The organism is Spirosoma humi (genome assembly GCF_054776575.1).
Genome location: NZ_BAAHBR010000008.1, coordinates 1 through 230,686, shown reverse-complemented (window position 1 = coordinate 230,686; position 230,686 = coordinate 1). Strand labels below are relative to the sequence as shown.

Here is a 230,686-nt window from a genome sequence, read left to right as displayed (position 1 = left end):
ACTGGCACCTGCTGATTACAGTTCGTCATTTCCTGTTATCGGGTCGTATGTCAGGTTTTTGGGTTAGTCTGGTTGGGGGTGTGCTGGCATTTGGTTTGCTACGACGAGCCATCAACTACACCTGGTTTTACCCCGTCTATTTTCCTCAAGGCTTGCTTAAATCCTATTGGTACTGGCCTAAAATTCTGGCCGAAACCATGCATCTGCATTTGGTGATTGCCCTGTTTATCGCCGTTAATCTGGTTCGTCATGCGTTAACTCAACAGCAAATAAGCGAAACATACCTCCGGGAAAAACTCACCGCAGAATACCGCCTGCTACAATTTCAGGTTCAGCCTCATTTTCTGTTCAATACCCTTAATAATCTGATATCGGTGTCTATGCACCAACCCGCTAAAATGCCCAATCTATTGCAGCGGCTGGCGGGGTTGCTCAGGTACCAGTTGCACGAAAGTCATCGACCGACGGTACCCATCACCAAAGAGATTGCCTATTTGAGGGATTACATTTCACTGGAACAGATTCGCTATTCAGATCGGCTGGACATTATAACGAACTTCGATGAGGTACCGACGTTAACAAATCTGCTGATTCCACCAATGCTACTCTTACCTTTTGTGGAGAATGCGTTTAAACACGGAGCGGCCCAAACCGAAGAAGCTTGCTGGATTCAACTGCACCTGTACCGAATAGGCGATCGGCTGGTTTTTTCGGCGGAAAATTCCATGCCCGATCGGCTAAGCACCTCAACAACGACAGGTACTGGCTTGGCAAATCTTAGAAAACGGCTGGATTTTCTCTTTCCGGGTACCTATGAACTGCTCACCATACCGGAAGATGGTCAGTTTCTGGCCGTCTTAAAATTTAATGTAAACTAATGGCTATTCGTTGTTTTGTACTCGATGATGAACCTCTGGCAACTGATCTGATGAGGGAATACATCAATCGATTACCGGATCTGGACCTGGTGGGTGTATCCAACAGCCCTACTCAGGCATTGCGGTTTTTGCAGCAAACATCGGCGGCTGGTGCTCCGGTCGATATCCTGTTTCTGGATATTCAGATGCCTCGATTAACAGGATTTGATTTGCTGCGTCCACTAGGTAACCAGCCGAAAGTGATCTTTACGACCGCTTACAGAGAATACGCCCTCGATAGTTATGAATTCGATGTGCTGGATTTTTTAGTGAAACCTATATCGTTTGAGCGGTTTCTCCAGTCAGTAGGTAAAATTTACCGTTTTGCCCCACTGGCCCCAGTGGTTGCTGAATCGCCGGAGCCAGCCAAAACTGGAAAAGACTATCAGTACTTCAAAGTCAACAAAGAGATGGTCAAACTTTATCTGGAGGATATTTTATGGATTGAAGGACTGAAAGATTACGTACGGATTCATACGGTGTCAGGAACGCTTATGTCCTACCTGCGCATCAGTTACCTCGAAGAAAAATTGCCCACGGATCGTTTTGTGCGGATTCACAAATCGTTTATCGTCGCACTTGATCATATTCAGGCCATTAGTGCCACCTATATTCGAATCAACAATGAGGAAATCCCCATTGGGCGAATCTATAAAACAAAACTTGAGGAAGTGCTCCAGCGCGAATAAAAGAACGACAGGTAGTCAGGCCAATAGCTACCCGGCTTCCGCGCCTTTTGGACGAATGACAAACCTACCGTTTCGCCTAATCAGTTAACCAACTTCAGTAAAATTGGTCGTTTGTGGTACGTTAACTCGATTTAGGCAGGTAAGTACGCATTCAGACGGATTATCTACTATTATTTCTCCAATAAAGCCTATATTTGGTATTTATTGGAGAAATAATAGCATTGGTGATGGCTCCTTTCAGGATGGGTATACCTAATCGGGATATTGGGTTTCAAGGGCTTTTCTGGTTAGGCTGCTTCTTGTTCGAATGGCTCAATATGGGCGCTCACCTGGATGATTTTCAGAAAAGTCTACATTTCATCACCCTGAACTTGCCTCTGCTGATAGTCGCCGGTTATTGGCATTTATTGGTGACCGTTCGTCACTTTCTGCTTTTCGCCCGAATGGCTGGTTTTTGGACAAGTTTGGCCGGAGGCTTACTGATTTTTGGCCTGCTTCGCCGAGCTATTAATTACATCTGGCTGTATCCTGTCTATTTTCCTCAAGGCTTGCTCAAACCCTATTGGTACTGGCCTAAAATTCTGGCCGAAACCATGCAACTGCACTTGATTGTCGCGCTGTTTGTCGCAGTCAATCTGATACGACACGCCTTTCAGCAGCAACAATTGAGTGAGAGTTACCGCCGGGAAAAACTCGCGGCCGAGTATCGTCTGCTTCAAAGCCAGGTGCAGCCCCATTTTCTTTTCAATACACTCAATAACTTAATTTCTGTCTCTATCCATCAACCCGCCCGGATGCCCTATTTGCTGCAAAGGTTGGCTGGACTGTTTAGCTATCAACTACACGAAAGCCACCAATCGATGGTATCCGTTGCGAAGGAAGTAGCCTACTTAACGGACTATATCTCGCTGGAAAAAATTAGGTATGCCGACCGGCTTGATGTCTTGACGAACTTCGATGAACTATCCGATTTAACGAATCTGATGATTCCACCGATGCTATTATTACCCTTCGTGGAGAATGCGTTTAAACATGGAGCCGCGCAGACTGAAGAAGCTTGCTGGATTCAATTTCGTTTGTCCCGCAATGGAAATCGACTGGTTTTTTCGGCAGAAAACTCCTTACCCGACGGCTCGTATTTCACAGCAATTAAAGGATTAGGTCTGACGAACTTAAAAAAGCGACTGGATATCCTTTTCCCCGACAATTACGAATTAGTCACACTGCCCGAAGGTAGTCAGTTTCTGGCCGTCTTAAAATTCAATATAAACTGATTGCCATCCGCTATTTCTTGCCGGATGATGAACCCTTCGTCAAAGGCTGTCCGCACCAGCTTAACGAGCAGCTCACAGGCGAGTCTATCAACGGCTTTATCCCCAACCGAGTAAAGGCGAGTAGTTCGACAAGCCCTCTCCTGGTCTGTGGATATTGCCAAAAAAAAGTGTACCAGTCATGAAAATGGCAAAAAAAAGATTCCGAAAGGCAAATGCCTTCCGGAATCTATATGAAAACATGCAGTCTATTTTAAGAATAAACCGTTAGCTGTCCTAGTAGCCAGGGTTTTGCTTCAAAATAGCCGTGCTACCGTTCTGCAGGTCAAGCTGCGTTTGTGGCAGTGGCAGGTACTCGTTCTTGCCCGCCGTGAATACAGCACCACTGTAAGCATTCGACAGCTTCGTCTTTTCGTACGCCAGGAACGCATTCAACGTCGGTGCCGCAATGCCCCACCGCACCAGATCGAAGAAACGCTGACCTTCTTCGGCTAACTCGATCTTACGCTCAAACCGGACCGTGTTACGAGCCACATCCTTCGAGGCAAAGGCAGAAGCCGGATAAGGAGCAACCACGTAGTTGGCCGCCGGCTTGCCGTCGGCAGTCACCACGAAACCGGCGGGGTTGGCAGCCCGGTTACGCACCTGATTGACATAGTTCATCGCCGTTGTCAGGCTACCCACTTCCACTTCGGCTTCGGCCGCCATCAGCAGCACGTCCGAGTAACGCATCAAAACGATGTTCGTGGCCGACCAACCCTTGGTCCAGTTCGATACGTCGGCCACTTTATCTTGTTGAGCCAGATAGAAAACATACTTCTTCGTCGAGTAGGGACCACCGAAGGCCTGGTTACGCGTCCAGGCGCTGGTGAAGTTGCCATAATCCAGATAAGGAATACCCCGACGACCAACCGTGTGGTCAAGACGAGGATCGACCGTGCGGGTGTCGGGAGTAAACGCATCACCGGGCAGCAGACCCATGTCCGTTTTCAGCTCGTTGGTCGCGTTGTCGTACGCCCCGTTAGCCTGGGCCATGTCGATCGGCAGACCCGTGGCATCGGTCCGGAACGAGTTGGCCAGATCGAAGCTGGGCTTGAAGAAGTCACAGCAGGTGGCCCCAATGCCGGCACTGTAGGGATAGTTCAGGTTCAAGTCGCCCGAGGCTGCATCCGAACTACCCGCATTGGCTACGTTCTGGGTCGAGAAAACGGCTTCTTCGCTGTTCTCGTTGGCTGCGTTGAACACCTGGGCATACTGCGCCACCAGGCCATACTTCTTGCCGTTGGTGGTTTTGCCGTTGGCGATGATCAGATCGTACAGGGCTTTGGCTTCGGTGTACTTCTTCTGGTACATGTAGGTTCTGGCCAGATAAGTAGCCGCAGCCCATTTGTTGGCCCGACCCGCCGAGGTGTTGGTCTCGGCCAGGTTGTCGTAGGCAAATTTGAAGTCAGCCTCGATGTTCGGCCAGATGTCGGTGTCATTTTTTACCGTGGTAGCGCCCGTTCCGTAATCTTTGGTCTCATCGATGTAAGGAACCATGTTGAAGGTCCGCTTGAGGTCGAAGTAGTAGAGCCCTCTGAGGAAGCGGGCTTCGCCCCCAATCTGCTGCTTGGTGGCAGCGGTCACGGTCGGGTCAGCCGAAGGCAGGAGCCGGAGTACGGAGTTGGCCCGGCTTGCACCTTCGTACAGGGCTTGCCAGCGAAAGTTTAATTCTGCACTGGATGCAGCCACCAGGTAGGTTTCGAAGGGGGTGATGGCGTTGAAATCGGAGGGATCGGATCCTTTGTTGGCGTCGCCCCCCATGATGCTGCCGTACACCCAGTTGGTTGGGCTGGCCGTTTGCGAGTAACCCCGTCCATTCAACTGGGCATAGGTACTGATCAGCAGCCCCTGCAGGCCAGTATTCGTTGTAAGATTAGAGCCGACCAACTGACCCGTTGGGGCTACATTCAGGAACGAATCTTTACAAGCCAGCGAAATTACCGTCAACAGCACTGTAAGACCCACCCCTTTTGTAATTGACTTTCTCATTTTATGTTTTTCTGAAAAAATAGATTTGTCAAGTATTCCGATTGACTTTTTGCCCTGGCCTATTAGAAACCAATGCTTAAGCCTGCATTATAACTCCGTGTAATTGGGTAGTTACCCACGTCAATACCCAGGTTTTGGTCAGCAGCACCACCAACGCCCGGATCCAGTCCTTTGTAGCCCGTAACCGTGAAGACGTTGTTTGCCGCGATCGAGAATCGTACCCGGCTCAGTCCTATTTTACTTAGAAGGGCTGGGGGTAAGGTGTATCCCAGCGTGATGTTCTGCATCCGCAGGTAAGAGCCGCTCTCAACGTAGAACGAGTTAGGAACGATATTGGTACTGAAATTGGAGACGTCTTCGAAGATCGGCTGTGTCGTATTCGTGTTGGTCGGTGTCCACGAATCTTTTACCCGTGCACTGATAGCCGCTCCCGAGAAGGATGGGTAAAAATCAGTAAACCATCTCGACATGTTGAAAATCTTGCTCCCCAGCGAGGTATACAAATAAGTGGCCACATCAAAACCTTTGTAATTCAATTGCAGGTTTAAGCCACCCGTGAACTTTGGTATCGGGCTACCAATGAAAGTACGGTCGTTGTTATCGATGATACCGTTGCCATCGATGTCAGCATACCGGAATCGGCCTACACCAGCGCCTTCCTGCGTTGGAGCTGCTTTAACTTCTTCCTGCGAGTTGAACAGACCAATTACTTTGTAACCGTAGAACGCGGCCAGACTTTGGCCAGGTGCATTTCGGGTTTCTGGTAAGGACAACCGGTTAGTACCGGGAGCAACGTCAAAGTAAGGAACACCCGGTGCCAAAGTCTGAATCTTATTGCTCAATAAACTACCCGTTACGTTCACTTCGTACCCAACATCGTTTGCTACTTTACCACGGGTAATCACCTGAATATCGATCCCCTGGTTCCGCATGCTGGCAATGTTCACCGAAGGAGCCGTTGCCCGCTGGCCAATGACACCCGCGATGGGCACCTGGAATAGGAGGTCTTTGGTGTCTTTACGCCAGATATCGAGGACCACTTCCAGTTTGTTGTTCAGGAACGAACCATCAATACCGATGTTGGAAGTCGTGCTGGTTTCCCATTTCGCATTGGGGTTACCGATCCGGCTCCGGAAGAAGCCAGGGTCTACCGCTGAGTTGCTACCCGTAATATCGTACGAGTTAGCAATATTCGATTGGAACAGGCTGTATTGGTTGTTCGGATCTACGTTGTTCGAGTTACCCATCTGGCCCCAGCCACCCCGGATTTTCAGGTCAGTAATGAATGTCAGATCTTTCATAAAATCCTCACTCGATATACGCCAGGCGGCCGAGAGAGCCGGGAATACGCCATACCGATTGGCAGAGCCAAAGCGGGATGAACCGTCTCTACGAACAACCGCGGTGACCAGGTATTTATCCAGCAAGCTATAGTTGACGCGTCCGAACTGCGAGTAGAATGTTACACCGCTGAACAGATCACTATTCGACTGCCGACCCGTCGCCGAAGAAGTAGAGATGCTGGCGTAGCTTGGATCGGTCGAGAACGGGTTCAGGCCGACACCGCTGATATTCCGGCCAAATTCCGTATTCAGGGCTTCGATACCGCCCAGGAGGTCGATGCTGTGAATACCGAATTTCCGCTTGTACTGAGCCGTGTTCGTGAACGTCCAGGCGAATGAATAACCGGCTCCTTCATTGATCCGGAAACCACCGTTGTTTCCTTCGGCATTTTCGTAGGTATTGCGGGTGGTCGTTTTGTTGTAATAGTTGCTCAGTGAACCACCGATGCTGCTCCGGATTGTCAGATCGGGAATGACATCATACTCCAGATAAGCGTTTCCAAAAAGGCCGATGTTAAACTGTTTGTTATTTTTAGCTGCGTCGCGGCTAGCTCTTGGGTTAGGAGGATTGTTAAATCCTTTAGCGGCTGTACCGGCATAGCCACCAAATACGTCATAGACGGGAATGATTGGCGCCATCCGGAAAGCGGTTAGAATTTCACTTTCTTCCTGTGACAGATTTTGTCCATTCGTACCCCCTACCTGACCAGAGATATCAATGTAGGTAGCCTGGATATTTTCGCCAAACCGCAGTTTCTTATTCTTAAGAACGTCAAAATCCGAGTTAGCCCGGAACGAGTACCGGCTGAAGTTATTATTCAGCAGAATACCCGCCTGGGTCTGCTGGCTAAGACTCACGTAATAACGACCACTTTCGCTGCTGCCCGAGAAGCCTAAGGTATGGCGCATCAGAGGAGCTGTCCGGGTAATGGCCTTATACCAGTTTGTACCTTCCTGGTTAGCCCGCGTTACCTGATAAATAGGCCCATTGGCCACATCGACATTATATTTTGCTCGTTCGGCGGCCAAATCGACACCACCCGTTACCCCAAATCGATTCCCAACCTGAATGTATTCGGGTAAAATGGGGGTTGCTCCTGCCCCATACTGGCCGCTGGCGATACCCGAAAAGTCGATTGGTTGTCCTAGCGCGATTTCTCGGTTGCGTACGGCAGTCCAGGTCCAGTCAGCCTGCTCCTGCGGATTGAGCACCGCCGGCGATTTGCCCGGATCCGTGAAGCCAAATAAGCCATCATACGAAACGGTGAGTTTCTGCGGTTTACGCTGGCCTTTTTTGGTTGTGATAACAATGACGCCGTTAGCCGCACGAGCACCGTAGATAGACGCGGCTGCAGCATCTTTCAAAACGGTCGTAGACTCAATATCATCAGGACTTAACAAGCCACTGCTACCCGTTGGTACGCCATCGATAATGTACAAAGGCGTGTTACCACCAAATGCGCCAAATCCCCGTACCCGAATGGTATTGCTGGCACCAGGCTGACCACTGGCAATAACGGTAACCCCGGCAACCCGACCCTGAAGCTGGGTTTCAATGTTTGCGGAGGGAACAGCTTTTAAATCCCGGGCTTTTACTGTGGATACAGCACCGGTGTTGTCGCGTTTGCTATCGGTGGTGTACCCTGTCACGATTACCTCATTCAGCGTCGAGGCATCCTCCTCAAGCTTAATCGTAATGGCTGTCTGGTTGCCTACCGCCACCACGACCGATTTGTACCCAATCGCCGAGACAGCGAGCTCATCAGCCGCCCCTCTGAGGGTTAGCGTAAAGGCCCCATTGGCATCTGTAGAGGTACCTGTAGTGGTACCTTTCACAACTACGTTAGCCCCTGGTAGGGGTTCGTTGTTACCGGTGACAGTACCGGTAATCCGGCGGTCCTGTGCGGAAACGCTTAGACATCCCAGGAGCATTGATACGCCCAGCAGCAAAACCTGAAAGGTCTTGTAAAAATTTGTCTTCATGTCAGGTTGTAGTATTTAGCTAATATTTAGAACAATATTAACCGATGAAGTTTGTTGATCATTTATCCATTCGACCAACGACTGATTTATGCGACCAACTACTGATTTATCCGATCAACAACGTAGAATTAGCCTAGCGCGTTATGTAGGAGCGCTATCGGGTCGTTGGTCGAAAAAACGGTCTGGTTATGGCTACAACCAATTGCTTTGCAGACGAACTATGGCCCAAGGAGCGTTAGGATGATTAAACCCTCGCCAATTAACCACCTCGTTCAGGTTAATTTCGTGTGGTTGATAATCTCGACAGCCTGTCCGGCTCATGGACTCTGCAGTTCGCAGGAACACATCCTTCAAATTCCTGTTGACGTCGCCGATTCTACTTTATCCCTTTGCTATGAGTATTGAAGGCATCCGATTTCATCATCAAATCAAACAGGTTCGATCAGCTTTTGCCAGAACGGATTCCGTATCCACTGATCAACTGGTAACCACCTATCAGTTAAGCTTTGCCTTTTTAAAACAACTAGTCGAAGTGGATCTCCTGAGCCTGACGAATTCGGTTTACCATAAAGGCAAGCGTTGGGCTGCTGAACCAGACATGTCGCTGGACAGATTTCTTATCCTTGCCCGATCAGGTTCAGTTAAGGCTACTGCGGAACCACTCAAAAAAACGGTTCCCCAAAAGCTATCCGATCCACTAAGCAATCCTGGAATCAAGTCTTCTTTAAGGCAAGTAGTTAAGCCCCGTCAAAAGCTGGCCATGAACTTGAATTTTACCAAGAGTAAACAGGGGGATGGCGTTCTGAGCTGGTCTAGTAGTCACTCAGGTCAGGTAGTTGGTTCGACTAGCCCAGATGGTCACCATCAGCCCGATCAGCAAGAAGTACTTGAGGTTAATGGGGAAATTTATAAGGTTGTCGATCTGGAAGAACACTTAGAAAAGGCCCTGCTCGACTTCTTCGAAGGGTCACTCAAACTGACGATTCAGCATAGAGCGAAAAAGCACAGGATTTGATCACCTTAGGTCAACGTTGGCTGGTAAACGCTCGTGGACGAATGGAGTATTGGCAGATACAACTGGTGCTTAGCCAGTTGTCTAGACAGTGGAGAAATGCCTTTATGGCCTGGATGTTGTAGATTCGTCGTAATTACACGGCTTAAACGCCCCTCGTAAAGACATTATCCTTATCTTTTGAGAGTTTAGCTCATCTTTCGCCTTCTGATGAAAATACTCTCCGTCACTATCCTGTACCTGACTCTATCCTTCACTTGTTTTGGTCAGGTAAAATCACCAACGCCCGCATCCTACGACATCCTCATCCGCAATGGACTCATCTACGATGGTTCCGGTCAAAAGCCTTACAAAGGCGACGTTGGCATTCGGGCAGACCGGGTCGTGGGCGTGGGTGCCCTAACCACCGCATCGGGATCCCTGCCCAAAGCGACCACCATCATTGACGCCAAGGGTATGGCCGTGGCGCCGGGATTCATCAATGTCCTATCGCACACAGGAGCGTATCTGCTGCAGGACAGCCGATCCATGAGCGATTTGAAGCAGGGCATAACGACCGAAATTTTTGGAGAACTATCGTGGGGGCCGGTGAAGAACCAGGCCATGCGCCAACGGATTAACCGTAATCTGGCTACGTTTGGTACGGGGGCCGATACCTGTACCTGGACAACGCTGGCGGAGTTTATGACCAAACTGGAGCGCAAAGGCATTACGCCAAACATTGCCTCTTATGTAGGGGCGGGCGAAGTGCGTATGAACGTACTGGGAGAAGATGATGTGAAGCCCACGCCCAGTCAGTTAGTCCAGATGCAGGCCTTGGTTCGTGAGGCAATGGAAGGCGGTGCACTGGGAGTAACAACCATGCTGATTTACCCTCCTAATACGTTTGCGGATACAAACGAACTGATTGCGCTCAGTCGGGAAGCTGCCCGCTACGGAGGCCGCTACATTGTTCATATGCGGAGCGAAGGGGACCGCCTGGAAGAGGGCATTCAGGAGCTTATTCGCATAGGCAAGGAAGCCAAACTTCCTGTTGAACTCTATCATTTCAAGGCAAGTGGCGTACGCAACTGGCCTAAAATAGATAAAGCCATTGCGCTGATTAATCAGGCCAGACAAGGCGGGCAGGACGTAACCGCCAACATGTATACATACACAGCCGGTGGGACGGGCTTAACGTCCTGCCTGCCCCCCTATGTTTTCAACGGTGGTTTTCTGGCAGGCTGGAAACGATTGCAGGATCCTGACGAACGTCGCAAAATTGCTCATGAAGTGATTCATCAGACCCAGGAATGGGAGAATTTGTTTGCCCTGGCGGGTTCCGTTGATAACATTGTCTTAGCAGATTTTGAACAGGACTCTCTGAAGAAATACACGGGGAAAACACTGGGGCAGGTAGCCGCCATACGGGGAAAGGATCCGCTCGAAACCGTGATGGACTTGATTGTGCAGGATAAGGCCCGCGTCGGGACCATTTATTTCCTGATGTCGGAAGAGAATATCCGGAAAGAAATTCAACAGCCCTGGGTCAGTTTTGGATCGGATGCGGCCTCAATTCAGGAAGGAGATTCTTTAAATGGCACCACGCATCCTCGCACCTTTGGTAACTTCGCCCGCGTGCTGGGCCGGTATGTCAGAGAGGAACAGCTTATGTCTCTGGAGGAAGCCGTTCGCCGACTATCCAGCATGCCCGCAACCAATCACAAACTCAAGTCCCGTGGTTTGCTCCAACCCGGCTACTTTGCCGATATTGTTATTTTCGATCCGGCAACTATTGGCGACAAAGCCACTTTTGAGAAGCCCTTTCAATACGCCGTCGGAGTTCAGCACGTATTCATCAATGGCAAACAGGTATTATGCGACGGAACCCACACGGGGATTTTCCCTGGTCGTGCCTTGTGGGGGCCGGGCAAAAAAGATAAAGTGCTGGCAAGAGTGAACAGGAAGCGTGTCCGTTAGGCCCCCTCGGTACTAGTTTAACAGGGCACGCTACGACTTACCTCGTAAGACTAAATAGAACGACGAATAGAGTAAGCCAATCTGAATAGCTTTAACAAAAAAACGCAATCAACTTTTTACAATTGATTGCGTTTTTACTTGTGCCGAAGGCGAGACTCGAACTCGCATGTCCGTAAAGACACACGCCCCTGAAACGTGCGTGTCTACCAATTTCACCACTTCGGCAGCGCGTTTCCCCGTGTTGGGACTGCAAAGATAAGGGTCTCTAACCCGATTGCACAAGATTTTAACTTATTTTTTTTGGTATCAGCGGATAAATAACAACCGCTCTCCGGGTTGATTGGTCCTGAATTGACCATTTTCATAAACCAGCCTCCCCGAAACAATGGTGTGGGTTACGCTGGCACCAAAGGTGTGACCATTCAGCGGAGACCAACCGCATTGATACAGAATGTTTTCCGCAGAAACAGTCATTGGTTGCGCGGGATCAACCAAGACCAGATCAGCCCAATAGCCTTCCCGAACATACCCGCGCCGATCCAACTGAAAACAATCGGCGGGCGCATGACACATTTTCCGGACAAGCGTCTCCAGCGATAATTTTCCCTGTTTGACAAAATCGAGCATCAGGAGAAGCGGGTGCTGTACCAGCGGCAAACCCGACGGAGCCTGCCAATAAGGCTGTTGCTTTTCAGCCCAGGTATGGGGCGCATGGTCAGTAGCAATAATGTCCAGACGGTCATCCAGAAGGCCGGCCAACAGCGCTTCTTTATGGTAGGGCGCTTTTATGGCCGGATTACACTTGATCAGATTACCCAGTGTTGCGTAATCTTCGCTATCGAACCAGAGATGATGTACACAGACTTCTGCCGTAATACGCTTTTGGGTAAGGGGTATTGTATTGTCGAACAACGGTAGTTCATCAGCGGTAGAAATGTGCAGTATATGCAGCCGGGTATTGTGCCGCTTGGCCAGTTCAACGGCCATAGACGAAGAACGTAAACACGCATCTTCATTCCGAATCAAAGGGTGAAGCCCGGCCGTGGCATGCTCGCCATACTCAGCTTTGTAATGCTCAGTATTAGCCCGAATGGTGGCTTCATCCTCACAGTGAGTAGCAATGAGCATGGGACTTTCTCGAAACAATTGGTCCAGCACTCCTTCATTGTCTACCAGCATGTTGCCCGTCGAGGATCCCATAAATACCTTGATTCCGCAAACGTCATGTACATTCGTTCGCAGAACTTCGTCAAGATTATCGTTGGAGGCCCCCATAAAAAACGAGTAATTGGCCAGCGACGTATTGGCTGCGATGGCGTATTTCTGGGCCAGTAATTCCTGCGTCAGGGCATTGGGAACAGTGTTAGGCATTTCCATAAAACTGGTAACGCCCCCCGCCACGGCTGCCCGCGCTTCGGACCCAATTGTGGCTTTATGCGTCAGGCCGGGCTCCCTGAAATGCACCTGATCGTCAATAACGCCGGGCAACAGATAGGTACCCCTGGCGTCAATAACTTGACCGACACCCACCTCAGATAAGCCGGGCTTGATCTGGGCAATAAATCCGTTTTCTACTAATACGTCGGTGTCAATGATCTGCCCTTCGTTTACTAAGCGGGCGTTACGAATCAGGAGTTTGGTCATTATAGAAAAGATTGGGAACGGAACCGGAATTCAGAATTATCAAATTCCCCAACGAATTGTGAGGTTGATATGATCACAGCTCGTTGGGGAATAAAAGTCGATAGCCTGCGCTAGTCTACCTAGCTTTGTAATAAACGGGCGGCCTCCTTCGCAAAATACGTCAGAATGACGTTGGCTCCGGCTCGCTTTATAGCCATTAACGACTCCATCATGGCGCGTTCGCCGTCGAGCCAGCCGTTTTGTGCAGCCGCTTTGATCATGGCATATTCCCCACTGACATTGTAGGCAGCAATGGGCAAGTGGAAGTTATCGTTCAGTAACTTGATAATATCCAGGTACGCTAACGCAGGTTTTACCATCAGGAAATCTGCCCCTTCGTCGTAGTCAAGCTGGGCCTCAATCAGCGCTTCGCGACTATTGGCAGGGTTCATCTGATAGGTTTTCTTGTCGCCAAATTTGGGAGCCGACTCAAGTGCGTCGCGGAAAGGCCCGTAGAAAGCACTCGCATACTTGGCTGCATACGACATGATCGCTACTTCGTGGAACCCTCCTTCATCCAGCACCTGCCGCAGGTAACCAACGCGACCGTCCATCATATCGGAGGGGCCAACGATGTTGGCGCCGGCCTGGGCCTGAGCGAGAGCCATCTTACCCAGCACTTCCAACGTTGGATCGTTAACGATTTTCCCATTTTCCACGATGCCATCGTGGCCATCTGAACTATAAGGGTCCATGGCCACATCGGTCATGATCATTACGTCAGGAAACCGATCTTTAATCGCCCGAATCGCCTGCATGTACAAACCGTCGGGGTTATAGCTTTCAGTAGCGTACTTGTCTTTTTTCGACTCGGCAATATTAGGGAACAGATCAAACGTTTTCACACCCAGATCGACACACTCCCCAATTTCGTTGAGCAGCAGATCCAGTGAGTACCGGTAAATACCCGGCATGGAGGATACCTCCGACCGAATGTTCTGGCCCTCCGTAATGAAGACCGGCAAAATAAAATCAGTGACTGACAGGCGGGTTTCCTGCACCATGTCGCGGATAACTGCCGATTGGCGGTTCCGGCGCGGACGGCGTATTAGGTTCATGCGTTCTAGTTTATGGTATCTGGTTTACGGTTAACGGTGTTTACTTACCAATTGATGACAAGGCATCAAGCCGTATTCTGTAAACCAAAAACCCTTAAACAATCAATTTAAATCCTTCGCCGTGTACATTAACAAGCTGAACCGATGGATCTTCTTTCAGGTATTTGCGCAGTTTTGTTACGTACACGTCCATGCTTCGGGCGTTAAAATACGAATCATCGCCCCAAACCATCTTCAGGGCAAAACTACGACTGACTGGCTGATTCAGGTTCTGAGCCAGCAATTTTAATAATTCGGACTCCTTACTGGTTAACTTTTGCGGTTGGCTGGCCGTTGCATCAGTCGTTCGTGAAAGAAGCTGGTGGGGATAATCGAAGGAAAATGAGCCGATCTGATACGTAGTTGCTTCGACGGAGTCGGAGGTGCGCTGATACCGTCGGAGAATAGCCTGAATCCTGAGCAGCAATTCTTCCATGCTGAATGGCTTCGTCATGTAATCATCCGCCCCTACCTTGAATCCCTGAATCGTATCTTCCTGCATGGATTTGGCGGTCAGGAAAATGATGGGCACATCCCGATGGTCCATTCGAACTTCCTTAGCCAACGTGAATCCGTCTTTCTTAGGCATCATCACGTCGAAGATACACAGGTCGTAGTGACCCGCCATGAACAGTTGCAGGCCCTGATTGCCATCAATAGCCCGGTCGGTCTGGTATCCTTTCATGGTCAGGTATTCCTGCACCAAAAGACCCAGATTCGGGTCATCTTCAACGAGTAAAATGGTCGGCATAAGTGAATGAGTGAATGAGTAAGTGCTTGAATGAACGAATAGGACTGACGCATCCAGCAGGATATTCGCTTATTTAATCACTTACTCATTCAAAATTTTATAGGGTAAGATGACCTCGAATGAGCTGCCTTTTCCGGGCTGGCTTTCAACCAGAATTTGACCGTGGTGTTCCTCAACCATTTTCTTTACATAGCTGAGTCCAAGACCAAAGCCTTTTACATCATGGCGATTGCCGGTGGGCACCCGGTAAAATTTTTCAAAAATTCGACTGGTTTGCTCTTTGCTCATACCCAGCCCCTGATCCGTTACGATGATACTAACACCCGCTATGGATGATCCGCCTGTCGCACTTCCGTCGGGAAGGCTCCGCGTACTAATGGTGATGTGCGGATTTTCGGGCGAATATTTCAGCGCGTTATCCAGCAAATTATAGACAATATTGGTCAGGTGGAGTTCGTCGGCTTCCACAACTTCCCGGTCGGCATCGAAATGAAGGTCGACTTCGCCCCCCCGCTGCTCAATTTGCAGACTCAGGTTGTTCAGCACTTTCTCAATGACATCATGCACGTTGACGGGACTTATATTGAGCTTGATTTCGCCTTTGTCCAGCAACGCCATTTGTAAGACTTTCTCGACATGCGACCCCAATCGTCGGGTTTCATCCCGAATGATGCTCATGTAGCGCGTCAGGCGGGAATCCGGTATACTCGATTCGGGCATTTTCTGATCCGGGGGCCCATCGCTGGGCGAGCCGGACCGGGTGCCAAATCCGCCTGAACCTACGTTCGATAAAGCCGTCGAACGCTGGGCTACCATGTCCGAGCGCAATTGTTCCTGCGCCATTTCGACCGCCAGCGATATCGTCGAGATTGGCGTTTTGAACTCATGCGTCATGTTGTTAATAAAATCGTTCTTGATATCGGCTAGTTTCTTCTGCCGAACAATGGTACTGATGGCAATGTAAAAACACGCCAGTATGACCAGAATCAACACAATGGAGGCCCCCAGTGTAAAGCCCAGTCGACTAAGAATAAACTCCTGCTGGGTCGGAAAATAGACATACACGTAATTGCCCGTTTCCATCAGGTTATTGGGAAACAAGGCGGCCTTATAGCCATTTACATCAAACTGCTGTGCCTCGATACCATTCGAGGTAAACAGAAATCTTGGCTTTTGGCTGGTTCGAACGGCATAGGCAAACGGAATACTAATGCCCCTCTCCACCAGCGACTGCCGCAGTAAGGTGTCGAGCGCCAATCGATTAACGCGGTCTTCAATAGGCCGGTCAGATAGAAGCAACCCTTTGAGCACATCCTTAATCATGTGCGACTGCTCCTCAGTCCGGGCCGATTTACTCCGCTGCTGACTGACACCAGCGGTATCTGTTGACAAACCGGGTTTAGCCGATGCCAGCCTGTTGTCGGCCTGATTCTTCCGGCGCTGCGTTGCCCGCCGAAGCTTATTTTTGGCGGCCCGAGCTGCCGAATCCTGCCGAACCTGATTATTGATTCGATTCAGTTCGGTATACATGAGGCCCTCGGCCCATTGGTTAAATTGCTGTTGTTGTGCCAATTGCGCCTGCCAGTCGCCAACCGCCATTAGTTCATCCTGCTGGCGAACAAACTCTTCGACAACCGCCATTTGCTCTGCCGACAGCGGACGGACAATTGGGTGCAATACATCCGACTGGACAACAATATTCCCAACGGATGTCATTCCAGGGGGAATTGTTTGTCGAGCCGCCAATTGATCGAGCGTTGGTATGGGTGCCTGTTTTTGCTGATTGGGGCGGGTTGGCCTGGTAGCCGCAAGCGATTTTTCGGCATCTGCCTTCAGCACCGAACGTCCCTCTTTTTTAGCAATGGCCATCAACCGATTCTGGTGTTCGCGGGCCTGAACGCGCTGGTTGGTCAGGTAAAAAATTTCCTGTCGCTCCAGCGCCCGTACCACCTCCTGCAAGGCATCGGTCACTTTGTAGGCAAACTGTTCCCGCTGTAACTGCAAGGCACTACTGATCCAGTAGACCTGTAGCCCTACCAGCCCCAATAGCCCAATAGCCATCAGGGCTACAATCCAGCGTATGCGTTCTTTTGACATTTTTTTACCCCCTCATGCAACCTTCAACTAACAATTCCGTCTATAAAAAACCAGTCAGAAGGGTTAGTAAAAGTACGAATCGAGTTAGCTAGTCATTGGCTCGTTAACAAACTTTAACACCCCCTGTACCAACTGATTCAGCAACTTATCACTCCTTCGTTTGCAACTAACCAGTACTATGAAAAAAACAGTTTTTGTCCGATACCAGTTCGTGGCGGCCATGCTGGTGGCGCTCACGTTTAGCGGAGCTGCTTTGGCTCAGCAGCAAACCAGCCCATCCACGAAAGCCAGTAAGGGTGACGTAAACGTACGGATCATCGAACGTAATGGCGATGAAGTTCGCGAAATTGAACGTATCTACCACATGGATGGCCTGAGCGATCCACAGCGAGACAAAATAGTCATGAAACTGGTGGATTCACTCAAAGCCTCCCGCAAAGACGGCGGCAAACGCCAAATGACGATTATTATTGATGATGCCGATGGGGATCGAACCGTGACCCGGGAACGGATCATGCCAGGCAAACGGCGTGCTCCAGCCGATGCCTATGCACAACGCGGCAAACTACAGCGGGGCAGTGTCGATCAGGATTTCTGGAATAACCAGAACTGGCGTTACGAATTTCGGCGGGGAGCCGATTCGCTTGCCGATCAATTCAATCGACTCAAATTACAGATACCGAGAGATTTTGACCGTCAGCTCGTTCGACCGTTCGAAGACTGGGCACGCAATGTCAACGGCAAAGCGTCGACCATTCGGGGGCTGGATGCCTTTCCAAACAACCCGGACCATGACCAGTTGACTGTTCGCTTTACGGCTCCCGCCAAAGGAGATGTGAGCATAGTTGTCACCAATCCAAAAGGCAAAGAGGTAGCTAAACGGGAGGTCAAGGACTTCTCAGGCGAGTTCGTTGGACAAATAGATTTGGGCAAAAAAGCACAGGGTGCCTACTTCATTACCGTTACGCAAAATGAAGACGGTGCTGTTAAACGGGTCGTAATCGACTAATACCTAACGATCCATTTCTGATTTATCAATATTGATGAATCAGAAATGGATCGTCAATCAGCTAAAAAATATTTTCAAAAATTTAGTACTATGTATTGCAAGATACCAAACTAAACCTATATCTTTGTATTGTTCTTAGACATAAGCGGTCATGAAAACTCTTTTGGTTGTCGGCATTTTACTTTTAGGCATTAGCGGCCAGGCATTCAGTATGGGGCATCCTCATAATATGTTTGCTGCCCGGAAACAGATGCGGACGAAGGCAGCGGCTTCAATAGCCAAAACAAAATCGACCACTTTAGCTTGCTGGCAGCAAACTGTTCAGGAAACGAAAGTCGTTATTGGCGAGCGCTTTCTGGCAGCCCTGATGAATGTGCGCCCTGCCCGGCCTTACTAAATTACCTGGTTTTCCTGCTTTACCAGTGGTCAGAATCCGCTGCGCTGGTTTATAATTTGCCCGTTTACGGGCTTTTTTTGTTTTATACCAAACCAATATGCCCCTTCGCCTACCCCATAAATGAATTTACTTCATCATTTTTTGATCGGTGCCGCCCTCTTTAAGTCATTGATTATCTGAATAAAAATCAGTTCGCAGGGCAATTTAATTTTGTATTAATCCAGTAGTCAGAACGATTTCTATAAATTATTTCGTTAAAAACTTAGACAATTCAATGATTAGTTGTGGTTTACGACAGGCTTTGGCTATTTTTATGGTCTGTCCAAATACTGCCGTCAACTGAATAATATTTTTTCTTTATCGAGTGCCCATGCGGAATATTGTTGTACGACCTATTTTACTCGTTGGCCTCTTGCTTGCCAGCTTGTTAACCGCTTTTGGCCTAACAAAGCCCGGTCGTAACTTCTGGGCGAAGCTTGCCCGCACAACCGCGATCAGAGCAGCTGCTAAACGAACGGCTGCCGCCAACGCCAATCGGATAGCTCTTGCTTCTTATAAATTTGGTCCGGCCGCCCGGCCTGTGGAAGTATTTGCAATGTCTGACAGTGGTGAGCATTGGGTAGACAGCGTCTTTCATACGTTGACACCTGAACAGAAAATCGGGCAGTTTTTCATGGTGGCCACGTTTTCCAACCGCCACGACAATCACTACCAGTACATCGATCATCTTATCCAAACGAATCATATTGGCGGGTTAATTTTTTTTCAGGGAGGGCCGTATCGACAGGCGGTTCTGACGAATCGCTACCAGGCCGAATCAAAAGTACCGTTGCTGATTGGCATTGATGGCGAGTGGGGACTTGGCATGCGATTGGACAGTACAATGGACTTTCCAAAACAGATGTCGCTCGGTGCGATTCGGAATAACGACCTTATTTACCGTATGGGCGCTGAAATTGGTCGTCAGTGCCAGCGTCTGGGTATCCATATCAATTTTGCCCCCGTTTCCGATATCAACAGCAACCCAGCCAACCCAGTTATTGGAGTGCGCTCTTTCGGTGAATCAAAAGAAAACGTTGCGCTGAAAGCTTCGGCTTATATGCGGGGGTTGCAGGGCACGCATGTCATCGCTACGGCCAAGCACTTTCCAGGTCATGGCGATACAAACGCTGACTCGCACCACACGTTACCGACCGTTAGCCGTTCGTCGGAGCAAATGCGGGAAATTGACCTGTATCCGTTCCGGAAACTTATTGCCGATAGCTTAATGGGCGTCGTTACGGGTCACCTACACGTACCTGTGATGGATAATACGCCTGCTTTAGCCGCAACCTTATCGGAAAAAATAGTTACGGAACTCCTCAAAAAAGAGTTGGGATTCCGCGGGCTGGTCTTTACCGATGCGTTAAACATGGGCGGAATCAGCCGGTCGCCCAAGACAATGGATGTCAATTTGCGGGCTTTAATGGCTGGAAACGACATTCTTCTGTACCCCGAAAATGTACGGGAAGCCACAACGAATATTCTCAATGCTATTCAGCAGGGCGTTATTTCGCAGGAGCTGATCGACGAGAAAGTTAAAAAAATTCTTCGGGCTAAGTATTGGGCTGGCCTGGCTCAGTACAAACCCATCAATCTGGCGGGCTTATCCACGGACCTTAATTCGCCCGAAGCCAAGTTACTGAAGCAGGAACTTTGTGAGCAATCGGTCACGGTAGCCGACAACAAAAATAGTTTGTTGCCCCTCAAACACCTGGATACCTTGCGATTGGCATCCATTGCGATTGGCGCTGAACCAGGCAATGTTTTTCAGAAGACGCTGAATCAGTATGCCCCATTCCAGACGCTTGCCTATCCCGAAAAACCGGTATCGGAAGCTGATCTGACCAATATGCTGGCGCAGGTTGGCGATGCCAATACGGTTGTTGTCAGTTATCACCGAATGAGTGAATCGTCGCTCAGAAAGTATGGCATAACGAAACCATCGCTTGACTTGATTACCCGCCTGAAACAGCGCGGGATGAAAGTAGTTGTGACCGCCTTTGGCTCGCCCTATAGTCTGCAACAATTTACCGGGGCGGATGCGCTGGTTTGTGCTTATCAGGAATTAGATGATATGCAGCGAGTGGTGCCGCAAATACTGTTTGGTGGATTGGGCTCACAAGGTATGCTACCGATTTCGATAGGGGACATGAAAGTAGGGATGGGCCTGACATTAAGCCCCGAAGGACGGCTTTCGGTTGGCTCACCGGAAAGTGTGGGCATGAAGTCGACGGTGCTGAATCAGATCGATGCCATTGCGCAGGGAGCGGTAAAAAACCATGTGGTGCCCGGCTGCGAAATTCTAGTCGCCCGGAAAGGCAAGATCGTGTACAGCAAAAACTTTGGCGCGCTAACCTACGCGCCAAACGCCGAAAAAGTAACGGACGAAACGTTGTACGATCTGGCTTCACTGACGAAAGTGCTGGCAACTCTACAATCCGTTATGGTGTTGTATGACCGGAAACAAATTGATCTCACTCAGAAAGCATCGTTTTACCTTCCCGAATTAAGGAACACAAACAAGCAGAATATTACCCTTCAGGATTTACTCTGGCATCAGTCGGGCATGGTTTCGTTTTACCCAACCACCTGGGATCGTACCCGGCTGCCTGGTGGAGGCCTGAAAGCCGAGTACTATTCGGCCGTGCACGACAGTTTGCATACCCTTCAGATTGCCCCCACACTTTGGGGTGTTCCGGCCTTGCGGGATTCGGTCTGGAAATGGGTAGTTCAGTCGCCGATGTCCAAGAAAAACGACGAAACGGGCAAACCCGCTTTCGTTTACAGCGATCTTAATTTCCTGACCTTACAAAAAGTGGTTGAACGGGTTAGCAAGCAACCTCTGGATAAGTTCGTTACGGACAATGTATATAAACCGCTCGGTCTTCACCAGCTCGGTTTTACACCGTTGCAGCGGCTTCCCAACCCCAGATGTGCGCCAACCGAACAGGATACATACTATCGAAATCAGCTTCTAGTCGGTACCGTTCATGATCAGATGGCGGCCGTACAAGGAGGCATTTCTGGCCATGCGGGCCTTTTCGGGAATGCACATGACATTGCTACGCTTCTGCAAATGAACCTCCAGAAAGGGGTATATGGCGATGAACGGATTCTGCAGCCAATGACGGTGCCCTATTTTACGCAAACGCTCAGTAACCGCAGCCATCGGGCACTCGGCTGGGACAAGCCAAATCCGGAGAGTGCCAGCAGCGTTTATATGGCTCAGCAGGTGTCACCCCGGTCATTCGGGCACACGGGTTTTACGGGTAACGTCGTTTGGGTTGATCCTGATCAGGAACTGATTTTTATTTTTCTCTCCAATCGCATTTATCCTACAGCCGGCAACAACTCCATTAATACAACAAAACTGCGTCGGCGTATTCATGAAGTAATTTATTCAGCCGTCCAATAATTGTTGGTGGCCTGAAAACTTTATAGTCGATTGAGCGACTAGTCATCCCCATTGACCCATGCCACTTCTGAGTAGAAGTGGCATTTTTATTGCTATGTATGTTTATTTAGATAAACTAATGTGAGTAATCAATGCGCTATTATTTACTCACATCAGCAATAGTATACAAAGCAAGCTACTTCTACGCCACATTTCTCTGAACGCAAGCGCTGCGATCAACTCTGCATATCGTTTATAAATGCACTAACTTTAGGCCTTTAACTGCTTTATTCTCCTACTCTATGAAGGGACGTATCATCTACTTCTGCTTGTTTTTCTGGCTTTTTTGGGCTGGCTTAAGCAATCATACGTTTGCCCAGACGATAACAACTGGTACCATTTCCCCCACCTCTGTTTGCCCAGGAGGGGCCTTAACGGTTCCCTTCTCAATAAGCGGGACATTTGCCGCGTCAAACACATTTTCGGCCCAATTATCGGATGCCAGTGGAACATTTTCAGCTAGCTCTCCTGTCATTGGTACGCTGGCAGGGGCTACTGCCGGAACGATCAATGCAATCATTCCGGCAACAACGGCAAATGGATCCGGGTATCGTATTCGCGTTGTGTCCAGCAATTCAGTCAAAACGGGATCAGCCAGTACACAAATACTTACGGTAACAGCGCCGGTTACTCCCGGAATAACAACCCCGTTGACTTACTGTGTTGACGAGCCTGCAAGTAAATTAATAGCAACGCCCTCTACCAATGGCTCGCTCAACTGGTATGACACCAATGCAACGGGCGGCTCCGCGTCCTCTACAGCACCTACTCCTCCAACATCAACATCGGGCACTACAATCTACTATGTTAGCCAAACGCTAAATGGCTGCGAAAGTCCACGTGCGTCCATAACAGTTACCGTGAACGCTATTCCAGCAGCCCCTACAGTGACTGCTCCCGCACCGTATTGCGAAGGTGTAACGGCGCAACCATTATCAGCTAGCGGTCAAGGCCTTAAGTGGTATGGCACCAATGCAACCGGGGGTTCAGGCTCTGGTAATGCTACTGTTCCAAGGACAGACGTTATTGGCAATACAATCTACTACGTAACTCAAATGGTAAACAGTTGCGAAAGTGCACGGACAGGGATTACGGTGCAGGTGAAAGATAGTCCCAGTGCGCCGACCATTACAGTCCCTCCTGCTTATTGCCAAAATCAACCCGCTTCGTCATTGATCGCAACGCCCTCTACCGGCGCAACCTTAAATTGGTATGGCACCAATTCATCAGGGGGGGTGGCCTCTACAACAGCAACCACGCCCAGTACAAGCAAAGCGGGAAGTGTTGATTACTACGTCAGTCAAACGCTAAATGGTTGCGAAAGTCCCCGAGTCGCCATTGCCGTAACCGTCAAAGCAACGCCCAGCGCACCAGGTGTTTCTAGTCCGCTAATTGCCTGTCAAAACCAATCGGGCTACACGCTTACGGCAACACCATCTACGGGTGGTACGCTGAATTGGTATGGCACGGCCGCAACCGACGGAACCCCAACAACGACTCCGGCAGCGTTAACAACCACAGCGTTAGGATCAACTACCTATTATGTCAGTCAGTCAGTCAATGGCTGTGAAAGTGCTCGGGCTGCTCTAATAGTTACCGTAAATGCCATTCCAGCAGCCCCCCTAGCTACGCCCCCCGCAGCGTATTGTGAAGGTGTAACGGCACAGCCATTGTCGGCTAGTGGTCAAAATCTCCGCTGGTATGGCACCAATGCTACGGGTGGCTCATCATCTGGCAGCGCCACTGTGCCCAGTACATCATCAACCGCCATTGGTAGTACGTCATATTATGTAGCACAAATGGTAAACGGCTGTGAAAGCGAACGGACCGCAATAGTCGTCCAGGTAAAAGATACGCCCAATGCACCCGGAACGTCGTCCATTGACTTTTGTCAGGGAACTGGCGCACCCGTATTGACCGCAACATTGGTATCTGACGCAACGGTTAACTGGTACGGAACAAATCCATCAGGCGGCTCTGCCTCCCCTACAGCACCTGTGCCAGCCAATAATAATGCGGTTACCACGGTCTACTATGTCAGTCAGACAGTAGCGGGTTGTGAGAGTCCGCGGGCTAGTCTTAGCGTTCGGGTTAAGGCTACCCCCGGCGCACCGGTGGCAAATTCGGTTAGCTTCTGTAACAAAAGCCAAACGCAGCGATTGACCGCTGATGGATCAGGCTTAAAATGGTATGATGTAACCGACAACTTACTGAACGGCGGTGCACCAACGCCCAGTTCAGATGCCGTAGGAAGTCAGGTATTCAAGGTATCACAAACAATCGAAAATTGCGAAGGTCCTAAGGCTAACCTGACTGTCACGATTAAACCATTACCCGATAAGCCTGGTGTATCACCACTCACATTTTGCCAGGCCCAACAAGATCAACCACCACAAAATTTATCGCCTTTGAGCGCCAGCGGCCAAGGCACCCTGAAATGGTACACGACAGATAACAAGTTACTTTCTAGTGCGCCTATACCATCTGTCGACCAAACGGGAACACAGACCTACCAGGTCAGCCAAACGGTTAATGATTGCGAAGGCGAAAAAGCGGCACTTCAGGTAACCATTCTCACACCATCCGCTCCGGTTACCCCGAAGTCACTGATCACGTATTGCATCAATGACAAAGCCGTACCGTTAGAAGCCATAGGCGAAACAGGAAGCCAGCTACGGTGGGTCGATCCCTATGGCAATGTAACATCCAATGCTCCGACTCCATCGACGTTAAATACAAACGTGCAGCTTCAGGGCGATCCCTTCTATGTGTATCAGATTGCTTCCTATGGCTGCTACAGCGCTCGAGCTATGATTCGGGTTGTCGTCAACACGACGCCAACCCTATCTTTGTTTGCTCCAACCACCACCGTCAACCTGGGCCTGAAAGTCCCGCTGCAACTTAAGTTTACGGGATCAGGCCCCTATAGTTACAGCCTTACTGGCGGCTACTCCGGTACAGTCCGCACGGACACAACGATTTTGGTATTACCCCGCGGGAATACGTCCTATCAAGTGACATCTGTTGTCAATGGGTGCGGAGCAGGATTACCCGGAAATACGGCTACAATAACGGTTCGTGTACCAACCGTATCGACCAGCAACTTAAGCACAACAACCCTGTGTGCAGGCACATCCCTTTCGGTTCCTTTTACCACGACTGGCGAATTCAATCCGGGAAATGCGTTTCGAATCGAGATGGTCAGCGTAGCCGATACGACAAAAAAATATGCGGCTTCGACAAGTGCCAGCGGCTCGCCGATAACCAGCTCATTACCGACAACGTTGCCGGGAGGTCAGTACTACGTTCGTGTAAAAGCAGACAATCCAGAGATAGGTATTACGGGAAGCAATAGCCCTACCCTTCTGACAATTCGATCGCTGCCAACGGCTACCCTTACCGGTACGCAAAACATTTACGAAGGAGTACCAGCTAATTTGACGCTCACGTTTGGCGGAGACGGCCCCTGGAACGTAACTTATGCCGATAGCCTTCGCAGCTACCCGCTAACGGTGGCTACCAGTCCTTATGTGGTTGAGGCACGGCCTGCCCGTACAACTACGTATCGCCTGACCAGTGTGAGTAACAGCTGTGGAAATGGAGTCCTTTCCGGCACGGCAGTCGTTTCGGTAATGCCGTTGCTGGGCGTTGATGACAACTCGCTCGATCCATTTATAAAAGCTTATCCTGTTCCGACGGAAACAATCCTGATTCTTGAATTAAACTTATCCTTAACGCATGATCCGGCTGTAGTTACGTTAACGGACTTGAGCGGTAAACCCATTTTGCAGCAGACAACGCGCAACCAGCGCAATGAACTGGATCTTGTTTCGCAGCCAAGTGGTCAATACCTCATGCGAGTACAGGTCGGAGATCGGCAAACGGTTCGAAAAATAATGAAACAATAAATTCCAGCCGATTGCAGACGCTCATGCCCGACGAGTATTTCATGGAGATGGCACTGACACTGGCCGAGGACGCTGCCGATAATGGAGAAATTCCTGTTGGTGCTATTGTTGTTTGCCGAAATCGAATTATTGCCAAAGCCCGAAACCAAACCGAGCAATTGATGGATGTAACGGCTCATGCCGAACTCATGGCCATAACATCGGCTACGCAGCATTTGGGCAGTAAATACCTTCCTGATTGCACCATGTATGTAACCCTTGAACCCTGCGTCATGTGTGCAGGGGCTCTTTTCTGGGCGCAGCTCGGTCGTCTGGTAATTGGTGCCAGCGATCCGAAGCGTGGCTACAGTCGCTTTGGATCCGCGCTATTGCATCCTAAAACCCGGCTCGAAACGGGCGTGCTCGCCGAAGAAAGCCAGGCGTTGCTGGCGAAGTTTTTTAATCGCTTAAGAACATAATTCACCACAGGGTTGTTAACTCAACCGAATAATCTTCCATCTAACTGATTAGTAAAATGGCTTTTGTACTAGACCCACTTCCTTACCCAAGCGATTCGCTCGAACCGAATATTGATAAACAGACAATGGAAATTCACCACGACAAGCATCACAATGCGTACGTGACGAATTTAAATAACGCCATTGCCGGCACCGACATGGAAAGCAAATCCATCGAAGATCTGTTGGCCAGCGTGAGCACGGCTCCTGTTGCTGTTCGCAATAATGGCGGTGGTCATTATAACCATACATTATTCTGGAACACCATTTCGGGCAGTGGTGGTGGCCAGCCTACAGGTACCCTGGCTGATGCAATTACGCAGAAATTTGGTTCGTTTGACGCCTTCAAAGAAGAATTCACGAAAGCGGCTACGACTCGCTTTGGCTCAGGATGGGCCTGGTTGATCGTTACTCCCGAAGGTGAACTGGCTATTACTTCCTCTCCGAATCAGGACAACCCACTGATGGACATTGCCGAAGTAAAAGGATTTCCAATCATTGGCCTCGATGTGTGGGAGCACGCCTATTACCTGAAGTATCAAAATCGTCGGCCCGACTACATTGCCGCTTACTTCAACGTGGTTGACTGGGCTGCCGCCGAGAAACGGTATCAACAGGGCAAACAGGCTTAACTAATCATGAGTGATGAGTTATAAATGATTTTTTTGCGGTTCAGGCTGTAAAAAAACCGTCATTTATAACTCATAATTCACAAATCATTGTTACTTTTGCACTCCTAAAACGGTGATTGTAGCTCAGTTGGTTAGAGCGCCGGATTGTGGTTCCGGAGGTCGCGGGTTCGAGCCCCGTCTTTCACCCTTTAATAAAAAGGCCTTGATTGATCAAGGCCTTTTTTTGTTGCCTGATTGTTACAGGCTAGACACCAGGTGTTTATTAGTTTCTTTACCCTTCACTATCTCGTTAACCCTACGAAACCTTCCGGCGCAGGGGCATTTATTTAGGCTATACTAAATCTAAGCGTGCTGTATATTCGTATATTTTGTTTAAAGATTCCAGGCCATCATTAAACAAAAAATCATTTTTTGTCGTTAATTGGTTGGAACCTGTGGCACTTTACCACCTTCATTTAGAGCCGAAAATCAAGTTAGAACCAGCACCAATAAGCGGGTCTGAGCAAAAACCCTTGAATTTTTCAATTCATGAGTACATACTCAATTAGAGATTTAGAACAACTCTCAGGCATCAAAGCGCATACGTTACGCATTTGGGAGCAGCGCTACGCCATTCTTTCGCCTGACCGGACAGATACGAACATTCGCACCTATGGCGATGATGACCTCAAGCGGGTTCTCAACATTTCATTGCTCAAAGACCATGGGTACAAGATTTCTGAGATTGCCAAGCTTTCTTCGGAAGACCTGAATCGCGAAGTCGTCAAGATTTCGGAGAGGCCATTAAATTACCCGGACCAAATTCATGCCCTGACCATATCGATGCTGGATTTGAGCGAAGAGCGGTTTGAAAAAATCATTAGCGCTAACATCGCCCAGTCTGGCTTCGAGAATACAATGATTAATATTATTTACCCATTTCTGAGCCGTATTGGCACCTTGTGGGTAACGGGATCCATTGGGCCAGCGCAGGAGCACTTTATTACGAACCTGATCCGGCAGAAAATCATTGTAGCCATCAATGGGCTGATAGGTACGCCTGATTCATCTGGCAAAAAATACATGCTCTTCTTACCGGAGGGTGAGTTTCATGAGATTAGCCTCCTGTTTGCCCATTACATTATTCGCTCCCGATCCAACAAAGTAGTCTATCTGGGGCAAAATCTACCGCTGAACGAATTAGCCTTCGCCTATCAGATCCACCAGCCCGATTATATCTTCACGGTGCTAACATCTGTACCAGCCAACCATGAAGTGCAGCCCTTTGTGAATAGAATAGCGAAGGCCTTCCCGAATTCGCAAATACTTATGACGGGCTACCAGGTAGTTGGCCAGGATATTGATACACCTGGCAACACAGCAATCATCAATCAAATCAATGAGTTGATGCACATTTCGACTAATTGATGTCAATCCTAGTGAAGAGAAAGCCGTGTTCAGCCTATTTGCTGGGCAAATGAAAGAGCACGCCGTTCGGCGTACGTGTATAGGTCATGGGTAACCTGAAAGCCAACGTGGCCACCCGTTCGGGGCGTTTCCAGAAATAGATGAGGATGCGTTTCGGCCAGCCAGACTGGCGAGCACTCCGGTGACAGTAGTGGGTCGTTCTGGGCGTTTAGCAACAGGGTTGGTATGCAAATGCCGGCCATAAAATTAACAGCTGACGCCTGGGTGTAAAAGTCGTCGGCATCGCGGTAATTATTGACCGGTGCCGAAAAAAACTCGTCAAAATCCCGCCACTGTTTTACTTCCTTTAACTTGGTCATATCCAGTCGGCCTGGATAACGAGCAGCTTTCTGAGCTATTTTAAGGACTAGTTTGCGCATAAACCGATTTCGATAGAACCGGTTCGATGGCCGATCCAATAAGCCCGCGCTGGCACCCAGATCGGTAGGAGCCGAAATGGCGATACCGCCTTTAATCACATCAGGGAGCTGACAGCCGTGAACACCCAGGTATTTCAGCGTGATGTTGCCTCCCATGCTATAACCCACCAGCATTACCTCCTCGTACTGTTTGTACCGGATCGCATGGGTAATCACCTCGCCAAAATCGCCAATTTCACCGTGGTTATACAATCGGAATGCCTGATTCATTTCCCCGCTACACGAACGACAATTCCAGGCCAGTACATCGTAACTATTCTCGACAAAAAGTTTAGCTGTGCCCCGAATGTATTGTCGATTGCTGTCACCCTCCAAACCATGCGTCAAAATGACCAGTCGATTCTTTCCGTTCTTAACCCAGTCTAAATCAACGAAGTCACCATCCTGCAGGATCAGCCGTTCGCGCTGATAGACAACGCCTTGCACCTTCCGCATCAAGCTTGGTATGATGGTTTGCAGGTGACCGTTATACTGATAAGAGGGTGGGCCAGGATAAGTAGACAGAATGAGCGGCATATTCCTAAACAACGTATACTTTTATGGCGTTGTTTCAGAACATATCAACGCAATGCAGTTCGCAAAATATCTTTCGGTCATCGTTACCAGCACGATCAAATTTGCCGGTGGACCCTTATCAGGAGCAGCGCTCGGCCTAACCTGGATCGAGACGGCTATTTGTACGATGCTGGGTATGATGATCAGTGTCGTAGTTGTTACCTACGCAGGAGCAGCCATACAAGCTTTGGTCAGGCGGTTCAGATCAACCCCGCCCAAGCGGTTTACCAAACGAACGCGTATGGCCATTCGAATCTGGAAACGCTTTGGTATGACAGGCATCGCGTTTTTGACGCCCCTAATTTTAACGCCCATCGGTGGCACAATCCTAGCCCTGTCGTTTGGGGTTAACCGGGGAAAAGTGATCTTGTCAATGTTTATTAGCGCCGTTCCCTGGGCAATTGTTCAGACACTGTTTTTTTACCTGATCCCAGGACTGAAAGGCATAATTAGCTAACAAAGCTTAGCGGCTCACGGTCTGTGGGACCGACGCTGTTTTTTTGCGAAAATCGCCCTGAGAAAAATACTTTTCGATCAGGCAATACATTAGAATAAAGAAGTAGCGGCTTCCCATTTCTTTAATTTTCAGTTTCGACTCGCCATACTTTCGATTCGTCCAGCTATTAGGTACCACTGTATACGAATAGCCGCGAACGATAGCCTTAAGCGGTAACTCGACCGTCAGGTTAAAATGAGGAGCCAGAAAGGGTTTTACACCTTCAATCGTTTCGCGCTTATACAGCTTGAAGGCATTGGTGGTGTCGTTGTATTTTATACCCATTACCACCCGGACAATGAAATTGGCGACCCGGTTAATGAATTTTTTCAGGGTTGGGTAATCAATCACTTTGCCACCTTTTTCCCAACGGGAGCCGAAGACGGCGTCTACGTCAGAATCCAGCATTTTGTTGTAAAACCGCACCAAATCTTCGGGGTCGTCCGAGAGGTCGGCCATGAATACCGCGACACAGTCGCCGGAGAACCGCTCTAAGCCGTAGCGTACGGCGTAACCGAAGCCATTGGGCCCAGGATTTGTGTAGTACACAAGCGTTGGAATCTCAGTCGCAGCCAGGCGTTCAAGGACAGCCAGCGTGCCATCTTTCGAGTTGTCATTTGTCACACAGATTTCGTGCGGAATCCCGTGTTTAGCCAATGTCTGATAAAGAACACGGAGCGTTGGCGGTAACGACTCTTCCTCATTGTACGCAGGTATGACGACGCTTAGTTTCATAGACAAAAATAAAAAATAACTATATCAAAATCAGCTTTTGGGTTTCCAGTGATCAGCTACGTCGGGAACAGCCTGCCGAATACGAGTCAGCAAATCGGTCGACAAAGGCCCTAACTTTTCAGCCTGACGATTCGCTAAAACCTGCTTTTCGTTACGCATACCAGGAATAACGACGCCCACAGCGTCGTTAGACAAACTGAATCGTAAGGCAGACGTTGCAAGCCCTCCAGGCTGATCATTTAGGAAAGCCAGACTGCGGGTCGATGTTATTAGCCAATCACGATCACGGTCGGGCAAATAATGTCGGTATTGATCGGGGGGGAAAACGGGGTCCTGCATTAGGTAAGCCGGGTTTAAAAAGCCAGATGCCAGGGGCACTCGTCCTATAAATAAATAATTGCCAGCGTTGGGAGCCGTAAACAACAATTCTTCAGCCCGGCGGTCCAGGGCATTGTAAATCACTTCCAGCGCGCTACCGAAACCAGCCTCTAGAACACGTTTAGCACCATATACAGAACGCGAGCTTACACCATAGGCCCGAATTTTTCCGGCTTGTTTTAATTGTTCGAACGGTGTTGGGTCGTAGTTGGCCCAATCGAACGCGTCAGGTGGGCTATGAAGTAACAGCAGGTCAAGTGTCTCAACACCCAGCCGGTCTAAACTTCCTTCGACGGCTTCAGTCAGATAATCAGCACTATAATCCTGAATCGGTTTGCCGTCCGGCGACTGACGATTCCCAAACTTTGTACAAATGATTTTGGTCACGTCGGGCTTTTGCGCGAAGGCTTCCTGCAAAATCCGCTCAGATTGTCCACGACCGTAACTGTCAGCCGTATCAAAGAAATTAATTCCCTGCTCCAGGGCGCTGTGCACTGCCCGAATGGCGTCGGCCTTATCGACCTCACCCCAACCCGTTGGGTGGCCATTTACAACATTTGGCCCGCCAAACTGCCAGGTACCAAAGCCCAGACGAGATGTTAACTGCTCTTTTATGAATACGCTCATAGGAAAAGAACAGCCTGATACTGGCTGAATCAGGCAACAAAGTCGCTTCATTCAACCAATATCAGACTGCATATTTAGGAGTATATCGGCTACCAAGGAGGTTAATCCGGTCGTCTTCCTATGTATGATTAATAAACGGCATCGGCAGCCGGCGTGATGATGATTTTCCCTTTAATGAGGCTCCGCTGGCCTGGGAATTCAGCGAAAAACGCATTACGTCCGTGCAGAACACGGTCATCGTGGAAGAAGACGGCTTCTCCTTTTTTCAACTGAACGGGCAAGATGATGCCCGCGTTCATAATCCGGCTTTCGAGGAACTGGTGAAAACGCTCACAGAGGTCCAGTACTTCCGGCGTATTTTCTTCGCGCGACAGGCAGAAGTAATTCCAGTTTGCCAGATAGCCTTCTCCATCTTTGTCGATTATTTTCCGCACTTTACGAGCGCCCCCTTTCGAGTGGACTACATCGGTGCTCATCAATTCTTCCAAGAGCGCATCTTCGCCGTCTAGCTTCATGCACTCTACCAGATTCGGTAAATCGAAGAACGTCGTTGCGCCACCAACTTTTGCGTTCGATGCACAATAGAAGAAGTTTACCGCTTCTTCGCCACCCAGTTCAACGTACGAATCGTCCGTATGCAATGGCTGACGTGTGTTGCTCGACCGGTAGCGATCAGGAATCTGAGGATCGTATGTAATGTCAATCCAACGATTTCCAGTCATTTTACCGGTAGCCAGGTCTTCGTCGGCAGCATGAATACGACCAACCGATTCAGATAGCTTGCTGTAGAAATCGTGTACGGGTAGATCTTCACGGAAATCAGACAGGAAAACCAGTTTATTATTCTGAACGGCTTCTTTCACGTTCTGAATCGTTTCTTCCGGCGTCGTATAGGCAACTTGCTGAAAAAAATTCATAGCCTCTTTAGTTTCGTTATTTAGTTCACAAAATAGGAAAAGTGTAACAGTTGCCCAAATGAGGGAAACCGAGTTACTCAATTATTTAGAATACGGTGAAGGCCGATAGCCACGACGCCGTAAGCACGCTGTAGAACAGGCGGGGTTAAATGGTCATAAACAATCGTTTTCAGATCGGTCAAGTTTGGTTTCGCCAACGAGTAATATCGGGAAACCAGTTTTAACCTTCCCAGATATGAATCTCGGAACTGCCTGCTCTTCAGCATCATCCGATAATAACGGGCTATGTTTTTTTTCAGTAGCCGATCATATTGGTAGTTCAGTTCGCGGTTGATATTGCTGTACATATCAATCCGGTTTTGCAAAAAAACAGCATCATCATACTTGTCCGTAAAGCTGGTTCCATTGCTGTTTTTCCGATAAACCGACATAACATCCGGTAGGTACCCAATTTTGCCCATTTTCGCTTTCAGAATCAATCGGGGAATATCGCCACTGACTGACTCACTAAACCAGGCAGGATACTCTTTGATCGAGTTCCGGTACAGCGTACTGGAAGTAGCCATAAACCAGATTTCATCTTCCCCAATCAGATCTTCTATTGTATAGAAGGGCTTCATATCGGGGCCATTGAGCACGTGCGACGGACTACCATCCTCGTACGTGATCAGGGCATTATGAAAAGCCATCGAGTAATCGGGGTGAGCGTCCAGCAAATCGACCTGTTTCTGTAACTTCAGTGGGTCGGTCAGATAGTCGTCACCATCGATTAAGGCGTAATACTCACCGGTTGCCCGTTTTAGTGTTTCCAGAAAATTAATGCCGCCATTTTTACCCAGGTTACGCGGGTGAAGTACCCCTTTGACTAAGCCGGGATGCTGGCGTTCATATTCCTGAATAATTTCCCGTGTACCATCGCTCGAAAAATCATCGCCGACTAATATTTCAATTGGAAATAGAGTCTTCTGGGCCAGAACACTGTCAATAGCCTGACGAATGAAATTTTTTTGATTGTAGGTAATAATCAGGACACTAACTTTTGGCATAACAATCGAGTGTGCAGTTTACAGGCAACAGCGTCAGCTGCTTTTTTGTCCATAAACTGTAAGCTGTAAACTAAATAACGGCCGCTGAGGTGGCGTTTTTAGGCGTCTGAATCTGAGCTTTCCATCCCTGTGGTTCATCCTTATCGGCTGGCTTCGCCCAGGGATCGTAAAATGGCAGAATGGCCACCCAACGTCCGGCAGGATCATCCCAGCTAAAGCGATCAGCAAAGCTCGACGGACTAACCCAGTGCGGCAAATCGTACCGGAACAGGATCAGGTCGCCTATATCCTGGAAGCCTTCTGTTTCGACAATATGGTCATTGATGACATAACCGGTACCGCCCGAGGTGTAATCTTTTCCGTATTGGTTCAGGGCTAAGATAGTGCCAACTTTCTGCGGATTGAGTGGGTGCCAGTGCCGCCCGAAGAAGCTTCCTCCCAATGGGTAGTGAGTTACCTGGGGGTGAAAATAAGGTTGTCCTTTTCGGATGCCATATTCTTCGTTGTTACCCGTCAGATCATTCCAGAACTGGCGCATGGGTTTGAAAACGTCCATCAGGCGTTGCTGCATGGGTTCCTCAAGATCCAGAATGGCATCAAAAGTATGGTCATGAAACAACTGGGGTGCCTGCTGAATCTTGGCAATATGCAGCCGCTGCTTGTGCTGATTATTGTCAAACGGATCAGGACCTTCGGCCAGGGGCGTTTTAGAAGCCCACTCGTGGGTGGTTTTGATAACACTACGCAGTGTCTCTTCGGGAATACCCGTTTTGACAATGACAATGTTTGGCTCATTGACCAACCGCATCACCTCTTCATAAGAAACCTCAGGAACGATTCTGCCGTCCTTGAACTCCGCATCAATTTTTATCAGGTATTTTGCAACTTCTTTCATAACAAAAACGTGTAAATGCGCGACTGCTCGCGGCTGTTCTTACTTGTTTTAAATGGTGTCACAAAGTAGGGCGGTATCTGGAGAAAATACAACCCTCCCGATACTGATTTTCATCAGTCTGCAGGCTGAGTTGCGTAGCCAAATCCCGATGCACCAAACCCATTTCCATTATACAGCATTACCCATTGGTCTTGCTGTTTGAAAATGTGGCAATAGTCCATCATTAGTGAATCCCAGCCATCAACCGACCGTTCGATTCCCGCCAATTCATCTTTGCGTTCCCAGGTAATACCATCTTTGGACTCAGCATAACCAATCCGGTAACTCCGTTGAACATCGGTCCGATAGTTCGTTGCGTTACGGTACGAAAAATACATTTTGTACAAATCAGCACCGTTTGAGTCTTTGTCTTTATATACCGTTGGTCGGCCAATGGCATCCGTGAATTGATCGTAACCGACACAAACGTGACCGGTACGCTCCCAACGGATTCCATCTGTGGACTCGGCATATTTCACATCATAAAAAGGCTCGGGATGACCATTGATCACCTCAATCTTCGTACATGACAGGTACCACATCCGCCACCGAATGGAGCCATCGACCTGTTCCTCGCGCATTACGCAGGGCTGGGCAATCCAAACCTGGTCATATATTGACCGATCAAGAATTGGTCCAGTATATTTTCGTTCGAAGGTCAACCCTCCATCACGGCTGATGGCCAGTCCAATGGCCAACCGATAACTGGCCGTTTCACTTTTGTTCCAGCCGGTATAATACAGCCAGATTTCGTCACCTACAGGTAAGAACCAGGAAGGCATGGTTCCTGTTTCGTCAAACATGCCAACAGCCCCTTTCGACAGGCACGCTTTGTCATGAATATAGGTTATTTCCGACAGGTTATCAGGGTTCAGTTCAACAAACGAAACGGCCGAGGAACTATTTTCATCGCGGGTAGAAAAATACACCCGCAGTTTATCCTGCATGGGATAACCAAATGGAACCTGCGCGTGCGTGCGGCTAAACGGTTTGGAACCGTCGGGTTTATAAACAAGTCCTTTTTTCTGCCAAGTCATTCAAATCAGGTCTTATAGAAGGTGGAATACCCACAGAGAAAGCCGCGTTTGATACTAACGCGGCTTTCTCTGTGGGTATATCGATTAAATCGTTGGGGCTAAACGGGAAGCCATGCTGGTATGAATCTGACTCATCGTTTCTTTCAAATCGAACGTCCAGTCCCAGCCAGGGTAATGTTGCTTGAATTTGGTCAGGTCGGAGATATACCAGATATGGTCACCGCTGCGGTTGGTTTCCGAGTACTGGTAGTTCATCTTATTGCCCGAAATTTCCTCACAGAGTGCAATGGCTTCGAGCATAGAACAGTTCGCATACCGGCCACCGCCTGCGTTATAGACTTCACCCGGACGCGGGTTCTGGTAAAAATGCCAGAACATGTTCACGAGATCCCAGCTGTGGATGTTATCCCGGACTTGCTTGCCTTTATAACCAAAAATAGTGTATTGATTTCCGGTAATGGCACATTTCATCAGGTACGACAGGAATCCGTGCAACTGAGCGCCGGAGTGGTTCGGGCCGGTCAAACAGCCGCCACGGAACACACCTGTATTCATACCGAAATACCGCCCGTATTCCTGCACCATAATGTCAGCCGCTACTTTCGATGCGCCGAAAACCGAGTGCTTGGTATGGTCGATACTCATGTGCTCGTCGATACCGTTTTCGAAGTACGGATGGTTATGGTCGATCTCCCAGCGCGTTTCGGTTTCGATCAACGGCAGAAAATTGGGATTATCACCGTACACCTTATTGGTCGATGTGAAAATAAATACAGCTTCGGGGCAATGCAGGCGCGTCATTTCCAGCATATTGAGCGTTCCGACAGCATTCACGCCAAAATCCGTAAATGGCTCGCGGGCGGCCCAGTCGTGACTGGGTTGAGCCGCGGTATGCAACACCAGTTTAATGTCGGTGCCGAATTCCTGAAAAATCGTTTCCAGTTGAGCGACTTCCCGAATATCGGCGGGTCGGTGCTGGTAATTGGCATAGGCTTCTGCCAGGCGGTTGCGGTTCCATTCTGTTGAACCATCGGCGCCAAAGAAGTACTGCCGCATGTTGTTGTCTATACCAACAACCAGATCAAATTTATCCGCGAAGAAGGCTACTGCTTCGCTACCGATCAGGCCGGCAGAGCCCGTCACTAATGCAATTTTCATATCGTTTTTAGGTCGTAGTGAAACTCTCCTATCCGAATAATACTATTTTTCGAGGATTTGAGTAGACAAAGTAACGCAAAAATCCAGACTTACATTCCTTTTATTATCCTATTCAGGCAAACAGGCGTTGCAAGTTAGTAATCGGGAAAAACGACAGCGATGAATCAGCGTCTATTCGCCAATCCATCGCTGTCGTTTTGTCAACCGAGTGAGCAGGAAAAATTAAGCACCCTGACCGCTTGTACCAGCTCCAAACAATTTCTCACGGATTTTCTGTGTCCGGGCGTCTAAATCTGGATTAGGTGTGTATTTGTATTTTGTCTGTACAGCCGCGGAATCTCTGCCAGCGCCATATACTTCCGGATCACCCGCCCGATAGCCAGCCCGATAGTCGTCGACCCGGTAATCCTTCTGGCGGATTGAGTTATATTTTTGATAGTCGCAGGATGTCAGCGATAATGCCGCTACAGCCAACAAACCTATGCTTAGTACGCGTTTCATAGCCACTTGATTACGAATTGATTCGGCAAAAATAGGTTAGACCACTTAGGTTTCCAAACAAGAATACCCAGTTCTTACTGAGCAGAGGCAGCATGCGTTTATTTTTTCGACCCGATCGGCCAGGCTTGCTGAACAGCCATCCAGCCAGGCTGGCCGAAAACGTCATGTCGTCACTCAACGAGCCGGGTTCTTCAGACTTTCAATTTCTGCCCAAACAAAGCCCATTAATTCCTGAATATGAGCATAGGAAAAATCGAATGGCACATTGGCGGCTGCGTATATCTCACGAATGGGCGCTTTATAACCCAGACTCAACGCATTTTTATAACCGGCTAAACCCGCCTTCGGGTCGCGCCGATAATTACGCCATACACCAATGGCCCCCAGCTGAGCAATGCCATATTCGATGTAGTAGAAAGGCACTTCATACAAGTGCAACTGCCGCTGCCAAATGTACTCCTGGTAAAACGCAAAGCCGTCCCAGCTGGTAACCGTATCGGCAAACTCATTGTAAATCCGAACCCAGTTTTCACGCCGTTCAGCGTCCGTGTGCGTTGGATTTTCGTAAATCCAGTGCTGAAACTTATCGATCGTGGCTACCCAGGGAAGCGTTTCAATAATGGATTCGAGGTGCTGGAGTTTGGCTCGACGCAGTTCATCGGGGTTTTCAAAAAATACGTCCCAGTGATCCATCGACAGTAATTCCATGCTCATCGATGCTAATTCAGCTACTTCCATAGGCGGATTACGAAAGGCTTTCAACGACAAATCACGCGTGAGGAACGAGTGAACGGCATGACCCCCTTCGTGTACCATCGTGACCAGATCGCGTAGGCTCGAGGTAGCATTCATGAAAATGAACGGTACACCAATTTCTTCGAGCGGGTAGTTGTAGCCACCCGGCGCTTTGCCCTTCCGCGATTCCAGATCAAGGTGACCCATGGCACGCATGATGCGCAGGTCGTCGCCCAATTCGCGATCGAGCCGGTCGAAACACACGATTGTCTTTTCGAGAAGTTCGTTGCCGGTCGAGAACGGTTTCAACGGTGCGCGCCCTTCTACATCGACTTTGGCATCCCAGGGCCGAAGTGGGTCAACCGAAGGATCAGCCCGCTGTAGTTTCTGTTGGCGCTCTTCGGCGAGTTTATTCACGAATGGTACAACGGCCCGTGCCACTGAATCATGGAAATCAAAGCAATCCTGCGGGCTGTAATCGAAGCGACCCAAAGCGGCAAACGCGTAATCGCGGAAGTTGTCAAAGCCGGCGTTGATGGCAATCTGGTTCCGTAGATCGCGCAGCCGGTTAAAAAGCTGGTCGAGTGCTTCGTGATCCTGATACCGCCGTTCCCATATTTTGCGCCAGGCCTCTTCGCGTACAGCCCGATCAGTCGACTGAAGCAGGTCACTGGCTTCGGGCAGGGTCATCTCGCGGCCGTCGATTTGCACGGTCATTGCTCCAACGATTGCCCCGTATTTGCGCTCCTCCGTTTGAAGTTCGGTCTGGAGCGGAACATTTTCGTCTCTGTAGATATCGATGGCTTTCTTCATTCCCCGAACCATTACATCATACCCATCGTCGGTTAGCTGGCTCAGGAATGGACTGTTTATGGCGATGAGATCCAGCTCATTGCCGTACGTTGCCATAGGTGGCTGAATTTCTGAAATAAAGAAATTCAATTTATCGACCAATTCTTCATTGGCGGTATCACAGGTCATCCGGATGTACCGCCACGCAAAATTTTCCGATAAGTAGGATTCCAGCTCACTCCGATCGATGAGCCATTGTTTAAGTTCTTCGGCATTATCAATCGAGCGGCCCAGTAGTTCTTCGTAAAGCGGCTTCACGTCGTCCCAGCTGTTTAATTCGATTAGTTCACCAATAAATGAGCGCGTTGGCCGGGCCGGAAGGTTCAAGGTTTGATCTGCTGTCATAGATGATGTTTTGTAACGTGAACGAAAAGCTACCTAGCCTTAAGCTGGACTTTCCTCCACGATTTAGGGTGTTTATGTGGGTCAAAAGCTACGCTACAGTAAGCGACAAAGAAACTTTTTTGTTTATAAACTTGCAAGTACGAAAACGTTCGTATATGTTTACTACGAAATCATTCGTAGATAGAAATGAAGCCAACGGAATCCGAACTGGAAATTCTGCATGTCCTCTGGGCCAATGGCCCGAGCACGGTGCGGCAAGTGCATGAAAAACTAAGCCAAAGCCGCGATATCGGGTACACAACAGCGTTGAAGTTGATGCAGATTATGCATGAAAAGGGTTTTTTGTCGCGCGAAGAAGATGCCCGCTCGCACACTTATACTGCTATTGTCAGTGAAGAAGATACGCAGCGAAGCCTGGTTGATCGCTTTGTGGAAACGGCCTTTCGGGGGTCGGCGTCGAAATTAGTCATGCAGGTACTGGGTCAGCATAAAGCATCGCGACAGGAGCTGGATGAAATAAAAAGATTACTGAATGATCTTGACCGCGATTCATAGGCCTCTAATCCGTCTTCTGCCTACGAAAGCCTTGCCACCCTATATGCCTTAAGAAACCATAGGTCGATTTTCTAAACCAACAGACAACTTGTTTATGAACTCGTTCAACTCTCTATCAAGTCCGATTACCGATGCCCTTGGCTGGACATTGCTCCACGCGGTTTGGCAAGGGTTTGCGCTGGCAGTATCCGCAGCAATAGCGTTGCATCTGCTACGGAATCGGTCGAGCGCCCTACGCTACCGGATCGGTACGCTTACGCTGCTTAGTCAGCTACTGATCTCGGCCGCTACGTTTGTCTGGTACTATACATCGTCAGCCACGACCAATTTATCAACGTCTATGATGACGGCGGTTCAGCCATTGCCCGTTCGCTGGCAGGCCGTTGCTCAAACGTTGCCCTGGCACCAGCAACTTCAACTGTTTCTGGAAAATCACCTGGGTCAGTTTGTACTTATATATCTGATTGGTGTAGCCCTCTTCGGACTGCGACTGGCAGGCGGCTGGTTGTACCTGAAACGACTCACCAAAACGGCTATTCAGCCTGCTACATCCATATGCCTGCAACTCACCAACCAGATTCGATCGACGCTGGCCATCAAAAACATGGTTCAGGTACGAGAGTCTGCACGCATTGCCGTGCCCATGGTCGTCGGTATTCTGAAACCTGTGCTGCTCCTGCCAATCGGGCTTGTCACCAATCTTACATCGCGCGAAATTGAAGCGGTTCTAGCCCATGAATTGGCGCATGTCAAACGCCATGATTATGCCGTTAACCTGCTTCAATCGGTGATAGAGGTGCTTTACTTCTTCCATCCGGCTTTGTGGTGGCTATCGGCGCGGGTGCGGGAAGAACGCGAACATTGCTGTGACGACCTGGCAATACATGTCTGCGGTGGCGACGGACGGCTTCTGGCACGAGCCCTGGCCCACGTCGAAGAATTCCGACTAGCGCCGACAGTGACGACCCCGGCATTGGCCATGGCGCTGGCAACCAACCGACAACAATTACTGCATCGGGTTCAACGGATGCTGGGTGTTCCTACCCGTCCGTTTGTCTCTAACGGCAGCCTGGCCGGCTTAACGCTGGCAACGATTCTATTGATGAGCGTGTCCGTTTACGCAGTGCAAAAACAGACACAACCCAAGCCTACGAAAAGACAGTCGCTTGCAACAGGTCGGCACAAGGCGGGAAACGGTACAGAACTGAGTGTTACCGATAACAGAAAGATTAATTCGATCATCTGGAAAGGCAAAAAGTTGCCTGCCAGCCGCATTGCCCAGCTTCAAAAGCAATTCGATCAGGTTATGTCGGGTCAGCTTTCGCTCGATGCCGTAAAGCAACCTGACCGGGATATTCTGTTAAATATCATTGAGACGACGGCAACAGATGCCACTAAACCAGACGACCTAGAAGCCTATGCGGAAGGATTGGCGCATCTTGATTACAGGGGCATTGTCGCATCGGCCCTGAAAAATGTTCCGCTTAGCCCGGACGGAACGGTGGAAGGCTTGGCCAACGTAAATTATGGAGATATTATTAAGGATGCCCTTGCGTCCTTATCTGACCCGGCTGTAGGCTCCCTCCCCGACTCACTCGATAAACGAGCCTTAGATGACAACGATAGCCTTCCGGAACAGTTGAAAAATAAGTTTTTGAACCTACAGTTTAAATACAAGCAATTCCATAATCAATTAAGGGATTATGAAAAAGCCCAGGAAGCGTATAGTGCCCAAATGAGTGAACCTCTAAAGAATTATCAGCGCTTAGAAATGGAGCGCGCGAGATCTCAGGAACAGACAGCCTACTTGCGTAAACAGGCCGCCAGAGCTGACCTCCGCCCTCTAAGCGATGCTATTTTGACGAATATTTCGTCTATCGAAGCGAAGTTGTCGGAACTCAGCCGACGCATTGACGATCTAACTGACAAGCAGATCCAGCCGTACTCAGACAGTATGTCTAAAGTTTTTAAGGGGTTAAACAGGGTAACCGATTCGCTCCGGATAAACGAAGGAGAGCTAATGCGGCTACTACCACAACTTCCAGAAAAGGCTGAGTCGCCAATAAATGTACCCAGCGTACCAACACCACCTTCCTCGCCACGAGGAAGAGTTGCCGCACCAGCCCCGCCAATTCCACCCGGAGTAAAAGTTCGCACAATACGTTTTCCAAAGCCAGCTTCTGCTCCATCCGCTCCCGCAGTGGCCCCAACCCCTGCCGCCCCGGCTCCAGCCACTCGTGCACGTGGTTGGCATGGCCGAACCCTTACCCCCAAACCCGCTCTAGCGCCAACTCAGGAGCAATTCTAGTGCCCCAACTAAAAACAATCCGGCAGGAAGCTGTTAGCCCCTGCCGGATTGTTTGGTCTATACGGAAGTTGTGGAAATAAAGTCTACTCAATTTCAATCACCACGTCGCGGCCAACGGGATGCGCCACACAGGTGAGTACGTAGCCCGCTTTCAGTTCTGATTCCGAGAGGCCATCTTCTTCGTCCAGTTTAACTTTTCCCGAAATACATTTGCCCAAGCAGGCGGTACACATGCCCGCCTGGCACGAATAGGGCAAATCGATATCCAGATCCAAAGCGGCTTCCAGAATCGTTTGATGGGGTGCTACGGCAAATTTGTATTCACTCCCCTCATACAGTACCGTTACCTCGGGCGAACCGCTCTCGGCCGCCGTTAGGGGCTCCTCGACTACTTCGCCAGCCGTAACAGGGGCCGTCGCGTAACTTTCTTTATGGACACGCTCGGTCGGCACGCCCACCAGCGACAGAGCCGAACGAGCCTCCGCCATCATTCCATCGGGACCGCACAGGTAAACGCTCGCATCTTGCAAATCAGCTTTTGGTAGCTGATCGAATAAGCGGGTAAGCGTGTGTTGATTCAACCGCCCTTCGACGCCTGTCCAGCTAGCCGATGGCTGACTCAACACATGCGTTACCTGGAAGCGCGACTTGCCATAGGCTTGTTCCATCGCATCCAGATGTGCTTTGTAAATGATCGACTCCTGGTTACGGTTTCCGTAAATAAGCCAGATACGGCTGTTTGGCTCTACATGCAGGGCCGATTTTGCCATCGAAAACAGGGGTGTGATACCACTACCTGCTCCAATCAACACAATAGTTCGTCGGCTTTGCGGGTCGAGCTTTGGGACAAACGTACCCATCGGCTCCAGCGTTTCGAGAATATCACCCGGTTTTATGCGGTCAAGGAGATAATTGGACGCTAACCCGCCCGGCACCCGCTTCACCGATACCGATAAAGATACATCGACATGGGGCGATGAGGCCATAGAGTATGACCGACGCACTTTTTGACCGTTAATGTTGAGCAGAAATGTCAGGAATTGCCCCGGCTGGTAACGAATTTCCTCATTGATCGGGTGCCAAAAACTTATGGTTACAGCGTCGTCCGTTTCCCGGTTAACGTCTTTTACTTTCAAAAAATACCGATTTGCCATTACTATTCAGGTTGTCTTTCACTACCGGGCGAACGGGTTAAGCAGCAATGCACTATGGGCAGATTGTGTCCGCCTGAGCAGCTCCGTTTTCGTTGTTCCCCGTATTATTTCATTGAATTCTTTTATACAAATGTACAAGTGAACACCGTTAACTTACCCATTTTTATGAAAATCAACTAACTCATCAGCAGGGGCTTTAATGACACGACCCATCGTTAAACCAGTTTGTTTCAACGCCTGCTGTAATGAATCGGAAAAATAATAGGCTATCGACCCGACAAAGTGAACCGGCCATTGGCTCGCTTCCGGAAAGCGCTTGACGTAAGTCGTCAGAAATAAGACAAACGCGTCGGTAACTAACCTGGCAATGTGCGGGTGAGTTAAATGGGTAAGCAAAAAGGGCGTAAACGAAGCAAAATAGCGATTCGGAAATGGCTTCTGATAGGCATTTTCCAATAACGATGGGCGGTCAAGGGCGTACTGCTTCTGAAAGGCTTCATGCAGTTCAGCCGGAAGCCGTTCCTGAAAAAAATCCCGAATCAGTGTTTTACCCAGATATCCTCCACTCCCTTCGTCGCCCAGCCAGAAGCCCAGCGATTGAATTCCACGAGTGATTTTAGTCCCATCATAACAGCAGGCATTGGCGCCTGTGCCAAGAATACAAACAATACCCGACTGATGACCCATGGCGGCTCTGGCGGCTCCCAGCATATCGCTGTTTACTTCCACAAGTTGCAGCCCCGGCAACACCAATTGCAGGGCATCGGCTATGATGTAATTGACCGATGGGCCCGTGCAGCCAGTTCCATAGTAAAACACCTTTGTTACGCTGGTCTGCCTCATATTCGGCAGCAATTGCGCCTGCAGCGTAGCCGCTATTTGTTGCGCATCTTGATAATATGGATTGAAGCCATCCGTTTGACTAGCAAGGGATTGACCCGTGCTGCTATCGACAAGTCGCCAGTCGGTTTTTGTCGATCCACTATCAGCAATTAAAAACATGGAATATTGTGCGAATTACGATTCCGGATAGCTACTCAAGCCTGGAAACGGGATTTCCAATAAAACTAAACTAATTGCCCAATGGCGGAAAACCGGGCGAAAACTCCAGCGGTATGGGGAGCCTCGCTGAGTTCATCGGTCAGGTCCTGACCAGCCCAATGCTCATAATGTTTACCATTTCGCCAGAGCCGGGAGGCCGACAGGTCATAAATAATACCCTCATAAGCACACCAGATTTCGTCACGATCCTGTCCATTCCGCAGAGCCAATTGGGAACGGGTATAGGCAGGCAGTGACGTGTTTTGTAAGAGCATGGTAGTCAATCAATCAAATAAGGATAATTATTAAGTATGACCTTTGTTAGTAACGACAAAATTAGCGTAACTTTAGCCACTTCTGTTCCTACTGCATTTGTTTAACCATGAGAAAGACTCATTATATCTCTTTTCTTTCGCTTTTAGTTTTATTAGGTGCCCTGATGGGCTGTAGCGGCAGCAAGCCCGCTCCCGTTTCCGAACGTATCGCCAAAATCTGGACAGCCAGCAAAGTAGACGAAGACAAGATAACGGTATACACAAGAGGTGGCGCTACCAATGTTCGTAACTACACTGCATTTAAATTGGATTTGAGTCAGGCACCCGTTGTAAAATACACAGAGTTTGATGGCAATACATTCGTTGGAAAATACTCTCTTCCATCCGATACACGCCTTGTACTGACTGACCTGAACCCCGCACCAACCAGCGACAATAACAGCAACACCATTGAGTTTACCATTAACTCAATTGATGATAACAATCTAAGTTTATCACGCACAACGAAAAGCCTGAAAACCGGTGGCACGCTAAATGATTATACATTGACGAATCCGTAAGGCCTCTGCAAACCAATTCTTCCCAAAAGCCGTTCCGTATGTCAAATCGGAGCGGCTTTTGGTGTTTAGCACACCTGACCTCACGAACCAGACAGTTAGAACTGTTCGGTACATTAACCAACACAAATAAGAATGACTGATCTTAATAAAATCGGCGAAATTGGCCTGATCGAGCGTATCCGGCAGGCAACAACGACGCCAACCCATACGGAAACGATACGGGGTATTGGCGATGATGCCGCTGTGTTCGATTGGGGCAATGACTATGGTTTACTCTCTACCGATATGCTGGTAGAAGGTATCCATTTTGATCTGACATACGTTCCGTTGAAACACTTAGGCTACAAAGCCGTCACGTATGGCGTGTCGGATATTGCGGCCATGAATGGGTTACCCATTCAGCTAACCGTCAGCATTGCCCTGAGCAGTCGGTTTCCGGTAGAGGCCATTGATGAGTTGTATGACGGCATCCGGGCGGCCTGCGAAGCGTACAACGTCGACCTGGTTGGTGGCGATACAACAGCATCGCGGTCAGGTCTGATTATTTCGGTATCGGTGGTGGGCAAGGTCGCCAAAGAGTTGATTACCTATCGCAACACCGCCCAGGCAAACGATGTTGTGTGCGTCACCGGCGATTTGGGGGCGGCCTATCTGGGTCTGCAACTGCTGGAACGGGAGAAACAGGTTTATCTGGCCGACCCCAATATGCAGCCTAACCTGTCTGAAGAACGGGCTTATCTGGTTCAGCGGCAACTCCGCCCCGACGCCCGTACCGACATGGTTCACGAACTCCGTGACCTCGGCATACGCCCGACAGCAATGATCGACATTTCGGACGGCCTGGCTTCTGAGCTACTTCATATTTGCCACCAGTCCGGTACTGGAGCGGTGATCTTTGACGAAAATATACCTATCGATGATCAGACGCATTTGGCCGCTGACGAGTTTAAGATCAGCCCCATTACAGCGGCTTTAAACGGAGGTGAAGATTATGAACTCTTGTTTACTGTTCGTCCGCAGGAGTTCGAAAAGTTGGCCACCAATGCCCGCATTACCGCCATTGGCTATTTGACCGACAACCCATCACAGATCGTATTGGCCACCAAAGCCGGGCAGCAGACGCCGATCCGGGCGCAGGGCTGGAATACAGATTAAGTTAATACGCTGACTCAAAGAAAGATGCAGAAACGGGTACAATTCGATTTCGAGATTCATTTTACGAACGGCGGCAGCCTAAGCGGTCAGGACTTCCGGCTGGATATTGACGGCGAGGACATTTCGGATCAGGCATTGGTCGACTATCTCATTCGTGACCTACGGCTGTTGATGGTTGGCCAAACCCGTATTTTTAACAAAGAGGTCATTACTGAAGCCCATAAACGCAAGTCGGCCGCTTTATCCGGCCAGCGCAATCGGCTGGTTGACCTGAGTCATACCATTGAAGAAGGCCTTGTTACCTACAAAGGGTTGCCCGCTCCCATTATCTGCGATTACCTGAGCCGGGAAAACTCCCGTCACCTTTACGAAGCGGGAACCGAGTTTCAGATTGGCAAAATCGAGATGGTAACCAATACAGGCACTTATCTGGATTGTCCTTTTCATCGGTACGAACACGGGAAGGATTTGTCCGAAATTAGCCTCGCAGCCTTCACCGATCTGGAAGGAACGGTCATTCAGGTATTGCATACCGACACGCTGGCGATCACGGCGGAGCATTTGCAACAGCATGAAATCAGAGACCGGGCGGTTTTGATCTATACCGGCTGGTCTGACTTCTGGAACACAGAAGCCTATTACGAACATCACCCCTTTCTGACCGCCGATGCTGCCCTGTATCTGCGGGATTGTGGTGCCAAGCTGGTTGGCATCGATTCGCACAACATCGATGATACAACGGGTAAAAGCCGCCCGGTGCACACCACACTGTTAGGGGCTGAAATACTGATTGTTGAACACCTGTGTAACCTGGCCCTATTGCCCACGACGGGATTTACGTTTAGTGCTACGCCACCTAAATTCAAAGGGGTTGGCACATTTCCGGTGCGGGCACTGGCCAAGGTGTATTGACAAGCCGTGCATCAACATTGCTCCAAATACAATACGCCTATTTAACGTACTTATAGATCATCTCGGACACGGTAGCCATCGTAGCCGTCGTTTCCTTGTCATCTTTGATATCTTTCGACAAAAGCACCAGAACGTACTTTCGGCCGTCGGGCAACAGAACGATGCCGGAATCGTGCCGAATGCCCACAATAGCGCCCGTTTTATGAGCTACTTTTACGTCTTTAGGTAGCTTTCCCGGAATGGCATCGTTAAACTTCTGATCGAGCAAGGTCGTAATCATGGCGTTCGATGCTTCCGGATTTACCGCTTTTCCCGTGGCAATTTTCTCAAAAATCACCATCAGATCGTAAGCCGTCACGGTGTTGTTAAGCCCCTGCGCAAACGCTTTGTTATCTTCTACTCCGCGCCGGACCTGAATGTCTTTGGCTCCCAGATCGCGCATGGTTTGCGTGACGTTCTGCGCCCCGACACGCTCGATAATGAGGTTGGTAGCCAGGTTACTGCTCACGATGATCATGTCATACACCAGAGATGCTAGTGTGCGTTTCGTGCCCGTTTCTTTGTAAATAGCGGTGTCGCTGTCTTCAGTAGCGTGCAGACTATAGGTGCTCCCATCGACAATGCTTTTAAATTCGGTCTTGATCGTCATCGAGTCCGACAACGCCAGCTTGTGCTGAGCAGCCTGTTTGTAGACTTCAATCATGACGGGCGTTTTCATCGTACTGGCAGCGTGAAACACGTCCCGCTCCCGAATCAGCAATTCTTTTCCGCTAGCTAAATCCTTGAAGGCGACCGCGAAAACGCCGGGCTTTTTACTCAACTCCCGTTCTACCTGTTCACGTAACTGAGGGATTGTAAGCCGGGACTGAGCCGAGGCCGATAGCCAACCAGCCGACAAACACAACAAAACCACACGGAGAAAGCCAGCTTTACCTTGCGCGAAACCCATACCTATAAAAGAGTCGTTTGATGATCGTAAGATCAAAAATGCAGTCAAATCCGCAGCTTTCCTCACTTAACCCGCACGAATTTCGAATAACAGGGTTGTGTCTGATTGCAATTGGTCAGCAGCATGAGCATATCCTGCTGCACGAGCATCCTTTGCCGAAAGGCAATTGTCGCCCGGTTGGTATTAATGAAGTAATTAATAAAAAGACTATCCGGATATGTCGCATCAACCCGATAATACTTGGTCGAGGTATAGTAAGTCATTTCAGTACCGCTGGGCATTAGTTGGCCATCGGTACCGAACGTAAGGGTTTGAGCCGGTGTAGGCGGGTACTGTTTTGTGGTATAAAACGAGGTGTCCCGTTTAACAAAGACAGTATCTTTCTCCGTTATAAGCGAGTCCTTTTTGATAACCTGACCTCCCACCGTGACCAAAACGCTATCGCGACGGGAAACGAGGACTTCGGTAAGAACCGAGTTTGTTGAGTCTTTCAGAAAATAGCGCTCCACAAGCCGCCAGGTACCCGTAACGCGGGAATCGCCCGGCCCAGGTGAGAAACTGGTCGTGGTGTCTTTACATTCGATAAGAAGGCTGGCCAGTAACAGGGCCAGGCTAAGGTAAACTGTTTTTTTCACGAGGTAGATAGACGTTCGTGAAGCTAACGAACAGAGGGCTTTCGCCATTGCTTTGTGTAGCTCCGCTTATTCAACTGGTCTGGTCTTTCATAATGACTCCGGCCACACAACCTGGCTAGCAGATTGGGTAGCCGGAGCCATAAAGTCGAATTGACCCGTGAAATCTATACAAACTCTATGCCTCTTTCTTTCGCATCGGCCACAAAGCTCTTCACCTTCTGCTCTTCTTCTTTCCGGCAGATCATCAGTACGTTATCATACTCGGCCACGATGTAGCCATCCAGGCCATTGACTACTACTAATCGATCTTTTGGCGTTTTGATGATACAATTTTTGGTGTCGTATAACATGATGTGCCCATCAATCACATTGAGGTCGTCGTTTTTGTCGGATACCTCATAGAGCGACTTCCAGGTACCGAGATCCGACCAGCCAAAATCACTCAACACGACATAAACATTGTCGGCTTTTTCCATCACCCCGTTATCGATGGAGATGCTTCCCGTAAGCGAGTAGGCTTTATCGACAAACGCGTTTTCACGCTCGGTATAATAGACATCATTACCCTCGGCAAAAATCTCGGCGATTTCCGGCAGGTATTTTTCAAATGACTTGATAATCGACTTTGCATTCCAGACAAAAATACCGGCGTTCCAGACGAATTCACCACTTTCCACAAACTGTTGCGCCAGTTCAAGGTGAGGCTTTTCTGTAAAGGTTTTCACGCGCCGGGGAGCCTGGCTTTTGGTGTTATTTCCCGATTCAGCAATGTACTGAATATAGCCATATCCGGTATCGGGGCGGCTCGGTTGAATACCCAGCGTCACTAAAATATCCTGATCTTTGGTCGCGTCAAGAGCCGACTGAATGGTCCGCTTGAATTCCTCTTCTTTCAGGATAATATGGTCAGCGGGAGCCACAACAATGTTTGCTTCCGGATCACGCTGAGCAATTTTGTAACAAGCGTAGGCAATACAGGGGGCTGTGTTGCGCGCAATAGGCTCGCATAACACCTGATCGTCGGAAAGCTGCGGAAGCTGCTTCTGGCACAGGTCTTTGTAAAGCGAACTGGTAACGATATAGATATTTTCGGGAGGGCAAACGCCATCGAAGCGATCAGCGGTTTGTTGCAACAGGGTTCGTCCTGTGCCGAGTACATCGTGGAATTGCTTAGGGTAACTCGTGCGGCTGAAAGGCCAGAAGCGCGTTCCGACGCCCCCCGCCATGATTACAACGTAGGTATGATTCATGGATGCTAGACTAATTTATGGCAAAAATGCCATTATAAAGTTAATTTACGAAGTGTCAGTTTCAATACACAGTCAAAAGTATCCATAAAGTTTACGAATATCAGTTACCGTATAAACAAAAAACTGTACAACGAACACACCTTATAAAACCTAATAGTCGCCCCCAATTGTTCGAAGAAGAACGACAGCATATTGAACTTCCTGACTACGGAGCTGTACTAACTGCTGTTCCGTGGTTAAAATAGTTCGTTGGGCATCGAGTACTTCCAGGTAGGTAGCTAGTCCACGGACATACAATTCACGGTTATATTGCTCCGTTCGACGAGCCAGCGCCAGTGTTTGCGTCTGTAAATCAAGCTGCTGCCGCAACAGCGTCAGGTTATCCAAGGCAGTTTCTGCATCCCGCTGAGCCAGTTGAAGAGCCTGTAAATAAATTTGCTGATTGGTTTGCGTCTGTTGCTTAGCCAAAGCGATGTTTTGGCGGGCCCGATGCCCTTCGTAAATCGGCACCGACGCATTGACGCCCACGATGTAGGTAGCCGCGCTGGGCGTAAGCCACGTACCAATTTTGCCCGATAAAATACCACCGGAACCAATGAGCGTAACCCGCGGCTGCGTACTGGCTTGCTGAAGAATTACCTGAGCCGCAGCAACCTGATTCTGCCGGATGTATTGGACGAGGTCAGGTCGGCGCTGGAGCTGATCGGCGGTAACGCTGGCGTAGGGATAGGTCGGCACTGTGGACGGCAACGCCCCCGATGGAACTGAAAACGCCGTAGGGTCCTGTCCACAAAGTTGTGCTAATCCGTTTACGAGTTCGACACGAGCGCGTTCCAGCCCTTTGAGCGTAACCTGCAAACCGGCATAATCGGTTTCGGCCCGCTGCACGTCGATCTGATTGATCAAGCCAACCCGGAAGCGTTCCCGAAGAATGGATAGCGTTGTATCGCGCGATTGAATATTCCGACGAAAAACTGCCTGTTCAGCATCATTGCCCCGAATGAGCATGTACGTCCGGGCAATATCCGATGCCAGCGAAAGTCGGAACGAAAGGTAATCGGCATCACTGGCCTGAGCCTGTAAATTAGCGACGGTTATGCCACCCCGAATACGTTTGAACAGATCCAGTTCATAACTGGCATCAATCGGTAATAGCTGAAACGTATTCAATTGAAACCGCGGCAGCAAATCCGACTGATTGGCGACAGAGAGCGGTCGGCGTTCCGACAAGCTCTGGGTCGTAACTAAAGCCGAGCTGCGCAGGGAGGGCGACAAAAACGACTGCGCTACCCGCAGTCGAATTCTGGATTCTTCCAGTCGGCTCAGGGCAGCCCGAATGTTAGGGCTATTATCCAGCCCCAACTGAATCAACGATTCAAGCATGGGATCGCCGAACCGTCGAAAGCCACTTACAGTCAAGGCTGGGCTTATATCGATTGCCGCTACAGTAGCTCCCGGTATGGCATTACCACCCGAACTAGGGGCCTGCGGCTGCACCGTACCGGGCGCATTGGCAGGACCAGCACCAGGTTGAACCGTAACAGAACCGCCGGGCGCATTCAGGGGAGCCGTTTGTGCATTGACATGAACGACAAACAGACTAAAAATAAAAACGCTACTAAGACATTTGATCATCGCTGAGCTATTGTTTTGCCGGCTACGGCCTTACGAAATCTTACTTTTTGCCCATCGCGCAACCGGTCGTTGGGGTTGGTGACAACGAGTTCCCGGCCCGTCAGACCGCTTACGGCTTCCAGGGTTGTGCCATAGTCACGGCCCAGCGTAATCGGAACGAAGTGAACATGCTGACCCGCATCAACAACGACAACACGTGGCCCTTCGGCGGTTATCTGTAAAGCATTGGCTGGAATCAGAACGGGTGCCTGCGCGCTGATCATATCAAATTTAACCAAGCTATAAAGGCCCGAAGGTAACCCTTGTTTGGGATTGGGAATAACTACTTCGGCCAATAATGTTCGGGAATCATTGCGCAACGCCCCTGATGTATGCCTAACTGTCCCCTTAAAGGCCTGATTTTTCAATTCAGGAATAACCACCGTAGCCGGCATACCAATTTTCATGTGCTGGTAATACGTTTGCGGTACATCGACAAAGACACGCAGCGAGCCTACTTCAGATAAAGTAAACAGCGGCTGCCCGGTGCCCGGCGATACAATGGTTCCGTTTTCTGCGGTACGGCTGGTAATGATTCCACTGAAGGGCGCCCGTATTTGCTGTAAATTTTTCAGCGCTTCCAGCCGACCCAGATTGGCCTGCGCCACGGTCAAGGCCGACTTACGGGTATCAATATCCTGCCGGGCAATGGCACCGGGTAGTTGAACGCTCTGTAAGCGATCCAGATTGACTTGTGCTAACTGCTGGTCGGCTTTAGCGCGGGCAATGTCCTGGTCGAGTTCGGGCGCATCGATCGTAGCCAGCAGTTGCCCCTGTTTCACCTTCCCGCCAATATCGACATACCAGCGACGCAGAAAGCCCTGTGTCCGGGCATAAAGCGGAGTTTGTCGAAAGGGCTGAATCTGGCCCGGCAACGTTAAACCGGTTGTATCCGACGAATGCTTTAACGGAACGGCGTTCACAATAGGATCACGATTCTTTTCTTCCGAGACAGCGGCCTTCAACTCCTGCGTGTTGCGAATGCGCGGCATTACGCCGAAAAAGACAAATACCGCCACAAGCAGTAGTAAAGGAATGAGGATACGGAGTGCTTTCATAGGTATGATTGGCCGTCTAATGGTTCTATCTGCACAACGGCGTCTTTATTGAGTGGCCCGTACAAATGGGGAAATGATTGCTGGTTGGTAGCCAGTTCATAACGCAGACTACTGGTTAGTTTATCGGTGTCAACGTGCAGAAGCAACAAGTCCGGCACGCCTTGGTAATAACGGCTTACTGTTCCGGCCACCTGCTCTTTTGTCGACAGATGAATAAATCCTTCCGTTGCCAGGCTGGCGGCTTCGTAACGGGACTGGCTTTCCTGCTTTGCCCAGTCGGTGGCCGAAACGATATGATAGATCAGACTCATTAGATAACAGTTGATGGTTGGTTATCTTCTTTAGGCTTCCGGGCCAGATAGCTAAAGACGACGGGAACAAACAAGAGGGTCGTAAACGTAGCGAGGAGCAGACCACCAATAACGGCGCGGCCCAACGGCGCATTCTGCTCTCCTCCTTCGCCCAAACCCAGCGACATGGGTAACATACCGATGATCATGGCAATGGCCGTCATTAAAATTGGCCGTAGCCGCGTCCGGCCCGCTTCAAGAGCTGCTTCGTAGGCATCACCACCGACTTCGGGTAAATGATCTTTGGCAAAACTGACTAACAAAATGCTGTTTGCGGTAGCCACCCCGACGCTCATAATAGCGCCCATCAGCGAAGGAATGCTAAAGGTTGTTCCCGTTAGAAACAGCATCCAGACCATGCCACATAAGGCACCGGGTAAAGCGGTGATGATAATGAACGGATAACGGAACGACTGAAAGTTTACCACCATGAGCAAATACACCAGCAAAGCCGCGAAAACAATACCCAGACCCAATCGACTAAAGGCACTCTCCATACTTTCCACCTGGCCGCGAATCGAGACGACATTGCCGGGTTTCAGTTGTGTCTTGTATTCAGCCGTAATCTCTTCTAGTGCCTTGGCTACAGAGCCCAGATCCGTTTTCTCGACCGATGCATACACATCGTAAGTCGGTTGGGTATTGACCCGGTTTATGATCACCGGCGCTGTAGTACGCTTCATGGTCATCACGTTGCTGAGCAGTTGCGGGGTAGCCCGGTCGGTCTGTCCCGCAGCAATGGGCGTCTGAAGCAGCTTATCGTATGAGTCCAGTTTATACGGGGGCGTTTGCACCGCAATGATGTACGGAAAGCCACTAACCGGATCGGGCCAGAAGTTGGGACGGGTTTGACCGGTTCCACTCAGGGAGATATTCAGGTTGGTGGCTACGCGCTGCTCCGTCAGGCCAAATTGCCCGGCGCGTTCCCGATCGACATCCAGAAACAGTTCGGGTGCATCCAGTACCTGGTGTAGATGCACATCGACAGCGCCTGGCACCTGGGCAATTTTGGCTTCCATCTCACGGGCCACCTTTAGGTTATTCGCCCGGTCAAACCCCGACACCTGCACATCGATGGCAGCCGTCAGACCGAAGTTCAGGATCTGGCTAACGATATCGGCGGGAAGAAAGAAATACGTAACATCGGGCATCTCTTCGCGCAACCGGGTCCGCAGTTCCCGTACGTAGTCGTTGGTTGGATGCGACCGCTCTTCACCAAGTGAGATCAACAACTCCGCATCGGCGGAACTAGCGGAGGAGTTATCGGAAAACATAAAATTGTAGCGTTCCGAGGTCAGGCCGATGTTACTGATAACCGAGCTTATTTCTTCTTCCGGAATTACTTCGCGCACAATCTCCGTGGTTTGGGCAGCTATCTGCTCCGACGATTCAAGCCTTGTTCCGGCTGGTGCCCGCAGGTGCAACCGAATCTGTCCCCCATCGACCTGCGGAAAGAAATCGCGCCCGACAAAGGGCAGCAATACACCCGTGAAAACAATCACGACCAGAAACGTCCCCAACACCACCCGGCGATTATTCAGTACCCACTCCAGCGCCCGTATATAGCGGGTTTGAAAGCGGTCGAAACCCGCATTGAACCGGTTATAGAATCGAGCAAAAGCATTCGGTCGTTTTGTCGTTGCCTCGTGCCCATGTTGCGACTCGCCTTTTAACATCAGATCAGCCAGCGCCGGAACCAGTGTCCGCGAGAGAACGTAAGACGCCAACATGGCGAACACCACCGCTTCGGCGAGTGGGCCAAACAGGAACCGCGCCGGTCCCTCCAGAAACAGTACCGATGTAAAGACGATACAGATCGTGAGCGTTGACACCAGTGTTGGGGTCGCAATTTGTTGAGCTCCCTCCAGAATAGCCTGCCGCAAGGGCATCCCCAGCTCCTCATTCCGGTGAATGTTCTCGATAGTCACCGTGGCGTCATCGACCAGAATACCAATGGCGAGGGCCAACCCACCCAACGTCTGAATATTGAGCGTTTCCCCCATTAAATAAAGTACGATCAGCGAGGACAAAATCGACAGGGGAATAGAAATAGCCACAATCAGTGTGCTGCGCCAGCTTCCCAGAAACAGCAGAATCAGGCCCGCCGTGAGCAGGGCGGCAATCATTCCCTCCACCAATACGCCTTCGATGGACGCCCGCACAAAAACGGACTGGTCGAACAACGCTTCGATACGGAGATTCGATGGAGCAGCAGCGCGTACGGTTGGTAAAATCTGGTTCTTGATTTTGTCGACGATTTCGGTGGTCGATGCATTCCCTGTTTTCACGATCCGCATCAGCACGCCCTTGCTACCGTCCTGCTTAACGATGTTAGCCTGTACGGCGGCTCCATCGTGCACGTTGGCGACATCGCGCATGTGTACGGTCGTACCGCCAATTGTTTTAATCGGAATATCGTTGAGCGTTGTAATCACATCGGGCTTGGAATTCAGCCGGACATTGTATTCGCGCTCAGCCAGGCGTAGCGAGCCACCGGGCAGCGTCAGGTTCTGAGCAGCTACGGCATTCGTCACCTCTTCGGGGGTAACGTTGTAAGCCAGCAGTTGTTCGGGCTCCAGATCGACTGCAATCTGCCGGGTTTTCCCCCCGAAAGCCTGCGAGAGACGACTCCCCGGTACGGTCGAAATCTGCGGCCGTACCCGCGTTTGAGCATAGTCGGTAATTTGCGCTTCGGTCAGGCTATCGGACGACAGGCCGAGTTGCAGCACGGGCACGTCTGTCGCATTGTACCGGACAATGAGTGGTGGCTGCGTGCCGGGCGGCATCCGAAGCAGAATCGTCTGCGAAATAGCGGTTACCTGAGCCAGCGCTTCTTCTATTTTGACCGATGGCTGAAAGAAAATCTTTAGAACAGCCGTGCCATTGTATGTCTGGGATTCGAGCCGCTGAATATCGCTAACGTTGTTAATCAGGGAGGTTTCGGAGAAATTCGTAATCATTTTCTCCATTTCATTCGTAGACAGACCGCTGTATCCCCAGATCACGGAAACAACCGGGATGTTAATTCGGGGAAAGATATCGGTTGGCATTTGGGTGACCGCCAACCCGCCCATAATCATGATTAGCAGCGCCATTACGGCGATGGTATATTTCTTTTCAAGTGCAAGGCGGACAATCCACATGATGAATCGGGTAAGTGATTAGTAGCTACAGCGTTAAGCATCGGGGCTACTTACGCAACGGGTCAAAATTAGGGATAGGCCAGGCAGCGCAACAGGTACGTTTTGTAGATTCACTGGTAAAAAGTGCAGATACAAAAACCTAGGATATAAAAATTACCAGCTATCCTTATCCTATGCGGCTAATGCATACTGTTGTTCCCGATAGGCACGAGGAGTTAAACCCGTTATGCTCTTAAAGAATTTGGTGAAATTCGAGGGGTCATCGAAGTGAAGCCGATAGCCTATTTCGGCTACGGTGAGGTTTGTATTTCGAATTAAATTTTGAGCCTCGAACGCTGTTCGTTCCCGGATGTGCTGTAGCGCCGTTTTGCCCGTGTACTTCTTCAATATATCGCTGAGGTAATGCGGGTGAATGTGCAGCCGGTTAGCCGCTTCATGCACAGTCAGCAGTACCGTAGACTCCTGATTGGGGTCGGGCAGGTAGTACATTTGCAACAGGCTCTGAAACCGTTCGACCAGCGATACCGGTTGCGAATACTCGATGGCCGAGAGCGTCTGGCGGTAAATCTGGCGACTTTTGATCAGCGACGCCTGGAGTAAATGGTAAATCAAATCCAGTCGATCAGGTTTGGAACGCGTCGGGTGGCTGGACTCAGCAGCAATGAGTTCAAACTGACGCGCTAATTCGCTGGCCTCATCTGACTTGATGTGAATTAAAGGTTGAGCCCCCTTGCGGTAAAAAGGATACTCCTGCATGGGATCCGAGAGCATAGACCGCTTGGTCACGAATTCAGCCGTAAACATCAACACATGGCCTTGCCATTGATCTTCCTTGTGAATTGAGCGAACCGTCCAGGGACGCAGGAAATAGAGCGTACCTGGCCGAACGCGGTACGGCACACCATCCAGATGAATTGTACCGGTTCCCTCCGTTACCAGAGCCGCTACGTAGGTACTGCTCCGAAAAGGCGGAATTAGTTCACCCGGTCCGCCAAACTGTCCAAACGGAAAAATACCAAAGCAGCGGTTTGTGGAGTCAATCGATTTGACGGCCTTCAAAAAATCCGGCAAATTGTCGTAGTACGGAATCGATTGAGTTTCCACGCTGGCAAAAGACATAGGCTAGACAAACGCATTTATTGACGCAAACCCAGTCGAGCGTATTACTTTCTAAAAATGGCAACTACCTCGACGCTGGTCTTATAAAGACAGGAAGCCAGCATTCATGCTCTGCCGCAACCCGTTTAACAACAGGCAATTTAGTTGTATTATTCCAAAAAACTGAACCAAATAATTGAATAATTCGAAGAATAAATTACCCTTGTCCGCAGAAGTCCAGAATGTATTAGAAAAGTTCAAGGATGGGCTTCAGCAACAGACTGGCGTCTGTCGTTTATCGATACGACGTTGGTAAGTTCGCCTAACCCACTTAAGCGACTCGTACGCTCTTCCCCTTATCGTGGCGCCGATACGCCAGCGGGCTTTTCCTCTACTTTATACTTAGGCCGACTAAAATCGCCACACAAACCCTTAAATACAGCCGGGGCAAATTTATCGAGGCTTATCAAGATTATTATGCAAAGACTAAGTCCCACGAATGGGCTAGCCCAGTAAATAAATCCACCCGTCACCATTGATTTGGCGAAGATTCGGTAAAAAATAAGGTTGATGACAGGGTGACACAGATAGAGCGGTAAGGAGTAGCGCCTTCCATAATAGCTAATCAGAAAATCCGGAGAGATTGATAGCCGTAGTGATAACAGAAAAATTCCGACCGCAAGTGGTAAGGTTCCTGCCAGAAAAGTCACCCTGACGGCGTCGGTCATGATGCCAGAGAAGAACCAAACTTCAATCAATTGAGCACCAATGCCAATAATAATTAACAGGTAAGCAGCCAGTTGGGATACCCAATAGCCCGCAACGACAAAGAAGAAGGGAACGACCCATCGCCCCGATAAGCCTAACAGATCAAGAGATGCTATGACATAAAAAAACTAAGCAAGCTCCCAGAAATCGAAAGACATCTATACTTCCGTTGCGCTGATTCATGATTAATATAGCTGGCGAATAAGTGTGGTTTAATGAACAACCTCTATGGTTATTAAGCTGATATTCCAGATTACATCGACGCTGGATTTACCAGACGAATAATCTTATCCTATATAGATTGGCTTCTTATATCTGTAGGGATACGGCCATCAGGAAAAATAGTATGAACTGTAAATTGAAGAGGTATCTGTATGGTAATGCCTCTAAATCAATATAATTAGCTAACAATTTAATAAATCCTAGTATATACATAACTAAATATCTACATAATTAATTTTTCGGTAATTACGAGTGTACTTATTTGGCCGTAAATCTTCTTAATCCAATAATTATTTAGGTACTAAAAGCTTTTAGTACATTTATAGCAACACACCCGAATAGTAAGGTTGAAGCATAAATCATCGTAATTTTGTGTCAAACAAAACTGATTTCAGTTATGCCAAAGGCACAAATGAATACCGACAAGGGTACAATGCTTATTGAGTTCTTTGAGAAGGATGCTCCTAAAGCGGTCGATAACTTTATTACGTTAGCCAAAAAAGGCTTTTACGACGGGATTAAATTTCACCGGGTTATTCCAAACTTCATGATTCAGGGGGGCGACCCAACGGGTACCGGCGCAGGCGGACCAGGGTACACCATCGATTGTGAACTTACGGGCGAAAACCAGTACCACGACCGGGGCGTTCTTTCGATGGCTCACCGGGGACGTAATACGGGCGGTTCACAGTTTTTCATCTGCCATAACCGCCAGAATACTGCCCACCTCGACCGCAACCATACGGTTTTTGGTAAAGTAGTTGACGGTTTGGACGTTATCGACCAAATCCAACAGGGCGATAAAATCAACAGCATTACAGTGCTGGAAGATTAAAATACCAGTACGTTACAAGAAATAAACTGGCCAAGCCAACGGGACTAGAGCAATCACCCGTTGGCTTGGCCAGTTCGCTTCCTGATCTTTTCAACTATACACAGGCGCCTTCTTCGAAATAAGTCCCGAAATGGCTAGTCCAACCGCGGCAATCGCTCCGGCCCCGGCAATTAGCTGGACTTGACTATAGCCGGTCTGCTCGGCCGCAATTGCCACATAAGCCCAGGTAAAAACCAGGATGTAGGCTACACTCCGGTATCGATTGAAAACGATTGCTCCCACCACCAGCCCAACAATGAGCAGCGCCATGGCCCACGCTTGTTCGCTGAGGCCCATTAGGCTGAAGCCGGTCGACTTTAAATACACCGTTACGTTCAGAATGGTAGCCACGGTAAGCCAGCCGAAGTAGACAGAAAAGGGAATGCGGGCCAGCCATGTTTCGGCCGGGGAGGCCGGTGATTCGGGTAACGTCGCATCCGGATCAGCGTCAACCAAGGGCGTCGTGGTTCCCCGTGTGCCCCGCCGAACGAGCAACTGTTGTTCAATGATCACCAGCGAGAACAGCATCAGCAGAATAACCAGTAAGGCAACTCCGATGCGTTCGTTATTAAACAGTGGACTCCAGGCTGCATTACCGAAGGCGTTGATAACTACCCACCAGCCAATTGCGCGAAACCGTGGATTTTCCCGTTGGGAATCCAGCCCCTGGTAGATGGCAAAGGCCAGCAAGCCCAGAAAAATGACTCCCCAGATGGAAAAGGCATAACCTGCTGGCGTAATCAACGTATGGTATTTATCAGAAACCACCTTGTTTGTCTGTCCGCCAAAGGCGCCCGTATTGGAGAGATAGTTCATCACAATAAGCGTGATGATACTAAACATGACAAAAAATTGACGTAGTTTATCGGATTTCATATAGCAAAAGGCTTGGTTACCAGTGATAACCAAGCCTTTCAAGGTAGTGTTTCCCGAAATGGAAGCGCTACAATTCCAGGATTTTGATTTCTGTTCGACGGTTGCGCTGGTGCTCCTCTTCGGTTTTGGCATTTTTAACGACCAGTCGCGTTTCGCCGTATCCTTTTGCCACCAGTCGATCAGCCGAAATGCCCTGCGACACAATGTAGTCTACCGCGGCTTTTGCCCGATTCTGCGACAACTTCATGTTATAGGCATCAGGCGCCCGGACGTCCGTATGTGAGCTAAGTTCAAGTTTGAGCGTCGGGTTATCTTTTAAAATCACGACGATTTTGTCAAGTTCCGGTGCAGCGTCCGATCGGATGTTATATTTATCCAGATCGTAATAAATGTTTTCAAGAACAAACGTCTTGTTCAGCAGCGACCGGTCGAGCAGAAGGTCTACGTTGAATGTTGTATCAGTCTGTGGCTTGGTCAGGAAGACGGCCGGTATGCTTTTGCCCTGCATCGTAAATGGCTCCCGGCGGGTCAGAAAGCCTTTCCGTTCGGCCAGAATCGTATAATCTTTCCCTTCCGTCAATGGATACTTTCCAAATGTTCCGGGCTGACCTGTGGTGACTTCAGCAATGGGCTGGCCTGTTGCATCGTCCAGAATCCGGACACGTGCCGAATCAAGCGGGGCTGCGGGCGTCTCATTGGCAAAAACGGTTCCGGCAATAAAATAGCGCACCACTTTTGGCGCATTGGCCGGTGGTGGCGTCTGGACGATAATCGTTGTTGTATCGGTTGGCGGCCCTTCCTGGAAAAAGTAAATATCGTCGTCACCTTTACCTCCACTCCGGTTCGAAGCCATGTAGCCTTTGGTGGATTCGGTATAAATCAAGCCAAAGTCATCGGCGGGTGAATTAATGGGCTGTCCCATATTCTCGACCCGCGTAACACCGCCTGAACGCGTAGCCACGAACACATCCAGTTTACCCAAACCCGGATGCCCATCGGAAGCGAAGTACAATTTGGCGTTGGCACCAACATACGGAAACATCTCATCACCGGGGGTATTGATATCGCGACCCATGTTAACGGGGCGACTGAAGCGGCCGGATGCATCGATGCTGGTGCGGTACAGGTCGATACCACCGGCACCACCCGCCCGGTTTGAGGCAAAGTAAAGCGTTTTTCCATCGGCCGAAAATGCAGGCGAACCATCCCAGGCCAGCGAATCGCTAATGGGCAAACGCAATGGCTGGCTCCAGGTATTGTTGTCTCCCAGACGGCTAATGTACAAATCGACATCGAGGCCACCTTTCCGCTTACCGTTGTTACCCCGCGCCAGTACCATGGTCTTCCCATCTTTCGAGAAAGCCGGTGTCCCTTCATTTACATCGCCCTGAAAAATGTTCGTACTAAACAACTCGGGACTACCCGATGCACCACCCGGATTTCCGGTTTCGTCGGGCTTCTGGTTTAGCTTCGTCTTATACAGACCCAGCATGGGCTGACCGTTGTTCTTATACGTTGTCTCTTTGCGAGAGGCCGTGAACACTAAATCTTCTCCCCGAACCACAGGAGCGAATTCAGCACCCGGCGAGTTCAAATTACCCATGTTCCGCAGGGTAATTAGTGATTTGTTCTGAGCAATGGCATCAATAGCTTTCAGGGTTTCTACTTCGCGTTTGGCTTTGTCGAGCGTAGGCTTTGCGGTTGTTTTGGGAGCATTGGCAACGTACTGCTGCAACTGCTCCAGCGCGCCGGCATAATTCCCCTGTGATTTCAGGGCGTACGCGTAATTGAAACGAGCATCGGGCTCTTTGGTACCGGCCTCGATGGCCTTCTGATAAAATGGAACGGCTTCGCCAAATCGGTTCGATAAGCGATAGGATTCGGCGGTGTAATAGTTCAGGCGGGCGGGGTCAATAGTACCTTTTGCTGCCTTCTGGAACTGAGTCAGTGCTAGATTGTATTCGCCAGCATCATAATGACGGACACCTTTCTTATACGCCTGCATGGCCGAATTGCAGCCCGTTAGTCCGCTGGCCAGACCTAACACTACGAGCAGTACAGATAACGTATTGGTTTTCATAAGGCTAAAAAAGCAAATCGCTGATTCTCGCCCAAGATAATGCAAATTCGGGCGGGTCTTACTTTTAACGATTACAATTGGTTTTTATTGAGGATTGTTTGCTAGTAAAAACGGGTGGAAAGCTGTGCTTTGTACACATCCGTTTTGATGATTACAAAGCACAGCTTTCCACCCGCCTTAGGTAAACAATTTTCTTACGCCTGCTGGGCTACACCAGCCTCTTCGGCCACTTCCGTTGCATATTCCTCAACGGGTACACAAGCACAAACGAGGTTCCGGTCACCATAGGCCGAGTCAATGCGGCTGACACTTGGCCAGAACTTACGGGCCCGCACCTGCGGCAATGGATAAACCGCTTTCTCACGGCTATACGAACGAGTCCAGTTGTCGCTAAGGGCAACCGTAGCGGTGTGTGGCGCATGTTTCAGCACATTGTCGGCCCGGTCTGCTTCACCTGCTTCAATTTCGCGAATTTCGTTCCGGATAGCGATCATGGCCTCGCAGAAGCGATCGAGTTCGGCTTTCGATTCGGACTCGGTTGGCTCGATCATCAGCGTACCAGCCACAGGGAACGAGACCGTTGGCGCATGGAAGCCATAATCCATCAACCGTTTGGCAATGTCTTCGACTTCAACACCGGACGTTGCCTTGAACGGACGGCAGTCGAGGATCATTTCGTGGGCACAACGACCATTGGTGCCCGTATACAACGTATCGTAATGACCCTCCAGACGAGCTTTGATGTAGTTGGCGTTCAGAATGGCCCGTTTCGTTGCATTTGTTAGTCCCTCGCCACCCATCATCGAGATGTAGGCATACGAAATTGTGAGGATACTGGCCGATCCATACGGCGCTGCCGAAACAGCATGAATAGCCTGATCGCCCCCAATGTGTACCACGGCATGGCCGGGCAGAAACGCCACCAGCTGCGGTGCCACCCCGATTGGTCCCATGCCTGGCCCCCCACCGCCATGCGGAATGCAGAATGTTTTATGGAGGTTCAGGTGGCAAACATCGGCACCAATCGTAGCCGGTGACGTCAGGCCAACCTGCGCGTTCATGTTCGCACCATCCATATATACCTGCCCACCATGCTCGTGAATGATGGCACAGATTTCCTTAATGCTCTCTTCGAACACACCGTGTGTCGATGGATACGTTACCATCAAACACGAGAGGTCATTGCTGTATTGTTCAGCTTTCGCTTTCAGATCGGCCACGTCGATGTTTCCGCGCTCATCGCATTTGACGATAACGACTTTCATGCCGGCCATAACAGCACTGGCGGGGTTGGTTCCGTGCGCCGACTGTGGAATGAGCGAAATAGTGCGGTGGAAGTCACCCCGGCTTTCATGGTAGGCCCGAATAACCATCAACCCGGCGTATTCGCCCTGAGCACCCGAGTTCGGTTGAAGCGACATGGCCGCAAACCCCGTTATCTCGCAAAGCCAGGCGTTCAGGTCGGCAAACATTTGCTGGTACCCCGTCGTCTGGTCTTTTGGGGCAAATGGGTGTAGTTTGCCAAGTTCAGGCCAGGTAACCGGAATCATTTCAGCCGTCGCGTTCAATTTCATGGTGCAGCTCCCAAGCGAAATCATGGAGTGAACCAGCGACAAGTCCTTTTCTTCAAGTGACTTCAGATACCGGAGCATTTCGTGCTCCGTATGGTGTGTATTGAATACCGGATGGGTCAGGTAGTCCGATTGCCGGATAAGCTGATCAGGCCACGTAATTTCCAGCGTTTCCAGAATAGCGTCCATATCGGCTTTGATACCGAATACAGTCAGCAGTTCGGTTACGTCGTGCAGCGATTTGGCTTCATCGAATGAAACGCCTACGTGCTCTTCATCGGCAAAATACCGAAGGTTGATCTGCGCAGCCTTAGCCGATTTCTTCAGCGATTCGGTATCCGATACTTTTACCGTAACGGTATCGAAGTAGTTTTCGGTGTTCACCTCATAGCCATTCCAGCGCAACGCCGTTGCGAATATTTTGGTGAGCGCATGCACTTGCTCAGCAATGGCACGAAGCCGTTGTGGACCATGATAGACCGCGTAGCTTCCGGCCATAACGGCCAGCAGTACCTGAGCGGTGCAAATATTTGACGTTGCTTTTTCGCGACGAATGTGCTGCTCGCGCGTCTGAAGGGCCATCCGCAGCGCCGGTTTGCCTTCCGCATCCTGCGAGACACCAATAATTCGCCCCGGAATCTGCCGTTTAAATGCATCGCGGGTGGCGAAGAAAGCCGCGTGCGGTCCGCCGTAGCCCATGGGTACGCCAAACCGTTGCGACGAACCCACCACCACATCGGCACCCATTTCACCGGGCGAAGTCAATAAGGTTAGCGCCAGTAAGTCGGCAGCAACGGCAACTGTGATGCCCAGTTCGTGAGCGGCTGCAGTCAAATCCGTGTAGTCGAATACTTCACCATCCGAGGCCGGATATTGAAGCAGCATACCGAAGATCTGCCCACTGGTCAGGTCAACCGTACGGTGGTCACCCGTCAGGATGGTAACGCCAATAGGCGTAGCCCGCGTCAGCAGTACATCGATGGTTTGCGGGTGGCAGCGATCCGAAACGAAAAACGTCGTTGCCGATTTTTTTTGCGCCGGACGCATGGCAAAAAGCATGTGCATGGCTTCGGCAGCCGCCGTCGCTTCGTCGAGCAGGGATGCATTGGCAAGATCCATACCTGTCAGGTCCGATACCACCGTCTGGAAATTGAGCAGTGCTTCGAGCCGACCCTGGGCGATCTCAGCCTGATAAGGCGTATACGCCGTGTACCAGGCTGGATTCTCGAGAATATTACGAAGAATGACGTTTGGCGTCAGGGTATCGTAATACCCCGTACCAATGTATGATTTAAAGATTTTGTTCTGCCCGGCCACCTTCTTAAAATCCGTCAGGAAGGCTGTTTCTGACTTTGGCGCGGGTAAATTCAACGGCTCGGCCAGTCGGATGGCGTCGGGTACTGTTTGGCTAATCAACGCATCGATTGATTCCACGCCAACTGTCTGGAGTATCTCGGCCAGGGCCGCGTCGGTTTGACCGTGATGTCGGTCTTCAAATAGGTCTGTCTGTTGAAGCTTTAGTTTCATGCCGGGATCGCCCACCTTTTCGTTTGAATGGAAACTCAAATTTACGTCAAAACGTGCAATTTGCTGACCCGTTGCTGCAAACTTACAGGCGGTGTCCTTTTGTTTTTGATTACTTTTTGAACTATTTACCGACTTGAGTTATCTGGGTGTACAGTCTCGCACGATATTTGTCAGACGGCTTTACACTTGGTTTCAGTCATAGCCATTCTGACCCTCTCCTCATGAAAGTTGTCATTCTTGCCGGGGGCTTAGGCACTCGCCTGAGCGAAGAAACCGTTATTAAGCCCAAACCGATGGTTGAAATTGGTGGTATGCCTATTCTATGGCATATCATGAAGATTTATTCGAGCCATGGTTTTAATGAGTTTGTCGTTTGCCTTGGCTACAAAGGCTATCTTATTAAAGAATATTTTGCCAACTACTTTTTACACCAATCCGATGTGACAATCGACCTGGGGAGGAATCACATGAATATCCACGATTCATATGCTGAGCCGTGGAAAATTACACTTGTTGATACCGGGAAAGACAGTATGACAGGCGGACGCATCAAGCGAATTCGACATCACATTGGTGATGAACCGTTTATGTTGACTTACGGCGACGGCGTTGGCAATATAAATATTACTAAACTGGTTTCTTTCCATAAAGCACATGGTAAACGATGTACATTAACAGCGGTGCAGCCATCAGCGCGATTTGGCGCCTTGGATGTCAGTAGTACCGGAAACGTGAAGTCATTTCTGGAAAAACCCAAAGGTGACGGTGCCTGGATTAATGGTGGCTTTTTCGTTTGTCAGCCCGAAGTCTTCGATTACATTGGTGGCGATAATACTATTTGGGAACGGTACCCAATGGAAACATTGGCCGCACAAGATGAACTAATGGCTTTTCAGCACGACGGCTTCTGGAAACCCATGGATACATTACGGGATAAACTCGAACTTGAAACAGCCTGGAGTGCCGGTACTGCCGAATGGAAAACCTGGTAAGTACGCCCTTTCTATATGAGACCGCTTTTCGCCGATCAATACCGGAATAAAACTGTGCTGCTAACCGGCCATACAGGCTTTAAAGGTTCGTGGCTTGCTTATTGGTTGACTCAGCTCGGTGCCCGGGTGGTTGGGTACGCCCTACCCGCAGCAACGGAACCAAGCCATTGGAACTTGCTTCAGTTACCCATTCAGGATGAAGTCGGTACTATTAATGAGCAACGTTACTTGGCGAATGTCTTTGCCGCCTGCCAACCGGACATGGTTATTCATATGGCCGCCCAGTCGCTGGTTCGCTATTCCTATCAGCACCCATTAGAAACGCTGGAAACCAACATACTCGGAACAGCTAACGTATTAGAGTGTGTTCGGCAAACACCATCCGTGAGGACCGTTGTTATTGTTACGAGTGATAAGTGTTATGAAAATCCGGAAGATGGTCGCCCATTGACCGAAACGGATCCAATGGGAGGCTATGATCCCTATAGCATGTCGAAGGGCGGGGCTGAATTGGTCACGAGCAGCTACCGGAATTCGTTTTTCAACGTAAATCAGTATGGACAGACTCACCAAACGTTGCTAGCCAGTGTTCGGGCGGGTAACGTGATTGGCGGGGGCGATTGGGCGGCCGACCGACTAATTCCTGATTTAATTCGGGGCAGCGCGTCGAATCAACGAGTATCGATCCGAAACCCGGATGCCGTGCGCCCGTGGCAACATGTACTCGAACCATTGTCAGGCTATTTACTAGTGGGTCAGCAATTAATGAGTGGCGACACATCAGCCGCAACGGGCTGGAATTTCGGTCCAGAACCCTTGGACGTCCTGCCCGTTCGGGCCGTTATTCAGCAGGCAAAAGATCGGTGGGATGCGATTAACTACAATGAAGTTCCATCGAAACAGAATCCGCACGAGGCCCATTTATTGACTCTCGACTGCACCAAGGCAAATCAGCAACTTAAGTGGTATCCGGTTTGGAACACCAGAACAGCTATCAAACGGACCATCGACTGGTACAAAAGGTATTACGAGCAAAATCAGCTTAATACCGAAGCTGACCTCCGCGATTATATACAACAGGCCCAGGCCGCTAACTTAATCTGGACCCAATGACGTTTGATGAAACACCCCTTTCCGGAGCCTACGTCATTACGCCCTCGCCCCGTCCGGATAGCCGGGGCTGGTTTATGCGCACTTATGATCAGGCTAGTTTCGCAACAATTGGCTTTATGGCTAACTGGGTACAAATGAATCACTCATTGACCCATCAGCGTGGAGCCGTTCGGGGAATGCACTTTCAAAAACCACCTCAGGCCGAAATCAAGCTAGTTCGCTGTGTTGTGGGTCGGATATTCGATGTAATAATCGATTTACGAGCGGGTTCGCCAACCCTGGGCCAGTGGTTCGGTGCGGAACTGTCAGCTGACAATCAGGCAATGGTATACATTCCAAAAGGGTTTGCCCACGGCTTTCAAACGCTGACAACAGACTGCCAGCTACTATACTGCCATAGCCACCCCTACACGCCCGATAGTGAGGGAGCCATTCGATACAATGACCCTCGCATTAATGTCGACTGGCCACTACCGGTCGCTGACCTGTCAGTACGTGACGCCACCCACCCATATCTTGACAGCACTTTCGTTGGGTTAACCGTTTGACACCTATGCACTGCCGCTTCTGTAAAACTCCACTCATACATGTTTTCATTGATCTGGTCAATTCACCAGCGTCAAATTCCTTTCTAACGTCTCAGCAATTAAATGAGCCTGAAACATTTTACCCGTTAAAGGTCTTCACCTGCCATACCTGTTTTTTAGTTCAGGTGGATGAGTACAAGAAATCGGATGCCATTTTCGACAATGACTACGCGTATTTCTCGTCGTTTTCAACCAGTTGGCTAGCGCACGCCAAGCGGTATGTCGATATGATGACCGACCGCTTTAACCTGAATACGGATTCTCAGGTGGTTGAAATTGCGTCGAATGATGGGTATTTACTTCAGTATTTTGTCGAAAAGCAGGTGCCGGTATTGGGTATCGAACCGACAGCGAATACCGCAGCCGTAGCCATTGGCAAAGGTATTCCTACCATTACCCGTTTTTTTGGCACTGAACTAGCGAACGAACTGGCGTCGCAAGGCCAGAAAGCCGATCTATTACTGGGCAACAATGTGCTGGCCCACGTGCCCGATATTGTCGACTTTGTGGCGGGAATGCAGCTTATGCTGAAACCAACCGGCATTATTACGATGGAGTTTCCGCATGTGATGAACCTGGTGGACTATAATCAGTTTGATACAATTTACCACGAGCATTTTTCCTATCTCTCATTCCATACGGTGAGCCAAATTTTTGCGGCTCAAGGACTGACGATGTTCGACGTAGACGAGATTCCGACGCACGGCGGGTCCTTGCGCATCTACGCGAAACAGGCGGATAACGATACACTGCCCCAGTCTCCAAACGTGGCAGCTTTACTCCGGAAAGAGGTTGACGCCGGGATGACAGGTATGGCTTACTACTCCGGTCTTCAACCAAGAGCACTTCAGGTAAAACTTGATCTGCTACGTTTTTTGATCGAGCAAAAACGATCGGGCAAATCGGTAGCAGCCTACGGGGCCGCAGCCAAAGGAAATACGCTGCTGAATTTCTGTGGCGTTAAAAATGACCTGATTTCGTTTGTCGTTGACGCCAACCCATCTAAGCAGACTAAATTTCTGCCTGCCAGCCATATCCCCGTTGTTCAGGAAGACATTCTGAAAAGGAACAAGCCTGATTATGTGCTGATCCTGCCCTGGAACCTGACCGACGAAATCACCCGGCAGTTAGCTTACATTCGCGATTGGGGCGGCCAATTTGTAATTCCAATCCCAGAACTTACGATCCAGTGAACAACGTGAAAACGGTTTTGGTAACGGGTGCTACCGGCTTTATTGGTCGGCATGTTGTGGAACAACTGCTGGTTACGGATGGTATCCGTGTAATTGCCACGGCCCGAACAGAGTCGAAAAGGGACCAGGCTACCTGGTTATCGAAGACTGAGTTTATCCCCTTTGATATAGGTACCGCTTCAACAGATACAGACCTGTATACCCATTTCGGTCGTCCCGATGCCGTTATTCACTTAGCCTGGCCAGGCCTATCTGATTACAAATCAACAAAACACATCGAGATTTATTGGTTGCAACAGTACCGGTTTCTGACCAGCTTGATCGAAAACGGCCTGGATGACCTTACCGTAACAGGCACTTGTCTGGAATATGGGCTACAGGAGGGCTGCCTTCACGAAAACCTGCCCACACTGCCGACTACGGCCTACGGCTTAGGAAAGGATACCCTGCGAAAGGCCCTTGGCTTGTTTTTCGTGGATCGACTGGTATCGTTCAAATGGTTACGTCTGTTTTACATGCATGGTGTTGGCCAAAATCCGAAGTCGCTCCTCGCCCAACTCGAAGCGGCTGCCTTACGGGGTGATTCGACGTTCAACATGTCGAAAGGAGAACAACTTCGAGATTATTTACCCGTAACGGCAGTAGCCCGACACATCATTAAAACGGCTCTTCAAAAGCAGATAACAGGTATTATTAACTGTTGCAGCGGACAACCCACAGCCGTACGAACATTTGCGGAACGGTTTATGCAGGAACATAACTATCACCTGACGCTTAACTTAGGCTATTATCCATACCCCGATTATGAGCCGCTGGCTTTTTGGGGAGACAACCAAAAACTGTTAACCGTATCACCTCTATGACTACACCTGATCCGATAACTGAATTTCAGCAGGAATGCGCAGAACGCGTGGCAACTTACCCCGAAAAATCCGACTTACTGGCTGCAGCCCAGGCGTTCAACGTTGCTTCCAATCGTGAAAAGTATTCGTACAACTTCAGCTGGATGGGCCGCCCTATTATTCAGTACCCGCAGGACATGATTGCTATGCAGGAATTGATCTGGCGCATCCAGCCCGACGTACTTATTGAAACGGGTATTGCGCATGGGGGCTCGTTAATTTACTATGCATCCTTGTTTGAATTGATTGGCAAAGGCGAGGTGGTCGGTATTGACATTGATATTCGAGCGCACAACCGAGCCGAAATTGAAGCACATCCGATGTTCAAACGCATTACGATGCTCGAAGGATCAGCGGTTGATGAAACGCTGGTTGCTGAAGTAGCCAAACTGGTCGACGGCAAAAAGACAGTTATGGTTTCGCTGGACTCTAACCATACGCACGAACACGTCTTGCGTGAATTGGAGCTGTATTCCCCCTTTGTTACGGTGGGTTCGTATTGTGTTGTATTCGACACCATTGTCGAAGATATGCCCGCACAGATGTATGATCGTCCCTGGGATAAGGGAAACAATCCTAAAACGGCCGTCTGGGAGTTTTTGAAAACAAACACTTGCTTTCAAGTCGATCAGGCCATGGATAACAAGCTGCTTATTTCAGTGGCACCGGAAGGCTATCTAAAACGAGTTTGTTAAGCAAGACCGACCGTTCCGCCAGCAGACTTCTTATGGACCATAAACCGTTCACGATTGTCATTCCTACCCGGGAACGAGCAGATACGTTGCTGCATTCGCTCCGAACCTGTGTTACGCAGGATTATGACAAGTTGACAATCATCGTTTCGGACAATTGTAGCCGGGACGACACCCGCGATGTCGTCGAGTCCTTTGCCGACCCGCGCATTCGGTACGTCAATACGGGCAGGCGACTAAGCATGTCACACAACTGGGAATTTGCGTTGAATCATGTACAGGATGGGTTCGTCACCTATCTGGGTGACGATGACGGCTTACTCCCGAATGCCGTTATTGACTCAAACACGATACTGGCCGAGACTGGTCTCTCGGCCATCAATATGAATCCCAATACTGACTTGTATCTGTGGCCTTCTTATTTTAAGAAACAACAGGCCAACATGATGAAAGTCAGTTTTCAGAACGGCTACGAGATTAGAAATGGAAAAACAGAACTGCAAAAATTGATGAAGTGCGAGCAGGAGCATTCACCAATTCCCTGTGTTTACACGTCCTTCATCGATATGTCGGTCATCAACCGGGTTAAGAGCGTATCAAAAACGTTTTTCCGGTCGCAGATTCCCGACTCTTATTCGGCAGTGGCGCTGGCCAATACGATTGGCAACTATGTGTACGCAAAAAGAAGACTACGGCTTAATGGCATCTCCTCGCACAGCACAGGCTCCTCCCAATTTAACTACAATGCCAATCAACAGGCTGCCGATTTGTTTTCGAGCGAAGTAAGCATTCCGTTTCATCACGACATGATTTATTCAGCGTCGTATAGCTATATGATTGCCGAAAATTTTCTGCAGTCCTTTGATGCTGGCCTTAACCAGGCCGAAGCAAAAGACTTCGACGTGATTCCGTTCATCGAAACAGCACTAAAAGAAGCCAACACCCGACTGAATAACCAATATGACGGTATTATAAAAGCGACTCGCTTTTTTGCAGATAAGAGAGGCCTCCGCCCCGAGTACGTCAACAAGTTAATTGACGAAGCGCATAAGCGGAAGTTTAACATTGTCTGGTACGATCTGCAACGGTATTCGCACCCGTTTCTGTTTTTCAATACCGCTACTTACGGAGCAACCAATGTGTATGAAGCCAGCTTGTTATACCATAAAATACGCCAGAATCCAAGCCAGTTTTTGTTGAAGGCTTCGACCTGGACTAACATGTTTCAGATGGTTTTTGGCGAGGTCTTAAACCGCTATAAGGTCGATAAATAAGTTGGCCATTATCGCTCAGGATAACGACTTAGGGCGTAGAAACAGATAAATCGGGCGGGTGATGGCGTCAAAAATTTGCCCAAGTGTTCCTCCAATTAGCTGATCAAACGGGAGCGAAATCAGGCTTCCTGCCATTAGCTGCGCATCGGAAAGGCAACGGCTATGTTGAATAGCCTGATGACGGTGGCGAATCATTGCCCGGTGGCGCAGTAAATATACGTAGGTTCGAAATCGTGCCCGAATATAGGACCATCCCCGTAGCGCATACAGCCACATAAATAGCTCCGTCAACAGTAAAGCAGGCAGTAACTGAGAGTAAGTTGTACGGGATAAAATTTGCCAAAGGGTGAGGAGCCGATTGCGTTCCAGATAATAAAATTTCATCGGTGACATCCCTAGTTTATAATAGTGCGTGAGCACGGCTGCGGGTTCGCACAATAACTCAAATCCGGCCAATCTGGCTCGCAGGGATAAGTTCGTATCTTCAAAATACATGAAGTAGGTCTCGTCAAAAGAGCCTATAGTTTGAAGGACCGACTGAGGAGCCAACAAAGCTGCTCCCGATAGAAGTGGAACCACTTGCAGGCTCTCAAATGCAGATGAGGGCTGGTTTATTCCCCGACAGGTAGTAAGACCAGTATAATGCATTTCGTTGCCACAGGCATTAATGGTCCCGTTAGGATTGAGCAGTTTAGGCGTAATCAAGGCCGTCGGGTGCTGCCTTGCCGTTGCCATCAGCCGACGTAAGAAATCAGGTGTCAGTTCAGTATCCGGGTTTAGAAATAGAACCCATTGGCCCCTGGCTTGAGCTAGCCCAAGGTTATTACCGCCAGCATAGCCGGAATTCGTTGGATTTTTGATAAAAATAGCCGACGGATGGACCTGGGGCAGCCACTCCGCAACACCATCATTTCCATGGTTGTCGACAATAATCAGTTCAAATTCTACTGATGTAGGCTGATGATATATTGTTGGCAAGCAGCGTTTCAGATCATCCAGACTACTGTACGAAACAATAATGATACTGAGTTCGGGTGAAGACGTAGTGAGCACGACTAAGATGCGGTGACAGGTTCGGTCTCCGTAATGGGAGCCTTTTGCGAATTTTCCCGCAGGGCCTGTACTTCTTTCTTCAGATAGGCCATTTCCTGCGACAGGTCTTTGATTTGGTTTTGTAGTTTGGAATTAACAACCGACAAGTGTACCAGGAAAACAATGATGGCAAAAATAGCCGCCAAAAAAATCAGAGAGGGCGGGTAGTAAACACCTAACAACAACGATATCTTCTCTAAGCCTTTCCGCCAGATCGAGAAAAAAATCAGGATAACCGTACAAAAAATCCATACGATTGAATACTCTTCGCGCAAACGCCCCTGTACGATCAGACGGAAAATCATGACCATAAACAGGGTTGCTCCTAAGAGGCTAATAAGCTGAATAGTAACCGATAACGATTCCATATACTAAGCCACATTTGGAATTTTCTTTCGATGGAGCCGGGCGTACACAAACAAGCTTCCCAGTGTCACTTTGAGCATATAATAGATAGCCTGACCGTTATTGATAGACGATACCCCACCCTGTCGCTCACGCATCTGCACCGGCACCTCCAACATCTTGAGGTCTGATAGACCAAACTGCACAATAGCCTCTGGTTCAGGATATTCGTCAGGATAGTATTTGTTGACAACGGCTAAGGTTCGACGATTAAACGCCCGAAAACCAGATGTGCTATCATAAATCGTTTGTCCGACCAACGTCCGGTTAAGCCAGCGGAAATAATTAATTCCCAGTCGACGCATCGCCGACGACTGAAACCCTTCTTTTGTTAGAAAACGAGAACCAATAACGACATCGGCCCGACTTTCCATAATCGGCTGTAGAATCGTCATGAGTTCCTGAGCAGGATGCTGCCCATCACCATCCATTTGCACCGCAATGTCGTAACCATTCCGCCAGGCGTATTTGTATCCCGTCTGCATAGCCCCCCCAATACCCAGGTTAACCGGCAAATCCAGGTATAGGCAGTTCAGAGTTTGGAGAACCGTCAGTGTATTATCTGTTGAACAATCGTTTACGGCCAGAACATCGAGCGTCAACTCATGTTTGGCTTTAACTCTATTTATATCGGTAACAACGCCTGCTATGGCCGCTTCCTCATTGAAGCAGGGTACGACAATCAGGATTCTGGGCGATGTACTCGATAGCCTACTCATTTATCTGATAAATATGAATTCCTCCCAATACTGAAATTTCTTTCATACAGCGGATTTCAACAGGCTGTGGTTGCTTATCAAAAATAACGTATTTCACGTTCAATTTTTTGAGCCGGGGTGAACAGGGGTCCATGGCAACAACATACCCATCTTCGAAATTATTTACCATAATAACTGAATCGGGTTTTGCCGGGTCGATGTAGGAGTTGTACACCGTATGTGCATAGCGGTTGTAGGCCGAGTCGCGCTTCATTTGTGGATCAAGCACGCGGGTTATATTTCGGGCCGGAACATACTTAACGCCACTCAGGAGTTTAACCCCCGTAGCCGTTACGAGATACGAAATATACTGACTGCCATTGACTACCCAACGGGCGTTTGGATCCTGCTGACGAATATCCTGCACGGCGCGATAAAGCGCATGCTCGGTAATGGGTGTCAGGCCTTTTGCAACAGGGTTCATCCGTAGGTTAGGCAATAAAAACAACAGGATACCAGCACAAAAAATGCTCGCCCGATAAGAAGGCTGCCAGGTTGGAAGAAGTAGTATACCCATGCCAGCAAAGAAAGCAGTGGGCACAAACAACTGACGCCACTTAAAAAAACCATCAGAATCGCCAATGTTAAGCTCAGCGGCATAAATCATGAAGGCTGCTACCCCAATAAAGCCAAGAGCTGCGTACAATGGTTTTGACTTAAATTTAATCGTCGTCAGGTAGTGTACATACATTACCGTTAACAGGACGTTGGCAATGCCAAAAGGTATTTGGGTCCGGCGTGTCGGACTCATGCTCCATAAACTTAACTTAGCTAGCCAATCGGAAAAGCCAATCTCAATCCACACGTAGCCAATCGCGATGAACACACTCAGCAAAACCAATACCCAGTCGATTTGGCGCGTCTGCCAGAAGGATACGATCATAGCGGGGATAATAATTGGCGCAAACGTGATGTAATGAGATAACTCACAGTTATTAAGCCATTTGGCAGGAAACAATCGGTCATTCATCTGCCAGGAGTAATATTCCGAAAACCAGTTGCCAATGAAGCCTGTTCCGCCCAGTTCACTCCGTTTACCCGGATAAACGGTATTCATAATTGCATCGAGCGTAGGCTTAATATCTGTATAAAATACCAGGAATGATCCCGCCAGCAGGATCAATGTCAGTAAAGCAGCACCTGATTTCACCGGCCACAACGTAAGCATCCGCTTAGTATCTCTATTATTGATACCGTAACCGATCAGCAACGCTAAAAGCACATAACTTAGTGGCACTTGGTATGGTGGGTAGAGTATCAAGGCATACACCATTAGTAACCACGCCAAAGCCATGGAAATTAATAGAATATGCTTCCACTGAGTGCTGTAAATCAGATATACGCTGGCGACAAATATGAATCCAATGGCGCCAATCATCACGGCGGGGCCATAAACCCAGGACTGGGTACCCGAAGATAGTAGCAGCCATAATCCACCAAAAACCGATAGCCAAAAATTGTTGCGAGTGAGGAGCAGCAACATGAACGAAGCACCAATCAGGGCAAAGACAAAGTAGAAACTATAGGTCCAGGCATAGGCCCGTTCTGAATCCAGAATGAAAAACCCCCAGTTTTGTGGCTTAAAAAGTTGGCTGAAATGCTTGGCAGGCGCTACGAGTACGGGCGCCTTCTCCCCCCCAATTGTTTCGTTCTGGTCTGGAAAATCATTATTCACCTGCGAAAGAAGCCAAGGGGTACTAACCGCATAATCGTCCATTCTGATTTGCCGCGGCTCGCCCGAAATAAGACCCCGCCTTGCCGAACTACCATCGGGTAAGAGCTGGTTCCAGATAGCCAGCGATACCGGGTGTATTTTTGCCATTGTCAACAGAACAAAAAGTACAGCGCAGATACCTAGAAACCATTTCACCCGCTTATCGAAGCGAATCAGTTCAAACGGCTGCTCACGTTGGGGTACATCAGCAGGTATAGGGGAGTCTGATACGGAGGGTTTCGCAGGTGTCGAACTCACGGTCTTGACGGCTGGGGGGGTTCCAACAACGGCGGTTCGGCCTTTTTGTTTCTTCGACATGAGGCTGGTTCTGGACGAATATTCAGTTTGACTTAGCGGTGGTATTACGCCTAATCAAACTTACTAATACCATGCCAGTTTGCCAACATCGGGCGTTTTCTTTCCGAAAATAGGTAATTTGCCCGCATGAGTAAGGCTATCCTAAAACGGACAGTACCGGTTTTACTGGCTGGACTTCTTCTATGGTATGTTATACGAGATGTACCAGTGCAGGAGATTGGCGACCAGTTCCGCCGGGCTAATTATGGCTGGTTATCGGTGGTAGGGCTACTGATAGGCTTATTTTATGTTGTCCGGGCGGCCCGGTGGCAACTCACGCTTCAGGCCATTGGCTACCAGCCGTCGTTAGTTCGGGCAACGGTGGCCCTGTTAGCCGGATCGCTGGCGAGTATGATCGTTCCGGGTGCAGGCGAGTTAACCCGGTGCGGTTCTCTTCAACGAACAGACGGCATTCCCATTTCGCAGGGTATTGGCTCAGTAGTTGCCGAGCGGATCATCGATTTGTTTATGCTGGCGCTGGTACTGCTCCTAACAGTTACGCTGGAATTCAGTCGGGCAAAAAACTTCTTCTCCAGCTTGACACTGGCCCTTCCCAATACGCTAGGTATAGTTATAGGCGTATTGGGTCTGGTTGGGGTAGGTGTAGCTATCTACCAATTACTCAAGCATCCGGTTTTACGAAAACACCCCCTAATGGCTAGTTTGATAGGCATTGGACAAGGATTTGGGCGAGGGTTTATGGCCATTCGACAACTCCCAAACCCCGGCCTGTTCGTTGCGCTAACGCTGTTGATTCAAGGGCTGGCCTGGTTATCCACTTATGTGCTACTGCTCACCACTGAAGATACACGTAACTTACCTCCCGTGGCGGCTTTGACCATTCTGGCCGTCAGCTCATTGGGTGGCTTGGCGGTTCCTACCCAAGGGGGCATTGGAACGTATCATTTTTTTGTTAGCCGAGCCTTGATTTTGTATGGCTTCACAGCGACACAGGGTGCTGTAACAGCCACCTTCCTCCATGCAGTTGGCTTTGGCTTCAACCTGCTGCTGAGTAGTGTCAGCTTCCTGCTACTGCCTATTTTGATCGCTCGCAAGTCGGTTTCCCACTCGGAACACACGCCATGATAAGTATAGGCTATTCTCTGTTAATTTTTGCCGCTTGACACTTTTCCAGCATTGGCCGGAACACCCAGTTGCGTAATCTCAAAGTTCTCTTTCTGCTTGGCGTCGGCCACCATTTTCCGAACATCGGCCAGTAGTTTCTTGGCATCATAAACAACGCCGTCCTTCACCGTATACGTAACACCACCAACGCGCTCAACTTCATTTTTCTCAGTTAGGTGAATGGCTCCCGTACCGTACAGCACTTTCAAATTGGCGAGTGGATTCTGATCGACAATGACAAAGTCGGCGAGCTTACCCACCTCCACCGATCCAATCTGATCCGCCATACCCAAGGCCTCGGCCCCTTTCAGCGTGGCAGCCCGGATAACCTCAAGCGGGTGAAAGCCCGATTCGCGCAGAAGTTCAAGTTCGCGGATATAGGCAAATCCGTAAAGCTGATAGATAAATCCGGAATCAGAGCCCGCCGTGACGCGGCCACCCCGATTTTTATATTCGTTGATGAAGGCCATCCAAAGCTGGTAATTCTTTTTCCAGGCCACCTCCTGCTCCGTTCCCCACGAGTGCCAGTACGACCCGTGCGAAATCCGGCTTGGCCCATAGAAGCGCCATAAGCTCGGCATCGTATACTCATCGTGCCATTCGGCGCGCCGGGCCAGCATCAGTTCACGGTTGGCTTCGTAAATATTGAAGGTAGGATCGAGGGTAAAATCAAGGGCGATCAGTTCGTCCATCACCTTGTTCCAGCGATCGCTGCCGGGTTTGGCGGCCTGCTGCCAGAGATTGCCCGCTTCCTCGAACCGGTTTTGCTCGTTGTTGTAATTATAATTGGCCGGGTAGTTCTGAACGGTCTTGTCATCGAAAAGGGCTTCGGGAAGGCCGTACCAGTGCTCAAGCGAGGTCAGACCCGCCTTAGCCGTTGCCAGCGCGTTCATGCGGGCAACTTCCAGTTGGGCGTGGTGACAGGCCGACCGCAGGCCAAGCTTCTTGTTTTCCTCCAGAGCCGCCCGAAAAATAGCGGGCTCCGCGCCAAAAAACTTGATTCCGTCGGCTCCGCGTTTGGCGTTCTGCTGCACCCAGGCACGCGCCTGTTCGGGTGTACTGATAGGTTCTTTGGCCCCTTGTCCAAATACCGTATACGCTTTAATGCGCGGGGCCGTGATGTCGTTTCGGTCGCTCTTGGCCCGATGTTCCAGTACCCAATCGAGGCCATTGCCACAGGATGGGTCGCGGATCGTTGTGATGCCATGACCGAGCCAGAGTTTAAATACATACTCGGCATTAGCCCCCTGCGCCTGACCACCAATGTGCCCGTGCATATCCACGAAGCCGGGCATCAGGAACATGCCCTCGCAATTCAGCTCTTTATCGCCGGAAGAAGCCTGGGGGCGGCCTTTCGGATCGATAGGAACACCCGGATACCCGACTTGCCTGATTTGAGTAATGCGATTTTTCTCCACCACAATATCGACCGGACCGTAGGGTGGCGCGCCCGTACTATTCACCAGTGTGACACCTCGAATGATGAGTTTCCCGAATGGGCCGTCGCCTTCACGACGGGCGGGTGCCTTTTCGACCTGAGCGAATGAACCCAGAACTGTGAAGAATACAGCACTAATTGAGAGGAGCAGTCGCGTATAAATTTTGGCCATGTTGAGGACGATCGTTCAGCTAAACAGTTGTAAGATAAGCGAAACTACCGAACTTTTGCCCCGCTAACCACACTTTACTATAAGGAATCAAGCATTAACGTATTGGCGGGTTACAACCCGAAAGGCTTATGACTAAATACATTGCCCTCTTTTTATTGTTCCTCTTATCGGCTTGCTCCGGCGATGGTGACAAGGCCAAAGTCAGTACGAACGAGCCTGTTTATACGCTCATTTTTTTAGATAAAACCCGTAGCGTCAACGTCAACAATGCGTTTGTTGCCCGAAAATACCAGCAGGCACTGAGTGAGATTATTGACCAGAATATCCGGCAGAAGGGCGACAAACTCGAAATCTATTTCATTCATGAAAATACCTCCAAAGCCCGTGCGCTGACCATTACTGCACGCACCGAGATGGAGGACGTATCGGCAGCCAGCGCTACGGATCGGGAAGCAGCCGAAACCGAATTCGACCTGAGTCTTAGCCGGGAAAAAGCACAGATACGCCAGCGGGTGTTCCAACAATTGGGTGCCCAAAATGCGGGAGCCTCCAATCAGGAAACGGACATCTGGGCCAGCCTGCCCGTTATCGCGAAAGCCAACGAGTCGGGTGCCACCGTAAACGTATATTACCTGAGCGATATGATCGAAAGCGTAAAAGGCTCCACCCGACGCGATTTTCAGGTGAAGCCGCCTAAAGATAACGCCCAGGCCGACGAATGGGCCAAAGCCGACGCGGAGCAGCTAAAACGCTATACAATTGGCAGCCCCACGATCACGATGATTTTGCCGTTTGAGCCGAATGCATCCGTTAAGCAAAACAATCCGGCCGTTACCCAATACTGGCAAACGCTGTTTTCAGACTTAGGTGCCGGTACGGTAGAGGAACAGTAAATGTCGTTCAGGCGACCGTTTCTCCGGCCGGAATTTCGAACTGATAACCGACCGCAAAGCCGGAAAAATCGTTTTTCAAACAATACGACGTCAAGGAAAGACCTTCCCCTTCGCGCCGGACAGCCAGGTAGTGGAACAGCGGTTTATAATCTGTCGCCAGATCAGGCAATCGACTTGGTGACACGTTGAGTGGCTGCTTGAGCCCTCCGCCCCCGCCAATGACCAGAAATGTTTTGCCTTCGAACTGATACCGCTCAAAGGCATGCGAGTGCCCCGTAATGAACAACCGCCCCTTTTGCGAGCGTATATAGGCCGGTACGAACCGTTGCTGAACAAGCTTAGACGAACCAACCAGCTTGCTGTTCGAATAAGGCGCGTGATGGCAGGTCACGATGACTACCTTCACGGCCGGATCTTCATCCAGGTCTTTCAGCGTTTGTTCGTACCAGGTTTGCTGCTTAACCAGATCAGCTACGGAGAGGATGCTGAAATTAGAATTTAACATAACCACCGCAATTGCGTCGGTTGTTTTCACATAACCGGTGGGGCTGTGCTCCGGAAAACGAAGCTGAAAGTTTTTTGCCCCTTTACGTGGGCGACCCATTACATCGTGATTGCCCATGATGGCATAAACGGCCGTTCCAACGGCGGTGCAGTTTGCCAGAAACTGGTCGATAATTCGCCACTTGTTCGAACGATAACCCAGCGAAACAATATCACCCAGCCAATACAGTACGGCCGGTTTCAAGCGTACTATCTCATTAAAAATAGTCGTGGTTGCCTTAGTATTCTGGTGGGTTCGCAATACCAGCCGCTCTACCCACATGGGAGCCTGCGTATCGCTTAGAAATAATATATCTCTTTTATTGACATCCTGTTCCATAACGCTTCACTTAGAACTTACTACCATGAAAATGCTCGCCAAACAAGCTGAACTTCGGCCGTAAATGCCGCATTCTGAGCCGCTACGGCATCGAACCATTTCAATTCACCGGCTACTCTGAAACGACGGCCAATCGGATACGTGTATGAAGCCGCGGCCATCCAGCCCAAACTGGTTGTATTGGCCGTTGCCGTACCTACGTAATCCAGCCGGGAGTAGTTGAAATAGGCTCCTGTTCCGGCCGTCACTGCCAATCGCCGGGTCAATGTCCGGTCTGTGCCCTTCAGCCAGGCCAGCGGCATTGAAAAAACCAGCAGAACCGGCACAGCCGATACGTACACATGCACCGGGTCATTGGCCACCCGCCCCCGGTAACTGTACATCGTAGTCCAACCCGTTTCTATACCCACTCGCAAACGGTGATCTGGATACCACATAACCCGCAATGATCCAGGTGCTCCGAACCGACTCAGGCGTTTCTGTTCGATTGTGTTTGGAACACCAAGGTGGGTTGCATAGTAAGATAAGCCCCCCCCGGCCGTCACGACAATTGTATACGGTCCACGCCGGGCAGCCATTGAGTCGGGCATCGTCACCGGCTGTCCGTTGGCCGACAGATGGCCCACAAGCAGGCCGATGGCCAGCCCTATGGCCTGTAAACAAACACGCATAGGATTACTGCTGTTCAACATAGTGATAGTAAGCAACGACTGGCGAGTAGTTGGACAAAATGCCGTCGAAATTATTCTGGCTGATAAATTCGCGAATAAACTCGGTTTCGTCCAGCGTCCAGACAAATACGGTTCGCCCTTCGGCTTTCATAGCGGCAACTTCTTCGGTTTGCGGGCCAAGGGTCCAGCGGGGTGCCCAGATCCGGGCACCCAGGCTACGCGTGATGGCCGTGTCTAACTCGCATAGGATGGGGGTATTTTCTTTACTGGCCAAAGCCTCGTACGATTTTACCGCATCGGTACTCGGCAGCCCAATCACAATACGAAGGTTTCGCCCGGCCTGTGCAGCCTTCTGTATATACTTCTGTTGAATAGCCTGCACCTTGTCCATTGGACCAATGTATTTGGTATCGAGCCAAACAAAACTCAGCGATGTATTATTGACAACGGTTTCCAGCGCTTCCTCTAAAGTTGGAATTTTCTCTCCGTTAATCAGGCGCACCAGCGAACTTAGTTGCTGATAGGTGTAATTCTCGATAGGACCGGTTAAACCACTTTTCTGAATAAGCCGAAGGTTGAGTGTATTGTCATGATACAAAATTGGAACGCCATCTTTCGTATAACGAACATCGATTTCGATTCCGGTTGCTCCCAGACGCGACGCCAGTTTTATAATCTCAACCGAATTTTCTGAGGCCGGCAGTAAATCCGACGTGCGTCCTCCGCTCCGGTGGGCCATAATGGCAAAAGGACGCGGGTTTAGGGGACGCTTGTAAGTAAGCACTAAAGGTGTCGCTGGCTGGGCTGTTTTTTCGCCGTATAATCCCGTTAGCACCAGCGTATCCCCCGCAGCTAGTTGACCCGTATAAGGCTGTAACTGCCCATTATGCCTGGCTTTAACAGTCAGGCTGGTTAACCCGTTGACAGTATTGACCAACTTACGCCAATACCCCTTTACGACTAAACTATCTGTCTGAGAGCCGACTTCCAGATTGAAATATCCGGCGTCGAGCCCGGTGAAAATAGATAAATAGTGTGTTGTATCGGACCCATTTAACAGGTAGGTCCATTTTAACGCAACCTGATCGCCAAACTGGGTTGACCCGGCCGTCACAGTATATACGCCTTCCATTGCCTGCCTGACAGCAGGTACGAACCGGCCAGAGCCAGGCGTGTTGCTGAAGGCATACGGAACGGGCGCTTCGTAATCTTTTCTACAGCTATTGACGCCTATGAGGACTAAGCCCAGAAAAATAAGATAGGTCAGTTTCACAGGATAAATCCGAAAATAAGTTGAGGATAAAACAGGTTGCGATCAAACGTGTCGTAGAGCGACCACAACTGCCAGTTGAAATTGGAGTAAGCAGCCCGTATGCCAACCGAAACGTGGGTTTTATTGTAAAAGGGCTGTTCTAAAATAGCCGTGAAAGCCACTCCATTAACTTGCCTCCGGTTGTATTCAACCGCCAATGAACCTACCTGCGATTTATAATACAGGTCAATAATAGCTTCCGATTTAACCGTCAGTTGCAAATCTCTGGTTAGTCGATAACCCACTGACAGGTTTGGGAACGTTTGGATTCCATACGCCTGACTATTGAATACATCTTTAATGAGCAGTGCCCCAAACCAGCCATTTATATCGTAGCCAACCGAGGCCGCCAACCGATTGGTAATTGGCGTGGCCCACCGTAAGCCCAGCCCTAAGTTACTTTGCACGAGTTGAGTTTGTATTCGGCCTACTGCGTACAGATGCTGGCCCAAAGCCCGCTGGATGTTAAAATCAATGGCGGGTACGCTAACGCGGACCTCCTCGGTCAGTTCGGGTGGTGTAGTGGTGAATACGGCCCCGATAGATCTTCGCCATTTTGCGGCCGGAGGTGATTGGGGAAAGTAAATACTCGGTTGGGCGGGCCAGGGGTTGGTTGCTTGTGCCATTGCTGACGACGACGCAACGAGCATCATCAAACAACCTGCCTGACAATATCTGGTAATTATTTTTTCGATGGTGGCCACTTGACAGCTTACTGTGAAAGTCAAATGGAATAAACTGCACGACGATGGAATATGTTATAAACACATAAGAATATACGTTACTGAGAAGAAGCCAGTCATCGTTTGGGCAGGTAGGTTACAATTCTGAAGTGTTACCCGTCTTTACCGATTCTAGCGGGGTCAACTGCCCAACTTCGGTCAGAAGCTATAGCCCGCAACTGAAGACAGCTTGCTTAGCTGATTTTCCATTCCTCAACCAATTGCCCGAACAGCATCAATAATTTCCCCGATGAACCAGGTTTGGTTAAAAAGGCATTGGCCCCTAATTCCATAGCTTTCGCTTCATCTTCACGATGATTGGAGGTTGTTAGCACCACCACAGGAAGGTTTTTATAGGCTGGCTCGGCCCGCAACTGTTGCAGGACTTCAAATCCATTCAGGTAAGGCATGTTTAAATCCAGCAGAATAAGACTGGGTTTACCATCACTTTGATTGAGAGCGGGCAACAGTTCCTCTCCGTCATTCAATCGTCTGACACTGACTGGTGGTTTCAAGGTTTTAAAAGCGATCTCAAACAAATATTGATCGTCTTCATCGTCGTCTACAATCCAGATAACAGGCAGGCGGTGGACAGGCATAAATCAAAGATAAAAAGGCAATAACTGATTTAATATACGAAATAAAGCAAACGTAAACATACCCAATAAATCGCTCAATACACTCGTAAAATGGAGTAATCAGAATATTTACCTTATCCAGTGGACGTACTTTTTGGTAAGCGACCAAATTTCCTGATTTTATGTAAATTAATAACCAAAAATATACGACTAAGTAAGTACTAGTAAACGGATGATACTAATTAAAAATCTGTAGTCTGTCATAGACATTTTTCCTATCCTACGTTAAAAAATTAATTTTGATCAGTGATTGATCCCTAACTAGTAAGCGGTCGGCTGTTGGCCTACTGGCTACTTCGATACCAGCTCTGTGGTCTGGCGCTGGACAACAGAGCATAGCTATCCCGATCGGTCATCTACCCTCCTATCCAATCTGTTTTTAGGTAAACACCCCCTTCCTTCCAGGACGAAAGACACCGCTGGCTCAGGACAGTTCCTTCGGCCATAGTCAACCTTGTTTTGGCAGGAACCAAGTAGGATCTTTACATACGAAACTCTTTTATTCGTAAACGTATTCAACATTTATAATCAATACGCATCTGAATCAATCATGAAAACCAAAATTCTGCTACTTATAGCGGGTGCCTCCCTGGCATTGCCGTCCTGTGGCCAAACTACGGGTGAAACTACGGCGTCTTCTGGCCAGGCGGCTCCCGTAGAAACTAAAGAGCCCAATTCAACCTATAAACCTGCCTTTGCGGGCCAAACCCGAATTGCGGGTGTAAAATCAGCGACCAGCTACGAGGGTAAAGTCCTGACCGAAACGTTAAAATTCCCTTGGGGCATTACGAGCCTACCCGATGGCCGACTGCTCGTTACCGAGCGGGAGGGAACGATGCGCATCGTTACGCCAGCGGGTAAGGTGGGAGAAGCAATTACGGGGCTTCCCAAAGTTAATCCTTCCGGCCAGGGTGGTCTGTTAGGGATTCGCGTTGATCCTGCTTTTGAAACGAATCGGATGGTATACTGGGTGTTTTCGGAACCAAGCTCTGAGGGAAATCTGACGGCGGTTGCCAAAGGCAAACTGTCTGCCGATGAGAAAAAGATAGAGGGGGCAACGGTCATTTATCGGGCTACACCCGCTTACAAAGGCAACCTGCATTACGGCGGCCGTATACTCATCGCCCCGGATGGAAATCTGTTTATTAGCACCGGAGAGCGTTCGGATCTGGTCACCCGGCCACAAGCCCAGTCGCTCAATTCGGGCCTGGGAAAAGTTATTCGGATTACAAAAGAAGGTAAACCCGCTGCGGGAAATCCATTTGCTGGCCAGGCCGGTGCTCGGCCAGAATTGTATTCCTATGGGCACCGGAATGTACAAAGCCTCGCTTTTGATCCGGTGACAGGCGATTTGTGGGAAGCTGAATTTGGACCCCGTGGAGGAGATGAACTGAACCATATTCAACCCGGCAAGAATTACGGCTGGCCAACCATTACGTATGGAATTGAATATAGTGGCGAAAAAGTAGGCAACGCCATTCAGCAAAAAGAAGGCCTTGAACAACCGGTCTATTATTGGGACCCGGTCGTTTCGCCCAGTGGTATGACGTTCTATAGCAGTGATCGTATCCCTGAATGGAAAAACAACCTCTTCATTGGCTCCTTAAGTGGAATGCACGTTCTGAGACTTATCATCAAAAATGATAAAGTAGTCGGTGAAGAGCGGCTGCTGGCGGATCAATATCAGCGTTTTCGGGATATAACGCAGGGAAAGGACGGCGCTTTATACGCGATTACTGACCAGGGACGGTTATACCGCATTGATAAAAAATAATGATTCTCATTTATCATTATTTTTTCCTTTGATCGAATTCCCCTCCGCCTATTCAACTGGCATTTCCGGATGAATAAGCGGAGGGTTTCTAAAAAGTAAAGTCAGCAAAGAATCGTATTGCCTCGGACGAGTTAACCAGCGCCGGAGCCGACTTACTTGAGCGAGTACGCTTTGACCGTGTTGTGAAAAAAGGTAGGAACGAACAACATTTTGGTCGTTGGATTATAGCCAATGTCAGCCGAGTTTATTTTCTGGGGGGACGTATCCATTTTTAATTCAGTCGTGCCATCAGCATGAATATACCAGACTTTACCGGCCCACTCGGTAACCATGTAAGTCTTGTTTCCCAGAGCCACAATTCCATCGATACCGCCCGAAACCTTGGCAATCGTGCTGAGTTGTTTTGTCGCGGGATTGAGGCTCAGCAGAGAGCCGTCGCCGTTTCCAATCAGTAGTTGATTGTTTTCAAACAAGAGTCCGTTGGTTCCTTTGAGGGGCGCACTGCCTAGAACAAGGCTGGCCTTTCCATTCGTTATGGCCCACACTTTACTGTCGTTTGAGTCGGAGACGTACACGATCCCTTTTTTGGCGTCAATGGCAATATCGTTGAGGAACTTAGCGCCTTCGATGGGGTAGCGGTTCAGGATTTTTCCCGTAGCCAGAGCGATTTCGGCAACCTGCGTCATTTCAGTCACGTACAGTTTATCTCCCAGAATACCCATCCCTTTGGTTGAGTTGAGGTTGTCGGTAAATTTCATCTGAATCACCTTACCGTCCAGGCCCACTTTGGCAATGTAACTGGTTTTATTTTCCAGACTTGGCCCCCCATTGATACAGGCTACATAAAGGACTTTCTGCCCCGGATCAACTAAAACACTTTCCGGTGTGCGGAGCGTAGTATCGGTTTCCCACACAGGTTTCAGGTCAACGGACTGGGCCTGAACCGAAAAGTTCAGGTTGGCTAACAAACCAGATGCCACCAGAATAAGAAATGGTCTTACCATAATTGATCAGGATTATAGGAATGAAAACTAGCTTTACGCCAGGCTTTAATGAGGGAGCAATCTACCTATTATTCGTTAATTATTGCTGTTCATCAGAGGTTGTTCTGTCCGGATTAACAAGTGACGGTGAAAATTGACCATCCACCGAGCCGTAGCGGATTTACGGTCCGACAAACGCCCCTGATGTTAGTTTTTTAGCCGGTGAATTTGCTGCTTCAAACGCAGGGCTATTGCATTGTGCCCATCCACTCGTAATGTGTTCTCTACATATTTGGCTGCCGCGGTGGTATTGGCAAATTTGAGGTAACCAGCCGCCAGTTGATTGCTCAGTCGTACGTTGGTCGTATCCTTCGTAAACTGCTGCTTGACCGTAATTAATTGCTGAACAAACGATTCCAGCTCATTCAGCCCGAATTGGGTCTGGTTATTTTTTGCTGCGAATTGAAGGTAAGGCAAGGCCTCTTCGGGCCGGTCCAGTTTGAGTAAAGCAATAAATAATTGCTGAGCCGTATCGAACGAATTCGTCAACCTAAAGGCTTTTTTCAGATAGACGATTGCTGGTTCAGGGTCATTCAGGCTCAGACACAGCTTTCCCGCCCTGTTATACAAAGCCGCGTCGTATGGATATTCCAGCGATAATGCTTCGGTCACTTTCCGGGCTAATGCCAGTTTCTTTTGCGAGACGTAGCTGCTGACCAACTGGTTCATGGCCTCCTGCCAGGTAATTTGCTTCACAACCAGCGCTCCAGCCAACTGCTCTTCAAACGTCTTGGCTCGCTTTTCCTCCGCTGGCATCGGTATATTGAAGGGCCAGCCTTCCTTCAAAATCATGATCTCGTAAGCACCTTTAAGCGAATCCACCGCCGTAAGCGGCATTTGCTGCCGCAACCTGGCAAACGACATTTCGTTATTACCCCCATCCGCAATGAGTTGGCTCTTTTTCAGCGCATCGTAAAAAGCTTCGGAAAGCAAGGCATATCCATAGAGGTTTGGGTGAACGTGCTCCAGTAGGGTTTCCTGCCCCAGAATTCCATGTGGTGAGCGTTCCTGAAAGTATCGCTTCGTATCTACCAGCGTAACTCCCGGATACTTAACGACCAGCTCCTGAATAAGTTGATTGATAGCTTCCGGTGCTCGAAACCGCAGCAAATCCAGTTCTTTGGCCTGTATGTATTCTTTCTTTGCCTGGGCAAAATTGCCTTTTGTATAGGCCTGAGTAGCCCGCTGGTAATGAGCCTGCGCGGATGCCGCCCCTTGGCCCGGCGCACTACTAAATGGCTTCAGGTCTTTTTCGTTACTGACCAGATTGCTGATAAAAACCGGAATGTGTCGATCACTCAGAAGCTGACAGAGGTCTGTAAGGTTTGTTTCGAACTGATCGAGACCGGCCTGGAAAAGTTCGGATCCGTATGGAATTTGCTGCTCGGCAGCCATTCGCTTCATCAGGTTCTCCCGTAAATCAAGGTCGCGCCCTGATACGGCCTTCCGAATGCCATTTACCCCCCGATTAATGAGCTGGATCAATCGAAATTCCCGCAGTTTAATGAGTAGTCGCATCACCGCAGGATTATGGGCCAACGTGCTGGTAGAACCCACCCCGGATGCCCCGTAGTATTCGTTATGGCCGGTATATACCAGTACGGCGTCAGGTTCGTAATTGATTAACTCTTTGGCAAAGCCATACACGGTATATGTATTGACGGCAGTCATGGCCAGGTTGATGATCTCGATATTTTTGTCGGGGAACGTGTGTAAAAATCGATAGTGAAGCCACCGATGAAACGACCCGTTGTGCATATATGGATAGCCAATCGTGGTCGATTCGCCTAAGACAAAAAGACGCAATGTCCCTTCGGCTTTGCGTTGTGGAAAGGATTCAAAATTACCGATCGTTGCGTTTTCCGTCTCGGTAAAATACCGCTCCGATGCGTACGGGTTCATAATCCAATAGCCCTGGTGCTGAGGATCTTCAATAAACAAACGGACGTCATGACCATAGCCGAACAGTCGCAGAAATCCCTCCAGCAGTGCCAGTATCAGCAAAGGCGACAATAAGGCGATGCCTTTGTAGAGCCATATCCGTTTTTTCATGAATATCAGTTCTATCAGTTTACGAACACCTTATTGGTACGCGCATTTCTGTTGAGCCGCTTTCGAAGTTGAGACGTACCCGAAAGCGGCTTAACAGACTAAATTACTCACTGACTAGTGCGTATCACGGCCGGATGATGGTTCCATCCATCCGGCGCACCTGCCAGTTGGACTTGGTGCTGATGGGATACTTGGCCGCTTCCTTCTCGTTGATGTCAACCCCAAGACCCGGCACCTCGTTGACCGACATGTACCCCTTTTCCATCGTCGGACAGCCGCTGAACACCGACTGCGTCTTCTCCGAAAAGGCCACCGCTTCCTGGATCCCGAAGTTCCACACCGCCAGATCAATGTGCGCATGAGCCGCGTGACCCACCGGCGAAACATCCCCCGGGCCGTGCCAGGCCGTCCGCACGTTGAACCACTCGCCCAGCCGGGCCACCTTCATGGCCGGGGTGATGCCCCCAATCTGAGATACGTGTATCCGGATGTAGTCGAACCACTGATTCACCATCGGCTCCTTGAACTCATTGATGTTGTTAAACAGCTCCCCCATCGCGATGGGCACCGTGGTGGTCTGCCGCAGTTGAGCAAACCACTTCATGTTCTCGGGCGAGAAGGGATCCTCGATGAAGAAGGGCCGGTAATCTTCCACCTGCTTGATCATGTTGATGGCCTCGATGGGCTGCACCCGCTCGTGGACATCATGAAGTAGTTCGATCTCCTCCCCACACTGCTTGCGGACCGTCTCGAACATCTTGGGTACTGACTTCAAGTAGCCCATTACGTTCATGTAGGCATCGCCCTCGTAGCCGAAGCCGGCCGCTTTGAAGTCCGGCTTGTCGACATTGCTGCCCACCCCCCCGTAGCCCCCCTGCTGGATGCGGATGTACTTGAAGCCCTGCTCCATAAACTTCTTGACGCTGTCGGCGGTGGCTTCGGGGGTGTTGCCCCCGGCATGGGTGTAGCAGGGGATGGCGAAGCGGACCTTGCCGCCCAGGAGTTGGTAGACGGGCATCTTGGCTCGTTTACCTTTGATGTCCCACAGGGCCTGATCGAGTCCGGAGAGGGCGTTGTTGAGCACGGGTCCGTTTCGCCAGTAGGAGCTCACATAGGCTGACTGCCAGAGGTCTTCAATGTTATCGACGTCTTTGCCCAGGCAGAACTCGTTGAGGTAGGTGTTGATGGCGACCACGACGGCGGCCGCACGTTGGGTGAAGGTGGCGCAGCCCAGTCCGTAGAGTCCGGGTTCGGTGGTTTCGACTTTGACCACGATGAGGTTGGACCCCTGGGGGGCGGTGGCGATGGCCTTGACGGATTTGATTTTGACGGGGGGGGTGCCGACGGCGTATTGGGGTTTAGTTTGTTGTTCGCGGGCCTGTGCGGTGGACATGCCGCCAAAGAGGCTAAGTAGTCCGGCTGAGGAGCCGAAGCCCAGCATTTTTAACGTGTCACGGCGACTTTGATCCGGCTGAGACTCGTGCGATTCAGGGTTTGTATTCATGGAATTAAGGTTTGACGGGTTAATGCATTTATAAATTATACTGTTGATGCTTGACGAACACGGCTACGGCAGAGCAAAGGCGATGTAAGAACCGCCCGGCTTGTGACCGTTCTTCACCCCGCCAGCCGCAATAACGACGTATTGTTTGCCATTGATCTGATAGGTAATCGGTGTGGCAAAACCGCCCGCCGGAAGCTGGTACTCCCAGACAACCTTGCCCGTTTTCCGGTCAAACGCCCGGATACGCTCGTCATAGGTAGCCGCGATAAAGACCAGCCCACCTGCCGTAACGATGGGCCCACCGTAGTTTTCGGTACCCGTTATGGGCATTCCTTTTTTTGTCAATTCAGGAAACTCGCCCAGCGGAACCTTCCATACGTATTCACCGGTGTTTAAATCGATGGCGTTGAGCGTCCCCCAGGGTGGTTTTACGGCCGGATAGCCATCGGGATCGACGAAACGGGTCCATCCGTTGTTGATATAGGGCGGTATGTAGGGAAATTCCGATTTTCTAGCAACAACTGTCGGGGCCGCAGCACTGTGGTGATCGTCGGTTTCGCTGGCTTTAGGCTCCGTGTTAAGTAAAAATCGGACCAGTGTAATCCGATCCTGCTCCGGAATATGCTCAAAGGATGGCATCCGTCCCCGGCCCGTTTTCAGAACTGCCTGAATGTCCTGGCCTGACAGTCGTTTGCCAACATCGACCAGACTTGGATAAGCATCGCCACTCCCTTTGCGATCCAGCCCATGACAGGCCGCACAGTTGGTCCGATACAAAGCCGTACCCTTCGACGAAATTTCGGCGTTCCGGGCGGCCACGTCCGCCATTTTCAGATCCCAGACCATTTCGTTCGAATTCTGATACAGAATACCGTCCGGATCAGCCGCGTTGCCGCCCCATTCTGCACCGCCACCAATTCCAAAAAACAGCGTTCCCTCCAGGCTCGGTGGCATAAACTTATTGCCGGAGCGGGTTTTTACGAACCGCTCTTTCACGAACGCGTGCGCTTCGGGCGTGCGATCGGTAATGTCCGCTTCGGTAAACACCTGCCGGGCAAAAGGTGCCGGTTTTAGCGGAAAGCGCTGTTTGGGCCAGGGCTGCTCACCCGGTAGTCCCGTCGTTGGAACCGCCCGTTCTTCTACCGGAAAAAGCGAAGTCCCCGTATCGCGGTTAAGCACGTAAACCAGCCCATCTTTCGTAGACTGGGCCACCGCATCGACCATCCGGCCATTGTGTTTTACCGTAACCAGATTGGGCTGGCAAGGCAGATCCCGGTCCCACAGGTCATGGTGAACGGTTTGGTAATACCACTTCAGTTTGCCTGTTTCGGCGTTCAGGGCGAGAATACAATCGGCATACAGGTTTTGGCCGGCCCGGCTTCCGCCGTAAAAATCGACCGCTGGCGAGCCAGTGCCCAGGTAAACCATGCCCCGCTTTTCATCGAGCACCATGCCGGCCCAGTTGTTGGCACCACCAATTTTCCTATAAGCGTCTTTAGGCCAGGTTTCGTAGCCCGCATCGCCCGGTTGCGGAACGGTATGAAATGTCCAGCGGATCTTTCCCGTACGGATGTCGAACGCACGAATATGTCCCGGCGCGGCATCACCATATTCAGAGACGGTACAGCCCATGATCAGTAAATCCTTGTGGATAACGCCTGGGCTGGTTGCCGTAACCGCTAGTTTGGTAATGTCCTGTTTCGGGTCGTCCATCAGCCCTTCCCGCATATCGACCTCGCCATTTTTACCGAACTGCGCAACCGGCTCACCCGTCAGGGCATCAATGGCGAAGAGTGTAGGGCCTGCCGTGTAAATAATTCGTTTGTCTGATTGGCCATTGTGAGTCTCATCTTCCCAATAAAGAACGCCCCGATTCGGATTGAGCCGGGCCTGCTTGTCTTTGAAGGGATCGAATGTCCAGAGTTGCTCTCCCGTATTGGCCCGAAGCGCGAATAATTTCAGCTTGGGCGTGGTACCGTAAAGAATGCCGTTGACCACAATGGGCTGGCACTGAATTTCCGGCTGGCGTCCAGCTTTACCGTCGGCCTCGGCGGCATTGTAGGTCCAGGCTACGCGGAGGTTTTTAACGGTTTCGGTATTAATCTGGCTAAGGGTTGAATAACGGTTCCCCGCCTTGTTGCCACCGTAATTGCGCCAGTCTGATTGGCCCGGCGGCTCCGTGGTTACCACTTCCCGACTGGGATAAGTGGCCGTCAGTAGCAACCCCAATACCCCAATCGATCCGAGATAGGTAATGTACTTCATAGGCACTCTTTAGAAATGGTCAGGTGTTCGAATTTGGCTGACGTAAACTACCCCACAGCAACCGTTGGCCGCTGCTATGGGGTACTTGCTGTACATGCCCTTTAGTAACCCGGATTCTGCTTTATATTGACGTTGGATGTGATTTCATTGATGGGAATCGGCTGGGCATAATCGGTTGCATTCCATTGAATGGCACCCCCACGAACCCGCTGATAATAAGCGGCTTCCTTATCACCAATTTTCCACCGGCAAACGTCGAACCACCAGTGGCCCTCCCCGAACAGTTCCGCCCATCGTTCGTATTTGAGTGGATCGTTCTTAAGCACGTTATCCGGCGCACTGGTCTGATCGGTCAGGGTTTTGTAATCAACGGTCGAGGGCGTATTGGTGGGATACCCATACGCTCTTCGTCGGACTTTGTTGATGTACTCCAGCGCAGTGGCATTGTCGCCGGAATGAGTCAGAGTTTCAGCATAGAGCAGATATACATCCGCCAGCCGAAGCCAGAGAATGTTGTCGCCGTTGGCCATGTTCACCTCCCCTTCGGCCCCGTTCAAATAAATGTACTTCCGGAAACTCCAGGCTTCCATATCGATTTCCGAAATATCCAGGTAGTGAGAAATTGGCTTTTTGACCCCGCCCACAATCATCGAATCGACATAGGGTTGCAGGCAGGAAACCCACAACCGAGGGTCTACCGTTTTATTCGTTCGGGCCGCAACGGAGCGGGTGATGTACGATTTGTCGACGTTGGCAACATTGGCCGTCGCCGTGCCTGTCGGGAAATAGTGTCCCAGATTAAAGCCAAACCGAGCGATATTTTTGGCGTGCGGAAAAACATTCGACCAGGCCGATGCGGCCTGTGCGCCGTTGGTACCAACATAGGTCGGGGCAATCACCATTCCGATACTGGACCCCATAGAACGGTCGTCTGTACCGCGATACGTCATATCGACGTTCAGGTTGAGTTCGATCAGGGATTCGGCGTTGAACTCATTTTGGCCATTGAACATGGTTTTGTACGTATCGAACGGAACCAGCGATTTGCCACTATTGGTAACGACATCGCCCAGGTAGGTTTTCGCATTGGTCCAGTCCTGCGTATACACGTATACCTTACCCAGAAAGGCTTTAACGCCCCACTCGCCAATCTTATACTTGTCGGTAGCCCCCGTCCAGCTTTTTCCTTTTAGCAACGTTTCGGCGGCCTTCAGATCGGTGGTAATAAAATCCCAGCACTGCTTGACCGTAGATCGGGCAACCTGCGTTTCGGGCAGACTGGTCGACGTTTTGGTGATCAGTGGAACGCCCATTTTATCGCCCCCCTGTCCGTCTACAATAAAGCTTTCGCCCCACAAGGTCGTGAGGTTGAAATAATACCAGGCCCGCAGATACAGCGTCTGCCCCTTGATCAGATTAGCCGAAGCCACGTCCGCAGCATTGGCTTTGGCATTGAAGGTTTCGATACTGGCCAGTAGCGTATTGCAGCGCTGAACACCCCGCCACAGATCCTGCCAGGTTCCCTGCAGAAAGCTGTCGTTGGGCTGCGAATTGTTCTGCGCCAACTGAATCCAGGTAGTCGTGCCCTGCCAGCTCAAATCCGTGGTATGATCCCACAGATACGAGTTTTTGGCCAGCATGTTGTGTCCGTACAGGCTTGGCGCGTGTTGCGTTGCGTAAACACCCAGCAGAAGCTGCTCCAGATCCGCCACCGTAGCCGGATAACTGGCCGTAGAAATAGCTGTCGGATTGTCAACATTTACAAAACTCTCTTTGCAGGATAACGTACCCAGCACAAAGATAAAAAGGGAGAGTTTGACTAATATTTTCATAATGAACGATCGTTTGATGTCACTTTATACCGTGAATGATGTTTAGAAAGTCACGTCAAGCCCCGCCGAAACAAGCGAGGTGCGCGGATACGAGTAAATGGTATCGACGCCCCGGGCCGTCGTGCCGTTACGGCCCAGCACTTCAGGGTCGAGGCCGGAATACTTCGTGAACGTCAGCAGATTCTGGCCTTGCACATACACCCGCAGCCCCGACATTTTCCACTGTTTCATGAGCGAAGCCGGTAGCGTATAGCCGATCTGAACCGTCCGCAGTTTGAGAAAAGCACCACTTTCAACGGCGTAATCTGAAATCCGGGTGTAGTTGGCATTCGGGTCGCGCACGTAGTTGCCCGAGGCATCGGTATAGCCTACGCGCGGCAGATTGGTCAGGCCATTGCCATTGAAAAACGACGTATTGAAGATGTCACGGGTGGTGTTGTAATCGCCCACAAAAATTGGCGTATAGTATTTGTTGGCATTGAACACATCGACGCCGGTGATGCCCTGGAACAAGGCCGAAAAATCAAGTCCTTTCCAGGCCAGATTCAACGTAACCCCATACGTCATTTTGGGCCACGGATTGCCGATGAACGTTTTGTCGGCCGTTGTAATTTTTCCATCGCCATTCACATCCACGAACTTTAGATCACCCGCTCCGGTGGCAGCCGCCTGGTAGTACGTTCCCGTCGTTGTACCACCCGTTGCCGCGGCTGCTTCCTGAGCCTTCTGGTTCAGTGTGGCAACTTCGGCGTCACTCTGGAAAATTCCGGCTACTTTATAGCCGTAAAACTGACCCAGCGGCTGGCCCACCTGGGTGCGGGATACCGTGCTTTCCAGGTAATCGCCAGCCGGGCCGTCGTTGATCGGGTTATTATTGACACCATCCAGTTTTTTTACCAGATTGGCATTGAACGAAGCATTGGCTGTAATACCGTACGTGAATGCGCCTTTTTTGTTCCGGTAATCGACCGCCAGTTCGAGCCCTTTGTTACTCATCTGACCGATGTTGGTGTAAACAACCGTCGGCGACGTGGTGCTGAATCCGGCCGAAAGGGCTACGGGAACCTGATAAATCATGCCGTTTGTCTGGCGGCTATACCAGTCTACGGTAATGTTCAGCCGGTTGTTCATCAGCCCGACATCTAACCCAATATCCGTCTGATTGACCGACTCCCATTTGATATCCTGATTGGCTAACTGGGCGGTCAGGGCGTAGCCTTTTGCGCGAGAGCCATCAGGTAGGCCCATGCTGTTGGTGCCCCCATTGCCCGCATACGACGCCTGATAGGTATACTGAGGAATGTTGCTGGTACTGCCCAATTTTCCGTAACTGGCCCGGAGTTTCAGGTTTGTAATGTAGGTTAGATTGTCCCGAATGAACGCTTCTTCATTTAGTTTCCAGCCTACCGACGCCGAAGGGAAAACACCGAACTTATTAGCTGGCCCAAACCGGTCCGACCCATCCCGACGCACTGTCGCCGTCAGCAGGTATTTATTGTTGTATGTATAATTTATCCGTCCAAACTGAGACAGCAACCGGGTCTGCGGGAATTCGCCACCACTGGCCACGTAGCTACTGGGATTGCTGGTCAGGCCCAGGTTATACGTCACGTACGGAAAACTCTGCGCTTCGGCATGTAGGCTGCTCAGGTCCGACTGGTACGCTTCATACCCGGCCAGGGCTTTGAACTCATGCAGCCCAACCGTTTTGGCATAGGTCAGCACAAAGTTAGCCGTCAGATTACGCTGGTTATTGACGTCGCGGCTCAGGAAGGCATTGCGATTGGCCACAGTCCCGTAGTCGTAGGCTTCGACGAACCGGTAATTCTTTACGTTATAGATCGACGCACCAACCGTTGAGCGCAGATTAAGGCCCGGCAAAATTTCCCAGTCAGCGTACAGATTTCCCTCCAGCGCGTATTGCTCATTCAACTGGTGGTTCTGGTATTCCTGCCCGACAAGATTGGGGCCGGTAAAAAACGTACCGGTTTTAGCCCAGCCACCATATGAGTTGGTTGGGTCATAAATAGGGACGACCGGTGCCGAACGAAACGGGAACGTGGTAGTCACGGTGGGGTTGTTGCCGGTTTTCCAGGCATAGAGCGTTTCGCCAACCTTCAGCTTTTTATTGATTTTGAAGTCTGCATTCGAGCGAAGTCCGTACCGATCAAACCAGTTGTCGATCATCGTACCACCTTCCCGCTGATAGTTGGCGGATAGGTAGTAGTTGGTTTTAGCCGTGGCACCCGATAAAGACAGCGAATAGCTTTGATCCGAGCCGTTGGTATAGAGGTCTTTCACCCAATCGTTGTCGGGCAACGTAGCGGGATCACCCCAGCCGCTGGTACTGACGCCGAAGGCTTTCTTAGCGGTAATATAATCCGCCGTATTCAGCATTTTATAAAGATTCAGTGGTTGCCGGACACCGTAGTAGGCGTTGAAATTAATTTTCATCTTGTCCATACTGGTTCCGCGCTTGGTCGTCACCAGAACCACACCACCGGCGGCCTGAGCGCCGTAAATAGCGGCCGCACTGGCGTCTTTCAAAATTTCGATGGACTCGACATCCTGAAGGTTAAAGTTGTTTCCAGCGGACATCCGTATCCCATCGACGATATACAGGGGAGACATGCCCCCGATGGAACCGACGCCCCGGATGACAATGTCCGAGCTACTGCCAGGCGCGCCATCATTACGTGTCACCTGAACCCCCGCGGCCCGGCCCTGCAAGGCTTCGTTAACGCTCCGGACAGGCAGGTTTCTGACCTCTTCCGCTTTCACCGAGGAGATCGAGCCCGTCAGGTCTGATCGTTTCTGCGTACCGTATCCGACAACGACGACTTCGTTGAGGTTCTTGGTATCCGTCGCCAGCATGATATTCAGCGCCGTCTGATTGCCGACCGTAACTTCCTGCGACAGGTAACCGACAAAACTAAAAACCAGTATATCGTCGCCCGTTAGCAACGTCATCCGAAACTGGCCATTGGCATCCGTGGTGGTTCCTCGGTTAGTGCCTTTGACCACAACGCTTACGCCGGGCAGCTTACTGCCCCCTTCATCCGTAACCGATCCGGAAAGATTCCGATCGGCGGAGGTCGCATCTTTCACATAGGGCAATTCGATGAGTGCAGGCGCAGGCTCCTGATTCAGAATAATTTGTCGCCCTTTTACCTGATACATCAGTTGGTGAGCCGTCAGCAGTGTATTCAGCACATCGCCCAGCGGCTGATTTATAGCATTAAGGGATATGCGGTCATTTAATTGAACAAGCGCAGACCGATAGGCAAAGCGTACATCGGCCTGACGACCCAGTTGGTTCAGGACAGTTTTCAGACTCAGGTTATTCACACGGAGTGTAACATGCTGATCCATAACTCGCTGTGCTTCAACCGGACGGGCAGTTGCCAGACCGGCTAATATAGCCGCTAGGAGTAACTGATAGACAGTAAATTTCATAAGGCTGCGCAACAGGCTAAGCGGTTGTCGAAGTTCTTTCATACTTTTACTTGTTTTTTGGCTATTTGAATTTAGGAATGGACAAAGAACCCCCTGCCTCATCCTGGATGAGGGTCTCGAACAAGGGCGAACGTGAAGCCAGTGATGCCGGAATCATCACTGGCTTTTTTTGTGAAAAATGGGGATGATTACGTCATAGGCAGGCGAGTATAGCGTTGGATTTTAGTTTATTTACAGCCTTTACTGGTGATGACAACCTGCCCATCCAGCACTTCATACGACGCTCCGATGGTCTGACAGATGACATCGAGTCGCTCCAGCATGCTCTCATTCGAAAAGGTGAAATTGATCAGGCAGGCCGACAGGTCGTCTTCGTTATAAATAAGCTTGACGCCGTAGGTTTTCTCAAGGGTTGAAAAGACTTTAGCCACCGGTGCGTCTTCAAATACCTGTTCATGGCTCGCGGCTTCGGGTATCACCGCCTTGGGCTTCTCGACCAGCGCTTTCTGAAGTCGATTGTCATCCAGATTGTAGGTCATTTCCTGATTCGGTGTCAAGATGACGCCCTGGATACGGCGTATCCCCGATGTCTGCGCTTTCTCGAAATCTTTCTGGGAATAAACCGATACCCGGCCGGTTTGCACGGTTACGACTACAGCCTTCTCTTCTTCAAAAGCCCGGACCAGGAAACTGGTACCCAGCACTTTAGTAACCGTCTGATTGGCGTATATCAAAAACGGTTTAGCCGGATTTTTCACGACGTCGAAAAAGGCTTCTCCGTCGAGATAAACCGTTCGGTTACTCCTGCCGAACTGTTTTGGGTAACTCAGGCGACTTTTCGGCCGTAGCGTAACGAGACTGCCATCATTAAGCAGGACATTGATCGTATGCTTGCTGGTATTGACTTTTTCCTGAAGCGGAATTGAGGCCTTCTTCGTCAGATATGCGTACGAATCAGGTCTTTCTTTCAGAAGAACCCGACTGTAGAACCAGACGCCTACCCCCATCGTGAGCAGAACGACCGCAGCTGCGGCCCAGCGCCACCATAATTGCGACTGAAGCGGTATGACAGGCGCTTCCAACTCGGCATCCCGGTGTTCGGCAGCCACCTCCATCAGGCGGTTCAGTTCGTGGGTCAGCCGGGCGTCGGTTGCATCGTCGCGGTAGTGATCGGTCAAAGCCCGGACAAGCTCCTGCGCTTGGTTGACTACGTGAGCCCGGTCAGGATTTTGCGCCAGCCATTGCTCCCAGAAAGCAGTAGCCTCGGCCGAGGCTCCACTCGTCCACTGGCGAAACGACTTGTCGAACAGGAAATCTTCAGCGGTATAAGTCTTATAATTCATGACGGAGCCAGTAGCGCATTGCTGCTTCTAGCTCTATAGTGCTGTTCTCTGCCTGGTGATACTCAAAAAATATGAAAAATATTTTCGCCTAGAGTACAATTTACTGGCAACTACTCCCGTGGCAGGATAAATACCAGCAGGCCCATCAGTAGATCAGGCGACCATTGGCTCCGCAGTTCTTTAAACGTGCGGTATAAAAGGTTGGCCACACTTTGCCGCTCCATTCCCATGATCTGAGCAATTTCGTGGTTGTCCAGATTTTGGTAGAAACGCAGATACAGCACTTCCTGCTGGCGCTTGGTCAGCATAGCCATCAATTGGTGCAGCAGACGCTCTTGCTCCGTATGCAGCTCATTATCAATAATTTCTTCTTCTATAGACCCGGTGAAAGGTAACTTACTGAATTCAAAATCATCCAGATGAGCTGGCTGCTGATGACCCCGGGTTTTCAACAATTTATAGCGAAGTGCTTTCAGCAAATAAGTTCTTACGAAGACGGCATTTCCCACCGATTCCCGGTGATCCCATAACTCCAGAAATAAATCCTGAATGGTATCCCAAACCAGTTCAGAATCGGTTGTCAACCGCAGGCCGTAGTTGTACAGGCTTGGATAATGTTCTTTAGCTAGCTCACCCAACGCCCATTCATCCCCTGCTTTGAAGCGGAGCCAAAGTTCCTGGTGAGCCAGTGGCCTGAAATCAGCTGCCATAAAACGTTCTTAAGTGTGCCTATGCCAACCAAAGACGTCGACGGTCTTAATATATTGGTTTATAAACAGATTTCTTTTGTAGAGTTGCTGTGTTAATCAGGCAGCAGATTGATTGGTGGAATGAGCCAGCACAGACTGAGGGTGGCAGCATCAGAAATGACCGATGATGTATCTGGATGTCAACAAGGTCTCAATACGAGCGCAGCAAAGAATGCATCTGTTAATCGGATCACTTAAGTGTGATTCTAATGACCTGTAACTGATAATCATTTTATTAAAAATGAAAAACTATTTGTCTACTCATAAGTAGTTATACTAACTACACAAATTTCTTTGGAATGAGTTTCCATCAATGGACCATCGCAATCGTCTATCTGATGTACGCTTGTAACAAGCTACTTTAAATTAGCTATTCGTATGCTTTTGGTCATTAATGCTTACCTGTGGAAATCGGTAGGTTGTTTTGTTATGCTGGCGGGTATTTATTATGCTTTTAGCCAACGGACTCGTATTGGCAGTCATATTATATGCCTGGCTAAAGTATTTTTTCGCGGTACCTCCTGCCGCTGAACAGCAAAGCACTTGGCCAGGGGAAGAAAATTGTCAATCGGACGGTGACAGTAAGGCCCCGCAATCCGGCGAGACATTAACAGGCATCGACTATTCTGACAAAGGAAAAAAAGCGGATGGCAATAAGCTGCGTGCCAGGGTAATTAAGCACGCTCTGATTGAAGAATTCGTGAATTATAAAGGATTCTTCTGCCTTCCAATAGTGGCTACCGAACAACTCAATAAATAAATCCGTCAACAAGCATCCATTTGCTTTCAGTACGCGTTGGAAAGTATACCGCAGAGGCTTGCTCAGTAAATCAGCGTTTGCCCTGCCCTGGCACTATGTATCAAGTCGCGCACCGATGGCTGACTGCTGTTTTTCAACTCGTTATTTTTGGTAATGGCTACATCGCCCTTTGCGCGGTGGTGATGTGTCAGACGACGATCGAGCTGTTTCATCTTCACGTACCGGGTCCATTTCTCCCATTCATCTTTGCCGGTACACTAGGCAGTTATTGCCTCCACGTCTGTCTAACCGATACATCTGACGCCAATGTGTCGGCAGGACATTCCGACAGGGAGCGCTGGATTGAAGCGCACAAACCAGGGCTTTTTGGCGTATTTATAGCCTCTCTGCTGATTGGAGGCTGGTTATTGATGCAGCTAGACGCTTATCTGACCGATCTACTGCCTGTTGTCGTACTAACGTTTTTGTATACGGCACCCAAAATCAACTGGCGCCCCTTCCGTGCCCTTCGCCGGATTGCCGTCTTAAAAACGGCTTATCTGACCCTGGTCTGGACGTACGCAACGGTTGCCCTACCCATCCTGCTGGCCACCCCAGGCAGGCGTATTAGCTGGACACTGGCAGGCGTCTGGCTGCTGAATCGTTTTCTGCTGATTTATAGCATTGCCCTTTGCTTTGACTACCGTGACCGTGAGATTGACCGGCAATCGAAATGGCTAACCATTGTGTCGCGGCTAAGTGGGCGGCAGGCACAATTATTTTTAGGCACTCTTGCCCTGTGTTTCGGGCTGACGGTAGTTGCCTTGTTTAGCCTCGGTTGGGATGCCTGGACGCTTTCCTGCGTATGCCTGCCTATGATTATCTTACTGTTAGTGGCTCGAAGTATCGTAAGCCGCGCATCGGAGTATGGGTATTACGTTTATTTGGATGGGTTATTAATGTTGACCGGTCTTTTGTTAAGATTTCTACCAGCAGCAACTGGTTAAGGGTAACCTGTAGCGCAACCTTTCATCCTTGTATCAACGGCTTAACCTAAAGCCGACACCTTTACTATGAAACGACTTTATTGCGGGAGACTACGCTTAGGTGCAATCCAACGCCAGCCCTTCTCCGCACAGTTGTTGGGCATCAGCTTTCCATCTACTCAATTTTACCGATATGTAAGGAAAGCCCCCTACATCCTGAGCCGATGAATAATGGTTGACAAAGGCTTGGAAGGCGGCCTTATCTGGTATGAGATTTCTGCAACGATTTATGCCGGTTCCAATCCTGGATAGCGCCCGGCTGGTCATTCATGTCGTAGCGGATCAACGCCCGAATATGGTAGGCGAGCTGACTGGTAGGATGGAGCAACAAAACTTCGTTACATTCGCGTAGGGCCTGCTCATACTCACCAGTCAACCGCAATTCAGCCGCCCGGCTCAACCGAGCAGCAACTTCTTTAGCAATAGCGGGTGCTAGTTCCTCAGAAAGCGTCGACTCCTTTTTAAACAGCTTTTTTAGAAAGTTCATAACGAGAGGAATACAGATAAGAAAACCTATACTTACTCACCAGACACAGGCCTGTATAGTTGAAAAATCTGGGCGTCTGAAAAGGCTACCGGAGCCAAGAAGCCTCGTTGATTTTACAAGCCGCTTAGGCATTTAGACAATGAAAATAAGTACGCAGAGTCACCACCTATGGATAAAATGACAATCCTTGACTGAGGGCGGTCAATCCACCGAATTGGCGCACAACAGATAAATAGAATACATACTCCACACTCGATATTGGTTCTGGGAAAGCCTCGATTTAAATTTTTAGCGTTCTCAAAAATAATATAGTCGCTGACTAGGCCTCAATACCGGGCATGGACAAACGCGTGGACAAGACTATAACCCTTTGTCAATCAGTCGGCTTCGGCGTGTCCTGTGGCTCACTCAGCAGGCTTAGTAGCGGAGAATCGCCCTGGATGCCCAGTTTTTTGCGGAGTCGATACCGGGTCTTACGGATCGATTCGGGCGAGATACCCAGCATCCGGCTCATTTGCCGGGAATCGATCCTGAGTTTGGAAAGGGCCAGCAACCGCTCTTCGGCAGGGCTCAGATCGGAGAACTGGGTTTTTAACTGCCAGAAAAAACCCGGATGTACACGCTCGAATCGTCGGCGAAACTCGTCCCAGTCATCATTAGTCAGCAGACTGGAATTGACCAAATTCTGGCGGGTCTCGGCAGTTGGGTAGGCATTGTGGGTAACTTGCTCCCTGAGGGCACGCTCTGCCAGTTGGGCGGTAATGGTGTCAATGAGGGCATCTTTCTGACTCAGGTTCTCCATGAATCCCGCCAAATCTGCCTTGGCCCGGCCAAGTTCTTCCTCTACTAATTGCTTTTCCAGACGCAGCGATTTTTCTTTTTCGACTTCAATAACCCGCTCCTGTCGACGACGGAACTGGCTGAGGTAATAAAGCCGTAAAAACAGCCCGGCCAGCAACGTCAACCCGGCGACTACCAGCCAAAACAACGTTCGCTGGGCTTTTTTTTCGACATTGATCGCGGCCACCTCCGACTGGTGCTGCTGAATCATGAGCCGTTTATTGACCAGCGACAGGCGTTCGGAGTTATACCGCTTGTTGATGCGCTCCTTCAGAACTGTCAGGCTATCCAGGTACCGGTAGGCCAGAGGTAAGTTGCCAACCGCTTTGTAGTAAAGCCGGGACAGGTTATAATACGTCACGGCCTCGTGTTCGTCCTGTAGATTTGTGGCAAACTGGTGGGTTCGTTTCTGCTGGCGAAACAGGGCAGTTCGTTCCAGGTAATAGCGACAGCTATCCAATTGACCAAGCTGATAAAACACATTTCCGATCAGCATGGCTGCCTCGTCGGGTAATTCGCGCGTTTGGCCGAACCGGCGCACCAGCTTGTAACCCGCGTGGTATAACCGCAACGCAGCAGACCATTTTTTTTGGTAGGCGTACTCATTGGCCAGATTGGTAGAAACAATGCCTACCCACAACGAATCGCCATAGGCAACGGCTACCTGACGGGCTTTCAGAAAACTTCGTTCAGACAATGTTGAGTCGGCGCTTTCCATCTTATTGTAAGCCAGAAAGCTGTAGGCCATTCCCAGCGTATTGTAGTTTTGGATGGCCAGGTTCGAGTTGAAGGGCGGATAGCGAGCCGCTTCCTGCAGCAAACGAATCGCCTTGTCGTACTCGTTGAAGTAGTAATAATTAAACGCCAGTTCGTAGAGGTACCGGTTGATTTCGGGGATGCGCTGGTAACCAATTTCTCGAAAAGCTTCGTTGGCAGCCAGTAGGTGTTCAAAGGCCTTACCATAGTCTTCGCTCAGAAAATAATACTGCCCGGCAAAGTGCTGACAAACAGCGGCAATCTGCGGGTCGTCGTCTTCGGCAGCCCGCTTGCCGACGGCGAGAAACAAAGCGGCCTTCTGGACATTGCTCAGCGGGGTATTTTTAGCGTATGTATCTTTTAAATACCGGCTGTAGCGCGCCAGTTGATTATCATCGGTCTTGTCTGCCAGTTCATCAACCTCCTCCAGAAGCCGAAACGCATAGGCACGGTTTTGCGTGATGACCACCGAGGTGTCAAACTTATTCAGCAGCAGGATTACCCGACGGGCGGGCGTCGCTCTTTCAAGTTGATGCAGGAAGGGAGTAGCAGATACGGCTAAAGAAAAGCATATACTAAAAGCGGATAAGTATAAAAAACGAGTAGCCATGAAACTGCCTTGACTAAAAAACAGAGTTAACAGAATAGATCAGAAGAAACATAGTATACTAAAACCCTGGACAAACTACGCATTGTATTTAATATATACGGTTATGCTGGACAATCCAGCTTTATGAGTAAAAAAAAAGTCCGGTATCTAACTTGTTTTCACCTGACTCATCCTGTTCAGAGGATGAGTCAATGCTGCAGATATGTGTTCAGGAAGTGGCTTTGCCTCAGTAAAGGCTTTTGTTCATGATGGCTAGCCACATTCAACAGAGTGGCAGGTTACTTTTAGGGGCAGCCATCAACCTTTTTTTAATAGGCTTTTGCTCACGTCTACTTTTAGAATATTCATATAAAAGTAGACTCCCAAACAATTATTACTACAAAAAATACAATTCATGTTGTTCCTGTCATCGACATATCTGCGCAACTGTCTACTAATCAGACCTAACATTATTGATTCTAGGGACGTTAATAAAGTGCCAGGTTGGTAACTTTTCGGTTTGTTAATAATAGCCTAGTCAAACTAATCAGAGAAAAAAATAGCCAGCTCAGTCGATCAAGAGCTCGTTTTTTGCCGAACTTAAAACGATAAACGCTATGAATACGAAAGTGATGGTAGTAGTGGGCTTATTGCTCACCACCTTGTGCCTAATCGATTCAGAGAAGGCTACAGCCCAGGTACCTGGACCCCGAAGGGTCATTGTTATTCCCAGGGCTCCGGCAGTAGGGAAACAATGGGTTCCAGGACACTATGTTCGTCGAGGTAGGGATTATCTGTGGGTAGATGGGTATTATCGGAATACCCCCGTTCGATATGCCGCCTACTCGAAACCAGCCCGCTACAAAACCTGGAATCCAGGTTATTGGCGGCAAACTCCTCGAGGGAGAGTTTGGGTTCAGGGATACTGGAGTTACTAGATAATGATAAAAAACGTCCTGAGTGCTCAGGACGTTTTTTGTTAACTGAGCTCGCCTTTCTCTTCTATCAATCTCAGCTGCTTTTAAGTAACTGATGTGAAATAAGCCTGATAAGCAAGACACGGAACGATAAGGTCTTGAGAGTAAAACACATCCTTTAATCAGGCCGTTACTGAGGTCTAGAAACCCATTCCAAGCAAGGTCGAAAGTGACTCACGGGTAAACGGGTATCTCGTTCCGACATGCCCAACCGGCCCACTATTGATATACTCTGGTTCAAGCGGGACCTGCGCCTGCGCGACCACGCCCCTCTCCAGGCCGCCATTGCCAGAGGACAGCGCGCGCCCAAGCGGTCCTTACTCCTGTTATATTGCTTCGAACCATCTCTCATCGTCGAACCGAATTACGATCTCCGCCATTGGCGGTTTGTTTACGAATGTCTGGCCGACCTCCGGCAGCAGTTGGCGACAATGCCCCCGCCCCCCGATTCTCAGCCGATCACGAATCGTATGGTGCACGAGTGGCTGCCGTTCGAATTTGAGGATGATCCCGATGATGGCGCACCCGAAACGGGCCCGCCCGCCGTTTGGGTGTTTCACCGGGAAGTAACAGACACATTGACTGCCTTACAGACGCAGTTCACCATCGGCACAATCTTTTCTTATGAAGAGACGGGGCTGGCCGTAACCTACAACCGGGATAAAGCCGTCGCCCAGTTTTGTCGACAGCAGGGTATTGGCTGGCACGAGTTTCAGTCTAACGGTGTGATTCGACGTTTAAAAAACCGGGATACCTGGGCAGCAGACTGGCAGCAGACGATGCAAGCCCCCCAGCAGCATCCCGATCTGGCCTGCTGGTATCCGGCCAAAGTGCCTCTTGCGTGGTTCGAAACCGAACGAGGACCTGACCTACCCTCATCCTGGCAGATACCGAATGCCTCGTTTCAACCCGGTGGAGAATACAACGGACACCGTTATCTAGCCAGCTTTCTGCAAGAGCGAATCGCACAGTATGCAGCCTCTATCTCTAAACCCCTCGCAAGCCGACGGGGGTGTAGCCGTCTGTCGCCTTACCTAGCCTGGGGTTGTTTGAGTATTCGGCAAGTGTATCAGGCTCAGCGACAGGTCACTAAAAATCCGGTGCAGGCGGGTATGGGTCGGCAGTTGGCGGCCTTTGCCTCCCGGCTGCGCTGGCATTGCCATTTCATTCAAAAGTTTGAGGATGAGGATCGCATGGAGTTTGAGAATGTGAACCGGGCCTTCGACTCTTTCCCGAAAAATGACAACCCTGATCAATACGCTGCCTGGCGGGATGGACGCACGGGCTATCCACTTGTCGACGCGTGTATGCGATGCCTGGCCGCCACGGGCTATATTAACTTTCGCATGCGGGCTATGCTAACCTCCTTTCTGACTCATCATTTGTTTCAGCACTGGCAGGAAGGGGGGCAGCACTTAGCCCGGCTCTATACCGACTTCGAACCGGGCATTCATTACGCCCAGCTTCAAATGCAGTCGGGGATGACGGGAACCAATACAATCCGAATTTATAACCCCGTCAAGCAGTCGCAGGACCACGATCCGCAGGGGTTATTTATTCGACAGTGGATACCTGAATTGGCCAAGTGCCCCCTGGCTTATCTTCATCAACCGTGGACGATGCCTCCGCTGGAACAGGCCATGGAGCATTTCCGGGTCGGCATTGACTATCCTGCTCCGATCGTCGACGCTTCCGCGACGGCTCGCCAAGCCCGCATCTTACTCCATCAGCCCCGCCACAGTGAGGTAGGCCAGGCCGAGCAGACCCGTATTTTGACCAAACACAGCCTACCTGTTTCGGATCGGGCCAAAGAAAACCCTCGGAAGCTGGACAAGAAGAAGCCACGCAAGAAGCCGATCCCTAACCCTGCCGAAACGCCGGAGTTACCTATGGCTTGAGGTATGGGGTCTTTACTAGTTGAGTTGCTGCATATGGTTTGGCAAATACTCATCAGACTACGCGATTATACTACCATGAATTTACCCTGTACATCGACTACGTTGGAGCGGGTCTGTTGGCCAATGGCAACTACTGATGTGACTTAGTTGCTTCAGGATTTGGTATCCAGTTGCATTAGCAACAAAATATCGTTTGTCAAACTGAAATACGTGAAAACCTTTGAGATCAACGTGGGCTTACCTTGTTGCATTGACCAGGAACCAACATGAACGCCCAGAAAACAATCTCCCCCGACAAATTCGATAAAATCAAACACCACATTCAGGATATCCGGATTGCCCTACTGACGACTCAGGCGAGCACGGGGGCCTTACGTAGTCGGCCAATGGCCACTCATCAGCTCGATCCAGATGGGACTATGTGGTTTTTCACCCGCGCTGATTCAGAAAAAGTTGCCCACATTCGTCAACAGCCAGCCATTGCCTTAGGCTTTTCGGACATCCAGTCTCAGGTTTCGGTGACGACCGCTGGACAGGCCGAAATTGTTAACGACCAAGCCAAAGTGAATGCACTCTGGAATGAGTCCATGCTCGACTGGTTTCCCGAAGGCAAAGATGATCCAAATATTGTCCTGTTACGTATTACCACATTGGACGGAGAATGTTGGGAGTAAACGGGTAACTGCCCTAAAATTGATATAAACCTGTAATTTACCTTCTCATCCTTCAGGTCCCTTGCCCTTCTGCCCTAATACAGGTTTTCATAGGCCAGCCTGGGGTGGCTATATCAGTGGAATATGAAATAATTGTGTATGAGCAAGGAAGTCGTAAATCGGTCCAGTGTGGCCAGTATTTTACAGTATCACAAAACATTGATCGAGCGGCATGGTGCCGGTACCACTCGGGCCCTGGGGTGGCAGAAAATCGAAGGGCAGTCTGCCCGCTTCGATATACTATGCCGGATAGGTGATCTGAACGGGCACTCGGTGCTGGATGCAGGCTGTGGGCATGCCGATCTTTTCCCGTTTTTAACGAAAAGGTTTCCGTCAGTTACCTATTACGGGTGTGAGCAAATACCGGATTTGTTCCAGGTAGCTGCCCAGCGATACAAACGCGAGAACAACGTAGTACTATTGCAGGGGGACTTTCTCGATAAAGCAATACCCATAACCGATTTCGTCCTGGTCAGTGGCTCACTTAGCTACCGGCATAGTGATGACCATTTTGTCTACAACGCTATTGAAACCTTATTTGCCAAATCTCGTATTGCTTTAGGCTTTAACTTACTGAGTGGAGGAGTGGAGTCGAACACACTGCTGACGACATACAATCCCGATAAAATACTCGACTTTTGCCGGACCCTGTCCAAAAGGGTGCAAATCCAGGTTGGCTACTGGCCTGATGATTTCACCGTTTTTGTGTACAAGGAGTGAGGAAAGCCGACTTGTCATGTATCTCGTCAATGAAAGCGAACTGACAGGGCCACCCACGATCCTTAGTAGCGTTGCCGGAATTTTCATTCGTTGAACCACTACCTGACTAAAGCAAAAAACCCTTAAAAACTGTCGAACAATTTTTAAGGGTTTGCTTAGTAGCGGGAGCTGGACTCGAACCAGCGACCTTTGGGTTATGAGCCCAACGAGCTACCAACTGCTCCATCCCGCGGTGTTTGGTCTGCAAAAGTACAACAACTTTCTAGAAATACAACTACCTTTGCAAAAAAAAGTTTTTAGCCCAACCGAAACGTTTTCTTTCCAGAGAGAGTTGTTTCCTAAAGCCACTGGTAATCAGCCAGCGGGATCACCTAAGAATGAATACAGAAATCATTGCCAATTTTCCAGCCGATCATAAGGCTGGCTTCGTCAGTATAGTCGGTAAGCCAAACGTAGGCAAATCAACACTGATGAACCAACTCGTCGGCGAGCGGTTGTCCATCATTACCGCCAAGGCACAGACCACCCGCCACCGCATTATGGGTATTCTCAACGGAACCCATAACGGCCAGGAATTCCAGCTCGTTTACTCTGACACGCCCGGTATCATTAAGCCGTTATACAAACTCCATGAATCCATGATGAGTTTTGTTCGCGGTTCTATCGAAGATGCCGATGTGGTTTTGTTTGTAACCGATATTTTTGAGCAACACGATGAAAATGACGTCATCGAACGGCTTCAGAAATCAGAAGTTCCTGTTGTTCTGATCATCAATAAAATCGATCAGGCTACGCAGGAGCAGGTTAATGAGAAAATCGATTACTGGCAGGAACACTTCAATGCCCAGGAGATCATTCCAATTTCGGCGCTGAATGCTTTCAATACCGACCGCGTATTTGAGGCCGTTATGAGCCGTTTGCCACAGCACCCCCCCTATTTTCCAAAAGACGAGCTAACCGACAAACCGGAGCGCTTCTTTGCTTCGGAAATTATCCGGGAGAAAATTTTTCTGAACTACAAGAAAGAAGTACCCTACAGCAGTGAAGTTGTTGTAACAGGATTCAACGAGAAAGACGATATTATTGTCATTCAGGCTGAAATCCTGGTTGAACGGGCTACCCAGCGGGCAATTTTGCTCGGCGAAGGTGGCCGAATGATAAAGAAGACGGGCATTATGGCTCGCGAGGAGCTCGAACGCTTCTTTGGTAAAAAAGTATATCTGGAACAATTCGTTAAGGTAGAACCCGATTGGCGGCAAAAAGAGCGCATGCTCAAGCGGTTGGGGTATGACGAATAGTGGCTGGTAGTCACTGGCTGGTACAGCACGAACGCTTCACCAGTTGCCAACCGCAAGGGCGGTCTGGCACGAATCAGTAACCACTAAAAACAATCATGGCAAACATCGTTGCAATCGTTGGCCGCCCAAACGTGGGCAAGTCCACGCTGTTTAACCGCTTGACGGAACAGCGACAGGCCATCATGGACAACCAAAGTGGCGTTACCCGCGACCGGCATTATGGCACGGCCGAGTGGAACGAAAAATATTTTACCGTCATCGATACCGGTGGCTATGTCGTTGGCTCCGAAGATATTTTCGAAGAGTCGATCCGCGAACAGGTAGAAATGGCGATACAGGAGTCTACTGTTCTGTTATTTGTTGTCGATACGCAGACGGGTATCACGGGCCTGGACGAAGACTTCGCCGATGTATTGCGCCGGTCGAAAAAGCCGGTTTACGTCGTCGCTAACAAGGCGGAGACCGCCGAACGGGCACACGCTGCGGCTGAGTTTTATGGCCTGGGCCTCGGCGATCCGTACGCCATTTCGTCACAAACCGGGACCGGTACAGGCGATTTGCTGGATGAGGTCGTTAAACATTTTCAGAGCGATGGCGTTGAAGACCCCGATGCTGGCATTCCCCGCATTGCCATTCTGGGGCGTCCGAACGTCGGCAAATCATCCTTTCTGAACGTTCTGACGGGTCAGGAGCGTAGTATCGTTACGGACATAGCCGGAACCACCCGCGACGCGATCAACACGCGTTATAAAGCTTACGGTAAAGACTTCATTCTGACCGATACCGCTGGCATTCGGCGTAAAGCCAGAATTGACTCCAACGTTGAGTTTTATTCCGTTCTGCGTTCCATCAAGGCGATGGAAGACTCGGACGTGTGTATCATCTTACTTGATGCTACGCGGGGTTTGGAGGCTCAGGATCTGAACATCATCGGCCAGGCGGTAAAAGCCAAGAAGGGTGTCGTGATTATGGTCAACAAGTGGGATGCCGTTGAAAAGGATCACCGCACGGCCGATTTATTGCGCAAAGAGATGATCCAGCGGATGATGCCCATCGATTACGTTCCTATCATTTTTGCCTCGGTTCACGAGAAACAGCGAATTTACCAGGTTATGGAAAAAGCGATGGAGGTGTATGAGAACAAGACCAAGAAAATTGCAACCTCAAAGTTAAATGAGGCTATGCAGGCAGAGATCGAGAAGTTTCCACCGCCCAGTATGAAAGGGAAGTTTGTGAAAATCAAGTATATGGTGCAGGTTCCTACGCCTTCACCGACGTTCATATTCTTCTGTAATCTACCCCAGTACGTTCAGGAGTCGTACCAGCGGTTTCTGGAAAACAGGCTTCGGGAACACTTCGATTTTACGGGCGTTCCGATTACGGTTTTTTTCCGGCAGAAATAAATTCACCTTTTGGCCAGGCTATAGCTGTTGACTTTTATTGGCAGAAACCGCCAGTTGCTCTACTTTCTGGGTATACCACAGCCGGATTTTTGCATACACTGAAAAGGTCAGGGAGTTGAGGGCAAATGCTCCATTACTTCCTGGCCTTTTTCTATACCCTACCCAATTTCTGATTTTCTATGGTTCTGCAACCTGCCCGCTCTCGGTACTGGCTTGGTGCCGGTCTGGTCTTTCTAGCAGCTTTCTGTTTCGCTCTGAAGGGCATTTTAATTAAACTCGCGTACCAGTATTCGATTGATGCTATTTCGCTATTGACGCTGCGAATGCTATTTGCGTTACCCTTTTATGTTGCCATTTCCATTTACTTGGCCCGCAGACTTCCACCCGTACAGTTGAACCTGAAGCAGTGGGCGACGTTGGCTATGCTGGGCATAACGGGCTATTATTTTGCCAGTTTCTTCAACTTTCTTGGCCTCGTCTACATCACCGCCAGCCTGGAGCGTATTTTACTTTTTGTTTACCCGACGTTTGTCTTGTTAATGAACGCCATCGGGTTTGGTCGGCGGGTAACCCGGCTACAACTTATGGCGCTGGTATTAACCTACATCGGTATTTTACTGGCCTTCTGGGGTAACATTGAAAGCGCTGTTCAGAAAAATGTGGTGTTGGGAGCCTTCTGGGTCATTTTGAGCGGTCTGACGTATGCCATTTATTTAGTGGGTAGCGATCGGGTAATTGGTTGGATCGGATCGCAGCGATACACGTGTTACGCCATGATAGCGGCCACTATACCAACTGTTATACACTGTATCGTACAAAATGGCTTGCCGCTGACGGGCTACCCGGCTCCCGTTTATTTTCTGGGATTTGTCATGGCTGTGTTTGTGACTGTTATACCCACATTTATGATCGCGGAAGGTATCAAACGAGTTGGTTCAGGCAACGCGTCAATCATTGCCAGCGTTGGACCCATTTTTACCATCTTCCTTTCCACAACGGTTCTTCACGAAACGATTAGCTATGCTCAGATAGCCGGTACGTGTTTGGTATTAGCGGGCGTATTTCTAATTGGCTGGCGCGGAAAATAGGAACTAATCGATTGTTTATTAGCTAAGTATAAACACTTAAGGGATTTGGTTGGTTACTTACCAAAAGGTAACCAACCGGATACATAAAGAAATTATCATCGCATTATAGGATAGAAAAAGTAGCCACTAAATAAATTCCAACTCACTTTCAGCGCCTTAGTGGGCATTATACCTTACCTTTCATCCACTATACCTATTAAAAAGATGACGTTCTTATGGCAACTGAAAAAATAATTGACGATGAAAAGCGGGTTGATAAAGCTGCGTATGTACTCAAAGCGGTAGCCCATCCATTGCGAATTAGGATCATTCAAATGCTGAATGATAACAAAGAACTAAACGTATCCGCGATTTATAAAAACCTGAACGCCGAACAATCTCTTATCTCTCATCACCTGATTAATATGCGCGACAAAGGCATACTAGATATTCGGCGGAGCGGAAAAAACATCTACTATTTCCTGGTGGATTCGGCTGTGGCAGAAGTAATCGATTGTATCTATAGGAGCAAGATACTTAATTAATTAGCCTACAACATAGGCATATAAAAAGGGTACCAAAGAAGCCATTCCAGCTACTTAGTACCCTTCTTTTTTACACATACGATTGGTGACTACGTGAACAGCTCGCCCGGCCTGTACGGTGGCGTAAGACCGAGGTGAATATAGGCTCGTTCGGTTGTTTCCCGGCCACGCGAGGTTCGTTTCAAAAAACCTTCCTGAATCAGAAACGGCTCATAAACCTCTTCGATCGTTTCTGACTCTTCTCCACAGGCGGTAGCAATGGTAGATAAACCAACCGGCCCGCCTTTGAACTTCTCGATAATGGTCGTTAGAATACGAATATCCATGTCATCGAGTCCATTCTGATCAACTTCCAGTGCGCTAAGGGCAATTTCAGCAATCTCTACGTTGATGTATCCATTCCCCTTAACCTGGGCAAAGTCGCGGGTTCGGCGTAACAAATTGTTGGCAATACGCGGTGTTCCCCGGCTCCGGCGTGCAATTTCATAGGCCCCTGTCTCATCGATTGGCGTTCCCAGAATAGCCGCCGAGCGCTGCACAATACTGGTTAGCAGTTTGGCGTCGTAATATTCCAGCCGCGCACTGATGCCAAACCGGGCCCGCAACGGCGAGGTCAGCATACCCGCGCGGGTAGTTGCGCCGATCAACGTGAACGGATTTAGTTTGATCTGAACAGTTCGGGCGTTTGGCCCGGAATCGAGCATGATGTCAATCTTGTAATCCTCCATGGCCGAGTACAGGTACTCCTCCACAATGGGATTGAGCCGGTGAATCTCGTCAATAAAGAGCACATCATTAGGCTGCAGGTTTGTCAGCAGACCTGCCAGATCACTGGGCTTATCGAGCACCGGACCGGAGGTCATTTTGATACCCGCATTGAGTTCGTTCGCAATAATGTGCGAGAGCGTCGTTTTGCCCAAACCTGGCGGGCCATGGAGCAGCACATGATCGAGCGCATCGCCCCGTTGCATAGCTGCCCTCACAAACACTTCCAGGTTGTCGAGTATTTTAGCCTGCCCCGTAAAGTCCTCGAACGAAAGTGGCCGAAGTGCCCGTTCGATCTCTTTATCGGTAGTGGTCATCCCGTCTCCTGAACCTTTCAAAAAGTCGTTTCGCATGGTTTTGATTGGTACAAACCCGCTCCAGATACACCCAAAAAACAGGCGATTTCAGCGAAGTCGTTTACCTCAAATTTACGCAAAAAAGAAGACAAATACTACCGTATCAGGAGCACAGATCCACGTTTTACGACCCGTTCACGCTCTGGAAAATACTCGCTTTTGAAGACCACAACATAGGGGTAAATCATGGACGGATAGATCGCTCCCTTATAGGTGCCATCCCATTTCTGTTCAGGGTTGTTACTGGCAAAAATGACCTCGCCCCAACGATTATATATCCTGAATTCGTAATCGCTTATGTAGGCCGTAAACACTTGCAGCAGATCGTTGGTCCCATCACCATTGGGCGTGAACGCATCCGGCACATTAACTCGTGGTTCACACAGATTTAATACCCGGGCCACGCCCGTTGCCGTACAGCCCAATGGGTCAGTCACCTGAATTGGATAATCGCCAGCGCGCTGGACCGTTATGGTTTTGGTCGTATCGTTTCGATTTACCCACAGGTATTTTAAGCCGGTAGCTCCATTTGCCGACAGTATAGTTGTTTCCTGATCGCCTTCGCACAGGGCCGCCTGCTGGGTATAGGAGAAAGCGGGTGGCGGTCGGTCACCGACCCGAATACTACTACGCCCCACACACCCTGATTGCGTATTACGTAACACAAGGCTGTACGTTCCCGGCTGTGTCACGTTGATTGTGGGTGTACTGGCTCCCGTACTCCACTGGTATACGTTGCCAGGAACGTCGCCCACCAAAGGTTGAATAGCTACGGCCAGGCCATTACACTTCAATGTGTCTGGTCCCAGTCGGGCAAATCCGGTGCTGTCAAGCCCGACCTTGATGCTATCTGAGAGGGCTTTGCAGCCATTAATATCGACGACCTGAACCGTATACAGTCCTGGCGCAGCCTGCCCGAATACGGCCGTTGTCGAAACGACATTATTATTCTGATCCAGCCATGAATAGGTGGCGGCAGTTCCTCCCGCAACGGTCAATGTAATGGTGCCACTGTTCGGTATACTACACAGGGCATCTTTCACATTGGGTGTTAGCCGGAGCTGGTTGGCCGGTGATTTCAGAATGAAAGCTGAATCGACTTTACATTCATGAAGCGTATCGGTTACAGCAACTTTATATCCCCCTTCCACAAGGCCCGTCAGTTGATTCACATTGCCGTTGAGGGCCGTTCCATCAGCCCCCGTCCAGGCGTACTGATAGGTGCCGGTAGGCGTAGTCGTGAGCACAATGGTTCCATCCGATGAGGTACACGCCGTAGGGCCAGTTAAGGCAGCCTGTAAGCGAATCTTAGGCAGTTCAGTTACCCGAATGGTATCCGAGTTTACACAAGTGGTGCCATCAATAACGGCTGACTGCGCGGTTACGGAATACACGCCGGCCGTTGTAACGCTAATCGTTTTAGTAGTCCCGCCGTTGCTCCACTGAAACTGTGTCCAGGTTGCTTGGGGCACCGTCAGGTCAACTTTCGAGCGGTAACAAAATAGGGTATCGGGGCCCAAGTCAAGTGAGGGCACAGGCTTGATCTGAACCTGAATTGTGTCACTTTTGAAACACTCGCCATTGGCCGCTAACGCTACAGCAATGTAATAGCCCGGCCGGGTCAACGTCAGGGTTCGTTGCCTGCTGACTAGGGCTCCGTTCACAAGCCAGACATACATTTTGGCCTGCACTTTTATATCGAGTGTAATACCCCGCTTGTTACAGATGGCCGTATCAGCCCCCAGCTTTATATCCGGCGGCAGTTCGACAATCGTTAATGTATCTTTGATCAATGTGTCTTTACAAATGCCGCCAGCACTGGTTCTTGTTATAATCCGAAGACTCACAAAATATTGCCCAGGCGTTTTGTAGGCGTGCGTAATGGGCGTAGTCGCGGTTGTTGACGAGGGCCTGCTTCCGTCGCCAAAATCCAGTGTATAGGCTTCTTTTAGTTTCGGACAGTTTGGACTGATCTGAAAAACGGTCGGCGCATTCACGCAGGTATCACTATAGGTCAGTCCGGGGCCGCTCGAATTATCATTGAAATTGGCGACTAAGTTCGGTAAGCCTAACTGGCTCGTCTGTCCACCAAGCGACTGACCGGCCGGGTTATAAATCAGACTATCCAGCAACCCTCCATTTGGATTTTCGATTGTACCAAGCGAGCGACTGCCCTTGATGGCGACGTAAATCCGGCCATCGGGTCCGATCTGAATCGAGCCGTATTGCCTCGTCGTACTACTATCGACAACGGTCCTTGACTTGGTCAGGAGCGAGTCTTTTTGATTTAAATCATACTTCAAGATATAGGATGACCCCTTCAGGCTCCCATCGGCGTTGGTATCGGCCAGCATGGTCACGTATAAACTCTTGCCATCCGGCGAAAACTCTACCCCGTATGCCTTGGGGGGAGCGGGTCCCAGATCGAGCGTTCGATTAAAGGTTAAGGCACCAGTCGAGTCATTGAACGTGAAGAGATCGACCGAATTTTTGGGCGGCCCCGGAACAACAACCGCCATTGGACGATTGCCTTTATTTCCACCCGTAGTGTCGGCCGGGCCAATTTTCATATACCCTTCTGCATTTGTCAGCGAGTCGAGTACCTGACCGCCTTTCGGATTAGGCAATATGGGCGATGTGTTTTCATCCTTTGTCAGGTGGCGAACCTCAAACTCATTGGTGCCATACTTCCTGGTAATCACCCAGAAAGTTGAGTCCCGCGTGTTTTCGACTGAGGCCGATTGCTCCGTTCCGGCGGTTGACAGCGGAATGTTCTTTTCAACCACGGCCCCTTTGCCCCCATTCTGGCGCATGTCGACAATACTATACGTCAGTGTTTTCTGCCCACGTATTTCAGATGTCGTGTACACATAATAGAGGTATTCGCAACCCCGACAGGTGGGTTTCGGTACAATCAGAGCCGATTGCGTCGAGTTCTTATTACCACCAAGTGGTATGGGGGTAGCTGTTGCGGAAGAATCGCGAGGATCAAGCGATTTCAGTGGCTTCCCATCCTTATCATAAATGGTAGTTCCATCGGTATAGAACAGCAAGATACCCTTGGTGTTAGCAATGGAAGATGAGCCTTCAATGGTGCTTAGTTTACCATCCGTGATGGGTTTTGGCGTTCCTCCTCCACTAAAATCGAGTCCCGCGTTTTGCCCGAAATACCATTTTACCCCCTGCGACTCTTTCTGCTCGCCACAGACGTCGACATTAATCCGATCCTGGTAAGAGCACCCAACCGAGTTGGTTACTTCGACCGAATAACAACCTGAGCTGTCGACCTGGATACTTTGTGTGGTTTGCCCTTTTGGATACCAAAGGTACTGAAGCCCGGATTGCGGGGGACTTCCTGCATAAGGGTCCAGCGTAATGACTTCTCCTTTACAAATTGTTGTATCCGTTCGCCAATTTGCAAACGACTGTGGTCGATTACCAACGTTAACGGTTCTTCTTGACGTTGATACGACTCCGTTAACGGTCCGAGTTAGTGTAACTGTATACGTACCAGGCTGTAAGAAGACGTGTCGGGCTATTGAATCCTTTTGCGCAGTCGTTGTAGTGGCGGCACCACCATCCCCAAAATCCCAGACACGGTTTGTTACACCTGCCTGTATACTATCTGTAAACACGGCGGAGTCGGCTTTACACTCCACATCAGGTACGCAAAACTTTCCTCTGACTTTGATGCCCGTGCTTGTTTGCGCCCAGGCCGTAATTGACCCGACCAGCAAGAACAGCATGGCCAAAAGTCCAACTACCCGAATATGCTTAGTAAAAGTTAACATGAAGAAACGTTGAATAAAGCCCACCTACGCAAATTCGATTCTCAACATAACAACAACCGGGGCATTACGTTAGTATAAACGACGTTGTTCCATTTAAATTTTATCGTTTTATCCCCACCAAAGCGCCTAAAATCCAATTAATTTTAGCGGTTGTTGTTCTCCTAAATACTTCGTTTCACCGGCCAGCGTTGCATCAATACTATTGGCCCAGTCTTTGCCTCATTCTGCTATTATGTTCAATAAATATATACTACTTATTTTGACACTGACACTGGGCCAAACGGCATTTGCCCAGGACCCTCAGTTCACTCAATTTTACGCAGCCCCCATGTACCTGAACCCAGCCTTTGCCGGGTCGGCTCTGGCTCCGCGCGTTACGGCCAACTACCGGAACCAGTGGCCCGCCATTACTAACTATGTGACAACGATGGTAGCTGTGGATCACTTCATCGAAAAATATAACAGTGGTGTCGGTCTAATGATCCAGAGTGATAACCAGGGTCAGGGAAGGATTCAATCAACGGATATAGGGTTGCAATATGCCTATCAATTCCAGGTAAGTGAATCCTCCTTTGTGCGTTTGGGACTGCAGGGCTCTTACGTAAACCGAAGTGTTAACTATTTTGGTTTGACAACGGGTGATCAGTTTACCGACCGGGGCTTCATTACCGGCAGCGTCTCCGGCGACCCTACCCTGCAGGGCGGTTTGCCCGCGGTTAAATACGCGGATTTTTCGACAGGTGGCTTGTTCTACTCAGACTGGTTCTGGGTTGGCGCATCGGCCCATCATATCAACAGGCCCGATCAGGGCTTCTTCGCGGGTAACCGGGAGCGGCTGCCCATGAAAACCAGTATTCAGGCGGGCCTGCGCATTCCGCTGGGAGGCTTCACGGGTCTGGCCGACGAAGAAGACCGTGAGATTAGCCTTTCGCCCGTCATTATGTATAAGCACCAGGGGAAATATGACCAGTTAGATATAGGTGCTTACCTGACCTATTCGCCTTTGACGATTGGCGCTTATTATCGGGGCATTCCGTTCAAAAAATACAATCAGACCCTAAATAATCACGATGCGGTAGCGGCACTGGTTGGCTGGCGTATGGAGAAGTTCTCGATTGGCTACAGCTACGACATTACCGTTTCAACGCTGGGCAACAGCGGTGGCTCCCACGAGCTGTCGCTGTCCTACATTTTCGAAAAACCCGAAGGCCGACGAGCCGGAGTAAAACGACGGGATAAAAAATTGCCTTGTCCGAAATTTTAACAGGATTTAAATAAAAGCGGGGCCGATATAGTATCGGCCCCGCTTTTATTCAGGCTAATTTCTTGTACTTGATTCGGGTTGGCGTGGTACCTATTTTGAGATGTCACTTGCACCACAACTCGTTCATGGATGCGTTTGCAAAAGCTCCTCCAGAACAGGCTTTAGGTTGAGTGCCAGCAGGGTACTGTCTAATTTGTCCAGCAACTCACTCTTTTGAAGAGTGAGTTGCTGACGCATAAAATTGTCCCAACCGCTTTCTGATGTCGTGCCAGAGAATTGACTCATTTGCTCGTTTATCCGGCGTATTTGTTCAAGTCGATACACTACCTCATTCAATGTCGGCGATTCGTGCGATATCATACAAACTGGATTTTAATTATTCCTTTTGAGTCCGAGTTATTTTCAACTGTCGAGCTAAACGTGTCAATCCAATATTGATAGTGCGCTTCAAATTTTGCTTGAGACGGATTGTTTGCGTCAGGAATCAAGGAAAAAAACGTATGTAATCCTGATTTTTGTTGCGAAAACTCATATCGTTCAAAAAGAGCCCTAAGTTGTTGTTTTGACACATCATCCTGTTCAAAAAGGTAAGGAACAAAGGTCACAATATCGATATCCTGTGGCCAAACTTTACAAGTCACAAAGCTTCCTCCAATCAATTGGAAGAAAGGTTGTTTCACAATCTTACGTAGTTCAGATAGATACAGCCTATAGGAATTAAACAGAGTTCGCCGATGAGTCGTATTTTTCAACGGAACAAACGTCTGTTCAAACTCCTCAAGTGTCAAACTATGCACTCCTGAAGGCGTAATATACCCTAACTCATTAAAACGAATCATCAGGATTACCTTAGGCTAATTTCTTGTACTTGATTCGGGTTGGCGTGGCGTCGGTGCCTAACCGTTTGCGCCGATTTTCCTCATATTCCGAGAAATTGCCCTCAAACCAGTAGGCCTGTGAGTCGCCTTCGAAGGCCAGTATGTGGGTGGCAATGCGGTCCAGGAACCAGCGATCGTGACTAATGACGACAGCACACCCCGCAAAGTTTTCCAACCCTTCTTCCAGCGCCCGCAGGGTATTTACATCAAGATCGTTGGTTGGCTCATCGAGAAGTAACAGGTTAGCACCTTCTTTAAGGATCATGGCCAAATGAACCCGGTTCCGCTCCCCGCCCGATAGGGTTCCAATTTTCTTTTCCTGATCGGCTCCGGCGAAGTTAAAACGACTCACATACGCACGCGCGTTCGACTGCTTTCCGCCCATCATAATCCACTCATTCCCGCCCGAGATCGTTTCAAATACTGTCTTGTTTGGATCAAGGCCATCGTGTTCCTGGTCAACGTAGGCCACTTTTACCGTTTCGCCTACATCGAATGTACCAGCGTCGGGCTTTTCGCGACCCGTGATCAGTTTAAACAGGGTTGTTTTACCGGCCCCGTTTGGTCCGATGATACCAACAATTCCCCCCTGGGGCAGCCGGAAACCCAGATGTTCGAACAGCAGCCGATCGCCGAAGGCTTTGGCAACGTCTTCCGCTTCGATAACTTTCGACCCCAGGCGTGGCCCGGCCGGTATGAATATTTCGAGTTTATCGTCCCGCTGTTTCGCGTCTTCGTTCAGGAGTTTTTCGTAGGCACCCAGACGCGCCTTCGACTTAGCCTGACGTGCTTTAGGCGCCATCTTTACCCATTCCAGCTCCCGTTGCAGGGTTTTCTGGCGTTTCGATTCGGTTTTTTCCTCCTTCGCCAAGCGATTTTGCTTTTGCTCCAGCCAGGACGAATAATTTCCTTTCCAGGGGATACCCTCGCCCCGATCCAGTTCGAGGATCCAGCCAGCTACGTTGTCCAAAAAGTAACGATCGTGGGTTACGGCAATAACGGTGCCCGTATACTGCCGCAAATGTTCTTCCAGCCACAACACCGATTCGGCATCCAGGTGGTTCGTCGGTTCGTCGAGCAGCAGGACATCCGGTTGCTGAAGCAGCAGGCGACACAGCGCCACCCGGCGTTTTTCGCCCCCGGAGAGGTTGTCGATCAACGCATCGGATGGCGGGCAACGCAAGGCGTCCATGGCCCGTTCGAGCTTTTGGTCAAGCTCCCAGCCATTGAAATGGTCGATCTTCTCCTGAACTTCTCCCTGCCGGGCAATTAGCTTATCGAAGTCGGCATCGGGATCACCAAACGCTTCGTTAATCTCCTCGAATTCTTTCAGCAGATTGACCACTTCCTGCGCCCCTTCCTCCACAATTTCCCGAACGGTACGGCCGGGTGTGAACTGCGGCTCCTGCTCAAGCATCCCAACCGAGTAGCCGGGCGAGAAAACGACTTCGCCGGTGTAGTTTTTGTCGATACCGGCAATGATGCGTAATAAAGTAGATTTACCGGAACCGTTCAACCCTAAAACACCAATTTTAGCGCCGTAAAAGAAGGAAAGGTATATGTTCTTTAGGATTTGTCGGTTAGGCGGAATATTTTTACTCACGCCCGCCATTGAGAAAATTATGGTTTCCTGACTCATTAATTTCTGATAGATTTGTGTTGGCAATTACCCTCAAATTTAACCCACAGCGCAGCCTTAACCAAGCACAGTAATGGAAAACGCTTCACTGGTAGATGAATACGGTTACGTCAAAGACGGAAAGGTATTTTTGAAAGGCTACCTGAATTACGAAGACCGCCAGATCGGCGAAGTCAAACGAACCGAGCAGGAAGCGCTCGATTATTTCAAAAACCGCTTCATTATCGCCGAAAACAAAGTAAGCCAGTTAGAAAAAGATATCGAAGAAGCTCAAAACAAAGGCTCTTATCTGACAAAACTGGTGCAGCTACGCAAAAAGCTGCTTGGCTTCGATGCATTGGGTGATTTTCCGCCCCTACTCGACCGTTTGGATACTCAGGAGAAATTGCTCGCCGATTTGATTACGGTCAATCAGCTCAAAAACCTGGAAATCAAACGGGCCCTTATTGCCGAAGCCGAAGCCGTTGTTGATAGCACCGATTGGCGTGAAACGGCGGATGTACTCCAGGAAATCAAGACAAAGTGGATCAAGACGGGGCCGGTCGACAAAGCGGCTGAAACCGAAGTTGAAGGGCGCTTCCAGGCACTTCTGGATGGGTTCTTTACCCGCCGTCGCGAGTTTTTCAACGAACAGAACAAAGTCATTCAGGAGCGGCTCGACAAGTACGACGAGCTTATCCGTCTGGCTTTCCGGGCCAATCGACTGGGAGATCTGGATGCCGCCTTCCAGGAAGTCCGGAGGCTCAATAACGCCTGGAAAGTAGTTGGTGAAGTACCGATCAAGAAAAGTGGTAAGCTGTATAAGCAGTTTAAGAAAGCCACGACCATGTTCTACACCAAGTACAACGACGCGAAGGGCATTGTTATCGTTCCGAAAATTGACCCCCGCATTGAGGCTCAGATGAAAATGGCGGATGAGGTGGAAAAGCTGTCGAAACAGCAGGACATCTTTGCGGCTGCCGAACGGGCAAAAGTGCTTCTCAATAGCTGGAAAGAGATTCGCGTTCCGTTTAAGCTTCAGGACAAAGTGGTGAACGAACGGTTCCGGGCCGCCTGCGATAAGATCTTTGAACTGAGCTACCTGGGCCGCGTACTGACCCGAAAATATCCGGCGTTTGAACTCAAGAGCAAGTCGGAGCAGATTCGAACGAAGATCCGGGAGATGGAATACCTCGTTAAGCGGGAAAAGAACGATCTGCAGTTTGCTTTGCAGGATGCCGACGGACTTGACCCCAACAAAGACGAAGACAAGCAAATTCTGAACAAGATCAACACGCAGAAACGTAAGATCGCCATGAAAGAAACGATTCTGCGCGAACTTCAAAAGGATCTAGAAACAACAGGTTATTAAATCCTTTTTGTCATGCTGAAAACCGAAACGTGCCCCAACTAAAACTGGGGCACGTTTCAGTTACTGGACTTGTTCTGTTGTCATGGAAACAAACCTGAGTAATCCAGATTCTATTGCCGATGAACATGCATTTCGGTCGGCGATCATCCCCGGCAAATTCGTGCGGCTCGAATACCTGACCGATCTAAACGAGTTCATAAAAGCCGACGTAACCATCAAGCAACTTCTTCATCAGGACGGTACCGATATACTGGCACTAGCCACCGGCGAACGGGTACCCCTCGACCGTGTTGTTAGCGTCTCGGGTAACTTATCGCCCCGCTACCCTGGTTATGGGAATTACTCCTGCGATTGTTAATTTGGCGGAGATTTACCCGTTAACTGTTCTTTATGAAAGTTCGTCCGTCTGCTCTTATCTGGCGTCAATCTGAGGGTCAGACCCAAGTCTTGCTTATGCGCTATTGTTATGGCGGGCAGGACGTTTTTGCCCTTCCTGGTGGTAACCCCGACCGGGGCGAAATTCTGACCGAAACCGTTATCCGCGAAATCCGGGAAGAGCTGGGGGTATCCGTTGATCTTGGTGAGATGATCCTGGCGGGCGAAATGCTGCTGTCGCAACGCAATGACGATGTTTTGCATGTGGTTTTTGCGGCCCGAAACCTCCAGGGTGAGCCTGCTCTAAATCCCGCGGAGACAACTGCACTCAATTTAGTCTGGATACCCGTTGCCGAGTTGGATAAACTCAATCTCTATCCAAACATCGGCCCGAAACTCCAACCCTGGTTTAGCAGCGCTACCTACCTGGGCTACGTTGGCCGAATTGAACAACAGTACTTTGGCTAAAGCCAGCTGGAGACGCTGGGAATAACCACCATCAGGTATGCTTATTCAAACAATAAGAACGCTATTTCGCCGAGATCTCAAAAAGTTAAGCCACGAGATTAACCAGTACAAAAACGAGGACCTGATCTGGCATACCGAGCGGAGTATTGCCAACTCAGCGGGAAATCTCTGCCTGCATCTGGTTGGCAATCTGAATACGTATCTGGGCGCGGAGATTGGCAAAACTGGCTACGTACGAAATCGGGAACTGGAATTTTCGCTCAAGGGCATTCCCAAAGGGGAGCTTCTGAAGAAAATCGACGACACCATGGCCGTTGTCGATGACGCGCTAAACATGCTGACGGAAGCACAGCTTGATGAAGAATACCCGACGCTGGTTTTTGATGAGAAAACGTCAACCGGTTACTTTCTGGTACATCTGACTACACACTTGACGTATCATCTTGGCCAGATCAATTACCATCGACGGTTGCTGGATGCGTAATTGGGGTAGAACGACTCAGTAAGCTGCCGAGAATCATGGCTATCGTGCTGGCCAGTAAACCCCACAGCATTGGCGAATAGGCCGTATCCAGCCACAGACAGATAAGCCAGACGCCGAAGCCAACAAGCATCGACCACAGGCACCCTGTCAGGTTGGCGCGTTTCCAGTAGATACCCGCCGTTAAGGGGATAAATAACGAAACCAGACTGAAGGCGGATGATTCACCGACAAGGTCGAAAATATTGGCGTCGCGGGTAATGCTCATCCCCACGCAGATGATGGTAATGAGTACGACAACCCATCGGATGGTTTTCAGCAACCCCTGATCACTGATGTCAGGTCGAAAAAACTTCATCACATTCTCCCCAAAAACGGTTGCGGGTGCCAGTATCGCTCCACTTGACACACTCAATATAGCCGATGTAACGGCACCAAAAAACAAGACCTGTAACGGCAGACTTCCATGCCGCATAACCATGTTAGGGATGATCAGTTGATTGTCTCTTGGCAAATCGGGATGAAGCAACTTAGCACTTAGCGCAATGAACAAGGGCAACAGAGCTACGGTCAGGTACATACCCGATGCCAGGAACGAAGCCCGAACAGCTGTTTTCTCGGTCTTGGCTGCCATGACCCGTTGAAAGACATCCTGCTGGGGAATGGAACCGAGTCCGATGGTTATCCAGGCGGCTATGTAGGCCAGCCAATCTTTAGTCGTCGATTGGGGAAGAAATCGAAAAAAGCCTGCGGGCGTCCGTTTTTGGATAGTTTCCCAACCGCCCACCTCGCGCCAGAGCAGAACGCCCAGAACCGCCAGCGCCAGAATGATAATCAGGTTATGAAAGAAATCGGTTACCGAAATAGACCACATTCCCCCGAGCAATGTGTAGGCCATAACAACAGCGGCACTACCCACAATGCAGTATTCGCGTGGAATATCCGTCACTACACTCAACACGATGCCGATGGCTACCAGTTGGGCCGAAATCCAGCTAAAATAGGACGGTATTACCATAATTGCCGATAACAACTCGGCCGACCGGCCGAATCGAATCCGGAAATAATCACAAAATGTCGTGATGTTGAGCCGATAAAGCGGCCGGGCAAAGAAAGCGCCTACCAGAAATAGGCATAGAGACGATCCAAATGGCTCCTCGATGACGGCCAGAAAACCACCCTCAACGAACATAGCGGGTGCTCCCATGATTGTCTCCGAGCCAAACCAGGTCGCAAATGTGACCGAAGCCGCCAGCATAAGCGGCAACCGGCGCCCCGCCAGGACAAAATCCTGCGAGGTTGTTACACGCCGGGCGGCCCATACGCCAACCGCTACGTTGGATAATAGATACAGGGAAATGAAGAGCAGGAGCATAAGCAAAGGGGTATACACAAAGACACGGAGTCCACAGGGCTTTACATCTGTGGACTCCGTGTCTTTGTGCTTGAAAGAAAATTACAGCCGAAGCGTAGCGGGTAAATATTTGGCGATCAAATCCTCGTAATAAGGCTTCAATTCACTGACGACGGGTGGTTTCGGACTTTTCGAATACAGATCGTATGGGTTAAATTTATTGACCCACTTGAACATCTCATGGTCATGGGCATCCATCAAGTGATCGTACGCACCTTCCCGGTGTTGCGAATAAAACGAGTGGTACCGCATCATATACAAAGCCGGTTCGGGCATATAGTCCTTCATAATCTGGTACAGGTATTCGTCGTGCCCCCACGACATGTGCACGTTGCGAAGCCCGCAATTAGGCTCGTAAACACCATACTTCGTGTTGTAGCGAGCATCGTGCGCATCCGGATTATTGACAAAATATTCGGAATAAACAATCTTGTCAGAGTGCTTGCAGCCAACGGGGAATGTGTCGCCAACAACGGCCCACTGCGGCTCGCCGAAGAGACACAACACTTTACCCATATCGTGCACGAATCCTGTCAGCACGAACCAGTCGGGATGACCGTCGGCCCGGATGGCTTCGGCTGTTTGAAGAAGGTGCTGAAGCTGGTCAAGATCAGTATCTGGATCTGAGTCATCTACCAGGGTATTCAAAAACTCCATTGCCCCCCAAACGGGTAATTCCTTTTTGTCGAAGGCCAGGAACTCACGCTCTTTTTCCTGGACAAAATCATACGTCTGGTACGTGTGATTCAGGCGGTAAAATTCCCGTACCGTATCGCGCGCTGGCGAATCGTAGTTCCGGTAATCTTCTTTCGACTTATGCTCAGGTTCAGGGTAGCGGCTCAGTACATCGTCTTCCCACTGATCGAGGCTGGCAAGGGGGGCGGTTTCACTCATCATAGCCAAATAAAGTTAGGAGGCAAATTTATAAATTTCTTGCTGTTAACCAGCGATATAGTGCAAAAGTTATCGGGCAATCTACTCACTGAGCCAGAGACTATCGGACAGGTCTATTTACTCATTTAAAATGACCTGAATTAGCGTTACCAGAACATGGTGTACAGAACCGCCAGAACGGCAAAAATTCCGACCGATCCAGCTACAAAGGACGGGGTCACCCGGAACAGACTCGTATCCACCTCAATACTTTTCCCCGTTGCATACCCCGCCGGATCGGTGAGCGACACAACCACCATAAGCACCATGTCGATGCAAAAAACCAGGGTTGTCCGGTGCAGAAACGGAATGGAATCAACCTGAACGTCGAACAGGCCCATCACTTCAGGCCAGAACTTAAGCAGGGTCGACAAAGGAATGGTCAGAATAGCCACGGTCATGGCAGCCCGGTTCGTAGCCCGTTTCCAGAAGAAACCAAGCAGGAAAATGGCGAACACCCCTGGCGTGATAAAATTGGTGTATTCCTGAATATACTGGTATACCTGATCGAGCGAACGGAGCATAGGCGCCAGCAAAATGGCCACGCCAAAGGACCCAATGATGGCCCAGCGACCAACGTTTACCAGTTTTTGTTCCGATGCCGATTTGTCGACGTATTTTTTATACAGGTCGAGCGTAAAAATTGTAGAAATCGAATTACATTTTCCAGCCAGCGACGCCACCACGGCTGCCGTCAGCGCGGCAAAGGCCAGCCCTTTCATCCCAACAGGCAACAGATTCATCAAAACAGGATAGGCATGATCGGGTTTGACCACGCCTGCGGCATCCGTCATGGCGTCGCGAAAGGGGCCGCTCTGGTACAACACAAAGGCTGCAATACCGGGAATAACCACGATGACAGGAATCAATAATTTCAGAAAGGCGGCAAACAGAATACCCGAGCGAGCGGTCTTAAGATCGGCCCCCAACGCCCGCTGAACAATATATTGATTACAGCCCCAATACGAAAGGTTGTTGATCCACATGCCGCCCGTTACCAGGGCCATGCCCGGCAATACGTCATAATGCGGATGTCCTTTTGGGAGAAACATGTGAAAGTGGCTATCGGCCTGTTTATGAATAGACAGCAATCCGTTCCAGACGCCCGCCGAACCCGTCTGCTGCGCAACCAGCTGTAAGGCTAAATACGTAACGACCAGTCCGCCAAAAATCAGAACAACTACCTGAATAACATCAGTATAGCCAATTACTTTCATGCCCCCGAGCGTAATAAAAATGGCAAACAGGGCCAACCCGATCGTGCAGGTCGTGAAGGATATACCGACCAGTGACTCAATGGCAATTGCGCCCAGATACAGGATCGACGTAAGGTTGACCAGTACATAAACGACCAGCCAGAATACCGCAAGAATGGTACTGACGGTGTCACTATACCGCTGCGCCAGAAACTGCGGCATGGTATAAATGTGATTTCGAAGATAAATAGGGATGAAAAATACGGCCACAAGAATCAGCGTAGCGGCCGCAAACCACTCATAAGACGATATAGCCAGCCCCATCGCGAAACCCGAACCCGCCATACCGATGAAATGCTCTGCCGATATATTAGACGCAATCAGCGAAGCACCAATGGCCCACCAGGTTAGCGACCCTTCGGCCAAAAAAAAGTCGGTCGTGTTCATTTGAGCCTGGCGCTTCCGCCGATAAACCCAATACCCATACCCAACAACGATAATGAAGTAGACGAAAAAAACAACGTAATCGGCCGTAGCGAGGTGATTCATGCGGTAAGTATAAGCAAACGGGGTGTCTTGTCACTAAAGCAAGACACCCCGTTTTTTTAATGTAACACGAGTTAAACCCGTACTTGTAAGCTAAATTATTAAAAGAAAGGCGCGGTTTGCTCCCGCGCCCTATTCATTATATTTTACTGAAATCGAAGGTTTCCAGGAAAGCCGTCGTAAACTGACCGGAGCGGAAGGTAGCATCATCCATCAGTTTGATATGAAAAGGAATCGTCGTTTTAATTCCTTCAATGACAAACTCCTGGAGTGCCCGCTTCATCCGGGTGATAACTTCTTCCCGCGATTGCCCCGATACGATCAGTTTGGCAATCATGGAATCATAGTTGGGCGGAATGGTATACCCGCTGTATACATGACTGTCGATCCGAACGCCGTGCCCACCGGGGAAATGCAAATTGGTAATTTTGCCCGGCGACGGCCGGAAACCGTTTGCTGGATCCTCGGCATTGATCCGACACTCCATGGCGTAGAGTTTGGGGGTGTAATTGCGGCCCGAAATTTCGGCCCCGGCAGCCACCTTTATCTGCTCTTTGATCAGGTCGAAATCCGTTACCTCTTCCGTTATCGGGTGCTCTACCTGAATCCGGGTATTCATCTCCATGAAATAGAAATCCCCGTGCTTGTCCACCAGAAACTCAACCGTTCCGGCACCTTCGTACCCGATGGCCTGCGCCCCTTTAATAGCCGCTTCGCCCATCCGCTCGCGCAATTCGGGCGAAACAATGGGCGATGGCGTTTCTTCAATCAGCTTCTGGTGCCGACGCTGGATGGAACAATCCCTCTCTGACAAGTGGCAAACTTTGCCATACTGATCCCCTACAATCTGAATTTCGATATGGCGCGGCTCTTCAACGAATTTTTCCAGATAAAGCCCATCGTTACCAAAGGCCGCTCCGGCTTCGGTGCGGGCGTCATTCCAGGCTTTTTCAAACTCGTCCTCTGACCGAACAATGCGCATTCCGCGACCACCGCCACCAGCGGTAGCTTTGACAATGACCGGATAGCCCATGCCTGCCGATAATTTTTTACCCTGCTCAACAGACTCCAGCAGCCCTTCCGAACCCGGAATCACGGGAACACCAGCGGCCCGCATGGTAGCTTTAGCCGTTGCTTTATCGCCCATTCCGTTAATCTGCTCGGCAGTGGCACCAATAAATTTAATCCCGTAGTCGGTGCAGATTTGCGAGAACTCCGCATTCTCGGACAGAAACCCGTAGCCGGGGTGAATGGCATCGGCACCCGTTACTTCGGCGGCCGAAATAATACTTGGAATACTTAAGTAAGATTGTTTGCTGATGGGTGGGCCAATGCAAACGGCCTCATCGGCGAAACGCACATGCAGGCTATCGCGGTCGGCGGTCGAATAAACGGCTACCGTCTTGATACCCATTTCGCGACACGTCCGAATGATACGCAGGGCGATCTCTCCCCGATTGGCGATTAAGATTTTTTTGAACATGATTAAAGAGCAAAAGAGCGAAAGATAGAAAGAGCGAACATGGCAGGAACCAGGCTTTCGCTCTTTCTATCTTTCGCTCTTTAAATTAAATGGGTTCTACCAAAAATAGCGGTTGATCGTATTCGACTGGTGTAGCGTTCTCAACGAGAATCTTCACAATACGACCCGATACTTCCGACTCGATTTCGTTGAACAGCTTCATGGCTTCGATAATACAAACCACTTTACCTTCGGTCACACTGTCGCCTACTTCAACGAACATCGGCGAGTCGGGATTAGCCGAGCGGTAGAACGTTCCGATCATCGGCGATTTGATGGTAATGTAGTTTGACGTATCAGCCTGGGGGGCGGCTGCCGGTACCGCGACCGGAGCGGCCGGTACAGCAACTGCCTGTGGCTGCGCAGCGGGTGCCTGAGCCACAGGAGCGGCCGGTGCCGGGGTAGCGGCCGGCGCACCGGCTCCATAGCGCTTAACGCTGATTTTCAGATCAGTCGTTTCGATGTTGACTTCGTCTAAACCCGATTGCGAGATGAAGTCGATGAGCTGCTGTATGTCTTTTGTATTCATAGTTTTTGATGATAACGGGTGCTGGAGCGATGATGAATTGGGGATGATGAACAGGCACTGGCTTATCCGTCATGTACACTTCACCAGTCAAACTTATTTCACTCGTTCTACATAATCACGGGTGCGTGTATCGACCCGGATTTTTTGACCTGATTCAATAAAGAGAGGTACCATAATTTTTGCGCCCGACTCTACTTCTACCCGCTTCTTGGGGCTGTTGGCCGTATCACCTTTAATCCCTGGCTCAGCGTACGTCACTTCCAGCTCAACGAAAGGAGGTAATTCGCACGAGAGGGGCGTATCGCTGTCGGCGTTAATTAGAATTTCTACTTCCTGTCCTTCTTTCATCAAATCGGCCCCTTCCACGATTTTTTCGTCCAGGTTTATCTGATCGAACGATTCCTGGTCCATAAAGTTATAGCCCGATTCGTCTTTGTAAAGGTATTGGAATTTCCGACGCTCAACCCGTACCGGGTAAATCGTTGCGCCAGAGTTGAACGTATTATCGATTACCCGGCCCGTTGTCAGGCTTTTCAGTTTAGTCCGTACGAAAGCCGCGCCTTTTCCCGGTTTTACGTGTTGAAATTCAGTGATTTGAAAAAGGTCGTTGTTGTAATTAAGAACCAATCCATTACGGATATCTGCGGTCGTTGCCATGTTGAAAAATATATAATATACGATGTATGGTATAGGAACTGGTTTGCCTTTTAAAGCCTATAACCGCTACCATAGCGCATACAGTTAAATTAATACGCCCATTTTACATAAGCGGCTCCCCACGTAAAGCCACCACCGAAGGCAGCCAATACCAGATTATCGCCTTTTTTCAGCTGCGATTCATAATCGAACAGGCAAAGTGGTATCGTGGCAGCCGTCGTGTTACCATACCGATGAATATTCATCATAACCTTATCGGTTTGAATACCCATTCGATGCGCCGTAGCGTCGATAATGCGCTTGTTGGCCTGATGCGGCACCAGCCACGCCACATCACTGCCGGTAAGCTGATTGCGTTCCATAATCTCCGCCGATACGTCGGCCATGTTTTTCACGGCAAACTTGAATACCGATGGGCCATCCTGATAAACGTAATGCCAACGTTTTTCGACAGTCTCGTGCGTGGGTGGATAGCGACTACCGCCCGCTTTCTGAAAAAGATGATTTTGCCCTACACCATCCGACTTGATTATGGTATCCAGAATACCAAGTCCTTCGGTATTGGGTTCGAGCATAACGGCCCCGGCTCCATCGCCAAATAAAACACAGGTTGTTCGATCGGTATAATCGGTGATGGCCGACATCTTGTCGGCTCCAACGATAACTACTTTTTTGTACTTACCCGTTTCGATGAATTGCGAACCCACCGTAATGGCGTATAGAAAACCAGAACAAGCCGCCTGAATATCAAAACTCCCGACATTGCGAATGCCCACCATATCGCAAATCAAATTGGCGGTACAGGGAAAAACGAAATCAGGTGTAGTCGTCGCGCAAATCAGCAAATCGACCTCTTCAGGCTTAATAGTTAATTTTTCGAGCAAACCTGCCACGGCTTTTGCCCCCATGTGCGACGAGCCCATGCCCTCGCCTTTTAAAATATGCCGTTCTTTGATACCCGTACGGCTCGTAATCCATTCATCGTTTGTATCCACCATACGCTCCAATTCGGCATTGGTCAGCACGTAATCGGGAACATAACCATGAACTCCAGTTATGGCAGCTTTACTCATAGGATGATAGAACAGTTATCAGTAAACAGTAGCCGGTGAACAGGCATCAGTGGATTCTGACAGATAAAAACCTGCTTACTATTCACCGATACGCTTAACCGCTCAACTGAGTGCCTGTGCAATTTTAGTGTATGCGTCGGACTCAACCTGCCGAATAGCCAGATTGATCATATTTTTGATCGCTAACGGCGATGAAATACCGTGGGCAATAATTACGTTGCCGTTGACTCCCAGAATTGGACTTCCCCCAACCGACTCGTAATTGGTTTTGTCCAGAAACTCATCGCTTAAGCCTCGCTGCGCGGCCACATTATAGAATGACTCACCCAGTTTAAACATGGCATTGCCCGTAAAGCCATCCGTAATGATAACGTCGGCATGACCAGCGAAGAAGTCTCCTCCTTCCATATTGCCCACAAAGTTAATCCGATTATTGTCTTTCAGGAGTTGGTGTGCCGCCTGGGCAACCAATGATCCTTTTTGCTCTTCTGAGCCGATATTCATCAGCGCTACACGCGGTTTAGCGATGTTAAACGTCGATTGGGCGTAGATAGAGCCAATATGCCCGAACTGAGCCAGCATTTCGGGTTTGCAGTCGGCATTGGCGCCAATGTCGAGCATAACCGCATAACCACCCGTAAGTTGTGGAACAAAACCGGCAATACAGGGTCGCAAAATACCCTCAATTGCTTTTATACTAAACAAGGCTCCTACGTGCATAGCGCCGGTATTTCCCGCACTACAAAACGCCTGAACCTTACCATCCTTCAAAAGTTTAAACCCAACCCCGATGCTGGAATTGGGCTTCTGCGAGAGCGCCTTGGTAGGATGCTCACTCATTTCAATAACATCGTCGGCGTTTACCAATTCGATATTGGCGACTGGATATGGCTTGTGCTTCTGGATTAATTCCTGCACAATAGCCTCCCTGCCAATCAGGACAACCGTTATATCTTCTGGCAATTCAGCAGCGGCCATCAATACTCCTTCCACGATAGCGTCGGGAGCAAAATCGCCACCCATTGCGTCCACTGCAATTTTCATTGACTCCGTTTGTTCAATATCTCCCCAGTTAGGCTGGTTTTCAAACTAAATACGCGTAAAAATAGGGAGGTGGCTGGCAATAAAAAAGTATTTCGCGTTCATCTTCGGAAAGACGTCAACGAAATACTTTTCAAAAATAAATGAGATTTAGGCTGTTTTTGCGTAATTCTCAATGATCATTTGCCCTTTGTAGAACAGGTTGCCTTCAAAAACGTGGGCGTGATGACGCTCGTGTACTTCGCCAGTCTGGGCGTCGGTTGACAGCGCAACAGGCGTAGCCTTGTAGTGCGTTCTGCGCTTATCGCGCCGGGTGCTGGAGTGGCGTCGTTTGGGGTGTGCCATGATTCAGTCTTATAGTTATAAAGTTATATAGTCACCTAGTTTTCGAGTTGGCAGATTGCATAGGCGTTATTACCTGAATAACCACCACGGCGAGCCGTTTTACAACCTTGTTACTCTACAACTAATATTAGTTGTCACTTAGTTTTCGCAAAGCCGCCCAGCGAGGATCAATTTCTGGCTGGCCGTTTGCTTCATCATCATTTGCTTCATCACTGGAGCTATAGATGAGCTTTACTTCCTGCTCGTCGTCCTGATCATCCTCGTCCCGGAAGCGGGGATGAAGCCGCTTCATCGGCAGCGACAGGCTCAGAAACTCAAAAATATACCGCGCTACATTGATAGTCGCCGTATTCCGTTCAATGAGTTCGATCTCGTCACTTAACTCTTCATTATGGTCGCCAAATTTCAGCAACATTGTTTGCCTCGTATCGACCGGCTCGTCGTATTCGTCGAGGCTACGATCGCAGGTTTGCTCAACCGTACCGACAATATGGAAGTCCAGCCGAATCATCGTTTCCGACTTTTCGAGCACTACATGCGTCTCAACGTTTCCCGTTTTGATCAATTCCTGATCAAGCGCGGCAAAGAACGAACTGTCCGACGTGAAATCGTACTCGTAGCGTTTATTGTCAAGGCCAACGATGTTGATATCGTATGCGCGTAATGTGTTCACCTCGTATCTCCTCCTCTCCGGTTAGCCCGGCCAAAAAATAAGACCGCAAAGGTACGAAACGTTTGTTAATCAGGAAAGTGCTGCGCAAAAAAAAGCGTCTTACTATTTGAATGAACGCGCCAAATTCGGCACTAGCTTCGGTACAATTCCGTCAGGCTGGCCTTCTGGCAAGCGAGGTAGTCGGGTTTACATACGTTTTCACCTATGCTTTTATCTCGCCTACCTGTCTTTCGCTAGCGGTTCTGATCCGTATCGTATTCAGTTAATTCCTAAATGTATTTTAGAAACAACTGACATAACGGGTGGGGCTATCTCTTTGATGGTAACTCACGGATTAGTCATGCCGGGCTATGCACTGGCTTTATTTCAGAGCTAGCGCTGGCCGATGAGCTTTACGGTTATTGCTTTTTTAACGAAGGAAATAGTATGCGAAAGCTGATTGGAGCAATTAGTATGGTTGCAGGAGCCATATTAATTGTGGTTCTTGGCTAACCATCTTTCAAATCAAGAGTTATCGTTACCAAACCAGTTTACTACTATGGCACAATACCAGCTTGTCGAGAAACACGCAATCGAACACCACAACGAGTATTATGAGGTGCGAACAACCGAGACCGAGGGTCAACCTAAAAGCTTGTTTTTCAGCACGAATGAAGAAAATTTAGAAGAAGTTGCTGCGGCAATAGTGGCTGATCACCTATCCGGCGTGAAGCACTGGACGGTGATTCCACATCGGAAAGACGATTAGAAATAAGCCGTCAAACCGATCTACAACAAAATTTTAATAAAGTATTAAACATTTTTTGTTGATTATAGTTACCCTAAACTTTATATTCACGGAACGAATTAATGGAAACCCTATAGGGGTAATTCCTACCGTAACGTGAAACGATGAAGATTAAGGAAACACTGCGTCTAGTAAGTTTATTTATTAGCTTAAGTTACCAGATTTCGTTGGCCCAGGTGCTCACACCTGCTCAGACCCGTGCTGATTTAAGCTACCTCAAACGGAAACTCGATTTGCTCCATCCAGGCATGGGTTATTATACGCCCCAGGCCCGGATGGAACAGTTATACGATTCATTGTATAACCACCTGAATTCCCCAACCGACTACCTATCGTTTTACCATCATGTCAGCCCGCTGGTGGCCGCCATTAAAGATGGACACACCAACCTGAACCACCGCAAAAATTACATTGGCACGAACACCCGGTTCCTGCCATTTTATATTCGACTGGTCGAATCCCAGTATTTCATTAGCCATAATGTATCCTCCGATACGACTCTGTTGCGGGGTACCGAACTACTGACCATCAATGGTCGGCCAGTGGCTGATGTGCATCGTGAACTGATGAATGCCGATCACTCCGGCTCCGATGGCGATAACCTCACCGGGCGAAGACAGTGGAGTATGGTCCAGTTTGCCGACTATTATGCAGCCTGGTTTGGTTCGGCCGACTCTGTTCAGATCACGTATCGACTGACTGCCGATACGCTCGTTCGGCAAGCGCGTTTACGCTGCCTGACGCTGGATAGTTTCCGGGGCAGGATCCAGCGCCGATATGGTGTTGAGCTTGACAGACGCCCCAATCTGTCGGTACGTATGGTGGATACACTCACCCATACGGCCGTACTGCGCGTATCGACTTTCATGGGCACCAAGAAAAAAGACCTGTTTCAATGGGGCTTCAACCGGCGACTAAAGCGGGCATTCAAGCAAATACGTCAGGAAAATGTACAGAATCTGGTGATCGATATGCAGGGAAACGGTGGGGGCATTGTGGTCAACTCTGCCCGTTTGCTACGCTACTGGATGCCCAAGCCCTTTCGAATCATGAACCATGAAGAAATGAAACGGGCTGCCCGCACTGAACTCGTTACCCGCTGGAATCCGTTTTCGGCGCTAAATTTTAGCCTGCAATACCGAACCGACAACAACGGTGGGTTTTCCAGTCGTTCGGCCAACCGACGTTATCGGCCCCGGCAGCGGGATTCCTTTGCCGGCAATTTATACTTTCTGGTAAATGGCGCGTCGTTTTCAGCCACCACAACCGTGCTGGCCAAAACACTCGATGCCGGTTTGGGTACTTATGTCGGCGAAGCGAGCGGTAGTGCCTACTGGGGCGACTTTGCGGGGCATTTTAAAACGATAACCCTGCCAAATTCCAGGCTTCAGGTGCGCATTCCGCTCAAAAAACTGACGCATGCCGTTGAAACCGAACGGGCCAATGGCTTCACCGTCGAACCTGACTTTATTGTTACCCGCAGCTTCGATGACCTGATGAACAATCGGGATTATATCTTGGATTACACCCTTCGGCTCATTCGGGAGGGTGTTGTGATTCGTCCGGGCGTTGACAAACAGCCAATTCGAAACCGGGCATTGCAGGCTTCGCGGTAAAATCGTACCTTTATCCTGTATTCGGTTCATTGTCGACAACGTTCAGTGCTACATAAACCATAAGCCACTTCCTGTTGAGGCAGTAGCGAATCAGGTACTGAAGCAGTCAAGCTACGGCCGTAAACTTTCTCTATGTGTATTGCATCGTTGACGTTGAAACAACGGGTGGTGTAAAAGGCCCAACCCGACTTACTGAAATTGCCATTTTCCGCCACGACGGGCAGCAGGTTGTTGATTCGTTTCACTCCCTGCTAAATCCGGAATGTCCGATCCCCCCATTTATCCGGCATTTAACGGGCATCTCCAATGAGATGGTCCAGAACGCGCCTACGTTTGCCGAGGTCGCCAATGATGTCCTGAACATCACGAAGGATGCTATCTTCGTCGCCCATAATGTTGGCTTCGACTTTGGCTTTATCCAGAAAGAGTTGAACTGGTTGGGTCACGACTATTTACGGCGCACACTGTGCACCGTTCGGACGAGCCGCAAGTTGTTGCCGGGGCACCCTTCTTATAGCTTAGGCAAGCTTTGCCGCTCCCTCGACATTCCGTTGAACGGACGCCACCGCGCCCAGGGAGACGCGGCCGCAACAGTCCTGCTGTTTGAGATGCTGTTACGTACTGACTCCCAGGGCCTGATTCCCCGCATTAGTCCTCTTATCGAATATACCCGTTAGTCCTTTATTCGGCTAACGGTGTGGACTACCTGTGCCAGGCACTTCCTGACTGGCTTGAGCGACCCATTGCTGGTTATTTGGTTTTTCAGGCTCCCCGCCGTAACTAGTTATACATTTCGTCTTCGCCTTAATCATCATCAACGTATGCGCGTTTCTACCTTCATCCGTTTATCTTTTATGTTGAGTTCATCTGTCGCATTGGGTCAGTCAGCAAACCCCATAAAATACCCTGTAGCCCGGAAAACCGACCAGGTCGATCAGTACCATGGTACGCAGGTCGCCGACCCGTATCGCTGGCTGGAGGATGACCGCTCTCCCGAAACAGCCGACTGGGTAAAAGCTGAAAATAAAGTCACGTTTGATTACCTGGCCCAAATTCCTTACCGGAAACAATTTCAGGACCGGCTAGAACAGGTCTATAATTACCCGAAATATTCGGCACCCAGCCGAAAAGGAGACTGGTTCTATTTCTCGAAGAACGACGGCTTGCAGAATCAGGCCGTTTTATACCGTCAGAAAGGACTCGATGGCAAACCCGAAGTAGTCATTGATCCGAATAAATTATCCGCCGACGGCACCACTCGTCTGGGTGCTTTTTCGCTCTCGAAAGATGGTAAACATGCCGTTGTTGGGTTGTCGAAAGGAGGCTCCGACTGGCAGGAATACCAGGTTATGGACCTGACGACCAAGACCTACTTGCCCGACAAAATCGAATGGGTAAAAATCTCGGGAGCGGCCTGGCAGGGCGATGGTTTCTATTATAGCCGGTATCCCAAACCCGAAGGCAGCGCGTTGGCGGCAAAAAACGAAAACCACCAGGTTTTCTTTCACAAGCTGAATACGCCCCAATCGGCCGACCGACTGGTATACGAAGATGCTGAACACCCGCAGCGCTTCCACATCGTCAGTACGACCGATGATGAGCGCTTCGCCCTATTATCCATCAGCGACCGGGGCCAGGGAAAAGACGGTAACTCGCTGCTGTTCCTAGACGCCACTTCTGCTCGAAAAACGTTTGCTCCAGTCGTGGCAGAGATTACCAACTTCAGTTACGGCGTGGTCGATAATGACGGCGACCGGCTTCTGATTTTAACGAACGAGAAAGCCCCTAACAGCAAAGTCATTGCATTCGATACGAAAAAGAAGGCTTTCTCGACTTTGATTCCCGAAAAACCCGAGCCTATTGCCGAAGGAAGTGTCAGCGCTGCCGGGGGTAAACTATTTGTTGAATACGCGAAAGACGTTACCTCAAAAATCGAGGTCTTTACCTATGCCGGAAAGTCAGAAGGTGAAGTTAAGTTACCTGCCATCGGCTCGGCAGGTGGCTTCGGCGGTGAAAAGGATGATAAGTTTGTTTTCTACACGTTTACATCCTTCACCTTCCCGCCAACTATTTACCGGTACGACATTGCGACGCACAAGAGCACCGTTTTCCGCGCGCCCGAGGTAGATTTTAACCCATCAGACTACGAAACGAAACAAGTATTTTATGCCAGCAAAGACGGCACGAAAGTACCTATGTTTTTGACCTACCGTAAAGGCTTAAAACTCGACGGCTCCAATCCAACACTTCTGTACGGATACGGCGGGTTCAACGTTAGCCTTCCTCCTTCGTTCAGCCCGTTTCGAATTCCGTTTCTGGAGCAGGGCGGTGTGTATGCACAGGCCAATTTGCGGGGCGGCAGCGAATACGGCGAAAAATGGCACGAGCAGGGCATGAAACTCAAGAAGCAGAATGTGTTCGACGATTTCATTGCCGCAGCCGAATACCTGATTGCGCAGAAATATACAAGTCCGGCCAAACTTGCCGTTCAGGGCGGATCGAATGGCGGCTTGTTGGTTGGCGCGGTTATGAACCAGCGCCCCGACTTATTCCGGGTAGCGATTCCGCAGGTGGGCGTTATGGATATGCTGCGATTCCACAAATTCACGATCGGCTGGAACTGGATTGCCGACTACGGCAGCAGCGACAACGCTGACGAGTTTAAGGCGCTTTATGCGTACTCTCCCCTTCACAACATTAAGCCCGGCATTGACTACCCGGCCACGCTGATCACCACCGCCGACCACGACGACCGGGTCGTTCCGGCTCACTCGTTCAAATACGCGGCTACGTTGCAGGAACTATATAAAGGAACAAATCCAGTACTAATCCGAATCGATACGAATTCCGGTCACGGAGCCAGCAATACCAAAAAGAACATCGAAACAGCCGCCGATATCTACTCGTTCATTCTCTGGAACATGGGAATCAAAAGTTTGAAAGAAGTGGCGAGTAAATAATCTGTCTCCTGTAAACAAAAAGGGCCGCCTGAATTTCAGGCGGCCCTTTTTGTAAAGCGTTGTTAACTTACAGTTTGAACGTTACACCTAATTGAAGAGGAGCAATACCAGTTCCTAATTCAGCAAAACCACCTACTTTGGGACTAAAGAAGTAACGGCCACCTAAGTGAATAGGCACATAAATACCGCTACCAAACGAGCTACCTCCGTAAATACTATTGCTATAAGAGACGCTTTCGTAGCCTAAGCCAATACCAGCATACAAGTCAGCTTTATCAGTGCTTAAGTTCAAAAGTTCATTAAAGTGATAAGAACCACGAGCGGCAAAATAGAGATAATTGATCTTATCATTAAATTGTAGATAACCAGAATTGAAGCTACGATAAGCCACTTGACCACCTACCGTAATGTTTGGCGCTACACCAAAGTCAGCAGAGGCCCCAAAAGCTATACCCCCTACGCTGGAATAACCCCCTACGCCAATACCGAGGTTTATAAATTTGGTGCCTTTATCAACAGCGAGCTGTGCAAACGACTGCGTTCCGGCCAGCAATCCAAGAACAAGTAAAAGAGAAAAGTGAAATTTTTTCATGTGACGAAATTGATTTATGTTAAAATTCGGGACAAAGTAAGTGGGAATCTTTTGGGCCACCAAGCAAAAAGAACACCCACTTATTATTCGGTCATATCCTCTTAGGGAGCGCAAAATTAATATGCTGTCGAATTATGTGTATATACGGAAGTAAAAAACTTGTCATAAAGCGTTCACTTTTATCCGGCGTCTTATGTTAATACTAGTATATCTCTACAAACAGAAAGAGACGACCCCCTCCGGGGTCGTCTCTTTCTGTTTGTACTAAATGGGCAAGAATTCTACTAATTGGCCATTTCCGGCTTCAATTTCTCTTTAAACACTTTCCTAAACTTGTCAAGCTTGGGTGCAATCACAAAAGCACAATAGCCCTGGTTAGGATTGTTGGCAAAATAGCTCTGATGATAGGCTTCAGCTTCATAAAAGGTTTCGGCAGGGCTAATCTCTGTCACAATCGGGCGATCATACGCACCTGACTTGTCCAGTTCAGCTTTCGCCGTTTCGGCTAATTGTTTCTGCTCGTCATTGTGGTAAAAAATCACCGACCGGTATTGCGTACCCACGTCTTCGCCCTGGCGGTTAAGCGACGTGGGGTCATGCCCACGGAAGAAGGCCTCCAGCAATTCCGGGTAAGTAATTTTGGCCGGGTCGTACGTAACCTCCACACATTCGGCATGGCCCGTGGTTCCGGTACATACTTCTTTGTAGGTTGGATTTGGTTTTTGGCCGCCTTCGTAGCCAGAGACAGCGCCAAGGACACCGTCGAGCGATTCATACAAAGCTTCTGTGCACCAGAAACAACCCGTTCCAAAAGTCGCTTTGGCCAGATTGGCCGATTGATTTGTGGTCATAAATCGTGTTTCTATAAACCTGCAGGCCGGGTTACCGAAGGGTTGCTCAAACCTTATAGGTTTAATTAGGTTATTTTTCCTGATTGTTTAACATAACTCTCGTGCGTAAAGTTTACGCCCCCTTGCCTGTGAAAGACTTCGATACCGACCGTTTCCGCTACGATGGCGATAAGCCATTTAAACTAAAAAAAGCACCCACTAAAGTAGATGACCTCTATGAAGATAACGACCACTACGAAGCGCTGCTTCGGCAGCAGGCGGCCGAGATCGACAAGTGGCAGGAGCGTATGTTTGCCCACAATCGGTTTGGGTTAGTAGCGGTCTTCCAGGCTCTTGATGCGGCCGGAAAAGATGGTACCATCCAGCACGTATTCACAGGCACTAACCCCGCTGGTGTTCGGGTCTATTCGTTCAAACGACCGACCGACCAGGAGCTTGACCATGACTTTTTGTGGCGCAGCTGGCGCGAACTACCTGAACGCGGCACGATCGGAATTTTCAACCGCTCGTATTATGAAGAAGTGCTGGTCACCAAAGTCCATCCCGAGATTCTGACGGAGAGCCAGCGATTACCCGAAAAAATAACGGAGGACCTGGATAAGCTTTTTAAGCACCGCTTCGAGGCTATTCGGGATATGGAAACCTTTCTTTATCGCAACGGCTTCCCAACGGTTAAATTCTACCTGCACGTGTCGAAAAAAGAACAGGGCGAGCGTCTGATTGCCCGGATTGAGGATGCGGAGAAGAACTGGAAGTTTGAAGAAGGCGACGTTAAGGAACGCGAATTCTGGGACGATTATCAGGATGCGTACGAAACCTGCATCGGTGAAACCGCCACCGAGAAAGCTCCCTGGTATGTAATTCCGGCCGACGACAAGAAGAATATGCGTCTGCTGGTAGGCCGGATTATTATCGACGAACTCAAAAAACTGCCGATTGCCGAACCTGAGCCCAATGATGAACGCTTCAAGGCTCTGCAGAAATTAATTCCGGTTATTCAGGCACAATAAAAGCGCGGCCAATGTGTCACCTAACACAGTGAAGCCGCTATTCTTAGTTTAAACTGCGGCTTTCGAATGGCTCAGCTACGTTATGAAAAAAATAAATAGTAAAGATTTCCGGTACGATGAAAAACGGTCATTTTCGTATAAGGAGATGGCCACTCGCATTGATCCCTTTTACACTGACGAGGCCGATCAAAGCCGACAGCTGGATGCCCTCGCGGCCCGCATGGATCAGGCTCAGAATAAAATGCATGCCGATGAGCATTATGGTCTGCTAGTCGTCTTTCAGGCTATGGATGCCGCGGGAAAAGACAGTAGTATCCGTCGGATATTTAAAGGCGTTAACCCGTCACGGTTTCAGATAGCGCCCTTCAAGAAACCGGAAAAGGGCGACTTAAAGCATGATTTTCTGTGGCGCTTCTGGCAGGAATTGCCCGAGCGCGGCAACATTGGTGTTTTCAACCGCTCCTATTACGAAGAAGTACTTGCCTTACGTGTCCATCCCGAGCGGCTTAAGGACCAATCTATTCCCGTTAATCTCTTGCCGACTAACGAAGAAACGCTCTGGAAACAACGGTTTGGCGATATTGTCCATTTTGAAGATTACCTGTTTCGGAATGGCTTCCCTGTTGTGAAATTCTACCTGCATGTCGACCAGAAAGAGCAGGGCCAGCGGCTCATTGCCCGGCTGGAAGACTCTGAAAAACAATGGAAGCTAAGCCCCACGGACCTGGAAGAGCGGAAATTCTGGCCCCAGTACATGCAGGCTTACGAAGATACCATCAACGCAACCGCTACCCGGAAGAATCCCTGGTATGTGATCCCAAGCGACGACCGGGTGAATCAACAACTGATCATCGCGACAATTCTGACCGAGATTCTCGAATCGCTACCCGTGAGTTTTCCAGAAACAGACGATAAAGAAGCAAAAAAGCTAATCAACCAAATCAAAAAACAGGATAGTTAGCCTTGGAGCGGTGAAGGAGCGCCACGGCTAGCCATCCTGTTTTGTCCAGCATGGACTGCCGCTCACCCCGTTATTTAGGTGCTTCATCTATTTTTCACCCAGGCTTAACTTACCCAAACGTATTTTTGCGCTAGCAACCTAAACCACCATCACCCGTATGTGTGGCTCGTTGGTAACACTATGAAATACACCATACAGCTCTGGCTATTCGGCCTTCTTATAAACTTTATGTCTCTACGGGCTGCCGAGGCCCAGGGATCGCTGAACACCCGAAGCAACGTACCCGACAAAGGAATTCGGTCGGCGGGCCTGACCATCAGCGGATACATAAAGGATGCGGGTAACGGCGAAGGGTTGATTGGTGTCTCTGTTTACGTTAAAGAAACCGGTACAGGAGCGGTGACCAACAGCTACGGCTTTTATGCCGTAACGTTACAACCGGGAAATTACAACCTGGTTATCAGCTATGTCGGCTACGAAAAGCAGAATAAAACGGTAAATCTGACCGATCAGAACGTTCGCCTAGATCTTGAACTGAGCCAGGAAGGCAAACAGCTTCAGGAAGTTATCGTGTCAACGACGCGTGAGGACGACAATGTGAAAAATATTGAAATGAGCGTCAACCGGATCGACGTGAAAACACTGCAACGAATTCCGGCACTGCTCGGCGAAGTCGACGTAATCCGTAGTATTCAACTGCTGCCGGGCGTATCGACCGTTGGCGAAGGGGCGACAGGCTTCAATGTACGCGGGGGTAGTATCGACCAGAATCTGGTGCTACTTGACGAAGCGCCCGTCTACAACTCATCTCACCTGTTTGGTTTCTTTTCCGTATTCAACCCCGACGCAGTCAAAGATGTAAAGCTGATAAAAGGCGGCATTCCATCAAATTACGGTGGCCGAATCTCGTCGATTCTTGATGTTCGTCTGAAAGAAGGCAATGCCAAGAAAGCCGAACTAAATGGCGGCATTGGCCTTATTTTCAGTCGATTATCATACGAGCGACCCTTATTCAAAGGCAAAGGCTCGTTTATCGTCGCTGCCCGACGCTCCTACGCCGACATTCTGGCGCAACCTTTCCTGACGGGTGATCTGAAAGGGGCGAAATTCTATTTCTACGACCTTACGGCAAAAGCCAATTACCACATTAACGACAAGAACACGGTCTTTTTATCGGGGTATCTGGGCCGTGATGTATTCGGGTCTGATTTTGGTTTCAACTGGGGCAACACAACGCTGTCGGCCCGCTGGAATCATGTATTCAGTAACCGGCTGTTTTTGAACACCACGGCGTATTATAGTAACTACGATTACTCCCTGAATTCGGACCTGAAACAGAAACGGCCGAACGACTTTTTCCGTACGGATTCCCGTATCGTCGATTACAGCTTAAAGCCTGATTTCTCGCTATTTCTGGGCAAAAACACGATTTCCTTTGGTGGGCAGGCCATTATTCACGATTTCCAGCCAGGCATGGCCACAGCCGCCAGTTCGGGTAGTGTGCGCACGTTTGGCATTGCCAACAAGCATGCGCTCGAAGCCGCGTTGTACGTTGGCAACGAGCAACAGCTAACGCCTACGTTACAGCTCCAGTATGGGCTGCGCTATTCGTTATTTAACTATGTAGGACCGGGCGAAGCATATACTTTTCAGACCGATGTACCGTTGGGTGCCCGGCGGGAAGTGGTTACGACGGTGGCCTATCGGGGTGGCGATGTTATTAAAACATACGGAAATTGGGAACCCCGCTTTTCGGCCAAGTATGACCTGACCAGCAATAGCTCACTTAAATTTAGCTATAACCGACTGGCCCAGTATATCCACCTGGTTTCCAATACAACCGCGTCGACTCCGCTGGATATCTGGACACCATCGACTAACAACATCAAACCGCAGATTGGCGATCAGGTAGCGGGCGGTTACTTTAAAAATTTCGGTCGTTCACAGGGCGCAGGCAGCGAGTTTGAAGCCTCCGTTGAAGTGTATTATAAATGGCTCCAGAACCAGATCGATTACATTGACGGGGCCAGCCTGATCCTCAACAAATACTTAGAGGGTGATCTGCTGAGTGGAAAAGGGCGCGCCTACGGGGCTGAATTTTTCGTCAAACGAAACACGGGCGTTGTCAACGGCTGGATTAGCTACACGCTGGCTAAAACCGAGCGGCAGGTCAACGGCATCAACAATAACAACTGGTACCCAACGCGTTTCGACAAACGACACACCCTGACGTCAGTACTGCTGTTCGACCCGCCACAAGCCAAGCGCTGGAATTTCTCGGCGACGTTCACATTGGCCAGCGGTACGCCCGGCACTTTCCCCACGAACCGCTTTGAATATGAAGGGTTCGTGGTGCCACAAAACACCGATAACTCCCGGAATAATTACCGAATTCCGGCCTATCACCGGCTCGATCTGGCAGCTACCCTGCAAGGACGCAAACGGCCGGGCAAACGGAAAGAGGATAACTGGGTGTTCTCCGTTTATAATGTATACGCCCGGAAAAACCCGTTTTCGGTGTACTTTCAGCCCAATGCGGACAACCCCCGCATAACGGAAGCAATCCGCTATTCTGTTTTTGCGACCCTGATTCCGTCCGTAACGTACAACTTCAAATTTTAGCGATCGTACCCTCCGGGTTCAACACATCGAGTAATGGCTGGCCCAAAAGGGCGGCACAAGTAGTATGAAATCAGCGCTTTTCGTTTTCTTTATCGCCTTGGCTGTTCAGACGCTAACCAGTTGCACAACGGTGATCGACGCAAAACTCAATACAGGCCCGATCCAGCTATCCGTTGATGGAACACTGACCGATCAGCCTGGCAAGCAAACCATTCGACTCACCCAGACAGCTGCTTACTTCGATAATAGCCAGCCTACGCCTGCTACCAGCGCAACGGTTACGGTTTCGGATGATGCCGGGAAGACATACCCCTTCTCAGACCCCGACAATGATGGCTACTACGTTTGGCAGCCAACGGGTAAAGACACGCTGGGTCATATTGGTCGCACGTATCAGCTTACCGTTGCTTACCAGGGCGATACATATCGGGCCAGTTCCAAGATGAATCGGTTGCCTCCCATCGACTCGATCATTTTTGTAAAACGAAAGATTAACCCGATCTCGAAAACGGAAGGATACCGGGCGGAATTTTACGCCGTCGACATTGCCGGTGGCGTTGATTATTACCGAATCCGGTTTTCCAGAAACGGAACGCTTCAGAACAAACCGGAAAACATCATTACCTCGCAGGATGGTGGGTTTCGGGGAGCAAACACGGTTACCGATGGCCTGACGTTTATTGCCCCTATCCGACGGTCGGTTAACCCGGATAGTTTGTACGCCCTGAATGATGTGGTAAACGTAGAGCTCCAGTCACTTACGGCCGACGCCTTTGATTTTTGGCAGGCGCTACGCACCCAGATCACGAATGGAGGGTTGTTTGCCACACCCGCCGTCAACGTACCAACCAATATTATCAACACGAATACTACCGGGCGAAAGGCGACGGGATTTTTCATCACATCCGCCGTTCGTAGCAAAACAGCCGCTGTTGTCCAAGCCAATATCCGCGTGCGGGAAGATTGAGAAACAGCGAACTGCTCCCGACCAAACGCCTTATTCGCAGCTAATCACCGATTTACCCCCTGCAGAAAGGCCGCGATTTCCATTCCCCAGGCAATGCCAATATGAATGAGTAACCCTCCCCAGATGCTACGGGTACTCAGGGCAAGAACGCCCAGTAAATAGCCACCAAACAGCGACGAAACGGCTTCGCCTAAAGGGCGGCCAAAATGAACGGTGCAGTACCAGACGACCATCGGCAATATAGATCCGCGGCCCAGTACCTGACTCATGCCGATCACGAGAAAGCCCCGAAAAAGCAATTCGGTAGGCACAAAATCCCAGCCATAACACAGCTCATACAGGAGTGCGGTTACCCACTCGGGCACCCCAAAAAACTCGTTGGCATTCGTATCATGGTACGTCGGGTATGACCGAAGAAAATCGGGCTGAAATGACGCCAGCGTTATAAGCGGAATCATTAGTCCCAACAGAATCGCATAAAGCACCAGCCCCTTTCGCTTCGGCGCCATCCCATAAAAATGACTTGGCTGGGGCTCCAGGAATTTATAGAATACATAAAGCGGTAAGACGATGGTCAGTGCCGATTGTAGGTTGTGCAGGCAGTAGTAGGCAAATACATAAATCTGCCCATCGAATAGTTGTCGGCTCCAGTAACTGTGCGCATAAAAACCAGCGTAGATGGCGTAACAGATCAGGGCCGTCCCGCTTCGAAGCCAAAAACCCCGGTTACGCCAGATGTCGGGGCGCCGATGGAAATGTGTCCAAAGCCAGACGCTGCCATAATAAGCGGTGGCATACAGGCAAAAGTACAGAAGTGGCCAGATGGGTTTACCCTGATGCGAATCAATATACGCGTCCTCGAGGTCAACGTAATAATTGACAGCGATAAGAAAGATCACCCAAAGAGCCGTGGCCCCATAAAGGTCAGGTCGGAAGTCGGCGCGAAGGTGGGTGCGCAAATCGCGCCATAGAGCTCTCACGAAAAATTTCAGTCGTACTACCTGCAGTTTCTCTTATCGAAAAAAACTATACTATGAAGCTGTTTAAACTTAGAAATCACGCTTTAATTTGATTGTTTTTGTCCTTCTGGCGACAGGAGGAATCTTAAAGTTACCTGCGAGGAAAACTCAAGATTCCTCCTGTCGTCGGAAGGACAAAAAATGCCTTACTTTTCATTTAAAAAAGGCAAGTTTAAACAGCTTCTTACCTTATTTAAAACTGCATTTTCAGGCATCTTTAAAATGCCCGTATCATTGCCATCGGTTTATATTGACAACTAAACAGCCATTAAAACCCTTCTTTCTCGGCTTCCTTGTCTTTTTTCTTCTCGTCTTTCTTTTTCTCCTCCTTCACCACTTTTTGACCTGGCTGTGGCTTAGGCTTGGGAGCCGCTTTAACTTTCGTCTTGTACTGGTCCAGATACCGATCGACAAAAAGAGCTTTCTCATCCGCCGTAGCAGCAACGACTTCAAGGGTGGCTTTTGATGAGTTCTTAGATCCCGCTAACAACCGGTCATTGATGTCCTGCTCCGAGGTCACGATGGCTAATTGCCCGAGAGCGGTTGGTGTGCTGCCCGGTTTGTAATCATAGAATACCCACACATCCGGCGACGCTTCCAGATAAATACTCGCTTCGTCACCATTGGCGCCTTTCCGAATTTCGACAAAGCCATCCATCTGGGCATTTATATCCGTCGCCATCATGTTCGAGACGCCTAGCCGCCCTGTACTATAGAAAGCGTTGTATTTTGTAGACCAGCGCAGATTGGCGTTTGCCAGCACCAGCATAGCATTCAGCTTTGGCGATGCCTGATTGAGCGGTGCGTGCTGATTCTGCGCCTTAACCCGGTAGGCATCCACCGCCTGCTGTCCAAGCAGCGGCAGTAGCTTATCCGACAGTCGGTTCAGGTCATCGTCAGCAGCCTCGTCATTTTTCTCCTCCAGATTCGCTTTGACAAGTTTATCTGAAATGAGATTAGTCATTGGATCCGGCACTGGAAACGTAAATGCCAACAGCGTATTGAACCGATATTGGCTACTGTCGATGTTGACCCGCGCCGAGCCTGACGCCAGCAGATACTCGTGTGGGGCCGCATTGAGCAGGTTCAGTTTACCCTTGAACGTCATGACGCCACGGGCATCGTTAAACGTAAAGGCGTTTTCAACCTCATCGTCAACGGTAGCCACAATGGCATCCGTTTTTGTACTGTCGGTCTTCGTACTATCCGTTTTAACTGCGTTTGTTTTGGCGCTGTCCGGCATTGTCGCTACAGCCACAGGCTCTGCGGAAGCGAGATCGCTACCTTTCGACGCGATCCGGTACACTTTATCCTTTTCGTCATAGCGCATAATACCCGTGGCCGTAAACAGGTCGTCGTCTTTCGAATCCTCTTTTGGCGACAGAAACGTTGGGTACAGACCGGCACCACCCAGCCGGAAATGAATACCAGCGACCAGCAGTTGCCCACCTTCGTTCTTCAGGTTTTTGTCTACCTTAACCTCCAATCGTTCTTCGACTTTTTCCTTAAAAGGAATCCAGCCGCCCACCAGATCCTGCCGTTTTTTCAACGCTGGCTTGATAAAACCATCCATGGCGAGATCAGGTGCCGGAGCCTGCATCACAATAGCGCCCTTGAAAAGCATTTTCGGTGCCAGTTGCAGGTTGTCGTCCTCATCCACTTCGGCGCGCGCAACGGTAAAATAGGTTGTAGTCGCTGCGGCTTTACTGCTGTTCCGGCGACCTTTGGCGGTTTTCTTGGTATCCGCCGTTAGGGTTGCGGATGCTACAGCGGGGGCTTCCTTTAACTCGAAACTTCCCATTTTAATACTGGCCGTGTCGCCTTTAGCGGTTGCAAACTGATAGGTTGCATCGCCCGCAAAGCGGGTGCGCGACAGAATCTGGATGTTTCCGTTTTTCAGGCGGTGGAACAAACTGATCGTATCCAGTTCGAGCCGGGCGTTTTTCAACGGCAACATCTCTCCATTTCGACGGATCGTTAGCTGGCCTTTCTCGGGGAAAATCCGGGCGTCGGCCGAATTGACGTAGGGCACACCACTAATGTTAAGCATCCGTTTTTCTACATCGTACAGGGCGGCCGAGCCGTTGAAGGTCAGCTTTTCCTGCTCTTCGGCCGTAGCGGTGAAGGTCGATGTTTTCACATCGCCTTTCATGGCAATTGTCTTCGCGTTAATGTTCCACACCGCCCGGTTGATGCTGGTTTTATAAGCCGCAAACGGAAACTCCATGCTGGCGCTTACGGTGTCGTCGAGGCTTTCCTTCTTGTTGATCGACAAACCAACAATTCCTTTCGTCTGGTTGAAATCAACGTCGATGCCATTGCCCAGCAGAATGGGTTTACCAATCTGGGTTCCCGGTGTCTCTTTATCGGCTATTATTTTAAACTGGGCATTGGTGGCAATAAATCCTTCCTTATTGAATTTGATACTACCCGAGATAGCTTCAGAATCTTTCCGCCGTAAGGTTCCATTGCCAAACAAACCCGACGAACGCAACGCCAGGCCCCCTTCGAGGTTGGTCGTAGCGTTGTAGAAATTAAAGTTATTTTTCTGCGTCGTAATGACCATGCTATCCGCTTTGGGCCACCATTTCAGACTATAGTTATTGAGCTGAACCTGCGGAAAGTAGCCTTTTCCAATCACACCTTCCTTGATTTCACCCTTCTCTCCCGACGCCAATAACGAGTCAGTCATGAACAAGATACCCTTGGTGTTCAGGCTGGCGGTCAGGTGATTCAGGACGCCCTCGGCACGAAGCCCACTCTTATCCATAGTCAACTCACCCGTAAATTTAACCGTCGATGGCGTAGTGCCTTTCTTGCCGTTATATACAGGATAGCCCGTTGCCGGCGCTTTATGAACGAAACCGAGGGTGTTATCGGGCATCGTTTTAAGCTCGGCTTTGAAAGGCGGGAAAATGCCGTCGGAATAAAACGTCCCCATAAACGAAATATCGCCTTTGCCCAGACTGTCGTTGTCGATGGCCGGAATCTTGAAATAAACTTTCTGATTATAAAGAATATCGCCCCGAACGGGTTGGTTAAAATAAACCGTCATCCCTTCGGGCATTACCAGGCGCTGAGTAGTCTTCTTTCCCGCGATCCGGCCCGATTTATTGTCGGCACTACCCAGGTAAACCGTTCCGGGATTTTCGTATTTGATATCGCCCCCAATTTCACCTTCTTTCCCCTGAGCCGCCAGTTTTGGCGACGAGAAGGTGATCGAGTCGATCTTGTTCATGGTCATGCCAAACTTGTCATAATCAAATTTAAGATCACGACCTGCATACCGGAGATTACCCGCTTTTAGCTGACCATTCAGCGTAAAGGCCCGGCCCTTACCAACCCGCAACGTTTTGTCGGATGGAAAACCAACTATTTTTAATGAATCAGACAGCACAAACCGCTCAACGCCCCGAATGGTCAGCAGTTTATCGTCGAGGTTAATCGTCGCATTTTTGATGCTGTCGTTCGACGCGAACAGCGACTGTACCTGGAAGTTGTCATAATCCCGTTTCTGGGTGTAGGCCAACACGTATAAATATCCTTTACGACTCAGTCGCATCAGGGAGGTGTTCGGGTCACGGTCAATGTAGCCTTCCAGCACCATGCGGTTAAGTGCGCCCCGCAACGATTTTGAATTGACATTTTTGGCGAACTGGACGATATCGTCGTCGAGGAATGTCTGTTGCTTTTTGGTCGAGATGTAGTTCGCTACGATTTGCAGTGGGTGGAAGCCATAATCAACGGTCAGGTCGGCATAGCGCTGGGGCTGAAAGTAGTCGTACGACTCAAAACGAACCGGCACTTCACGTTTGGCACCTACCTGATAGAAATCGACTTTCCGACGGGGTAAATCCCAGCGCACTACTTCGGGCATAATGTAAAACTTGTGATACGAATCAGCATAGGGCACCCGGGCATAATCGGTCCGTTGCTCGCGGTCGAGCCAGGCAATACGCTGGTTTTTGTCATACCGGAACATCACCGATGGGTGCGAGATCGAATCTGTATCGACATAACCCACAAACGCGGCCGAGGCCGCCGAGATCATGGAGCGCGCATTACCCCCGACGGCTTTGGTGGGTTCGGGTATCGTATTAAAACCCGACTGAGCCAGACCAGCCTGCGTTGAATCAGAACGCTGGGCACCAGCATTATTGCTGACAAATCGGGTCGTGTCACTTGTGCCAAACTCAAATCGACGACTGCTGGCTTTAAAGGCTGGTTTACCCTTGTATTTCACGATGATCTGCGCCGGTTGGCCACTGGCCGACGCCCCCACCATCTGCGTGCCCGATAAAGCCAGACCACCGCGGTATTCCAGATCAGGACCCAGGTCGGGCAGTTTCACGTCGCTCTGCCAGGACATGAAGCGTGGATAGGTTACGGGCCCTCCTTTTTTCTTGCTGACATACTCGAAAACGCCTTTTACGGGCTTGCTGGTGCCATACGTCAGGGTCACATCGTCGGCCTGAAGGCGTGGGGTTATAACCGGCATGGCGTAATCACTCAGGGTCACGAAAATATCCGGCCGGCCGGCTGTTTCCCAGGTAAATTTGCCGCCCTGTCCAACCAGCATTCCCTCCTTAAGCATCAGGTCACCACTGGTATTGGCCAAAACAGCCGAATCACCGTTGGCCTTAATCGCCAGCGAAACGTCTTTCAGGCTAAGCACCACACCCGCTACAGCTGGCATTGGCCGACGTTGCGGAATATACTGAGGGCCAAGTTGACGGGGCTGCGTTGAGTCTGTCGAAGCAGGTGTATCCCAGCCATCGAATCGGGAACGCTCGATAGAGGCTTTAACCGCAGCCAGCGAATCGGCGGGCGTTTGAACGGCTCCGGGCTGCACAGGCTGCACGCCCTCTACATACCGAAACTGGTAAGTGCCGCCGAGCGCATAGAGCTTGTTGTAGGTGCTGACATACAGTTCGCGCCGTTCCATGAATCGTCGGGCGGTTTCCAGACTGCGGGCAAACACCTTAGGGTCGTTGGCCTCGAACAACTTCTCGGCAATCGTCAGAATGCCGTCAACGGTAGCAGGCCCAGCTTGCGGTGCAGTAGCGGCCAGGTAAAGTGATTCGTAAAAAGGCGCGAAATGCGTAGCCGCCGGAAGCCGCTTCTGATTCAGTTTCCGACTTAAGGCCATCACCCGTTCCTGCTGGGGTGCGGATAGCTTACTCTCCGACCAGAGTGATTGCAAATTGGTACCGGCCCGAACGGCCACTGGTCCACCCGTTGCCATCAGTTTTTGCACTTCGGCCATGAACTGATCGGGCTTGTCGGAAAGCCGAACCGCCTGACCGAGGGCGGTGGTTAGGGTTAAGAGTGTTACGATCAGGCTGTACTGTATGCGATTCATATCTAGTCGATAGCCGAGAGAAGCGCGGTCGACTACGCTCCTATCAACGTTTATAAACTGTCTGAAAATAGTTCTTTTTCAGTCTGCAAACCCCTAAATCCCCTGAAGGGGACTTTATCTAAGAGTGAGCAAAGTCCCCTTCAGGGGATTTAGGGGTTTGCAGGCAACTTCTTATAAAAGGATAAAGACGTCCATTGATTTTTTGTCAGCCGATTGGCCAGGACCAATCCAGTGTCAATGGCTTTCTGTTCAATATCGGCAGCATCGGACTCGTAGAAGCCACTGACCACCAGATGCCCGTTTTCGGTTAATAGCTTGGTATAGGTGGGAATTTCGGCCAGCAACACGTTCCGATTAATATTGGCTAGTACAATCTCATAGCGACTGCCTGGGTCAACATCAGCAATCGTACCCATAAACACCCTGACTTGCGGACAGTCGTTTAGCTCGGCGTTTTCGCGGGTGTTTTCAACGGCCCACTCTTCAATGTCGAACGCCAGCACATCGCTTGCGCCCATTTTTGCCGCCAGTATCGCCAAAATGCCCGTTCCACTACCAACATCGAGCACTTTCTTCTCCACAAAATCAAGGCCAAGTTGCTGTTCCAGCATCATTGCCGTGGTTTCGTGATGACCCGTACCAAACGACATCTTGGGATCGATGACAATATCGTACCGAAATGGTCCCGATCTGCCGGTATGATTCGCAGTATGAAAAGACGCCCGCACCCGTACGGATGCGTCTGACCCGACACCGACCTCAATTGGCTCATAACTACGCTCCCACTCGGCATTCCAGTTCCTTTTTTCTAACGAATTGACTTCATAGGCTATTGCTGTTTGCCCAGCGTATTTAGCAATCAATTCCTGTACTGCCTGCTCATCAAAATCAGGTTCGATAATGTAGGCGTTCAGCCCCTCATCGGTTTCCACAAATGACTCGTAACCAAGCTCGGCCAGTTCGGCAGTAAGGATGTCGGTATAATCGGGCGACAGGCGCAATTGAAGTTCACTATAGTTCATACGTCAAAGTAACGAAAAACAGGCAAGCTCTTCGATTTACAATGCATTATCTGCCGACGTTCACTTTATTTTTCGCCCGTTTCCAACCTTTTGCCCACCTGGCTGCCCTTTGATCCGAAGCAGCAATTAAACTGATGTTCCGCTTGGCAACTCCGACCGATAAACATGAACAGGACCGAGTCATTACCGACCCGGTTGGGAGTGAGCCAGTCTGGAGCGACCCGGTCGATAAAGACATCGTTGAACGCTGCCGGGTCGCTGACCAGCCGGTAGCACAACGGGCAGCCCAGCGGCAACTCTTTGAGCAGTATAAGCGGGCCATGTTCTCAACGGCTTACCGTATTCTCAACGATTACGATCATGCCAACGACGCGCTTCAGGATGCATTCGTCGATGTCTTTCGCAACCTCGACCAGTTTACTTTCCGCTCAACGCTGGGGGCCTGGATTAAGACTATCGTGGTTCGTCGGGCCATTCGAAAACAGCAACTCGAAGGCCGGTTTCTGTCTATCGACGAAACCCTACACGACCAGCCCGCACCGTTTCGAGACACTCTTACGGGGGCAGAACTGGATGCCGCTATCCGAACATTGCCCGATGGTGCCCGAACCGTTTTTCTGCTAGTGGAGGTAGAAGGCTATACCCACAAAGAGGTGGCGGAGATGCTAGGCATTTCGGAAGGCACGTCGAAATCACAGGCGAGTTACGCCAAAAAATTACTGAGACATCGACTATCATGAGCGATTTAATGCCCCAACTGCCCGAATACGACCCTTACCCAGACCTTTGGGCCCTAATTGAGGCCGATTTACGGACCGATGAGCAATTGAGCCGTCGCCTTCCTGATCTACCATCCTACGAACCCAAAGCAAGTTTATGGGACGCCATCGAGCAGGACCTGAACACCCATGAACCAGCGAGAGTGCTCCCACTCTGGACTCAGCGTATAAACCGCCCCTTTTGGGCAAGTATAGCCGCAGCTGCCGTTGTTGTGTTGGTGGGCAGCTGGCTTTTGTTACGCCCCGAAGCAACGGACGATGTACGGATAGAATATGCCGTTGAGCAAACTGATACTGTACCCGGCAAAGAGCCGCTGGCCCCCGCGGATGCATCGTCGGCCGACAGGCGCGCCGAAGAGTTCATTGCCCGACAATGCGCCGAGCAGCAGTTGGCCTGCCAACGGCCCGAGGTGCACGAACTCCGTAATCAATTGACGAGCCTTACCGCCGAACAACAGCGCATCGAGCGCGAACAGCAAATTTTCGGTAGCGACCCAGATTTAGTTCGGGCGCAAGTCAAGATTGAAAATCAGCGGGCCGAAGTCACGAAAGAATTAATCACCCTCCTGCGCTCATGAAACGTCCGTTTATACCGGCAAAATTGCTCCTCTTATTGCTTTTCACGGCATCGCTTAGTTTCGCCCAAACACCAGTACAGGTTGTGACCAAGGTGATTGAGAAAGAATTCACATATTCTGAAGGCCAGCGCATTCGTTTGGCCGCCCAAAAAGCTGATGTAATCGTAAAGGGCTGGAGCCGTTCATCGGTTTCTGTCAGGTTGCGGCTTATTGCCAAGCACCCCGACCGGTCCGTTGCAGAACATGAAGTAGCCTATCATCAATACGCCCTAAAGTTAGAGAATGGACAGATTGACCTATCGAACCAGTTTGTCATTCCGCAAAGGGCTGCCAAACTGCAAAGTCAGCTCAAGGCTGTTTACGAAGTTAGTTTACCCAGTCGGATACTCTTGACGTTGATAAACTCTTTTGGCGACATTCGTTTGAGCGATATAGCCGGTGATGTTTCTGTAAACTTCGAATTCGGGAAACTTACGCTGAATGACATTGGCGGAAAACTAACCGTTATATCCAATTACGGCGATGTTGATGGCCACAACCTGGCAGCCGCGCTGACCATAAAGGCCAAGAAAGCAGATGTTGTCTTACAGGAATTAGGGGGAACGGTACAGATACAGAGCCAGTATGGCCGATTGTCATCAGAACTGGCTTCAGCCCTTACTTCACTAGCGATTGAAGCGGCCCGGACAGAGATTCTGGTCGTCACCAAGCGCCTGTCTGATTTTAGATTTGATGTTAGTACTGCCTACAGCGAAATTCGGCTTCCACAGGAATTTACCAGTCAGCTCAGTCGGCAAAGTGGCAAACAGCTTTTCAAATACCAGTTGCTCAGTCGAAAACCCGAGGTCATCATTCGAAATAGCTACAATACTGTACTTATCCAGGATGACAAATCACTTGTTGGCCGCTAGACTCCCTCTAAATTCCCTTCCAACACCATGAAATTTCACCACTTTATTACCCTCTGTTGTTTCCTGAGTCAATTCATCAGCCATGCCTACGGCCAGTCGGATTCCATAAGAACCGAACACAAAACGGAAGATGATACTATTTCCCGGAGCGAAATCCAGCGGGTCATCCGGTACATTACACGTGCTAATGTTGAGGAGAAAACGCTGATCAAGGTTGGGGTGCTTCCAAACTCCGCTTCGTTTACGCAAAACGGCTACGTAAACACCATTGGTTTCGATACGGAACTTTGTGTGGAGCGAAAACTTAGCCCCTCCTTCTCGGTGCTTTTAGGCCTTGATAACCAGATCCTGGCTAACGATGTCCCACATAATGCCTACGCTCGGCTGGTTGCTAGCTCCGGTCAGCCGACATGGCTCTTCGATGGTAGTTTCTCTATCCAGGCATCAGCCAAAGTAGCTGTTCGCTATTATTATAGCATGGCCCGGCGAATTAGGGAAGGAAAATCAGCCAATAATTTCTCGGGTACCTACATGGGGGTTCAGGCCAGGCGTCCTGTTTTTGCGTATACGCTGGTTCGTCGACGTGAACTCGCATCAGGCGAGTACCGCACTGAAAAAACGTCAAGTTCGCCAGGGTCATTCAATACGCTTTCGTTCGGATTACATTGGGGCATTCAGCAACGGCTGGGTAGTCGGGGTTACATCGACCTGAACGCTGGCCCGGTATTATCCTTCTTTGGCAGCAATCAACTCTACAACCTGCCAAGAACACAACAGCTGTCCTTACGGATTAACGCCGTCATTGGCTTAGGCTGGTAAGAAATTTTCGATCATTCTGAAGTCCATTTCATCCGGGATTACTACCTCATCTTAACCCTCTCAATATCATGAACGTCCGCCATATTCTTTCTTTTTTATTCGTTGTCTGGTCAACCATAACCTATACGTTTGGACAATCCGATTCGGTTAAGACAAAGCAGAAAACAAAAACTGATGCTATCTCCCGAAGCGAAATTCAGCGGGTCATCCGGTACATTACCCGAGCCAACATTGAAGAAAAAACGCTGATCAAGGTTGGCATCCTGCCTAACACGGCTTCATTTACCCAAGCGAATACATCAAATGGTGGTAGCATCGATATGGAGCTTAGTGTCGAGCGAAAACTTACCCCATCCTTTTCATTGCTTTTCGGTTTCGACAATAAATTCCAGATTTCTCATTTTCAGAATAGTTTATTCAATCAATCTGGTAGTCTTCCCAGCCAAGATCCACTATGGCTTCCTGATCGTAGTATAATTATAAATTCATCCGTTAAAGTGGCCGTTCGCTATTATTACAGCATGGCCCGGCGAATTAGAGAAGGTAAATCGGCCAATAATTTCTCGGGCACCTATATTGCTTTTCAGGCCAGGAGACCCACTTTATCATATACTCAGACGCGTAATCGGGAGTTTACAACCGGCGAATATCGTATCGACACTCAGATACCGCCTTTAGGTACACTTAACACACCTTCTTTCGGGTTGTTATGGGGAATTCAGCAACGGTTGGGTCGCCGGGGTTACATCGACCTGAATGCTGGCCCCGAAGTACGGGTTCTGGATGCGAATCGGGCTTACAACACCAATAACGGTTCAAAAACGCAACTATCCTTACGGGTTAACGCGATCATTGGCCTTGGCTGGTAGATAAACCCGGTTGCTGATTCGTTATAATGTACCACTTTTCATTTTTTTCAGCGACTCTTCTAGAGAAGTCACCATGGGCGAATTCCGTTCTTTTTCTTTCCTGACGGCTTTTTGCTGCCACTCCAGCGCTTCCGCCTTGCGGCCTAACCGGTAAAGGATATGCGCATACGTATCCATCAGGCTCCCGTCTTCCCGGTACTCAAGTGAGCGTTTTGACCAAGTCAGTGCTTTGTTCAGGTATATGGAATCACGCGTCATTTCCTGAAACTCCCAGGCAGCCTGATTCAACGCCGATACATAGCGTTGTGTATTCGGGAAAGCCATAACCGAAATCACCTGTCCGGGCGATGAGGGTCGGGTAACGCTTCCATTAGGCCCCGGAAATTCACCCCGCATCCGGCGCTGGCTCTCCAGTTCATCCAGTTTCTGAATCGAATCAACCCGGGCAGTCATGAATTGCCTGTCGTAATAGTCAGAAGCCATCCGCAGGTATTGAAGCGTATCCTGAACACCCCGAAAGTAGCGCATCATTACCCAGTTGTGGGCGGCCAGTCCATTTTTGTAATCGTTCTGATACGTTCTCAGCCTGAAGATGGCGGTTCTGTTGGCTAACTGGACGTTCTTGTCTTTGATTGCCTTTCGCAAAGAGTTGTTGGTAATGCGATTATTCAGTTCGACGGCCTTGTTCCAGCCAACCGCCTTGTAGAGGCTGTCCACTTTGGGATATGTACGTCGAAATACCGAATCAGCCTTACTTCCGACGATGGGTGCCTGTTCAAAAATAAACCGCAGCACCTGCCCGGATGTCAACGAATCGGCGGGTAAACTCGCCACGTAGGCATCCAGTGGTTCGGCGTTCGACAGGCCTAGCTCGCCAAACGATCGATGTAGCTGCGCATCAACCCCGACGAACGGTCCCCCCTGGCATAAGCGTCGGCCAGTGCCTTTAGCGGACGCTCCCGACTTTTGGTCAGGGCTTCTTCTGCTTTTTCGAGGTAGGCTCTGTCAAAGCTTGTTGTGCCACAAAAGCGGGTCAGCGGATTTTCGTCGGCATCCAGGTATACCGATGATGGGGTACATTCTACCTCAAGTTTTTCGACCAGCTCTTTACCGATGCCGCTTGTTCCATCTGTACGAAAACTAATATAATGGAGTTGAAATGGCTCGCGCATCAGGGGGCTTCTGAAAGCCGCTGAAGCGACTTCTCCACAGCCTCCACACTTGGGTTGATCCAGCTGTAGAAACAATAGTTTCTTTTCTTTTTTGGCTTTCTTTACGGCATCAGCCCAAGTGCCTTTTTCAAAAACAATGCCCTGGGCAGGCGATAGTACAGGAATTAATGTCAGTAAGACTAGTAGTGTATAAACGACTTTCATACGTGGGTAAAGTTGAAGATATGGACTCGAAATATATGGAAACAATTAAATACTCCAAGTGATTGATTAGCAAACTAGCCACTATCTGGGTAATGAATAAACCGGGCATAAAAACGTAACCATTCCTTAACAAATGCCCGCCTTCACGGGCGCAATGTGTGTTGTTTTACGTTTGTTACTCTTTACTTTGTCTACCATGACGAATGCTTTTTTGATCATCGATACGCAGTTTGATTTCTGTCATCCAGACGGGGCCTTATTTGTACCAGGGGCGGAGCAGGATGTTGAGCGCATGGCGGGCCTTATCCGGGAGCACGCCCATCAGATTGACCATATTGTGGTTACGCTCGATACCCATCATGTGCTGGACATCGCCCATCCGCATTTCTGGCATGATGCCGCGGGGAAGCATCCAGAACCGTTTACCCAGATTACGGCGTCCGATGTGGATGCTGGTCGGTGGGTACCCCGTTTTTCGGCCGAGAAAGCCTGCCATTACATCCATGCGCTCGAAGCCGATGGGCAATTCATGCATTTCATCTGGCCCGAGCATTGCCTGATCGGTTCACGCGGAGCTGCCCTGCACGATACCCTACTCAATGCACTTAAGGACTGGTCTCGTCAGCGGGATCTGGACTATGTAGCCATACAAAAAGGGCTGTATCCATTAACCGAACACTTTGGCATTTTTCGGGCGCAGGTGCCTGACCCAGTTATCCCCGAAACTCAACTAAACACGAATCTTATTGCTGACTTAGCCCGTTTTGATGCCGTTTACCTTATGGGGGAAGCGAAATCGCACTGTGTAGCCAACAGCCTGAAGCAATTGCTGGATGTTGCCTCCGAGCTGGTGGCCAAGGTCGTTGTCGTAACAGATTGCATGTCGGACGTAACGGGTTTGGGGCATCTGGCTGATCCAATTTATGCCGAAGCCCGAGCCAGACAGGTGCGTTTTATTGATTCTGGTTCTATTTTTTCAAATGACTCGGCGCTTTAGACGCCGTTGAAGAGACTATTTTTCGCAAAAACCTCTATCTTTTCGGCTCTATGGAAAAGACGCTTTCGCTGTTCCCGCTCAATCTGGTCGTTTATCCTGGCGAGGATTTAAATCTGCACATTTTCGAACCGCGCTACCGCCAACTCATCGACGAGTGCCTGGAGGAAGAAAAGACTTTTGGCATACCCGCTTTTTTGAATAACAAACTACCTGGCTACGGTACGGAAATGCACGTAACAACGCTGCACAAACGCTATCCCGATGGCCGGATGGACATTAAATCGAAAGGTCTGGGCGTTTTCCGCCTGGTGAATTTCGAAAATCCCCTGTCCGGCAAGCTCTATGCCGGTGGCGAAGTCGAATTAATTGAATCAGGAGATAGTTTTAGCGCCCATTCTTCGGCACTGACCGAGCGGCTGGAGCGACTTTATGAGCTGCTCCAGATTGAAACGGATTATGGCCCTTCAACCGAAAATCTCTCTTACCGTGTAGCCCATAAGGTTGGCCTATCTATTGAACAGGAATACGAGCTTTTAACCCTTGAAACCGAAGCCGAACGCCAGCTTTTTCTAATCCAGCACCTCAACAATGTGTTGCCGGTTGTATCCGATATGGAGCGGACTAAGCAACGCATTCGGATGAACGGCCATTTCAAAAACCTTGACCCGCTGAATTTCTAATGAACCAGTGATTCCCTCCCTTAACCATTAATTTTTCTCTTCTACCTTTCCGACTTTCCTGGCTCGTTTAGGCAGTTGGTCGGCCAATTCCTGGAAGTTTTTAATGGGTGGACGTGGCTTCTCGGCCTCGCCGATCAGAAAGCCATAGGGTTTAAGGGCTTCGATCGAGTCAAACACAACTTTCAGAATTGCCGTCATGGGTAGGGCCAGTACAAGGCCTGGAAGGCCCCAGACATTTTCCCACAGGATCAGAACAACAATGGCCGCCAGTGGATTGATACTAACTTTAGAACCGACAATGTACGGGGTGATAAAGTTGCCTTCCAGCGTTTGTACAAACAGAAAAACCCCAATAACACCCAGCGCCTTAATTGGGTTGTCCTGGGTTACGAGCGTATAGGCCGCCGGGAGCAATGACCCCATCGAGATACCGAAATAAGGAATGAGCACCAGGCAGGCTCCAAAAAAGCCAAAAAACACAGCGTAATCAACACCCAGAATGAGCAGTCCAACTGTCATCAGGGTGCCGATGATAAGAATGACCAGCACCAGACCAGCCAGATAATCTTTTACTACTTCATAAATCCGGCTCATTACATCGTCAATCTTCGACCGGCGCGTATCTTCGAATACTTTGTAGAAGAACGAGCGAAAGAAGTCGCGGTAAAGCAGGAAAAAGAAGGCAAACAACAAGATTAGGAAGAGATTCGTGATAATGCTGGTGGTGGCTAGCAAGGTTGTTGTCAGGATGGTGCCCCCTTCGGCCAGGGCCTGATTCAGGTACTTTTGAATTTCCGATACCTGTCGTTGCCGATCAATATTCAGCTTCTCATCCGCAAAAGTCCGCAGGCTGTTGATATAAGCCGTTCCCTTTTCAACAAATTTGGGTATAACTTCCGAAAAATTACTAATCTGAACCGAGACACCCCAGAACAAAGCCGTCAATACACCTAATGTCAATACCAGGCACAGAACGATTGCCAGTACCCTGGGCACACGCCAGTTTTCGAGCCGATTTGCTAATGGAAAGAGTAAAACGGCAAACAGAATAGCAAAAACCAACGGAATTAGTAACCCTTGTAAGACATGCAGACCGTAGACAATAACGACGATAGACAGCAGTACACAAATTAATTTTGCATAGGCAGGGAGTTTGATTTCCCGTGGGCGGATATTCATGATAGATGTAGGGAAAAGCGCAAACTGTAGCCGTTATTTTTGTTAATTTTGGTTTGTGGACTGATGTAACCAACCCGAAAATTTCGTATTTGTTCAATAAACTAGCCGTCCTGCGTCAGGAATAACAAACTCATTTTCACATGGTAGCCGACGAAAACCTACCGTTCGGAGGTGTTAAGTTTTTGTTAAGTATGCATTCCTGATTCGTAACGTTGCGGATAAGCCGCGTAACTTCGGGCTGCCGATCAATCGGTAACCTTGCAACAAGGTAAACCATTCTTATCAAACCAGTTCTGTATGAGTGCTGCCAAGGCTGCTCAACCTCTGCACCGCGTTTTAGTCGTTGACGATGACGCCGATATTGTGGAGATGCTCGAATACAACCTAGACAAGGAGGGATACGATGTCCGTACCGCAACCGATGGCCGCAAAGCCGTTGAAATTGCCAAGACGTATATGCCCGAATTAGTTCTGCTCGATATTATGATGCCTCATATGGATGGCATTGAAGCCGGACGCCAGTTACGCAATATACCCGAATTGCGCCAGACGTTCATCCTGTATTTGACAGCCCGCTCGGAAGAATACTCCGAAGTAGCGGCTTTCGATGTTGGTGCCGATGACTACATTACCAAACCCATCAAGCCCCGCGCCCTGATGAGCCGGATCAATGCTCTATTCCGGCGTGAAGCGCAGAAAGCAGACCCTGGCGAACAGATTGCCATTGCAGACCTGCTGATCAATCGCAAAAACTATTCTGTTAGTCAGAATGATAAGTCGGTGATTTTGCCAAAGAAAGAGTTCGAACTGTTGTTTTTTCTGGCTCAACACCCCAACAAAGTTTGCAGCCGGGAAGAGCTATTGCAAAAGATATGGGGTGCCGATATCTATGTACTCGAGCGCACGGTAGACGTTCACATCCGCAAACTCCGCGAAAAAATCGGTGATACCCACATTCGCACCCTCAAAGGCGTTGGGTATATGTTTACCGACCAACCCGAATAAAGAGCGAAAGAATGAACGAGTGAACGAGCGAATTACACTGGTATGTTTTTCGCTCTTTCACTCGTTCATTCTTTCACCTTTTTATCTTTACCTCATGTCCCTGAGCCCCCGCTTAATTGCGCTCTTACTGGCCTGCCTGATCTCGGCGTTGACGCTGGCGTTTTTGACGTTTGTGGAAGGCGTTACCAGCACCATGCTCTTTGTGGTGGGCATTTCGTCGTTTATTATCTCTTTTTTTCTGGTTTACTACGCTATCGAGCTCCTTGTGTTTCGGGAGGTGAATAAGATGTATAAAACCATTCACAAACTAAAGATTCGCGACTTCAACATCTCCCGAAAGTCGATCATTAAGAACACGAATCCGTTCAAGAAACTGAACGATGAGATTTTTGTGTACGTCGCCCGGAAGCAAAAAGAGATTGACGAACTAAAGCGGCTGGAACTTTTCCGACGGGAGTTTCTGGCCGATGTATCGCACGAACTGAAGACGCCGATCTTTGCCGCTCAGGGCTTTATTCATACGCTGATTGATGGTGCCGTGGATGACGAAAAAGTGCGCGACAAATTTCTGGCCAAAGCCGCCCGAAGCCTCGATGGTCTCGATGCGCTGGTTAAGGATCTGGTCGCCCTTTCGCAACTGGAAACGGGCGAAGTGCGTATGAACTTCGAACGGGTCGACCTGGCGCATGTTACGCAGGATATTTTCGAACAGTTGGAAACTATCGCCCATGCAAAAAACACGTCGCTTCTGCTAAAAAGCGCTCATTCCGGGCCTGTGTGGGTAAAGGCCGATGTGCAGCGTATCACTCAGGTAATGACAAACCTGATTGAAAACGCAGTGAAGTACGGCAATGAAAATGGCCGTGTGCAGGTAAATTTCGAAGACGATAAAAAATCCGTACTTGTATCCATTCGCGACGACGGGCCCGGCATTCCGCCTGAACACCTGAGCCGCATTTTCGAACGCTTTTACCGGGTTGAAAAAAGCCGCTCCAAAGACCGGGGCGGAACAGGCCTGGGTCTGGCGATCGTCAAACATATTCTAAATGCTCATAAAGCTAAGATCTCAGTGATGAGCAAAGTAGATCGGGGCACCACCTTCCGGTTTAAGCTGGAGCGTATGGACTGATGTGACCTGATGGTATTGAATTAAATCATTCGCTTCAGTACAAAGCTCGTCACGATAATCTGGCCATTTCGCCGAACCAGAATCGATACTTCTTTGCCTTCTCCTTTCTGAAGTATTTTATAGATATCACTGACAGTCAATTCATTACTGGAGTTATTGTTGACAAATAATACTTCGTCTCCTTCTACTAAACCGGCCAGATCGGCGGGTGAGCCTGCAACGACTTTATCGACGTAATAATTACGAAATCGTTCACCTTTGGCACGAAGCTCCATGCCACTCATGTCATGCTCAAAGGTTTCTCTCAGGAGCCGCTTGATGGGCTTCATGACGATATAACGATCCGGATAATTGAACGTGACATTGAAACGGCGGAGCAATTCACAACCTACGTTTCCCTGCCGCTCCGGCATGTCGACCAACTTCATGCCAAATCCGAGGCTATCCGGAAACGATGCCAGGATATTATCCAGCTCATAGCGCCCAAACCGAACTTTCTGAATACGCCCCATAACCCCATTGATGACACCGTTGAGCCCACGCCCCAACTGGGCCCGAATACTCTTTATGGGCATTGGCATGGAGGCCGTACTCCGGGAGCGATCGAGCAGCAGCGCATGCCCGGCACCCGTATCCAGTACAACGCGTAGCGGCAGACTCTTTTCTCCATCAAATACCGACAAGGCATCTGTATAGGCTTTTGTATCTTGGATTGTGATCGGATAACGGTCGCCTTTCCGCTTCTTATAGCTGTATCGCTCCGGCTTCATCAGAGTTATTTCATGCCGCTGAAAGTCTACGTTTACGACGAAGTTGGCGAAGATCTCGTAACCAAAAATACCGTGGACAGGTGTTCCTACGTATTCTGACAACCTCAGAATATCTTCATCCAGAATAACCAGATTATGGTGCGCTGCCCGTAGGCCACCCATCATCAATGTATTATCAATGGCAATAGAAGCGGTTAGACTTCCCCCCTCGCCTGCTCCGCTGATCTTCACTTTACGCGTCAGTGTGAGCGGCTTTTTACGAAAAGCGCTAGGGTCGGTAATGATGGTGTTGCTAACGCCCGTATCCAGAATGAACCGGAGTGTATCTGACCCATTGATGCTCACTGGAACGATAATCAAATTCGAATGGAGCTGAAATGGAATCCGCGTCCAGGAGCGATTGTCGGCAATAAAAAATCCATAACGCTCCTTATCGGGTGTACGATCTTTGGCCTTGGCGGCTTTGCGTTCCTGATCATCTCCCCAGGCAACGGCATAGATGCCTAATAGCCCGATTATCAATGCCAGCGTTTTCATACCGTAGATTTTTTACATTAAAAATACTCATTTTTTTATCCGAATAACACAATAATCATAAAGTTAGTTTATGCGCTATTCAGATAGCGGTTTATACTTATTGATAGGTAATCAAAATTTAGTGTCTGCGGGGCAAGGTCTTCGGCTGAAAAGCCCTAATTTCGCCCAAAAATACCTGTGAAGCTATATTGCTATCGGGCTTAAGAATCTGATTCTGAATTTATTATTAATGATCTATGCGTAAGAAAATCGTTGCCGGCAACTGGAAAATGAATAAGACATCCGAAGAAGCGAAAGCGCTGTTATCGGAAGTAATCAACATGGTAAAAGATGAGGTTACGGGTGACGTAGAAGTTGTGCTCTGCCCGCCAGCGTTGTACCTAGCGACTGCTCGGCAATACGTAACAGCTGGTGGTAAGGTTGCGCTGGGTGCCCAAAACTGCCACGAGAAAGCGTCTGGTGCCTACACCGGCGAGATTTCGGCACCTATGCTCCAATCAATTGGTGTTGAATACGTTATCCTCGGCCACAGTGAACGGCGACAGTATTTTAACGAAACAAATGCACAACTGGCGGAGAAAGTGAACATGGCGCTAGAGAATGGGCTGAAGCCTATCTTCTGCTGCGGTGAATCCCGCGATCTGCGCGAGAACGGTGATTACATTGCCTTTGTCAAAGACCAGATCACCGAAAGTCTGTTTCATCTTTCGGCCGAGTCGTTTGCCAACATCGTTATTGCCTATGAACCGATCTGGGCAATTGGCACTGGCCTGACGGCTTCATCGGCACAGGCGCAGGATATGCACTTTGAATTGCGTCAGCACATTGCCAGCCAATACGGAGATTCAGTAGCGCAGGATACAACGATTTTGTACGGTGGCAGCGCCAACGCGCAAAATGCCGAAGAGCTTTTCGCACGTCCCGATGTAGATGGCGGCCTCATTGGTGGAGCCTCCCTCAAATCCCGCGATTTTCTAACCGTCGTGAAGGCGGCACAATAAACTTCAATGTTGACTGATAGAATGCCTGAATGATTGAATAGGTAGATACTTCAGCTGTTCAATCATTCAGGCATTCTATCAGTCAACATTCATAACTGGTTATGACAGCCGCCTATTACATCGACAAGTTTGCTATGCAACCTCATCCCGAGGGTGGCTACTTTGTCGAAACTTACCGCTCTGCTGAGTTGATTCCGCAAACAGGACTACCGGATCGGTTCGGTGGGGCCCGTTCATTTGGTACCGCGATTTATTTTCTGCTTGAAAGTCACCATATTTCGGCCCTTCACCGGATTGCATCCGACGAGATCTGGCATTTCTACGCTGGCGGTGCGCTTGACATTTTTGTTATTACACCAACTGGCGAGTTAACCCTTATTCGCCTGGGTAATGATCCCGAACAGGGTGATGTGTTTCAGGCGGTTGTGCCCGCGGGCTGCTGGTTTGGTTCCAAGCCAGCCTTGGGTTCCGATTTCTCTTTAGTAGGCTGCACCGTAGCACCCGGCTTCGATTTTACCGATTTCGAAATGGCCAATCAGGAAACGCTCCTGCGTGAATTCCCACAACACAAGGAGGTAATTGAGAAACTATCTGAAACTCACATTCCCAAATTTTGACACAACCCGTACTTTAGTACCGGAGCCGCTTCCTACTTTGCCAACATACTGCTTGGTGAGCCGTGGCCCACGGTGATTGTCGTTATCACTGGGCTGCGCGCTAAAATGCATGGCTGAGCCTGATCCGTAATTGAAATTGCCATAACTCACGGTTACATCGAAATCGCAGTCGTTATCGTTGTTCAGTGGTAAGCCAATGGACGAATAAGCGGCCTGGATATTCAGGTTCTCGGCCGTTTTGGGCAATTGATCAATGCGGAAGCCACTCGAGAACTCGATTTTAATCTTACCCGATTCGCGCAGCGTACCAATTTTGGCCCCAGAGTAATTGATATCGGCGTCCAGTTTTCCCACGTTGCCAATGCTCATTTTACCGAATTTATTGGTTAATACCAGCACATTTGCTCGGGATAGTTCGAGATCGCCATACGCCATATCGACCTTACCCTGCCCCAAATTACCAATATCGGCTTTGCCATAAGCGACATCAATATCGTTCTGACGACTGGTCAGGTCATCGGCACTAAAGTTACCGTATCGGCTATAGACCGTTAAGGGAGCCTGAAACGCCGGGATGTTTGTGTTCCCGAACTTATTTCGTACGCTTAACGCATTCTGCCGGGGCATCATCACTTCATAATTGATCTTGACAAAATTGCGCTCACCGCCGTCTTTCCACTTACCGAAGCTCCAGTTTGAAACGCTGTTTTGGCTAAAATTTGTACGAACCATGATTTGGTTACCCGTACGTTTTTCTTCGATCGAGACCGCGTCCAGAAACTTCTGAACACGTTCGTCGGAATCAGAATTGGCAACGATTGTAATCTGAACCCGAATTTCACTCTTGTCCCATAAGCCAACCGATACCTGGCCGAACTGATTGTCGATCAACAAATTATCATTACTGCTCACATCAAACAGTTTGATAATGGTCTTCTTCTTTTCAATTGTGCTAAGCTCTACTTGCTCCTCGGCCCAGGTAAGCATTGGGAGCAGGCACAACAATAGACTACACAGGATTTTCATGAGTTTGTTGTTTAATGCGCTGAATAACGCGCAACTGTTCATTGAGCAGGTTGATCTGAAGTTGCAAATTCTGTATCATGGCCTGAATGAGCACTTCCTGATTCGGGTTTTGAGGCAAATCGGCTTTTAATGATTTATATGACTTTTCGAGCCGCACAAGGTCGGTTGCAAACTCTTGGTAAAGCGCCGGATTGTCTTCCGTCATCTGTTTCAGTTCAGCCCGTTTATCATCAATCAACCGCGTGTATTGCACAACTTCTTTGGCATACATAGGACTGGCGGCTACTACATCAGGCTGGTGCGTAACACCGTACTGTTGATTCATATACATAAAAGCGCCCGCCAGCAGGAGTACAGCAATGGATGCTGCTACGCGCCAATCAAGTGAGGGCCAGCCAATCTGCCTACCGCCCATCCGCGATCCTTTACCATCGGCGGAGAGGGTTTGGTCGGGATTTTTATGAATCTGGGTAAACGGCGACTCCCGATTGGGTTGCTGCTTATCCAGCCCACTTTCTATTCGTTGCCACAAATTGTTCGGTGGCTCTTTGTCGTCAAAGGCTTCGCGGTTGTCACGGACGAAGCGTTCAAGATTATCCTTTTTCATGTTAGGTTTGTCGAATCAGTTAATTGACTCGTCGTTCGTATTTGTCAGTTGTTTTCTTCTTTCAATAGACGGCTCATAAGGAGCCATCTTATAGTAACTCCAGCAATCGTTTTTTACCCCGCAGATACTGCGTTCTGGAGGTAGTCTCGCTGATTTTCAGAACGTTGCCAATCTCTTCATGGTCGTATCCCTCAAATAAATACAGAGACAATACCACCCGATAGCCTTCGGGTAACTTCTGCATGGCCTGCCGAACTCGTTCGACCTCCAGCAATGTGCCGTCTTCATCATAAGATTCCGTATCCGCAAAGTCCAGCCCGTCATCTTCGCCCAGCCGGTGCGACTCGATATCCACCAATTCCAACCGCCTACTACGCAGATGGTTGATTGCGCGGTGCACAACGATCTGCTTTAACCACGCCCCAAACGTACTTTGCCCCCGAAATGAGTTAATATGACTGAAAGCATCCATAAAGGCCTCCTGTAACACATCTTCAGCCTCTGCCTCATGGTTTACAATGCGCAAACAAACGTTATACATTGCCTTTACGTACTGCTGATACAGGTCATATTGTGCTCGTCGCTCGCCTTGTTGGCAGCGTTTGACGAGGTCGGCATGACGGTCCGGGTATGGCGGCCCCACGTTTCGGTTCGATTCCAAAAGGCTCAGCGTCTTCGGGGTAGTTTAGTTTGTTAACAGGAGAAAGAGGTAGTAAAGTAGCGAACGTTGCACAATAATTCAGAAATTTTCAGCGTTTTTGCCAATTCTCTGTTTATGAGCTGTTTCTCTGTAACTTAAAGGAAGCAAACCTGTCCAATAGCCATGTACGAACAACGGTATAACTCTCCCTTTCTGGTGCAGGAAGATGGCACCAATTCTCCACTCGACCACCAGCGAGTAATTAGCCGGCTGACCGTAGGCCTGGGCATTTTATTTTATCGTGAAAACGCTATTCCATTAGAACCGTTACCCGAAACGCCATTAGGCGAGGGACCGGGCCACCAGGTCCCCGATATAATACTGTTCGATAATACGGCTCAATTAACTCGTATCATCATTGAAGTAACGCAACCCCGAACTGCCCAATACGACATAAAAAAAGTCATTCGGTTAATTGAAGACGATGACTACGGCATTCTAGAAGGGTTCGTTTATAATTACAAGAGCCGCGAGTGGTTCCGCTACCGCAAAGGAGATGGCGGAGCCGCCACGGCGTCGTCTTTTTCTGACCTGATGGGCGTTGACATGGGCCCGATGGTGTAAGTATTACTGATCTTCCTGCCTGCCCCGACTAAATTTTTTCGTACTTTTACTTGTTATAGAAGGAAGAGAAACGAGCGGAATGGTTGACTATATTTCTGGATTAAATGACCCTCAGCGGGAGGCCGTTATGCACGGCAGTGGCCCGTTAATGATTATAGCTGGGGCCGGTTCGGGGAAAACCCGCGTACTGACCTATCGCATTGCCCACTTAATTGAAACCGGGGTTGACCCCTTCCGCATTCTGTCGCTGACATTTACCAACAAAGCGGCTGGTGAAATGCGAAGTCGTATCGAGAAAGTTGTCGGCACCGAAGCCCGCAACATCTGGATGGGTACGTTTCACTCGGTCTTTGCCAAGATTTTACGGATCGAAGCCAAAGCCATTGGCTACACGAGCAACTTCTCGATCTACGACACCGACGACTCAAAGTCGCTGCTGCGCAGTATCGTTAAAGAGATGGGGCTCGATGATAAAGTGTATCGTGTCAACGCTGTTTTTGGCCGTATTTCCGGTGCGAAAAACCGGCTTATCGGCCCGGAAGATTATTTAAACAACGCGGTGATTCTGGCCGACGACGAATCGGCCCGTATGCCCCACATTGGCCGAATTTACAAGCAGTATGCCTTGCGGTGTTTTGCGGCCAATGCCATGGACTTCGATGATCTGCTGTTCAACACCAATGTGTTGTTCCGCGACCATCTGGATATTCTGAACAAATACCAGCACAAGTTTCAGCATGTCATGGTCGATGAGTTTCAGGATACGAACGTTTCCCAGTACCTCATTACCCGCAAGCTGGCGGCCGTTCACCAGAATATCTGTATCGTGGGCGACGATGCGCAAAGCATTTACGCCTTCCGCGGAGCTAACATTGAGAATATTCTCAACTTCCAGCGTGATTATGGCAAGGAAAACGTCAAGATCGTTAAGCTGGAGCAGAACTACCGATCGACCAAAACGATTGTTCAGGCGGCCAACTCCATTATCTCCCGGAATAAAAATCAGTTGGAAAAACACGTTTTCACGGCCAATGAAGACGGTACACTAATCGACGTGATCAAAGCGTCGTCCGATAATGAGGAAGGTAGGCTGGTCGCTTCGTCTATCTTCGAGGCTAAGATGAACGGTTCGCTGGTCAACAACGACTTTGCCATTCTTTACCGAACCAACGCCCAGTCGCGGGCTTTTGAAGAAGCGCTGCGCAAAGTGAGCATCAAGTACCGTATCATTGGCGGCTTATCGTTTTACCAGCGCAAAGAAATCAAGGACTTAATTGCGTATCTGCGCTTTACCGTCAACCAGCAGGACGAAGAAGCCTTCAAGCGGATCATTAACTTACCCAAACGCGGTATTGGCGATACAACCATTGCCAAGCTCAGTGTGATTGCGGCCGAGAAGCAGGACTCGATCTGGGAGATTGTTGCCGAAATAACAAAGCACGTTGCCGGCCGGTCGGCGATTGCCATTGAAGGGTTTGCCGATCTGATCAAAAGCTTCAAACTGCTGCTCGATCAGAAAGATGCGTTCGAAGTAGCCTCACACATTGCCAAAGCGTCAGGATTACTCAAGGAACTGTACGATGATAAGACCGTTGAGGGTTTGGCCCGCTACGAGAACGTGCAGGAGTTGCTGAACGCGATCAAGGAATTTGTCGATAACCCCGACAATGAAGAAAAAAGCCTGAGCGCTTTCCTGCAATCTGTATCGCTGCTTACCACAGCCGACGAAAAAGAGGACGATGGCGACAACGACAGGGTAACCCTGATGACCATTCACGCGGCTAAAGGTCTGGAGTTCAAAAACGTACACATTGTTGGCATGGAGGAAGACCTGTTTCCAAGCCAGATGATGCTCGAGAGCCGGAATGACCTGGAAGAAGAGCGACGCTTGTTTTACGTCGCCGTTACGCGCGCTGAAAAGCGCCTGACCATGTCCTATGCCGAAACACGCTACCACTATGGTCGCCTGAAGATGTGCGAGCCCAGTCGCTTTCTGATGGAGATGGACCAGCAGTACCTGAAAATGTCCAAGCAGCGATCAGCCCCCAGCCGAATGGATTTCGACCGGCCGGAGCGGGATCGGAGCGAAAGTACCTCGACCGGCTCGATGAATTTTGTCCGGTCACTGGCGCAGAAAACAGCCCGTTCGCAGGCACCGCAACCGTTGGTATCGCATACGCCTTCGGCTGACTTTGCGCCAACCAGTACGGCCGAGCTGGCAGCTGGCCAGCGCGTTGAGCATGCCAAGTTTGGGTTTGGCACGGTTAAAGCTGTAGATGTAAATGGAACCGAGCGCAAAGCAACCATAGCCTTCGAGAAAGCCGGTGAAAAAGTTTTGCTTTTAAGCTTTGCGAAGCTGCGGGTGGTATAACAAAGTCGGTTTCATACAAAACCGGGCACGACCAGCGTTCCTTTTGTAAGCACCTTACTGTCCCATCTTACGTTCATGAATGCTTCCGGCGCTATTGTAGCCTGCTTTTTAGTCCATTTCTCGTTGCTTGTAAACGGTCAAGCCAAGACAGACTCAACCCAGACGGCCAGCACAAATGCAGGGGTTGAAAACCTGGGCAATCAGGTAAACTCAGAATATAACGAGATCAATCCAATGATTTCGCCGGATGGTAAAACGCTCTATTTCGCCCGGATCAGCCATCCCAATAATACACACGGCACCAAAGGCAGCCAGGACATTTGGTATTCTGAACTCGACCCAGCGAGTGGTAAGTGGGGACCGGCCCGACGGATGGGTTTTCCACTTAATAAGGATGAGTACAATTGTGCTTATAGTATCACGCCCGATGGGAATAGCATGCTCATCAAAGGGCAATACAACAACGGAACGTACGAAACGAGGGGCTTTTCACTGAGCAAGAAAACGGCCAGCGGCTGGTCGCCACCGCAGAAAATGGACATTCCCAGCTATGTCAGCATGAGCAAAGGGCAGTTCGATTGCGGCTTTATGTCAGCTGATGGGAAAGTGTTGCTCATGGCATTTAGCGAGAGGAAAAACAGTAAAGAGGATGATCTGTACGTTAGTTTCCGGCAGAAAGACGGATCGTGGACCAAACCGATGGATCTCGGTGACGAAGTCAACACGAAATTCACCGAGACAACACCTTTCCTCGCTCCAGACGGCGCTACGCTGTATTTCTCCAGCAATCGGGAGGGCGGTCAGGGCAGCAATGACGTTTATGTCTGCAAGCGCGTGGACAAAACATGGAAACACTGGTCGAAGCCGGTTAATCTCGGGCCAAAGGTCAATACCGATGGGTATGATGCCTATTACACGCTCAGCGCTTCAGGTGATTATGCTTATCTGACCACCTTCAAAAACACGCTTGGCAAGGGCGATATTGTTCGTGTTAAACTCAGCGACCTTCAGCCCACCAACCAACCCGGTAAACTGGGTGGTGGAGGGGATGAGGTGGCCGGTAAAACGGAAGCCCCTCGTCCTGATCCCGTTGCGCTCATTAGTGGTAAAGTTATTAACCAAACAACCGGGAAACCCGTAGAAGCCCGAATCATCTATCAAACCTTGCCCGATGGTGCCGAAGTGGGTGAGGCTACTTCCGATCCGCTTACAGGCGAATACAAGATCGTATTGCCGTACGGCCAGAAATACTCCATGCGGGCTGTCGCGAAAGATTTCATTGCCGAAGGGGATAACATTGATCTGACCCAGGCTAAAGGCTTTCAAGAGATTACGGGTAAGCAACTGAACATGATTCCGCTGGTGAGTGGAAGCGTTGTGCGTTTGAACAACATCTTTTTCGACACCGGCAAATCAGAGCTTCGCCCGGAGTCAGGGCCCGAACTCGACCGGCTTGTGACGACGTTGAATGAAACCCCAAAAATGGTTATTGAGGTGCGTGGGCATACGGACAATACGGGTTCAAACGAAATAAACGCCAAACTTTCGCAGGATCGGGCCGACTCTGTCCGTGAGTATTTCATCAGTAAGGGTATCGAACCAGACCGGATCGCCAGCAAAGGTTTTGGCGAGTCGAAACCGATCGCCACGAATGATACGGACGATGGGCGCCAGAAAAATAGACGCGTGGAATTTGTGATTGTGAGAAAATGAGTAAATAAAGCGGCTCAATTCACTAACTATCAGCCTTGACGCGTGTTAGGGTATATGTTAAACTAACTCCCAATCATTCTTACTAGTAGCAAAAATGCAACTCAACGCTGGCTGTGAACTGTCCTTCTTTGCCAAAACGCCAACTCCGCTTATCCTGATGCTCCGCCCCCGATCTGGTGCCGGACAGTGGATCATTCGGGAAGAATATCAAATTACCCCCGCTGTCAACATAACTGAGTTTACGGATATGTATGGTAACCTTTGCCAACGGGTAGTAGCCCCGGAAGGCCCATTCTCCATTCATTTTTCGGCAACTGTTCAGACAGCCGACCTGATCGACACAGCTCCCGGTGCGCCCTATACGCCTGTCGAAGAATTACCTGATGATGTGCTGCACTACACGCTCCCAAGTCGGTACTGCCAATCGGATCAGTTGGGCGATCTGGCCGCTCAGATTACAGAGCACGTGGAATCGGGCTACGATCAGGCCGAAGCGATTCGTAAATGGATTAACGAAACGATAACATACCAGTACGGAACCAGTAATGCCAGTACATCCGCAGTCGACACAGCCGCTAGCCGGGTTGGTGTTTGTCGGGACTTTACGCATCTGGGCATATCACTTTGCCGGGCATTGAATATTCCGGCCCGGATGGTTGTGGGTTATCTTTACCAGCTCGATCCGATGGATCTTCACGCCTGGTTCGAAGCGTACGTAGACGGACGCTGGTTTACGTTCGACGCCACACAGGCCAAACCACTCGGTAATCGTATAACAGTAGCATATGGTCGCGATGCCGCAGATGTAGCGTTTACAACGCAGTTTGGCCAAATGACGTTGAACGATATGAAGGTGTGGGTCGATGCCGCTAATCCAGAGCCTGGAGAGACTGAAAAAAAAGCGGACCAAGCTCCAACCTTCTCAAGCTCAATCGGGTCTCCCAATCAAATAGGTAATTGATATGAAAAAACAACTGCTTTTCTGCGCTTTATTAGGAACGCTGACAGCTTGCCAGCATGAGGGGGATATTCAACCTAACTCTACCTCATTGGCCAGTGAAGTAGTGGGTACATATCGAACCAATTTTTACCTCGATCCTTCCTGTGTCGCCATTGCGGCCGGACAAATGCCTTATGCCGAATTGAAAGCGCAGTCGGATAGCACGGTTACGCTGGTCTACACCAAGTTCTCTCCGGTTAAAACCAGCCGTTCAATCGAGAATGTCAGTTTAAGCCGTCAGGCCAGTGGCGTTCAACTACGTGTTGCCAATTCGAGCATCGGCACTTTACAGACAGACCGGGTTTTTACCGATAACGGTATGGAAAAGCAGGGTAAGTTACTGCGCATTAATCTACAGAACGATCCTCAGGATCTGCTTTACTTCGCTGGTGTCAAGCAATAAACAATAGTTAAGAGCAGCACCATCCGGAAAATGATTTACTAAAAAAGCGCGGCACCGTTGGGTACCGCGCTTTTTTAGTAAGATCTATGCAGGGATTAACGAACTGCAAACTCACCTGAACCGATACGGAAACCTTCCGAATAAAGTTCTACAGTGTATTTTCCAGGTTTGTATGGAATCCCCCGGGTATAAAGCAATTCGACATTCTGACCATTGCTGGTGTAGTTTACTGTCTGTTTGGTGGTATAAATGGTTTCATTACCATCTACCGAAAACGTTCCTGACCCGTTAGCCATATCGGATACAACAGCGCCCGATGGATCAAGTACACGGACGAATACGTCTTTGGGTTCTTCTTTGGTCAGCGGGTTGTCGAGGAGCGTATAAACGAGTTTAATTTTGTCTAACCGCTTGGCCTTGTAAGAATCATCCTCTTTTACTTTGCCCTTGGCGTTCACCGCAAATACTTTCACATTTTGCGCTTTCAACGCAGCAGCCCGGGTAACTTTGGTAGAAAGTTCCTGGTTCTGAGAAACAACTGTTGTTACCGAATCTGTCAAGCGTTGACGTTCCGTTTTCAGACCCGTGTTTTCTTCATCCAACACCTTAACGTTCGACGCTAGGGTTACGTTTTCACGCTGTAGATTAGCAATGAGCGTGTCTTTTTCGACCAGGAACGCTTCATACTGCTTGATTTTAGCATCGTATTTAGCGATGGAAATTCGATTTCCTCTCCGCAGAGAAGCTTTATCCTGCTCCAGCTGCACTTTCATCTTTTCCAATTCCGAAACGTCGCCACCCAACTTTTGTACTTCAGCAATTTTAGCGTCCAGAGCAGTCGAAATCGAATCAAGCTTAACACGAGTCGTCGACAGTTCTTCAACACGTTCAGAAATAGTTACCTCTTGATTTTCAGAGACTTTTTTCTGGTCGAAGTACAGATAACTCGATACACCAGCCAGACCCGTCATAATAATGAGAGCCGCCAGAAGGGCACCGTTTGTTTTGGACTTTTGCGGATTATTTTCCATTGAAAATTATCAGTTTAACAATTGAACATGCACAGACTTGTAAAAAAAGCCGCTTTCGCGGTTGTGTAGAGGTTGTTACATCTGAGGTTTTTTAGTGAATGCGAAAATAATGATCAGCAATAAAAACGAGGGCTAAGCCAGCATAGGTTTGTAATGGAACGTCGTTCAGGTCAACCTATTGCCTTCCTACAACGTATAGCCCTCTAAAAATGTTTCTAACTCAAGCCTGGATGATGCCAAAAACGGCTTCTGACTATCAGACGAATACTCCGCAAAATAAATACTTTTTCCTGATAATACTAAATGCTCATTGTGTATTGCTTGGCAATAGGGAAAAACAACTCCTGTAAACCAACGGTTGTTTTGCAAACTCACTACCAATGCCAGAGCTGCCAGAAGTTGAAATCAGACGCCAGTACCTCGAGACATCATCACTTCACCAGCCGATAACCCACATTGAGGTTGAAGATAAAAAGCTGTTAACAACTGATTTATCAACATTACAAAACGCGCTCATTGGCAGGCAATTCACGGGTACACAACGCGTGGGGAAGAACCTGTTCGTCTTGACCGATGACCCCGGCACCATTGTACACATGCATTTTGGTATGACCGGTGATTTGGAATATTATCACAGTTCGCTCGATCGGCCCCGCTTCGCCCGCATCGTTTTTGAGTTTACCAGCGGCTTCAATCTTGGCTTTCTGTGCCCCCGAAAATTCGAGCGTGTCGGCCTGATCAATGACATACCTACGTTTTTGCTCCGTAAAAAGATTGGAGAAGATGGTCTCGCTATTTCTCTGGACGCTTTGACCAGCCAGGTCCGACGTAAAAAAGCCTTTATCAAACCCGTTTTACTCGATCAACACGTGGTAGCCGGATTGGGCAACTGGATTGTCGATGAGGTACTCTTCCAAGCATTCATTCATCCCGAACAACGAGCGGATACGCTCACGGATGCTCAGATGAGCGCGCTCTACCATGCCATCCGGCTCGTCCTTGAGACAGCCATCCGTTACGAGGCCACCTATCGGGACTTTCCGAATAATTTCCTGATCCACGTTCGGGAGTGGGACGATTCGCCTTACGACGATGTGGAAGCGCACAAGTTCTGCCCCCGTTGCCATACCCGCATAGAGCGCTCGGTAGTGGGTGGGCGAACAACCTTCTTCTGCCCAAAAGAACAAGTTCTGGTTGGTCAATAAGCGTAGGAGTCAACCCAGGCACAAATGAACTAGTCGGTGAGTAAGTTGGTTTTCAAATTACATGTATCTACACGTATTATGGCAACGCAACGTACAATTTCCGATATACGAACCGCCACACCCAATAGTGTTGGCGATGGTTTCATTGGTCTGAATGCTTTTCATCCGCAGGGATCCCGGCCGTTCAATCCATTCTTACTATTAGATCACCACGGGCCTATGCAGGTGCAGCCTTCCGACCGCCCCAAAGGTGTCGATGAACATCCGCACCGGGGTTTCGAGACGGTAACCATTGTATACGAGGGTGCCCTGGAGCACCGCGATTCGGCGGGCAATCACGGAAAACTGTTTGCCGGTGATGTTCAATGGATGACCGCTGCTTCGGGTATTATTCACGAAGAGAAACATGAACAGGCATTTTCCCGCCAGGGAGGAAAACTCGATTTTGTTCAATTGTGGGTAAATCTGCGGGCCAGAGACAAAATGAGCCCACCACGTTATCAGGACATTGCTTCTTCACGAATTCCCACAGGCGAATTGCCCAATGGCGGGCAGTTACGGGTTATAGCAGGCAAACTGGCCGGTTTACAGGGCCCAGCGAATACGTTCAGCCCAATCATTGTTGCGGATTTGACCTTGACCAGCGGTCAATCTGAAACAATCACGGCTCCTGCTGATCATAACCTTATGGTATATGTGCTGAGCGGCCAGGGAACCATAAACGGTAAGCCGATTGAGCGTGGTCAGGTCGCGCTTACAGATATCAATGGCGACACCATCAATTTGGCGACTACTTCGGGAACGAAGCTACTTCTACTAGCCGGAGAGCCCATTCAGGAGCCATTAGCGGTGTATGGCCCATTTGTGATGAACACACGGGAGGAAATTATGGAGGCCTTCAGCGATTTCCAGGCCGGTAAAATGGGGGCATTACATTGATCAGTGAGTCAGAGCTAAGCTTTATGGTTAGCTCTGACGCTAAAGATCTTTTATATTTCCAAAGCCAATGACGTCCCGATAGGCCGGATTGTCGCGCAGTTCGGTAGCACGAATCAATTTGTCGGAACCGAATTTTGACTTCAGGTCGTAGAGTGTCTGGCGGAATTTATCTTTCCGTGTATCGTTGCCAAACAGGCTTAACGGCACGACTTCCGTTGGTATAAATCGAAATACCACTACAGATACACTCCGCAGATGTTCGTTCAGGACAGGTTCGCATTGATGTGCTTTCTGAAACTTCAGCAAACGCTCCATAATAAGGGTATACAATTCGGGACCATCCTGCTTTGGCTCCGAAAAGCGAACTTCGTAGTTGTATGTTTTGCCACTCTGGTAGCGGCAGGAGAACGACATATCCTGGCAGAAAACGCCTTGACGCACCATTCGTCGTTCAAGTGTCAGGCAGAGTGATTGGACTAACTCCTCCAGGCGTTCGGGCGTATTGCGCTGATCGGCCGAAACGGTGCGCATAGCCGACATGCTTTTGTTATCAGCATTCGTATCCAGATCGACCTCACCACCAAAATTGAGCCGTAGGTGCCAATGCCACCCGATAATACTTTTGCATACTGCCCGGAGGTGCTCCGGAGGAGCGTATCTAAGATCGAGCGGGGTATGTACACCACCTGCCCGAAGACGGTCGGCCATGCGGTGCCCAATACCAGGCAAGTCGGTAAGTCGCAACGTTTGCAATACCTGATCTATCGTTTCGGGGGTAATTACCGTCAGGCCATCAGGCTTCTGAATATCCGACGCCAGCTTGGCCAGAAATACATTTGGCGCAATACCGATCGAACAACGCAGCCAGTCACCCACTTTCTGCCGGATAGCCTGCTTGATCGCCAGGGCTGTCTGGTGCATGTCTTTATAAACCAGTTGATAGTTTGTTAAATCGACGACAGCCTCGTCAATACTTTTAGGAATAACATCGTCCGAGAATGCACGGAGAACATCAATAATCTTGACATGGTACTCCCGATACCGCGCCGGATGAGTCTCTATCGGCACCAGTTCCGGGCATAACGCCATGGCTTCGTCCAGCCGCATACCCGTTTTTACACCTCGCCCCTTTGCCTCTATGGAAGGCGCAATGACGCACCCTTTCCGCCCTGTATAAACGCATACGCCAACAGGACGCCCACGCAGCCAGTAATTATCCTGCTGTTCGCAGGAGGCAAAGAAGCTGTTCATGTCCACAAACAAAACGGTTGGTAGCGTATGGGTAGAAAGTCGGTTATGATTCATTACTATTTAAGTAAGAAAGTGGCGTTTGGTACACGAACTCGTCTATATTTTGACTATGTTTGCTGTAATACAAGCGCAATATATTTTACTTGTATTATATATGCTAGCTATCCATACGACAATGGCTAAAAATTGTCTAGAAGAAACTGTAACCTCCGTGACCGTCCAAGATCGACTAAAGCAGGTTTTTGATGCCCTTGGCATAACTATCTATCAGATTGCCAAAGAGTTAGGCGAAAATCCCTCAAAATTCTACAATATTTTGAATGGCCGGGCCAAACCCTCATATGACACCATTATGAGTTTGCTGGCCTGCTATCCACAAATAAGTGCCGACTATCTGATTCGGGGGATCACCCCTATACTGAATGCTCCGCAGGCGAACGCCCGCATTATGCCTTCGGACGATGATACGATTGAGGTGCCTTTTGTACCTGTAAAATTTTACGCCAGTTTTGTTGAGACCTTCAGCGATGGCATCAGCACGAATGATATAGAATCGTTTCGCGTTCGAAAACCCATTATGAAGGGGCACAAGAATGGCGTTGTTCTGGAGATTTCGGGGAGCAGCATGAGCCCTCAGCTAACTCATGGGGCCAAAGTGCTGGCAATACCTGTCAGTGAAAACAACTGGGAATACCAGTCAGGGGGCGTGTATGCCGTTATGTATCGGGATTATTTCGTTGTCAAACGCATTCGGGACAATGAGCTTCTGACCCGCAAATACCTAACGCTCCATTCTGATAATCCCAACGGCGGCAACGTAACTGTCCCGTTGCAGGACATTCGGGCACTCTGGAAAATTGTTGCTATTGTTGAAGCGCCGGTGGAGTAGGCATATAAAAATATCCCACATTGAAAAGGGCCGGGCCACTCAAATAAGTGGCCCGGCCCTTTTCAATGTGGATTCGTCGGCGGTTGCTAATCAATGGCTGTTTTTAGGCCGATTGTACGACCAGGTACTATGTAGCAGAGCTACGCACAAGTTTTCTGTCATTTCCAAGTTATGGTATATGTTGATCAAACGAAACTAGTGTCGTATAGGCTTAGTACAAACACGGGCATTCACTATATTCTTTGTGTTTCAATTTGATTTGTGGTTGACTTTCAGTAATTTTGCGTCCTGATTTGCAAAGGAGCCTTCTACAAACGGTAGCGGTTTCTTCCTTCGATTTTAGAAAAACATAACTTTCAGTATAACAAGCTAATGGCTCGCGATTTAAATTTCACGAGAAACATCGGTATCGCTGCCCACATTGATGCGGGTAAGACGACCACAACCGAACGAATTCTCTATTACGCAGGGGTAAGCCACAAGATCGGTGAGGTACACGATGGTGCCGCCACGATGGACTGGATGGAGCAGGAGCAAGAGCGGGGTATTACCATTACCTCAGCCGCCACAACTGTTGACTGGACCTACCGCGAAAATAAGTATCACATCAACATCATTGACACACCTGGCCACGTTGACTTCACGGTGGAAGTGAACCGTTCGCTGCGTGTATTGGATGGCCTGGTGTTTCTGTTCAGCGCTGTTGATGGTGTTGAGCCTCAGTCGGAAACCAACTGGCGTCTGGCAAATAACTACAACGTAGCTCGTTTAGGCTTCGTTAACAAAATGGACCGCTCCGGTGCCGATTTCCTGAACGTGTGCAAGCAGGTGAAGGAAATGCTGGGCAGCTACGCCGTTCCCCTTCAGTTGCCAATCGGCGAAGAAGATTCGTTTAAAGGTGTTGTTGATCTCGTTAACTTCCGGGGTATCGTTTGGAATGAGTCGGATAAAGGTATGACCTTTGAGGTTGTCCCCATTCCGGCTGACATGCTGGACGAAGCTACCGAATGGCGGGAAAAACTGCTTGAAGCCGTTGCCGAATTCGACGATTCGCTGATGGAGAAATATTTCGAGGATCCTGAATCGATCTCGGAAGATGAAATCCTGGCGGCTTTGCGTAAGGCAACGATCTCGATGAAGATCGTTCCAATGCTGTGTGGTTCTTCTTTCAAAAACAAAGGCGTACAAACGATGCTTGACTATGTGATGGCTCTGTTGCCATCGCCGTTGGACAAAGAAAGCATCAAAGGAACGAACCCGGATACAGGCGAAGAAATTTCTCGGAAGCCTTCGTCAACGGAGCCGTTTTCTGCCCTTGCGTTTAAAATTGCTACTGACCCTTACGTAGGTCGCCTTTGCTTTGTACGTTCTTACTCGGGTGTGCTTGAATCAGGCTCTTACATCCTGAACAACCGTTCGGGCAACAAAGAGCGCATTTCCCGAATTTTCCAGATGCACGCCAACAAGCAAAACCAGATCGAACGTCTGGAAGCTGGTGACATCGGTGCGGTTGTCGGTTTCAAAGACATCAAAACGGGAGATACCCTGTCTGATGAAAAGAACCCAATCATTCTGGAATCGATGGTATTCCCCGATCCCGTTATCGGTTATGCGATCGAGCCTAAGAAGTCGGCTGACCAAGACAACTTCTCGAAAGCAATTGGTAAACTAATCGAAGAAGACCCAACCCTCAAAGTTGAATCGAATGAAGAAACTGGCCAGACCATTATCCGTGGTATGGGCGAGCTTCACCTAGAGATCATCATTGACCGGATGCGTCGTGAGTTTAAAGTTGAAGTAAATCAGGGTGCTCCACAGGTGGCTTACAAAGAGAAGTTAACCAAAAATGTTGAGCACCGCGAAGTATACAAGAAGCAAACGGGTGGACGTGGTAAATTCGCGGATATCGTGTTTGAACTTGGACCACGGGCCGAGGACGAAACGGGCGTTATCCAGCCAGGCCTGGAATTTGTGAATGGTATTGTGGGTGGTGTGATTCCCCGCGAATTTATCCCAGCCGTTCAGAAAGGCTTCGACGAATCGCTGAAAAACGGACCATTGGCCGGTTTCCCGCTCGAGAGCATGAAAGTCCGGTTGTTCCACGGTTCTTACCACGATGTTGACTCCGATGCACTGTCGTTCGAGATGGCCGCTCGGTTAGGTTTCCGCGAAGCTGCCCGTCAGGCAGGTCCGAAACTGCTCGAACCAATCATGGCCGTTGAAGTATTGACACCAGAAGAGTATACAGGACCAATCACAGGTGACCTGAACCGTCGCCGGGGTGTGATGAAGGGTATGGATACGAAAGCGGGTTCGCAGGTAATTAAAGCCGACGTTCCCCTGTCTGAACTGTTTGGTTACGTAACTGACCTACGGACAATGTCGTCGGGTCGTGCTACGGCTAACTTGACGTTCGCTCACTACGAAGTGGTGCCGCAGAACATCTCGGATACGGTCGTTGCGAAAGAAAAAGGCAAATAATAAGTTCTTATGAATACAGGGTAGTCGGTCAAAACCGGTCGACTACCTTTTTTTGTGTCGTCGGAGTAAATGGTTCTTTCGACGGTACGTTTCACCTAACGAACCAAAACACAATGAGTCAAAAAATTCGCATTAAGCTAAAGTCGTTCGACCACATGCTGGTTGACAAGTCGGCGGAGAAAATCGTGAAAGCGGTTAAATCAACGGGTGCCATCGTAAGCGGCCCTATCCCTCTACCAACGAACAAAGAAATCTACACCGTACTGCGGTCGCCCCACGTTAACAAAAAGGCTCGGGAGCAATTCCAGCTTTGCACGTACAAACGGTTGGTAGACATCTATAGCAGCAGTGCTAAAACGGTAGACGCGCTGATGAAGCTCGAGTTGCCAAGTGGTGTTGATGTAGAAATCAAAGTCTAACGATTTCTGGCTAAAGGCTTAGTATGCCGCCAGTACGAGACCTCATGCGTTTCGGACTGGCGGCATTTTGCATCTGGCAAATTTCCCGCACATTCCGTTGAATTATAAGGGCTTTTAACGGGTTATTTTCGTATATTGTATTTCAAGGCAGCTATCCATTCAGGGAGATTTTATCCGTTATGTTAAACGTCATTCAGCTACTACCCGATTCGATTGCTAACCAGATAGCCGCTGGGGAGGTTGTTCAGCGTCCGGCCTCGGTGGTAAAAGAATTACTCGAAAATTCGGTAGATGCCAAAGCGAAATCAGTACAGGTCATTATTCGCGAAGCTGGTCGCAATCTGATCCAAATCGTCGATGATGGCCTTGGCATGACTGAAACCGACGCACGCATGAGTTTCGAACGACATGCAACGTCTAAAATCCGTACATCCGACGATTTATTTCGTATCCGCACGATGGGCTTTCGGGGAGAAGCGCTGGCGTCGATTGCCGCGGTTGCCCAAATCGAAATGCGAACAAGGCGGGCGGAGGAAGAACTGGGCACATTGATTCGGATCGAAGGCTCTGATATAAAAGCCCAGGAATCCATTTCATGCCTGCCCGGTACCAACCTGCTGATCAAAAATCTGTTCTTCAATGTACCGGCCCGACGTAATTTTCTGAAGTCGAATTCAGTGGAAATGCGGCATATTATTGACGAGTTTCAGCGGGTAGCACTGGCCAATCCAGAGGTCGCTTTCTCTCTTTTTCATAACGATCAGGAAATTTATAATCTTCCGGCCGGGAAGCTGAGCCGTCGGATTGTTGACATGTTTGGCAAAAGTTATCGCGAGCAGCTTAACTTTTGCGAAGAACAAACGCCCTACGTAACTGTACACGGGTATATCGGAAAGCCCGAGTCGGCAAAGAAGGCCCGAAATGAACAGTTTTTCTTTGTTAACAATCGATTTATCAGGCATAATTACCTGCATCATGCCGTCGTTGGCGCCTACGAAGGTACGTTGCCCGAGGGTAGTCACCCGTTCTATGTCTTGTTTATTGATATTGACCCGTCGCACATCGATATCAATATTCACCCGACCAAAACAGAAATAAAATTTGACGATGAGCGGTCGGTATACGCGATCATGATGGCCGCCGTTCGAAAAGCGGTTGGTCTTTATAACCTCTCCCCTTCGCTTGATTTTGACTCGGACGTTAACTTCCTGGCCGGTGTTCGTCCGGGTGCGGCAAAATCAGAACCGTCGGAAAGCAAAGTGAATAGCCCTGCTTTGTCCACAGTTCAGTCAAATATAAGTCCCCGGCCTATCAGTCCATCATGGGCATCGAGTGGAACCCAGCCCGTAAATGAGCGTAGTTCATTGCGAAATGATTCGCTGGACAAAGCAGCAGGTAGCAGTTTCGATATTCCCAAGAAACCTTCTGTCAACAATTGGCAGGCCTTATACGATGGTATTGCCACACCCGTCTTGAGCGATCGTTCTGCAGCACCACAGGATGCATCCGAAACCGGGGGTGATTGGCTGGGAAGCGCAGTTCAAGCCACGTCATTGCCAGAACAGGTGTCGACCGAAGGTGAACCGATTACGTTAGGAAGTCGAGCTAATCAGTTAAAGGTCAGTTTGGAGCAACCCGAACAAGACATGCCCGTATTAGTTGATGATGATACCATTGTTCAGATACAGAATCGCTACTTACTGGCTCCTATCAAATCGGGTATGTTGCTGATCGACCAACGGCGTGCGCACGAGCGCATTCTGTACGACCAGTTTCACGCAGCCCTGACAAAGCGGAATGGCGCTTCTCAGCAATTATTGTTTCCAAAGACAATAACGCTGATGCCTGTCGATTTCCAATTGGCTCTCGACCTGCGTGACGATTTAACGAACCTGGGATTTGAGTTCGACGAGCTGGGTGCCAATACATTCGTGATTCGGGGCGTACCGGCACTAATCATGGGCGAGAATGAAGAGGAATTGTTCGCCAACCTGCTGGCGCAACTGCGGGCCGATACTGGCCGACTTAAGTTGGACCGAGTTGAGTCAATGGCGCGTTCGCTGGCCCGTCGATCGGCTATGCGTTACGTAAACCGCCTGAGTGTAACGGAACGAAAAGCCTTAGTCAATCAATTATTCGCGTCTGCAAATCCAAGTTATACACCCACAGGCGAACCTGTAACGGTTGTGTTATCGTTGGATAAAATTGCGGGACTTTTTCGCTGATAATTGAGTTAATCAGCATAACTTGTCAATACAACATGTTTTCACTTTCTCCGGTAGTTCGCGTTCTGTTAATAATAAACGTATTAGTTTTTTTGATTACAAACGAGTCTATAATTCAGCAATTTGGATTACATTCGTTTCTGTCTGATAAATTTAACCCGATCCAGTTATTAACACACATGTTTCTGCATGGTGGCTTCAACCACATTTTCAGCAACATGATTGGTCTGGTAGTATTTGGCCCTATGCTGGAACGGTACTGGGGACCCAAGCGATTTACGTTCTTTTACTTTTTTACGGGTTTAGGCGCGGCATTGTTATTTTCTGGTATAAACTATTTCGAGATGCACGACGTATATGAAACCATTCAGACTTACCGGGCAAATCCCAGTTATGAAGGTTTTCTGGCGTTCGTAGATCAACACGCAGGATCCTACTACGATGGGTTAGCTCCGTTTATTGAAAAATTCAGAGTCTATCCCACTGATAGTAACAATCTTCAGGACAGCGTAACGATTGTGAATCGGATTTTCACGAATCAGGTCGACGAACCCATGGTCGGGGCATCCGGGGCAATTTTTGGTGTGATTATGGGGTTTGGATTATTGTTTCCGAACACTCAACTGTTTTTATTGTTTCCACCTATACCGGTTAAGGCTAAGTATCTCGTTATCTTTTATGGAGCCTTTGAAATTTACTCGGGAGTTTATCGGGCACAGACTGACAACGTTGCTCATTTCGCCCATATCGGCGGCATGTTGTTTGCATTTATATTGGTGAAATACTGGGGTTCACAACGAAAAACGTTTTATTAGGGATGAGCGGGTTGTTCGATGACTTTCGGAGCGAATTCAATAAGCCCAACAACACGTTGGTGCAATTGATATTAATTAATGTCGTCATATTTCTGGTTCTGTTAGTGACAAAAGTCAGCCTGACAATGGCTCAGAATTCGGGGTATGGCTTCATCATGTCTCAATTATTGATTCCGGGAGATTTAAATGCATTCCTGCATAAACCCTGGACGCTATTCACGTACTTTTTCACGCATGAAGAGATTTTCCATATTCTCTACAACATGCTGTTTTTATACTGGTTTGGCCGGCTAATTGATGAGTACCTCGGTAATCGTCGGCTTATGGGTTTGTATATAATGGGCGGAGTAGCTGGTGGCTTACTGTATCTGGCCATGTACACGCTGGTACCTTATTTTCAGAACCAGGCCGATACCGCCCGCATGCTGGGTGCTTCCGCGGCTGCGTTTTCGGTGGCCGTTGGTGCTGCTACTCTACTGCCAAATTACACATTCCATTTGCTGTTTTTTGGTCCGGTACGTATCAAATATATCGTCTTCTTTTTCATTATTCTTTCGGTTGCCCAATCGGCCGGTTCGAATGCGGGTGGCAATTTAGCTCATCTTGGTGGTGCCCTGATGGGCTTTGCCTACGTCAAATTGTTGCAGAACGGCACGGATCTCGGACGTCCAATTTACTGGCTGGCTGACGGGTGGAGCAATTTGCTAAGACCTAAACCAGCTATTAAAGTATCCTATCGGCAACGGAGTAACGCCAATACCCAGGCGAGTACGTATGCATCACCGTCAGGAGCTACAGCGACGTCGGCGTCAACGCCCGACCAGGACGAAGTAGACACAATTCTTGATAAAATATCCCGCTCCGGATATGAGAGCCTGACCCGCGAAGAAAAGCAGAAGCTTTTCCGGGCCAGCCAACGGAATTAACAGGTAGATACGCTGGCAGATAGCTACCCGAAAGTTGGTCTCTTCAGAAAAAGGTATAGGAAAAGTACTTATCTTTCTATAAAAAACATAAGCCTTCAGCGCCTACGTATGCATATAGGTAACTGAAGGCTTATGTTTTTTACAATTGGTAAAATTTGTAGTAGCTTCGTTGTACAAATACTATTGGCAAGCCGCCGATAGAACAAAGGTTTATATACGTGTGTTGTTGTGAGACAGACGCTTATCTGCTACCACCATGCTGATTACCCCTGGCAGCCTGCTTGCCACTATCAAGACTCCCGACGATCTTCGTAAACTCGATAAATCCCGCTTACCTCAGGTAGCTGATGAGCTACGTCAGTTTATCATTGACGATGTATCTGTTTTTGGTGGACACTTTGGTGCTAGTCTGGGCGTGGTAGAATTAACCGTTGCCCTTCATTACGTTTTCAATACCCCCGACGACCAGTTGGTTTGGGACGTAGGCCACCAGGCTTATGGGCATAAAATCCTGACAGGTCGACGGGAGAAATTCCATACGAACCGTTTTTACAAAGGGCTTTCCGGCTTTCCTAAACGGAAAGAAAGTGAGTACGACTCCTTCGGGGTCGGCCACTCCTCTACGTCTATTTCGGCGGCATTAGGCATGGCCGTAGCTTCACAGCTACAGGGCAATTCGCAACGCAATCACATTGCCGTTATTGGCGACGGTGCCCTGACGGCGGGCGAAGCCTTCGAGGGGATGAATCATGCCGGCGCAACGGATAGCAATCTGCTCATCGTCCTCAATGACAATTGCATGAGCATCGACCCTAACGTGGGTGCCCTGCGTGAGTACCTGACCGACATCACGACTTCGCAAACCTACAATCGGGTGAAAGATGAAGTCTGGAATTTGCTCGGGAAGATGGACAAGCTGGGCAAAACAGCCCAGGAGCTGGTATCGCAGGTGCAATCAGGCATTAAAAGCTCACTGCTCGAACAAAGCAACCTATTCGAGTCACTTAACCTTCGGTATTTCGGACCAATCGACGGCCATGACATCGATCATCTGGTCAGTGTTCTGGACGACATGAAGCACATTCCGGGTCCAAAACTGCTGCATGTTCTTACGGTGAAAGGTAAGGGCTACGCGCCTGCTGAGAAAGATCAGACCAAATGGCACGCACCGGGCCTGTTCGATAAAGTAACAGGTGTTATCCAGAAGAAAATTTACGATACGCCCCAGGCTCCTAAATACCAGGACGTTTTTGGGAACACGCTTGTTGAGCTGGCCGAGAAAAATCCTCGTATAGTGGGCGTTACACCGGCAATGCCATCCGGATCGTCCATGAATATCATGATGAAGGCCATGCCAAAGCGGGCCTTCGATGTAGGTATTGCCGAGCAACACGCGGTTACCTTCTCCGCCGGTATGGCGACACAGGGTGAAGTTGTCTTTTGTAATATTTACTCGACGTTTATGCAACGGGCCTATGATCAGGTTATTCATGACGTCTGTATTCAAGAGTTACCCGTTATCTTCTGCCTCGACCGGGCCGGTTTTGCGGGTGCCGATGGCCCTACGCACCACGGCGCCTACGATCTGGCATACATGCGTTGTATACCCAACATGATTGTGGCGGCTCCTATGGACGAACAGGAGCTTCGCAACATGATGTTTACCGCGCAATCTGATACTATTCAACAGGGCAAACAGGCATTTACCATTCGCTACCCTCGTGGTGAAGGGGTAATGCCCAACTGGCGCACACCACTCGAAGAACAGACCATCGGTAAAGGTCGAATGATCTCCGATGGCGAAGAGGTGGCAATTCTGACGATTGGTCATATTGGAAATTATGCTGTTGAGGCCACGCGCATGCTGGCAAAAGAAGGTATTAAGCCTGCTCACTTTGATATGCGGTACGTAAAACCGCTTGACGAGGCTTTATTGCATCAGATTTTTAGCCGTTTCGACCGCGTTCTCACGGTTGAGGACGGTTGTGTGATGGGCGGGTTCGGCAGTGCCGTTCTAGAATTTATGGCCGACAATGGCTACGCGGCTCGTGTAAAACGCCTGGGTATCCCCGATGCCGTTATTGAGCATGGTGAACAGCTTGAACTACACCACGAGTGTGGATTCGATCCACAAGGCATTGCCGATTCCGTGCGTGAGTTACTCTTTACAAGCCGAACGATAAGCGTTTAATTAATTTCATTTCGACAGGATCAACAGGATTGACAGGATGACAAAACCTGTTAATCCTGTTGATCCTGTCTCTTTTTTTACCGGTATGAAAGTTTTCAAATTTGGTGGTGCTTCCGTTAAAGATGCCGCCGGCGTGCGAAATCTGGCCGAAATCGTCAAATCGAAGGGCCAGAATACGGTAGTGGTTGTCTCGGCGATGGGCAAAACAACCAACGCACTGGAAAGCCTTGTCCGGTCGTATGTAGATCAACACATGAGTAGTGTTCATAGCCAGATCGACAGTCTGAAAGCCTATCACTACGGCATAATGAGCGAGTTATCGGGCGATTTCAGTCCGGTTAACCAGACCTTTGCGTTCCTTGAAAATTATGTCAGCCGGCCCGTTAGCGGCTTTTACGACGAAGTCTACGATCAGATTGTTTCGCTGGGCGAGCTCATATCCACGCAGATCATTGCCGCCTATTTAGTTCAGACGGGGCTCTCGGCTCAGTGGCTCGACGCCCGGCAACTGATACGAACCGATACAACGTTTCGGGAGGGTCGCGTCAATTGGGAAACAACTCATCGACGAATAAAAGAAGTAGTCGACAAAAAAAGAATTTATATAACCCAGGGATTTATCGGACAAACGGACGACAATCGAACCACGACCCTTGGCCGCGAAGGATCTGATTACACAGCCGCCATTTTTGCCTATTGCCTGCAGGCAGAAAGTGTTACCATCTGGAAAGACGTGCCCGGCGTGCTGAACGCCGATCCTAAATGGTTCGATGAGACAATTTTGCTTGAAAAATTAACCTACCAGGACGCCATTGAGCTGGCCTATTACGGCGCTACAGTTATTCATCCGAAAACAATCAAGCCGTTACAGAACAAGGGAATTCCACTCTATGTCAAGTCGTTTCTGAAGCCCGATGCACCCGGCACCGTTATTGGCAACTACGAACGTCACCTGACCATTCCGTCATTTATTTTCAAAGTCAACCAGGTGCTGATCTCGCTTCATCCGAATGACTTTTCGTTTATAGCTGAAGACAACCTGAGTCGTATTTTCGGGCGATTTGCCCAGGCAGGCGTCAAAATAAACCTGATGCAGAATACAGCCATCAGTTTTTCGGTTGTTGTCGATGACAATCCGGATCGGGTACCTGCTTTACTGAATTTGCTGAAACAGGATTTTCGCGTCAGCTACAACGATGGCCTAGAGTTGATTACCATTCGTTATTACGACCAGGGAACTATAGAGCGCGTGTTACCCAACAAACGACTATTGTTGGAGCAAAAAAGCCGCTATACGGTGCAATTGGTGGTTAAAGACGTAGGCTAAAATTGGCCAATCAAGCCTGCCACCAACGCCTTTCGCGCCTTTCATGTATCTTTGACATGCGTTTACCCAACACATCTCTCATGTATTACGGTTATTTCAACGGTACTATTGCGCCTACCGACCAGCTTGCAGTTGGTATTACAGACCTCAGCCTGCTTCGGGGATATGGGTTGTTTGACTATTTTCTGACCTACAATGGCCGACCATTTCAATGGGATTGGTATTGGGAGCGGTTTCAGAACTCTGCTTCACGTATGCATTTGCCCTTGCCGTTAAGCAAGGATGAAACATACGCGATCGTCATGAACCTGGTAGAGAAAAGCAACGAAGCGGGTCTGAAAACCGGGCTGATCACACCCGGTGATCTGGCATTTCGGTTCATTCTGACAGGCGGTTACTCAGCTGATAGTATCAGTGTGGTACGGCCTAATCTGCTTATCCTTACAGAGATGATTCACCCAACCCCTACAATTCAGTACGAACAGGGTATTAAAGTGATTCTGGATGAATACGTTCGGGAGATGGCCGAAGTAAAAAGTACCGATTACAAACGGGTTATTCTCATGGCCGAAGCCATTCGGGCCGCCCGTGCCTCCGACTTACTCTACCAGAAAGGAGGTGAAATCAGCGAGTTGAGCCGAAGCAACTTTTTCATTGTGAAAGGCGATCGGCTCATCACGCCAGATCGGCATATCCTGCACGGCATTACCCGAAAAACAATCATTCAACTAGCCCAGAGCGATTTCCAGGTCGACGAGCGGCCCGTACTCCTGTCCGAACTTTACGATGCCGATGAGGCATTTACAACCAGTTCGACCAAGAAAGTGCTGCCCATTACTCAAATTGGTGAGTTGTCTATTGGCAACGGTCACGTTGGGCCAAAAGCCAAATTTCTGCTGGAACGCTTCGATGAGCTAGTGAAAGCCTGGTAATTATTAGATGTTTGAAGAGTCTTTTTCCGAAAAATTCTGCCCTATGAGGTGGGCATATTTTCGTATCGTTTCTTGTGTAAGGCGTTCCTCCTGACCGATCCGGCCAAGGCAGGGCAAACCCGTATAGGTCAAAATAAACGATTCTGAAGCGGGTACGGTCGGGCCATTGAACAGGATACCCAGTAGTGGAATACGGCGGCTTCGACAGGCGTCAACGGATAGCAGCGTATGATTGATACTCCCCAGGTAATTCCGTGACACGAGTACGACAGGAAAGCCTAATCTCTGCACCAGATCAATCGTCAGATCGTGGTTGTTAAGCGGCACCATCAGGCCGCCTGCCAACTCAATAACGAGTTTATTCTGCGTTTGGGGTGGGGTAAGCTTGTCTAGTTCAATTGTTATTCCGTCAATTTCGGCCGCGGCATGGGGCGACAACGGTTGCGTAAGGCGGTAAGCTTCGGGGTGGAAATAAGACGTCGAATTACTGATCAATCGACGCACGGTATCCGTGTCGGAATCCTCTAACCCTCCCGACTGAATCGGCTTCCAGTAATCAGCCTGCAAGGCCTCAACCACCACCGCCGAAGCAACCGTTTTTCCAATCTCCGTTCCGATCCCCGCAACAATTAATGTCTGCTTATTCATTGGTTGAGTTATCCGCCAGGGCCATTCGTAAACTAGCCAACAGATTATCTATTTCGTTTGTTGTATTGAACGCATGGATACACAGGCGCAACCGCTCCTGCCCCGCTGGTACTGTAGGACTCAGAATAGCCCTAACATCCAGTCCGATTCGTTGCGCTTCGGTTGCTACTGCCCGTGCTCGGCCGTTTCCGGGAATGAGTAAGCATTGAATAGGCGACTGACTATCCTTCCAGGTTGCATCAGGCAACAGCTCCGCAGCCCGCTGGCGAAAGTAGGCCAGTTGTCGATGAAGTTTCTCTGAAGCATCCGGATTCTGTTTTACGTATTCGTGCGCACACCGAATGGCCAGAAGGCTATGAGGAGGCAGCGCAGTGGTATAAATAAAGGGGCGGGCAAAATTGATAAGGTATTGCCGAAGCAGGGCCGGTCCAGCAATAGCTGCACCATGAACGCCCAGTGCTTTTCCGAACGTATGCACACGGGCAAGCACCCGATCCTGTAACCCCAGCGCCACCACTAAACCTTCTCCACCCTGGCCATTTGGTCCAGCCCCATACACGCCCGTGGCGTGGGCTTCATCTACTAAAAGAGCCGCTCCATACTGCTCGCAGAGGTCAGCCAGATCCGTAAGTGGAGCCATGTCGCCGTCCATTGAATATAACGATTCCACAGCCACGAAAATCTGGCCGCTTTGCTGCTTTGCCTGTTGAAGTTTTGTTGCCAAATCAGCCAGATCATTGTGCCTGAACCGATGGCGTGTGGCATAACTAAGTCGTGCGCCATCGATCATGCTGGCGTGAATCAATTCATCTGTCAGCAGCGTATCACCCGCTTTTGGCAGGCACGACAGCAAGCCAATATTAGCGTCGTAGCCTGAATTGAAAATCAGGGCGGTTTCTGTTTGGTAAAATTGAGCCAGTTCCTGTTCGACCTCGTCAGCCAGTGCCGATTGACCCGCCAGCAACCGCGAACCAGTGGCACCCGTACGCATACCATCGCTATGTAAATCGGCCTGTCGAATGGCGTGCCTAAGCGCCGTAGAACGAGCGAAACCCAGGTAATCATTGGAGCAAAAGTCGACAAACTCATCCGCCGTCCGGAGCTGCCGTAGCAAACCCGCCTGTTGATAAGCGGCTAATCGCTCCGATAAGGTTTGTTTTATTGAGTGCGTCCCGGTAAGCATGTCACAAAGGTAAAACGCACGGCACGAACGGTTGACTACAATTTACCATCAATTACAAAAATGTGCGTAAGTGCCTAGTTATCCACAATTTGAATGTGGATAACTAGAACATGAAGACCCATTTATCAAAAAATGTACACGAATTAGGTCCAAAACGCATTACTGAATCAACTTATCGAGCCCATTAGCCATTTATTTTAAGAACTATCTTGCCAAACTGTCGGCCGGAATCCATCTTTTTCATAGCCTCTTCGATCTCGTCGAGCGGTAAAACCTCATCCACCAAAGGCACAATTTTCTGCGTATCGACAAACGAAAGCATATCGGCAAACTCGCGTTCGGTACCCATCGTTGTCCCAAAGATAGACAGCTGTTTGAAAAATACTTTTGGTGGATTGATGTCGGTAATCGTTCCGGTTGTCCCGCCGAAGAAAGCGATTCGTCCGCCCGGTGCGGCCACATCAATCAATTTAGCAAAGCCTGGACCACCGGCACTATCAATTATAACATTGAAATAGCCATTTCGCCCGCCACCCGTCTGGCTCATGAGCGTTTTAGCCCAGTCTGGGTCACGGTAATTGATGCCACCAGAAGCGCCTAACGCCTTGGCCTTGGCCAGTTTCTCGTCAGAGCCCGATGTTACCCAAACTTCGGCGCCGACACCTACCGCAAACTGCAAAGCAAACAAAGCCGCTCCACCGCCAATACCGGTGATGAGTACCTTTTCGGGTGTGCCGGATGTATGCAGGGCAGCACGCGTCATAAGCGCCCGCCAGGCAGTCAGACCGGCCAATGGAAGTGCGGCTGCCTGCTCGACGGATAAATGCCCAGGCTTAGGATGAATATAGGTTTTACTCACGACTATGTATTCGGCAAAGGTGCCATTCGTGGGCATACCCAGAATTTGAAAATCAGGTCCGTAAAACTGTGGATTATCGCCCCAATACATGGCTGGATTAATGATAACGGCCTGCCCACGCCAGGCCGTATCCACGCCGTCGCCAACCTCCGTCACGATACCAGCGCCATCGGAACCCAGAATAGCGGGAAGTTTGATACCCGGATATAATCCCTGCTGAATAAATACATCCCGGTGATTCAAAGCCGCAGCGTCGATTTTTACAAGCACTTCTCCCGGCCCGGCAGTGGGCTTGGGAGCCTCAATACGTTGTACCGGCTGATTCTTTTCGGTAAGCAAAATTGCTTTCATGAGTTGACGCGTAAACTGGGAGATGAATGTAGAGCGAAATACCTCATTTTTGTGCATTAAACAACGCGAATCCGTATGATAACGTATCGAAAGGCCGGTATTGACGATATGGAGTCTATTGCCCAACTTCATAGTCTCAGCTGGCAGCAAAACTACAGGGGTATTTGGAGTGATGAATTTCTAGACGGTGCTGTTCTCGAAAACCGACGCCTGGTTTGGCAACAGCGCCTGAGTCAGCCAGCAGCGAATCAGCATGTTATTGTTGCGGAGTTTGGTCAATCAATTTGTGGATTCGCCTGCGTATACGTAGACCAAGATGCCATTTGGGGAACGTTACTCGATAATCTGCATGTTCTCAAAAGCCAGAAAGGGCAGGGAATTGGTACGCACCTTATCAAATCAGCCGCTCGGTGGGCAGCCTCCATTAATCCCGATTCGGGTTTTTATTTGTGGGTGTTGCCAGAAAATGCTGGTGCCCGAAAATTCTACGAAAAACTAGGGGCTATCAATCAGGAACTGGTTACTCTGGAAAGTCCAGACGGTAGCCCGTCAGATGCTTGCCGCTATGTCTGGCCGACCATAAATCTATTGTGTCAATAAACGACTACTCTTATCACGCATGATTCGTTTTTTCAACGAAGACGTTCCGTACAAACTTCTTCAGAAGCGGGTAATTTCTCAATGGCTGAAAAAGCAGGCCGTTCTGGAAGGCTTTACCATTGGCGACTTAAACTATATTTTTTGCTCCGACGAACACGTGCTACAGGTTAACCGGGATTATCTTCAGCACGATTATTACACCGACATCATCACCTTCGATCAGAGCGAAGAAGAGGATTTATTGGAAGGTGACATTTTTATCAGTGTCGATCGGGTTGCTGACAATGCCAGCCAACTAGCCATTGAACCGGAGCAGGAAATGCACCGGGTACTGGCCCACGGCATGTTGCATCTGTGCGGTTATGGCGATAAGACCGATGAAGAAGAGGTTCAGATGCGCCGGAAGGAAGATGAATGGCTGAAGGAACTTCAGCAACTGTTGGCCAAGAGCCAGTAACGACAGGCTCGGACTAACGAATCAAATTGAAATCGTTCAGCCTGCCGTCAGGCCACCATCCAGTTGAATGGCCTGACCAGTGCAGAAGGCGTTTTCGTCCGAGCAAAGCCATAAAATCGTCTGAGCGACCTCTTCCGGTTGCCCTAAGCGGCCCATAGGGATCATCCGGCGCATACGCTCTTCCATACCGGGTGCCGTCGTGATAAGCTCATCGACCATGGTGGAATGCGTATAAACCGGGCAAACGGCATTGATACGAATGTTTTGCCGCACGTATTCCAGGGCGGCTGTTTTGGTCAGGCCGATTACGGCGTGTTTGGCGGCACTATACAGGGCTCCCATCGGCATTCCCCGAACCCCTGCGATGCTGGACACATTCACGATTTTCCCGCTAGAGACGGCCCTGCTGGTCTTCGCTCTATCGGCTGCTTGCTGAACGAGCATTTGCCGAATCTGAGCCTGCATACCATAAAATACGCCCCCGACATTTACGGCCATCATTTGGTCGAAATCATTAGCGGTTTGCTCGACAATACGCCCATACCTGCCGCCAATACCTGCGTTATTAATGGCAATATCCAATCGGTCGAAGGCCTGAATAGTCTGTCTGATAGCCGATTCTATTTGGACAGTATCCGCTACATCACACGGCACAAACAGCGCTTCAGCACCCAGCGCTTGTAGTTGCGCGACGGTTTCCCGGCCACTCGCTTCATTTATCTCGGCAACAACTACACGGGCCTTGGCCGTAGCGAAAGCCCGTGCCGTAGCCCGTCCAATACCTGACCCAGCCCCCGTAATGAAGGTGACCTGGTTCGTAAAATCCGCCATGTTATTGTTCTCCTATCAACTGTAGTTCAGACCCAAATTAACGGTATTTTACAAGTAACCGACATTAATAAAGAACTTGTACTATCCATCCTCTAAGAAAAAGATTATCAAGATAGGCGGCCTGTAGCGCGCTCCTTAAGTAGCTAATGGCCCCTATTTTATAAATTTAATATTATCTTATTCTATGAACATTTTAGAGTATTAACCTATAACATACTGAATATCAAACATATACATAAACGTTCATTAGTATTTAAAATCGTTTACCAATTATTCAAAATCTCTATTTTCCTGATTGGCGTAGATATGAGCGTCCTGGTTGATAAACAGCCAGACGTTACACTTAACTAGTTATACTCAATGGAAAACGTTACAAATCGGCCTGAGACGACAACTTCAGAGGCCGCTGCCAGCCGTCGGTCGTTTCTGCGAGTGGCGGGAGCAGCAGCCGTAACCGGCGGCCTGCTAACAGCTTGCTCCAATGCGGATCAAACTTCTGTAGTACCTGCTAGTGGCGCTCGTGCCGCTGGCCCAATGGTATCATTACCTACGGGCGACAATGGTATTCTTGGCTTTGCTTACGTGCTCGAGCAGTTGGAGGCAGCTTTTTATGAGATGGTACTTGCCAAGCCATACCCAAACATGTCGTCGGCAGACCAAATGTTATGGACGGATATCCGTGGCCACGAAATCATTCACCGTGCCCTTTTCAAAGCAGCGGTCGGTGGTTTGGTACCACAATTGACATTTGACTTCTCAAGCATCGACTTCAACAGCCGGTCATCTGTATTAATTGCTGCTGAAGCGTTTGAGAAAGTGGGTGTAGGCGCTTATAACGGTGCTGGTAAATACATCAAAAATGCTGACTACCTAACGCTGGCGGGTAAAATTGTATCGGTTGAAACTCGTCACCATTCGATCCTTCGCGAATTGCAGTACCCTCATTCGGATGCATTTGCCGGGCCAACGATCGTTACGAGTGACACGGGCCTGCACCTTGCGTACGAGCCAACGTTTGTACTGCCGATCGCACAGAAATACATTTTTGAAACTCTCGACGCAAGCGCATTAGTAGCCAGCCTCGCCTAAACCACTCAACTCCAATGAACTTACAGAACATACTTAGCGAAATTGAGAAAGTGGATGGCGAGATCTTCGATCGCTTAGCACACGTCTCGCGTCGGGGTTTATTTAGCTCCCTGACGAAGAAAACCATTGCCGTAGCGGCACCAGCTGTCATGGCTTCTGCACTGACAACGGCTTATGGTCAGTCCAGTGCATTACCACAGGGCGTAAAAGATGTGCTCAACTTTGCGCTTACCCTGGAGTACCTCGAATACCGCTTTTACGACGCAGGCCGCAACCTGTCGATGATTCCGAACGATTATAGAGCTGCTTTCGAATTGATTCGTCAGCACGAGCAAGTGCACGTACGCTTGTTGAAATCCGTTCTTGGTGCTGACGCTGTAGCTGAACCCAAGTTTGACTTCACCGCAAAAGGTACGTTCAACGATGTATTCAGTAATTTTGCTACGTTCTCGGCCGTGGCTCAAACGCTGGAAGACACAGGCGTTCGCGCTTACAAAGGCCAGGCGGGTAACTTAATGCCAGCTCCCGCTATTCTACAGGTAGCTCTGCAAATTCACGCTACGGAAGCCGCTCACGCAGCAAACGTACGCTACATGCGGGGTCAGAAAGGATGGATCACGGGTGGCACAGCTGCTTTGCAAGGTCTTCCTCTGGTTGTAGAAGGCAATTATAAAGGTGAAGAAAACCTGGTGCAGGCTGGTGTAAATCTGGCTACGGCATTAGCTGGTGATTCTCGCGTCGACGCTAATATGGTGAGCCAGGCTTTTGACGAAATTCTTACCAAAGATGACGTACTCAAGCTTGTTACGCCTTTCCTGGCTTAACGAATGCAACTAGTTATTTAGTAAAAAAGCCGCTGACCATGTGATCAGCGGCTTTTTTACTAAATAACTGTTTCTTACAGGCCAAAGGCTGATAACGTTACGAACTCGTTTACGCGTCTTTTAATCTCTTCCTGCGTCAGGTTCATGATCCGTTCAGCGCCAAATTTTTCCACACAAAACGACGCCATAGCGGACCCATAAATGATAGCCCGCTTCATGTTATCGAATGAAATATCATCCGTTTTGGCCAGGTAGCCAATAAAGCCGCCCGCGAACGTATCGCCAGCTCCGGTTGGGTCGAATACTTCCTCAAGCGGCAACGCTGGAGCAAAGAAAATCTGATCGTCACTAAACAACAGAGCGCCATGCTCGCCTTTTTTAATGATGACGGTTTTAGGACCCATCGTCTTGATCTTTGCCGCAGCTTTTACCAACGAATACTCATGCGTAAGCTGGCGGGCTTCCTCATCGTTAACGACCAGTACATCGACCCGTTTAAGCAACGTCATCAAGTCCGGGTTGGCAATCTCGATCCAGAGGTTCATTGTGTCCAGCACGATCAGCTTGGGCCGCCTGGCCAAGCGTTCAATGACCATTTGCTGAATCGACGGCGCCGTATTTCCCAGCATCAGGTACGTACAGTCCTGGTACGATTCCGGGATTTTCGGATCAAAATCCTCCATTACGTTCAATTGTACCTCCACAGTATCGCGGGTATTCATATCGTTATGGTACTTACCCGACCAGAAGAATGTCTTCTCCCCCACCCGGATTTCTAGCCCGTCGGTATTGATACCGTGCTGATTGAGGTCATCAATCATAGACTGAGGGAAATCGTCGCCAACGACAGCAACCAGATTATTTTCCTTTGTGAAGTACGAAGCCGACAGGGTGATATAGGTGGCGGCTCCACCGATAATTTTGTCAGTTTTGCCGAACGGGGTTTCCAGCGCATCGAAAGCTACGGAACCAACGGTAAGTAAGCTCATTATTTTGGTTTAAAGTTTGTCGTTTGTTGTTTGATATAGTGATCCATTTTAACAACGAATCACCAACATCAACCTAAATATTACTTCTTCCGCCCAATAACGGGACAGCGTTTGAAGGGTTTGGTCTCGTCGAATAATTTACGGTAGGTGATGTGCGTCTTCACAATTTTCGAGCCTAACTGGCTCACAAACCGCACCATGATGGGATTAAAATCGCCTACCCAATTCATTTCCAGCTCCGTATACTGAAAGTTCGGGTTATTGTCGGCTTCGTGGGGCATTCGCAGGGCAATGGCGGCTTCAACGCCTTTTCCCTGATGCTCCGGTGCCACACCGAACACGACGCCAAACGCTTTGTGGTTGGTTTTCAGGAGGACATGCCACAAGAATATCAGCTTACCCAGTAAATTCAGCTTGCCATTTACATGTTTAAATACCTGATTGAGCTCGGGCAAACAGACAAAAAAAGCAACAGGTTCACCCTGATAGTAAGCAAAGTAAATAATTTTCTCATCGATTACCGGCTTCAGCTTCTGCATGAGTAGCTGCGCCTGAGCGGCCGACATTTCCTTTACCCCGCTATGGCCTCCCCAGGCTGCATTGTATATATGTCTGAACTGTTCAGCGGCTGCGGGCAATTGCTTTTTGTCGATCGTGCGGAAAGTGTAGTCCGGATTTTGGAAAATGCGCTGAGCCCGGTCTTTCACAGCCTGCGACATATCCACCAGTTTCGACCAGGTGGTCGGAATACCGAATGTGTATTGCTTAAAATAATCCTTGAATCCGTAATTCTCGAAGAAAGGAATGTAATAGGCTTTGGTATACGGCATGCAATAGTTAGGTTCCCTGTCGAACCCATCTACCAGCAGCCCCCACCAGCGATCACGGTCGCCAAAATTAATTGGCCCATCCATTGCTTCCATTCCGCGACTTTGCAGCCAGGCTTTTCCGGCGTCAAATAGCCGAAAAGCAGCCGTCTGATCTTCGATGCACTCAAAAAAACCCAAGCCCCCCGTGGGCTGATCATTGTCGAGGTTGGCAATTTCATGGTCGATGAAAGCCGCCACCCGGCCAATGGTTTCGGCGTTGTCGTTCAGCAATAGATACCGGACGCACTCGCCATGCTCGAAGCGTTTATTGCGCTCGGGATCGAACACTTCTTCGACGTCGGTATCCAGTGGCCTGATCCAGTTGGAGTCAGCCTGATAGAGACGTACGGGAAACTGAATGAATTCTTTCTTATATCGGGCGTTTTCGCCTACCTCAACTACCTGCATTTCAGAACCTGAACGCGTCTAATATCAAAACAAAAGGCGAATATAGCCAAAACCATCCGGGCTACCGTTTTCCAACGAACAATCCCTAACTTTGGGCACTCGTTTTACCTGTTCTGGGCCAACCCGCCAAACGAAGGATTCCCTTTCGTAAGTAGACAGGTAAAGATAGAAAGACTCTTCCTTCGTCGGATTGGGCGAATGGAAACATGACTAAAAATAGAATGCAGCCACTTCAGGTATACAATACCCTATCGCGCAAGAAAGAACTGTTTGAGGCCCTCAATGCTCCCTACGTGGGTATGTATGTCTGCGGCCCTACGGTTTACAACTATGTTCACCTGGGCAACGTCCGCACTTTTTTAACCTTCGACACGCTGTACCGGTACCTTACATTCATCGGCTACAAAGTACGCTATGTCCGCAACCTTACCGACGTCGGGCACCTGGTCGGTGATGGCGATGAGGGTGAAGATAAAATTGGCCGGATGGCCAAATTAGAGAAGGTTGAGCCTATGGAAATTGTGCAGCGCTTCACGAATGATTTTCATAATGTGATGGCGCAGTTCAATACCATTTCGCCCAGTATCGAACCAACAGCAACGGGCCACATGGTGGAGCAAATCGAAGCCGTTCAGAAATTGCTGGAAAATGGACTGGCCTATGAATCAAACGGCTCGGTTTATTTCAACATCGAAGAATACAACAGGCGGGGTGGTAATTACGGCAAATTGTCAGGTCGGATTCTGGACGACTTGCTAAATGAGACCCGCGAGTTGGACGGACAGTCAGAAAAGCGCAGTCCGCTTGATTTTGCCATCTGGAAGAATGCTTCTCCCGAGCACCTGATGCGCTGGAATTCCCCCTGGGGCGAAGGCTTCCCCGGCTGGCACCTGGAGTGTACCTGCATGAGTACGAAATACTTAGGTAAACAGTTCGATATTCACGGGGGCGGCATGGACTTAAAATTTCCCCACCACGAATGCGAAATTGCGCAGGGCGATGGGCTGACGGGAATTGACCCGGTTCGGTACTGGATGCACTCCAACATGCTGACCGTGAATGGGCAAAAAATGTCGAAGTCATTGGGGAATTCGTTTTTACCCTCGGAGCTTTTTGCGGGTAACCATTACCTGCTCGAACAGGCGTATAGCCCCATGACCGTGCGCTTCTTTATGCTGCAGTCGCACTACCGCAGCACGCTCGACTTCTCGAACGATGCCCTCAAGGCGGCTCAAAAAGGCTACCGGCGATTGGCCAATGGCTTGCGGGTTGTGAAAGCGATGACCTATCAAGCTGGTGACGGAGCTGTTGACAGCGCTAAACAGCAGGATATTCGGCAGGCTGTCCAACAGTTTTACGATGCGATGAATGATGACCTGAATACGGCCGTTGGCATTGCGCAGCTGTTCACTTTGCTGAAGTACATCAACATGCTTTACCTCAATCAGCTTCAGGCGTCGGCGCTGGGCGAAGAGGTTTTCAGTTTGCTGAAAGAGTCGTTCATCACGTTCATGCAGGATGTACTGGGTTTACTCGAAGAAGGAACCGACAACCAGCCCGTACTGGAAGGTTTGTTAACGCTCTATCGTGAATACAAAGAGCAGCGCCAATATGACAAGGTAGACCAGATTCGTTCGTACTTTAAAGCGCAAGGGCTGGCCATTAAAGACATGAAGCACCAGATTGACTGGGCCTACGAAGAGTAGCATCTGGGCCAAGCTCCAGCTTGGCCTGAGTGTAAAAATGACGGGCTAATCTGGAGACTGGCCCAGCCTTACTTGAATGACTAAATCATATTATTTTCTTATTCCAGCGTTGCTGCTGCTATCGGCGCAAGCCTGTCGAACGAAGCAATCACAAAGCGATGCCACGCAGACAACTGAACAACCGGCTACTGCTACCGTCTCGGCGCCATCATTTAATGCCGACTCCGCTTATAGTTACGTCGATCAGCAGGTAGCCTTTGGCCCACGGGTGCCCAATACCCCGGCTCATGTGCAGACGGGAAACTATCTGGCGGCCAAGCTCAAGCAGTTTGGTTGTGAGGTGACGGAGCAATCGTTTGTCGCGACCACCTGGGATGGCAAGAAATTGAACGCCCGCAACATTATTGGCAGCATCAACCCTAAAGCGACCAAACGTATTGTACTGGCCTCCCACTGGGATTCGCGCCCACATGCCGATCAGGATGCGGACGTAGCCGATCAAAAGAAACCTGTTATAGCGGCCAATGACGGAGCCAGTGGCGTCGGTGTTCTACTCGAACTAGCCCGTACCATTCAACAGAGCCAGCAAAAGCCAACCGTTGGTATCGACATTATCTTCTTCGACGCCGAAGACTGGGGCAATGGTGAAAAAGCCAGCAATGATTTTGAGAAAGAAAGCGGCAACCAGTTCGATTACATTGGTTTCTGCCTGGGCTCGCGTTACTGGGCCAAAAATCTTCATAAACCGGGTTACTCAGCCTATTACGGTATTTTGTTAGACATGGTTGGTGCAAAGGGAGCCACTTTTGCAAAAGAAGGACTTTCAATGCAATTCGCGCCGACGGTTGTTAACAACGTTTGGCAGACGGCCAGTCGGTCAGGGTACAGTCAGTATTTCGTTGATACGCCCGGCGGGCAAATCACCGATGATCACGTAGCGCCGAATACAATTGCCAAGATTCCGATGATTGACATTATTCACACGACTATTGGTACGGGTGGCTTTTTCCCCGCCTGGCATACCGCTGAAGATAACATGAGCAACATTGATCGGGCTACGCTCAAGGCAGTCGGTCAGACGCTGCTGCAGGTACTCTACAACGAGCAATAATGAATAACGAAAAGCCCCGAGTAATCGGGGCTTTTCTGGTCAATTGACAGACTATGAAATTCGTATATGTACTACTTGCAGCTGTTTTAATCAGTGGCTGTAATCCACCGCCTGACCAATTTGGCAAACTGAACCTGAAAAAATGGCGCGGAGATCGGGGCGGATGCAATGGCGTTCGGGGAACGCTCGAAGCCGACTTTAAAGCAGAAATTCAAAATCTAAAAGGCAAAACCGCGAATACGATTGGCGAATTACTCGGCCGACCCGATGTTAATCAAATTGCGGACCGGAATCAGAAATTCTACATTTATTTTCTTGCGAAAGGACCCCATTGCAACCAGCCTGGCGGCAAATCAATGAGCCGATCGGTGGCCATTCGCATGAGTGCTATTGGTCTGGCAACGGAAATTACGTTTCAGAACGGCATTCCGTGAGTAACACGGCCGGGCTGGTATTACAGATAAAACTTTTTCCGGGCAATCATTTCTTCGACCACATCTGGCACCATATACCGAATAGAGCGATTGGTACGGATACTCTCCCGAATAAACGTCGCTGAAATATCCAGCAGGGGCGCTTCAACCAGCCGGACGTTCGGGTGCGTTTTAAACGCACTCTCCTTACTTTTCGGTCGCGGATATACGTATAGGCCGTAGTATTCGAGAATTTTATCGTAGTTCTTCCAGTTAGCAAACTGCTCCAGATTATCTTCCCCCATAATCAGTCGGAATGTATGCTGTGGGTATTTCTCGCTAAGCCGTGTCAGCGTATCGATTGTATAGCTGGGCTTAGGCATCGAGAATTCGATGTTTGTTGCTTTCAGGCTACTATTGTCAGCAATGGCTCGTTCAACCATGTCCATGCGATCAAACTCGTGTAGCAGGCTTTTGGTCTTCTTAAAGGGGTTCTGGGGAGACACAACAAACCACACCTGCTGGAGATCGGTCGTCGTGGCCATTGTATTCGCAATAATCAGGTGACCGACGTGGATCGGATTGAAGGAGCCAAAGAATAAGCCGATGTTCATAAGCGTGTGGAGCGACAATAAGAAACAGTAATGGCTGGGTTATCAACACTTGCAACCCATCTACCACACGCTTACCATTCGCTCTTGATCCGGTTAAATTGTTATTCCTTTCTCCGGTACCTTGTTTTCGTTCACGAAATCGTCGACCAGTTTTTGAGCTTTCTGCAACGATGTCTCCAGGTCATCATTTACCAGAATAACGTCAAAACGGTCCTGAAAACTCATTTCAAAATGGACTTTAAAAAGCCGCTTGGACAGGCTTTCTTCGGTTTCGGAACCTCGCCCAATCAGACGCTGGCGAAGCGTCTCTTCATTCGGCACTTTCACGAAAACAGCTAAAGCCTTATCGCCATAGTATTCTTTCAATTTTAAGCCACCCTGTACGTCTACATCGAACAACACATGTTTTCCACTATCCCAAAGGCGCTGAATTTCAGACTTCAATGTGCCGTAGAAAGCACCCACGTATACTTCTTCCCATTCAACAAATTCATCTAGATCGATCTTGTGTTTGAATTCTTCCGGAGTCAGGAAGTAGTAATCTTTCCCATTTTCTTCGGCCCGGCCCCGACGGTCACGCGTGCAGGCCGAGATAGAGAACCCAAGATTCTCCTTTTCGGCTAGTAAATGTTTGACAATGGTCGTCTTGCCCGAACCAGAAGGGGCAGAAAAAATAATGAGTTTACCGTCCACGGTAGTACTGGATTGGATGGGTATATAATGAAATTGGGGTAATTAAGGGTGCCCGAAGCATGGCCCTAATTACCCCAATTGAACGCGTTTATTGCTTAACTGAACGTCAGAATTTTGGTTTTTATCCTTTCCACTAGTTGGTCGGGGCAACACTTCTTTTCTATTCGTTTTGTCAGTAATTCTTTGACCTCTTTTTCGAGGTGATACATTTGGATACACGGTTGGCAGGATACCAGATTTGCTTTCAATCGGGCGAGTTGCTGTTCTGTGGCTTCCCCATCCAAAATTAATTGGATCATCTTCAGGCAGTCAGCCTGGTGGCTGCAATGTTCTTTCATCTCGGGCTTTGCATCTGATGAAGATGAGGGTGACAATGACGTTTGCATTGGAAAAATTTAATTTATTCCAAGAATAATAATACCGTTAAGTTATTAGCAGAACCAATATAGAGTTATAAAAAGTTCGGTTTATTCTTCACTTTCTTCTTTATAACCCATTGAAGATGCGTAATCACGCAATTTTTCTTTTAAGAGGTTACGAGCTCGGTGCAAACGTGATCGTACTGTTCCTATTGGAATATCCAGGATTTTGGCCATTTCCTCATAAGTGAACCCTTCGATATCACAGAGAATAATAACCGTCCGGAAATCAACCGGCAACGAATTCAGAGCTGTTGCCACTTCATCGCCGATCAGATCAGAAACAGACTCGGCCCGGAGGTCAACTGTATGTTCAGATTCAGCATCTTCAGAGTTATAGGTCGTTTCAACGTCCTGATAATCTACCTTAGCTGGCTCTTTACTCTTTTTCCGATAATCGTTAATGAAGCTGTTCTTCAGAATCCGAAACAGCCATGCTTTGGCGTTAGTTCCTTGTTCAAAGGATGAAATAAACCGGAATGCCTTTAAATACGTATCCTGCACCAGATCATTGGCGTCGTCCTCATCGGTCGTCAGGCGAAAGGCAAAATTGTACATGGAGTCGATGTGGGGCATGAACTCCTTATTGAAAACCTGATATTTCTGTTCGTCCGTATACCGGCGAGCAGGGGTGTCAGCCGAGGGCTGTTCAACGGAATCTCCGTCTGGTAGCAATTGGTCTGGTCCATCCGGGCCGCCGTGGTCCGGCATTCCGGTGCGGTCCTGGTCATCGCGAGTTGGCGTATCTGACATAACTTCGGGTATAGTCGCCATAAAAGTAAGAGTAAATTGCCGTTTACCGTCGGCAGAACCCAACGAATTCAATAATTATGAAAACCAATTCGCCAGGCTTTGTCTGATGTTGACTGCAAAAATCAATCCTTTGTTCAAAAAAAAGGTTTATAACCAGGCACTATGACGATTTGGCAGTGAACGTTTCGACAGGTAGCAACGTTAAAGCCGGTCAACTGTCCCAACTAGGGAAGCAATCGACCGGCTTTACTTACTCAATTCTTTATTTTAAGCAGGTGTAACCTTAAAATAGCGCTTCAACCATGAATCGGCGGCCCGAATGCGCCAATCTGACAAAAGCTCGGCTTTTGTTTTGACCAGCGTGTTGAACACTATTGTGTCGGGTGTCAGTGTACCATCGGCTACAGCAGCTTTGAGCGCTAGTAAAGCAAATGCCTGAACAGATCCATTCGCTGCCTGTATAGCTACGCTGCGATCAAAAAAGTCAGCCGCTATCTGTCGACCAACTTCCTGCACCGTACGTACTGAAGCGTCGATCGAACAACCGCTTGGCAAGGTATAGTCCTCATCGACACCAACAATCACAAACCGATTCTCAACCACTTTCGCCGACGCCAGCAGTGGCTGTCCATGAGCTGCCCATTGACCCAAAGCCGACTGTAATGATTCATTTATCGTATTTACCTCGCCATCTGATAAAAGGCGGTTTGCCTGATATACCCACACGCGGGCCTTGTCAGACAATTTATCAAAATCAATATACATAGCTAAATGGATGTATGATTTGCGGAAAATATAGCCTATATCACCTATCAGACATCTGTTTCAAAACCCCTGCCCTTGTGCGATGAGTTCCGAAATATCGTAGACCCGGACGGAATCTTCCTTGTTTTTGTTTTTAACCCCATCAGACATCATGGTCATACAAAACGGACAGGCAACGGCAATGGTATCGGCCCCTGTGCTAAGCGCTTCTTCTACTCGCTCGACGTTCACATCTTTCCTGCCCGGTTCTGGCTCTTTAAAATATTGCCCTCCACCGGCACCACAGCAGAGCCCGTTTGCCCGCACGCGCTTCATCTCGACCAAGTCGGCGTCTAGTGCTGCCAGTACCTCACGAGGTGCTTCGTATACTTTATTGGCCCGACCCAGGTAGCAGGAGTCATGAAACGTGATTCGACGGCCTTTAAACGATTCGCCGTCCTTAACACGAACGCGCCCTTCGTTGATAAGGCCCTGCAAAAACTGGGAATGGTGAATCACTTCGTAATGACCACCCAGTTCAGGATACTCATTTTTAAGCGTGTTGAAACAATGAGGGCAGGCGGTCACAATCTTCTTAACGTTATAGCCGTTCAGAACCTGAATATTGGACATCGCCTGCATCTGAAACAGAAACTCGTTTCCGGCCCGACGAGCTGGATCACCCGTACAGCCCTCCTCCGGCCCCAATACGGCGAATTTGATGCCTACATGATTTAAAATACGGACAAAGGCGATCGTTACGCGTTTATAGCGATCATCGAACGAGCCAGCACAACCGACCCAAAACAGAATTTCTGGTTCTTCACCCGAGGCCGCCATGTCGGCCATGGTGGGCACTTTATATGTTCTTTCCGTTGCAGACATTGTTGGTATGTTTTCAGTATTCGGTTTTTGACTTAAGGCTGGCGCATTGGTTGCCCCCGCGTTAGCCTTAAGTCAAAAACCGAATACCATAAGCTATTAGTCATTTACCTGATCAGCCCAGTTAAACCGGTCACTTGGCGAGAATTTCCAGGGAGCCATGTTGTTTTCGATGTTACTGAACATAGCATTCCAGGAAGCTGGCGCTTCGGATTCTTCCATTACCCGATACCGACGCAATTGAAGAATAATATCCAGCGGATTAATGTTGACCGGACAGGCCATCACACAGGCCTGGCAGGTAGTACAGGCGTTCAACTCTTCGGCAGTAATGTAATCGTTCAGCAATGATTTATCATCCTGATAGTCATTCCCATTCTGTTTCCACCCTCGCTGAATATCGTCAAGCCGATCGCGCGTATCCATCATGATTTTACGGGGCGACAACTTTTTCCCCGTCATGTTAGCCGGACAAGCCGCCGTACAACGACCGCACTCGGTGCAACTGTAGGCGTTCATCAGGTTTATCCATTTAAGATCCTGCACGTCCTTAGCCCCGAATCGGCCAATTTCAGCGGGCTGTTGACCATTGTCATTGGCCTGCGACCCATCGGCTTCGGTAGTGACAGGCAAGCCAAGAGCGAGCTGCACTTCTTTGGTAATTTCGGGCATATTTTGCATTTCCCCTTTCGGCTGGAGATCCGAAAAGTAAACATTTGGAAAACCCAGGGCAATGTGTAAGTGCTTCGAGTAGGTCACGTAAATGGCAAATGCCATAATGCCTAAAATATGAAACCACCAGGCAATGCGTTCATAGGCCACCAGAGCCGTATCGCTAAAATTGGTAAAAAGTGGTTTCAGGTATTGACTAATGATAAAATCAGGTACAATGCCTTTCAATTCGCCATAGTGGCCAACACCACGATCGCGCAGAACGCTGTCCGATGCATTCCAAGTCAGGAAAGCAATCATCAATAAAATTTCAGCAGTCAGAATGATCGCGGCATCCATACGAGGCCAACGGGTCATTTCACGGTGCCGCTCGGGTTGGAATCGAGCCACTTTAGACACAAATCGACGACACAAAAAAACCACGCAAACAGCCAGTACACCGAAAGCCAGTACCTCGAATACGTCAATCAAAATTGGGTAAATGGGTGTGATGTAGGGCGCGAACAGGCGGTGCGTGCCCAGAACGCCATCCAGAATAATCTCCAATATCTCAAGATTGATGATGATAAAACCGGCATAGATGACAAAGTGCATAACTCCAACCAACAAGTTGGTAAACATCTTCTTCTGACCGAACGCCACAAGTAGCATCGTTTTCAACCGTTCATCGGCGTGATCAGACCGATTTTCGGGTCGGCCTAGGTTAATGGCACGGGAAATAAGTCGAATTCGCTGTGTAATGTACCAGGCTACAACGGCTAAAGCTGCGACAAACAAAATTTGTTGAAAAATTTCCATTCGTTTAGAGTGGCTTACTACCTCTGAAAATCAACCAATTGGCAAAGGCGTTATAACTTTATTAAAAATATTTCAGTAAAAGTGTTGCAAAAAGGCGAGGAACGCCTACTTTTGCACCCACGTTTCAGGGTGATGTAGCTCAGTTGGTAGAGCAAAGGACTGAAAATCCTTGTGTCGGCGGTTCGATTCCGTCCATCACCACCACCCTAACGCAAGCCTTCTCAATTGAGAAGGCTTTTTTTATGGACCAAGTTGTCAAAAGCTTAAATCTGTCAGTCATTTACTTCGTTCAGCTATCAATAGTATGCATGCATACTATTTTACTGACAGCAAATATACTGTTTTCACTGTAGCTAACAAGGGGGGGGCGCGGTTGTTTGGGATTTAGCCCAGATATATCTGCGTAATTTCAGTATATGATTCGTATGAACAAACAGGACTTGTTACACGCACACTGACTCTATTTTTGGACGGTGTCCATCTCAATACCGATTGCCCGCATGAGTTGACTGGCATTGAAACTCTTACAAATGCCATCGCGGAGTTTATAATCGAATACTAACTCGCCATTGTTGAGATCAGACTGGAAATGGTAATTTCGGACAAAACCATCTGCATCGGTAAGTTGGCCTAACTCGAGATCATGTGTCGAGACAAAGCCCGACGCCGTTGTACGATGCAATTGGCGAATCAGGGCCTCTGCACCACGGTGTCGATCAGCCGAATTTGTCCCTTTTAAAATCTCATCAAGAAAATAAAGAACCGGCAACTCTTTTGCGCCAGAGGAGACCTTCGCCTGGTTAGACCCCGTTAGACCGATGAGTGTCTGAAGACGCTTAAGTTCAGCGTAGAACGACGATGTGCTTTCTTCCAGCGAGTCTTGCGTGCGCATACTTGTAAACACCTGTACAGGCGAGCACGTGAATCGCTCAGCACTAACGACAGCCCCTGCCAGCGCCAGTATGACATTAGTACCCACCGTACGAAGAAATGTACTTTTACCCGACATGTTGGAGCCGGTAATCAATATTGTTCTGCCAGAACCTCGTAGCACAAGTGAGTTGGCAACGCTGCTCTTTTGGACTAATAGCGGATGGGCCGCCGACGTCATTTCTAATACAAACTGATCATCGACAATGTCGGGGGTAGCATAGGTCGGATGCGCGTAGGCGAAGCCCGCCAGACTGTTCAGGGCTTCTAGTTCGCCAAGCACTTCGAACCAGTAGCTGAGCGATGGCCCGTAGGTTTGTCGCCAGCGTTCGAGCCGGAGCAGATAGTGGATATCCCAGAGTGTGGCTACACCAAAAAAAAGAAAGAAATAGGGATTCCGCCGATAGTTCAATCCTTCGGTAAGCTGGCTTAGCTGGCTAATTGCTTCGGACGCTGATTTTTCGTCGGCCGTCAATGCCTTTCGGATCGCCCGCAACCGAACTGACTCCCCTTTTAGTTGCTCCGCCTGACTGAATAAAGCTCTGTATGCTTTCAGCGCCGTTGACATCTCGAATGTCTGTTCGCTCACCTCCTGAGCCCGCGCTGACGTTTGACTTAGTACGATTCCGTGCACCGCCAGGGCCAGTAATATGGTTACGCCCGGAACGTATCCGATCAGCCACGCAACAAATAAACTCAGTGTAATGACTGGCAAAATAAACCGGACGGCTGTCAGGTAATTCGGTATAGGCGCTACTTCGGCCGTGATCCATTTGATAAGCGCGTCGGGCGATTGCTGGATTGTCGATTCGACGTAAGCCAGCGCTTCAAATTCCTGGCGCCAGTCAATCTTTGGTTTTAGCTCCGCTGAAGCTTCCTGACGGAGTTGGATAGAATCGACTCCCGACGGAGTTGTGAGCCACGTAGCGAGCCGTTTCTGACCGCAGTAGGTATGGGTCCGGTTGAGCAGCCGAAAAAGGGAATGCTTGCCAAATACATCCAGGTCACCCGCGTAATAGTGAGTAGGAATCGTAAACTGCTCACCGGTTTCGGGACGTATGTACTGGCGTTTGAGCCGAGCTGATTCATCCTGGTTAATGAACGTTAACTGATGGTTCAGGTCGCGTTCATACCGTACTCGCTGATGCTGTTTTAACAAGACCAAAAAGCCAATCAACCCCACTAGCAAGGCACCGACTGCCGCGAGTTGCTGATCGAGCCGGATAAGCAGCCAAACGACAGCAACGCTTCCAACAAACCAGACAAGCCGCCAGAATGCCAACTGGTTGTATTTACGCTGAGCAACCTGCTCTTGCTGACTGAATTGTTGCTGACGTTCGTGAAAAGTGGTTTCGGGGAGCATTCGGTAACGCGGGAAAAAGTCGCAACTAGTGGATAAAATCGTAGCGACACCAATACCCTGCCTGGCCAGAACGGGTAGGTCAGTCGCGTTACAAACAATGAGGGCTATTTATTACAGTCCTGACATACGCCCTGGATGAGCAGATTCATCTCCTTCCGATTATAGCCTTCCGGCAATGCGATAGATGGAATGCTAACTTTATCCAGGCAGGTTGTTTGTCCGCAGGCTTCGCATTTAAAGTGTACATGATCATGATGGTGGTGACCGGCAGAACAATTGTCGCGACATAAGGCATACTTTGTTCCGCCCTCGTCATCCAAAACTTTGTGCAACAAGCCTTTATCCAGAAAAGTCCGCAACGTTCTGTAGATCGTTACCCGGTCATGATCGGGACCAAGGCCATTTTCAACATCATTGTGCGCCAGCGCGTGACCCGCGTTCAGAAACAAATCGAGCACCTCCTCCCGGCCATTCGTATGACGGAGGTTGAAGTTTTTCAGCGTTTTGGAAGCAGGAGTCATTTTAGTAAACGTTTGTGATTCGTGACTCGTAGTTTCAACAAGTCATGAATCTTTATTCTGTAGTCTCAAACTGCAATTTAACCAGATTGGCATAGATACCGTCTTCCTGGGTAGCTAGTTCGTCGTGCGTACCCGACTCGGCAATTTGCCCTTCGCGCATGACATAAATCATATCCACTTTGCGAATCGTTGCCAGCCGGTGGGCAATAATGATCGTTGTTCGGTTTTGCATCAAAACGTCCAGTGCTTCCTGCACTAACCGTTCCGATTCGGAATCGAGCGAACTTGTGGCTTCATCCAGAATCAAAATGGCGGGATCTTTCAGGATGGCACGAGCAATGGCAATTCGTTGCCGCTGGCCACCCGACAGTTTAACACCCCGCTCCCCAACGATGGTTTGTAATCCCTCCGGGAAAGAATCAATGAACTGAAGGGCATTGGCCTTCCGGGCTGCTTCACGAACTTCAGCTTCCGACGCCCCTGGTTTACCGTATTGAATATTCTCCAGAATAGTACCCCCAAAAAGCATTACTTCCTGAGGCACTACGGCAATATTTTTCCTTAACTCCGTTATGTTGAAGCCCGACAGATCGCGATTGTCAACCGTAATCTGACCACCGCCAATTGGATAATAACGCATCAGTAACTGTACAATGGTCGATTTCCCGGCCCCACTCTGACCAACCAGCGCAATCTTATGACCAGCGGCTACGTCGAGCGAAATACCTTTCAGCACGGGCACATCCGGACGGGAAGGATACGAGAACCGGACATCGTTGAACTGAACATGGCCATGCACGGGCACAAACAAGGGAGTTTCTTCCTCAGCATTGACTTCAGAGGGCTCTTCCAGAATTTCCAGAATCCGCTCCGATGAGCCAATCGTTCGTTGCAGTTGAGCGTACAAATCGCCCATTCCCGCTACCGAGCCACCGATGAAGGTCGTGTAGACAATAAATGTTAGCAGATCAGCAAACGGCATTTCGTTGGACATCACCAGCGACCCACCGTACCACACCACACCAATGATGCCGCCAAAGAGGGCAAAAATAACGAACGAGACGAACACACCCCGGAAACGGGCCGCGTGCAGGGCTGTATTGACAACTAGTTGTAAAGCAGTGCCATAGCGGTTAATCTCCAGCTTTTCATTGGTAAATGCCTTGACTACATTGACCGACTGAAGCGTTTCTTCAACAATAACATTGGCCTGCGCCAACAAATCTTGCGCTTTCTTGGAAAGCCTGCGAATGAAGCGTCCGAAGAACATGGCCGCCACAATGATAATTGGGAAAGTTGCCAGCATGAACAGCGTCAACTTCCAGGAAACATAGAAAATAATAGCCGTGCCAATCGTCAGCGTCCCCACTTGCCGAAACAATTCAGCTACGGTCAGCGTCAGCACATCCTGCAACTGCGAAATATCAGCCGAAATTCGGCTCGTCAGTTCGCCCACGCGCCGTTGCTCAAAAAATGAAACCGGCAACGTAATGATTTTACTATAAGCGGCCCGCCGTACATCGGCCATGGCCCGTTCGCTCACTTGTGAGAAGAAATAAATCCGAAAGAACGAGAAAATAGCCTGCGCAATAAGCACGCCCACAAAAAACAGCGTAACCTGGTTAAGCGTGTAGGCCGATTTTCCCTGGATGACACTCGTAATCTGCCCGATGAGCAATCCAAAACTCATGGTTGTGCCCGTCGACAAGATCAAGAACACAAACCCGATTATGTATTGAATCCGGTAGGGTTTCACAAACCGAAAGATGCTGACGGCTTTTTTAAATCCGTCGCGGCTAAATTTCTTTTTATCTTCTGGATTGGCTTCTTCGCCAAAACTCCCTGCTCTTTTTGCCATTAGTTTGTCGCTACATAGACGCAACGGATTGCATCTTTACTCTTTTTGTCCTTTATATCCTGATTGCTCGAAAATCATGCGGGCATCGGCCATACGCATTAACTCTGAGATACTCACACGACTGTGCTCATCGTGATACCGGCCCACAATTCGCCAGCCGACCCAACGCCCGATCGCACCAGGACAGGCCTGACCAATTTCGGCCGTAAAGGGCCGCTCGTTCAAATATCGCTGTTTTATGGCAGGACTCGTTTGGTATAACAATTGATTATCAATAAAATGCGCCCAAACAACATCCTGTGCGTTAAACGTTTGGGTGAGTTGCTTGTCTGAATAACCGATAATTAAACTGTCGGCGACCTCAGGAAGCATTGTTTTGGTGAATACATAGCCTTTGCCATAATAGACCATATCGGCCAGCATGGTTTGGTCAGCCCGGTTTGCGGCATTGTATTTGTCAGAGATCGCGAAAATAATGGCCGGAACGATGTATTCTTTCTGGTAACGGCGCAGGATGTACTGCGGAAATTCCTGCCCCGGTGGACGATACTTGGCTTTAGGTCCAGCAAAATAGTCGATCCCAATAACGATCAGGCTATCGGTAACTACCAGGTCAGGCCCGAGAAAACCCGTTACGAGCGTTACTATTTTGGGCGCTTTAAAGTCAGGAAAGTTTTTTCTGATGGCTGTAAAGGCTTCGGCCAGTTGATTTTTCAGGTCGGCCATATCGCCAAATTCGTTCTGAATTTGGTTATTGAATTCATTCAGAGCCGGGTTGTTAACCCGGTTGGTCAAATCCTGGACGAGTCCCGTATCATTTCCGGCTCCGTTCGCGTTAAAGTACAATTGAGATACACCCTGATTCCGGTTCAGTAAAGCTCGAACACTGTCGGGTGATTTACCGGAGAAGAGCTGTTGGTCAAGCCGAATTAAAGTAATGTCTTCGTTTTTAGTACACGAAGCCATCAGAAAGAAACAAAAAAGGCCTACGATGGCCAACCGTATTTGCATGAAAATCACGTGTTTTCAATATAGAAAACGTGCAAAATTATGAAAAAAGTTGCAGGGTTTGGATTGATTTTGGTCATGTTGGCTGCTGGCAATAGTTGGGCGCAATCCACTTCGCCCGCCCTTTACCACATGAGAACGAAGGAATCGAGCGTTACTGAAAAGCGATTTCGCAAAATTTTGGGTGATAATTACGACGGTCAGGACAAAAACCGGCGCGACTATGATGACGACCGCAAGCGCCGACGTCGGAAACAGCAGGCGACTGAAAACCAAACAACCGACAACAACGGGTATGGCTCTGGCCCCGATTATGCCTGGCCAAGTCACCTCATCGAGATGGGGATACGGTTTGCGCCCTCGCTCGATCTGAACACGGCCGAAGGAACAGGCACTTATCGCGGGTTTGGCAACAACGGTGCGGGCGTTCGGATGAGCGTTGGTCCCACGCTCGATTATTTTTTCTTTAAGGATCGCTACGCGTTCAGCACCGGCCTTTTCTATACCATTAAACGGTCGGGCTTTCAGATGCCCGGCTCGTTTGGCCAGACCGTCTGGAATCCGGGTGCCCCCGAAAAAGAGTCTATTTATAACTTGCAGTACCTGCAAATTCCGGCAACGGTGAAACTATTTGCCAACAACATTGGCCCGAACATGCGGATGTATGTGCAGACCGGTGGTCTGATCAGTATTAAGCTGGCCGAAAGAGCGCTGGAACCCGCACGCAATGGCCTCTACATGGCCGAAAGTGGCGGCACACGCCGACAGTACGGTTTTGGGGATATAGAACTGTTACTTGGTGCGGGCGTGCAATACAAAATCAACCAGAACAATGCATTTAATGTTGGCATGAGCTATCAGCGTGGGTTAATCAACGTAGCGAGAGCCAGTGAACTGACATCCAAAAACCGGGTCGTTTCGTTAGATCTGGGTTTTAAGTTTTGATGTACCGAACAGCTTCTGGCTGTTTGATACACGCTAACTGGTAATCCTCACCTCAATTCCTTTCGCCCGCAAATACCCTTTCAAATTGGGGATATCAATTTCCTTAAAATGAAAAATACTGGCCGCCAAACCGGCATCGGCTTTTCCGGCGGTAAATACATCCACAAAATGATCCATTGAACCGGCACCACCCGATGCGATAACCGGAATATTGGCATCTCCCGAAATCTGGGCCGTTAGCTCAAGAGCAAACCCTGCTTTAGTACCGTCGGTATCCATTGATGTCAGCAGAATTTCACCGGCACCCCTATTCTCCACTTCTTTTGCCCAGGCAATCGTACGTAGTTCGGTGGGCTTGCGGCCGCCGTGGGTATGAACAATGTGTTCACCAGCTACATAACGCGTATCTATGGCTACCACTACGCATTGGCTTCCAAACTCTAAGGCCAGTTCGTTAATCAAATCGGGGTTGCGAACGGCTGACGAGTTAATGGAAATTTTGTCAGCACCCGCGTTGAGTAACGCCGACACATCCGCCACTGACGAAATGCCCCCGCCAACCGTAAACGGTATATTAATCGTGTGCGCCACATTACGAACGAGTTCAATGAGGGTCTTCCGTTCATCAACGGTGGCGGTAATATCCAGAAAAACCAGTTCGTCGGCACCTTGTTCGGCATAAACAGCCGCCAGAGCAACGGGATCGCCCGCATCGCGAAGATTGACAAAATTGGTTCCTTTTACGGTACGGCCGTCCTTGATATCGAGGCAGGGAATGATTCGTTTCGTAAGCATTAGTAGGCAGTAAACGCTTTGATAGCTAATAAATTTTCGGGATTTTCAATTGGTGCAAAGCCGAACTGTTTGTAGAGACCGTGGGCATCTAAGGTGAATAGCATTATCCGGCGAAGGCCCTGCAAGGCGGGGTATGCTTTAATGAAGGCTACAAGTTGTTTCGATAAGCCCTTGCCCCGGTGTTCGGGTAGGATAAAGACATCAGCCAGATACCCGAAGGTCGCCATATCGGTTATGACGCGGCCAAAACCAACCTGATTGCTTCCCTGGTATACACCGAAACATAGTGAATTATCGATGGAGCGCTTAACGATCTCAATCGGAATATTTTTGCTCCAATACGCTTCTTCGCTCAAAAAGCGGTGAATCATGTCAAGGTCAAGTTTTTTCTTATCGTCGCTGATTATGTAGTCGCTGGTCATAGGCTATTAATTTTTTGCAACTCTTTCAACGTCACGCGCCCCTCGTAAATCGCCTTTCCGACGATAACGCCGAAGACGTTCATATCAGCCAGGGTTTCAATATCGGCCATGTTGCTGACGCCCCCGCTGGCAATAATGTTTAGATTGGGAAACTGATCCTGCATGTTCCGGTACAGATCGAATGAGGGTCCCTGTAACAGACCATCTTTGGCAACATCCGTACTAATCACATACTTGATACCTTTCTCGACCCAGTTTTCCATAAAGTCATAAATCCATACGTCGGTACCTTCTTCCCAGCCACTTACAGCAATTTTCTCGTTTTTTGCATCGGCACCCAGAATGATTTTTTCCGAACCGAGTTGGGCGAGCCAGCGCTCCATCTGGTCAGGATTCTTTACGGCAATGCTTCCACCCGTTACTTGTTTGGCACCGCATTCAAACACGACCCGTAAATCCTCATCAGATTGTACGCCACCGCCAAAATCAACGTGCAGGTTGGTTTTGGCTGTAATCTGTTCCAGAACTTTCCAGTTTATAACCCGTTTCTCTTTGGCTCCGTCGAGGTCAACCAGGTGCAGGCGAGTCAGGCCAGCGTCTTCAAATTGCTGGGCTACTTCCAGCGGACGAGCGTTGTATTCTTTCTTCTGACTGTAATCACCCTGGGTAAGCCGAACGGCTTTCCCATCAATCAGGTCAATAGCGGGAATAATATGCATGAGTAACGCGGACAGTCCGCTTATTAAAATGAAACACGATATCTGGACAGGAGGCTGCAACGCCAGCCCAGCCGCGTTACAGTTCTAAAAAATTCTCTAAAATCCGCTGCCCAACGTTTCCACTAATTTCGGCATGGAACTGCGCGGCATAAAAATTATCGCGGTGCAGCATAGCACTGAAGGGCCGAACATAATCACAGACAGCTGTGGTTTCGGGGCAAATATCAGCGGCAAAGCTGTGCACGAAATAAACGTAGGCGTTGTCGGGTAGTCCCTGCGTTAACGGCCCCCGAAATGAATGAATACTGTTCCAGCCCGTATGTGGCACTTTAAAGCCCGGCTCATTCGGTAACCGCCGGACGTTGATATCGAAGATGCCCATGCAGGTCGTATCGTTCTCTTCCGAGTGGCGGCACATCAGTTGCATGCCCACACAGGTGCCCAAAACGGGTTGTTTCAACGACGGGATCAGCTTGTCGAGACCCCGCTCGCGCAGGTAAGCCATAGCGGTACTGGCCTCCCCAACGCCGGGAAAGATGACCTTGTCGGCCGAGCGAATCTCCGCTTCATCGTCGGTCAGCAGATAACTAGCTCCCAGCCGCTCCAGGGCATACATCACTGACTGAACGTTACCCGCGTTGTATTTGATAATGACAGTTTTCATACATAAAAAAGCCCGGCTCCTTGCAGAACCGGGCTTTGTATCGTGTGCTAATCAGGAGTATCTCACCAAATTCACAAACAAGCGCATCTAGTTCTGCTGCGTTACCGCCCAGAATGGTGATGCCGATGGTTTTTTGCTTGTAGAATCATGAAGCAAAGGTAACGCTCAGACGTTTAAATCAAAACAAACTGGCCTGCACTACTTTCGGTTGTAGAACAGGTTCCGACAGATTTAAACCGCAGTGTTTGTTTAGCTCGCGGACCCAGTACAGAATCAGTTCGGGGGCGGTGTCGTTTTCGGCACCACCGTGAACAAATAAATACGCTTTCTGTAATCCTTTGTCAAACCAGGTTTTTAGGCGTTGTACCCAGGCATCGGTACGCAAATAATCTGTTGGATGGCCCTCATTGGCGATAAACCGTAAGGTAAGAACGGGACTGCTCAAGCCCATATGCAACACATCGCGTCGGCCGGCCACATCGGTGATTACCACATGCCGGTGCAGGCCATAAAGGCGTTCAAGGGTTTGCTGCCAGACTTGCGCTTTGCTGAACCAGTCGGGATGGCGAAACTCCACGGCTACGTCAAGTTCGTCGGGCAGGCTCTTGAGATAGGTTTCCAGTACCGGCCATTTGTCGGGGCCAAACGTGGGGGGTAATTGGAGAAACGTCATACCCAGAAACTGCTCCAGACTTAAGACCGCATTGACAAACTCTTCGGTAAGACCCTCGGCGGCAATCAAATGACGTTCGTGGCTGATCGCCTGCGGGAACTTGGGGCAGTAGGTAAATCCTTCCGTTGCTTCGGATTTCCACTTCTCGATCATACCCAGTGTCGGGATTTGGTAATGCGTTAGGTTCAGCTCGATCGTATTGAATTGCCGGGTGTAGTAATGCAGGAAATCTTTATCCTTGGCATGGGATGGGTACACTTTCCCGACATAATCTTTGTTAGCCCATATAGGGCCACCAATAAAAACGGAGGGTTTGTAGCGGTCGCTGACGGGTAGCGGTTCAACAGCGGCCCAAATTCGACCGTTAAAGGCCGCTCCGGGCGGTAAGTTGAAATTGACGGTATCAAGATTGTGTATTTTTCCGAATTCCATGTTCGCCTAGTCATGAAGTGTACCTATAAAACGGCAAACACACGCTTTCGTTTTTTCGCCCTACCCAATTTAGTTAATTTTGCTTTTTAGCCGTAGTGCTCACCGTCGGTTTTTACTATATCAACCGTCCCGACGATAAAGGAAGACGGGATTTCAACTGATTTATGATTTCAAAAACATACGCCCCCCAGGAAATTGAAGCCAAATGGTATCAATATTGGCTTGACAATCAATTCTTTAAGTCTACACCGGACGAGCGGGAGCCTTATACCGTTGTCATTCCACCGCCAAACGTGACCGGTGTACTGCATATGGGCCACATGCTCAATAATACCATTCAGGACGTACTGGTCCGGAAGGCGCGTATGGAAGGTAAAAATGCCTGCTGGGTGCCCGGAACCGATCATGCCAGCATTGCTACCGAAGCCAAAGTAGTAGCTATGCTCAAAGAGCGGGGCATTAATAAGAAAGATTTGACCCGCGAAGAATTTCTGGAATATGCCTGGGAGTGGACGCACAAATACGGTGGCATTATCTTGTCGCAGCTTCGCAAATTGGGCGCTTCCTGCGATTGGGATCGCACGCGCTTTACGATGGAGCCGCCTTTGTACGATTCTGTTATCGATGTATTCGTTGACCTCTACGAAAAAGGCCAGATTTATCGGGGCGTTCGGATGGTTAACTGGGATCCACAGGGACGCACAGCCGTATCCGACGAAGAAGTTATAACGAAGGAGATTCAGCAGAAGTTGGTGTACATTCGGTATGAGATAGCCGGAAGCAACGGACAGGAGTTTATTACGATTGCTACCGTTCGGCCGGAGACGATCATGGCCGATGCCGCCATTGCCGTGAACCCAAATGATGAACGTTTCATGCACTTGCATGGTCGGAAAGCCATTATACCGCTCATTAATCGGGAAATTCCCATTATTACCGATGAGTACGTCACTATGGATTTCGGAACGGGTGGCCTGAAAGTAACCCCCGCCCACGACCCGAATGACTATGCCCTGGGTATTACGCACAACCTGCCCGTGCTGGATATTCTTAGCGACGATGGTACGCTGAATGAGAAAGCCCAGATCTTGGTGGGCATGGATCGCTTTGCCGCACGTAAGGCCATTATCAAGCTGCTCGACGAATCCGGAAACTTGGAGAAAACCGAAGACTACAAGTCTAACGTTGGTACATCGGAGCGGACAGGCGCCGTTATTGAGCCGAAACTCTCGTTGCAGTGGTTCCTGAAAATGGATGAACTGTCGAAGCCTGCGCTTAAGAACGTCATGGACGATACCATTCAGCTCGTTCCGCCCAAGTTCAAAAATATGTACCGCTCCTGGATGGAGAACGTACACGACTGGTGTATTAGCCGTCAGTTGTGGTGGGGCCAGCGCATTCCTGCTTTTTACATGCAGGATGGCACTATTGTCGTCGCTAAAAACAAACACGAGGCCTTAGAAAAAGTACAGCACGAAAAACTGCTGTTTGCGATGACGGAGGCCGATCTGACACAGGATGAAGACGTACTGGACACCTGGTTCTCGTCCTGGTTGTGGCCTATATCCGTTTTCGACGGATTGAAAGACCCTGACAACGCTGATATCAATTACTACTACCCGACCAATGACCTCGTTACGGCTCCTGAAATCCTATTCTTCTGGGTGGCCCGGATGATTATTGCCGGGTACGAATACCGGGGAGAAGCCCCCTTCAAGAATGTTTACCTGACGGGTATTGTCCGGGACAAACTCGGTCGGAAAATGTCGAAATCATTGGGTAACTCACCGGATCCACTCGACCTTATCGATCAGTACGGCGCCGATGGCGTTCGCACGGGCATGCTGTTCAGTTCGGCAGCGGGTAACGACCTGATGTTCGATGAAAAACTGGTCGAGCAGGGCCGGAATTTCAGCAACAAAATCTGGAATGCTTTCCGACTGGTAAAAGGGTGGACAGTTAGCGATGGCAACGCAGAGATAGCACGTGCGTCATCGCTACCCATCCAATGGTTTGAATCGAAGTTAAACACTACGCTGATTCAAATCGAAGATGATTTTAGTAAATTCCGTATTTCCGATGCCTTGCAGGCGGTTTATAAGCTCATTTGGGATGATTTTTGTTCACAATACCTTGAACTCATTAAGCCCCCATTTGACTCCGAAACGGGCACGCCCCAACCCATTGATCAGGTAACGTACGAGGCCACGATCGACTTCTTTGAACGGCTTATGCGACTGGCGCATCCGTTTATGCCCTTCATTACCGAAGAGATTTGGCAAGATATTCGCGAACGGCAAGACGGCGACAGTATTTGTATCGCGCCGTTTCCAAAAGCTGGAACTGTCGATGAGTCAATACTGACCGACTTTGAGACGCTGTTCGATGTGATCTCCAATGTTCGGAACATTCGGAATGCCAAGCAGATTTCGCCTAAAACTGAACTTCCACTGGCCATTAAAACAGCTTCACCTGGCCGGTTTGAAAAACTTGACGTATTGATACAAAAAATGGCTAACGTTTCGGCCATCAGCTACGTCAATGAAAAGTTGGATGGTGAATCGCAGGTCGCTTCTACCGATCGGCTGGCGCTTTCGTTCCTGATCAAAGGCGACGAGTTCTTTGTCGATATTGCTGGAGAAATTGACGTTGAGCAGGAAATTGCCAGTACCCGCAAAGAGTTAGATTACAACATCGGCTTCCGGGAATCAACATTAAAAAAACTATCGAACGAGAAATTCGTTGCTAATGCAAAACCTGATCTTGTGGATCGGGAGCGCCAAAAACTCGCCGATGCCGACGCTAAAATTCAGGCGTTAGAACAACGGTTAAGGGACTTAGCCATATAAGCAAAGCAACAATTGGTGTAACCTGAATGGTTGAAAGCAAGACGCTTTGCCCTTGTTCAGAACATTTATTAATATTTTCAGCGCAATAATACGATTATTTGACTAAATAATTGTATTATTGCTTTTTCACAACTGGTTTTTTCATCGATGAACAAGTGCATTTTTTTAGACCGCGACGGAGTGCTGAACGAAGACCGAACGGACTATGTGTATCGAGTCGAGGATTTTATTATTCCCGATGGTGTGCCCGAAGCACTTCGCTTATTGAAAGACGCAGGTTATTTACTGATTGTGATTACCAATCAGGCGGGTATTGCCAAAGGCTTATATACGCGCGATGATGTAATGACCTGCTATAATTACCTGCAGGATCAGTGCGGCCAGTTAATTGACGACATCTATTATTGTCCTCATCATCCCAAATACGATAGTGAATCACTCACCCGGAAGCCGGGATCATTATTACTCGAAAAAGCGATAGCCAAGTATAATATTGAACCGGATGTATCCTGGATGATCGGCGATGCGCTTCGCGATATGCAGGCGGGCAGGCGCGTGGGTGTGCGAACCGTTCGTATTGCGCATGAACTGCAGTCTTCTCCCGACTACGACGGGTGTGCAACCAGTTTGCTGGAAGCATCCCGATTCGTATTGGAATACGCCTGAACTAAAAATACCTCCCGATCTTGTTAAAAAGACGGGAGGTATTTTTTTGCCTGAATTTTCCGTTTACGCCCGAACCTGGCTTGAGGCAGGTTTCTGTACACTTCCATATGCAGGGCAATTCGCCTTGCGCGAACACGAGCCAAGCGATAACGTTGCCAGTACAGCGCCAAAAATTAGTAATTTTTTCATGAATACACGTTCTGTTTTTGCCCTAACCTTCAGATTGATAAACGAATATAGTGCCAAAAACTATACGACTTATTAATTTTTGTCAGGCTACCACTTCCTTCCATTGCGGGTAGTAACCTAACAAAATAATTATTTAGTTCTCTTCTTTCACTAACTCAGCTACTTCTTCGCGCTCTTCGGCGGCTTCGGTTGCTTCGAGTTCCGTCATGCCGGGCTCGGCATTGCCATAGCCCAGAATTTTAAGCATTACCTCACTATTTTGTTCGGGTGCAAACAACCGGGTTCTAAGATTTCCCTCTTCATCTTTATCCACAATAACGTGTTGAGGAGCCGGAATAAGACAATGCTGAATGCCACCGTACCCACCTAAGGATTCCTGATAGGCACCTGTATGGAAAAGGCCGATGTACTGGTCTTCGGTATCCTGATCAAAAATGGGCAGATACAAGTCGGCGCTGTGGGCTTCTGTATTATAAAAATCATGCGAATCACACGTCAGTCCACCTAAGTTAACCTTCTGGTAAGGGTTTTCCCAGTTATTGACCGACAGCATAATGTATTTCTGCCCTAAGCCCCAAGAGTCGGGTAGCTGTGTAATGAACGAACCGTCGATCATGTACCATAACTCCTTATCGTTCTGCAACTTCTGGTCAATTACCTTGTAAATGACGGCTCCGCTTTCACCAACCGTATAGGAACCAAATTCGGTAAAAATATGCGGTACCGGTACGTTGTTCTTATTGCAAATCCACTGAATACTCTCCACGATCTGATCGATCATGGCCTGATAATCGTACGTAAACTGGAACGATGTCTGAATCGGCATGCCGCCCCCAATATCGATGGAGTCAAGATCGGGGCACATTTTCCGTAGTTCACAATATTTATACATGAAGCGGCTCAGCTCACTCCAATAATAGGCACTGTCTTTGATGCCCGTGTTAATGAAAAAGTGCAGCATTTTCAGCTTGAATTTTTCATTAGGCTGGATTTTACTCCGGTACAACTCGTTTACATCGCTATACCGAATGCCTAAGCGCGAGGTATAGAAGGCGAAATTTGGCTCTTCATCGGTTGCGATACGGATACCAAAGTTCACTGTGTCGGTCGTCACTGAATTCTCGTAGGCTTCAATTTCTTTCAGGTTGTCGAGAACCGGAATGCAATTGGTAAACCCTTCATTAAGGAGTTCGCTGATGTATTGCGTGTAAAGCGGCCGTTTGTAACCGTTGCAAATGATGTACGTGCTCTTATTAATCTTACCCGACTTGTATAACTCCCTCAGGATCTGAATATCGTATGCCGAAGACGTTTCGAGGTGTACGTTGTTCTTAAGAACTTCGTCGAGTACAAACCGAAAATGAGATGATTTGGTACAGTAACAATAGGTGTAGTTACCTTTGTAGTTATACCGTTTCATTGCATTTTTAAACAGCAGCTTGGCATGTTCAATATGCTCCGTAATCTTCGGCAAATAGGTCAGTTTCAAGGGCGTACCGTACTCCTTGACAATGTCCATCAGCGGAACATTATTGAACATCAATTCATTATTCTCGACATTAAATTCCCGTGTGGGAAATTCGAACGTCTGGTCAATCAGGTCATAATATGTCTTCATCCTTGCGTTTAGAGCATAAAATGGGGTTGTCCTACTGCGGCACAGTATGGGCCGTTGCGGTTTTGATTTGAAAAAACAGCTGCGAAATTGACCCCGAAATTCGGGCTTTCCAAAGAAAGGACATGCGCATGATAGTCAACGAAAAAGTAGGGGGTTTGATTCGGGAATAACAGAAAATTAATAGTGTAGAAACATACTTTCTCCATCAACGGATTGTCTTCTTTCTTCAAACCAAAAAGAACGTCTACTTTTGTCACTCGACACAGATTGATTTTACCGAATGTCTCAGGCTATTCATTTTATTTCTATTGGCGGCAGTGCCATGCACAATCTCGCTCTAGCGCTGCAACAACAAGGTTATACCATTACTGGATCCGATGATGAAATCTACGAGCCATCCCGAACCCGTTTACAACAACATGGCTTGTTACCGCCCCAAACCGGCTGGTATCCCGACAAGATATCCGCTCAGTTAGACGCGATCATTGTTGGCATGCACGCCCGTAAAGACAATCCTGAGCTTGTAAAAGCCATGGCGTTAGGGCTACCCATTTATTCGTATCCCGAATTCATGTACCAGCAGAGCCAGCAGAAACAACGGGTTGTTATTGCCGGAAGCCACGGAAAAACGACGATAACGGCCATCATTCTGCATGTGCTGAATCACCACAATCGGAAATTCGATTACCTGGTTGGTGAGCAGATAGACGGTTTCGACACCATGGCTCAACTAACGCCTGACGCGCCGGTTATTATTCTGGAGGGTGATGAATACCCTTCCTCACCCATCGACGCCCGACCAAAGTTTTTACACTATCAGCCGCATATTGCGCTCATTAGTGGTATTGCCTGGGATCATGTCAATATTTACCCAACCTGGGACGAGTACGTCGATGCGTTCGAATTGTTGGCCGAAGCCATGCCCAAAGCGGGGATTTTGATTTTCGACGAATCAGATGACATGCTCGATGTTATTGGCCAGAAGGAACGTACAGACATTACGAAAATTCCTTACCTGCCACATCCGGCTACGGTTACGGATGGGCAAACTTTTTTATTGACCAAGAAAGGGTCAAAAGTACCCGTACAGATCTTTGGCCAGCATAATCTGAAAAATATTGCCGGGGCCATGACCCTTTGCGACCGTATTGGCATTACGGAAGAGCAGTTCTACGAAGCTATTCCAACGTTTAAGAACGTGGCTATGCGGCTGGAGAAACTGGCCGAAACCGATCAGCGAATCATCTACCGCGATTTTGCCCATTCCCCCGCGAAGGTCGAAGCGACCACGGAGGCCGTCAAGCAACAATACCCGGACAAGAAACTGGTTTCCGTTGTTGAGCTCCATACCTTCAGCAGTCTGAACAAAGCATTTTTAGAGCAGTATAAGGGCTCCTTAGAGGCCACGGATATTGGTGTAGTTTACGTCGATGAAAAGGCATTAGAAGGCGATTCTGACGCTTTAACGGCCAATGATATACTTTCGGCGTTTGATAAACCCGGTTTAAGCGTATTTACTGTTTCGAGCGACTTGCAGGCTTTTCTCGCCGAGCATCGCAACACAGCCGACGTTTTCCTGTTCATGAGTTCCGGCGACTTTGGCGGATTAAATTTAGCGGCACTTGCTGATCAGCTGATATAACCTGAATCAGGGTTCAAGCCCTGTACTATAACCAAACGAAAGTCTGACTTACTCATGCATAGTCTTGTTGTTTACTGCGCGTCGAGCCTTGGCGTCAATCCTATTTACAATGAAGTAGCTGCTGAACTTGGCGAGAAAATGGCGGCAAACAACATCCGGCTGATTTATGGCGGTAGCGGTTTTGGCCTGATGGGCAATGTCGCTAACGCCGTGCTAAAAAACGGGGGCGAGGTGACGGGTGTAATTCCCAATTTTCTTGCTGACCTTGAAGTGGCTCACCAGACGCTCACCGAACTACATTTTGTGGAGACCATGCATGAGCGGAAATTCAAGATGGTGCAGTTAGCTAAGGGCGTCATTGCCCTGCCCGGCGGCTACGGAACAATGGATGAGCTATTTGAAATTCTGGCCTGGCGACAGCTCAAGCTATATGATGGCCCCGTTGCCATTGTCAATACAAACGGCTTCTACGATCTTATGCTTCAACAACTCGATCGGATGGTAAATGACGGTTTTCTGCGGGCAGAGAATCGCTCTCTGTTGTTGGTGGCCGATACGGTCGACGACGCTTTAAAACAGATTAGCGAGTTCTGGGATAACCTTTAATGCCCAGAACTCGCCTTTTTCCTTACTTTTTAACTGACGAGAACGAATAAGGAAAGTTCGCTGGATCAGTACCCCGCTGGGTGTTGGCTTTGTCTACCATCTGGAAGTCCAACCGGGCACCCTGCATCAATTCTTTATGACTTAGCCAGTTCGGGCTATACATCTTTCCGTTCACAGTTAAGGCTTTGACATACCGGCTTTGCGCGTTGTTCGCCGGCGCATTTATGGTTAATGTCTTGCCATTTTCAAGCTTCACCGTTATTTTCCTGAACAGTGGAGCACCCAGTACATATTGATCGGTAGCGGGGCAAACGGGATAGAAACCCATAGCGGAGAATACATACCAGGCCGATGTTTGTCCATTGTCCTCATCACCACAATAGCCGTCGGGTGTCGGCTGGTATAGCCGATTCATTACCTCGCGTAACCAATATTGCGTTTTCCACGGCTGGCCTGCATAATTGTATAGGTAAATCATATGCTGAATCGGCTGATTACCGTGGGCGTAATTGCCCATATTCATGATTTGCATTTCACGAATTTCATGGATAACCGTGCCATAATACGAATCATCAAAAACCGGAGGCACGACAAAAACCGAATCCAGCATTTTAGCAAATTCCTGCCGCCCGCCCATTAGGCCAACCAGCCCCTGTACGTCGTGAAAAACAGACCAGGTGTAGTGCCAGCTATTCCCCTCGGTAAAGGCATCGCCCCACTTGAATGGGTTGAATAGCGCCTGGAATATACCATTCTCGTTTTTCCCCCGCATGAGTTTGGTCGATGGGTCAAAGAGATTCCGGTAGTTTTGTGAACGTTTGGCAAAGCGATCTATTTCTGACTGGGGCCGCTTCAGCTCTTTCGCCAATTGGTAAATTGTGAAGTCGTCGTAGGCATACTCCAACGTCCGGGCCGCATTTTCGTTGATCTTCACATCGTAGGGTACATAACCAAGCTTGTTGTAATAACTCGCACCTTTTCGACCCACAGAGCTAAGTGGCCCCTCGGTCTCGGTATTTTTCAAGATAGCCTCGTACAACGTATTGATGTCGTAACCACTTCTAACCCCTTTCAGGTAAGCGTCAGCAATTATAGAGGCCGAGTTCGAGCCAATCATACAGTCCCGATGGCCCGGACTAGCCCACTCGGGCAGAAATCCACTTTCTTTGTAGGCGTTTACCAAGCCCTCCATGATATGTGAATTCAGGGTGAGCTGAGTCAAGTTGAAAAGGGGAAAAGCAGCCCGAAACGTATCCCAGAATCCATTATCCGTGAACATATAACCAGGCAGAACCTGTCCGTTATAGGGGCTATAATGAACAATTTTCTTCGCAGCATCCAGCTCGTAGAATTTTCGGGGAAAAAGCATTGTCCGGTAAAGACAGGAGTAAAAAGTCCTGAGCTGCTCATCTGTTCCTCCCTCTGCCGAAATCCTACCAAGTTCCTTGTTCCAAATAGCTTTTGCTTTTGCTTTAACTGTATCAAAAGAATCGCTACCAATCTCGCTCAGATTCCGTTCAGCTTGCTCAGCACTAATAAAAGACGAAGCAACACGAGCGTAAATCTGTTCTCCTTTTTTGGTCTTAAAACCAACAACAGCGCCAACATGACCCGATTTTTGTTCGAGTTCTTTTAGTTCAAGCTGCTTATCGTGCCACACAGCTGTGTTTGCAAAAGGCTTGTTAAACTGAATGACGAAGTAGTTTTTAAAGTTAGCGGGTACTCCACCGCTGTTTTTAGTTGTATAGCCAACGATTTTGTTTTCGCCAGGAATGATCTTGATGTATGAACCCTTGTCGAGTGCATCAATTACGACATGGGCATCTTCTGTTTGTGGAAACGTGAACCGTAAAGCGGCCGCGCGCTCTGTTGGACTTATTTCAGTAGTAACGTCATGATCAGCCAAATAAACTTTATAATAATACGGTTTGGCGATTTCCGATTTGTGCGAGAACCAGCTAGCCCGTTCATCCTCATTAAACCGTAGTTTACCCGTGATTGGCATGATAGCAAACTGGCCGTAATCGTTGATCCAGGGACTAGGCTGGTGCGTCTGCTTAAATCCACGAAGTTTATCAGCATCGTACGTGTAGGCCCATCCATCGCCCATTTTGCCAGTCTGTGGCATCCAGCAATTCATTCCCCAAGGCAGAGAAATAGAGGGGTAAGTATTCCCGGTAGATAGACTTGGCTTCGAAGCCGTACCCATCAATGGATTGATTAGATCAACTGGGTCAAATTTCTGAGAAGTTACCTGAGAGAAACAGGGAATGGCGGTGCACAAAAAGCACGCTAGTGTGAGTTGAACTATACGCATTAAGTAGCTTCGAACCTTGTCCGTTGATCACGTAAAACAAAGAAGTAAAGTTACTATATCTAGCAATGCCTATAAAAGTTCATAGCCTTAAAAAGCAAAAAGGCCTGTCCTTGTGGGACAGACCTTCGCTGGTTTCAATAGGTGGCATCTTCCTACTCTCCCGCTTGTGACAGCAGTACCATCGGCAGTA

At 49.2% G+C, this 230,686-nt stretch carries 193 protein-coding genes and 4 tRNA genes (1 of these 197 cut by a window edge); 93 read left to right on the top strand and 104 right to left on the bottom strand.

Going from position 1 to position 230,686, the window contains the following annotated elements; translation table 11 throughout:
* The 3 genes from ACYU8Y_RS09480 to ACYU8Y_RS09470 all read left to right on the top strand — a co-directional run.
* Nucleotides 1-878: the 3' portion of a sensor histidine kinase gene (locus ACYU8Y_RS09480; RefSeq protein ID WP_460936521.1), read on the top strand. The gene continues 169 nt to the left of window position 1, outside the view; 878 of the gene's 1,047 nt are visible here — the last part of the coding sequence; the start codon falls outside the window, past its left edge; its stop codon occupies nt 876-878.
* A complete protein-coding gene (locus ACYU8Y_RS09475) occupies nt 878-1,606 on the top strand; it encodes a LytR/AlgR family response regulator transcription factor (protein WP_460936519.1) in 729 nt (242 codons plus the stop codon). Before ACYU8Y_RS09480 ends, ACYU8Y_RS09475 begins: the two co-directional genes overlap by 1 nt.
* A 227-nt stretch (nt 1,607-1,833) precedes the next feature.
* On the top strand, nt 1,834-2,880 hold the full coding sequence (locus ACYU8Y_RS09470; RefSeq protein WP_460936517.1) for a sensor histidine kinase: 1,047 nt from the start codon (nt 1,834-1,836) through the stop codon (nt 2,878-2,880).
* 273 nt (nt 2,881-3,153) lie between these two features.
* Here the strand turns inward: ACYU8Y_RS09470 and ACYU8Y_RS09465 are convergent, their stop codons facing one another.
* Together ACYU8Y_RS09465 and ACYU8Y_RS09460 are read right to left on the bottom strand one after the other, a co-directional pair.
* On the bottom strand, nt 3,154-4,908 hold the full coding sequence (locus ACYU8Y_RS09465) for a RagB/SusD family nutrient uptake outer membrane protein (protein WP_460936515.1): 1,755 nt from the start codon (nt 4,906-4,908) through the stop codon (nt 3,154-3,156).
* A gap of 62 nt (nt 4,909-4,970) precedes the next feature.
* Nucleotides 4,971-8,234 carry a SusC/RagA family TonB-linked outer membrane protein gene (locus ACYU8Y_RS09460; protein ID WP_460936513.1) on the bottom strand — a complete coding sequence of 1,088 codons (3,264 nt, stop codon included), beginning with the start codon at nt 8,232-8,234 and terminating at the stop codon, nt 4,971-4,973.
* Nucleotides 8,235-8,628: 394 nt separating this feature from the next.
* Between ACYU8Y_RS09460 and ACYU8Y_RS09455 the strand changes: the two genes are divergently transcribed.
* Nucleotides 8,629-9,249 carry a hypothetical protein gene (locus ACYU8Y_RS09455; protein WP_460936511.1) on the top strand — a complete coding sequence of 207 codons (621 nt, stop codon included), beginning with the start codon at nt 8,629-8,631 and terminating at the stop codon, nt 9,247-9,249.
* A 207-nt stretch (nt 9,250-9,456) separates the two neighbouring features.
* A complete protein-coding gene (locus ACYU8Y_RS09450; protein WP_460936509.1) occupies nt 9,457-11,205 on the top strand; it encodes an N-acyl-D-amino-acid deacylase family protein in 1,749 nt (582 codons plus the stop codon).
* A gap of 141 nt (nt 11,206-11,346) precedes the next feature.
* On the opposite strand, the gene ACYU8Y_RS09445 is transcribed toward ACYU8Y_RS09450, so the two are convergent.
* The 5 genes from ACYU8Y_RS09445 to ACYU8Y_RS09425 all read right to left on the bottom strand — a co-directional run bounded on the left by ACYU8Y_RS09445 (nt 11,347) and on the right by ACYU8Y_RS09425 (nt 16,833).
* Nucleotides 11,347-11,430, bottom strand: a tRNA-Leu gene (locus ACYU8Y_RS09445).
* An 81-nt stretch (nt 11,431-11,511) separates the two neighbouring features.
* Nucleotides 11,512-12,849, bottom strand: coding sequence for a dihydroorotase (locus ACYU8Y_RS09440; RefSeq protein ID WP_460936507.1), 1,338 nt, complete (start codon nt 12,847-12,849; stop codon nt 11,512-11,514).
* A gap of 119 nt (nt 12,850-12,968) precedes the next feature.
* Nucleotides 12,969-13,946, bottom strand: coding sequence for a porphobilinogen synthase (gene hemB, locus ACYU8Y_RS09435; protein ID WP_460936505.1), 978 nt, complete (start codon nt 13,944-13,946; stop codon nt 12,969-12,971).
* 94 nt (nt 13,947-14,040) lie between these two features.
* Nucleotides 14,041-14,736: a response regulator transcription factor gene (locus ACYU8Y_RS09430; protein ID WP_460936503.1), complete on the bottom strand. Its 696-nt coding sequence runs from the start codon at nt 14,734-14,736 to the stop codon at nt 14,041-14,043.
* An 81-nt stretch (nt 14,737-14,817) separates the two neighbouring features.
* Entirely contained in the window at nt 14,818-16,833 is a 2,016-nt protein-coding gene (locus ACYU8Y_RS09425; protein ID WP_460936501.1) for a sensor histidine kinase, read from the bottom strand.
* Between the two features lie 178 nt (nt 16,834-17,011).
* Here ACYU8Y_RS09425 and ACYU8Y_RS09420 point away from each other — a divergent pair, with 178 nt between their 5' ends.
* From ACYU8Y_RS09420 to ACYU8Y_RS09385, 8 genes are all read left to right on the top strand, one after another.
* Entirely contained in the window at nt 17,012-17,842 is an 831-nt protein-coding gene (locus ACYU8Y_RS09420; protein ID WP_460936499.1) for a T9SS type A sorting domain-containing protein, read from the top strand.
* Nucleotides 17,843-17,993: 151 nt separating this feature from the next.
* Nucleotides 17,994-18,239, top strand: a complete 246-nt coding sequence (locus tag ACYU8Y_RS09415) for a hypothetical protein (protein ID WP_460936497.1) — start codon at nt 17,994-17,996, stop codon at nt 18,237-18,239.
* A gap of 370 nt (nt 18,240-18,609) precedes the next feature.
* The gene (locus ACYU8Y_RS09410; RefSeq protein ID WP_460936495.1) at nt 18,610-21,696 is read left to right on the top strand and encodes a glycoside hydrolase family 3 N-terminal domain-containing protein; all 3,087 of its coding nucleotides are present in this window, start codon (nt 18,610-18,612) and stop codon (nt 21,694-21,696) included.
* A 281-nt stretch (nt 21,697-21,977) separates the two neighbouring features.
* Nucleotides 21,978-25,643: an Ig-like domain-containing protein gene (locus tag ACYU8Y_RS09405; protein ID WP_460936493.1), complete on the top strand. Its 3,666-nt coding sequence runs from the start codon at nt 21,978-21,980 to the stop codon at nt 25,641-25,643.
* A gap of 23 nt (nt 25,644-25,666) precedes the next feature.
* On the top strand, nt 25,667-26,101 hold the full coding sequence (locus tag ACYU8Y_RS09400; RefSeq protein ID WP_460939006.1) for a nucleoside deaminase: 435 nt from the start codon (nt 25,667-25,669) through the stop codon (nt 26,099-26,101).
* A gap of 56 nt (nt 26,102-26,157) precedes the next feature.
* Nucleotides 26,158-26,772: a superoxide dismutase gene (locus ACYU8Y_RS09395; RefSeq protein WP_460936491.1), complete on the top strand. Its 615-nt coding sequence runs from the start codon at nt 26,158-26,160 to the stop codon at nt 26,770-26,772.
* 111 nt (nt 26,773-26,883) lie between these two features.
* Nucleotides 26,884-26,959 (top strand) — tRNA-His (locus ACYU8Y_RS09390).
* 341 nt (nt 26,960-27,300) lie between these two features.
* The gene (locus ACYU8Y_RS09385) at nt 27,301-28,179 is read left to right on the top strand and encodes a MerR family transcriptional regulator (protein ID WP_460936489.1); all 879 of its coding nucleotides are present in this window, start codon (nt 27,301-27,303) and stop codon (nt 28,177-28,179) included.
* A 29-nt stretch (nt 28,180-28,208) separates the two neighbouring features.
* Here ACYU8Y_RS09385 and ACYU8Y_RS09380 read toward each other — a convergent pair whose 3' ends face one another.
* Nucleotides 28,209-29,174 (bottom strand): YheT family hydrolase, encoded by a 966-nt coding sequence (locus ACYU8Y_RS09380; protein ID WP_460936487.1) that lies wholly within the window; start codon nt 29,172-29,174, stop codon nt 28,209-28,211.
* Nucleotides 29,175-29,226: 52 nt separating this feature from the next.
* On the opposite strand from ACYU8Y_RS09380, the gene ACYU8Y_RS09375 reads away from it, so the two are divergent.
* Nucleotides 29,227-29,670: a hypothetical protein gene (locus ACYU8Y_RS09375; protein ID WP_460936485.1), complete on the top strand. Its 444-nt coding sequence runs from the start codon at nt 29,227-29,229 to the stop codon at nt 29,668-29,670.
* Nucleotides 29,671-29,676: 6 nt separating this feature from the next.
* Here the strand turns inward: ACYU8Y_RS09375 and ACYU8Y_RS09370 are convergent, their stop codons facing one another.
* The 9 genes from ACYU8Y_RS09370 to ACYU8Y_RS09330 form a co-directional block, all read right to left on the bottom strand.
* A complete protein-coding gene (locus tag ACYU8Y_RS09370; protein WP_460936483.1) occupies nt 29,677-30,444 on the bottom strand; it encodes a glycosyltransferase family 2 protein in 768 nt (255 codons plus the stop codon).
* A gap of 30 nt (nt 30,445-30,474) precedes the next feature.
* Nucleotides 30,475-31,449, bottom strand: a complete 975-nt coding sequence (locus tag ACYU8Y_RS09365) for an aldo/keto reductase (protein WP_460936480.1) — start codon at nt 31,447-31,449, stop codon at nt 30,475-30,477.
* A gap of 128 nt (nt 31,450-31,577) precedes the next feature.
* Complete coding sequence (locus tag ACYU8Y_RS09360) at nt 31,578-32,366, bottom strand: TauD/TfdA family dioxygenase (protein WP_460936478.1); 789 nt, start codon at nt 32,364-32,366, stop codon at nt 31,578-31,580.
* Between the two features lie 77 nt (nt 32,367-32,443).
* Nucleotides 32,444-33,412 (bottom strand): glycosyltransferase family 2 protein, encoded by a 969-nt coding sequence (locus tag ACYU8Y_RS09355; protein WP_460936476.1) that lies wholly within the window; start codon nt 33,410-33,412, stop codon nt 32,444-32,446.
* Nucleotides 33,413-33,482: 70 nt separating this feature from the next.
* Nucleotides 33,483-34,307 (bottom strand): hypothetical protein, encoded by an 825-nt coding sequence (locus tag ACYU8Y_RS09350; RefSeq protein WP_460936474.1) that lies wholly within the window; start codon nt 34,305-34,307, stop codon nt 33,483-33,485.
* Nucleotides 34,308-34,420: 113 nt separating this feature from the next.
* Nucleotides 34,421-35,383, bottom strand: coding sequence for a glycoside hydrolase family protein (locus tag ACYU8Y_RS09345; protein WP_460936473.1), 963 nt, complete (start codon nt 35,381-35,383; stop codon nt 34,421-34,423).
* An 84-nt stretch (nt 35,384-35,467) separates the two neighbouring features.
* A complete protein-coding gene (locus ACYU8Y_RS09340) occupies nt 35,468-36,541 on the bottom strand; it encodes an NAD-dependent epimerase/dehydratase family protein (RefSeq protein WP_460936471.1) in 1,074 nt (357 codons plus the stop codon).
* A gap of 222 nt (nt 36,542-36,763) precedes the next feature.
* On the bottom strand, nt 36,764-37,042 hold the full coding sequence (locus ACYU8Y_RS09335; protein WP_460936469.1) for a hypothetical protein: 279 nt from the start codon (nt 37,040-37,042) through the stop codon (nt 36,764-36,766).
* A 174-nt stretch (nt 37,043-37,216) separates the two neighbouring features.
* Nucleotides 37,217-38,974 (bottom strand): M3 family oligoendopeptidase, encoded by a 1,758-nt coding sequence (locus ACYU8Y_RS09330; RefSeq protein WP_460936467.1) that lies wholly within the window; start codon nt 38,972-38,974, stop codon nt 37,217-37,219.
* Nucleotides 38,975-39,160: 186 nt separating this feature from the next.
* Here ACYU8Y_RS09330 and ACYU8Y_RS09325 point away from each other — a divergent pair, with 186 nt between their 5' ends.
* Together ACYU8Y_RS09325 and ACYU8Y_RS09320 are read left to right on the top strand one after the other, a co-directional pair.
* The gene (locus ACYU8Y_RS09325; protein WP_460936465.1) at nt 39,161-39,529 is read left to right on the top strand and encodes a BlaI/MecI/CopY family transcriptional regulator; all 369 of its coding nucleotides are present in this window, start codon (nt 39,161-39,163) and stop codon (nt 39,527-39,529) included.
* Nucleotides 39,530-39,623: 94 nt separating this feature from the next.
* Nucleotides 39,624-41,837 carry a M56 family metallopeptidase gene (locus ACYU8Y_RS09320; RefSeq protein WP_460936463.1) on the top strand — a complete coding sequence of 738 codons (2,214 nt, stop codon included), beginning with the start codon at nt 39,624-39,626 and terminating at the stop codon, nt 41,835-41,837.
* 83 nt (nt 41,838-41,920) lie between these two features.
* Here the strand turns inward: ACYU8Y_RS09320 and ACYU8Y_RS09315 are convergent, their stop codons facing one another.
* From ACYU8Y_RS09315 to ACYU8Y_RS09305, 3 genes are all read right to left on the bottom strand, one after another.
* Nucleotides 41,921-42,991, bottom strand: coding sequence for a 2Fe-2S iron-sulfur cluster-binding protein (locus ACYU8Y_RS09315; RefSeq protein ID WP_460936461.1), 1,071 nt, complete (start codon nt 42,989-42,991; stop codon nt 41,921-41,923).
* A 153-nt stretch (nt 42,992-43,144) separates the two neighbouring features.
* Nucleotides 43,145-43,993 (bottom strand): N-acetylglucosamine kinase, encoded by an 849-nt coding sequence (locus tag ACYU8Y_RS09310; RefSeq protein ID WP_460936459.1) that lies wholly within the window; start codon nt 43,991-43,993, stop codon nt 43,145-43,147.
* A gap of 65 nt (nt 43,994-44,058) precedes the next feature.
* Nucleotides 44,059-44,307 carry a cytochrome b5 domain-containing protein gene (locus ACYU8Y_RS09305; RefSeq protein ID WP_460936457.1) on the bottom strand — a complete coding sequence of 83 codons (249 nt, stop codon included), beginning with the start codon at nt 44,305-44,307 and terminating at the stop codon, nt 44,059-44,061.
* A 107-nt stretch (nt 44,308-44,414) separates the two neighbouring features.
* On the opposite strand from ACYU8Y_RS09305, the gene ACYU8Y_RS09300 reads away from it, so the two are divergent.
* From ACYU8Y_RS09300 to ACYU8Y_RS09290, 3 genes are all read left to right on the top strand, one after another.
* Nucleotides 44,415-44,867, top strand: coding sequence for a hypothetical protein (locus tag ACYU8Y_RS09300; protein ID WP_460936455.1), 453 nt, complete (start codon nt 44,415-44,417; stop codon nt 44,865-44,867).
* Nucleotides 44,868-44,999: 132 nt separating this feature from the next.
* Nucleotides 45,000-46,022 carry a thiamine-phosphate kinase gene (gene thiL / locus ACYU8Y_RS09295; RefSeq protein WP_460936453.1) on the top strand — a complete coding sequence of 341 codons (1,023 nt, stop codon included), beginning with the start codon at nt 45,000-45,002 and terminating at the stop codon, nt 46,020-46,022.
* Between the two features lie 24 nt (nt 46,023-46,046).
* Nucleotides 46,047-46,934, top strand: a complete 888-nt coding sequence (locus tag ACYU8Y_RS09290) for a cyclase family protein (RefSeq protein WP_460936451.1) — start codon at nt 46,047-46,049, stop codon at nt 46,932-46,934.
* A gap of 37 nt (nt 46,935-46,971) precedes the next feature.
* Here ACYU8Y_RS09290 and ACYU8Y_RS09285 read toward each other — a convergent pair whose 3' ends face one another.
* From ACYU8Y_RS09285 to ACYU8Y_RS09250, 8 genes are all read right to left on the bottom strand, one after another.
* On the bottom strand, nt 46,972-47,883 hold the full coding sequence (locus tag ACYU8Y_RS09285; protein WP_460936449.1) for a serine hydrolase: 912 nt from the start codon (nt 47,881-47,883) through the stop codon (nt 46,972-46,974).
* A gap of 62 nt (nt 47,884-47,945) precedes the next feature.
* A complete protein-coding gene (locus tag ACYU8Y_RS09280; protein WP_460936447.1) occupies nt 47,946-48,518 on the bottom strand; it encodes a hypothetical protein in 573 nt (190 codons plus the stop codon).
* A 164-nt stretch (nt 48,519-48,682) separates the two neighbouring features.
* Nucleotides 48,683-49,768 (bottom strand): mannose-1-phosphate guanylyltransferase, encoded by a 1,086-nt coding sequence (locus tag ACYU8Y_RS09275; protein ID WP_460936445.1) that lies wholly within the window; start codon nt 49,766-49,768, stop codon nt 48,683-48,685.
* Nucleotides 49,769-49,918: 150 nt separating this feature from the next.
* Nucleotides 49,919-51,403 carry an efflux transporter outer membrane subunit gene (locus ACYU8Y_RS09270; protein WP_460936443.1) on the bottom strand — a complete coding sequence of 495 codons (1,485 nt, stop codon included), beginning with the start codon at nt 51,401-51,403 and terminating at the stop codon, nt 49,919-49,921.
* On the bottom strand, nt 51,400-52,500 hold the full coding sequence (locus tag ACYU8Y_RS09265) for an efflux RND transporter periplasmic adaptor subunit (RefSeq protein ID WP_460936442.1): 1,101 nt from the start codon (nt 52,498-52,500) through the stop codon (nt 51,400-51,402). Before ACYU8Y_RS09265 ends, ACYU8Y_RS09270 begins: the two co-directional genes overlap by 4 nt.
* Entirely contained in the window at nt 52,497-52,811 is a 315-nt protein-coding gene (locus ACYU8Y_RS09260; RefSeq protein WP_460936440.1) for a DUF952 domain-containing protein, read from the bottom strand. Before ACYU8Y_RS09260 ends, ACYU8Y_RS09265 begins: the two co-directional genes overlap by 4 nt.
* Complete coding sequence (locus tag ACYU8Y_RS09255; RefSeq protein ID WP_460936438.1) at nt 52,811-55,993, bottom strand: efflux RND transporter permease subunit; 3,183 nt, start codon at nt 55,991-55,993, stop codon at nt 52,811-52,813. The genes ACYU8Y_RS09260 and ACYU8Y_RS09255 overlap by 1 nt, the downstream gene beginning before the upstream one ends.
* A gap of 171 nt (nt 55,994-56,164) precedes the next feature.
* The gene (locus ACYU8Y_RS09250; protein ID WP_460936436.1) at nt 56,165-57,097 is read right to left on the bottom strand and encodes a helix-turn-helix domain-containing protein; all 933 of its coding nucleotides are present in this window, start codon (nt 57,095-57,097) and stop codon (nt 56,165-56,167) included.
* Nucleotides 57,098-58,478: 1,381 nt separating this feature from the next.
* Between ACYU8Y_RS09250 and ACYU8Y_RS09245 the strand changes: the two genes are divergently transcribed.
* The gene (locus ACYU8Y_RS09245; protein WP_460936434.1) at nt 58,479-58,916 is read left to right on the top strand and encodes a peptidylprolyl isomerase; all 438 of its coding nucleotides are present in this window, start codon (nt 58,479-58,481) and stop codon (nt 58,914-58,916) included.
* Nucleotides 58,917-59,006: 90 nt separating this feature from the next.
* On the opposite strand, the gene ACYU8Y_RS09240 is transcribed toward ACYU8Y_RS09245, so the two are convergent.
* The 3 genes from ACYU8Y_RS09240 to gcvP form a co-directional block, all read right to left on the bottom strand.
* Complete coding sequence (locus ACYU8Y_RS09240) at nt 59,007-59,798, bottom strand: TspO/MBR family protein (protein WP_460936432.1); 792 nt, start codon at nt 59,796-59,798, stop codon at nt 59,007-59,009.
* Between the two features lie 100 nt (nt 59,799-59,898).
* Nucleotides 59,899-61,911: an OmpA family protein gene (locus ACYU8Y_RS09235; RefSeq protein WP_460936431.1), complete on the bottom strand. Its 2,013-nt coding sequence runs from the start codon at nt 61,909-61,911 to the stop codon at nt 59,899-59,901.
* 194 nt (nt 61,912-62,105) lie between these two features.
* Nucleotides 62,106-65,009 (bottom strand): aminomethyl-transferring glycine dehydrogenase, encoded by a 2,904-nt coding sequence (gcvP, locus tag ACYU8Y_RS09230; RefSeq protein ID WP_460939005.1) that lies wholly within the window; start codon nt 65,007-65,009, stop codon nt 62,106-62,108.
* A gap of 221 nt (nt 65,010-65,230) precedes the next feature.
* Here gcvP and rfbF point away from each other — a divergent pair, with 221 nt between their 5' ends.
* The 7 genes from rfbF to ACYU8Y_RS09195 are packed head-to-tail and all read left to right on the top strand — an operon-like array spanning nt 65,231 to nt 71,762.
* Nucleotides 65,231-66,001 (top strand): glucose-1-phosphate cytidylyltransferase, encoded by a 771-nt coding sequence (rfbF, locus tag ACYU8Y_RS09225; RefSeq protein ID WP_460936429.1) that lies wholly within the window; start codon nt 65,231-65,233, stop codon nt 65,999-66,001.
* Nucleotides 66,002-66,016: 15 nt separating this feature from the next.
* Complete coding sequence (rfbG, locus tag ACYU8Y_RS09220; RefSeq protein WP_460936427.1) at nt 66,017-67,114, top strand: CDP-glucose 4,6-dehydratase; 1,098 nt, start codon at nt 66,017-66,019, stop codon at nt 67,112-67,114.
* Nucleotides 67,111-67,662, top strand: coding sequence for a dTDP-4-dehydrorhamnose 3,5-epimerase (rfbC, locus tag ACYU8Y_RS09215; protein ID WP_460936425.1), 552 nt, complete (start codon nt 67,111-67,113; stop codon nt 67,660-67,662). The genes rfbG and rfbC overlap by 4 nt, the downstream gene beginning before the upstream one ends.
* Nucleotides 67,663-67,667: 5 nt before the next feature.
* A complete protein-coding gene (locus ACYU8Y_RS09210) occupies nt 67,668-68,894 on the top strand; it encodes a methyltransferase domain-containing protein (RefSeq protein ID WP_460936423.1) in 1,227 nt (408 codons plus the stop codon).
* Nucleotides 68,891-69,757, top strand: a complete 867-nt coding sequence (locus ACYU8Y_RS09205) for an NAD-dependent epimerase/dehydratase family protein (protein WP_460936421.1) — start codon at nt 68,891-68,893, stop codon at nt 69,755-69,757. The genes ACYU8Y_RS09210 and ACYU8Y_RS09205 overlap by 4 nt, the downstream gene beginning before the upstream one ends.
* Nucleotides 69,754-70,491 carry a cephalosporin hydroxylase family protein gene (locus ACYU8Y_RS09200; RefSeq protein ID WP_460936419.1) on the top strand — a complete coding sequence of 246 codons (738 nt, stop codon included), beginning with the start codon at nt 69,754-69,756 and terminating at the stop codon, nt 70,489-70,491. The genes ACYU8Y_RS09205 and ACYU8Y_RS09200 overlap by 4 nt, the downstream gene beginning before the upstream one ends.
* A gap of 32 nt (nt 70,492-70,523) precedes the next feature.
* Nucleotides 70,524-71,762 (top strand): glycosyltransferase family 2 protein, encoded by a 1,239-nt coding sequence (locus ACYU8Y_RS09195; RefSeq protein ID WP_460936417.1) that lies wholly within the window; start codon nt 70,524-70,526, stop codon nt 71,760-71,762.
* A 15-nt stretch (nt 71,763-71,777) separates the two neighbouring features.
* On the opposite strand, the gene ACYU8Y_RS09190 is transcribed toward ACYU8Y_RS09195, so the two are convergent.
* Genes ACYU8Y_RS09190 through ACYU8Y_RS09175 form a run of 4 tightly spaced genes read right to left on the bottom strand, consistent with a single transcriptional unit; the run spans nt 71,778 to nt 76,049 of the window.
* Nucleotides 71,778-72,815 carry a glycosyltransferase family 2 protein gene (locus ACYU8Y_RS09190; RefSeq protein ID WP_460936415.1) on the bottom strand — a complete coding sequence of 346 codons (1,038 nt, stop codon included), beginning with the start codon at nt 72,813-72,815 and terminating at the stop codon, nt 71,778-71,780.
* A gap of 2 nt (nt 72,816-72,817) precedes the next feature.
* Entirely contained in the window at nt 72,818-73,222 is a 405-nt protein-coding gene (locus ACYU8Y_RS09185; protein WP_460936413.1) for a DUF2304 domain-containing protein, read from the bottom strand.
* 3 nt (nt 73,223-73,225) lie between these two features.
* Nucleotides 73,226-73,978 (bottom strand): glycosyltransferase family 2 protein, encoded by a 753-nt coding sequence (locus ACYU8Y_RS09180; protein WP_460936411.1) that lies wholly within the window; start codon nt 73,976-73,978, stop codon nt 73,226-73,228.
* Nucleotides 73,971-76,049 (bottom strand): DUF7657 domain-containing protein, encoded by a 2,079-nt coding sequence (locus ACYU8Y_RS09175; RefSeq protein ID WP_460936409.1) that lies wholly within the window; start codon nt 76,047-76,049, stop codon nt 73,971-73,973. The genes ACYU8Y_RS09180 and ACYU8Y_RS09175 overlap by 8 nt, the downstream gene beginning before the upstream one ends.
* A gap of 126 nt (nt 76,050-76,175) precedes the next feature.
* On the opposite strand from ACYU8Y_RS09175, the gene ACYU8Y_RS09170 reads away from it, so the two are divergent.
* Nucleotides 76,176-77,174, top strand: a complete 999-nt coding sequence (locus ACYU8Y_RS09170) for a lysylphosphatidylglycerol synthase transmembrane domain-containing protein (RefSeq protein ID WP_460936407.1) — start codon at nt 76,176-76,178, stop codon at nt 77,172-77,174.
* 20 nt (nt 77,175-77,194) lie between these two features.
* Here ACYU8Y_RS09170 and ACYU8Y_RS09165 read toward each other — a convergent pair whose 3' ends face one another.
* Complete coding sequence (locus tag ACYU8Y_RS09165; protein ID WP_460936405.1) at nt 77,195-78,823, bottom strand: amidohydrolase family protein; 1,629 nt, start codon at nt 78,821-78,823, stop codon at nt 77,195-77,197.
* A 128-nt stretch (nt 78,824-78,951) separates the two neighbouring features.
* On the opposite strand from ACYU8Y_RS09165, the gene ACYU8Y_RS09160 reads away from it, so the two are divergent.
* The gene (locus ACYU8Y_RS09160; protein WP_460936404.1) at nt 78,952-79,716 is read left to right on the top strand and encodes a hypothetical protein; all 765 of its coding nucleotides are present in this window, start codon (nt 78,952-78,954) and stop codon (nt 79,714-79,716) included.
* Between the two features lie 7 nt (nt 79,717-79,723).
* Here ACYU8Y_RS09160 and ACYU8Y_RS09155 read toward each other — a convergent pair whose 3' ends face one another.
* The 5 genes from ACYU8Y_RS09155 to ACYU8Y_RS09135 form a co-directional block, all read right to left on the bottom strand.
* A complete protein-coding gene (locus ACYU8Y_RS09155) occupies nt 79,724-80,599 on the bottom strand; it encodes a metallophosphoesterase family protein (protein WP_460936402.1) in 876 nt (291 codons plus the stop codon).
* A gap of 20 nt (nt 80,600-80,619) precedes the next feature.
* On the bottom strand, nt 80,620-81,270 hold the full coding sequence (locus ACYU8Y_RS09150; RefSeq protein WP_460936400.1) for a hypothetical protein: 651 nt from the start codon (nt 81,268-81,270) through the stop codon (nt 80,620-80,622).
* A gap of 4 nt (nt 81,271-81,274) precedes the next feature.
* Complete coding sequence (locus ACYU8Y_RS09145) at nt 81,275-82,543, bottom strand: glycerophosphodiester phosphodiesterase (RefSeq protein ID WP_460936398.1); 1,269 nt, start codon at nt 82,541-82,543, stop codon at nt 81,275-81,277.
* Nucleotides 82,540-83,208, bottom strand: coding sequence for a hypothetical protein (locus tag ACYU8Y_RS09140; protein ID WP_460936396.1), 669 nt, complete (start codon nt 83,206-83,208; stop codon nt 82,540-82,542). The genes ACYU8Y_RS09145 and ACYU8Y_RS09140 overlap by 4 nt, the downstream gene beginning before the upstream one ends.
* A 290-nt stretch (nt 83,209-83,498) precedes the next feature.
* Nucleotides 83,499-83,903, bottom strand: a complete 405-nt coding sequence (locus ACYU8Y_RS09135; protein WP_460936394.1) for a response regulator — start codon at nt 83,901-83,903, stop codon at nt 83,499-83,501.
* Nucleotides 83,904-84,492: 589 nt separating this feature from the next.
* Between ACYU8Y_RS09135 and ACYU8Y_RS09130 the strand changes: the two genes are divergently transcribed.
* Entirely contained in the window at nt 84,493-85,716 is a 1,224-nt protein-coding gene (locus tag ACYU8Y_RS09130; RefSeq protein WP_460936392.1) for a PQQ-dependent sugar dehydrogenase, read from the top strand.
* A 152-nt stretch (nt 85,717-85,868) separates the two neighbouring features.
* Here ACYU8Y_RS09130 and ACYU8Y_RS09125 read toward each other — a convergent pair whose 3' ends face one another.
* The 8 genes from ACYU8Y_RS09125 to ACYU8Y_RS09090 form a co-directional block, all read right to left on the bottom strand.
* On the bottom strand, nt 85,869-86,720 hold the full coding sequence (locus ACYU8Y_RS09125; protein ID WP_460936390.1) for an SMP-30/gluconolactonase/LRE family protein: 852 nt from the start codon (nt 86,718-86,720) through the stop codon (nt 85,869-85,871).
* 186 nt (nt 86,721-86,906) lie between these two features.
* A complete protein-coding gene (locus tag ACYU8Y_RS09120; protein ID WP_460936388.1) occupies nt 86,907-88,811 on the bottom strand; it encodes a hypothetical protein in 1,905 nt (634 codons plus the stop codon).
* 124 nt (nt 88,812-88,935) lie between these two features.
* Nucleotides 88,936-90,315, bottom strand: a complete 1,380-nt coding sequence (locus tag ACYU8Y_RS09115) for an enolase C-terminal domain-like protein (RefSeq protein WP_460936386.1) — start codon at nt 90,313-90,315, stop codon at nt 88,936-88,938.
* Nucleotides 90,316-90,378: 63 nt separating this feature from the next.
* Complete coding sequence (locus ACYU8Y_RS09110) at nt 90,379-92,580, bottom strand: outer membrane protein assembly factor BamB family protein (RefSeq protein ID WP_460936384.1); 2,202 nt, start codon at nt 92,578-92,580, stop codon at nt 90,379-90,381.
* A 101-nt stretch (nt 92,581-92,681) separates the two neighbouring features.
* Nucleotides 92,682-94,412 carry a RagB/SusD family nutrient uptake outer membrane protein gene (locus ACYU8Y_RS09105; RefSeq protein WP_460936382.1) on the bottom strand — a complete coding sequence of 577 codons (1,731 nt, stop codon included), beginning with the start codon at nt 94,410-94,412 and terminating at the stop codon, nt 92,682-92,684.
* 42 nt (nt 94,413-94,454) lie between these two features.
* Nucleotides 94,455-97,910 carry a SusC/RagA family TonB-linked outer membrane protein gene (locus tag ACYU8Y_RS09100; protein WP_460936380.1) on the bottom strand — a complete coding sequence of 1,152 codons (3,456 nt, stop codon included), beginning with the start codon at nt 97,908-97,910 and terminating at the stop codon, nt 94,455-94,457.
* A 185-nt stretch (nt 97,911-98,095) separates the two neighbouring features.
* Nucleotides 98,096-99,211 carry a FecR domain-containing protein gene (locus ACYU8Y_RS09095; protein WP_460936378.1) on the bottom strand — a complete coding sequence of 372 codons (1,116 nt, stop codon included), beginning with the start codon at nt 99,209-99,211 and terminating at the stop codon, nt 98,096-98,098.
* 110 nt (nt 99,212-99,321) lie between these two features.
* Nucleotides 99,322-99,921, bottom strand: a complete 600-nt coding sequence (locus ACYU8Y_RS09090; protein WP_460936376.1) for an RNA polymerase sigma factor — start codon at nt 99,919-99,921, stop codon at nt 99,322-99,324.
* A 487-nt stretch (nt 99,922-100,408) separates the two neighbouring features.
* Between ACYU8Y_RS09090 and ACYU8Y_RS09085 the strand changes: the two genes are divergently transcribed.
* Entirely contained in the window at nt 100,409-100,720 is a 312-nt protein-coding gene (locus ACYU8Y_RS09085; protein ID WP_460936374.1) for a hypothetical protein, read from the top strand.
* 95 nt (nt 100,721-100,815) lie between these two features.
* The gene (locus ACYU8Y_RS09080) at nt 100,816-101,706 is read left to right on the top strand and encodes a UbiA prenyltransferase family protein (RefSeq protein ID WP_460936372.1); all 891 of its coding nucleotides are present in this window, start codon (nt 100,816-100,818) and stop codon (nt 101,704-101,706) included.
* 238 nt (nt 101,707-101,944) lie between these two features.
* Here ACYU8Y_RS09080 and ACYU8Y_RS09075 read toward each other — a convergent pair whose 3' ends face one another.
* Entirely contained in the window at nt 101,945-102,232 is a 288-nt protein-coding gene (locus tag ACYU8Y_RS09075) for a hypothetical protein (protein WP_460936370.1), read from the bottom strand.
* Between the two features lie 373 nt (nt 102,233-102,605).
* Complete coding sequence (locus tag ACYU8Y_RS09070; RefSeq protein ID WP_460936368.1) at nt 102,606-104,438, bottom strand: tetratricopeptide repeat protein; 1,833 nt, start codon at nt 104,436-104,438, stop codon at nt 102,606-102,608.
* 596 nt (nt 104,439-105,034) lie between these two features.
* Here ACYU8Y_RS09070 and ACYU8Y_RS09065 point away from each other — a divergent pair.
* The 4 genes from ACYU8Y_RS09065 to ACYU8Y_RS09050 all read left to right on the top strand — a co-directional run bounded on the left by ACYU8Y_RS09065 (nt 105,035) and on the right by ACYU8Y_RS09050 (nt 108,725).
* Complete coding sequence (locus ACYU8Y_RS09065; protein WP_460936366.1) at nt 105,035-105,355, top strand: hypothetical protein; 321 nt, start codon at nt 105,035-105,037, stop codon at nt 105,353-105,355.
* A gap of 242 nt (nt 105,356-105,597) precedes the next feature.
* Nucleotides 105,598-107,292 (top strand): cryptochrome/deoxyribodipyrimidine photo-lyase family protein, encoded by a 1,695-nt coding sequence (locus ACYU8Y_RS09060; RefSeq protein WP_460936364.1) that lies wholly within the window; start codon nt 105,598-105,600, stop codon nt 107,290-107,292.
* Between the two features lie 266 nt (nt 107,293-107,558).
* Nucleotides 107,559-107,966: a pyridoxamine 5'-phosphate oxidase family protein gene (locus ACYU8Y_RS09055; protein WP_460936362.1), complete on the top strand. Its 408-nt coding sequence runs from the start codon at nt 107,559-107,561 to the stop codon at nt 107,964-107,966.
* 138 nt (nt 107,967-108,104) lie between these two features.
* Nucleotides 108,105-108,725, top strand: a complete 621-nt coding sequence (locus tag ACYU8Y_RS09050; RefSeq protein WP_460936361.1) for a class I SAM-dependent methyltransferase — start codon at nt 108,105-108,107, stop codon at nt 108,723-108,725.
* Between the two features lie 159 nt (nt 108,726-108,884).
* Here the strand turns inward: ACYU8Y_RS09050 and ACYU8Y_RS09045 are convergent.
* A tRNA-Met gene (locus ACYU8Y_RS09045) sits at nt 108,885-108,957 on the bottom strand.
* Between the two features lie 145 nt (nt 108,958-109,102).
* Between ACYU8Y_RS09045 and era the strand changes: the two genes are divergently transcribed.
* From era to ACYU8Y_RS09025, 4 genes are all read left to right on the top strand, one after another.
* Nucleotides 109,103-110,023, top strand: a complete 921-nt coding sequence (era, locus tag ACYU8Y_RS09040; protein ID WP_460936359.1) for a GTPase Era — start codon at nt 109,103-109,105, stop codon at nt 110,021-110,023.
* A 95-nt stretch (nt 110,024-110,118) separates the two neighbouring features.
* Nucleotides 110,119-111,426: a ribosome biogenesis GTPase Der gene (der, locus tag ACYU8Y_RS09035; protein ID WP_460936357.1), complete on the top strand. Its 1,308-nt coding sequence runs from the start codon at nt 110,119-110,121 to the stop codon at nt 111,424-111,426.
* A gap of 179 nt (nt 111,427-111,605) precedes the next feature.
* Nucleotides 111,606-112,514 carry a DMT family transporter gene (locus ACYU8Y_RS09030; protein WP_460936355.1) on the top strand — a complete coding sequence of 303 codons (909 nt, stop codon included), beginning with the start codon at nt 111,606-111,608 and terminating at the stop codon, nt 112,512-112,514.
* A gap of 215 nt (nt 112,515-112,729) precedes the next feature.
* On the top strand, nt 112,730-113,038 hold the full coding sequence (locus tag ACYU8Y_RS09025; protein ID WP_460936353.1) for an ArsR/SmtB family transcription factor: 309 nt from the start codon (nt 112,730-112,732) through the stop codon (nt 113,036-113,038).
* A gap of 89 nt (nt 113,039-113,127) precedes the next feature.
* Here ACYU8Y_RS09025 and ruvB read toward each other — a convergent pair whose 3' ends face one another.
* Complete coding sequence (gene ruvB, locus ACYU8Y_RS09020; protein ID WP_460936351.1) at nt 113,128-114,156, bottom strand: Holliday junction branch migration DNA helicase RuvB; 1,029 nt, start codon at nt 114,154-114,156, stop codon at nt 113,128-113,130.
* A 98-nt stretch (nt 114,157-114,254) separates the two neighbouring features.
* Nucleotides 114,255-117,950: a PKD domain-containing protein gene (locus ACYU8Y_RS09015; protein ID WP_460936349.1), complete on the bottom strand. Its 3,696-nt coding sequence runs from the start codon at nt 117,948-117,950 to the stop codon at nt 114,255-114,257.
* A gap of 232 nt (nt 117,951-118,182) precedes the next feature.
* Between ACYU8Y_RS09015 and ACYU8Y_RS09010 the strand changes: the two genes are divergently transcribed.
* Nucleotides 118,183-119,214, top strand: coding sequence for a PorP/SprF family type IX secretion system membrane protein (locus ACYU8Y_RS09010; protein ID WP_460936348.1), 1,032 nt, complete (start codon nt 118,183-118,185; stop codon nt 119,212-119,214).
* A gap of 123 nt (nt 119,215-119,337) precedes the next feature.
* Here the strand turns inward: ACYU8Y_RS09010 and ACYU8Y_RS09005 are convergent, their stop codons facing one another.
* From ACYU8Y_RS09005 to ettA, 3 genes are read right to left on the bottom strand one after another with little or no spacing between them, the layout of a single operon-like run.
* Entirely contained in the window at nt 119,338-119,574 is a 237-nt protein-coding gene (locus tag ACYU8Y_RS09005) for a hypothetical protein (protein WP_460936346.1), read from the bottom strand.
* Entirely contained in the window at nt 119,571-120,053 is a 483-nt protein-coding gene (locus ACYU8Y_RS09000) for a DUF6932 family protein (protein ID WP_460936344.1), read from the bottom strand. The genes ACYU8Y_RS09005 and ACYU8Y_RS09000 overlap by 4 nt, the downstream gene beginning before the upstream one ends.
* Before the next feature lie 10 nt (nt 120,054-120,063).
* Nucleotides 120,064-121,731 carry an energy-dependent translational throttle protein EttA gene (ettA, locus tag ACYU8Y_RS08995; RefSeq protein WP_460936342.1) on the bottom strand — a complete coding sequence of 556 codons (1,668 nt, stop codon included), beginning with the start codon at nt 121,729-121,731 and terminating at the stop codon, nt 120,064-120,066.
* 73 nt (nt 121,732-121,804) lie between these two features.
* Between ettA and ACYU8Y_RS08990 the strand changes: the two genes are divergently transcribed.
* From ACYU8Y_RS08990 to ACYU8Y_RS08975, 4 genes are all read left to right on the top strand, one after another.
* Nucleotides 121,805-123,082 carry a DUF349 domain-containing protein gene (locus ACYU8Y_RS08990; RefSeq protein ID WP_460936340.1) on the top strand — a complete coding sequence of 426 codons (1,278 nt, stop codon included), beginning with the start codon at nt 121,805-121,807 and terminating at the stop codon, nt 123,080-123,082.
* A gap of 82 nt (nt 123,083-123,164) precedes the next feature.
* On the top strand, nt 123,165-123,440 hold the full coding sequence (locus tag ACYU8Y_RS08985) for a hypothetical protein (protein ID WP_460936339.1): 276 nt from the start codon (nt 123,165-123,167) through the stop codon (nt 123,438-123,440).
* 32 nt (nt 123,441-123,472) lie between these two features.
* Nucleotides 123,473-123,925 (top strand): NUDIX domain-containing protein, encoded by a 453-nt coding sequence (locus ACYU8Y_RS08980; RefSeq protein WP_460936337.1) that lies wholly within the window; start codon nt 123,473-123,475, stop codon nt 123,923-123,925.
* A gap of 37 nt (nt 123,926-123,962) precedes the next feature.
* Nucleotides 123,963-124,409, top strand: coding sequence for a DinB family protein (locus ACYU8Y_RS08975; RefSeq protein WP_460936335.1), 447 nt, complete (start codon nt 123,963-123,965; stop codon nt 124,407-124,409).
* On the opposite strand, the gene ACYU8Y_RS08970 is transcribed toward ACYU8Y_RS08975, so the two are convergent.
* The 10 genes from ACYU8Y_RS08970 to ACYU8Y_RS08925 all read right to left on the bottom strand — a co-directional run bounded on the left by ACYU8Y_RS08970 (nt 124,378) and on the right by ACYU8Y_RS08925 (nt 134,335).
* Nucleotides 124,378-125,781 carry a high affinity choline transporter 1 gene (locus tag ACYU8Y_RS08970; RefSeq protein WP_460936333.1) on the bottom strand — a complete coding sequence of 468 codons (1,404 nt, stop codon included), beginning with the start codon at nt 125,779-125,781 and terminating at the stop codon, nt 124,378-124,380. The two genes, ACYU8Y_RS08975 and ACYU8Y_RS08970, sit on opposite strands and share 32 nt — an antisense overlap.
* An 81-nt stretch (nt 125,782-125,862) precedes the next feature.
* Complete coding sequence (locus ACYU8Y_RS08965; RefSeq protein ID WP_460936331.1) at nt 125,863-126,717, bottom strand: inositol oxygenase family protein; 855 nt, start codon at nt 126,715-126,717, stop codon at nt 125,863-125,865.
* A gap of 143 nt (nt 126,718-126,860) precedes the next feature.
* Nucleotides 126,861-128,498 carry a sodium/sugar symporter gene (locus ACYU8Y_RS08960; protein ID WP_460936329.1) on the bottom strand — a complete coding sequence of 546 codons (1,638 nt, stop codon included), beginning with the start codon at nt 128,496-128,498 and terminating at the stop codon, nt 126,861-126,863.
* Nucleotides 128,499-128,634: 136 nt separating this feature from the next.
* Complete coding sequence (gene accC / locus ACYU8Y_RS08955) at nt 128,635-129,978, bottom strand: acetyl-CoA carboxylase biotin carboxylase subunit (RefSeq protein WP_460936327.1); 1,344 nt, start codon at nt 129,976-129,978, stop codon at nt 128,635-128,637.
* An 85-nt stretch (nt 129,979-130,063) separates the two neighbouring features.
* Nucleotides 130,064-130,546, bottom strand: coding sequence for an acetyl-CoA carboxylase biotin carboxyl carrier protein (gene accB / locus ACYU8Y_RS08950; RefSeq protein ID WP_460936325.1), 483 nt, complete (start codon nt 130,544-130,546; stop codon nt 130,064-130,066).
* Nucleotides 130,547-130,639: 93 nt separating this feature from the next.
* A complete protein-coding gene (efp, locus tag ACYU8Y_RS08945) occupies nt 130,640-131,203 on the bottom strand; it encodes an elongation factor P (RefSeq protein WP_460936323.1) in 564 nt (187 codons plus the stop codon).
* An 89-nt stretch (nt 131,204-131,292) separates the two neighbouring features.
* The gene (locus tag ACYU8Y_RS08940; protein ID WP_460936321.1) at nt 131,293-132,276 is read right to left on the bottom strand and encodes a beta-ketoacyl-ACP synthase III; all 984 of its coding nucleotides are present in this window, start codon (nt 132,274-132,276) and stop codon (nt 131,293-131,295) included.
* Between the two features lie 102 nt (nt 132,277-132,378).
* Nucleotides 132,379-133,320: a phosphate acyltransferase PlsX gene (plsX, locus tag ACYU8Y_RS08935; protein ID WP_460936319.1), complete on the bottom strand. Its 942-nt coding sequence runs from the start codon at nt 133,318-133,320 to the stop codon at nt 132,379-132,381.
* 147 nt (nt 133,321-133,467) lie between these two features.
* The gene (rpmF, locus tag ACYU8Y_RS08930; RefSeq protein WP_012929722.1) at nt 133,468-133,662 is read right to left on the bottom strand and encodes a 50S ribosomal protein L32; all 195 of its coding nucleotides are present in this window, start codon (nt 133,660-133,662) and stop codon (nt 133,468-133,470) included.
* Nucleotides 133,663-133,789: 127 nt separating this feature from the next.
* Complete coding sequence (locus tag ACYU8Y_RS08925; RefSeq protein WP_460936317.1) at nt 133,790-134,335, bottom strand: YceD family protein; 546 nt, start codon at nt 134,333-134,335, stop codon at nt 133,790-133,792.
* A gap of 538 nt (nt 134,336-134,873) precedes the next feature.
* Here ACYU8Y_RS08925 and ACYU8Y_RS08920 point away from each other — a divergent pair.
* The 4 genes from ACYU8Y_RS08920 (at nt 134,874) to ACYU8Y_RS08905 (ending at nt 139,698) form a co-directional block, all read left to right on the top strand.
* The gene (locus ACYU8Y_RS08920; protein ID WP_460936315.1) at nt 134,874-135,083 is read left to right on the top strand and encodes a hypothetical protein; all 210 of its coding nucleotides are present in this window, start codon (nt 134,874-134,876) and stop codon (nt 135,081-135,083) included.
* 143 nt (nt 135,084-135,226) lie between these two features.
* Nucleotides 135,227-136,738, top strand: coding sequence for a S41 family peptidase (locus ACYU8Y_RS08915; protein ID WP_460936313.1), 1,512 nt, complete (start codon nt 135,227-135,229; stop codon nt 136,736-136,738).
* Nucleotides 136,739-136,872: 134 nt separating this feature from the next.
* The gene (locus ACYU8Y_RS08910; protein WP_460936311.1) at nt 136,873-137,415 is read left to right on the top strand and encodes a 3'-5' exonuclease; all 543 of its coding nucleotides are present in this window, start codon (nt 136,873-136,875) and stop codon (nt 137,413-137,415) included.
* 177 nt (nt 137,416-137,592) lie between these two features.
* Nucleotides 137,593-139,698, top strand: a complete 2,106-nt coding sequence (locus ACYU8Y_RS08905; RefSeq protein WP_460939003.1) for a prolyl oligopeptidase family serine peptidase — start codon at nt 137,593-137,595, stop codon at nt 139,696-139,698.
* A 67-nt stretch (nt 139,699-139,765) separates the two neighbouring features.
* Here ACYU8Y_RS08905 and ACYU8Y_RS08900 read toward each other — a convergent pair whose 3' ends face one another.
* Nucleotides 139,766-140,290: a hypothetical protein gene (locus tag ACYU8Y_RS08900; RefSeq protein WP_460936309.1), complete on the bottom strand. Its 525-nt coding sequence runs from the start codon at nt 140,288-140,290 to the stop codon at nt 139,766-139,768.
* Between the two features lie 284 nt (nt 140,291-140,574).
* Nucleotides 140,575-141,141, bottom strand: a complete 567-nt coding sequence (gene msrA / locus ACYU8Y_RS08895) for a peptide-methionine (S)-S-oxide reductase MsrA (protein ID WP_460936307.1) — start codon at nt 141,139-141,141, stop codon at nt 140,575-140,577.
* Nucleotides 141,142-141,269: 128 nt separating this feature from the next.
* On the opposite strand from msrA, the gene ACYU8Y_RS08890 reads away from it, so the two are divergent.
* The 4 genes from ACYU8Y_RS08890 (at nt 141,270) to ACYU8Y_RS08875 (ending at nt 146,701) form a co-directional block, all read left to right on the top strand.
* Complete coding sequence (locus ACYU8Y_RS08890) at nt 141,270-142,151, top strand: PPK2 family polyphosphate kinase (protein WP_460939001.1); 882 nt, start codon at nt 141,270-141,272, stop codon at nt 142,149-142,151.
* An 82-nt stretch (nt 142,152-142,233) separates the two neighbouring features.
* Nucleotides 142,234-143,112: a PPK2 family polyphosphate kinase gene (locus tag ACYU8Y_RS08885; protein WP_460936305.1), complete on the top strand. Its 879-nt coding sequence runs from the start codon at nt 142,234-142,236 to the stop codon at nt 143,110-143,112.
* 180 nt (nt 143,113-143,292) lie between these two features.
* On the top strand, nt 143,293-145,734 hold the full coding sequence (locus ACYU8Y_RS08880; RefSeq protein ID WP_460936303.1) for a TonB-dependent receptor: 2,442 nt from the start codon (nt 143,293-143,295) through the stop codon (nt 145,732-145,734).
* Nucleotides 145,735-145,798: 64 nt separating this feature from the next.
* The gene (locus ACYU8Y_RS08875) at nt 145,799-146,701 is read left to right on the top strand and encodes a DUF4249 domain-containing protein (protein ID WP_460936301.1); all 903 of its coding nucleotides are present in this window, start codon (nt 145,799-145,801) and stop codon (nt 146,699-146,701) included.
* A 44-nt stretch (nt 146,702-146,745) separates the two neighbouring features.
* On the opposite strand, the gene ACYU8Y_RS08870 is transcribed toward ACYU8Y_RS08875, so the two are convergent.
* The 3 genes from ACYU8Y_RS08870 to prmA all read right to left on the bottom strand — a co-directional run bounded on the left by ACYU8Y_RS08870 (nt 146,746) and on the right by prmA (nt 154,104).
* On the bottom strand, nt 146,746-147,681 hold the full coding sequence (locus ACYU8Y_RS08870) for a CPBP family intramembrane glutamic endopeptidase (RefSeq protein ID WP_460936299.1): 936 nt from the start codon (nt 147,679-147,681) through the stop codon (nt 146,746-146,748).
* Between the two features lie 307 nt (nt 147,682-147,988).
* On the bottom strand, nt 147,989-153,082 hold the full coding sequence (locus tag ACYU8Y_RS08865; protein WP_460936297.1) for a hypothetical protein: 5,094 nt from the start codon (nt 153,080-153,082) through the stop codon (nt 147,989-147,991).
* A gap of 149 nt (nt 153,083-153,231) precedes the next feature.
* Entirely contained in the window at nt 153,232-154,104 is an 873-nt protein-coding gene (prmA, locus tag ACYU8Y_RS08860; protein ID WP_460936295.1) for a 50S ribosomal protein L11 methyltransferase, read from the bottom strand.
* Nucleotides 154,105-154,238: 134 nt separating this feature from the next.
* Between prmA and ACYU8Y_RS08855 the strand changes: the two genes are divergently transcribed.
* The 5 genes from ACYU8Y_RS08855 to ACYU8Y_RS08835 all read left to right on the top strand — a co-directional run bounded on the left by ACYU8Y_RS08855 (nt 154,239) and on the right by ACYU8Y_RS08835 (nt 158,060).
* Nucleotides 154,239-154,844, top strand: a complete 606-nt coding sequence (locus tag ACYU8Y_RS08855) for an RNA polymerase sigma factor (RefSeq protein WP_460936293.1) — start codon at nt 154,239-154,241, stop codon at nt 154,842-154,844.
* Entirely contained in the window at nt 154,841-155,461 is a 621-nt protein-coding gene (locus tag ACYU8Y_RS08850) for a hypothetical protein (RefSeq protein WP_460936291.1), read from the top strand. Before ACYU8Y_RS08855 ends, ACYU8Y_RS08850 begins: the two co-directional genes overlap by 4 nt.
* Nucleotides 155,458-156,372, top strand: coding sequence for a DUF4097 family beta strand repeat-containing protein (locus ACYU8Y_RS08845; RefSeq protein ID WP_460936289.1), 915 nt, complete (start codon nt 155,458-155,460; stop codon nt 156,370-156,372). Before ACYU8Y_RS08850 ends, ACYU8Y_RS08845 begins: the two co-directional genes overlap by 4 nt.
* A gap of 27 nt (nt 156,373-156,399) precedes the next feature.
* Nucleotides 156,400-157,191, top strand: coding sequence for a hypothetical protein (locus ACYU8Y_RS08840; RefSeq protein WP_460936287.1), 792 nt, complete (start codon nt 156,400-156,402; stop codon nt 157,189-157,191).
* A gap of 68 nt (nt 157,192-157,259) precedes the next feature.
* Nucleotides 157,260-158,060 (top strand): hypothetical protein, encoded by an 801-nt coding sequence (locus tag ACYU8Y_RS08835; RefSeq protein WP_460936285.1) that lies wholly within the window; start codon nt 157,260-157,262, stop codon nt 158,058-158,060.
* A gap of 21 nt (nt 158,061-158,081) precedes the next feature.
* Here ACYU8Y_RS08835 and ACYU8Y_RS08830 read toward each other — a convergent pair whose 3' ends face one another.
* Entirely contained in the window at nt 158,082-158,894 is an 813-nt protein-coding gene (locus ACYU8Y_RS08830) for a hypothetical protein (RefSeq protein WP_460936283.1), read from the bottom strand.
* Nucleotides 158,895-158,926: 32 nt separating this feature from the next.
* The gene (locus ACYU8Y_RS08825; protein WP_460936281.1) at nt 158,927-159,436 is read right to left on the bottom strand and encodes a hypothetical protein; all 510 of its coding nucleotides are present in this window, start codon (nt 159,434-159,436) and stop codon (nt 158,927-158,929) included.
* Nucleotides 159,437-159,632: 196 nt separating this feature from the next.
* Here ACYU8Y_RS08825 and ACYU8Y_RS08820 point away from each other — a divergent pair, with 196 nt between their 5' ends.
* Nucleotides 159,633-160,433 carry a cysteine hydrolase family protein gene (locus ACYU8Y_RS08820; RefSeq protein WP_460936279.1) on the top strand — a complete coding sequence of 267 codons (801 nt, stop codon included), beginning with the start codon at nt 159,633-159,635 and terminating at the stop codon, nt 160,431-160,433.
* A gap of 50 nt (nt 160,434-160,483) precedes the next feature.
* The gene (locus ACYU8Y_RS08815) at nt 160,484-161,113 is read left to right on the top strand and encodes an LON peptidase substrate-binding domain-containing protein (RefSeq protein ID WP_460936277.1); all 630 of its coding nucleotides are present in this window, start codon (nt 160,484-160,486) and stop codon (nt 161,111-161,113) included.
* Nucleotides 161,114-161,140: 27 nt separating this feature from the next.
* On the opposite strand, the gene ACYU8Y_RS08810 is transcribed toward ACYU8Y_RS08815, so the two are convergent.
* On the bottom strand, nt 161,141-162,292 hold the full coding sequence (locus ACYU8Y_RS08810) for an AI-2E family transporter (protein ID WP_460936275.1): 1,152 nt from the start codon (nt 162,290-162,292) through the stop codon (nt 161,141-161,143).
* Between the two features lie 297 nt (nt 162,293-162,589).
* Here ACYU8Y_RS08810 and ACYU8Y_RS08805 point away from each other — a divergent pair, with 297 nt between their 5' ends.
* Both ACYU8Y_RS08805 and ACYU8Y_RS08800 read left to right on the top strand, forming a co-directional pair.
* Nucleotides 162,590-163,297 carry a response regulator transcription factor gene (locus ACYU8Y_RS08805; RefSeq protein WP_046578271.1) on the top strand — a complete coding sequence of 236 codons (708 nt, stop codon included), beginning with the start codon at nt 162,590-162,592 and terminating at the stop codon, nt 163,295-163,297.
* A gap of 94 nt (nt 163,298-163,391) precedes the next feature.
* A complete protein-coding gene (locus ACYU8Y_RS08800) occupies nt 163,392-164,426 on the top strand; it encodes a sensor histidine kinase (protein ID WP_460936272.1) in 1,035 nt (344 codons plus the stop codon).
* Between the two features lie 20 nt (nt 164,427-164,446).
* Here the strand turns inward: ACYU8Y_RS08800 and ACYU8Y_RS08795 are convergent, their stop codons facing one another.
* Nucleotides 164,447-165,733, bottom strand: a complete 1,287-nt coding sequence (locus ACYU8Y_RS08795) for an aspartyl protease family protein (RefSeq protein WP_460936271.1) — start codon at nt 165,731-165,733, stop codon at nt 164,447-164,449.
* A 236-nt stretch (nt 165,734-165,969) separates the two neighbouring features.
* On the opposite strand from ACYU8Y_RS08795, the gene tpiA reads away from it, so the two are divergent.
* Nucleotides 165,970-166,734 carry a triose-phosphate isomerase gene (gene tpiA / locus ACYU8Y_RS08790; protein WP_460936269.1) on the top strand — a complete coding sequence of 255 codons (765 nt, stop codon included), beginning with the start codon at nt 165,970-165,972 and terminating at the stop codon, nt 166,732-166,734.
* 101 nt (nt 166,735-166,835) lie between these two features.
* Nucleotides 166,836-167,351: a cupin domain-containing protein gene (locus tag ACYU8Y_RS08785; protein WP_460936268.1), complete on the top strand. Its 516-nt coding sequence runs from the start codon at nt 166,836-166,838 to the stop codon at nt 167,349-167,351.
* Here ACYU8Y_RS08785 and ACYU8Y_RS08780 read toward each other — a convergent pair.
* The 3 genes from ACYU8Y_RS08780 to ACYU8Y_RS08770 form a co-directional block, all read right to left on the bottom strand.
* Entirely contained in the window at nt 167,322-168,377 is a 1,056-nt protein-coding gene (locus ACYU8Y_RS08780) for a hypothetical protein (RefSeq protein WP_460936266.1), read from the bottom strand. The genes ACYU8Y_RS08785 and ACYU8Y_RS08780 overlap by 30 nt on opposite strands.
* Nucleotides 168,361-168,984, bottom strand: a complete 624-nt coding sequence (locus ACYU8Y_RS08775) for a hypothetical protein (protein ID WP_460936264.1) — start codon at nt 168,982-168,984, stop codon at nt 168,361-168,363. Before ACYU8Y_RS08775 ends, ACYU8Y_RS08780 begins: the two co-directional genes overlap by 17 nt.
* A gap of 88 nt (nt 168,985-169,072) precedes the next feature.
* On the bottom strand, nt 169,073-169,645 hold the full coding sequence (locus tag ACYU8Y_RS08770; protein ID WP_460936262.1) for an RNA polymerase sigma factor: 573 nt from the start codon (nt 169,643-169,645) through the stop codon (nt 169,073-169,075).
* Between the two features lie 162 nt (nt 169,646-169,807).
* On the opposite strand from ACYU8Y_RS08770, the gene ACYU8Y_RS08765 reads away from it, so the two are divergent.
* From ACYU8Y_RS08765 to ACYU8Y_RS08745, 5 genes are all read left to right on the top strand, one after another.
* The gene (locus ACYU8Y_RS08765) at nt 169,808-170,248 is read left to right on the top strand and encodes a hypothetical protein (RefSeq protein ID WP_460936260.1); all 441 of its coding nucleotides are present in this window, start codon (nt 169,808-169,810) and stop codon (nt 170,246-170,248) included.
* Between the two features lie 79 nt (nt 170,249-170,327).
* Entirely contained in the window at nt 170,328-172,619 is a 2,292-nt protein-coding gene (locus ACYU8Y_RS08760; protein ID WP_460936258.1) for an ATP-dependent helicase, read from the top strand.
* A 75-nt stretch (nt 172,620-172,694) separates the two neighbouring features.
* Nucleotides 172,695-174,332, top strand: a complete 1,638-nt coding sequence (locus ACYU8Y_RS08755; RefSeq protein WP_460936257.1) for an OmpA family protein — start codon at nt 172,695-172,697, stop codon at nt 174,330-174,332.
* 94 nt (nt 174,333-174,426) lie between these two features.
* The gene (locus tag ACYU8Y_RS08750; RefSeq protein ID WP_460936255.1) at nt 174,427-175,293 is read left to right on the top strand and encodes a transglutaminase domain-containing protein; all 867 of its coding nucleotides are present in this window, start codon (nt 174,427-174,429) and stop codon (nt 175,291-175,293) included.
* A 1-nt stretch (nt 175,294) separates the two neighbouring features.
* Nucleotides 175,295-175,735 (top strand): hypothetical protein, encoded by a 441-nt coding sequence (locus tag ACYU8Y_RS08745; protein ID WP_460936253.1) that lies wholly within the window; start codon nt 175,295-175,297, stop codon nt 175,733-175,735.
* 95 nt (nt 175,736-175,830) lie between these two features.
* Here the strand turns inward: ACYU8Y_RS08745 and ACYU8Y_RS08740 are convergent, their stop codons facing one another.
* Nucleotides 175,831-176,766 (bottom strand): hypothetical protein, encoded by a 936-nt coding sequence (locus tag ACYU8Y_RS08740; RefSeq protein WP_460936251.1) that lies wholly within the window; start codon nt 176,764-176,766, stop codon nt 175,831-175,833.
* A 380-nt stretch (nt 176,767-177,146) separates the two neighbouring features.
* Between ACYU8Y_RS08740 and ACYU8Y_RS08735 the strand changes: the two genes are divergently transcribed.
* Nucleotides 177,147-177,971: an Fpg/Nei family DNA glycosylase gene (locus tag ACYU8Y_RS08735; RefSeq protein ID WP_460936249.1), complete on the top strand. Its 825-nt coding sequence runs from the start codon at nt 177,147-177,149 to the stop codon at nt 177,969-177,971.
* Between the two features lie 78 nt (nt 177,972-178,049).
* Nucleotides 178,050-178,910, top strand: a complete 861-nt coding sequence (locus tag ACYU8Y_RS08730) for a pirin family protein (protein WP_460936247.1) — start codon at nt 178,050-178,052, stop codon at nt 178,908-178,910.
* 39 nt (nt 178,911-178,949) lie between these two features.
* On the opposite strand, the gene ACYU8Y_RS08725 is transcribed toward ACYU8Y_RS08730, so the two are convergent.
* Nucleotides 178,950-180,215 carry a DNA polymerase Y family protein gene (locus ACYU8Y_RS08725; RefSeq protein WP_460936245.1) on the bottom strand — a complete coding sequence of 422 codons (1,266 nt, stop codon included), beginning with the start codon at nt 180,213-180,215 and terminating at the stop codon, nt 178,950-178,952.
* A gap of 121 nt (nt 180,216-180,336) precedes the next feature.
* On the opposite strand from ACYU8Y_RS08725, the gene ACYU8Y_RS08720 reads away from it, so the two are divergent.
* From ACYU8Y_RS08720 to ACYU8Y_RS08680, 9 genes are all read left to right on the top strand, one after another.
* Nucleotides 180,337-181,050 (top strand): LexA family transcriptional regulator, encoded by a 714-nt coding sequence (locus tag ACYU8Y_RS08720; RefSeq protein WP_460936243.1) that lies wholly within the window; start codon nt 180,337-180,339, stop codon nt 181,048-181,050.
* 372 nt (nt 181,051-181,422) lie between these two features.
* Nucleotides 181,423-183,531 (top strand): elongation factor G, encoded by a 2,109-nt coding sequence (fusA, locus tag ACYU8Y_RS08715; RefSeq protein ID WP_460936241.1) that lies wholly within the window; start codon nt 181,423-181,425, stop codon nt 183,529-183,531.
* Nucleotides 183,532-183,644: 113 nt separating this feature from the next.
* Complete coding sequence (gene rpsJ / locus ACYU8Y_RS08710) at nt 183,645-183,950, top strand: 30S ribosomal protein S10 (RefSeq protein ID WP_012930032.1); 306 nt, start codon at nt 183,645-183,647, stop codon at nt 183,948-183,950.
* A gap of 179 nt (nt 183,951-184,129) precedes the next feature.
* A complete protein-coding gene (gene mutL, locus ACYU8Y_RS08705) occupies nt 184,130-186,175 on the top strand; it encodes a DNA mismatch repair endonuclease MutL (RefSeq protein ID WP_460936239.1) in 2,046 nt (681 codons plus the stop codon).
* A gap of 35 nt (nt 186,176-186,210) precedes the next feature.
* The gene (locus tag ACYU8Y_RS08700; RefSeq protein ID WP_460936237.1) at nt 186,211-186,990 is read left to right on the top strand and encodes a rhomboid family intramembrane serine protease; all 780 of its coding nucleotides are present in this window, start codon (nt 186,211-186,213) and stop codon (nt 186,988-186,990) included.
* Nucleotides 186,991-186,992: 2 nt separating this feature from the next.
* On the top strand, nt 186,993-187,916 hold the full coding sequence (locus ACYU8Y_RS08695; RefSeq protein WP_460936235.1) for a rhomboid family intramembrane serine protease: 924 nt from the start codon (nt 186,993-186,995) through the stop codon (nt 187,914-187,916).
* 256 nt (nt 187,917-188,172) lie between these two features.
* Complete coding sequence (gene dxs, locus ACYU8Y_RS08690; RefSeq protein ID WP_460936233.1) at nt 188,173-190,107, top strand: 1-deoxy-D-xylulose-5-phosphate synthase; 1,935 nt, start codon at nt 188,173-188,175, stop codon at nt 190,105-190,107.
* An 85-nt stretch (nt 190,108-190,192) separates the two neighbouring features.
* The gene (locus tag ACYU8Y_RS08685) at nt 190,193-191,434 is read left to right on the top strand and encodes an aspartate kinase (protein WP_460936231.1); all 1,242 of its coding nucleotides are present in this window, start codon (nt 190,193-190,195) and stop codon (nt 191,432-191,434) included.
* 80 nt (nt 191,435-191,514) lie between these two features.
* On the top strand, nt 191,515-192,366 hold the full coding sequence (locus ACYU8Y_RS08680) for an aminotransferase class IV (protein ID WP_460936229.1): 852 nt from the start codon (nt 191,515-191,517) through the stop codon (nt 192,364-192,366).
* Nucleotides 192,367-192,369: 3 nt separating this feature from the next.
* Here ACYU8Y_RS08680 and bioD read toward each other — a convergent pair whose 3' ends face one another.
* The 3 genes from bioD to ACYU8Y_RS08665 form a co-directional block, all read right to left on the bottom strand.
* Nucleotides 192,370-193,014 carry a dethiobiotin synthase gene (bioD, locus tag ACYU8Y_RS08675; protein ID WP_460936227.1) on the bottom strand — a complete coding sequence of 215 codons (645 nt, stop codon included), beginning with the start codon at nt 193,012-193,014 and terminating at the stop codon, nt 192,370-192,372.
* Nucleotides 193,007-194,197, bottom strand: coding sequence for an aminotransferase class I/II-fold pyridoxal phosphate-dependent enzyme (locus tag ACYU8Y_RS08670; RefSeq protein ID WP_460936225.1), 1,191 nt, complete (start codon nt 194,195-194,197; stop codon nt 193,007-193,009). The genes bioD and ACYU8Y_RS08670 overlap by 8 nt, the downstream gene beginning before the upstream one ends.
* Nucleotides 194,198-194,381: 184 nt before the next feature.
* Nucleotides 194,382-195,407, bottom strand: a complete 1,026-nt coding sequence (locus ACYU8Y_RS08665; protein WP_460936223.1) for a quinone oxidoreductase family protein — start codon at nt 195,405-195,407, stop codon at nt 194,382-194,384.
* A 75-nt stretch (nt 195,408-195,482) separates the two neighbouring features.
* Here ACYU8Y_RS08665 and ACYU8Y_RS08660 point away from each other — a divergent pair, with 75 nt between their 5' ends.
* Both ACYU8Y_RS08660 and ybeY read left to right on the top strand, forming a co-directional pair.
* Nucleotides 195,483-196,007: a GNAT family N-acetyltransferase gene (locus tag ACYU8Y_RS08660; RefSeq protein WP_460936221.1), complete on the top strand. Its 525-nt coding sequence runs from the start codon at nt 195,483-195,485 to the stop codon at nt 196,005-196,007.
* A 19-nt stretch (nt 196,008-196,026) separates the two neighbouring features.
* Nucleotides 196,027-196,464 (top strand): rRNA maturation RNase YbeY, encoded by a 438-nt coding sequence (gene ybeY, locus ACYU8Y_RS08655; RefSeq protein WP_460936219.1) that lies wholly within the window; start codon nt 196,027-196,029, stop codon nt 196,462-196,464.
* A 36-nt stretch (nt 196,465-196,500) separates the two neighbouring features.
* Here the strand turns inward: ybeY and ACYU8Y_RS08650 are convergent, their stop codons facing one another.
* Nucleotides 196,501-197,295, bottom strand: a complete 795-nt coding sequence (locus ACYU8Y_RS08650; protein WP_460936217.1) for a glucose 1-dehydrogenase — start codon at nt 197,293-197,295, stop codon at nt 196,501-196,503.
* Nucleotides 197,296-197,655: 360 nt separating this feature from the next.
* On the opposite strand from ACYU8Y_RS08650, the gene ACYU8Y_RS08645 reads away from it, so the two are divergent.
* The gene (locus ACYU8Y_RS08645) at nt 197,656-198,384 is read left to right on the top strand and encodes a ferritin-like domain-containing protein (protein WP_460936215.1); all 729 of its coding nucleotides are present in this window, start codon (nt 197,656-197,658) and stop codon (nt 198,382-198,384) included.
* A gap of 14 nt (nt 198,385-198,398) precedes the next feature.
* Nucleotides 198,399-199,208: a ferritin-like domain-containing protein gene (locus ACYU8Y_RS08640; RefSeq protein ID WP_460936213.1), complete on the top strand. Its 810-nt coding sequence runs from the start codon at nt 198,399-198,401 to the stop codon at nt 199,206-199,208.
* 74 nt (nt 199,209-199,282) lie between these two features.
* On the opposite strand, the gene ACYU8Y_RS08635 is transcribed toward ACYU8Y_RS08640, so the two are convergent.
* Nucleotides 199,283-200,197 (bottom strand): PfkB family carbohydrate kinase, encoded by a 915-nt coding sequence (locus ACYU8Y_RS08635; protein WP_460936211.1) that lies wholly within the window; start codon nt 200,195-200,197, stop codon nt 199,283-199,285.
* A gap of 80 nt (nt 200,198-200,277) precedes the next feature.
* Nucleotides 200,278-201,474, bottom strand: coding sequence for a hypothetical protein (locus tag ACYU8Y_RS08630; RefSeq protein WP_460936209.1), 1,197 nt, complete (start codon nt 201,472-201,474; stop codon nt 200,278-200,280).
* A 221-nt stretch (nt 201,475-201,695) separates the two neighbouring features.
* Here ACYU8Y_RS08630 and cysS point away from each other — a divergent pair, with 221 nt between their 5' ends.
* The 3 genes from cysS (at nt 201,696) to ACYU8Y_RS08615 (ending at nt 204,725) form a co-directional block, all read left to right on the top strand.
* Nucleotides 201,696-203,180: a cysteine--tRNA ligase gene (gene cysS, locus ACYU8Y_RS08625; RefSeq protein WP_460938999.1), complete on the top strand. Its 1,485-nt coding sequence runs from the start codon at nt 201,696-201,698 to the stop codon at nt 203,178-203,180.
* Nucleotides 203,181-203,256: 76 nt separating this feature from the next.
* Entirely contained in the window at nt 203,257-204,291 is a 1,035-nt protein-coding gene (locus ACYU8Y_RS08620; protein ID WP_460936207.1) for a M28 family peptidase, read from the top strand.
* A 53-nt stretch (nt 204,292-204,344) separates the two neighbouring features.
* On the top strand, nt 204,345-204,725 hold the full coding sequence (locus ACYU8Y_RS08615) for a hypothetical protein (RefSeq protein WP_460936205.1): 381 nt from the start codon (nt 204,345-204,347) through the stop codon (nt 204,723-204,725).
* Nucleotides 204,726-204,745: 20 nt separating this feature from the next.
* Here the strand turns inward: ACYU8Y_RS08615 and nadD are convergent, their stop codons facing one another.
* From nadD to ACYU8Y_RS08585, 6 genes are all read right to left on the bottom strand, one after another.
* On the bottom strand, nt 204,746-205,318 hold the full coding sequence (gene nadD, locus ACYU8Y_RS08610) for a nicotinate (nicotinamide) nucleotide adenylyltransferase (protein ID WP_460936203.1): 573 nt from the start codon (nt 205,316-205,318) through the stop codon (nt 204,746-204,748).
* 93 nt (nt 205,319-205,411) lie between these two features.
* Nucleotides 205,412-206,011 (bottom strand): guanylate kinase, encoded by a 600-nt coding sequence (gene gmk / locus ACYU8Y_RS08605; RefSeq protein ID WP_460936201.1) that lies wholly within the window; start codon nt 206,009-206,011, stop codon nt 205,412-205,414.
* Nucleotides 206,012-206,478: 467 nt separating this feature from the next.
* Nucleotides 206,479-207,183, bottom strand: a complete 705-nt coding sequence (locus ACYU8Y_RS08600; RefSeq protein WP_460938997.1) for a sigma-70 family RNA polymerase sigma factor — start codon at nt 207,181-207,183, stop codon at nt 206,479-206,481.
* A 267-nt stretch (nt 207,184-207,450) separates the two neighbouring features.
* Nucleotides 207,451-207,948 (bottom strand): hypothetical protein, encoded by a 498-nt coding sequence (locus ACYU8Y_RS08595; RefSeq protein WP_460936199.1) that lies wholly within the window; start codon nt 207,946-207,948, stop codon nt 207,451-207,453.
* A gap of 60 nt (nt 207,949-208,008) precedes the next feature.
* Entirely contained in the window at nt 208,009-208,812 is an 804-nt protein-coding gene (locus ACYU8Y_RS08590) for a (Fe-S)-binding protein (protein ID WP_460936197.1), read from the bottom strand.
* Between the two features lie 96 nt (nt 208,813-208,908).
* A complete protein-coding gene (locus tag ACYU8Y_RS08585) occupies nt 208,909-210,279 on the bottom strand; it encodes a 4Fe-4S dicluster domain-containing protein (RefSeq protein ID WP_460936195.1) in 1,371 nt (456 codons plus the stop codon).
* A 128-nt stretch (nt 210,280-210,407) separates the two neighbouring features.
* Between ACYU8Y_RS08585 and ACYU8Y_RS08580 the strand changes: the two genes are divergently transcribed.
* Nucleotides 210,408-210,483 (top strand) — tRNA-Phe (locus ACYU8Y_RS08580).
* Nucleotides 210,484-210,739: 256 nt separating this feature from the next.
* Here ACYU8Y_RS08580 and ACYU8Y_RS08575 read toward each other — a convergent pair.
* The 4 genes from ACYU8Y_RS08575 to gldB form a co-directional block, all read right to left on the bottom strand.
* On the bottom strand, nt 210,740-212,572 hold the full coding sequence (locus ACYU8Y_RS08575) for a MutS-related protein (RefSeq protein ID WP_460936193.1): 1,833 nt from the start codon (nt 212,570-212,572) through the stop codon (nt 210,740-210,742).
* Nucleotides 212,573-212,676: 104 nt separating this feature from the next.
* Nucleotides 212,677-213,093, bottom strand: coding sequence for a Fur family transcriptional regulator (locus ACYU8Y_RS08570; protein ID WP_460936192.1), 417 nt, complete (start codon nt 213,091-213,093; stop codon nt 212,677-212,679).
* A 52-nt stretch (nt 213,094-213,145) separates the two neighbouring features.
* On the bottom strand, nt 213,146-214,951 hold the full coding sequence (locus tag ACYU8Y_RS08565; RefSeq protein WP_460936190.1) for an ABC transporter ATP-binding protein: 1,806 nt from the start codon (nt 214,949-214,951) through the stop codon (nt 213,146-213,148).
* Between the two features lie 36 nt (nt 214,952-214,987).
* A complete protein-coding gene (gldB, locus tag ACYU8Y_RS08560) occupies nt 214,988-215,962 on the bottom strand; it encodes a gliding motility lipoprotein GldB (protein ID WP_460936188.1) in 975 nt (324 codons plus the stop codon).
* 39 nt (nt 215,963-216,001) lie between these two features.
* Between gldB and ACYU8Y_RS08555 the strand changes: the two genes are divergently transcribed.
* Nucleotides 216,002-216,904, top strand: a complete 903-nt coding sequence (locus ACYU8Y_RS08555) for a porin family protein (RefSeq protein ID WP_460936186.1) — start codon at nt 216,002-216,004, stop codon at nt 216,902-216,904.
* A gap of 33 nt (nt 216,905-216,937) precedes the next feature.
* Here the strand turns inward: ACYU8Y_RS08555 and hisF are convergent, their stop codons facing one another.
* The 5 genes from hisF to ACYU8Y_RS08530 form a co-directional block, all read right to left on the bottom strand.
* Entirely contained in the window at nt 216,938-217,699 is a 762-nt protein-coding gene (gene hisF, locus ACYU8Y_RS08550) for an imidazole glycerol phosphate synthase subunit HisF (protein ID WP_460936184.1), read from the bottom strand.
* A complete protein-coding gene (locus ACYU8Y_RS08545; protein ID WP_460936182.1) occupies nt 217,699-218,121 on the bottom strand; it encodes a GNAT family N-acetyltransferase in 423 nt (140 codons plus the stop codon). The genes hisF and ACYU8Y_RS08545 overlap by 1 nt, the downstream gene beginning before the upstream one ends.
* Complete coding sequence (gene hisA / locus ACYU8Y_RS08540; protein WP_460936180.1) at nt 218,118-218,840, bottom strand: 1-(5-phosphoribosyl)-5-[(5-phosphoribosylamino)methylideneamino]imidazole-4-carboxamide isomerase; 723 nt, start codon at nt 218,838-218,840, stop codon at nt 218,118-218,120. The genes ACYU8Y_RS08545 and hisA overlap by 4 nt, the downstream gene beginning before the upstream one ends.
* A 76-nt stretch (nt 218,841-218,916) precedes the next feature.
* Nucleotides 218,917-219,504, bottom strand: a complete 588-nt coding sequence (hisH, locus tag ACYU8Y_RS08535) for an imidazole glycerol phosphate synthase subunit HisH (protein ID WP_460936178.1) — start codon at nt 219,502-219,504, stop codon at nt 218,917-218,919.
* A gap of 178 nt (nt 219,505-219,682) precedes the next feature.
* On the bottom strand, nt 219,683-220,609 hold the full coding sequence (locus ACYU8Y_RS08530; RefSeq protein ID WP_460936177.1) for a DUF72 domain-containing protein: 927 nt from the start codon (nt 220,607-220,609) through the stop codon (nt 219,683-219,685).
* Nucleotides 220,610-220,773: 164 nt separating this feature from the next.
* On the opposite strand from ACYU8Y_RS08530, the gene ACYU8Y_RS08525 reads away from it, so the two are divergent.
* The gene (locus tag ACYU8Y_RS08525; RefSeq protein WP_460936174.1) at nt 220,774-223,458 is read left to right on the top strand and encodes a valine--tRNA ligase; all 2,685 of its coding nucleotides are present in this window, start codon (nt 220,774-220,776) and stop codon (nt 223,456-223,458) included.
* A gap of 147 nt (nt 223,459-223,605) precedes the next feature.
* Nucleotides 223,606-224,124, top strand: coding sequence for a D-glycero-alpha-D-manno-heptose-1,7-bisphosphate 7-phosphatase (locus tag ACYU8Y_RS08520; protein ID WP_460936172.1), 519 nt, complete (start codon nt 223,606-223,608; stop codon nt 224,122-224,124).
* A 322-nt stretch (nt 224,125-224,446) separates the two neighbouring features.
* Here the strand turns inward: ACYU8Y_RS08520 and ACYU8Y_RS08515 are convergent, their stop codons facing one another.
* The gene (locus tag ACYU8Y_RS08515; RefSeq protein WP_460936171.1) at nt 224,447-225,931 is read right to left on the bottom strand and encodes a type III PLP-dependent enzyme domain-containing protein; all 1,485 of its coding nucleotides are present in this window, start codon (nt 225,929-225,931) and stop codon (nt 224,447-224,449) included.
* A gap of 280 nt (nt 225,932-226,211) precedes the next feature.
* Between ACYU8Y_RS08515 and ACYU8Y_RS08510 the strand changes: the two genes are divergently transcribed.
* Nucleotides 226,212-227,573, top strand: a complete 1,362-nt coding sequence (locus ACYU8Y_RS08510) for a UDP-N-acetylmuramate--L-alanine ligase (RefSeq protein WP_460936169.1) — start codon at nt 226,212-226,214, stop codon at nt 227,571-227,573.
* Nucleotides 227,574-227,627: 54 nt separating this feature from the next.
* Nucleotides 227,628-228,179 carry an LOG family protein gene (locus tag ACYU8Y_RS08505; protein WP_460936167.1) on the top strand — a complete coding sequence of 184 codons (552 nt, stop codon included), beginning with the start codon at nt 227,628-227,630 and terminating at the stop codon, nt 228,177-228,179.
* 22 nt (nt 228,180-228,201) lie between these two features.
* On the opposite strand, the gene ACYU8Y_RS08500 is transcribed toward ACYU8Y_RS08505, so the two are convergent.
* Nucleotides 228,202-230,496: a GH92 family glycosyl hydrolase gene (locus tag ACYU8Y_RS08500; protein ID WP_460936165.1), complete on the bottom strand. Its 2,295-nt coding sequence runs from the start codon at nt 230,494-230,496 to the stop codon at nt 228,202-228,204.
* Nucleotides 230,497-230,686 lie beyond the last annotated feature (190 nt).

Excerpts from the sequence above, each read along its gene's own strand:
- ACYU8Y_RS08585 (WP_460936195.1), bottom strand. The coding sequence starts at position 210,279 with ATGGAAATTTTTCAACAAATTTTGTTTGTCGCAGCTTTAGCCGTTGTA.
- gcvP (WP_460939005.1), bottom strand. The coding sequence starts at position 65,009 with ATGAAACTAAAGCTTCAACAGACAGACCTATTTGAAGACCGACATCAC.
- ACYU8Y_RS09135 (WP_460936394.1), bottom strand. The coding sequence starts at position 83,903 with ATGCCTGTCCACCGCCTGCCTGTTATCTGGATTGTAGACGACGATGAA.
- ACYU8Y_RS09150 (WP_460936400.1), bottom strand. The coding sequence starts at position 81,270 with ATGCGTGTTTGTTTACAGGCCATAGGGCTGGCCATCGGCCTGCTTGTG.
- ACYU8Y_RS09075 (WP_460936370.1), bottom strand. The coding sequence starts at position 102,232 with ATGAACTTTCTAAAAAAGCTGTTTAAAAAGGAGTCGACGCTTTCTGAG.
- ACYU8Y_RS08875 (WP_460936301.1), top strand. The coding sequence starts at position 145,799 with ATGAAATCAGCGCTTTTCGTTTTCTTTATCGCCTTGGCTGTTCAGACG.
- ACYU8Y_RS08985 (WP_460936339.1), top strand. The coding sequence starts at position 123,165 with ATGGAAACAAACCTGAGTAATCCAGATTCTATTGCCGATGAACATGCA.
- rpmF (WP_012929722.1), bottom strand. The coding sequence starts at position 133,662 with ATGGCACACCCCAAACGACGCCACTCCAGCACCCGGCGCGATAAGCGC.
- ACYU8Y_RS09375 (WP_460936485.1), top strand. The coding sequence starts at position 29,227 with ATGCAGTTCGCAAAATATCTTTCGGTCATCGTTACCAGCACGATCAAA.
- ACYU8Y_RS09235 (WP_460936431.1), bottom strand. The coding sequence starts at position 61,911 with ATGAAAACCAATACGTTATCTGTACTGCTCGTAGTGTTAGGTCTGGCC.
- ACYU8Y_RS08780 (WP_460936266.1), bottom strand. The coding sequence starts at position 168,377 with ATGAAAATCCTGTGTAGTCTATTGTTGTGCCTGCTCCCAATGCTTACC.
- ACYU8Y_RS08825 (WP_460936281.1), bottom strand. The coding sequence starts at position 159,436 with ATGAAAGTCGTTTATACACTACTAGTCTTACTGACATTAATTCCTGTA.
- ACYU8Y_RS08810 (WP_460936275.1), bottom strand. The coding sequence starts at position 162,292 with ATGAATATCCGCCCACGGGAAATCAAACTCCCTGCCTATGCAAAATTA.
- ACYU8Y_RS09405 (WP_460936493.1), top strand. The coding sequence starts at position 21,978 with ATGAAGGGACGTATCATCTACTTCTGCTTGTTTTTCTGGCTTTTTTGG.
- ACYU8Y_RS09285 (WP_460936449.1), bottom strand. The coding sequence starts at position 47,883 with ATGGGTTTCGCGCAAGGTAAAGCTGGCTTTCTCCGTGTGGTTTTGTTG.
- ACYU8Y_RS09425 (WP_460936501.1), bottom strand. The coding sequence starts at position 16,833 with ATGTCAAAAGAACGCATACGCTGGATTGTAGCCCTGATGGCTATTGGG.
- ACYU8Y_RS09400 (WP_460939006.1), top strand. The coding sequence starts at position 25,667 with ATGCCCGACGAGTATTTCATGGAGATGGCACTGACACTGGCCGAGGAC.
- hisH (WP_460936178.1), bottom strand. The coding sequence starts at position 219,504 with ATGAAAACTGTCATTATCAAATACAACGCGGGTAACGTTCAGTCAGTG.
- ACYU8Y_RS08670 (WP_460936225.1), bottom strand. The coding sequence starts at position 194,197 with ATGCTTACCGGGACGCACTCAATAAAACAAACCTTATCGGAGCGATTA.
- ACYU8Y_RS08815 (WP_460936277.1), top strand. The coding sequence starts at position 160,484 with ATGGAAAAGACGCTTTCGCTGTTCCCGCTCAATCTGGTCGTTTATCCT.
- ACYU8Y_RS09335 (WP_460936469.1), bottom strand. The coding sequence starts at position 37,042 with ATGAAACGCGTACTAAGCATAGGTTTGTTGGCTGTAGCGGCATTATCG.
- ACYU8Y_RS09385 (WP_460936489.1), top strand. The coding sequence starts at position 27,301 with ATGAGTACATACTCAATTAGAGATTTAGAACAACTCTCAGGCATCAAA.
- ACYU8Y_RS08695 (WP_460936235.1), top strand. The coding sequence starts at position 186,993 with ATGAGCGGGTTGTTCGATGACTTTCGGAGCGAATTCAATAAGCCCAAC.
- ACYU8Y_RS08855 (WP_460936293.1), top strand. The coding sequence starts at position 154,239 with ATGTTCCGCTTGGCAACTCCGACCGATAAACATGAACAGGACCGAGTC.
- ACYU8Y_RS09070 (WP_460936368.1), bottom strand. The coding sequence starts at position 104,438 with ATGGCTACTCGTTTTTTATACTTATCCGCTTTTAGTATATGCTTTTCT.
- ACYU8Y_RS08775 (WP_460936264.1), bottom strand. The coding sequence starts at position 168,984 with ATGAAAAAGGATAATCTTGAACGCTTCGTCCGTGACAACCGCGAAGCC.
- ACYU8Y_RS08665 (WP_460936223.1), bottom strand. The coding sequence starts at position 195,407 with ATGAAAGCAATTTTGCTTACCGAAAAGAATCAGCCGGTACAACGTATT.
- ACYU8Y_RS09065 (WP_460936366.1), top strand. The coding sequence starts at position 105,035 with ATGAATACGAAAGTGATGGTAGTAGTGGGCTTATTGCTCACCACCTTG.
- ACYU8Y_RS09005 (WP_460936346.1), bottom strand. The coding sequence starts at position 119,574 with ATGATATCGCACGAATCGCCGACATTGAATGAGGTAGTGTATCGACTT.
- ACYU8Y_RS08620 (WP_460936207.1), top strand. The coding sequence starts at position 203,257 with ATGACTAAATCATATTATTTTCTTATTCCAGCGTTGCTGCTGCTATCG.
- ACYU8Y_RS08525 (WP_460936174.1), top strand. The coding sequence starts at position 220,774 with ATGATTTCAAAAACATACGCCCCCCAGGAAATTGAAGCCAAATGGTAT.
- ACYU8Y_RS09290 (WP_460936451.1), top strand. The coding sequence starts at position 46,047 with ATGCAGAAACGGGTACAATTCGATTTCGAGATTCATTTTACGAACGGC.
- mutL (WP_460936239.1), top strand. The coding sequence starts at position 184,130 with ATGTTAAACGTCATTCAGCTACTACCCGATTCGATTGCTAACCAGATA.
- ACYU8Y_RS09130 (WP_460936392.1), top strand. The coding sequence starts at position 84,493 with ATGAAAACCAAAATTCTGCTACTTATAGCGGGTGCCTCCCTGGCATTG.
- ACYU8Y_RS09370 (WP_460936483.1), bottom strand. The coding sequence starts at position 30,444 with ATGAAACTAAGCGTCGTCATACCTGCGTACAATGAGGAAGAGTCGTTA.
- ACYU8Y_RS09010 (WP_460936348.1), top strand. The coding sequence starts at position 118,183 with ATGTTCAATAAATATATACTACTTATTTTGACACTGACACTGGGCCAA.
- ACYU8Y_RS08720 (WP_460936243.1), top strand. The coding sequence starts at position 180,337 with ATGGCTAAAAATTGTCTAGAAGAAACTGTAACCTCCGTGACCGTCCAA.
- ACYU8Y_RS09050 (WP_460936361.1), top strand. The coding sequence starts at position 108,105 with ATGAGCAAGGAAGTCGTAAATCGGTCCAGTGTGGCCAGTATTTTACAG.
- ACYU8Y_RS09305 (WP_460936457.1), bottom strand. The coding sequence starts at position 44,307 with ATGCTCTTACAAAACACGTCACTGCCTGCCTATACCCGTTCCCAATTG.
- ACYU8Y_RS09120 (WP_460936388.1), bottom strand. The coding sequence starts at position 88,811 with ATGAAAAAACGGATATGGCTCTACAAAGGCATCGCCTTATTGTCGCCT.
- ACYU8Y_RS08990 (WP_460936340.1), top strand. The coding sequence starts at position 121,805 with ATGGAAAACGCTTCACTGGTAGATGAATACGGTTACGTCAAAGACGGA.
- ACYU8Y_RS08880 (WP_460936303.1), top strand. The coding sequence starts at position 143,293 with ATGAAATACACCATACAGCTCTGGCTATTCGGCCTTCTTATAAACTTT.
- ACYU8Y_RS08685 (WP_460936231.1), top strand. The coding sequence starts at position 190,193 with ATGAAAGTTTTCAAATTTGGTGGTGCTTCCGTTAAAGATGCCGCCGGC.
- ACYU8Y_RS09420 (WP_460936499.1), top strand. The coding sequence starts at position 17,012 with ATGAAAAAAACAGTTTTTGTCCGATACCAGTTCGTGGCGGCCATGCTG.
- ACYU8Y_RS08645 (WP_460936215.1), top strand. The coding sequence starts at position 197,656 with ATGGAAAACGTTACAAATCGGCCTGAGACGACAACTTCAGAGGCCGCT.
- ACYU8Y_RS08530 (WP_460936177.1), bottom strand. The coding sequence starts at position 220,609 with ATGGAATTCGGAAAAATACACAATCTTGATACCGTCAATTTCAACTTA.
- ACYU8Y_RS09090 (WP_460936376.1), bottom strand. The coding sequence starts at position 99,921 with ATGGCAGCTGATTTCAGGCCACTGGCTCACCAGGAACTTTGGCTCCGC.
- gldB (WP_460936188.1), bottom strand. The coding sequence starts at position 215,962 with ATGCAAATACGGTTGGCCATCGTAGGCCTTTTTTGTTTCTTTCTGATG.
- ACYU8Y_RS09170 (WP_460936407.1), top strand. The coding sequence starts at position 76,176 with ATGAGTAAGGCTATCCTAAAACGGACAGTACCGGTTTTACTGGCTGGA.
- efp (WP_460936323.1), bottom strand. The coding sequence starts at position 131,203 with ATGGCAACGACCGCAGATATCCGTAATGGATTGGTTCTTAATTACAAC.
- ACYU8Y_RS09415 (WP_460936497.1), top strand. The coding sequence starts at position 17,994 with ATGAAAACTCTTTTGGTTGTCGGCATTTTACTTTTAGGCATTAGCGGC.
- ACYU8Y_RS09160 (WP_460936404.1), top strand. The coding sequence starts at position 78,952 with ATGACTAAATACATTGCCCTCTTTTTATTGTTCCTCTTATCGGCTTGC.
- ACYU8Y_RS09450 (WP_460936509.1), top strand. The coding sequence starts at position 9,457 with ATGAAAATACTCTCCGTCACTATCCTGTACCTGACTCTATCCTTCACT.
- ACYU8Y_RS09275 (WP_460936445.1), bottom strand. The coding sequence starts at position 49,768 with ATGAATCATACCTACGTTGTAATCATGGCGGGGGGCGTCGGAACGCGC.
- ACYU8Y_RS08575 (WP_460936193.1), bottom strand. The coding sequence starts at position 212,572 with ATGCTCCCCGAAACCACTTTTCACGAACGTCAGCAACAATTCAGTCAG.
- ACYU8Y_RS08850 (WP_460936291.1), top strand. The coding sequence starts at position 154,841 with ATGAGCGATTTAATGCCCCAACTGCCCGAATACGACCCTTACCCAGAC.
- ACYU8Y_RS08885 (WP_460936305.1), top strand. The coding sequence starts at position 142,234 with ATGAAAAAAATAAATAGTAAAGATTTCCGGTACGATGAAAAACGGTCA.
- ACYU8Y_RS09180 (WP_460936411.1), bottom strand. The coding sequence starts at position 73,978 with ATGAGTAGGCTATCGAGTACATCGCCCAGAATCCTGATTGTCGTACCC.
- cysS (WP_460938999.1), top strand. The coding sequence starts at position 201,696 with ATGCAGCCACTTCAGGTATACAATACCCTATCGCGCAAGAAAGAACTG.
- ettA (WP_460936342.1), bottom strand. The coding sequence starts at position 121,731 with ATGAGTCAGGAAACCATAATTTTCTCAATGGCGGGCGTGAGTAAAAAT.
- ACYU8Y_RS09355 (WP_460936476.1), bottom strand. The coding sequence starts at position 33,412 with ATGCCAAAAGTTAGTGTCCTGATTATTACCTACAATCAAAAAAATTTC.
- ACYU8Y_RS08965 (WP_460936331.1), bottom strand. The coding sequence starts at position 126,717 with ATGATGAGTGAAACCGCCCCCCTTGCCAGCCTCGATCAGTGGGAAGAC.
- ACYU8Y_RS08745 (WP_460936253.1), top strand. The coding sequence starts at position 175,295 with ATGAAAAAACAACTGCTTTTCTGCGCTTTATTAGGAACGCTGACAGCT.
- ACYU8Y_RS08515 (WP_460936171.1), bottom strand. The coding sequence starts at position 225,931 with ATGAAGACATATTATGACCTGATTGACCAGACGTTCGAATTTCCCACA.
- ACYU8Y_RS09325 (WP_460936465.1), top strand. The coding sequence starts at position 39,161 with ATGAAGCCAACGGAATCCGAACTGGAAATTCTGCATGTCCTCTGGGCC.
- ACYU8Y_RS09255 (WP_460936438.1), bottom strand. The coding sequence starts at position 55,993 with ATGTGGATTGTCCGCCTTGCACTTGAAAAGAAATATACCATCGCCGTA.
- ACYU8Y_RS09245 (WP_460936434.1), top strand. The coding sequence starts at position 58,479 with ATGCCAAAGGCACAAATGAATACCGACAAGGGTACAATGCTTATTGAG.
- ACYU8Y_RS09080 (WP_460936372.1), top strand. The coding sequence starts at position 100,816 with ATGTATCAAGTCGCGCACCGATGGCTGACTGCTGTTTTTCAACTCGTT.
- ACYU8Y_RS09300 (WP_460936455.1), top strand. The coding sequence starts at position 44,415 with ATGAGAAAGACTCATTATATCTCTTTTCTTTCGCTTTTAGTTTTATTA.
- ACYU8Y_RS09085 (WP_460936374.1), top strand. The coding sequence starts at position 100,409 with ATGCTTTTAGCCAACGGACTCGTATTGGCAGTCATATTATATGCCTGG.
- rpsJ (WP_012930032.1), top strand. The coding sequence starts at position 183,645 with ATGAGTCAAAAAATTCGCATTAAGCTAAAGTCGTTCGACCACATGCTG.
- rfbF (WP_460936429.1), top strand. The coding sequence starts at position 65,231 with ATGAAAGTTGTCATTCTTGCCGGGGGCTTAGGCACTCGCCTGAGCGAA.
- fusA (WP_460936241.1), top strand. The coding sequence starts at position 181,423 with ATGGCTCGCGATTTAAATTTCACGAGAAACATCGGTATCGCTGCCCAC.
- ACYU8Y_RS08570 (WP_460936192.1), bottom strand. The coding sequence starts at position 213,093 with ATGACTCCTGCTTCCAAAACGCTGAAAAACTTCAACCTCCGTCATACG.
- accB (WP_460936325.1), bottom strand. The coding sequence starts at position 130,546 with ATGAATACAAAAGACATACAGCAGCTCATCGACTTCATCTCGCAATCG.
- era (WP_460936359.1), top strand. The coding sequence starts at position 109,103 with ATGAATACAGAAATCATTGCCAATTTTCCAGCCGATCATAAGGCTGGC.
- ACYU8Y_RS08725 (WP_460936245.1), bottom strand. The coding sequence starts at position 180,215 with ATGAATCATAACCGACTTTCTACCCATACGCTACCAACCGTTTTGTTT.
- tpiA (WP_460936269.1), top strand. The coding sequence starts at position 165,970 with ATGCGTAAGAAAATCGTTGCCGGCAACTGGAAAATGAATAAGACATCC.
- ACYU8Y_RS09350 (WP_460936474.1), bottom strand. The coding sequence starts at position 34,307 with ATGAAAGAAGTTGCAAAATACCTGATAAAAATTGATGCGGAGTTCAAG.
- ACYU8Y_RS08795 (WP_460936271.1), bottom strand. The coding sequence starts at position 165,733 with ATGAAAACGCTGGCATTGATAATCGGGCTATTAGGCATCTATGCCGTT.
- hisA (WP_460936180.1), bottom strand. The coding sequence starts at position 218,840 with ATGCATATTATTCCCGCTATTGACCTGATTGATGGGAAAGCCGTTCGG.
- ACYU8Y_RS09395 (WP_460936491.1), top strand. The coding sequence starts at position 26,158 with ATGGCTTTTGTACTAGACCCACTTCCTTACCCAAGCGATTCGCTCGAA.
- thiL (WP_460936453.1), top strand. The coding sequence starts at position 45,000 with ATGACTGATCTTAATAAAATCGGCGAAATTGGCCTGATCGAGCGTATC.
- ACYU8Y_RS08915 (WP_460936313.1), top strand. The coding sequence starts at position 135,227 with ATGAAGATTAAGGAAACACTGCGTCTAGTAAGTTTATTTATTAGCTTA.
- ACYU8Y_RS09430 (WP_460936503.1), bottom strand. The coding sequence starts at position 14,736 with ATGCCGACCATTTTACTCGTTGAAGATGACCCGAATCTGGGTCTTTTG.
- ACYU8Y_RS09315 (WP_460936461.1), bottom strand. The coding sequence starts at position 42,991 with ATGGCAAATCGGTATTTTTTGAAAGTAAAAGACGTTAACCGGGAAACG.
- ACYU8Y_RS09345 (WP_460936473.1), bottom strand. The coding sequence starts at position 35,383 with ATGACTTGGCAGAAAAAAGGACTTGTTTATAAACCCGACGGTTCCAAA.
- ACYU8Y_RS08630 (WP_460936209.1), bottom strand. The coding sequence starts at position 201,474 with ATGCAGGTAGTTGAGGTAGGCGAAAACGCCCGATATAAGAAAGAATTC.
- ACYU8Y_RS09015 (WP_460936349.1), bottom strand. The coding sequence starts at position 117,950 with ATGTTAACTTTTACTAAGCATATTCGGGTAGTTGGACTTTTGGCCATG.
- ACYU8Y_RS08730 (WP_460936247.1), top strand. The coding sequence starts at position 178,050 with ATGGCAACGCAACGTACAATTTCCGATATACGAACCGCCACACCCAAT.
- ACYU8Y_RS09105 (WP_460936382.1), bottom strand. The coding sequence starts at position 94,412 with ATGAAAATATTAGTCAAACTCTCCCTTTTTATCTTTGTGCTGGGTACG.
- ACYU8Y_RS09320 (WP_460936463.1), top strand. The coding sequence starts at position 39,624 with ATGAACTCGTTCAACTCTCTATCAAGTCCGATTACCGATGCCCTTGGC.
- ACYU8Y_RS09270 (WP_460936443.1), bottom strand. The coding sequence starts at position 51,403 with ATGATCAAATGTCTTAGTAGCGTTTTTATTTTTAGTCTGTTTGTCGTT.
- ACYU8Y_RS08840 (WP_460936287.1), top strand. The coding sequence starts at position 156,400 with ATGAAATTTCACCACTTTATTACCCTCTGTTGTTTCCTGAGTCAATTC.
- ACYU8Y_RS08735 (WP_460936249.1), top strand. The coding sequence starts at position 177,147 with ATGCCAGAGCTGCCAGAAGTTGAAATCAGACGCCAGTACCTCGAGACA.
- ACYU8Y_RS09460 (WP_460936513.1), bottom strand. The coding sequence starts at position 8,234 with ATGAAGACAAATTTTTACAAGACCTTTCAGGTTTTGCTGCTGGGCGTA.
- ACYU8Y_RS09475 (WP_460936519.1), top strand. The coding sequence starts at position 878 with ATGGCTATTCGTTGTTTTGTACTCGATGATGAACCTCTGGCAACTGAT.
- ACYU8Y_RS08900 (WP_460936309.1), bottom strand. The coding sequence starts at position 140,290 with ATGAAAAAATTTCACTTTTCTCTTTTACTTGTTCTTGGATTGCTGGCC.
- plsX (WP_460936319.1), bottom strand. The coding sequence starts at position 133,320 with ATGAAAATTGCAGTGGACGCAATGGGTGGCGATTTTGCTCCCGACGCT.
- ACYU8Y_RS09165 (WP_460936405.1), bottom strand. The coding sequence starts at position 78,823 with ATGGCCAAAATTTATACGCGACTGCTCCTCTCAATTAGTGCTGTATTC.
- ACYU8Y_RS09125 (WP_460936390.1), bottom strand. The coding sequence starts at position 86,720 with ATGGTAAGACCATTTCTTATTCTGGTGGCATCTGGTTTGTTAGCCAAC.
- ACYU8Y_RS08750 (WP_460936255.1), top strand. The coding sequence starts at position 174,427 with ATGCAACTCAACGCTGGCTGTGAACTGTCCTTCTTTGCCAAAACGCCA.
- ACYU8Y_RS09115 (WP_460936386.1), bottom strand. The coding sequence starts at position 90,315 with ATGAATACAAACCCTGAATCGCACGAGTCTCAGCCGGATCAAAGTCGC.
- bioD (WP_460936227.1), bottom strand. The coding sequence starts at position 193,014 with ATGAATAAGCAGACATTAATTGTTGCGGGGATCGGAACGGAGATTGGA.
- ACYU8Y_RS09055 (WP_460936362.1), top strand. The coding sequence starts at position 107,559 with ATGAACGCCCAGAAAACAATCTCCCCCGACAAATTCGATAAAATCAAA.
- ACYU8Y_RS09110 (WP_460936384.1), bottom strand. The coding sequence starts at position 92,580 with ATGAAGTACATTACCTATCTCGGATCGATTGGGGTATTGGGGTTGCTA.
- ACYU8Y_RS09030 (WP_460936355.1), top strand. The coding sequence starts at position 111,606 with ATGGTTCTGCAACCTGCCCGCTCTCGGTACTGGCTTGGTGCCGGTCTG.
- ACYU8Y_RS09000 (WP_460936344.1), bottom strand. The coding sequence starts at position 120,053 with ATGATTCGTTTTAATGAGTTAGGGTATATTACGCCTTCAGGAGTGCAT.
- hisF (WP_460936184.1), bottom strand. The coding sequence starts at position 217,699 with ATGCTTACGAAACGAATCATTCCCTGCCTCGATATCAAGGACGGCCGT.
- ACYU8Y_RS08940 (WP_460936321.1), bottom strand. The coding sequence starts at position 132,276 with ATGAGTAAAGCTGCCATAACTGGAGTTCATGGTTATGTTCCCGATTAC.
- ACYU8Y_RS09240 (WP_460936432.1), bottom strand. The coding sequence starts at position 59,798 with ATGTTTAGTATCATCACGCTTATTGTGATGAACTATCTCTCCAATACG.
- ACYU8Y_RS08500 (WP_460936165.1), bottom strand. The coding sequence starts at position 230,496 with ATGCGTATAGTTCAACTCACACTAGCGTGCTTTTTGTGCACCGCCATT.
- ACYU8Y_RS08755 (WP_460936257.1), top strand. The coding sequence starts at position 172,695 with ATGAATGCTTCCGGCGCTATTGTAGCCTGCTTTTTAGTCCATTTCTCG.
- ACYU8Y_RS08700 (WP_460936237.1), top strand. The coding sequence starts at position 186,211 with ATGTTTTCACTTTCTCCGGTAGTTCGCGTTCTGTTAATAATAAACGTA.
- ACYU8Y_RS08920 (WP_460936315.1), top strand. The coding sequence starts at position 134,874 with ATGGCACAATACCAGCTTGTCGAGAAACACGCAATCGAACACCACAAC.
- ACYU8Y_RS08805 (WP_046578271.1), top strand. The coding sequence starts at position 162,590 with ATGAGTGCTGCCAAGGCTGCTCAACCTCTGCACCGCGTTTTAGTCGTT.
- dxs (WP_460936233.1), top strand. The coding sequence starts at position 188,173 with ATGCTGATTACCCCTGGCAGCCTGCTTGCCACTATCAAGACTCCCGAC.
- ruvB (WP_460936351.1), bottom strand. The coding sequence starts at position 114,156 with ATGCGAAACGACTTTTTGAAAGGTTCAGGAGACGGGATGACCACTACC.
- ACYU8Y_RS09025 (WP_460936353.1), top strand. The coding sequence starts at position 112,730 with ATGGCAACTGAAAAAATAATTGACGATGAAAAGCGGGTTGATAAAGCT.
- ACYU8Y_RS09185 (WP_460936413.1), bottom strand. The coding sequence starts at position 73,222 with ATGGAATCGTTATCGGTTACTATTCAGCTTATTAGCCTCTTAGGAGCA.
- ACYU8Y_RS08660 (WP_460936221.1), top strand. The coding sequence starts at position 195,483 with ATGATAACGTATCGAAAGGCCGGTATTGACGATATGGAGTCTATTGCC.
- ACYU8Y_RS08800 (WP_460936272.1), top strand. The coding sequence starts at position 163,392 with ATGTCCCTGAGCCCCCGCTTAATTGCGCTCTTACTGGCCTGCCTGATC.
- ACYU8Y_RS09210 (WP_460936423.1), top strand. The coding sequence starts at position 67,668 with ATGCACTGCCGCTTCTGTAAAACTCCACTCATACATGTTTTCATTGAT.
- ACYU8Y_RS08905 (WP_460939003.1), top strand. The coding sequence starts at position 137,593 with ATGTTGAGTTCATCTGTCGCATTGGGTCAGTCAGCAAACCCCATAAAA.
- ACYU8Y_RS08600 (WP_460938997.1), bottom strand. The coding sequence starts at position 207,183 with ATGTCAGATACGCCAACTCGCGATGACCAGGACCGCACCGGAATGCCG.
- ACYU8Y_RS08980 (WP_460936337.1), top strand. The coding sequence starts at position 123,473 with ATGAAAGTTCGTCCGTCTGCTCTTATCTGGCGTCAATCTGAGGGTCAG.
- ACYU8Y_RS09100 (WP_460936380.1), bottom strand. The coding sequence starts at position 97,910 with ATGAAAGAACTTCGACAACCGCTTAGCCTGTTGCGCAGCCTTATGAAA.
- ACYU8Y_RS09140 (WP_460936396.1), bottom strand. The coding sequence starts at position 83,208 with ATGGCACAAGCAACCAACCCCTGGCCCGCCCAACCGAGTATTTACTTT.
- ACYU8Y_RS08510 (WP_460936169.1), top strand. The coding sequence starts at position 226,212 with ATGTCTCAGGCTATTCATTTTATTTCTATTGGCGGCAGTGCCATGCAC.
- ACYU8Y_RS08615 (WP_460936205.1), top strand. The coding sequence starts at position 204,345 with ATGAAATTCGTATATGTACTACTTGCAGCTGTTTTAATCAGTGGCTGT.
- ACYU8Y_RS08960 (WP_460936329.1), bottom strand. The coding sequence starts at position 128,498 with ATGAATCACCTCGCTACGGCCGATTACGTTGTTTTTTTCGTCTACTTC.
- ACYU8Y_RS08785 (WP_460936268.1), top strand. The coding sequence starts at position 166,836 with ATGACAGCCGCCTATTACATCGACAAGTTTGCTATGCAACCTCATCCC.
- rfbC (WP_460936425.1), top strand. The coding sequence starts at position 67,111 with ATGACGTTTGATGAAACACCCCTTTCCGGAGCCTACGTCATTACGCCC.
- nadD (WP_460936203.1), bottom strand. The coding sequence starts at position 205,318 with ATGAACATCGGCTTATTCTTTGGCTCCTTCAATCCGATCCACGTCGGT.
- ACYU8Y_RS08590 (WP_460936197.1), bottom strand. The coding sequence starts at position 208,812 with ATGTCTGCAACGGAAAGAACATATAAAGTGCCCACCATGGCCGACATG.
- rfbG (WP_460936427.1), top strand. The coding sequence starts at position 66,017 with ATGAGACCGCTTTTCGCCGATCAATACCGGAATAAAACTGTGCTGCTA.
- ACYU8Y_RS09155 (WP_460936402.1), bottom strand. The coding sequence starts at position 80,599 with ATGGAACAGGATGTCAATAAAAGAGATATATTATTTCTAAGCGATACG.
- der (WP_460936357.1), top strand. The coding sequence starts at position 110,119 with ATGGCAAACATCGTTGCAATCGTTGGCCGCCCAAACGTGGGCAAGTCC.
- ACYU8Y_RS09175 (WP_460936409.1), bottom strand. The coding sequence starts at position 76,049 with ATGTCGAAGAAACAAAAAGGCCGAACCGCCGTTGTTGGAACCCCCCCA.
- ACYU8Y_RS08975 (WP_460936335.1), top strand. The coding sequence starts at position 123,963 with ATGCTTATTCAAACAATAAGAACGCTATTTCGCCGAGATCTCAAAAAG.
- ACYU8Y_RS09410 (WP_460936495.1), top strand. The coding sequence starts at position 18,610 with ATGCGGAATATTGTTGTACGACCTATTTTACTCGTTGGCCTCTTGCTT.
- ACYU8Y_RS09260 (WP_460936440.1), bottom strand. The coding sequence starts at position 52,811 with ATGAGTCTGATCTATCATATCGTTTCGGCCACCGACTGGGCAAAGCAG.
- ACYU8Y_RS09380 (WP_460936487.1), bottom strand. The coding sequence starts at position 29,174 with ATGCCGCTCATTCTGTCTACTTATCCTGGCCCACCCTCTTATCAGTAT.
- ACYU8Y_RS08865 (WP_460936297.1), bottom strand. The coding sequence starts at position 153,082 with ATGAATCGCATACAGTACAGCCTGATCGTAACACTCTTAACCCTAACC.
- ACYU8Y_RS08740 (WP_460936251.1), bottom strand. The coding sequence starts at position 176,766 with ATGGAAAATAATCCGCAAAAGTCCAAAACAAACGGTGCCCTTCTGGCG.
- ACYU8Y_RS08845 (WP_460936289.1), top strand. The coding sequence starts at position 155,458 with ATGAAACGTCCGTTTATACCGGCAAAATTGCTCCTCTTATTGCTTTTC.
- ybeY (WP_460936219.1), top strand. The coding sequence starts at position 196,027 with ATGATTCGTTTTTTCAACGAAGACGTTCCGTACAAACTTCTTCAGAAG.
- ACYU8Y_RS08555 (WP_460936186.1), top strand. The coding sequence starts at position 216,002 with ATGAAAAAAGTTGCAGGGTTTGGATTGATTTTGGTCATGTTGGCTGCT.
- ACYU8Y_RS09200 (WP_460936419.1), top strand. The coding sequence starts at position 69,754 with ATGACTACACCTGATCCGATAACTGAATTTCAGCAGGAATGCGCAGAA.
- ACYU8Y_RS09455 (WP_460936511.1), top strand. The coding sequence starts at position 8,629 with ATGAGTATTGAAGGCATCCGATTTCATCATCAAATCAAACAGGTTCGA.
- ACYU8Y_RS08765 (WP_460936260.1), top strand. The coding sequence starts at position 169,808 with ATGTACGAACAACGGTATAACTCTCCCTTTCTGGTGCAGGAAGATGGC.
- ACYU8Y_RS08650 (WP_460936217.1), bottom strand. The coding sequence starts at position 197,295 with ATGGCGGATTTTACGAACCAGGTCACCTTCATTACGGGGGCTGGGTCA.
- ACYU8Y_RS09470 (WP_460936517.1), top strand. The coding sequence starts at position 1,834 with ATGGCTCCTTTCAGGATGGGTATACCTAATCGGGATATTGGGTTTCAA.
- ACYU8Y_RS09465 (WP_460936515.1), bottom strand. The coding sequence starts at position 4,908 with ATGAGAAAGTCAATTACAAAAGGGGTGGGTCTTACAGTGCTGTTGACG.
- ACYU8Y_RS09360 (WP_460936478.1), bottom strand. The coding sequence starts at position 32,366 with ATGAATTTTTTTCAGCAAGTTGCCTATACGACGCCGGAAGAAACGATT.
- ACYU8Y_RS08635 (WP_460936211.1), bottom strand. The coding sequence starts at position 200,197 with ATGAGCTTACTTACCGTTGGTTCCGTAGCTTTCGATGCGCTGGAAACC.
- msrA (WP_460936307.1), bottom strand. The coding sequence starts at position 141,141 with ATGACCACAAATCAATCGGCCAATCTGGCCAAAGCGACTTTTGGAACG.
- ACYU8Y_RS08820 (WP_460936279.1), top strand. The coding sequence starts at position 159,633 with ATGACGAATGCTTTTTTGATCATCGATACGCAGTTTGATTTCTGTCAT.
- ACYU8Y_RS09095 (WP_460936378.1), bottom strand. The coding sequence starts at position 99,211 with ATGAATTATAAGACTTATACCGCTGAAGATTTCCTGTTCGACAAGTCG.
- ACYU8Y_RS09330 (WP_460936467.1), bottom strand. The coding sequence starts at position 38,974 with ATGACAGCAGATCAAACCTTGAACCTTCCGGCCCGGCCAACGCGCTCA.
- accC (WP_460936327.1), bottom strand. The coding sequence starts at position 129,978 with ATGTTCAAAAAAATCTTAATCGCCAATCGGGGAGAGATCGCCCTGCGT.
- ACYU8Y_RS09060 (WP_460936364.1), top strand. The coding sequence starts at position 105,598 with ATGCCCAACCGGCCCACTATTGATATACTCTGGTTCAAGCGGGACCTG.
- ACYU8Y_RS09310 (WP_460936459.1), bottom strand. The coding sequence starts at position 43,993 with ATGTTTTTAATTGCTGATAGTGGATCGACAAAAACCGACTGGCGACTT.
- ACYU8Y_RS09265 (WP_460936442.1), bottom strand. The coding sequence starts at position 52,500 with ATGAAAGCACTCCGTATCCTCATTCCTTTACTACTGCTTGTGGCGGTA.
- ACYU8Y_RS09440 (WP_460936507.1), bottom strand. The coding sequence starts at position 12,849 with ATGACCAAACTCCTGATTCGTAACGCCCGCTTAGTAAACGAAGGGCAG.
- ACYU8Y_RS08595 (WP_460936199.1), bottom strand. The coding sequence starts at position 207,948 with ATGTATATTGATTTTGATAAATTGTCTGACAAGGCCCGCGTGTGGGTA.
- ACYU8Y_RS09365 (WP_460936480.1), bottom strand. The coding sequence starts at position 31,449 with ATGAGCGTATTCATAAAAGAGCAGTTAACATCTCGTCTGGGCTTTGGT.
- ACYU8Y_RS08565 (WP_460936190.1), bottom strand. The coding sequence starts at position 214,951 with ATGGCAAAAAGAGCAGGGAGTTTTGGCGAAGAAGCCAATCCAGAAGAT.
- ACYU8Y_RS08640 (WP_460936213.1), top strand. The coding sequence starts at position 198,399 with ATGAACTTACAGAACATACTTAGCGAAATTGAGAAAGTGGATGGCGAG.
- hemB (WP_460936505.1), bottom strand. The coding sequence starts at position 13,946 with ATGAACCTAATACGCCGTCCGCGCCGGAACCGCCAATCGGCAGTTATC.
- ACYU8Y_RS08505 (WP_460936167.1), top strand. The coding sequence starts at position 227,628 with ATGCATAGTCTTGTTGTTTACTGCGCGTCGAGCCTTGGCGTCAATCCT.
- ACYU8Y_RS08680 (WP_460936229.1), top strand. The coding sequence starts at position 191,515 with ATGTATTACGGTTATTTCAACGGTACTATTGCGCCTACCGACCAGCTT.
- prmA (WP_460936295.1), bottom strand. The coding sequence starts at position 154,104 with ATGAACTATAGTGAACTTCAATTGCGCCTGTCGCCCGATTATACCGAC.
- ACYU8Y_RS08835 (WP_460936285.1), top strand. The coding sequence starts at position 157,260 with ATGAACGTCCGCCATATTCTTTCTTTTTTATTCGTTGTCTGGTCAACC.
- ACYU8Y_RS08520 (WP_460936172.1), top strand. The coding sequence starts at position 223,606 with ATGAACAAGTGCATTTTTTTAGACCGCGACGGAGTGCTGAACGAAGAC.
- ACYU8Y_RS08760 (WP_460936258.1), top strand. The coding sequence starts at position 170,328 with ATGGTTGACTATATTTCTGGATTAAATGACCCTCAGCGGGAGGCCGTT.
- ACYU8Y_RS08970 (WP_460936333.1), bottom strand. The coding sequence starts at position 125,781 with ATGCTCCTGCTCTTCATTTCCCTGTATCTATTATCCAACGTAGCGGTT.
- ACYU8Y_RS09340 (WP_460936471.1), bottom strand. The coding sequence starts at position 36,541 with ATGAAAATTGCATTAGTGACGGGCTCTGCCGGCCTGATCGGTAGCGAA.
- ACYU8Y_RS09195 (WP_460936417.1), top strand. The coding sequence starts at position 70,524 with ATGGACCATAAACCGTTCACGATTGTCATTCCTACCCGGGAACGAGCA.
- ACYU8Y_RS08545 (WP_460936182.1), bottom strand. The coding sequence starts at position 218,121 with ATGACCAGCGACTACATAATCAGCGACGATAAGAAAAAACTTGACCTT.